Annotated in this window: 222 protein-coding genes and 2 tRNA genes (1 of these 224 cut by a window edge); 134 read left to right on the top strand and 90 right to left on the bottom strand. The window is 46.9% G+C overall.

Annotation, left to right across the window (positions count from 1 at the left end; all coding sequences use genetic code 11):
• The first annotated feature begins 325 nt into the window (after positions 1–325).
• The 3 genes from QGP82_RS22450 (at position 326) to QGP82_RS22460 (ending at position 2863) form a co-directional block, all read left to right on the top strand.
• Positions 326–2122, top strand: a complete 1797-nt coding sequence (locus QGP82_RS22450; RefSeq protein ID WP_163662505.1) for a sodium:solute symporter family protein — start codon at positions 326–328, stop codon at positions 2120–2122.
• An 80-nt stretch (positions 2123–2202) separates the two neighbouring features.
• Positions 2203–2382 (top strand): DUF8624 family small hydrophobic protein, encoded by a 180-nt coding sequence (locus QGP82_RS22455; RefSeq protein ID WP_490794496.1) that lies wholly within the window; start codon positions 2203–2205, stop codon positions 2380–2382.
• On the top strand, positions 2366–2863 hold the full coding sequence (locus QGP82_RS22460) for a GNAT family N-acetyltransferase (protein WP_163662501.1): 498 nt from the start codon (positions 2366–2368) through the stop codon (positions 2861–2863). Before QGP82_RS22455 ends, QGP82_RS22460 begins: the two co-directional genes overlap by 17 nt.
• 39 nt (positions 2864–2902) lie before the next feature.
• Here QGP82_RS22460 and QGP82_RS22465 read toward each other — a convergent pair whose 3' ends face one another.
• From QGP82_RS22465 to ebsA, 5 genes are all read right to left on the bottom strand, one after another.
• A complete protein-coding gene (locus tag QGP82_RS22465; protein WP_163662499.1) occupies positions 2903–3394 on the bottom strand; it encodes a YajQ family cyclic di-GMP-binding protein in 492 nt (163 codons plus the stop codon).
• Between the two features lie 79 nt (positions 3395–3473).
• Positions 3474–3911 (bottom strand): MAPEG family protein, encoded by a 438-nt coding sequence (locus QGP82_RS22470; RefSeq protein ID WP_006516258.1) that lies wholly within the window; start codon positions 3909–3911, stop codon positions 3474–3476.
• 117 nt (positions 3912–4028) lie between these two features.
• A complete protein-coding gene (locus QGP82_RS22475) occupies positions 4029–4544 on the bottom strand; it encodes a DNA recombination-mediator protein A (protein ID WP_163662497.1) in 516 nt (171 codons plus the stop codon).
• A 109-nt stretch (positions 4545–4653) separates the two neighbouring features.
• Positions 4654–5739 carry a DRTGG domain-containing protein gene (locus QGP82_RS22480; protein ID WP_163662495.1) on the bottom strand — a complete coding sequence of 362 codons (1086 nt, stop codon included), beginning with the start codon at positions 5737–5739 and terminating at the stop codon, positions 4654–4656.
• A 233-nt stretch (positions 5740–5972) separates the two neighbouring features.
• Positions 5973–6347: a type IV pilus biogenesis protein EbsA gene (ebsA, locus tag QGP82_RS22485; RefSeq protein WP_006516254.1), complete on the bottom strand. Its 375-nt coding sequence runs from the start codon at positions 6345–6347 to the stop codon at positions 5973–5975.
• 301 nt (positions 6348–6648) lie between these two features.
• On the opposite strand from ebsA, the gene QGP82_RS22490 reads away from it, so the two are divergent.
• Entirely contained in the window at positions 6649–7983 is a 1335-nt protein-coding gene (locus QGP82_RS22490; RefSeq protein WP_163662494.1) for a glycosyltransferase family 2 protein, read from the top strand.
• Positions 7984–8143: 160 nt separating this feature from the next.
• Entirely contained in the window at positions 8144–8686 is a 543-nt protein-coding gene (locus QGP82_RS22495) for a DUF4149 domain-containing protein (RefSeq protein ID WP_163662492.1), read from the top strand.
• Positions 8687–8697: 11 nt separating this feature from the next.
• On the opposite strand, the gene QGP82_RS22500 is transcribed toward QGP82_RS22495, so the two are convergent.
• The 3 genes from QGP82_RS22500 to QGP82_RS22510 all read right to left on the bottom strand — a co-directional run bounded on the left by QGP82_RS22500 (position 8698) and on the right by QGP82_RS22510 (position 9873).
• Entirely contained in the window at positions 8698–8988 is a 291-nt protein-coding gene (locus QGP82_RS22500) for a TMEM165/GDT1 family protein (RefSeq protein WP_163702580.1), read from the bottom strand.
• A 15-nt stretch (positions 8989–9003) separates the two neighbouring features.
• Positions 9004–9369 carry a TMEM165/GDT1 family protein gene (locus QGP82_RS22505; protein WP_163662488.1) on the bottom strand — a complete coding sequence of 122 codons (366 nt, stop codon included), beginning with the start codon at positions 9367–9369 and terminating at the stop codon, positions 9004–9006.
• A gap of 147 nt (positions 9370–9516) precedes the next feature.
• Positions 9517–9873: a YkgJ family cysteine cluster protein gene (locus QGP82_RS22510; protein ID WP_163662486.1), complete on the bottom strand. Its 357-nt coding sequence runs from the start codon at positions 9871–9873 to the stop codon at positions 9517–9519.
• Between the two features lie 191 nt (positions 9874–10064).
• Here QGP82_RS22510 and psb30 point away from each other — a divergent pair, with 191 nt between their 5' ends.
• Complete coding sequence (gene psb30 / locus QGP82_RS22515; protein ID WP_006516248.1) at positions 10065–10208, top strand: photosystem II reaction center protein Ycf12/Psb30; 144 nt, start codon at positions 10065–10067, stop codon at positions 10206–10208.
• A gap of 78 nt (positions 10209–10286) precedes the next feature.
• Here psb30 and ispD read toward each other — a convergent pair whose 3' ends face one another.
• A complete protein-coding gene (ispD, locus tag QGP82_RS22520; protein ID WP_499061112.1) occupies positions 10287–10967 on the bottom strand; it encodes a 2-C-methyl-D-erythritol 4-phosphate cytidylyltransferase in 681 nt (226 codons plus the stop codon).
• Positions 10968–11025: 58 nt separating this feature from the next.
• Between ispD and QGP82_RS22525 the strand changes: the two genes are divergently transcribed.
• The 3 genes from QGP82_RS22525 (at position 11026) to QGP82_RS22535 (ending at position 12895) form a co-directional block, all read left to right on the top strand.
• Positions 11026–11178, top strand: coding sequence for a hypothetical protein (locus tag QGP82_RS22525; protein ID WP_163662482.1), 153 nt, complete (start codon positions 11026–11028; stop codon positions 11176–11178).
• A gap of 34 nt (positions 11179–11212) precedes the next feature.
• Entirely contained in the window at positions 11213–12160 is a 948-nt protein-coding gene (locus tag QGP82_RS22530) for a glycosyltransferase family 9 protein (RefSeq protein ID WP_163662480.1), read from the top strand.
• Positions 12161–12358: 198 nt separating this feature from the next.
• Complete coding sequence (locus QGP82_RS22535; RefSeq protein ID WP_499061113.1) at positions 12359–12895, top strand: hypothetical protein; 537 nt, start codon at positions 12359–12361, stop codon at positions 12893–12895.
• A 92-nt stretch (positions 12896–12987) separates the two neighbouring features.
• Here QGP82_RS22535 and QGP82_RS22540 read toward each other — a convergent pair whose 3' ends face one another.
• The 3 genes from QGP82_RS22540 to QGP82_RS22550 all read right to left on the bottom strand — a co-directional run bounded on the left by QGP82_RS22540 (position 12988) and on the right by QGP82_RS22550 (position 14900).
• Complete coding sequence (locus QGP82_RS22540) at positions 12988–13743, bottom strand: hypothetical protein (protein ID WP_499061114.1); 756 nt, start codon at positions 13741–13743, stop codon at positions 12988–12990.
• Positions 13744–13805: 62 nt separating this feature from the next.
• Complete coding sequence (locus QGP82_RS22545; protein WP_499061115.1) at positions 13806–14303, bottom strand: cupin domain-containing protein; 498 nt, start codon at positions 14301–14303, stop codon at positions 13806–13808.
• A gap of 21 nt (positions 14304–14324) precedes the next feature.
• Positions 14325–14900, bottom strand: a complete 576-nt coding sequence (locus tag QGP82_RS22550) for a glyoxalase-like domain protein (RefSeq protein WP_163662474.1) — start codon at positions 14898–14900, stop codon at positions 14325–14327.
• A gap of 277 nt (positions 14901–15177) precedes the next feature.
• Between QGP82_RS22550 and QGP82_RS22555 the strand changes: the two genes are divergently transcribed.
• The 5 genes from QGP82_RS22555 (at position 15178) to QGP82_RS22575 (ending at position 18797) form a co-directional block, all read left to right on the top strand.
• On the top strand, positions 15178–15915 hold the full coding sequence (locus QGP82_RS22555; protein WP_250564877.1) for an RNA polymerase sigma factor: 738 nt from the start codon (positions 15178–15180) through the stop codon (positions 15913–15915).
• Between the two features lie 49 nt (positions 15916–15964).
• Positions 15965–16978: a tetratricopeptide repeat protein gene (locus tag QGP82_RS22560; RefSeq protein WP_499061116.1), complete on the top strand. Its 1014-nt coding sequence runs from the start codon at positions 15965–15967 to the stop codon at positions 16976–16978.
• A 22-nt stretch (positions 16979–17000) separates the two neighbouring features.
• Complete coding sequence (gene trmD, locus QGP82_RS22565) at positions 17001–17708, top strand: tRNA (guanosine(37)-N1)-methyltransferase TrmD (protein ID WP_163662470.1); 708 nt, start codon at positions 17001–17003, stop codon at positions 17706–17708.
• A 48-nt stretch (positions 17709–17756) separates the two neighbouring features.
• Positions 17757–18236 (top strand): 2-C-methyl-D-erythritol 2,4-cyclodiphosphate synthase, encoded by a 480-nt coding sequence (gene ispF, locus QGP82_RS22570; RefSeq protein WP_163662468.1) that lies wholly within the window; start codon positions 17757–17759, stop codon positions 18234–18236.
• Between the two features lie 219 nt (positions 18237–18455).
• Positions 18456–18797, top strand: a complete 342-nt coding sequence (locus tag QGP82_RS22575) for a BON domain-containing protein (RefSeq protein WP_163662466.1) — start codon at positions 18456–18458, stop codon at positions 18795–18797.
• A 4-nt stretch (positions 18798–18801) separates the two neighbouring features.
• Here QGP82_RS22575 and QGP82_RS22580 read toward each other — a convergent pair whose 3' ends face one another.
• A complete protein-coding gene (locus QGP82_RS22580; protein ID WP_499061117.1) occupies positions 18802–19692 on the bottom strand; it encodes a carbohydrate ABC transporter permease in 891 nt (296 codons plus the stop codon).
• A 6-nt stretch (positions 19693–19698) separates the two neighbouring features.
• Positions 19699–20406 (bottom strand): lysozyme, encoded by a 708-nt coding sequence (locus tag QGP82_RS22585; protein ID WP_250564876.1) that lies wholly within the window; start codon positions 20404–20406, stop codon positions 19699–19701.
• A gap of 92 nt (positions 20407–20498) precedes the next feature.
• On the opposite strand from QGP82_RS22585, the gene QGP82_RS22590 reads away from it, so the two are divergent.
• From QGP82_RS22590 to QGP82_RS22600, 3 genes are all read left to right on the top strand, one after another.
• A complete protein-coding gene (locus QGP82_RS22590; RefSeq protein ID WP_163662461.1) occupies positions 20499–21800 on the top strand; it encodes a M16 family metallopeptidase in 1302 nt (433 codons plus the stop codon).
• Between the two features lie 149 nt (positions 21801–21949).
• On the top strand, positions 21950–22828 hold the full coding sequence (locus QGP82_RS22595; protein WP_250564875.1) for a fructosamine kinase family protein: 879 nt from the start codon (positions 21950–21952) through the stop codon (positions 22826–22828).
• Between the two features lie 103 nt (positions 22829–22931).
• A tRNA-Cys gene (locus QGP82_RS22600) sits at positions 22932–23002 on the top strand.
• A 28-nt stretch (positions 23003–23030) separates the two neighbouring features.
• Here the strand turns inward: QGP82_RS22600 and QGP82_RS22605 are convergent.
• Positions 23031–23699, bottom strand: coding sequence for a hypothetical protein (locus QGP82_RS22605; protein WP_163702589.1), 669 nt, complete (start codon positions 23697–23699; stop codon positions 23031–23033).
• 724 nt (positions 23700–24423) lie between these two features.
• Here QGP82_RS22605 and QGP82_RS22610 point away from each other — a divergent pair.
• Complete coding sequence (locus QGP82_RS22610) at positions 24424–24789, top strand: hypothetical protein (protein WP_163662457.1); 366 nt, start codon at positions 24424–24426, stop codon at positions 24787–24789.
• 55 nt (positions 24790–24844) lie between these two features.
• Here QGP82_RS22610 and cobT read toward each other — a convergent pair whose 3' ends face one another.
• The 3 genes from cobT to QGP82_RS22625 are packed head-to-tail and all read right to left on the bottom strand — an operon-like array spanning position 24845 to position 27571.
• Complete coding sequence (cobT, locus tag QGP82_RS22615; RefSeq protein WP_499061118.1) at positions 24845–25993, bottom strand: nicotinate mononucleotide-dependent phosphoribosyltransferase CobT; 1149 nt, start codon at positions 25991–25993, stop codon at positions 24845–24847.
• A 15-nt stretch (positions 25994–26008) separates the two neighbouring features.
• The gene (locus QGP82_RS22620) at positions 26009–26812 is read right to left on the bottom strand and encodes a DUF2232 domain-containing protein (RefSeq protein ID WP_163662453.1); all 804 of its coding nucleotides are present in this window, start codon (positions 26810–26812) and stop codon (positions 26009–26011) included.
• A gap of 54 nt (positions 26813–26866) precedes the next feature.
• Positions 26867–27571, bottom strand: coding sequence for a Crp/Fnr family transcriptional regulator (locus tag QGP82_RS22625; RefSeq protein WP_006516227.1), 705 nt, complete (start codon positions 27569–27571; stop codon positions 26867–26869).
• Positions 27572–28194: 623 nt separating this feature from the next.
• On the opposite strand from QGP82_RS22625, the gene QGP82_RS22630 reads away from it, so the two are divergent.
• Positions 28195–33609, top strand: coding sequence for a hypothetical protein (locus QGP82_RS22630; protein ID WP_499061119.1), 5415 nt, complete (start codon positions 28195–28197; stop codon positions 33607–33609).
• A 344-nt stretch (positions 33610–33953) separates the two neighbouring features.
• Here QGP82_RS22630 and QGP82_RS22635 read toward each other — a convergent pair whose 3' ends face one another.
• Positions 33954–34352, bottom strand: a complete 399-nt coding sequence (locus QGP82_RS22635) for an AbrB family transcriptional regulator (protein ID WP_163662449.1) — start codon at positions 34350–34352, stop codon at positions 33954–33956.
• Between the two features lie 670 nt (positions 34353–35022).
• On the opposite strand from QGP82_RS22635, the gene QGP82_RS22640 reads away from it, so the two are divergent.
• Positions 35023–35211, top strand: a complete 189-nt coding sequence (locus tag QGP82_RS22640) for a CAB/ELIP/HLIP family chlorophyll-binding protein (RefSeq protein WP_499061120.1) — start codon at positions 35023–35025, stop codon at positions 35209–35211.
• 3 nt (positions 35212–35214) lie between these two features.
• Here the strand turns inward: QGP82_RS22640 and QGP82_RS22645 are convergent, their stop codons facing one another.
• The 5 genes from QGP82_RS22645 to QGP82_RS22665 all read right to left on the bottom strand — a co-directional run bounded on the left by QGP82_RS22645 (position 35215) and on the right by QGP82_RS22665 (position 41547).
• Positions 35215–36624 (bottom strand): trypsin-like peptidase domain-containing protein, encoded by a 1410-nt coding sequence (locus QGP82_RS22645; protein WP_163662445.1) that lies wholly within the window; start codon positions 36622–36624, stop codon positions 35215–35217.
• A gap of 183 nt (positions 36625–36807) precedes the next feature.
• A complete protein-coding gene (locus QGP82_RS22650; RefSeq protein WP_006516222.1) occupies positions 36808–37011 on the bottom strand; it encodes a phycobilisome linker polypeptide in 204 nt (67 codons plus the stop codon).
• Positions 37012–37396: 385 nt separating this feature from the next.
• The gene (gene apcB, locus QGP82_RS22655; protein WP_006516221.1) at positions 37397–37882 is read right to left on the bottom strand and encodes an allophycocyanin subunit beta; all 486 of its coding nucleotides are present in this window, start codon (positions 37880–37882) and stop codon (positions 37397–37399) included.
• A gap of 64 nt (positions 37883–37946) precedes the next feature.
• Positions 37947–38435 (bottom strand): allophycocyanin subunit alpha, encoded by a 489-nt coding sequence (apcA, locus tag QGP82_RS22660; protein WP_006516220.1) that lies wholly within the window; start codon positions 38433–38435, stop codon positions 37947–37949.
• A 421-nt stretch (positions 38436–38856) separates the two neighbouring features.
• The gene (locus QGP82_RS22665; RefSeq protein ID WP_163662444.1) at positions 38857–41547 is read right to left on the bottom strand and encodes a phycobilisome rod-core linker polypeptide; all 2691 of its coding nucleotides are present in this window, start codon (positions 41545–41547) and stop codon (positions 38857–38859) included.
• A 447-nt stretch (positions 41548–41994) separates the two neighbouring features.
• Here QGP82_RS22665 and QGP82_RS22670 point away from each other — a divergent pair, with 447 nt between their 5' ends.
• From QGP82_RS22670 to QGP82_RS22725, 12 genes are all read left to right on the top strand, one after another.
• A complete protein-coding gene (locus QGP82_RS22670) occupies positions 41995–43206 on the top strand; it encodes a class I SAM-dependent methyltransferase (protein WP_499061121.1) in 1212 nt (403 codons plus the stop codon).
• Positions 43207–43464: 258 nt separating this feature from the next.
• Positions 43465–43890 (top strand): ATP synthase subunit I, encoded by a 426-nt coding sequence (locus tag QGP82_RS22675; RefSeq protein WP_163662442.1) that lies wholly within the window; start codon positions 43465–43467, stop codon positions 43888–43890.
• A gap of 76 nt (positions 43891–43966) precedes the next feature.
• Entirely contained in the window at positions 43967–44728 is a 762-nt protein-coding gene (atpB, locus tag QGP82_RS22680) for a F0F1 ATP synthase subunit A (RefSeq protein ID WP_172642684.1), read from the top strand.
• A gap of 103 nt (positions 44729–44831) precedes the next feature.
• On the top strand, positions 44832–45077 hold the full coding sequence (atpE, locus tag QGP82_RS22685) for an ATP synthase F0 subunit C (RefSeq protein ID WP_006516215.1): 246 nt from the start codon (positions 44832–44834) through the stop codon (positions 45075–45077).
• A 178-nt stretch (positions 45078–45255) separates the two neighbouring features.
• A complete protein-coding gene (locus tag QGP82_RS22690; RefSeq protein WP_163662439.1) occupies positions 45256–45684 on the top strand; it encodes a F0F1 ATP synthase subunit B' in 429 nt (142 codons plus the stop codon).
• An 81-nt stretch (positions 45685–45765) separates the two neighbouring features.
• Positions 45766–46293, top strand: coding sequence for a F0F1 ATP synthase subunit B (locus QGP82_RS22695; RefSeq protein ID WP_163662438.1), 528 nt, complete (start codon positions 45766–45768; stop codon positions 46291–46293).
• Complete coding sequence (gene atpH, locus QGP82_RS22700; RefSeq protein ID WP_163702596.1) at positions 46290–46853, top strand: ATP synthase F1 subunit delta; 564 nt, start codon at positions 46290–46292, stop codon at positions 46851–46853. Before QGP82_RS22695 ends, atpH begins: the two co-directional genes overlap by 4 nt.
• A gap of 134 nt (positions 46854–46987) precedes the next feature.
• Complete coding sequence (gene atpA / locus QGP82_RS22705) at positions 46988–48502, top strand: F0F1 ATP synthase subunit alpha (protein ID WP_163662434.1); 1515 nt, start codon at positions 46988–46990, stop codon at positions 48500–48502.
• Between the two features lie 68 nt (positions 48503–48570).
• Entirely contained in the window at positions 48571–49515 is a 945-nt protein-coding gene (locus tag QGP82_RS22710; protein ID WP_163662432.1) for a F0F1 ATP synthase subunit gamma, read from the top strand.
• A gap of 188 nt (positions 49516–49703) precedes the next feature.
• Positions 49704–50174, top strand: coding sequence for a hypothetical protein (locus QGP82_RS22715; protein ID WP_163662430.1), 471 nt, complete (start codon positions 49704–49706; stop codon positions 50172–50174).
• A gap of 606 nt (positions 50175–50780) precedes the next feature.
• Complete coding sequence (locus QGP82_RS22720) at positions 50781–50996, top strand: hypothetical protein (RefSeq protein ID WP_163662428.1); 216 nt, start codon at positions 50781–50783, stop codon at positions 50994–50996.
• 197 nt (positions 50997–51193) lie between these two features.
• A complete protein-coding gene (locus QGP82_RS22725; RefSeq protein ID WP_163662426.1) occupies positions 51194–51700 on the top strand; it encodes a hypothetical protein in 507 nt (168 codons plus the stop codon).
• 11 nt (positions 51701–51711) lie between these two features.
• Here QGP82_RS22725 and QGP82_RS22730 read toward each other — a convergent pair whose 3' ends face one another.
• A complete protein-coding gene (locus QGP82_RS22730; protein WP_163702598.1) occupies positions 51712–53166 on the bottom strand; it encodes a cyclic nucleotide-binding domain-containing protein in 1455 nt (484 codons plus the stop codon).
• Positions 53167–53184: 18 nt separating this feature from the next.
• A complete protein-coding gene (radA, locus tag QGP82_RS22735) occupies positions 53185–54642 on the bottom strand; it encodes a DNA repair protein RadA (protein ID WP_499061122.1) in 1458 nt (485 codons plus the stop codon).
• A gap of 435 nt (positions 54643–55077) precedes the next feature.
• Between radA and rpaB the strand changes: the two genes are divergently transcribed.
• The 12 genes from rpaB (at position 55078) to QGP82_RS22795 (ending at position 67673) form a co-directional block, all read left to right on the top strand.
• Positions 55078–55806 (top strand): response regulator transcription factor RpaB, encoded by a 729-nt coding sequence (gene rpaB, locus QGP82_RS22740; RefSeq protein ID WP_031294240.1) that lies wholly within the window; start codon positions 55078–55080, stop codon positions 55804–55806.
• Positions 55807–55988: 182 nt separating this feature from the next.
• The gene (gene plsX, locus QGP82_RS22745) at positions 55989–57023 is read left to right on the top strand and encodes a phosphate acyltransferase PlsX (RefSeq protein ID WP_163662420.1); all 1035 of its coding nucleotides are present in this window, start codon (positions 55989–55991) and stop codon (positions 57021–57023) included.
• Positions 57024–57029: 6 nt separating this feature from the next.
• Complete coding sequence (locus QGP82_RS22750) at positions 57030–58028, top strand: beta-ketoacyl-ACP synthase III (protein ID WP_499061123.1); 999 nt, start codon at positions 57030–57032, stop codon at positions 58026–58028.
• A 113-nt stretch (positions 58029–58141) separates the two neighbouring features.
• Positions 58142–59020 carry an ACP S-malonyltransferase gene (fabD, locus tag QGP82_RS22755; protein WP_499061124.1) on the top strand — a complete coding sequence of 293 codons (879 nt, stop codon included), beginning with the start codon at positions 58142–58144 and terminating at the stop codon, positions 59018–59020.
• A 5-nt stretch (positions 59021–59025) separates the two neighbouring features.
• On the top strand, positions 59026–59676 hold the full coding sequence (locus QGP82_RS22760) for a lysophospholipid acyltransferase family protein (protein WP_499061125.1): 651 nt from the start codon (positions 59026–59028) through the stop codon (positions 59674–59676).
• A gap of 72 nt (positions 59677–59748) precedes the next feature.
• A complete protein-coding gene (locus tag QGP82_RS22765; protein ID WP_499061126.1) occupies positions 59749–60084 on the top strand; it encodes a DUF2288 domain-containing protein in 336 nt (111 codons plus the stop codon).
• A complete protein-coding gene (locus tag QGP82_RS22770; protein ID WP_499061127.1) occupies positions 60068–61138 on the top strand; it encodes an AI-2E family transporter in 1071 nt (356 codons plus the stop codon). Before QGP82_RS22765 ends, QGP82_RS22770 begins: the two co-directional genes overlap by 17 nt.
• A 177-nt stretch (positions 61139–61315) precedes the next feature.
• Positions 61316–62284: a homogentisate phytyltransferase gene (locus QGP82_RS22775; protein ID WP_163702785.1), complete on the top strand. Its 969-nt coding sequence runs from the start codon at positions 61316–61318 to the stop codon at positions 62282–62284.
• Between the two features lie 219 nt (positions 62285–62503).
• Positions 62504–64822, top strand: coding sequence for a CPBP family glutamic-type intramembrane protease (locus QGP82_RS22780; RefSeq protein ID WP_499061128.1), 2319 nt, complete (start codon positions 62504–62506; stop codon positions 64820–64822).
• A 36-nt stretch (positions 64823–64858) separates the two neighbouring features.
• Positions 64859–65788: a 2-hydroxyacid dehydrogenase gene (locus QGP82_RS22785; protein WP_499061129.1), complete on the top strand. Its 930-nt coding sequence runs from the start codon at positions 64859–64861 to the stop codon at positions 65786–65788.
• Between the two features lie 352 nt (positions 65789–66140).
• On the top strand, positions 66141–66908 hold the full coding sequence (locus QGP82_RS22790; protein ID WP_163702788.1) for an HAD-IA family hydrolase: 768 nt from the start codon (positions 66141–66143) through the stop codon (positions 66906–66908).
• A 6-nt stretch (positions 66909–66914) separates the two neighbouring features.
• Positions 66915–67673, top strand: coding sequence for an RIO1 family regulatory kinase/ATPase domain-containing protein (locus QGP82_RS22795; protein ID WP_499061130.1), 759 nt, complete (start codon positions 66915–66917; stop codon positions 67671–67673).
• A gap of 47 nt (positions 67674–67720) precedes the next feature.
• Here QGP82_RS22795 and QGP82_RS22800 read toward each other — a convergent pair whose 3' ends face one another.
• The 7 genes from QGP82_RS22800 to QGP82_RS22830 all read right to left on the bottom strand — a co-directional run bounded on the left by QGP82_RS22800 (position 67721) and on the right by QGP82_RS22830 (position 74612).
• Positions 67721–68560 carry a M48 family metallopeptidase gene (locus tag QGP82_RS22800; protein ID WP_163702790.1) on the bottom strand — a complete coding sequence of 280 codons (840 nt, stop codon included), beginning with the start codon at positions 68558–68560 and terminating at the stop codon, positions 67721–67723.
• A 32-nt stretch (positions 68561–68592) separates the two neighbouring features.
• The gene (locus tag QGP82_RS22805; protein WP_163662398.1) at positions 68593–69033 is read right to left on the bottom strand and encodes a YbjQ family protein; all 441 of its coding nucleotides are present in this window, start codon (positions 69031–69033) and stop codon (positions 68593–68595) included.
• A gap of 42 nt (positions 69034–69075) precedes the next feature.
• Positions 69076–69420: a YbjQ family protein gene (locus tag QGP82_RS22810; protein ID WP_006516189.1), complete on the bottom strand. Its 345-nt coding sequence runs from the start codon at positions 69418–69420 to the stop codon at positions 69076–69078.
• A 350-nt stretch (positions 69421–69770) separates the two neighbouring features.
• On the bottom strand, positions 69771–70148 hold the full coding sequence (locus QGP82_RS22815; RefSeq protein WP_163662396.1) for a hypothetical protein: 378 nt from the start codon (positions 70146–70148) through the stop codon (positions 69771–69773).
• 123 nt (positions 70149–70271) lie between these two features.
• Positions 70272–71345 (bottom strand): glycosyltransferase family 4 protein, encoded by a 1074-nt coding sequence (locus tag QGP82_RS22820; protein WP_499061131.1) that lies wholly within the window; start codon positions 71343–71345, stop codon positions 70272–70274.
• Positions 71346–71498: 153 nt separating this feature from the next.
• Complete coding sequence (locus QGP82_RS22825) at positions 71499–72923, bottom strand: HEAT repeat domain-containing protein (protein ID WP_499061132.1); 1425 nt, start codon at positions 72921–72923, stop codon at positions 71499–71501.
• A 570-nt stretch (positions 72924–73493) separates the two neighbouring features.
• Positions 73494–74612, bottom strand: a complete 1119-nt coding sequence (locus QGP82_RS22830; RefSeq protein WP_163662385.1) for a DMT family transporter — start codon at positions 74610–74612, stop codon at positions 73494–73496.
• A 182-nt stretch (positions 74613–74794) separates the two neighbouring features.
• Here QGP82_RS22830 and sppA point away from each other — a divergent pair, with 182 nt between their 5' ends.
• Together sppA and aroH are read left to right on the top strand one after the other, a co-directional pair.
• A complete protein-coding gene (sppA, locus tag QGP82_RS22835; protein ID WP_163702793.1) occupies positions 74795–75655 on the top strand; it encodes a signal peptide peptidase SppA in 861 nt (286 codons plus the stop codon).
• 92 nt (positions 75656–75747) lie between these two features.
• Positions 75748–76161, top strand: coding sequence for a chorismate mutase (gene aroH / locus QGP82_RS22840; protein ID WP_163662381.1), 414 nt, complete (start codon positions 75748–75750; stop codon positions 76159–76161).
• Between the two features lie 129 nt (positions 76162–76290).
• Here aroH and crtR read toward each other — a convergent pair whose 3' ends face one another.
• Positions 76291–77181: a beta-carotene hydroxylase gene (gene crtR, locus QGP82_RS22845; RefSeq protein WP_348917908.1), complete on the bottom strand. Its 891-nt coding sequence runs from the start codon at positions 77179–77181 to the stop codon at positions 76291–76293.
• A gap of 413 nt (positions 77182–77594) precedes the next feature.
• On the opposite strand from crtR, the gene pyk reads away from it, so the two are divergent.
• Complete coding sequence (gene pyk, locus QGP82_RS22850; RefSeq protein ID WP_163662380.1) at positions 77595–79382, top strand: pyruvate kinase; 1788 nt, start codon at positions 77595–77597, stop codon at positions 79380–79382.
• Positions 79383–79477: 95 nt separating this feature from the next.
• Here pyk and leuD read toward each other — a convergent pair whose 3' ends face one another.
• Positions 79478–80074, bottom strand: a complete 597-nt coding sequence (leuD, locus tag QGP82_RS22855) for a 3-isopropylmalate dehydratase small subunit (protein ID WP_499061306.1) — start codon at positions 80072–80074, stop codon at positions 79478–79480.
• A 146-nt stretch (positions 80075–80220) separates the two neighbouring features.
• Here leuD and QGP82_RS22860 point away from each other — a divergent pair, with 146 nt between their 5' ends.
• The gene (locus tag QGP82_RS22860) at positions 80221–80493 is read left to right on the top strand and encodes a hypothetical protein (protein ID WP_499061133.1); all 273 of its coding nucleotides are present in this window, start codon (positions 80221–80223) and stop codon (positions 80491–80493) included.
• A gap of 134 nt (positions 80494–80627) precedes the next feature.
• Here QGP82_RS22860 and QGP82_RS22865 read toward each other — a convergent pair whose 3' ends face one another.
• The 3 genes from QGP82_RS22865 to leuC all read right to left on the bottom strand — a co-directional run bounded on the left by QGP82_RS22865 (position 80628) and on the right by leuC (position 85427).
• Complete coding sequence (locus QGP82_RS22865; RefSeq protein ID WP_499061134.1) at positions 80628–82439, bottom strand: alpha-amylase family glycosyl hydrolase; 1812 nt, start codon at positions 82437–82439, stop codon at positions 80628–80630.
• A gap of 573 nt (positions 82440–83012) precedes the next feature.
• On the bottom strand, positions 83013–83645 hold the full coding sequence (locus QGP82_RS22870) for a Crp/Fnr family transcriptional regulator (RefSeq protein WP_163662374.1): 633 nt from the start codon (positions 83643–83645) through the stop codon (positions 83013–83015).
• A gap of 378 nt (positions 83646–84023) precedes the next feature.
• Positions 84024–85427, bottom strand: coding sequence for a 3-isopropylmalate dehydratase large subunit (gene leuC / locus QGP82_RS22875; protein WP_163662372.1), 1404 nt, complete (start codon positions 85425–85427; stop codon positions 84024–84026).
• A gap of 185 nt (positions 85428–85612) precedes the next feature.
• On the opposite strand from leuC, the gene petL reads away from it, so the two are divergent.
• On the top strand, positions 85613–85708 hold the full coding sequence (petL, locus tag QGP82_RS22880; RefSeq protein ID WP_163662370.1) for a cytochrome b6-f complex subunit PetL: 96 nt from the start codon (positions 85613–85615) through the stop codon (positions 85706–85708).
• A gap of 190 nt (positions 85709–85898) precedes the next feature.
• Here petL and QGP82_RS22885 read toward each other — a convergent pair whose 3' ends face one another.
• Genes QGP82_RS22885 through QGP82_RS22895 form a run of 3 tightly spaced genes read right to left on the bottom strand, consistent with a single transcriptional unit; the run spans position 85899 to position 89766 of the window.
• Positions 85899–87179, bottom strand: a complete 1281-nt coding sequence (locus QGP82_RS22885) for an O-antigen ligase family protein (protein ID WP_499061135.1) — start codon at positions 87177–87179, stop codon at positions 85899–85901.
• Positions 87169–88611 carry an undecaprenyl-phosphate galactose phosphotransferase WbaP gene (gene wbaP / locus QGP82_RS22890; RefSeq protein ID WP_499061136.1) on the bottom strand — a complete coding sequence of 481 codons (1443 nt, stop codon included), beginning with the start codon at positions 88609–88611 and terminating at the stop codon, positions 87169–87171. The genes QGP82_RS22885 and wbaP overlap by 11 nt, the downstream gene beginning before the upstream one ends.
• A gap of 30 nt (positions 88612–88641) precedes the next feature.
• Complete coding sequence (locus QGP82_RS22895) at positions 88642–89766, bottom strand: glycosyltransferase family 4 protein (protein WP_163696268.1); 1125 nt, start codon at positions 89764–89766, stop codon at positions 88642–88644.
• A 78-nt stretch (positions 89767–89844) separates the two neighbouring features.
• Here QGP82_RS22895 and QGP82_RS22900 point away from each other — a divergent pair, with 78 nt between their 5' ends.
• From QGP82_RS22900 to QGP82_RS22940, 9 genes are all read left to right on the top strand, one after another.
• Positions 89845–91002, top strand: a complete 1158-nt coding sequence (locus QGP82_RS22900) for a DegT/DnrJ/EryC1/StrS family aminotransferase (RefSeq protein WP_499061137.1) — start codon at positions 89845–89847, stop codon at positions 91000–91002.
• 145 nt (positions 91003–91147) lie between these two features.
• A complete protein-coding gene (locus QGP82_RS22905; protein WP_499061307.1) occupies positions 91148–91981 on the top strand; it encodes an ABC transporter permease in 834 nt (277 codons plus the stop codon).
• An 18-nt stretch (positions 91982–91999) separates the two neighbouring features.
• Entirely contained in the window at positions 92000–93400 is a 1401-nt protein-coding gene (locus tag QGP82_RS22910; RefSeq protein WP_499061138.1) for an ABC transporter ATP-binding protein, read from the top strand.
• Between the two features lie 55 nt (positions 93401–93455).
• Positions 93456–94211, top strand: a complete 756-nt coding sequence (locus QGP82_RS22915) for a class I SAM-dependent methyltransferase (protein ID WP_499061139.1) — start codon at positions 93456–93458, stop codon at positions 94209–94211.
• Between the two features lie 14 nt (positions 94212–94225).
• Positions 94226–95302: a methyltransferase domain-containing protein gene (locus tag QGP82_RS22920; protein ID WP_499061140.1), complete on the top strand. Its 1077-nt coding sequence runs from the start codon at positions 94226–94228 to the stop codon at positions 95300–95302.
• 529 nt (positions 95303–95831) lie between these two features.
• Positions 95832–98399: a glycoside hydrolase family 99-like domain-containing protein gene (locus tag QGP82_RS22925; RefSeq protein WP_499061141.1), complete on the top strand. Its 2568-nt coding sequence runs from the start codon at positions 95832–95834 to the stop codon at positions 98397–98399.
• A 93-nt stretch (positions 98400–98492) separates the two neighbouring features.
• Positions 98493–99413: a glycosyltransferase family 2 protein gene (locus tag QGP82_RS22930; RefSeq protein WP_499061142.1), complete on the top strand. Its 921-nt coding sequence runs from the start codon at positions 98493–98495 to the stop codon at positions 99411–99413.
• Between the two features lie 90 nt (positions 99414–99503).
• Complete coding sequence (locus tag QGP82_RS22935) at positions 99504–100484, top strand: NAD-dependent epimerase/dehydratase family protein (RefSeq protein ID WP_431732017.1); 981 nt, start codon at positions 99504–99506, stop codon at positions 100482–100484.
• A gap of 217 nt (positions 100485–100701) precedes the next feature.
• Positions 100702–101583: a class I SAM-dependent methyltransferase gene (locus QGP82_RS22940; RefSeq protein WP_163662354.1), complete on the top strand. Its 882-nt coding sequence runs from the start codon at positions 100702–100704 to the stop codon at positions 101581–101583.
• Positions 101584–101660: 77 nt separating this feature from the next.
• Here the strand turns inward: QGP82_RS22940 and QGP82_RS22945 are convergent, their stop codons facing one another.
• Complete coding sequence (locus tag QGP82_RS22945; RefSeq protein WP_163662352.1) at positions 101661–102692, bottom strand: hypothetical protein; 1032 nt, start codon at positions 102690–102692, stop codon at positions 101661–101663.
• 70 nt (positions 102693–102762) lie between these two features.
• Positions 102763–103917 (bottom strand): acyltransferase family protein, encoded by a 1155-nt coding sequence (locus tag QGP82_RS22950; RefSeq protein WP_163662350.1) that lies wholly within the window; start codon positions 103915–103917, stop codon positions 102763–102765.
• 578 nt (positions 103918–104495) lie between these two features.
• Here QGP82_RS22950 and QGP82_RS22955 point away from each other — a divergent pair.
• Both QGP82_RS22955 and QGP82_RS22960 read left to right on the top strand, forming a co-directional pair.
• Entirely contained in the window at positions 104496–106028 is a 1533-nt protein-coding gene (locus tag QGP82_RS22955; RefSeq protein WP_499061143.1) for a glycosyltransferase family 2 protein, read from the top strand.
• An 18-nt stretch (positions 106029–106046) separates the two neighbouring features.
• Complete coding sequence (locus QGP82_RS22960) at positions 106047–106949, top strand: glycosyltransferase family 2 protein (protein WP_499061144.1); 903 nt, start codon at positions 106047–106049, stop codon at positions 106947–106949.
• Here QGP82_RS22960 and QGP82_RS22965 read toward each other — a convergent pair.
• Positions 106893–107834, bottom strand: coding sequence for a glycosyltransferase (locus QGP82_RS22965; protein ID WP_499061145.1), 942 nt, complete (start codon positions 107832–107834; stop codon positions 106893–106895). The genes QGP82_RS22960 and QGP82_RS22965 overlap by 57 nt on opposite strands.
• Before the next feature lie 215 nt (positions 107835–108049).
• On the opposite strand from QGP82_RS22965, the gene rfbC reads away from it, so the two are divergent.
• The 11 genes from rfbC (at position 108050) to QGP82_RS23020 (ending at position 120195) form a co-directional block, all read left to right on the top strand.
• Positions 108050–108598: a dTDP-4-dehydrorhamnose 3,5-epimerase gene (gene rfbC / locus QGP82_RS22970; protein ID WP_163662343.1), complete on the top strand. Its 549-nt coding sequence runs from the start codon at positions 108050–108052 to the stop codon at positions 108596–108598.
• Positions 108598–109479 carry a dTDP-4-dehydrorhamnose reductase gene (gene rfbD, locus QGP82_RS22975; RefSeq protein ID WP_499061146.1) on the top strand — a complete coding sequence of 294 codons (882 nt, stop codon included), beginning with the start codon at positions 108598–108600 and terminating at the stop codon, positions 109477–109479. Before rfbC ends, rfbD begins: the two co-directional genes overlap by 1 nt.
• Positions 109476–110549, top strand: coding sequence for a glucose-1-phosphate thymidylyltransferase (locus QGP82_RS22980; protein WP_163696281.1), 1074 nt, complete (start codon positions 109476–109478; stop codon positions 110547–110549). The genes rfbD and QGP82_RS22980 overlap by 4 nt, the downstream gene beginning before the upstream one ends.
• Positions 110550–110559: 10 nt before the next feature.
• The gene (gene rfbB / locus QGP82_RS22985) at positions 110560–111636 is read left to right on the top strand and encodes a dTDP-glucose 4,6-dehydratase (protein ID WP_499061147.1); all 1077 of its coding nucleotides are present in this window, start codon (positions 110560–110562) and stop codon (positions 111634–111636) included.
• 402 nt (positions 111637–112038) lie between these two features.
• Entirely contained in the window at positions 112039–114282 is a 2244-nt protein-coding gene (locus tag QGP82_RS22990) for a hypothetical protein (protein WP_499061148.1), read from the top strand.
• 59 nt (positions 114283–114341) lie between these two features.
• Positions 114342–115628 carry a glycosyltransferase gene (locus QGP82_RS22995; protein ID WP_163662334.1) on the top strand — a complete coding sequence of 429 codons (1287 nt, stop codon included), beginning with the start codon at positions 114342–114344 and terminating at the stop codon, positions 115626–115628.
• Complete coding sequence (locus tag QGP82_RS23000; RefSeq protein ID WP_499061150.1) at positions 115621–116688, top strand: NAD-dependent epimerase/dehydratase family protein; 1068 nt, start codon at positions 115621–115623, stop codon at positions 116686–116688. Before QGP82_RS22995 ends, QGP82_RS23000 begins: the two co-directional genes overlap by 8 nt.
• Positions 116689–117016: 328 nt before the next feature.
• A complete protein-coding gene (locus QGP82_RS23005; protein WP_163703484.1) occupies positions 117017–117631 on the top strand; it encodes a class I SAM-dependent methyltransferase in 615 nt (204 codons plus the stop codon).
• A gap of 14 nt (positions 117632–117645) precedes the next feature.
• Entirely contained in the window at positions 117646–118704 is a 1059-nt protein-coding gene (locus QGP82_RS23010; RefSeq protein WP_499061151.1) for an NAD-dependent epimerase/dehydratase family protein, read from the top strand.
• Between the two features lie 39 nt (positions 118705–118743).
• Complete coding sequence (locus QGP82_RS23015) at positions 118744–119022, top strand: GDP-mannose 4,6-dehydratase (protein WP_499061308.1); 279 nt, start codon at positions 118744–118746, stop codon at positions 119020–119022.
• Positions 119023–119217: 195 nt separating this feature from the next.
• On the top strand, positions 119218–120195 hold the full coding sequence (locus QGP82_RS23020) for a GDP-mannose 4,6-dehydratase (RefSeq protein ID WP_163671574.1): 978 nt from the start codon (positions 119218–119220) through the stop codon (positions 120193–120195).
• 25 nt (positions 120196–120220) lie between these two features.
• Here the strand turns inward: QGP82_RS23020 and QGP82_RS23025 are convergent, their stop codons facing one another.
• Both QGP82_RS23025 and QGP82_RS23030 read right to left on the bottom strand, forming a co-directional pair.
• On the bottom strand, positions 120221–121525 hold the full coding sequence (locus tag QGP82_RS23025; protein ID WP_499061152.1) for a TAXI family TRAP transporter solute-binding subunit: 1305 nt from the start codon (positions 121523–121525) through the stop codon (positions 120221–120223).
• Between the two features lie 4 nt (positions 121526–121529).
• Complete coding sequence (locus tag QGP82_RS23030) at positions 121530–122822, bottom strand: ATP-binding protein (RefSeq protein WP_499061153.1); 1293 nt, start codon at positions 122820–122822, stop codon at positions 121530–121532.
• A gap of 18 nt (positions 122823–122840) precedes the next feature.
• Here QGP82_RS23030 and QGP82_RS23035 point away from each other — a divergent pair, with 18 nt between their 5' ends.
• Positions 122841–123146 carry a TMEM14 family protein gene (locus QGP82_RS23035; RefSeq protein WP_499061154.1) on the top strand — a complete coding sequence of 102 codons (306 nt, stop codon included), beginning with the start codon at positions 122841–122843 and terminating at the stop codon, positions 123144–123146.
• Between the two features lie 108 nt (positions 123147–123254).
• Positions 123255–124187: an SH3 domain-containing protein gene (locus QGP82_RS23040; protein ID WP_499061155.1), complete on the top strand. Its 933-nt coding sequence runs from the start codon at positions 123255–123257 to the stop codon at positions 124185–124187.
• Here the strand turns inward: QGP82_RS23040 and QGP82_RS23045 are convergent.
• Both QGP82_RS23045 and QGP82_RS23050 read right to left on the bottom strand, forming a co-directional pair.
• A complete protein-coding gene (locus QGP82_RS23045; RefSeq protein ID WP_499061156.1) occupies positions 124180–125232 on the bottom strand; it encodes a dipeptide epimerase in 1053 nt (350 codons plus the stop codon). The genes QGP82_RS23040 and QGP82_RS23045 overlap by 8 nt on opposite strands.
• Positions 125233–125807: 575 nt before the next feature.
• Positions 125808–127037, bottom strand: a complete 1230-nt coding sequence (locus QGP82_RS23050) for a vWA domain-containing protein (protein ID WP_499061157.1) — start codon at positions 127035–127037, stop codon at positions 125808–125810.
• Between the two features lie 390 nt (positions 127038–127427).
• Between QGP82_RS23050 and QGP82_RS23055 the strand changes: the two genes are divergently transcribed.
• From QGP82_RS23055 to QGP82_RS23075, 5 genes are all read left to right on the top strand, one after another.
• Complete coding sequence (locus tag QGP82_RS23055; protein ID WP_163662316.1) at positions 127428–128120, top strand: ATP-dependent Clp protease proteolytic subunit; 693 nt, start codon at positions 127428–127430, stop codon at positions 128118–128120.
• Between the two features lie 2 nt (positions 128121–128122).
• A complete protein-coding gene (locus QGP82_RS23060; protein ID WP_499061158.1) occupies positions 128123–128761 on the top strand; it encodes an ATP-dependent Clp protease proteolytic subunit in 639 nt (212 codons plus the stop codon).
• 33 nt (positions 128762–128794) lie between these two features.
• Positions 128795–129391: an ATP-dependent Clp protease proteolytic subunit gene (locus QGP82_RS23065; protein WP_163662312.1), complete on the top strand. Its 597-nt coding sequence runs from the start codon at positions 128795–128797 to the stop codon at positions 129389–129391.
• Between the two features lie 147 nt (positions 129392–129538).
• A complete protein-coding gene (locus QGP82_RS23070; protein WP_163662310.1) occupies positions 129539–130120 on the top strand; it encodes a J domain-containing protein in 582 nt (193 codons plus the stop codon).
• Positions 130121–130201: 81 nt separating this feature from the next.
• Positions 130202–130702 (top strand): GNAT family N-acetyltransferase, encoded by a 501-nt coding sequence (locus QGP82_RS23075; protein WP_499061159.1) that lies wholly within the window; start codon positions 130202–130204, stop codon positions 130700–130702.
• Positions 130703–130776: 74 nt separating this feature from the next.
• On the opposite strand, the gene rsmI is transcribed toward QGP82_RS23075, so the two are convergent.
• Positions 130777–131625 carry a 16S rRNA (cytidine(1402)-2'-O)-methyltransferase gene (gene rsmI / locus QGP82_RS23080; RefSeq protein WP_163662307.1) on the bottom strand — a complete coding sequence of 283 codons (849 nt, stop codon included), beginning with the start codon at positions 131623–131625 and terminating at the stop codon, positions 130777–130779.
• A gap of 99 nt (positions 131626–131724) precedes the next feature.
• Between rsmI and QGP82_RS23085 the strand changes: the two genes are divergently transcribed.
• The 4 genes from QGP82_RS23085 to QGP82_RS23100 all read left to right on the top strand — a co-directional run bounded on the left by QGP82_RS23085 (position 131725) and on the right by QGP82_RS23100 (position 134345).
• On the top strand, positions 131725–132096 hold the full coding sequence (locus QGP82_RS23085; protein ID WP_163662305.1) for a nucleotidyltransferase family protein: 372 nt from the start codon (positions 131725–131727) through the stop codon (positions 132094–132096).
• Entirely contained in the window at positions 132083–132439 is a 357-nt protein-coding gene (locus QGP82_RS23090; RefSeq protein WP_163662303.1) for a HepT-like ribonuclease domain-containing protein, read from the top strand. Before QGP82_RS23085 ends, QGP82_RS23090 begins: the two co-directional genes overlap by 14 nt.
• 10 nt (positions 132440–132449) lie before the next feature.
• On the top strand, positions 132450–133307 hold the full coding sequence (locus tag QGP82_RS23095) for a PfkB family carbohydrate kinase (RefSeq protein ID WP_499061161.1): 858 nt from the start codon (positions 132450–132452) through the stop codon (positions 133305–133307).
• A gap of 84 nt (positions 133308–133391) precedes the next feature.
• Complete coding sequence (locus QGP82_RS23100; RefSeq protein ID WP_499061162.1) at positions 133392–134345, top strand: 3'(2'),5'-bisphosphate nucleotidase; 954 nt, start codon at positions 133392–133394, stop codon at positions 134343–134345.
• Positions 134346–134521: 176 nt separating this feature from the next.
• Here the strand turns inward: QGP82_RS23100 and murI are convergent, their stop codons facing one another.
• The 4 genes from murI to QGP82_RS23120 all read right to left on the bottom strand — a co-directional run bounded on the left by murI (position 134522) and on the right by QGP82_RS23120 (position 139315).
• Entirely contained in the window at positions 134522–135367 is an 846-nt protein-coding gene (gene murI, locus QGP82_RS23105; protein ID WP_163698617.1) for a glutamate racemase, read from the bottom strand.
• A 458-nt stretch (positions 135368–135825) separates the two neighbouring features.
• Complete coding sequence (locus QGP82_RS23110; protein ID WP_163662295.1) at positions 135826–137241, bottom strand: cation:proton antiporter; 1416 nt, start codon at positions 137239–137241, stop codon at positions 135826–135828.
• 145 nt (positions 137242–137386) lie between these two features.
• Positions 137387–138199: a carbon-nitrogen hydrolase family protein gene (locus QGP82_RS23115; protein ID WP_163662293.1), complete on the bottom strand. Its 813-nt coding sequence runs from the start codon at positions 138197–138199 to the stop codon at positions 137387–137389.
• A 102-nt stretch (positions 138200–138301) separates the two neighbouring features.
• On the bottom strand, positions 138302–139315 hold the full coding sequence (locus QGP82_RS23120; protein WP_163662291.1) for a GDSL-type esterase/lipase family protein: 1014 nt from the start codon (positions 139313–139315) through the stop codon (positions 138302–138304).
• 264 nt (positions 139316–139579) lie between these two features.
• On the opposite strand from QGP82_RS23120, the gene rplU reads away from it, so the two are divergent.
• The 4 genes from rplU to QGP82_RS23140 all read left to right on the top strand — a co-directional run bounded on the left by rplU (position 139580) and on the right by QGP82_RS23140 (position 141887).
• On the top strand, positions 139580–139945 hold the full coding sequence (gene rplU / locus QGP82_RS23125) for a 50S ribosomal protein L21 (protein ID WP_163698612.1): 366 nt from the start codon (positions 139580–139582) through the stop codon (positions 139943–139945).
• 60 nt (positions 139946–140005) lie between these two features.
• Positions 140006–140266, top strand: coding sequence for a 50S ribosomal protein L27 (gene rpmA / locus QGP82_RS23130; RefSeq protein WP_163662288.1), 261 nt, complete (start codon positions 140006–140008; stop codon positions 140264–140266).
• 512 nt (positions 140267–140778) lie between these two features.
• Positions 140779–141285, top strand: coding sequence for a hypothetical protein (locus QGP82_RS23135; RefSeq protein ID WP_163698610.1), 507 nt, complete (start codon positions 140779–140781; stop codon positions 141283–141285).
• Positions 141286–141569: 284 nt separating this feature from the next.
• The gene (locus QGP82_RS23140) at positions 141570–141887 is read left to right on the top strand and encodes a hypothetical protein (protein ID WP_499061163.1); all 318 of its coding nucleotides are present in this window, start codon (positions 141570–141572) and stop codon (positions 141885–141887) included.
• Here the strand turns inward: QGP82_RS23140 and QGP82_RS23145 are convergent.
• Positions 141884–142843, bottom strand: coding sequence for an RpoD/SigA family RNA polymerase sigma factor (locus tag QGP82_RS23145; protein WP_163662282.1), 960 nt, complete (start codon positions 142841–142843; stop codon positions 141884–141886). The genes QGP82_RS23140 and QGP82_RS23145 overlap by 4 nt on opposite strands.
• A 509-nt stretch (positions 142844–143352) precedes the next feature.
• Here QGP82_RS23145 and QGP82_RS23150 point away from each other — a divergent pair.
• The 3 genes from QGP82_RS23150 to QGP82_RS23160 all read left to right on the top strand — a co-directional run bounded on the left by QGP82_RS23150 (position 143353) and on the right by QGP82_RS23160 (position 147256).
• Positions 143353–145806: an ATP-dependent Clp protease ATP-binding subunit gene (locus QGP82_RS23150; protein ID WP_499061164.1), complete on the top strand. Its 2454-nt coding sequence runs from the start codon at positions 143353–143355 to the stop codon at positions 145804–145806.
• Between the two features lie 510 nt (positions 145807–146316).
• A complete protein-coding gene (locus QGP82_RS23155) occupies positions 146317–146817 on the top strand; it encodes an orange carotenoid protein N-terminal domain-containing protein (protein WP_163662278.1) in 501 nt (166 codons plus the stop codon).
• Between the two features lie 13 nt (positions 146818–146830).
• Complete coding sequence (locus QGP82_RS23160; RefSeq protein ID WP_163662276.1) at positions 146831–147256, top strand: nuclear transport factor 2 family protein; 426 nt, start codon at positions 146831–146833, stop codon at positions 147254–147256.
• A 1-nt stretch (position 147257) separates the two neighbouring features.
• Here the strand turns inward: QGP82_RS23160 and QGP82_RS23165 are convergent, their stop codons facing one another.
• Positions 147258–147695, bottom strand: coding sequence for a hypothetical protein (locus QGP82_RS23165; protein ID WP_163701812.1), 438 nt, complete (start codon positions 147693–147695; stop codon positions 147258–147260).
• A gap of 168 nt (positions 147696–147863) precedes the next feature.
• On the opposite strand from QGP82_RS23165, the gene QGP82_RS23170 reads away from it, so the two are divergent.
• The 3 genes from QGP82_RS23170 to QGP82_RS23180 all read left to right on the top strand — a co-directional run bounded on the left by QGP82_RS23170 (position 147864) and on the right by QGP82_RS23180 (position 150718).
• Entirely contained in the window at positions 147864–148595 is a 732-nt protein-coding gene (locus QGP82_RS23170) for a fatty acid desaturase (protein WP_499061309.1), read from the top strand.
• Positions 148596–148762: 167 nt separating this feature from the next.
• Positions 148763–149419: a HEAT repeat domain-containing protein gene (locus QGP82_RS23175; RefSeq protein ID WP_499061166.1), complete on the top strand. Its 657-nt coding sequence runs from the start codon at positions 148763–148765 to the stop codon at positions 149417–149419.
• Positions 149420–149590: 171 nt separating this feature from the next.
• Positions 149591–150718 (top strand): site-2 protease family protein, encoded by a 1128-nt coding sequence (locus tag QGP82_RS23180; protein WP_499061167.1) that lies wholly within the window; start codon positions 149591–149593, stop codon positions 150716–150718.
• On the opposite strand, the gene QGP82_RS23185 is transcribed toward QGP82_RS23180, so the two are convergent.
• Complete coding sequence (locus QGP82_RS23185) at positions 150678–150845, bottom strand: hypothetical protein (RefSeq protein ID WP_163662266.1); 168 nt, start codon at positions 150843–150845, stop codon at positions 150678–150680. The two genes, QGP82_RS23180 and QGP82_RS23185, sit on opposite strands and share 41 nt — an antisense overlap.
• A 43-nt stretch (positions 150846–150888) precedes the next feature.
• Here QGP82_RS23185 and QGP82_RS23190 point away from each other — a divergent pair, with 43 nt between their 5' ends.
• A complete protein-coding gene (locus tag QGP82_RS23190; RefSeq protein ID WP_163701801.1) occupies positions 150889–151032 on the top strand; it encodes a CAB/ELIP/HLIP family chlorophyll-binding protein in 144 nt (47 codons plus the stop codon).
• Positions 151033–151088: 56 nt separating this feature from the next.
• Here QGP82_RS23190 and QGP82_RS23195 read toward each other — a convergent pair whose 3' ends face one another.
• Positions 151089–151295: a hypothetical protein gene (locus tag QGP82_RS23195; RefSeq protein WP_163662262.1), complete on the bottom strand. Its 207-nt coding sequence runs from the start codon at positions 151293–151295 to the stop codon at positions 151089–151091.
• A 396-nt stretch (positions 151296–151691) separates the two neighbouring features.
• On the opposite strand from QGP82_RS23195, the gene QGP82_RS23200 reads away from it, so the two are divergent.
• Positions 151692–152060 (top strand): rhodanese-like domain-containing protein, encoded by a 369-nt coding sequence (locus QGP82_RS23200; protein WP_499061168.1) that lies wholly within the window; start codon positions 151692–151694, stop codon positions 152058–152060.
• 14 nt (positions 152061–152074) lie between these two features.
• On the opposite strand, the gene QGP82_RS23205 is transcribed toward QGP82_RS23200, so the two are convergent.
• Both QGP82_RS23205 and QGP82_RS23210 read right to left on the bottom strand, forming a co-directional pair.
• Entirely contained in the window at positions 152075–155239 is a 3165-nt protein-coding gene (locus tag QGP82_RS23205; protein WP_499061169.1) for an efflux RND transporter permease subunit, read from the bottom strand.
• Positions 155240–155341: 102 nt separating this feature from the next.
• A complete protein-coding gene (locus QGP82_RS23210; protein WP_250564871.1) occupies positions 155342–156676 on the bottom strand; it encodes an efflux RND transporter periplasmic adaptor subunit in 1335 nt (444 codons plus the stop codon).
• 434 nt (positions 156677–157110) lie between these two features.
• On the opposite strand from QGP82_RS23210, the gene QGP82_RS23215 reads away from it, so the two are divergent.
• On the top strand, positions 157111–157734 hold the full coding sequence (locus tag QGP82_RS23215) for a TetR/AcrR family transcriptional regulator (RefSeq protein ID WP_499061170.1): 624 nt from the start codon (positions 157111–157113) through the stop codon (positions 157732–157734).
• A 137-nt stretch (positions 157735–157871) separates the two neighbouring features.
• Positions 157872–158408 (top strand): Uma2 family endonuclease, encoded by a 537-nt coding sequence (locus QGP82_RS23220; RefSeq protein WP_499061171.1) that lies wholly within the window; start codon positions 157872–157874, stop codon positions 158406–158408.
• Between the two features lie 67 nt (positions 158409–158475).
• Here the strand turns inward: QGP82_RS23220 and QGP82_RS23225 are convergent, their stop codons facing one another.
• Positions 158476–158748 carry a hypothetical protein gene (locus QGP82_RS23225; RefSeq protein WP_499061172.1) on the bottom strand — a complete coding sequence of 91 codons (273 nt, stop codon included), beginning with the start codon at positions 158746–158748 and terminating at the stop codon, positions 158476–158478.
• A 112-nt stretch (positions 158749–158860) separates the two neighbouring features.
• On the opposite strand from QGP82_RS23225, the gene QGP82_RS23230 reads away from it, so the two are divergent.
• Positions 158861–159100, top strand: a complete 240-nt coding sequence (locus tag QGP82_RS23230) for a helix-turn-helix domain-containing protein (protein WP_163696326.1) — start codon at positions 158861–158863, stop codon at positions 159098–159100.
• A gap of 1 nt (position 159101) precedes the next feature.
• Here QGP82_RS23230 and QGP82_RS23235 read toward each other — a convergent pair whose 3' ends face one another.
• Together QGP82_RS23235 and QGP82_RS23240 are read right to left on the bottom strand one after the other, a co-directional pair.
• A complete protein-coding gene (locus tag QGP82_RS23235; protein ID WP_499061173.1) occupies positions 159102–162485 on the bottom strand; it encodes a leucine-rich repeat domain-containing protein in 3384 nt (1127 codons plus the stop codon).
• Positions 162486–162649: 164 nt separating this feature from the next.
• Positions 162650–162886: a response regulator gene (locus tag QGP82_RS23240; protein ID WP_499061174.1), complete on the bottom strand. Its 237-nt coding sequence runs from the start codon at positions 162884–162886 to the stop codon at positions 162650–162652.
• Positions 162887–163196: 310 nt separating this feature from the next.
• On the opposite strand from QGP82_RS23240, the gene QGP82_RS23245 reads away from it, so the two are divergent.
• Complete coding sequence (locus QGP82_RS23245; RefSeq protein WP_163662254.1) at positions 163197–163412, top strand: hypothetical protein; 216 nt, start codon at positions 163197–163199, stop codon at positions 163410–163412.
• Positions 163413–163855: 443 nt separating this feature from the next.
• Positions 163856–164173, top strand: coding sequence for a DUF1830 domain-containing protein (locus QGP82_RS23250; protein WP_163696877.1), 318 nt, complete (start codon positions 163856–163858; stop codon positions 164171–164173).
• Positions 164174–164552: 379 nt separating this feature from the next.
• Here the strand turns inward: QGP82_RS23250 and QGP82_RS23255 are convergent.
• Positions 164553–164626, bottom strand: a tRNA-Arg gene (locus QGP82_RS23255).
• Positions 164627–164710: 84 nt separating this feature from the next.
• The gene (locus QGP82_RS23260; protein WP_490794903.1) at positions 164711–165502 is read right to left on the bottom strand and encodes a M48 family metallopeptidase; all 792 of its coding nucleotides are present in this window, start codon (positions 165500–165502) and stop codon (positions 164711–164713) included.
• A 168-nt stretch (positions 165503–165670) separates the two neighbouring features.
• Here QGP82_RS23260 and QGP82_RS23265 point away from each other — a divergent pair, with 168 nt between their 5' ends.
• The 4 genes from QGP82_RS23265 to QGP82_RS23280 all read left to right on the top strand — a co-directional run bounded on the left by QGP82_RS23265 (position 165671) and on the right by QGP82_RS23280 (position 169979).
• Positions 165671–166951 (top strand): ABC transporter substrate-binding protein, encoded by a 1281-nt coding sequence (locus QGP82_RS23265; protein WP_499061175.1) that lies wholly within the window; start codon positions 165671–165673, stop codon positions 166949–166951.
• A gap of 134 nt (positions 166952–167085) precedes the next feature.
• Positions 167086–168174 carry a carbohydrate ABC transporter permease gene (locus tag QGP82_RS23270; RefSeq protein WP_499061176.1) on the top strand — a complete coding sequence of 363 codons (1089 nt, stop codon included), beginning with the start codon at positions 167086–167088 and terminating at the stop codon, positions 168172–168174.
• Positions 168171–169040: a carbohydrate ABC transporter permease gene (locus tag QGP82_RS23275; protein WP_499061177.1), complete on the top strand. Its 870-nt coding sequence runs from the start codon at positions 168171–168173 to the stop codon at positions 169038–169040. Before QGP82_RS23270 ends, QGP82_RS23275 begins: the two co-directional genes overlap by 4 nt.
• Before the next feature lie 549 nt (positions 169041–169589).
• A complete protein-coding gene (locus tag QGP82_RS23280; protein ID WP_163662232.1) occupies positions 169590–169979 on the top strand; it encodes a hypothetical protein in 390 nt (129 codons plus the stop codon).
• Positions 169980–169988: 9 nt separating this feature from the next.
• Here the strand turns inward: QGP82_RS23280 and QGP82_RS23285 are convergent, their stop codons facing one another.
• Positions 169989–170753 (bottom strand): TerC family protein, encoded by a 765-nt coding sequence (locus QGP82_RS23285; protein ID WP_006516101.1) that lies wholly within the window; start codon positions 170751–170753, stop codon positions 169989–169991.
• Positions 170754–170876: 123 nt separating this feature from the next.
• Here QGP82_RS23285 and QGP82_RS23290 point away from each other — a divergent pair, with 123 nt between their 5' ends.
• The gene (locus QGP82_RS23290) at positions 170877–171575 is read left to right on the top strand and encodes a slr1353 family protein (protein ID WP_499061178.1); all 699 of its coding nucleotides are present in this window, start codon (positions 170877–170879) and stop codon (positions 171573–171575) included.
• Positions 171576–171584: 9 nt separating this feature from the next.
• Here QGP82_RS23290 and clpP read toward each other — a convergent pair whose 3' ends face one another.
• Together clpP and QGP82_RS23300 are read right to left on the bottom strand one after the other, a co-directional pair.
• Positions 171585–172190, bottom strand: a complete 606-nt coding sequence (gene clpP, locus QGP82_RS23295) for an ATP-dependent Clp endopeptidase proteolytic subunit ClpP (protein ID WP_006516099.1) — start codon at positions 172188–172190, stop codon at positions 171585–171587.
• A 113-nt stretch (positions 172191–172303) separates the two neighbouring features.
• Positions 172304–172426, bottom strand: a complete 123-nt coding sequence (locus QGP82_RS23300; protein WP_499061179.1) for a hypothetical protein — start codon at positions 172424–172426, stop codon at positions 172304–172306.
• A 245-nt stretch (positions 172427–172671) separates the two neighbouring features.
• Between QGP82_RS23300 and QGP82_RS23305 the strand changes: the two genes are divergently transcribed.
• The 5 genes from QGP82_RS23305 to QGP82_RS23325 all read left to right on the top strand — a co-directional run bounded on the left by QGP82_RS23305 (position 172672) and on the right by QGP82_RS23325 (position 178353).
• Positions 172672–173121 (top strand): hypothetical protein, encoded by a 450-nt coding sequence (locus QGP82_RS23305; RefSeq protein ID WP_163662226.1) that lies wholly within the window; start codon positions 172672–172674, stop codon positions 173119–173121.
• A 218-nt stretch (positions 173122–173339) separates the two neighbouring features.
• Complete coding sequence (locus tag QGP82_RS23310; RefSeq protein ID WP_163662222.1) at positions 173340–173813, top strand: hypothetical protein; 474 nt, start codon at positions 173340–173342, stop codon at positions 173811–173813.
• A gap of 236 nt (positions 173814–174049) precedes the next feature.
• Positions 174050–174838: a fimbrial biogenesis chaperone gene (locus tag QGP82_RS23315; protein WP_163662221.1), complete on the top strand. Its 789-nt coding sequence runs from the start codon at positions 174050–174052 to the stop codon at positions 174836–174838.
• A gap of 188 nt (positions 174839–175026) precedes the next feature.
• Positions 175027–175452: a hypothetical protein gene (locus QGP82_RS23320; RefSeq protein WP_163662219.1), complete on the top strand. Its 426-nt coding sequence runs from the start codon at positions 175027–175029 to the stop codon at positions 175450–175452.
• 6 nt (positions 175453–175458) lie between these two features.
• Entirely contained in the window at positions 175459–178353 is a 2895-nt protein-coding gene (locus QGP82_RS23325) for a carboxypeptidase-like regulatory domain-containing protein (protein WP_499061180.1), read from the top strand.
• A gap of 66 nt (positions 178354–178419) precedes the next feature.
• Here the strand turns inward: QGP82_RS23325 and QGP82_RS23330 are convergent, their stop codons facing one another.
• Complete coding sequence (locus tag QGP82_RS23330; RefSeq protein WP_163662215.1) at positions 178420–178836, bottom strand: hypothetical protein; 417 nt, start codon at positions 178834–178836, stop codon at positions 178420–178422.
• A gap of 125 nt (positions 178837–178961) precedes the next feature.
• Between QGP82_RS23330 and petN the strand changes: the two genes are divergently transcribed.
• Genes petN through QGP82_RS23345 form a run of 3 tightly spaced genes read left to right on the top strand, consistent with a single transcriptional unit; the run spans position 178962 to position 180648 of the window.
• On the top strand, positions 178962–179051 hold the full coding sequence (gene petN / locus QGP82_RS23335) for a cytochrome b6-f complex subunit PetN (RefSeq protein WP_006516091.1): 90 nt from the start codon (positions 178962–178964) through the stop codon (positions 179049–179051).
• Positions 179052–179069: 18 nt separating this feature from the next.
• Positions 179070–179306: a hypothetical protein gene (locus QGP82_RS23340; RefSeq protein ID WP_163661770.1), complete on the top strand. Its 237-nt coding sequence runs from the start codon at positions 179070–179072 to the stop codon at positions 179304–179306.
• A 1-nt stretch (position 179307) separates the two neighbouring features.
• Positions 179308–180648 carry a 16S rRNA (cytosine(967)-C(5))-methyltransferase gene (locus tag QGP82_RS23345; protein ID WP_499061181.1) on the top strand — a complete coding sequence of 447 codons (1341 nt, stop codon included), beginning with the start codon at positions 179308–179310 and terminating at the stop codon, positions 180646–180648.
• 5 nt (positions 180649–180653) lie between these two features.
• Here the strand turns inward: QGP82_RS23345 and QGP82_RS23350 are convergent, their stop codons facing one another.
• Entirely contained in the window at positions 180654–180947 is a 294-nt protein-coding gene (locus tag QGP82_RS23350) for a YiaA/YiaB family inner membrane protein (RefSeq protein ID WP_163662211.1), read from the bottom strand.
• 236 nt (positions 180948–181183) lie between these two features.
• Positions 181184–182581: an NAD-dependent malic enzyme gene (locus tag QGP82_RS23355; protein ID WP_499061182.1), complete on the bottom strand. Its 1398-nt coding sequence runs from the start codon at positions 182579–182581 to the stop codon at positions 181184–181186.
• Positions 182582–182746: 165 nt separating this feature from the next.
• On the opposite strand from QGP82_RS23355, the gene QGP82_RS23360 reads away from it, so the two are divergent.
• Positions 182747–183691: an SRPBCC domain-containing protein gene (locus tag QGP82_RS23360; protein WP_499061183.1), complete on the top strand. Its 945-nt coding sequence runs from the start codon at positions 182747–182749 to the stop codon at positions 183689–183691.
• Positions 183692–183712: 21 nt separating this feature from the next.
• Here QGP82_RS23360 and QGP82_RS23365 read toward each other — a convergent pair whose 3' ends face one another.
• Positions 183713–187309 carry an NB-ARC domain-containing protein gene (locus QGP82_RS23365; RefSeq protein WP_499061184.1) on the bottom strand — a complete coding sequence of 1199 codons (3597 nt, stop codon included), beginning with the start codon at positions 187307–187309 and terminating at the stop codon, positions 183713–183715.
• Positions 187310–187838: 529 nt separating this feature from the next.
• Here QGP82_RS23365 and QGP82_RS23370 point away from each other — a divergent pair.
• From QGP82_RS23370 to QGP82_RS23395, 6 genes are all read left to right on the top strand, one after another.
• Entirely contained in the window at positions 187839–189971 is a 2133-nt protein-coding gene (locus QGP82_RS23370; RefSeq protein WP_499061185.1) for a serine hydrolase domain-containing protein, read from the top strand.
• A gap of 381 nt (positions 189972–190352) precedes the next feature.
• The gene (locus tag QGP82_RS23375; protein ID WP_499061186.1) at positions 190353–191093 is read left to right on the top strand and encodes a class I SAM-dependent methyltransferase; all 741 of its coding nucleotides are present in this window, start codon (positions 190353–190355) and stop codon (positions 191091–191093) included.
• A 120-nt stretch (positions 191094–191213) separates the two neighbouring features.
• Positions 191214–192317 (top strand): type III polyketide synthase, encoded by a 1104-nt coding sequence (locus QGP82_RS23380; RefSeq protein ID WP_163662203.1) that lies wholly within the window; start codon positions 191214–191216, stop codon positions 192315–192317.
• Entirely contained in the window at positions 192314–193060 is a 747-nt protein-coding gene (locus tag QGP82_RS23385; protein WP_163662202.1) for a methyltransferase domain-containing protein, read from the top strand. The genes QGP82_RS23380 and QGP82_RS23385 overlap by 4 nt, the downstream gene beginning before the upstream one ends.
• On the top strand, positions 193021–194211 hold the full coding sequence (locus tag QGP82_RS23390; protein ID WP_499061187.1) for an NAD(P)/FAD-dependent oxidoreductase: 1191 nt from the start codon (positions 193021–193023) through the stop codon (positions 194209–194211). The genes QGP82_RS23385 and QGP82_RS23390 overlap by 40 nt, the downstream gene beginning before the upstream one ends.
• Positions 194212–194351: 140 nt before the next feature.
• Complete coding sequence (locus QGP82_RS23395) at positions 194352–194807, top strand: peroxiredoxin (protein ID WP_163662201.1); 456 nt, start codon at positions 194352–194354, stop codon at positions 194805–194807.
• 23 nt (positions 194808–194830) lie between these two features.
• Here the strand turns inward: QGP82_RS23395 and QGP82_RS23400 are convergent, their stop codons facing one another.
• The 3 genes from QGP82_RS23400 to QGP82_RS23410 form a co-directional block, all read right to left on the bottom strand.
• Positions 194831–197071 (bottom strand): CHASE2 domain-containing protein, encoded by a 2241-nt coding sequence (locus tag QGP82_RS23400; RefSeq protein WP_499061188.1) that lies wholly within the window; start codon positions 197069–197071, stop codon positions 194831–194833.
• Positions 197071–197883 (bottom strand): DUF928 domain-containing protein, encoded by an 813-nt coding sequence (locus tag QGP82_RS23405; RefSeq protein WP_499061189.1) that lies wholly within the window; start codon positions 197881–197883, stop codon positions 197071–197073. Before QGP82_RS23405 ends, QGP82_RS23400 begins: the two co-directional genes overlap by 1 nt.
• 320 nt (positions 197884–198203) lie before the next feature.
• Entirely contained in the window at positions 198204–199154 is a 951-nt protein-coding gene (locus QGP82_RS23410; RefSeq protein WP_163696853.1) for a 2-keto-4-pentenoate hydratase, read from the bottom strand.
• Between the two features lie 337 nt (positions 199155–199491).
• On the opposite strand from QGP82_RS23410, the gene clpS reads away from it, so the two are divergent.
• From clpS to QGP82_RS23425, 3 genes are read left to right on the top strand one after another with little or no spacing between them, the layout of a single operon-like run.
• Complete coding sequence (gene clpS / locus QGP82_RS23415; RefSeq protein ID WP_006516073.1) at positions 199492–199821, top strand: ATP-dependent Clp protease adapter ClpS; 330 nt, start codon at positions 199492–199494, stop codon at positions 199819–199821.
• Between the two features lie 2 nt (positions 199822–199823).
• On the top strand, positions 199824–200120 hold the full coding sequence (locus QGP82_RS23420) for a DUF2103 domain-containing protein (RefSeq protein ID WP_163662197.1): 297 nt from the start codon (positions 199824–199826) through the stop codon (positions 200118–200120).
• Positions 200121–200179: 59 nt separating this feature from the next.
• The gene (locus QGP82_RS23425; RefSeq protein WP_163703409.1) at positions 200180–201340 is read left to right on the top strand and encodes a class I SAM-dependent methyltransferase; all 1161 of its coding nucleotides are present in this window, start codon (positions 200180–200182) and stop codon (positions 201338–201340) included.
• A gap of 41 nt (positions 201341–201381) precedes the next feature.
• On the opposite strand, the gene QGP82_RS23430 is transcribed toward QGP82_RS23425, so the two are convergent.
• Positions 201382–201735, bottom strand: a complete 354-nt coding sequence (locus QGP82_RS23430; protein WP_499061190.1) for a hypothetical protein — start codon at positions 201733–201735, stop codon at positions 201382–201384.
• 213 nt (positions 201736–201948) lie between these two features.
• Positions 201949–203019, bottom strand: a complete 1071-nt coding sequence (locus QGP82_RS23435) for a DUF3616 domain-containing protein (protein WP_499061191.1) — start codon at positions 203017–203019, stop codon at positions 201949–201951.
• A gap of 227 nt (positions 203020–203246) precedes the next feature.
• Between QGP82_RS23435 and QGP82_RS23440 the strand changes: the two genes are divergently transcribed.
• The 3 genes from QGP82_RS23440 to QGP82_RS23450 all read left to right on the top strand — a co-directional run bounded on the left by QGP82_RS23440 (position 203247) and on the right by QGP82_RS23450 (position 208050).
• A complete protein-coding gene (locus QGP82_RS23440; protein WP_499061192.1) occupies positions 203247–204080 on the top strand; it encodes a cyanophycinase in 834 nt (277 codons plus the stop codon).
• Between the two features lie 555 nt (positions 204081–204635).
• Positions 204636–207332: a cyanophycin synthetase gene (gene cphA / locus QGP82_RS23445; protein ID WP_499061193.1), complete on the top strand. Its 2697-nt coding sequence runs from the start codon at positions 204636–204638 to the stop codon at positions 207330–207332.
• Positions 207333–207474: 142 nt separating this feature from the next.
• On the top strand, positions 207475–208050 hold the full coding sequence (locus tag QGP82_RS23450; protein WP_499061194.1) for a Uma2 family endonuclease: 576 nt from the start codon (positions 207475–207477) through the stop codon (positions 208048–208050).
• Between the two features lie 373 nt (positions 208051–208423).
• On the opposite strand, the gene QGP82_RS23455 is transcribed toward QGP82_RS23450, so the two are convergent.
• Positions 208424–208600 (bottom strand): hypothetical protein, encoded by a 177-nt coding sequence (locus QGP82_RS23455; protein ID WP_499061195.1) that lies wholly within the window; start codon positions 208598–208600, stop codon positions 208424–208426.
• Between the two features lie 453 nt (positions 208601–209053).
• Between QGP82_RS23455 and QGP82_RS23460 the strand changes: the two genes are divergently transcribed.
• The 4 genes from QGP82_RS23460 to QGP82_RS23475 all read left to right on the top strand — a co-directional run bounded on the left by QGP82_RS23460 (position 209054) and on the right by QGP82_RS23475 (position 211240).
• The gene (locus QGP82_RS23460) at positions 209054–209476 is read left to right on the top strand and encodes a helix-turn-helix domain-containing protein (protein ID WP_163662186.1); all 423 of its coding nucleotides are present in this window, start codon (positions 209054–209056) and stop codon (positions 209474–209476) included.
• Entirely contained in the window at positions 209473–210321 is an 849-nt protein-coding gene (locus QGP82_RS23465; protein WP_163662184.1) for an ImmA/IrrE family metallo-endopeptidase, read from the top strand. Before QGP82_RS23460 ends, QGP82_RS23465 begins: the two co-directional genes overlap by 4 nt.
• Positions 210322–210479: 158 nt before the next feature.
• Complete coding sequence (locus QGP82_RS23470) at positions 210480–210770, top strand: hypothetical protein (protein WP_499061196.1); 291 nt, start codon at positions 210480–210482, stop codon at positions 210768–210770.
• 194 nt (positions 210771–210964) lie between these two features.
• Complete coding sequence (locus QGP82_RS23475; protein WP_163702403.1) at positions 210965–211240, top strand: UPF0175 family protein; 276 nt, start codon at positions 210965–210967, stop codon at positions 211238–211240.
• A 94-nt stretch (positions 211241–211334) separates the two neighbouring features.
• On the opposite strand, the gene QGP82_RS23480 is transcribed toward QGP82_RS23475, so the two are convergent.
• From QGP82_RS23480 to QGP82_RS23500, 5 genes are all read right to left on the bottom strand, one after another.
• Entirely contained in the window at positions 211335–212990 is a 1656-nt protein-coding gene (locus tag QGP82_RS23480; RefSeq protein WP_499061197.1) for a transglutaminase domain-containing protein, read from the bottom strand.
• 571 nt (positions 212991–213561) lie between these two features.
• Complete coding sequence (gene argZ, locus QGP82_RS23485) at positions 213562–215667, bottom strand: bifunctional arginine dihydrolase/ornithine cyclodeaminase (protein WP_499061198.1); 2106 nt, start codon at positions 215665–215667, stop codon at positions 213562–213564.
• A 234-nt stretch (positions 215668–215901) separates the two neighbouring features.
• A complete protein-coding gene (locus QGP82_RS23490) occupies positions 215902–216153 on the bottom strand; it encodes a DUF2283 domain-containing protein (protein WP_163662172.1) in 252 nt (83 codons plus the stop codon).
• Between the two features lie 310 nt (positions 216154–216463).
• Positions 216464–217324, bottom strand: coding sequence for a DUF1361 domain-containing protein (locus tag QGP82_RS23495; RefSeq protein WP_499061199.1), 861 nt, complete (start codon positions 217322–217324; stop codon positions 216464–216466).
• A gap of 113 nt (positions 217325–217437) precedes the next feature.
• Positions 217438–217929 (bottom strand): molybdenum cofactor biosynthesis protein MoaE, encoded by a 492-nt coding sequence (locus QGP82_RS23500; RefSeq protein ID WP_163696937.1) that lies wholly within the window; start codon positions 217927–217929, stop codon positions 217438–217440.
• 178 nt (positions 217930–218107) lie between these two features.
• Between QGP82_RS23500 and QGP82_RS23505 the strand changes: the two genes are divergently transcribed.
• Positions 218108–218368 carry a GIY-YIG nuclease family protein gene (locus tag QGP82_RS23505; RefSeq protein WP_163662166.1) on the top strand — a complete coding sequence of 87 codons (261 nt, stop codon included), beginning with the start codon at positions 218108–218110 and terminating at the stop codon, positions 218366–218368.
• 175 nt (positions 218369–218543) lie between these two features.
• Here the strand turns inward: QGP82_RS23505 and QGP82_RS23510 are convergent, their stop codons facing one another.
• Positions 218544–219572 carry an aspartate carbamoyltransferase catalytic subunit gene (locus QGP82_RS23510; protein ID WP_499061200.1) on the bottom strand — a complete coding sequence of 343 codons (1029 nt, stop codon included), beginning with the start codon at positions 219570–219572 and terminating at the stop codon, positions 218544–218546.
• A 243-nt stretch (positions 219573–219815) separates the two neighbouring features.
• Between QGP82_RS23510 and QGP82_RS23515 the strand changes: the two genes are divergently transcribed.
• A complete protein-coding gene (locus tag QGP82_RS23515) occupies positions 219816–220391 on the top strand; it encodes a sporulation/spore germination protein (RefSeq protein ID WP_499061201.1) in 576 nt (191 codons plus the stop codon).
• A gap of 19 nt (positions 220392–220410) precedes the next feature.
• Here QGP82_RS23515 and QGP82_RS23520 read toward each other — a convergent pair whose 3' ends face one another.
• On the bottom strand, positions 220411–221001 hold the full coding sequence (locus QGP82_RS23520; RefSeq protein ID WP_499061202.1) for a DNA-3-methyladenine glycosylase: 591 nt from the start codon (positions 220999–221001) through the stop codon (positions 220411–220413).
• A gap of 201 nt (positions 221002–221202) precedes the next feature.
• Between QGP82_RS23520 and QGP82_RS23525 the strand changes: the two genes are divergently transcribed.
• Both QGP82_RS23525 and QGP82_RS23530 read left to right on the top strand, forming a co-directional pair.
• On the top strand, positions 221203–221325 hold the full coding sequence (locus QGP82_RS23525; RefSeq protein WP_284681761.1) for a DUF8629 family protein: 123 nt from the start codon (positions 221203–221205) through the stop codon (positions 221323–221325).
• Positions 221326–221384: 59 nt separating this feature from the next.
• On the top strand, positions 221385–223064 hold the full coding sequence (locus QGP82_RS23530; protein ID WP_499061203.1) for an MBL fold metallo-hydrolase: 1680 nt from the start codon (positions 221385–221387) through the stop codon (positions 223062–223064).
• Between the two features lie 35 nt (positions 223065–223099).
• On the opposite strand, the gene QGP82_RS23535 is transcribed toward QGP82_RS23530, so the two are convergent.
• Entirely contained in the window at positions 223100–223387 is a 288-nt protein-coding gene (locus QGP82_RS23535) for a DUF6679 family protein (protein WP_163662157.1), read from the bottom strand.
• Between the two features lie 143 nt (positions 223388–223530).
• Between QGP82_RS23535 and QGP82_RS23540 the strand changes: the two genes are divergently transcribed.
• A complete protein-coding gene (locus QGP82_RS23540; RefSeq protein WP_499061204.1) occupies positions 223531–224283 on the top strand; it encodes a creatininase family protein in 753 nt (250 codons plus the stop codon).
• Between the two features lie 70 nt (positions 224284–224353).
• Here the strand turns inward: QGP82_RS23540 and gatC are convergent, their stop codons facing one another.
• The 5 genes from gatC to aroA form a co-directional block, all read right to left on the bottom strand.
• Positions 224354–224641: an Asp-tRNA(Asn)/Glu-tRNA(Gln) amidotransferase subunit GatC gene (gene gatC, locus QGP82_RS23545; protein ID WP_163671570.1), complete on the bottom strand. Its 288-nt coding sequence runs from the start codon at positions 224639–224641 to the stop codon at positions 224354–224356.
• A gap of 66 nt (positions 224642–224707) precedes the next feature.
• The gene (locus tag QGP82_RS23550) at positions 224708–225229 is read right to left on the bottom strand and encodes a photosystem I assembly protein Ycf3 (protein ID WP_163662155.1); all 522 of its coding nucleotides are present in this window, start codon (positions 225227–225229) and stop codon (positions 224708–224710) included.
• Positions 225230–225349: 120 nt separating this feature from the next.
• Entirely contained in the window at positions 225350–225793 is a 444-nt protein-coding gene (locus QGP82_RS23555) for a hypothetical protein (RefSeq protein WP_163696930.1), read from the bottom strand.
• 236 nt (positions 225794–226029) lie between these two features.
• Positions 226030–227754 carry a putative bifunctional diguanylate cyclase/phosphodiesterase gene (locus QGP82_RS23560; RefSeq protein WP_499061206.1) on the bottom strand — a complete coding sequence of 575 codons (1725 nt, stop codon included), beginning with the start codon at positions 227752–227754 and terminating at the stop codon, positions 226030–226032.
• Between the two features lie 225 nt (positions 227755–227979).
• Positions 227980–229177: the 3' portion of a 3-phosphoshikimate 1-carboxyvinyltransferase gene (gene aroA, locus QGP82_RS23565; RefSeq protein ID WP_499061207.1), read on the bottom strand. Its footprint extends 152 nt past the window's final position; 1198 of the gene's 1350 nt are visible here — the last part of the coding sequence; the start codon falls outside the window, past its right edge; the stop codon is at positions 227980–227982.

Below are 229177 nucleotides of genomic sequence, written 5' to 3' on the forward strand. Positions count from 1 at the left end.
TTGGTTGAGTTGATTGATACGATCTTGCACATTCATGGCAATAGGCTGAGCTTCTTTTGGTTTTGCTCTTTATCGCCTATTGCCGCTTCCTAGTGCATTCCTCTCTTCAAATTTCTACAAAGTCCAATCAGTAAGTGATTAGGCATTTTCGTATTGCATGGCTGCGAAGGGCGTAAGCTTCACAAAAATCGTCAACCTATCAAAATTTCCCGGATGAAATCATCAGGTATCCAGGTCGTACATTGCTTAACGCCCTTTTGCGACAGTTGATCACCGTGTGGGATGATTTGGGCTGTCGCTTCAGAATCTCCAATAGTTCACACCCATGCTGCTAATTGATTGGCTGATTGTGTTGGCCTATCTCATTTTTACGATGGTGTTAGGCGTCTACCTATCGCGTAAAGCCTCTGGAAGTTTAGTTGACTTTTTTGTCTCGGGTCGCTCATTGCCCTGGTGGTTAGCGGGCACAAGTATGGCGGCTACCACATTCTCCATCGATACTCCGTTATATGTGGCAGGTGTGGTCGGCTCCCGTGGCATTGCTGGTAACTGGGAGTGGTGGAGCTTTGGCATTGCCCACGTCGTGATGATTTATATTTTTGCGCGGCTGTGGCGACGGTCTGAAGTGGTGACCGATGCTGAACTCACAGAAATTCGCTATGGCGGCAAAACGGCTGCCTTATTGCGAGGTGTGAAAGCATTTCTGTTTGCGGTACCCATTAATTGCATTGGTATCGGCTATGCCATGTTAGCCATGGTCAAAGTGGTGGATGCTCTTGAACTTTGGCAAAGTTTGGGCATTGAACCCAATCAGAGCATGAAGCTCTGGAGCGTGATTGTTGTCAGTATTTTGGTGCTGTTTTACGCAGGCTTTTCGGGGCTGTGGGGGGTGGTCGCTACGGATTTTTTCCAATTCTTCCTGGCTCTCTTTGGAGCGATTGTGGTTGCGATCGCATCCGTCATCTCCGTTGGGGGCATGCAAAACCTGATCAATCAGGCCCAAACCAATACTGATTTCGATATTCTTAGCATCTTGCCCATCACCTTTAACGGTGGCCTTGGTTGGAGTACGGTCGCCGGTATTCCCGCCAGTGCCTTTACAGCCTATGTCTTTTTACAATGGTGGGCCTTTCGTCGTAGTGATGGGGGTGGAGAATTCATCCAGCGTCTGGTTGCCGCTAAAAACGAGAGTGAGGCTGAGAAAGCGGCCTGGTTTTTCAATATTTTGCACTACGTCATTCGCACCTGGCCCTGGATTATTGTGGCGCTGGCTGCTGTGGCCATTTATCCAGACTTGGCCGATCGCGAATTGGGATATCCCAAGCTCATGCTCGACTTTTTACCTCCTGTACTTCTGGGCTTAGTGGTCGCATCGTTGATTGCCGCTTTTATGAGCACGGTGTCAACGCTCATTAACTGGGGGGCTTCATATTTAACGAATGATCTCTACGGTCGCTTTATCAATCCAGACGCTACCCAGGCTGAATTGGTCAATGTTGGTCGCATGACGTCAGTAATTGTGACGGCCCTGGGAGCCACAGCAGCCTTTTTTGCCTCAGATGTGGCGACTGTTTTCCGCCTGGTGATTGCCATTGGCACCGGTCCTGGATTAGTTCTGATTTTGCGCTGGTTCTGGTGGCGGATTAATGCGGCAGCAGAGCTAAGTTCGATGGTTGCTGGATTCCTGATTGGTTTATTGACTAGCAGTGCACCTTGGTTTCAAATTGATGATTTTGGTTTGCGTCTACTCGTCACGGCTGGTATGACTACTGTGATTTGGGTGATCGCTATGTTTGCTACCCCCCCAGAATCAGACGAAACGTTGGACAACTTTTATCGTCGTGTCCGACCCGGTGGTCCTGGTTGGCAAAAACAGCGACAGCGTACAGGGGTAAGACCGTTGCAAAATCTGGGTTTAGAGTTTAAGCGGGTAATTGCGTCACTACTACTGCTTTTTGGTGCCATGTTTGCCGTGGGCGGTTTCTTATTGCTCAATTCTTTAGGGGGCTGGCTATCGCTAATTGTGGCCGTAGCAGGGTGGTTCTGGTTACGCCACTTAAATCGGCAACCCATCGTACCGGTGCCTCGCCCAGGGTTAGACGACGATGATATTTTGCCGTAGCCAGTCAGGCTTACCCTCAACAAAACGTTACGATACTTAATAGATAACTGTTAACCCACTCTGAGACTCGGATCTAAATCATGTCCATCATTCGCTCCTACGTTATTCCGTTTCTGATTTTGCTCGTCTTTCTAGTGGCGATGGTGGCTGTTAGTGCGCGAATCTGGCTGCCGAGCGACATGCTGGCCCCAGCTCCCATTGATGGTGATGACCTGGCTATAATGGGTAAAGCCTTACTGCTGAATGGATTTGGAGTTTGATTGGCCCCCAGGGTATCGCTTAGTTCAAGGATCTAGTTTGGATCGGGCAAGGTTGCTTGCCACCATGGGCAATGCCTATGCAGAATTAGGTGCTACCCAGCTAGGCCATTTGACGAAAACCGTTGAACTATATCTTGAAGGCCCTTCAGCCCTGTGGTGGTTAGAGAAGTCGGAGAGCGGTGCTCGTGTCGGTTTCACGGCTACTACTACGGGAGAATCCTTGGGCTGTCTATGGTTAGGGCAATCTATGAATCAGTTAACCGGGGCATTGCAGGCCTATATTTATCTGGTCTATGTCTCCCCTGGCTACCGCCGCCAAGGCCTGGGTCGTCAGCTGATGCAATACGCCAAAAACTGGGCCAAGGCTCAAGGCTATGACCAGCTTAGCCTTCAGGTATTTACAGATAATTTAGCTGCCCTCAGCCTTTACAACAGCCTAGGTTATGAGTCTAAGGCAACGCTGTTAACATTAGACCTATAGCGTAAAAGCTGCTCTTTGAGGCTCTACTATGCCCATAGCCTACCGATAATTTTGGAATTGCAAAGCAACGGGCCAATCTTCTTGCTTAATTAGCTGAATTGCATTTTGCAAATCATCCTTGGACTTAGCTGAAATTCGCACTGCATCCCCTTGAATCGATGCTTGAACCTTTTTCAGGTTGTCACGAATCATCTTGGAGATTTTTTTTGCAACCTCCTGGCTTAAGCCCTTTTTTAGCTCAATATCCTGGCGCACACGATTTCCACTAGCTGCCTCAATATTGCCAAAGTCGAAAATTTTCATAGATAGATCTCGTCTGGCAGCTTTGGTCTGAATCAGCGTATGAACTGCCTCTAGGGTCATTTCGCTAGCCGTTTCAATGGCAATGTTCGTTTCACCCAGGTCTAGCGTGGTTTTAGTATCTTTGAGGTCGTAGCGGCTTTTGAGTTCACGACGTACCTGATCAAGGGCATTGACTAGTTCTTGACGGTCAAAATCGCTGACCACATCAAATGAATAGGTAGAAGCCATTAGCAAGGTGAATGGAGAGTATTAGGCCGTAGGGTGGGCATTGCCCACCATCTAGAGATGGAAAGCGCGAGGCTAAAAACTATTGTAGCCAGATGGTTTTACAACTCATGAAATAGAGGCTGAAGATGCTGAGACTACCGATGCCAAACATTAGCGATCGCAACGATGCCACATTCAGAATGTAAAATACCGAAAACAGCAGCCGAGCAACTAGATAAGCGACAACAGCTGATAGCGCAGCCGTACTGTCTTGCCCTGTAATGTAGGCCATGACAGCAGCTGGAGAATAGATAATAAATGACTCAAACGAATTTTGATGGGCCCAGTTAGCCCGCATCGCATAGTTCGGTAGCTTATCCGTATAAAAGCGTGGACGAGCCAAAGCCTCTATGGGATCGTCCATAGATTGAGCTAACTTAACTCGCTCTGAAGCCACCACCAGGTAGGGCACATAAATTAGAAAGGCCGCCACTGGCAGACTATACAAAAAAAGATTAGGCAGGGATAGTAAGCTCACAGATCCAGTGTTCTAGCATTAATAAGGAAATGATTCAGGTCATAAAGCTTCAGATTCATGACCAACGACTTACCTAGAGATAGTCATCTATAGACAATTGGATAGGACCTCACCGTCCTAATCAAAATAGAACAGCGTTACAATCTTGCGCTGTTCCTCAGCATCCTTACAGGTTTGCAACAGTGTATTACTGTCATGAAATGCAAAACAGATCAGTTGTTGACAGCGGGAAATAATTTCTTGGTTGCAGAGTGAACTGGCCTCTGCCAGCTCTAGTCGATCATTAGCCGAATTTTCAACCAGGTGAATCACTGAATCCAGCTGTTCACGAGATTCACGCGGTTGACGTTCTAAACTTTGCGGCAGAATAACCGTCAGCAAGTTCGGATCTGCCTTCATTGCCCCACGGATGGCTGCGGCATTAGTCCCAGTCGCCCCAGAGGTCAACAGACGATTGCCGCCAAGTACCAATGCGTAGCTCATGAGCTCAATGAGGCGCAAATGGGTAATAGGTACATGTCTGGAACCCAAGATAGCAATGCGCTTAGAGCCAGACTGCTGAATGGCAGCAAGCTCCTGCAAAAAATCATCTACCTTAAGCGATTCGATGGGAGTATCAAGGGACTGACTCAAGGGTTTATATAGTTTTAATGAAGGGACTGGCCAATTCTACCAAACCCTTGTCCCCAAGCCTTGATATCCATAATTTCTGACTGACTTCTAATGGCCTCCTAGGTCAGCCTTAAGCCGTTACCGCCGGTGATGACAAATTTAACTCAGCCATGAGTCTATCTACATCAAAGTGTTGTTCCATCAGTAATTGAATGCATTGCACCTTAATAGGCTCCTGCAATCGAACTTCCTGAAATGACTTCTCAATGATTTCGACCGTCGTCAGGGTATCTAGGTCAACTGACAAGATGGGGACTTCTAAATCTTGAGCACGGCTAGTGATATCTGGGCGCGGAGCAATATGTCCTGTCAAGATCAGGCACTGGGTCGACGTTTCCAAAGCAGCCAGCTGAATATCAGCCCGGTCACCACCCGTAATAACGGCCATATTGTCAGCTTTGCGGAAATACTTGAGGGCCGAGTTGACGTTCATGGCTCCAATGCTTAAGCTCTGCACCATCAGATCCATACGCTCTTCACAGCAAAGGACCTCAGCTTTGAGTTGATGCACAAGCTCTCCGACACTGACGCTGCGCATTAGCGGAGTGCTGGGTAAAATACCCAAAACTGGTATCCCATGACGTTCAAGACAGGTCTTAACGTTGGTGTTTACATCCTGCAGTTGATCCATGGGGACATCATTAATCAAAACACCCATGAGTCGATCACCGAGCTTTTGCTTAGCAGCCAAAAGACCATCAACAATCAACACAGAATGAAATCTTGCCACCAGCATGACTTGAGCTTCGGTTACCTTCGCTAGCTGAGTGAGCGACAAGCCAAACAACGTCCCTTCCTCGAGGGTGCCTGGTCCTTCAATCAGCAATAGATCTTCCCCTTGACCACCTAGATATGTAGCCATTTGTTGGGGGTCGATCGCAGAGTTTTCTTCCGTCAACTGTTTCTGGATTGTCTGCGCATCCAGAGATAGCAACGTTGGACGCAGACGCGATGTCGGTAGCTCTAAAATTTTGGAAATGAATCGAACATCTTCATCGATACCAGCCTCATCGCTAGGACAAGTACCAACGGGTTTGGCATAGGCGATATCAATACCGCGATCCTGAAGCTGCAAGGCCAACCCGGTTATGGTGGCCGACTTGCCGCTGTAGGGCTCTGTTGAGCCAATCAGCAGGTGCTTTGATGGATTGGGCACACTATAACTCCTAACTACCAATAGGGCTACCCCCCATTGTGCCATGGAGAGCTGTTCGCAATTGGACAAAACCTTAACTTTTACCGAAGTGTTTTGATTAGGTGCTTAACATGTTCAGGGCCTAAAAATAAGCGTCGTGCAGTTGACTACAGTACTACACGACGCTTATTGGTATATGACTTAAATCAGGTTGAGGGCTTAGTGAACACCGAACTCATTAGCGGTGCCATAACTTACTCATCCATTCTTAGCAGCCTGCGGTAAAAGGATTTGGAAAAGTCAGGAGACCGCTTTAGACGCATAGCAGTCACTACATCGATTAGAAAATCAACAAATTCAAAGGTGGCCATGGTGATTTCATAGGTTAGTTCGGCATCACCATCAAACTGCATCCGACATTGAGTTAAGTCAGCAGGCAACATTGACACATTCCAGGTTGCTAAAAAGGCAATGCTTTCACCGCCTTCGATCCGGCGCTCCCCTTCAAGGTTTCCACGTTTATAAAGGCCAATGGCATAGGGGAGAGCCTTACGTTTATTGCCCTGGTAATAGGGCATATAAACACCGACATCTTGTTTGGGAGCGGGCTGAATGTCTGCAATAGGCATGGCGTTTAGCAGTGGAATCTGTCTCAAGACATAGTGAACTTAGGCAAATAGAGGCGTCAAGTAAACGCCTCTAGGTCTGGCTAGACCTTGGTTCTTATCTGTTGCAGGGGCGCAGCGCGTCAGTAACCAAGATGTCTGCAACTTAATTCTGCCGAGCACTAGTGTACCCACAGAAACCTTTGCCTCAAGCACCTCAAAATAAGAGGATTTCAGAGAAGGTGTGTCTAAAGAAGATACTGTGTAACAGATTTTAATAAGATATTAATAACCTGTAACCCAACAACCCTATTACACGGAACCTATGGCGATTGAAACGGTATCTGATGTTTTACTGGATGATCTTTCGGAGGGACGTCGCCTGAAAGCTTTGGCTGCTTTAGTGTTTCTGTGGAGTGTAACGGTGATGTTGCACTGGGCAATGTGGGGCGCGCAAGTGGTTTGGGCCGTTACTGGGCTGGTTGCACTTTATATGGTGCGCATTGTGAGTGCTAATGCTACTTATGCCATTAGCCCTAATCGGGCTGCCGTACCGTCTGCATTGGCTGAACCGGACTGTCCGCCTGTTTCCCTGCTAGTGGCCGCTAAAAATGAAGAGGCTGTCATTGCCCATTTAGTGGAGTCTCTCTGTAATTTGGACTACCCCGAAGATCGTTATGAGCTTTGGGTAATTGACGATAACAGTGATGATGATACCGGCAGAATATTGGACGAGTTAACCCATGAGTATCCCAGGTTAAGGGTTCTGCACCGTGGCCCAGAGGCAACTGGGGGCAAGTCTGGTGCGCTTAACTTGGCTTGGCCAAGGGCTACCGGAGAAATTTTGGCTGTATTTGATGCTGATGCTCAGGTCCCTGCTGATTTATTGCGTCGAGTGGTGCCGCTATTTGCCAATGATCGCACTGGGGCAATTCAAGTGCGCAAGTCCATTGTTAACAGTGCCACTAATTTTTGGACCCAGGGGCAAGCTGCTGAAATGGCTTTAGATCGTTACTACCAGGAGCAAAGGTCAGCCCGCTGTGGCATTGGAGAACTGCGGGGCAATGGTCAGTTTGTGCGCCATACGACCATCGCTCAATGTGGTGGATGGAATGAAATGACCATTACCGATGATTTAGATCTGACCGTTCAGTTGCATCTACATCAGTGGAATATTGGTTTTTTGGATATGCCAACTGTGGGTGAAGAAGGGGTGACTAGCGGTGTTGCTCTCTGGCATCAGCGTAATCGCTGGGCTGAGGGGGGCTATCAGCGTTATTTAGATTACTGGCGGTTACTTGTCCGCAATCGGCTGGGCTGGAATAAGTCCGTTGATATGCTGATGTATTGGATATTGCAATATATGTTGCCGATTGTGGCACTGCCAGACTTTATTGTTGCGATCGCACTGCGCCAGCCACCTGTGTTTGCTCCCCTAACGACTTTGGCGGTTGGTGTATCGTATTGGGGAATGACCATGGGCATATACCGCACTCAAAACGTATCATTACCCATGGCAATGGTGCGGGCAATTAAAGGCACCTTATATATGACCCATTGGGTTGTGGTTATGGCTTTTGCAACGACTCGTATGGCTGTACGACCAAAGCGGCTGAAGTGGGTCAAGACTATCCACGCTGGTGAAACGGCCAGTGCCTAATGGGTGAAGCCGACTTTATAAAATAAAGACTGGCGTAAAGACTGGCGTTATGAGTCTAAAGAAAACGTTGCAATGCTTATATCGCAACGTTTTTTCACGTTTTTTACTGACTAAATCGGTTAGCGTTGGGACATACCCATCTATATATCTGGTTTAATCCATGACACATTTCACGTTGTCGCTACCCAAGCTGTCTCCACGACAGTTTGCTTGGGATAGTGCTGTTCTCTTTCTTGCAGTTTTTTGGATTGGTGGTAGCCTGATTCTCGATTTTGTGGTCATGCCGATGCTTTATATGAATGGCATGATGACTGCTCCGGGGTTTGCCAGTGCTGGCTACAGTTTATTTGAGCTCTTCAACCATGTGGAAATGCTTTTATCAGGGTTGATCTTAACTGGGGTGTTGGCCATGCGCCAGGCCCATGCTGAATACTCCGTTGAGGTTAGCGGCAGCCGTAGCCGATGGGCGTTGCTGTTGGCGATTAGTTTGGTCACGATCGCTCTGACCTATACCTATGTATTGACTCCCTACATAGGCTCTATTGGCATTGTTTTGGATATGCCAGGGACCATTCACATCATTCCCCATGCCATGGTCTGGATCCATGGAATTTACTGGGGTTTGGAAGCTATCAAAGTATTGATTCTTGGATTTCTATTGCGTCTGTGCTATGTCGATATTGCTGCTCAGTTTAGTGAGTAACGTGAGTCAGCCTATCCGTCGGTTTCCCCATCAGGCCACAGTAAGCGGATTGCTAGTAGTGCAAACCCAATAGCTGCAGCGCCTTTAACAATTTGCGTTGGTAATATTTGTGCTGTGCCTTCTCCCAATAAAACCCCTAGAAAGCTAGCGAACACCAGGGCACTGGCAGTCCCCAAAAATACGGCCTTAGGTGATGACGAGCTACCCCCTAAGGCAATGGCTGCCAGCTGACTCTTATCACCTAATTCTGATAGGAAGACGGTGATAAAGCTAACGCTGAGTAAGTTCCAATCAAATGACATGATGGCAATAATTCTCTAAAGACCAATAACTTCAGCCGTTAAGCCGACGGAAATAATTAGGAGTAAAATCCCAGCTAAGGTGTCCAAGGTTTCAGGGGAAATCCGACGCGCTAACCATTGGCCCACTATTACTCCCACGAGGCTCGTTGAAATCAAAGCTAACGCTGCTCCTACAAATACCGTAAGTGGCTTGTGGGATTCAGCGCTAATTAACAAGGTTGCAACCTGTGTTTTGTCTCCCAATTCCGCCAGAAAAATTGTGACGAATGTTGAAAGAAAGACGCCCCAAAAGCTTGCTTTGGCTTGGGGCGTCTTTTTTGTGGGCTGCTCAGTGCCCGTAGGCTGTATGGAGGTGGAGGATGTCACAGAGAAGTCTTTCATATTTGCTTCATTATCTGTCAGGAAGATTGCAAGAGCAAGGGTTAGGAGAACTATGAGCTATGTTTTTTAGCTGTCTAAAGTGGCATGCATGCTCACATGCCCCCCTTAAACAGCAACTGAACGCTCAAAATAAAACCATTACTTTTTTCAGTCTTCTATGCCGACAGCAGCTACAAACCTATCCAGTTCTTCACTTTTGTTGCCATAGACGCCACTAATTTGTTCTTGACAGCAGTCGATGGCAAAGTCATTGAGTGCATCCTCAGTGACCCCAAACATTTGCTCAAACGTGTCCGCCTGTACACGGCAAAAGCTGGGACGCTGGTCGTAAATCTTACATACACGCTGTTCTGTGTCGTAATTGATGCACCAACCGTCTGGACCCACCAGGCCCATATAAACTTTTAGCTGTTCTGGCGTGAGATAGTCGGCTAAATTCGGTCGATCGGCTGGGGTGAGATTGCAGCAAGCACCACAGGTTTTTACACATTGCCACGTGGCCATATTGTCTTTGTCCTTAGCGGGATGAGGCTTATACAAGAATAAAGGGCCAGGGGATTAGACGTCTGACCAGGTTTGTTATCAAAGTTTTTGGAATTTTGTAAACTTTCTTAAAAGCGGTGGGATCGAACCAGGTAAAATGACGGTGCGCTTGTGTGCGCAGAGGTCACGGTTAGTTGATTATCGGAGGTTCAATGGGTCTTCTGGGTATCTTGGGTCTGGGTTTTCTCAGCAATATTGATTTTCTGGTAGTGGCTCAGCTCACTGTCTTGGCAATGGTAGTTATTTCTGGTCCAGCAATCATCTTTTTGTTGGTTGCACGAAGCGGCGATCTTTAGTCATCATCAAGAACCCGGTTTATGTAGCAGATAAAATGCTCATGATTTCAAATTTGCTAGAAACCGGGTTCTTGATGGTTAAAGGCGCTGAAGTAGAATAAATTCTGCGATCGCAAGATCCATAGGTGTAGTCACCTTCAAATTAGTTTCTTCTCCTTCCACAATGTGGACATTGAGGCCACATTTTTCAAATAAAGCAGCATCGTCAGTGACAGACCAACCCTGGGTTTGACCTTTTTGGTGAGCTTCCTTCAGTAGTGCAACATCAAATCCCTGGGGAGTCTGAGCCGCCCACAGATGAGAACGATTGGGGGTGGCTTCGATGATGCCAAAAGTATTGACTTGTTTGATGGTGTCCTTGACGGGCACCGCTGCAATAAGTCCCTTGCAAGTTGCAAACGCTGCGGTACAGCGATCAAAAAGCGCTGGAGTAGCGAGGCAGCGAGCTCCATCATGAATTAGCACCTGTTTTGCGTCCTCAGGTAAGGCCTGTAAACCATTGCTGACCGATGCCTGGCGAGTATCTCCACCACGGATGAATGATACTGGCTTATCTATTTTCAGTTGAGTAACAGTCTCTTGAAACACCGGCTCATCCATGGATTGGCAAATAATGCCAATCCATTCAATACTGTTGGCAGCGACCGCAGCCTTTAGGGTCCATCCCATAATTGAATGATCGAGCAGGGGTAAAAGCAGTTTGTTGCCGTCAGCACCCATGCGTTTGCCACTGCCTGCTGCCGGTATAAGTAGGTGCATTACTGTCTCCAAAAAATATTTTAAGGACGCATGTGAACGTTGCCTGTTGAGGTAAGAGATGCAAATTTTTGTCACCCCATCGGTGTTTGTCACCCCCGGTGTTTGTCACCCCATCGGCACCCTACATCCTCTCAAAAATCTTAACCAAGGAATAATTTTTACAATTTCGCGGTTTAGTGACCTTTCTTCAGCATTAGCGCTGCCAGCTTAATCTAGAATGAGTAGCGAAGTATTCTCCAAAGTCCATGCACGTCCTGGCTTTAGTTCCTGGTGGAATTAGCGATCAGCTTCAGTTTTTTCCAACGTTAGCAACTATTCAAGAAATTTATCCCAGCGCTGAAATATCAGTGGTCGTGGAGCCCACGTCTAAATCAGCTTACCGGGTGTCTAAGGCTGTTAGTGAAGTCATTCCGTTTAACTATCGAGGGCAAAATAGTCCGGCTGATTGGGCTAATTTGCTGGGTATTATTCGCGATCGCGAATTTGAATTGGTTCTCTCAGCTAGTGATCGTTGGGAGGAAGGTGTGTTGCTTTGGCTGAGTGGTATTCCCACTCGAGTTGGCTATAGCAACGCCCAAGCTCCATGGCTTTACACCAATACCGTGACCGCTGACAAAGAGCCGTATCAAGCCAGTCAGTACCAGGCGCTTTTAGAAGGCCTGGCAGAACCCTCTAAATCTGCGCCCATTGCCCTCAATGTGCCAGCAGGGGATATTGCCTGGGCTGACGAACAACGTCAAGGCTTGAATTTGTCGGGTAGCGGCGGCTACGTGGTTGTGTATCCTGGCCTGAACGTGCAGGCAGATGCCTATCCTTTAAGTAGCTGGCTTAGCATTGTGGATGATTTTCAGTCTAAACAGCCACAGATGCCGATTGTGCTGTTGGAAACTCTCGATAGCGAAGAGTTAGTTGCCACGCTGAGTCGTCAGCGTACGCTTAAGGCCGTTAAGGTGGAAAATCTTGGGCAGATTGCCGCTATCCTAGCTGGCGCTGATTTAGTGATTACTCCTGATAGCTATATCAGCCAAGTATCTATGGCTCTTCAGGTATTTACCCTCGTACTGCAGACAAAACTGAGCCAGGCCTTACCAGTTGTTGAGGGCGAAACACGGATCCTAGGTGTGCAATCGGCGACAGAGCGGCTAGCTGATCTAAAGCCAGGGGATGTTTTACAAAAAGTTTGGGGTGGTTAACCTTGGGTATACTCAAGAACGTTTGATAAAGCATTGCATCCTATAGCAACGATGACTCGTCTTTCGAGGAGAAAGCTTAAGACTACCCACCATGTCTAACGGCACGTTAGATATCTTTCGATAGGATGACCCTACTGAATGGTAGTCAAAGAATAGTTTCATCAAGTTTTTTATAAATCATTTAGATGAGGTAAAACCATGGATCGCGTTAAGTCTCAAGCTGCTGTGGTGTCTCAACTACTTTTTGATCCCAAGACGGCAGACACGTATAAGAGTGTTTTTGTATTGACGGGGACCATCATTAAGGAGTTAGCTCTTTTAGTTTGGTTAATTATATGTTCAGTATTTGTATTTTTTGCTTGGTTTGGCGATATAGCTCTTAACTCCGGACAGAAAATGCGAGCATGGTGGGACACTCAACAGGCAGAACCAGTGGATGGTAACCAGGCTGCTGCGGCTACTGGTCAAGCATTTTTGGAAGTTAGCCAAAATGGAGCTAATTTTCTATTAGATAAAGCGCGTGAGCAGCTTGGTCTAGAAAAAATTGAACGTCCTGCTAAAGCCGATGTAACTGTTAAGTCTCCAGCGAAAGCGGTTGCTAAGAATGTCTCAACTACGACTAATGCTGTTGCAGGTGGGGGGGCTGCTGTTGCCAAAGATGCTCAAGCGGCCGTTGAAAAAGAAGCACCGCAGTCAAAAGCAGCCTCGGATACCTCTGTGGTTGAGAAGCATTAGATGCCAATAGCTGACTATTAACAGTGACGGATAAAGGTTGAAGTTACTGTTGTTTATGTATAAAAAAGGCTCGCTTCAAAAGCGAGCCTTTTCTATGGGGTGACATTGTTCTCCAAACCAGATGGCTTTGCAGGGATGGCTTCCAAGGTTCTAATATCAGTCGCTAAATAATTTAATGACTCGGCGACAGTAATAGCTTCTTTGACCGTAAGATTACTGCAATCGCCCTGGCCATAGTCTTGGGCGTTTATTAAACCGGCTCCTATTAAGCGGTAGAAGCCGTCCTCACCCGTTAGCCAATCGGTAAATAAATCGGGCTCTGGTAATTCTCCACTTTCACCATTAGGAAATTTACCGTGGTAAAGACGATAGCCTTCTCCAAATAGCATACTGTCCAAGGGCTCTTGATTTTCTAGAGAAATATCATTGGTTCCACTGGCCGCATATTCGATGGCAAAACAACGCTGTTGGTCGTCTCGATATACCAACCAATAGTAGGGTGTGCTAGTTTCTGATGTTTCACCGACTCCATAGCTGGCCAAGGTCATATTGGGTGTTAGATATGTAGGGATCACGATATTTACACCGAGATTGACCAGCTGATTAGTTACGTCAGGCGGTATCTGTGCCAAATAGGAGTTAGACGGTGGCGGTGGCGGTGCCTGGGTCTCTGGTGGCGGTGGGGCAGATGGATTTTGTACGTTGGGAATGTCCGTAGCTGGTGGTGTGCGTTGGCAACTGGCTAGCAGAACGCAGAACGGCAAAATTTTTCTGACTATCCAGCTAGGGTAATCCCTATGGGCAGATTGTCTCAAACCAGCCTTCGCCAGTCCCTTCGTTAATTGCATTGGTTATCTGTCGAAGGTAAAGGTCTCGTATATCAAGGGTTTTACCATAGCTTGTGGGCACCTCAGTAGGGAGCACCGCTACGGTGGGTGAAACAGTAGCCACCTCCATCTTTAGGTTGGGCTAACAGATCATCGTCGGGATATTCTGCGCGGTTGCCAGGGGTGCGATCGCCAATTTCAAGGTATGTTGCGATCGCACTCGAGTGATTAATTAAATGGTGACCATCGGGCACCCCAGCTGGAAACCCAGCCATCATGCCCGGTGTGAGTAATGTTTCTCCAGCCTCAGTTACTAGTGTGAGTTCTCCTGAAACCATGTAAATAAATTCATCTTGGTGGCTGTGCCAGTGCCTCAGGGCTGACTGCGCTCCGGGCGCTAACGTGGTCAAGTTAATGCCAAAATTAGTCAGCCCAGCCACATTACCCACGCATTGCTTAGAGCGTCCTGTCACAGCAGCCTTGAAAGGTTCTGGATACCCAGTACCCTGGCCAGCGGGCACCTTAGAAAGGTCGATGATCATAGGGCCAATACATATAAACAAATTGTAGGGGCGTTGCATGCAACGCCCCTACGACCAAATCTAATCGGCAACTTCAGCCATTTCAATGATTTCGCCATCATAGTCTTTGACCAAGAAATTGAGGGGTCTTTCACTCCGAATCTTATGGCGCACTCTGTTGGCCTGCACCTGCATGAGTAAAAGTTCGAGGCAGTCTCGATCAAAACAAACGTGGCGTTGACGATCTTTATGGCCACGGCTGGCACCTGAGATAACGTGTAGCTGAGTATTTTTTTTCAGCTGATACCAGAGGCCATCAGGGCTGTTGCCCAGTTCTGTGGGACGAGGCATAGAGCCCATGCCCATCATTGGATCTAGCCCTGTCCCCATGGTTTGCTCGTAATTGTAATAATAGTGGAGCGGCACATCGGCAGCAGACAGGCCTAGCATCCCTTCATAAAACTGTTGGGCAATATTTAAGTCAGAAACCATCACCGTATGCACCTTAGGGGCGCTGGTGAGAAACATCCACATCGCGCCTGCATAGGCCACCAGCAGCATCACCATAATGCCTTGGGTAGAAACGAGGCTATCGAGGGGTAGCCCTTGCCAGATGGAGGCCAGTGGTGATGAAAAAATGATGGCGCAAAAATCCATGGGCAGTATTCGGAAAGAGGGTGCTGTTAGCTTAAGTAGAGTTAGGACACTGGGATTGACCTTAGTTTATCAAGGCTCAAACCGACTAGCTGCTAGAAAGATGCCGGGTTAACCGATCCTTTACCGTATGTCTGATGGGGCAATTTACGGTAGGTGTTCACTAGTGTCAGCTTGGGATTTATCTCCGAATCTTTAAGATTCGACGGATCCTGGGTATAGTAGTTGCTATTTATACGGTAGTCTCAGTTTGGTTAATGCCAGTCTGTCTATTCTGCCGATGATTGGCAAGAGCGCCGTTTTCAGTACTGTGGATATTCCTAATTTTCCTGAATGTGATCATGCTGTCGTCAAGTCGCTTTTTGAGTACAGTGACTACGACCTAGTGCAGCAGCTTAAGCTGCATCCCGAAGACGGCAAGTACTTTACCGCTGTGTTCTGTCGCTACAGTCCGGTGGTGTATACCCTGATTCGTCACTCGGCTCGCTCTACAGTGCAATCAGAGTATTTGTTTGCACTGACATGGCGGCATATTCTGTATGAATTGAGTGGCCTTGACTTGCCAGCTAAGCCTCCAGAAAACTTTTCTTTGCAAGCTTGGCTCGTGAATTTGACAGCGGCCTGTATTAATCAAGCTGCTTTGCCTGATGTTGAAGAGATTCACTACAACTTGCAAGAAGCTTCGCCCCCACTCTGGTGCTATGTTACTCAGGCACTTGAGCAGCTTCAGCCTCTACACCGTTTGGTGATTGTCATGGCGCAGACATTTCGATGGAGTGATACTCGAATTGCTGCCTATTTACAGGCTGAGGGGCAGCGTATTTCCCCTAAATCTGTGAAAACCTTGTTGACAGATGCTCAACAATCTTTGAGCAAAGCGTTACCACGTGATATTCAGGTGATTTACTTTGGGGATACTGAAACTGTAGCGGAGGAGAATTTGGCAGAGGATTTGTCAGAGCTATTGGATGTATCCGATCTTGACTTAGAACAGCCAAATCTAGCTTCTGAAGCTTGATCGCTCTAGTTTTTGGGCGCTAGTGTTTTACATAGGGAGAGATCTGGTCGTGCACTGCACAGTTCGATTTGGTTACGGGTTAGTGCTGACGGCGTTGCTGGGTATGCCAGCAGCCTATGCCCAAGGGACGCTTGATGACCAGCTGCGACAGCCGGTTAACCGAGAGGCCATTAATCAGCAACGCGACGTGGCTGATCAGTTGTTCCGTTTGGGGGACCGCCAGGCGGAACAGGCAGACTATCAGTCGGCACTGCGTGCCTGGCGTCAGGCCGTAGAACTCTACTATGAGATTGGCGATACCGCTTCCATGGAGCAGGTCTATGGCAAAATTGGCAGTGCTTATGCCCAGCTGGGTGACTATACCGGGGCTGAGACGGCTGTGCGTCGCCAGCTTGCGATCGCCCGGGACAATCAAAACTTCAGTACCCAAATATTTGCTTGGAATACCCTGGGAACCTTGCGATTGCAGCGGGGGGGAGTGGAGTCTGCCATCCAATCCTATGAAGAAGCCTTGAACATTGCCTACAGCATTCAAAACTTTGAAGGCATTGGTTTGTCCCTCAGTAATCTAGGGTTATTGGCCTTTGCCCAAGGAGAGTATGACGCTGCCATTGAATATTACGAACTTGCTGGCAACTACCGTATTCGGGCCGGCAACTTGGTAGGCCGTGCCAATACCAGCAACAATCTCGGTGATGCCTATTTAGCTCAAGGTATACAGGGTAAAGCTATTGGCGCGTATCGTCTAGCCCTAAGCTATGGACGTGATAGCAATGATGTCACATCACAGCTCCATGCCATTGATGGTCTAACTGATGTTTATAGCGCTAGACGTGATTGGAACCAGGTGCGTACTTACCTGGATGAACGTATTGCCCTGACGAGCAATAGTGATAATGATTGGTTCAGATTAGTCACCTATAAGCGTCTAGGGGAGTTTTATGAGGCTACAGGGGAGCTAACGTTAGCCCGAGACCAGTATGAGCGAGCTTATGAGTTGGCACGTTTACTAGAGCAAACTAATCTCGAAGTGGAACTATTTAACCGGTTGTTGAATTTTTAGAGCCTGGGGGCAGTAATAATTAATGCGATTTGACCTGATCAGTTTATTTCCCGACTTTTTTACATCACCCCTCAACTCTGGACTCATCGGCAAGGCACTACAGCGGGAGATTGCTCAGGTTCACATCACCAACCCTCGGGATTTCACCACTGATAAGCACCATAAGGTTGACGACGAACCCTATGGGGGGGGCGTCGGGATGGTGATGAAGGTTGCTCCAATTGTGGCAGCTCTTGAGAGCCTACCCCAGCAGGCTCGCCGTGAAGTGGTGCTCATGACTCCCCAGGGGGAGCCCATGACTCAATCTCTGTTGTGGCAATGGTCAACGAGTCTTGATCAACTCGTGATTATCTGTGGCCATTACGAAGGTGTGGATGAACGCATTCTGAATGTAGTCACGCGGGAAGTGTCCCTGGGCGATTTTGTCCTCACCTGCGGTGAAATTCCAGCCCTGGCATTGCTCAATGGTGTCATTCGATTGCTGCCAGGCACTGTGGCAAAACGAGATTCTTTGCATTACGACAGTTTTGAGTCTGGTTTGTTGGACTATCCCCATTACACTCGACCGGCTGAATTTCGAGGCTGGACTGTGCCAGATGTGTTGCGCTCCGGTAACCATGCTGCCATTGCCCAATGGCGTCGCCAGCAACAGATCGAACGCACTCGTGAGCGTCGCTGCGATCTTTATGAGCGTTGGCAGCAGCAACAGTGGGAAAATAAAGATAATTAAAGGCTGCTGCTGTCTGCTTCCGCATTGATAGTCACTAAGGAGTTTTCCATGGGTGTTCGCATTGGTAATGGCTATGACATTCACCGCTTAGGTCCAGAGCGACCCTTGATTTTAGGTGGTGTCACCATTCCTCACACGTTAGGGTTGTTGGGTCATAGCGATGCTGATGTGCTAACCCATGCAATTATGGATGCCATGCTGGGGGCCTTAAGCTTGGGTGATATCGGTCTCTATTTTCCCCCCACTGACCCTAAATGGAAGGGCGCTGATAGCTTGATGCTGTTGGACCAAATTTACCAAATGGTAAAAGAGCGAGGGTGGACCATTGGCAATTTGGACACAGTGGTGGTTGCTGAAAAGCCTAAGCTGAAGCCACATATTGCGGCGATGCAACAATCTTTGGCTGCACGGTTGGCAGTCGCAACCGACCAGATTGGTATCAAAGCGACGACCAATGAAAAACTAGGCCCTACTGGACGTGAAGAAGGAATCGCAGCCTATGCTGTAGTACTGCTTGTGAAGGCCTAGGGCGCAGTTGTGTTAAAAAGTTTCTAGGAACACATAATCCACCCTAAGTATTTTCTAAAATTTATAAGCGAGTGTTATCCGGATTCTGCAAAATTGTTATGCGTTAATGCACGCTTCAGCGCTTTTCATTAATAGCCTGGTGATCGAGGTGCATAAGAAAAGCGGATGCAACGTATTTGATGGTAACCAAGTAGGGTGTCAAGGTGGCTTATGAATGGCGTGGCTGTTGTAACTACTCTAGGTGGCGGATATAGGACCTGCGAGCTATCTGATAGTGAAGTTGGTCGATGTCGTTGGTTCTCTTCTATTCCACCAGAACGGATCGGTTTGCATGGGGAGTTTGATTATTATGGTTTATCTAAGCGAGTGTCCCACTGTCTAAGCAACTATGTGGATAATTCTGTAGAACGCTTGAAAGTCCGCCAGCGTGGGCGCGTTGTGGTTTTAAGTGGTCAACTAGGCTCTCCATATAAGCTCAGTAAAATTGTTGACTTAGCCCTATCTGTCGATGGTGTGGATGCGGTAGAAACCAGAGGTGTTGCTTTTTCTGAAGCGTTGTAGAGTTTTAAAGTAATGTCTTTGTATCTTGTTCGGGAGCGATGCGAAGTCGGATAAGAGACAGGGTCAAGATTAGGATGAAAAGTACCAAGCCAATAGTGCAGGCATAGCTCATCTCGAGGTCTACAAATGCTTGCTCATAGACGTAGTAAACGACGGTTTTCGAGCTACTACGGGGTCCCCCTTGGGTCATGATGTAAATTTCTTCGAATACCTTAGTCGCTGATATAGCGGAAATCACTGCCACAAGAAACATGTAGGGACTCATTAGCGGCAGAGTGATATCCCAGTGTTTTTGCCAGCGGTCAGAACCGTCGATGGCAGCAGCTTCGTAGAGATCTACTGGAATGCCCTGTAGGCCGGCCAGGTAGATCACCATGTAGTAACCTAATCCCTTCCAAATGGTGACTGCCATGACGCTAAATAGTGCCAGATTAGGGCTGGTCAACCAGGGAATGCGGATAGTCTGCCCGATTAAGCTGGACAGTACCTGATTAAATAGTCCGGTTTCGGCATAGAGCCAGCGCCAAGCGATGCCAGCGACCACCATAGAGATGACGACTGGGGTGTAATAGGCTACGCGAAACCAATTCATGCCCTTGAGTTTCTGGTTGACTAGAATGGCTAGGATCAGGGGTGCGATCGCAAGTATGGGCACTACGCCCATCAGATAAACCAATGTATTACCCAGGGTTTGCCAAAACGTTTCATCCTGCCATAGGCGCACAAAATTAGCCCACCCGACCCATTGCGGAGGCTGGGTAATGTCGTATCCATACTCGGTAAAACTTAAGTAAAACGCCTGTAACGCTGGCCAAAAGACAGTCAAACCGAGCACCAGTAACGCTGGTGTTAAAAACGCATAGGGAATAAACCAACGGGGAAACGGACGCTGCACTTAGTCTTATAGAAAACGTCGATAGTCTTGTCCTAAAAATAGGGCCCTCTCAGCATTCCGCCGCCGAGTTAAACCAGCCAATACTCTACCACCAGCACGATTCCAACGAGGGAACTCGTTAGCAGCTCCATAGATATCACGACGATTAAGCTTCTTCAGCAAGGTAGAGCTACGCAGAGCGCCAGAGCCCACGTTATAGGTAAACGATACAATGGCTGCAAACTGATTGTCATTAATTGATACGCGGACGGCTTGATTAACAGCTTTCTCAAATCTGTCTAAATCAGTTTTAAGTAATGCTTCGGCTTGTGCCTCAGTAATTTCCTGCCCTGGTTTTACACCTCGGGTGGTGCCATAGCCAATGGTCCATACGCCAACAGCATCTTGATAGGCCTTGAGCCTTAACCCTTCAAACGATTTGATCAAACCTACACCGCTGGCATTCGTTTGTCTTGTGCTGCTACCGCCGCCACTGGTGGGGGGACTGGTGGGGGGAGCCACTTGCCTTGGCATGGGCTTAGGCTCCGGTCCAGTTTGGGAAACTGTCATTCCTCGGGGGGAATCAGCTCGTCTAAACCACGATTTCATGCCACTAATATTGAGCACTTTTTCGTTAGGGTTTGACTTAGAAGGATATTTGGAGATTTTGGAGATGTAGTACCCCCCCTGCATCAGATAGATAGCCTTATCCGTTTCCTTGATCCAAGTGCCCATAAAAGTTTCCCTTGGTTGTTTTTACCCAGACTTTACTGTATCTAGATGACTAGAATAAAAAAATAGAAATATCACGAAATTTTAGCTTGCCCATGGTTACAACGTCGGTTTTCTCTGAAATTACTAATCAACCCGTTGTAAAACGCTTAGCTAATGGTCTAACGATTATTGCTGAGCAAATGCCGACGGCTGCTGTCAACCTGAATATTTGGCTGGGGGTAGGTTCTCGGGTAGAGTCTGATGCCATCAATGGTATGGCTCATTTTCTGGAGCACATGATTTTCAAGGGTACGCCTCAACTTCAATGTGGAGAATTTGAGCGCTTGATTGAGGAGCGTGGGGCAATTACCAATGCTGCCACCAGTCAGGACTATACTCATTACTACATTACGACGGCTCCCAAGGATTTTGCGAAGCTAGCTCCGCTCCAGGTGGAACTTTTGCTCAATGCCAAGCTGCATGACGGCGATTTTGAACGTGAGCGGCCTGTCATCTTAGAAGAAATCCGTCGCTCAGAAGATAATCCCAGGCGGCGTGTATTTCAGCACTCCATGGCCTTAAATTTTGAGCAGCTTCCTTATCGGCGCACTGTTTTAGGGCCAGCATCAGTGATTGAGCAGCTATCTGCTGAGCAGATGCGAGATTTCCACCGGCGTTGGTATCAACCTCAAAATATGACGGCTGTGGTTGTGGGCGATTTGCCCACCGATCAGCTAATTTCTATTGTGGAACAGAGTTTTGAGCAGGCTTTAGCGAATCGTCGTCAACAAGCTTTGACAGGCCCCTTGGAAGGTGTGCCAGCCAGTACGCCTGAATCTCCCTTTGAATCGATTGCGCGGGTTGATTACGCCGACGCAACGCTACAGCAGGCTCGCTTAGTACTGAGCTGGCGCGTACCCGGGTTACGACAACTGTCTGAAACCTATGCATTAGATGTTCTAGCCTCAATCTTGGGTCAGGGGCGCACCACTCGCTTGGTTCAGGATTTACGGGAAACTCGAGCCTTAGTGAATAGTATTTCCACCAGTAACATTACCTATGGTGAGCAGGGGGTGTTTTATATCTCTGCTAATTTGGCGATTGAGCAGCTAGATACGGTTGAAGCGGCAGTTTTAGAACATATTCAGCGTCTTCATGAGGAACCAGTCAGTGGGGCTGAGCTCAGCCGAGTGCGGACCCAGGTAGCTAATCGTTATGTGTTTGGTAATGAAACCTCTAGCGATCGCGCCAGCATGTATGGCTATTACCACGCAATGACAGGCGATATTGAAAATGCGCTGAACTATCCAACGGCTATCAAAACAATTGATGCAGAGACCGTTCAAGCTGCCGTACAGCGCTATTTGCCCATTGATGCCTATGGCGTGTTGAGGTTGTATCCAGAGGCTAATTAGATAATAAATGCGTTAATAAGTGCGTTCGCTGCGCCAGGGAGTAGGACATTCACTGGGTATTGTCTTGGGGGTGTAGTTAGGGATTGAGGGGGCTGACCTTAACCATTTGCTTGGGTGGAGAATAATTGTAGTGTTTCGAGATAGAGGGTATGGCTGAGGTGTGGTCTGAGATTGCGGCTCAGATTAGTCGCGTGACTGGTCAGTCCTTTCGGGTAGAGCGGACGCGATCTGTTGGTGGAGGGTGTATCAACCAGGCCTATGGTTTAAGCGATGGCCAAACTACATTTTTTGTAAAGTTGAATCAGGCTAGCAAACTGGCCATGTTTGAGGCTGAGCTGGATGGCCTCAAGGAAATGTATAACAGCCAGACTATTCGGGTACCGCAGCCAGTTTGTTGTGGATTGGCTGGAGCAAATTCCTACATTGCAATGGAATGGTTAGATCTGGGGAGTCGTGGCGCAGCCTGGGCAACCATGGGGCAACATTTGGCAGCCATGCATCGCATATCTAGCGACTTGGGGTTTGGCTGGCACCGTATCAATACCATTGGTGAAACTCATCAACCCAATGACTGGCAGGAAAGCTGGCTAGTGTTCTGGCGAGATCAGCGGTTGGGGTATCAGTTTCGTCTGGCTCAACGACGGGGGGGGGCTTTTCCTCAGCAGGATGCGCTGCTAGCGGCTTTGCCTGAGCTGTTGGCTGGTCATGATCCCATGCCATCGCTGGTGCATGGAGATTTGTGGTCTGGGAATGCGGCGATTACAACGGCAGGTGAACCGGTGATTTTTGACCCGGCTACGTACTATGGCGATCGCGAAGTCGATCTGGCAATGACAGAGCTGTTTGGCAGTTTCCCAAGGGACTTTTACGATGCCTATGAGGTAGTTTATCCGCTGTCAGAGGGCTATCCCACACGTAAAATTCTTTATAACCTTTATCACATACTCAATCACTTCAATCTATTTGGCGGTGGTTATGCATCGCAAGCCAACCGGATGATTCAACAGCTGCTTGTTAAAGTGAGGTGATATTTGTGGACCTACTTTTCTTGTTGTAAAAGAAAAGTAGCCTTTAATGGCGAATCTAGGTTAGAACGCGACGAGAATTTGATATATTTAAGTTCGGCAATTCGGCGGCATGGCCAAGTGGTAAGGCAGAGGATTGCAAATCCTTTATCCCCAGTTCGAATCTGGGTGCCGCCTTTAACGATTCAAAACTCCTATACCTAGCCTAGTCCACGTCGTAATAGGTGGCATTAGCTCGTTTAGGACGAACGGGCGGTGGTAGAAACTCTTGCTCGTAGTACCGATAGCCAGCGGGGGGAACGGGCATTTGGAAAGGGTATACCACTGGAACGGTGCGTTCCTCACGGCGACGTCCCGAAATTAAAATCATGCAGAGGATAATGACGCCCCCGCCTGCAACCATTACTAGTAATAGGCCACCACCAATCCATAACAGGGTGGTTTGAATATTATTACTACTATTGGATGTGTTTCGCTCAGACTGGGCCGCAGCTAGCTGACCATTTTGGAAAGAAAGGGTATCGACCGAACGCTGATATTCCCTGAGCTGTGACAGAACTGCCCGTGTTTCTTCCTGCTGCTGCTTGAGTTGATTCTCTAAGTTGCGAGCCAGCATTTCTTGCTGCACTAGCTGGTTCTCTAGCTTGGCGGTTAAGTCGCGCTGTCGATCTAGCTCTTCTTTAATGTCTTCATTGAGACCCTCATTAACTGTCTGTATCGGTGACTGAGGGACCGGAACCACGTCCTCTAACGTCGTGGAGCTGGATTGTGTTTCGGGGGAGGATGTCTGAAACCCAACTCGTGCTAATAGCAATACTAAAACGGCTACCCCGGTCGTTGCACACCCAGCAACGAACGCAGTGGTATCAGTCATAGATGATTTGGGTGACATTAATTAACAACTGCCCCCGACAGTTCACGACTATTATTGAGCTCTGTCACGGCCTACGGCATCGGTTAAAACTAACGTTTGCGGTCTATTTCCGTGTTTAAACATCTTGCTGGACGACGTTCAAACATCTTGCTGGACGACCCTACACCCATAGAGGTTATCTAGGCTATGGTGTCAAGGTCTACCTATACTACCGCACGCGATTAAAGGAAAACGATTAAAGGAAAACCTTTATTCGAAAATGGTTTTCTTAAATGCGTTTAGTAATGCAACACCCCTGATCAAATCCACTGACTGGAAATGTACGCTTCAATGTACATTATGGCATGGGTAGTATACCCTATGAATTCGATAAAGGCGTACTAAAAACGTAATTGAAATCTAATTATTAAGTACTTTATTAAGTACCTGATAACCGTCTAAAAGCTATATAGCTGGTGACAACCTTAATATCAGGAAGAAATGCACCTGGGAAGTGTACTTTCGCTACAGTATGGCACGGTTTCATAGAATCTCCCCGTTTTTATATAGATCACCTGACATTGTGGGGAAAGTGTAAAGAACAATAGATTAAAATCTAAGATTTTTATTTCATCTCTTTATGATTTCAAACTTGACAACAAAAGGTTAAATCAATAAGTAATAAGCTCTCTTCATTGGTTAGGCGTTCTTAGGATGAAGGGGTTATTTGAGGATTTGCTAGCTCATGGATATTGCTCCAGAAAAAGTAGTGCATTTATCAAATCGGGTCGATACCTTGCATCAGCTCCTTGAGCAAATAGACTGCAAAGTGTCGAACCTGTTAGTGCACCAGGATGCGGTTAGCGATGGCAGTAGTCGGCCTAAATTTGGTGTTAGTCCTCCTGCACGGATGGTGGCTAACGGCTTAGACGAAGCCTTTGACCATAAGGACATTTTGAATGATGAACCCCACTTCGGTCTTGATCAGTTGACGGGTAATCAGTCGCTATCTCCCGAGATTCAAGTTCAGCGGTTGACGGCTCAGTTAACGGCTGCTTATAACCGTATTGCTGCGTTAGAGGAACAGCTGTTAGCCTATCGGGCACATTAAATCGTAGTGAATGCTATGGGTAGGGTCGGAAGTTGCTAGGTTGAATGAGATCGCATCACTGAGCCGTGGGTGGTGGTGCGGATATTTGAAGGCAGCTTTCTAGCAATGCTTCCATAGCGTTTAAGGTTTGAGCTTGTTGCCAGGATTGATATAAATGTCCTGCAATTAGACAGCCCCCTGCTCCTACACCTTCCTTGACATACCCTTGTTCAAACAAGTTGAATTGCTGGTAGCGTGATTGTTTGAAAGAGAACTGACTACTCATGATGGGGGGTGTTGGAACGGTGTGGGCTAGTGTCAGAAATTTACTAGTCGCATCTTTCACGATCCACTGAGTTGTCCCGATAACGACATTGTTTAAGTTCCATGGGTATTGATGGCCTAGCTTTTGTAGCATTGTGTAAATAGCAATCATTTGGCTGCCGCCAGCGAGCAGCACACCGCTGTGGTGGCTGGCGGCTATGGTCATTCCCAAGACAAATGGCTGCATTGGATCGCCGACAGCTGCGATCGCATCCCATATACTCCACTGCTCACTGTCCAGAGGTTTTGCCATCAAGCCTGTTTTAATCAGTGCAGCTTTTTGATCGTGATTACAGGTCAGGTGGCTGCTCCCCATCAATCCAGCAACATTAAACCCGAGTGCTGTTAACACGGCTTGGGCGGTTGTGGTGCCTGCCACAACGCATTCGCCAATGATGAGATAACTATGGGCAAAGCGACGTCCCAAGGTTTCACCCCATTTCAGCCCCGCATTAAAGAGTGACCTGACACTATCAGGTGGGAGGGCCTGCCCAGAACTAACACAGCGAGCAATAGCTCCACATCCTAAATCTATGTGAGGAACGCTGGGAGTATGGGGCAGCCCCGCATTAAATAAATACACAGGTAGGGTCTGACCTGTGATCACTGCCCGTGTGAGTAAGGCTGGCGATACGCCTGCCGTCAGCGGAGGTAGCGGATACTGGGGAACTGAACTCGGTCCTTCATAGATAAATTCAGCATCAGCTACCGCTGTCATTATCCGTGCTTGAGGGCTATTACCCGCTGCTGAAATGCCCGTAACTAATGCTGTTTCAGTAAATCCTAAAACACATGTATAGCAGGGCCTTTGTCCTTGATATCGCCGTTGCCACTGCTGGGTAATTCCAGTGTTGCTGTGGTGGGCAATTAGGGGGTAAGAATGGCACGAATCAAGCGGCATGGTAGGAGTGTAAATCTACTCCTCAAGAATTTGCTGTACCCATTGGGGAGGTGAGGGTATGGCGATCCCCATCCGCTCTAGCAAAAGCCATGCGGTCAAATGCACGGTAAAGAGATAGACAATGCTACTAAAGAACACCATAGATATGGCCACAATTTGAATAATGCCTGGGCTTAGTTGGCCGCTAGCTCCAAATCCTAGCAGGCCAAAATCTAGTAAGCGATTAGTAATCCAGTCAGTCAGCTGGATGACCTGAGCAACAAGATATCCCCAAAGGTCCTCACCAGCCATCCATGACAGCAGCCAGATCCGAAAGAAAATACCTAACGTAACGATGAATGCTCCTATGGGTAGTGAAATTAACCATGAGGTTTGATGTCGCCAGTGATACCCCAGCTGCACACCTAGTAAACCATAAGGAATAACGTATAAAAGACTGCGGGGCGGCCCAAGCAAAATCGCGAGTAGTAAACCGGATACCAAGGTCGTCATCCATGCAGAGCGACAATTCTGACGCAGGTATACGATGGCAATCGGCACCGGAAATAAAATGCGCAGCAATGGACCGGGTGGAAAATAGAGATTGATCAACCACATCAGGCTGGCAGCACTTGCCAAAAAAGCAGTTTCAACCATGGCAACAGGCCCTTTATCACTAGGGGGCGTCATGGCTTTCCGCATGATAGGAGGAACACGGGGTTCATCCTCATCTTCTATCCAAGGGCTATCTAGATCAATGTCGTCAAAGTTTGTGGAGTTGCTGTTTTCAGGCAAATCCGGCGATTGTGCCTCTGCCTGATAATCCTCTGGCTGCCCCATAGTGTTGAGAATGAACTCCTAACCAAAATTTTAATCGTTAGATAAGCAGGATGGCTAGACAAGTAGGCGGTCTAGGGCATCGATCGAAGGGATACGAATCACGTCCCGTTCCCGATTAATCAGCCCCTTCTTTTCAAGTTTGCTGAGCACACGAGTTACAGTTTCCCTGGCTAATCCGCTCAAGCTGCTGAGCTCACGATGGGGCAGGTTAGGAATTTCTACCCCTTGGGAGCCGAGGGTCCCCTGTCCGTCTGCCAGAAACAGTAAAACATCGGCAACGCGGGATTGGCTATCGGATTCTCGCAATCGCAGTCGACGGTTCACCTGACGTAACCGTCGTGCCATTAACTTCGCTAGCCGAATGCCTGCTTGAGGCTCAGTGTTAAGTAGGCTAACAAAATCTTGGGCTGGCATGCTGCCAATCATCGTGGTTGCCAGCGTAATAACATCTGTCGATCGTGGCACTTCTTCTAAGGGAGCCATTTCACCAAATAATTCACCTTTACCCAAAATGTTTAAGGTGACTTCTTTCCCATCAAGGTTATAAGTGCGAATTTTGACCCATCCATCCAAAATGAAATAAACCGAGTTGCCCCAGTCATTTTCCAACAGCAACACTTGGCCCGCAGGGTGGCGGCGCGTCACGATCTGGGCGGTTGCTTGTTTAACCGTAGCTTCAGGTAAGTCCTTGAAAAAGGGGGCCGCTACAATCAGACTTTCGCTAGCTGAATTATCTCGGGCACCGTATCTACTATCCATAGGGGGAGAAGCCACGGTTGGGTGGACTCAATTATGACGATAAAAAATCAACGGTAGAGGCTAGTTTTCTGGCTATAGACCAGTTAGTTGCAGGCTTTGGAAATTCTTAGCTTGCTAAGAGAATGGCTAAAACCCGCAAGACCTCAATGATATCTGGGAATATTCAGTAAACACTAGAGGCTACGATCCCAGACGCTAAAGTTTTAGGCTCTTTATATCAACCCATAGCTTACATAGCTTAATCGTTAAAACGTTACCTTACCGAAACATGCAGGATTAGTTTGTTTTTAATTTGACTCTGGTTTGCCTAAATTAGGGTACAGCACGAATGCACCATCCCCCTAACGTCAAAAAACGGTTAACGTAACTTCACAACTGGGGCGTTAGGTCTGGGTGCATCGATTAGGATGGCATCCATCTGTAGGTGTTACAGCCATTTTGATATACATAAGCCACGATGGCTTCGTCAGGATTTTTCCCTATAAGTCTGTAGATAGGAGGAAATTGTGATTTTTAAGCCAGCCTGCTTTACACTTTGGGCATTCCGTTGGTAGAAGCGGTTCTGTTCGTATTCGAACTGAATATTCTCCACCCTGCAGAGTTTGTTGTTGAAAGGCCGCACTGTGACTTCTCAAAAGGATCAAATCCAACGTCTTATCACTGAAATTGAAGCTACCCTGGCCAAACCAGCTTCCCGTTTGCCGTTGGGTTTGTCAGGAGAAGCTGAGCGGCAGCGCCAGCTTCTGAGTAAGTTGTTCAGCTACTTACAATCCCTGCAGCAGACCTTTGATTCGCCAGGAGGGTGGGGGCCAATTGACCCAGAAACCGGTCAGTTTGTCTCGCCACAGGCTGGCTCCTCAGATGTGGAGGAGTCTGCGTCCCAAGTGTTGCAAGGACTCCTGCTGGAGATGCGCTATCTCAGAGACAACTCTCTGAAACCTATGCGTCAGGAGTTAGAGACACTTCAGCAGAAGCGGGATAGTTTGCAGGCAGAGATTAACGTTTTAGAAGCGCAACGGGTTACGACTCCATTACAGTCCGAGGAGCAGATTGCTGCATTTTTAGAGACCTTAATGCAGCGTCTACAGGAGCAGCTATCAGCGCAGATGGTGCAGAGCTTTGCTGCTATGGAAGCGGCGACCTTGGAGCAATTAGCAACAACGGATGAACCAGCACCCTTATTAACAGGGCAGCGGCTGGAACAGGTGCGATTGCTACAGGCGCAATCGGATCAGCTGCTACTAAAGCTAGATAGTACTTTGACAGCGGTATTTGATTCTCTGCAAAAGAGCGTTGATAGCTACCGTGAGTCCCTGGAAGATGGTCTGGATCAAATGCATGGGTTAGGTCGGCAGGGTGAAGTGATTTTCCATGCCTTTGTGAATCATCTGGCTCAACAGCTGGGGCAGGATGCGTCGTCTTACCTGGCTGGTGATATCGCCGATGCTGAACGCCAAGGAATGTTGCAAGACCCAGAGGACTCTGTAACAACTGAGGTTGATTTAGATGCTGTCCAGCTAGATGAGTTGGATCAGGCTTTAGAGAATTTGTCACTAGAGGAAAGCATTGCCGAGGATGCAGTGACTGTTCCCCTGGAACTTGATCCTGACTTGGTGTTACCTGAGGATGCGATCGCATCTGAAGCAGCAGACGACTTTGACGACGACATTACGTTGATCCAAACCGATACCTTGTCTGAGCAAGCCTTGTTGGAGGAGGCTATGGCCTTTCATGGGGATATTGACGAGGATATTACCGTTATCCAAGCCGATAACGAATTGGTTGCAGATATTCAGGTTGATCTGGATGAGGAAATCACGCTGATTCAAGATGACGAAACCTCTGAGCTAGGATTTCTAGAGCAGGCAATCTCATCTTCCGAAGAGGCCCCTGAAGCCACATTTGTCGATAGTGACGACGTTATAGAGCTAAGCGAGGATTCAACATCTACAGAAGCAACGCCTGCAGCGGCCTCTGATGATGCAGGGGTAGACGTCGGCTCTGACTCACTGAACCTGGACTTGCCCCTAGGTGATATTGATGAAAATCTTAGACTGTTAGCTTTAGGCGCAGACAGTGGCGAACTAATAGACAGCGACAAAGCCAGTGATGAACTCAATCAAGACGGATTGGCGGCTGCAGAGGCTGAAAACGAACTCTTTAGTTTTGATTTTGATACAGACCTCGACTTAGGCTTGGAAACCGACGAAGAGGAGGCCGAAGCCGAGACTGTTGATCGCTTGGCGGCGGCCTTGTTTCCAGAAGAACCAGTTGAGTCTGACGTAGTTGTGGATGAAGCCTCAGAAGAGGAGACTGTTGATCGCTTGGCAGCAGCACTATTCCCAGAGGAGTCAGTCGGCGTTGACGATGTTTCAGGGTCTGAGGCCTTCGATGATGTACCTACCTTTGACCCAACGACCATTGCTATTCCGGAGCCTCCCTCATCTGAGACAGATATGTCGGCTGCCGGTCAGTTAGTTGATGATTGGCTATTTGCCCGCCCCTCACCTGAGGGTTCCTCGACTGAAGGAGACGATAGTGCTGCAATACCTTCGGAGCTATTGGATAACCTAAGTAGCGATGAATCAGCGATGACCAGGCCCATGGAAGATAGCCAAGAAGCTACTCCTGAGGTAACTGTCGAAACGATATTTGGCGATAGCCTGGTTGATGATGAAAATGATCTGAACGACGAAGGGCCTGATGACAATACGGTTGCTTCCTTGTTCGATCTATTGCCCGATGAGCAACCCTCAGGCGCTGTTGAAGAGTTCCCAGAGAATGTTCCAGATGATGTATATATTGCGGCCTCAGCGGATGAAGATTTAATCAACCTGGTGGAGTCGGGGGCTGAGCAGCGCCTATTAATCGATTTTGATGATGGCAAACTAGTGGAGCAGCTGGATGAGGATCTACAGAAACTGGCAGGGGATAACTTTGCCAATGACTATGGTGTAGAGGAAGATGACTCTCTTGAACCCTTAGATCAAGCAACGTTAGAAACCATTGTTCGAGATCTAAATTTAGAGGATTTAGATTTTGATGCTGACTCCGAGGCTGGTGGCGAAGATGAGCCAGTAGCTTCAATAGATATAGAGGCGTCAGAGCTTTCAGCATCCAGTCTACCTGATGCTGAAAGTGTTGATGAAGCGGCTGCCTCGCTGGTGCAACCACCCAGTGACGAAAGGTCAGGGTTTGACCTATTTGAGGGGTTTGCCACAGATGATGATGTTGACGATCCATCGGCCAATGAGCTAGATGTAGCTGCCATCACCTCATCTACAGCCACAGGTTCTGAAGCTAATTCTCAAGATTTAGATCTCTTGGGGCTAATGGCAGAGCCCATGACCGATGATTTGAGTGATTTTGACGATTTTGATGATGGATTAACTGACTCTCTTGCTGATGAGCTGGGTGGTCTTAGCGAACGCTCTAATGCTTTATCCCAAGAACCGATTACGGATGAGGTGGTTAATCAAATCCTCTCAGATTTGGAAGAGCCTGTCATTCAGCCAGATGACCCCTTAATCGTGCCTACTGTAGATTCCACGGAGCCGCATCTAGATTCAGCTTCGATGCCAGATTTACCTCCGGATTCTTTGGATGATGACGATCTAGATGCGGTGCCACCGGTTGACGATGACTTTTTACAAGAGGAACAGGAAGCCTTTTGGCAGACTATGGCTGACGAGGAGCGCCCTCAATCCTTGGCGGCTCAAGTGGCTGGTCCGGAGGTATCGGATGCAGACATTGAAGAAATGTTGGATGAACCTGAGGAAGCGGCTGATGTGACTGATATGCCGTTGGATGCTGCTTCGATATCTTCTGTGGATGATTTAGATGGCTTACTCAGACTAGATGAGGAGTTGCCTCTGCCAAGTCAGGAAATGGTGGCAGAGGAAAGTCTTGATTTAGGTGGCTTAGATGAGCTGTTTGGAGAGTCGGTGCCCGAGTTAGAAGCGCTTGATCAAGCCATGCCGGGGAGCGAAGAGGAGGAGGCGACGGTTGACCCATTAGCGGCATTGGGTCTAGATGCGGATATATCTCCTGAGACATCCCCTGATGTATCCCCTGAGGGTCTGATACCAGAAGTGCCAGAACTTTTAGATGTGGGCATGACGATTGACCCCATTGCTGACTCGACCATTGAGACGTCAGAGGCGGTTGAGATGCCAGAGGCACCCATCACTATGCCTCCCGAGCCAGTGTCTGCAATGGATCTGGAAGGGCATTGGTTCTTGGGACTGGATGTGGGCTCAACCGGTCTGTCTGCGGTGCTCATGAACCGTCAAACTGGTCAGGTTTATCCCATTTATTGGCAGGCCCAAGGCGCTGATCCAGAGACTAAGCATTTTCGGTTGCCCGCCATGGCGGTTGTGACGGCAGCTCAGGAAACCGTGGCTGTGGGCTATAACGCCTTGGGAGATTTGGAGGGGTTGCTCAATCAATCTGGTGCAGAATTGGTGGGTCTTAATCGTCTCAAGCCATTGCTCAAGGTGGCCGTAGGCCATGGTCAAACTCTCCCTAATTCTGATCCTTGGTTACGCTGGTCCGATACGGTTGAGTTACCTATGCTGCAGGTTTTACAGGCGATGGTGGCGCTCCTGAAATATGTTGTGGATCAAGGCCAGGCTGTCGGTTTAGAGGATGAGGGTCTCGCGCAGATTTGGCAAAAATTGCAGGGAGTCATCGTTGGTTACCCTACCAATTGGCCGGATACTTACAGCTTTAATCTACGAGAAGCTGTGTTGGCCGCTGGGTTGATTGACCAACCTGAGCAGATTGTGTTTGTTGAGGATGCGATCGCAACCATTCTTTCTGGCCTGCCAGATCCCAAGGAAATATCCTTAACAGAAACAGTTTCGCTATCGCGCCAACCTAGCCTGTACAACTGTAAGTGGCAGGAAGGTACCGTGGTCATCAGCGGCGGAGCCGTTATGACCGAATTAGGCTTAGTTAGCCTCCCTAAGGATCTGACTCATCTCAACTATGCTGATTTTGCTCTGCGCGGTTTTGCCTATGCAGGGGATGCCCTGGACCAAGATATTGTCTGTCAGCTTCTATTGCCAGAAGAGCGTTGGCAACCTTTGTCTGAAGCCGATGCAACCATTGCCTGGGATTGGCAGGGCCATCTGGCAGAGGATGCGGACTGGCAGCAGTTCGACAATCTAACGCTACCGGCGGTGGGGCATGTTGATTGGGCTCAGCGCTATAGCTTACAGCAGCATTTGTTAGGCTCTAGTTTAGGCCAGAGTTTGCTAGCGGCGGCACGTCATCTCAAGCTGACCCTACAGCAGCAAAACCAAATGCAAATAACCCTGGCTGGGAAGCACTGGTTAATTAAACGCCGTCATCTTGAGAACCTCATCTTTTTGCCTTACATTCAGCGCATTAATCGCTATCTGAATGTTTTATTGAGTCATCATAGTGTTGATAGCCAAGGCATTAAACAGGTGATTTGCACTGGTGGTTCAGCATCTTTGCCAGCCATTGCCCGTTGGCTGCGACAAAAATTCCCCAATGCCACGATCATTCAAGATACCTATGCCAGTGAGCTCCCCCATAGCTGTAGCCGTGTTGCCTATGGCTTGGTGAATCTGGCTCGCTATCCCCAGGTGCTCAATGTCACGCGCCAGCAGTACAGCGATTACTTTTTGCTTATGGAATTGCTACGGGTCTTTCCACAGCAGCCGTTGCCTGTCGGAGCCATTATGCATTTGCTAGAACAGCGCGGTATCAATACCCAAGCCTGTCACTTGCATATCTTGGCCCTGTTAGAAGGCCACTTACCTCCTGGGTTGGTGCCGACAGCGGCAGATCGAGGGTTGATTTGCGATCGCACTGCTGATTTACCTACCTATCGTGCACTGCTACAAACTCCGCTATTTAGTAAAACTGTTACTGAGTCAGGTGGGCAGATGTATATTCCTAATGAAGTGCAAGCTGAACAGCTGCGTGCTTACGTCAATCGCTTACTGGTTAATAAGGTACAAACCCTTGACGAGCCGTTGATTGCTCATCTTGAAGTCTTGGCTTAAACCGTCCCTGATCGCAACAGCAGACGGTAAGAACAGCAATCATTGAGTTGATTGAATACCCCTTTCCCAGCTATGGCAAGCAGCTATGACGGGTGTAATAGTTTGTGCAGGGTAATGATTTTATCTTGACTATTTCAACTTTTTAGATAAAAACAAGCATCTGGTCTCAAAATCTGTAGAAATGTTTTTTGTGCTTGTAATCCTAATAAAAGAAACGGAGTAATTAGCTAATTACTCCGTTTCTTTTGCTAAATATTTTGCAAACTGTTAAACAGGTGTATGCGGTCGGATACGAATAACACTGAATACACGCCTAGATTCTAATTTAAACCTATGCTCAATGCTTAATCCTCATCATCATCATTTTCATCCTTATTATCACCCAACTGAATCAAGTGGATATGCTTATAACCCAGCTTGATTTCAAACTCGTCTCCTGGCTTTAACCCCATTTCTTGGGTGTAAGTAGACCCAATAACAATTTGACCATTTTTGTGTACACTCACTCGATAAGTCGGTTCACGTCCGCGACCATCCTTAGTACTTTCTGGTCCTAGAGGAATCCCTCTAGCAGCTAGTAAAGCATCATAAAAATCAGTCAGATTTACCCTGACTTGATTGTCCTTAGTAATGCTGTAGTACCCGCACTCCTTAGCTTTCTCTCGCTTTGGTAGATGGGTGATTTCCTTCATTTTCTGAAGCAGCGCTTTCCCTGTCAGTGGCGTGGTTTTAGTATCAGCCATCGGATTTGAAGAATTAATGGTTAGATCTAGAAAGAGGCGATGTCGGTGAATTAATGGGATTAGAACTATATAACTCTCAATATTCGAGTTGTGTAGATCTCATTATTAGTGAGAGGACCTGATTATAACAGACGTAAAACCTGTTTATCTAGGAGTACTTAAACCCCAAGCTCCATCTAAATTGAAACTCTGAGTTTTCTCTACAAAAAACTACAGTTCTGACTACAGTTGCATCTAATATGCAAACTCTAGTGATACTAACAAATTATTGTCATTGTATATTCTTTGCATCTTACCTCTGATAGGTTCTTGACGTGAATTTTTTAACTGTGTTGTTCTAAAACGTATTTATTCTATCTAGAAAAAAACTAGTTTGGCTATGTCTAATTTTGGCTAAAAAGCTTTAATCTAATTTTTGCTAAGAGGTTGATTGGATTTTATTAAAGATATAAACGAAGCCTATCAACTGTAATAATGTGCTAGCTGTTAATAGTTCAGCAACTAATTTCTCTACCCTACAAAGGTAATTGATTTGTAGCTACACTAGTGATAGTTACTGGGTGCTATGGAATTGGCTATCATTTCGATAGAATGGTGAAGCTTTTTGACCAATGTTTTCTAGATTTGTAGCATTGGCCTTTTGTTTGTTTTTTATTTTTCTGATTGTGATATGTCTAAACCACTAGAGCCCGATACGTCACAATCGACTCCAGAGACATCCGCCGATGCGCCCGGTTTTGGTTGGACTGCTTATGCTGAACGTGTTAATGGTCGTTTTGCAATGGTGGGTTTTTGGGCCCTATTGTTGCTGGAGTTATTTACACGCCAAGATTTTTTTACCTGGATAGGGTTGCCTTAGAGTCTACTGAACTCTCATTTGATATTGCCCCTGTCCAGTTTGGTCATAAGCATTAACAATTATTCGATACTCACCGGTATAGGGTAGTTTTATCTGAATCGCTGCATCGCTGTTGTTTTGTGCCGTGTCGTCATTCTCAGCGATTTTGTTACCCTGCTCGTCAATGAGTAGTAAATATGCATCAAAATCTTGACTTGTGAGGGTAATGGTCACATCTTGTCCCTGTTGACCATTGAAATAGTATTCATCATAGAGACTGTTGTCCGTCAGCCGATCATCCTGCGTGCTTAAGCTCCCATTCTCGCTCAATAGATAGGTATTGCTATGGCTGGTTCCATTATTTGTCAGATTGCTAATGCTTAACTGATAGTTTCCTTGCTCACTGGCTCCATAAGAATTGGCGAATACAAAATAGGTGCCATTGGCGGGGAGGGTAATATCTAAACGGGCGTTACGACTATTGCCAGCGTCGTCGTTTTCGCCTAAAAATTCTTGATTTGGGCCATAGAGTAACAGGTAAGCGTCAACCTGATTGCTACTCATGGCGATGCTAATGCGCTGACCGGCTGTGCCCTCAAACGTATGGGCATTGAAATAGCTATTGTCCGGTAAAAGATTACTGTTGCTATCAAGGCGACCTAGCACCGCCCTGCCGTCAATGGCAATGGGTGAGGGCTCTTGCATCGTTCGATTTTGGCGAGATGCAGTTGTGTTAGCCGTGCCATTTCTAACAGCCGCAATGAAAGGGGTGATTTGGGGTGTTGCGATCGCAAAACCAATACCAATACTGCCTGCGTTTTCCCCCGTTGTAAAAATAGATGTATTGACGCCAATGAGTTCGCCGTTGCGATTGAGTAAAGGGCCGCCTGAGTTACCGGGATTAATGGCCGCATCTGTTTGAATTAATCCGCGCTCTGCGTCGATACGGCTGACGATGCCCACTGTAAACGTTCCTTGTAGCCCAAAGGGATTCCCAATTGCAAACGCTTGCTGTCCTACTTGAGCATTGCTATTAGCTAAAGGAATAGTGGGAAATGTTGTATTTTCAACGTCAATTTGAATAGCGGCCAAGTCCAAATTCTCATCAGCATATCCAATTACCCGACCTGGAAACTGACGCCCATCTGCCAGGCTGACAGTAACTTGGCTGGCAGTGCCAACCACATGGGCGTTTGTAAGTACTAAACCGTCTTGGGTGATAATGCTGCCACTGCCAGTACTGTTGCCTGCATCAATAGCCACGACTGCGGGACTAGCTTGTTGATATACCCGGACATTCGTTTCTTCATTAAATCCTTGAGCCTGTGCTGCAGGAATCCCTTGGTGCAAGGTAAACGGTGTGTTTCCAAGAACACTTAGACCCAGGGTGCAGGCTAAAACACCTGAAAAGGATTTCAGAAAAATGGATGTCATTGCTTTTTCAGCAGAAGGGGAAGTTTCCTATAAGATACTCGTAACTATCAAACGATTCCGGTAACCCCAGATAAGATTTCACAAGAGCTTCCCGACCGCTTACGTAAACATTACTAACTAAAAAGGGAGCAACTTAAGTTGCTCCCTTTTTAGTTAGTAATAGAAGCTGTTGGGTGTATGACCTTAGGCTAAACCAGTATTAGCTCCAGGCTTACCAGTTGCCAGTTCTACCTTGACAATCTTGCCGCCCATCTTTTGAATTCGCTGCTGCTCGCGAAACCAGCTGTCGTAGGGAACGAGCTTAGTAAAAAAAGTATTCTGTAGCTCGCGCTGGGTGCGAATGCGAGATTGACTCGGCACACAGGCAGTAATCCGAAACATACGCATAGCAGAGATGTCTCCTACTCTTAAACAAAAACTAATTTTTCAAATCAATTGCGAAAGGCCCATCAACTGGAGCAATGTTTATTTTGCTTTAGATTAATTGGGCTAACTATCAGCTGAGTGAGAGTCAAACTAGCACTGCTTAACGTTGCTAGGTGTTCAGTCTCAAACTGCCCAAATAGATGGATGTGTCTATGACTTAGTCCTTAGGATGTTTGTAACAAGAACCCAAATGCTAACCATAGAGTTAAAAATTCGGAAGTCCGATAACCAATGACCAGCTGTCATAATCCCTCAGCATAGACAGATTGCGATCAGCTAACACTCGCTTCAGACTTCCGAAATAGCGCTAGATTGGCTTTACCAATCTAAACCACATGAGCTTGACCTAGCTAAGGCCAGAGCAGATGTAGTCAAAGTAAATACCCATTTCCTTACCAGCGTCAGCGCCAACAAGGCTAGCAGTTACTTCTTTCATAGCCTGAATAGCTTGGACAGTCGCACCTACGGGTACACCTAGAGAGTTGTAAGTCTCCTTCAAACCGTTAAGCACACGCTCATCCAGGATGGAAGGATCACCAGCCAACATAGCGTAGGTGGAATAGCGTAGATAGTAGTCCAAGTCGCGGATGCAAGCAGCATAGCGACGAGTGGTGTACATATTGCCACCAGGGCGAGTGATGTCAGAGTACAGTAGAGCCTTTGCTACAGCATCCTTAACGATTTCGGAAGCATTTGCACCGATTGCAGTAGCTGCACGAACACGCAGCTCACCAGTCTGGAAGTAAGCAGCCAGCTTATCCATGGAAGACTGATCAAGGTACTTACCCTGAACGTCCGAAGAATTAATTACAGAAGTAATCGCGTCTTGCATGATTTGAATTCCTTAGTGAAATTTGACGATGTGGCTAAATAGCGTAATGGGAAAACCGAGTCGCTTAACCCAACATCGCGCCAACAACGTAATCGAAGTAAGAAGCGGCTTCAGCAGCATCATCACCAGATAGCAGAGAAGATGAAACACCCTTCATAAAGCGAACTGAATCAGCTACAGCAGGAATGGATGTACCTAGAGAGTTGTACATCTCCTTAGCACCTACTAGACCAATCTCCTCAATGGGAGTCACATCACCAGCAACAATACCGTAGGTGATAAGACGTAGGTAGTAGTCCATGTCACGTAGACAAGTTGCGGTCATTTCTTCACCGTAGGCGTTACCACCGGGAGAAACAACGTCAGGACGCTTTTGGAAAAGCTGATCACCAGCCTGCTTGATGATGCGCTCACGGGACTCAGTTAGAACCTGAGCAATGCGGAGACGACGCTCACCAGAAGTAACGAATCCCTTGATTCGATCCAATTCACCAGGGCTAAGGTAACGGGCCTCAGCATCGGCATTCACGATTGATTTCGTGACAATACTCATCTATGGATTCCTCCGAAAGAATATATTCAGGTGAAACTATCACTGTTCACCTTGAAAAAACTGATATCACCTTTTTAAAAAGTAACAGCAGTCTCATTTCCACTCTAAATCAAATCAAGCAGGCAACCTATGGGCCGATTCAATGCTTAATTCGACGATTGAAGCATGCCAAATATCAGCTTAGATTTCGAGAAATCTTTTATCAGCTTAGCTACCTTCCGAGAGTATTTTCCGGTATTCGGCTGACCTTCTTAGGGAGTGCGTAATATTTTGTAATAGTATCCCTCAGAATTGCTCTATGTTATCTAACATCAAGCTATCTAAAACTAATATGACACCCGTCAATAGCCAAGCTTTAAATCGGCTTAGCTATTGTTGGGTGTTCTTAGACGCTGCTTAATGGGACCTACGCACAAACTAACTAGGTGTCAATAGATGCTGTTGGTGAGACTGAAGGCGCAAAGCTGGGAACGACAACATCATCGTTTTGACGAGTGAGCTGCTGATATAAGCGCTCAGTGTTGGGGAAATTAGCTGCTGGCAATGTTGGGAAGCGACGATAGGGGACCGTATCTTCGCCAAAGAATTCAGCATATTCAGGCGTTTCGACCATGGTTTGAATAAAGCCACGGATGCCCTGGGTTGCCAAAATCTGGTTGTATTTCCGAATCTCTATCTGATTTAGAGGAGCACGTCCTAGGAAGTGCTTGGTGCCTAGCTCAATCACTTTAGTGTTGGGATAGGGGGCATAGAACTCTTTCTGGTAGAGATCAGAGCAGCCTAGGCCTTCAATAAACTCCTTCATGTTGATCTCGCCGTTGCTCAGCTGACTCTCAAGGGAGGTGAACTCGGTCTTGATGACATAGGGAGAAATGTCACGCTCAAAGACCTGACGGTATGCTGCCTGAGTGACCAGCTTGATATTGGCCTTGTCATACAGGCTAGTGAGCTTGAAGACTTTGGACTGAACACGACGTAAATTAACGCCTTGGCCCATGCGCTTGTTAACTTCGATATCGCCTCGAGAGGAGTTAACGGCACCCAGTTCAACAAAGCGGGGAACCTGGGGCTTAGATACAGGCTTAAGACCAGTAGCATCAACGGTCCCAGTACGGAAGGACCTGAGGGATTGACCCGCTGGAGTCACGTAACGCTCGTAGGGAATGGTGTCATCTCCGAAGACCTCGGTGTACTCCGGGCTATCAATCAGCGTATCCACCAGGGCATAGAATCCTTGCCTAGCACAAATGTCGAAGTACTTGTTGGTTTCTTGACGACCGTAGGTGGGGCGGCCTAACAAACGACGATGAATGTATTCAACAGCCTTCATAACATAGAGAGAAGACCAGTAGGTCTTGCGGAAGGCTTCTGATTTTGCGATCGCACGCACAAAGTCGCGCATACAGATGTCACCATTTTCGAGGCGATTCTCAGCGGACTTAAGCTCTTGACCCGCATAAACATCTCGACCAAATACCTGACGATAAGCGGCCCGAATGATTGTTTGGGTGGAGCTTTCAGCAAACTTGATATTGGCCCCATTACCCGCTGGTATCTGGTCTAATTTGAATACCTTGGGTCCTAAGCTCCCTGGAGATTTAGGACGAGCACCAGGATTGCTCACCTGACTATCAATACCGGCACCCCGACGAATCAGGATACGACGGGTATCTTTGCTGAAGGGAGCAGGGCTGCTGCTGGGATTACGAGTTTCCTTAGGAAAGATCGCACCAAACTGAATTTCTAGCGGGTCGTTACCAGAGCCATAAGGGTGCTGATCGGGTAAGGGCTGATCATAGGAGGCAAACGTCGTCAGAAACTCAGGGTTTTTGCGGAAAGGTGCACTGTAGTTTAGCAAGTTTTGCTGAGGTCCCCAGTTGCGACATTCCTGCGCTTCCTGGCCCAAACCCCGGAGATACGGTACCGTCTCTTCCCCAAAGTAGTCGCCGTACTCATCAGAGTCGATCAGAGCATCTACGAGTTTGGGGAGACCGCCTTCAGAAACGATGGAGAAATATTTCTGAACTTCTTCACGGGAGCCGGGACCACGGCCCAAAATGTGACGAAATGCTAATTCTAGAGCACGACTGTTGATGTAAGGCTCAAAGAAGTTCTTGCGGTATAAAGGCGACTTCGCTAAGCGACGAATAAACTCTTTCATCGCGATTTCGCCATTTTTAACCTGAGATTCCAGATTAGAAATGTCTAAGGAATAGGCTCGCTTAATATCGCGCTCAAAGACCTGACGATAGGCCGCTTTCACCACTGTATTTTTTTCAGCAGTTGAGAGGCCCGGCTTCATTACGAACTTGGGGCGACGCTCAGCCGCATTGAAATAGATTTGGGGTAGTTGCAGACCTTGCAGATCCTTGGATGGACGCTGACGTAGCTTATTGGAGGGGGCGGGAGCCTTAAATTCATCAATCAACAGATTGAAATAGGACCGAATCAGCTCTTGGGCTTCGGTGTCCCCTCTGAAGTAGCCGATGCTTGCCGCGCGCATAGTTTGGAGAGCGACCAAGGTAGCTGCGGAAGAACAGGCGTCTTCGATGATTTCCCGCAATCCACGAACGTTAACCGCAATGATGTTAGGGTCGCCAGCAACGATGGCATAGGTCAGGTAGCGCAGGAACCAGCTCATGTCTCGTAGGGACTTTTGCATGTTGCTGGGACCGTAGCGACCTACGTTGATGGGGCGAAATCCAGGGGGAATTGGACCAAGGTCGCCAGCACTACTAACCAAGCCCCTTAATCCAGAAAACAGACCACCACTGTCCCCCTTTTCAATGTAGGTTTCTGTACCTGAATCGCCTTGAGCTGCCATAGCCATGTCGACCGGCTCAGGTGCAACTCTCTCCAGGTAAGACAGGGGGGAGCCCCCAGTAAAGATACGGTTGGCGGCTTGAGAAACGATCAGCTCGGAATATTGAGTAATAATCTGTGCGATCGCAATACGCTTCCGACCCGACTTAAAGAAGTCAGATAGTTCAGATAACTCACCCCGCTCCATGTAGCGGTCTTGCTGCTCGGCCTGAGTAATCGCGGTAACCGGCAAGGTTTGATAAAGTTGTGGCCGCACTAAGGAGCTTCCACCACTAGCAGTTACAGTCATTCCTTTTCAAAGGCTCCCTTCTAAAATTTGATTGCAATAGGTGATTGCATCAGACCCCTCCCTCAGCGCCGAGCAACTCCAGATCTTAAAAATGATCCAGAGCATTGGTTAATACCATCAGGCAGCGCGATGGGCCGATAGGCTCTTGTGACAGTTCCAGATTAAATCGATTGCGGACACTAAGATGCCTGTCTAAAGACTGTGTAACATCTTGTTATTAGCCCACTGAGTCATCATAAAAGAAGGCGTGTCAGTGGATGAGAAGAAAGATAAGTTTTGTTACTTGAATTTACGAAGCATTTCTCGAAAAGTGGCACCCTTAAAGGGTTAGAGTTTTGAGTTTTGCGTGCCTAGGTTTGAACTCTAGGTATTTGCGGTGAGGAAACATGGCTGGGTAGAGCTATGGAGTTTGACGCATTCAAAACTCGAAACTGAGAATCCTAAACTATGTCTCCCATGACTTCCGAAAACGAAGCTGCTGTTAGTGCAGCGGTTGCCAAGCTGTATGACACATACCCATTTCCACCCGAACCCCTGATTGATGAACCCCCTCCTGGTTATAACTGGCGATGGTATTGGCCCACGGCTTACAACTTTTGCACCGGCCGATTACCTGAAACTGAGCAGGTCAGGATTCTAGATGCAGGCTGTGGTTCTGGTGTAGGTACTGAATATTTGGTTCACCTAAACCCTCAGGCTCAGGTTACCGGAATTGATCTGAGTGCCGGCACGTTGAAAGTGGCTCGTGAGCGTTGCCAGCGTTCAGGGGCTGATCGAGTAACGTTTCAAAATCTCAGCATCTATGATGTTGACCAGATTGCAGGACAATTTGATCTGATCAACTGTGTAGGTGTGCTCCACCACATGCCCGATCCGATTAAGGGCATTCAGTCATTAGCTGCTAAGGTTGCGCCAGGCGGTTTACTGCATATTTTTGTCTATGCAGCGTTAGGGCGATGGGAAATCTCCTTGATGCAAGAAGCGATCGCCATGCTTCAGGGCGAAAACCGTGGCGATTATCGTGATGGCGTATCTGTTGGCCGTCAACTCTTTGAGGCGTTGCCTGAAAACAACCGCATCGTCAAACGTGACAAAGAGCGCTGGGCCTTAGAAAATCATCAGGACGAATGCTTTGCTGATATGTATGTCCATCCCCAGGAGGTGGACTATACCATCGATACTCTATTTGAGTTGATCGATGCTTCTGGATTAGAGTTTGTGGGATTCTCTAACCCTCAATATTGGAGCCTAGAACGTCTGATTGCTAAAGCTCCTGACGTGATGGAACGTGCTCAAAAGTTAGATCGGCGAGCCCAATATCGATTGATTGAGCTGCTTGATCCTGAACTTACCCACTATGAATTTTTCCTGGCTCGTCCCCCCCTCCTTTGCATGGACTGGTCCGATGATCAGCGCCTGCTAGCTGCTTATCCAATTCTGACCCCCTGTCTGTCTGGTTGGCCCAGTCGGTCATTTTTTAATGCCGATTATCAGCTGATTCAAGTCAGTGATAGCGAATATGAATTTTTGCAGGCTTGTGAAGCAAGTGCGGGCAAAAAAGAAACCGTAGCCGATGTGTTGGCAAAATCCCCCTTAGAGCTGTCGGAAGTGCGCTCATTACAATCACGACAACTGATTCTGCTAGAACCATCCGAATAGCATCAGGATAGGAACGCCGATACTTGACTCAACTAGTTGAGTCAAGTATCGCTTTTGCTAAATATTATTTTTATATATGAGTGGTAAAAAAATGCTTACCTGTGGTACGCCAGGGGATTCGTATTAAGTATTGTTAGCTTTAAATGATATGATTGACCTCGGCTTGCAGGAAGGACTTCGGCCCCTATTGCAAGTTTGCCTAGGCTAGTTTGAGTGATTTCTGTGAATTTGCCAGACGAACCTCTTAGAGACTCATCTATGGATGAAAATGATGGTGCAACGGATGTTAATTCCGAAGCCTTGGTGACTGGAGAAGTTTCTCCAGAGCCTCACTCTTCTATGGAAGAGTACTACCAACTTCAAAACGAGTTGTTTTTGTGGACACTCTTGCTGATGTTGGTAACCTTCATTTCGGTTTGGATGGCCTACTCCCTCAACACAGCCCTAAATTACTTAATTGGGGCATGTTCGGGCGTGGTTTACTTGAAGTTACTGGCTAAAAGCGTTGAGAAACTTGGTAGAGAAAAATCTAAAGTGGGCAAGAATCAGCTTGCTCTTTTTATTGGGTTAATAGTAGTTGCATCCCAGGTGGATCAATTGCAAATCGTCCCAATTTTTTTAGGTTTCCTAACCTACAAAGCTGCCCTCATCGCATACATGCTCAAGTCATTGTCAACGACCTAAACAGTCTGTGATTTTGCCCTGGCTGAATTAGCCGCTAATCATTTGGCCTACTGTCTTTTTGGTCAACCTAACCTGAATTAAGATGCTAAGTTTGCTGCACTTTGATGTGTTGCCGTTAGCGGAGCTAGAGGTAGGTCATCACTTCTATTGGCATCTGGGAGGACTTAAACTCCATGGCCAGGTCTTTTTGACCTCTTGGTTTGTGATTGGACTGCTTCTTATAGCTTCTGTTCTGGCTACCCGAAATATGCAAAGGGTGCCTCAGGGTATGCAGAACCTGATGGAGTATGTCTTTGAGTTTGTCAGAGACATTGCGAAGAATCAGCTCGGCGAAAAGGAATATCGTCCTTGGCTGCCGTTTGTAGGCACATTGTTTCTGTTTATCTTTGTGTCTAATTGGTCGGGGGCACTTCTCCCTTGGCATGTAATTGAAATTCCTGAAGGAGAGCTTGCTGCTCCAACCGGTGATATCAATACAACGGTTGCTCTGGCTTTACTGACGTCCTTAGCATATTTTTATGCAGGATTTAAAAAGCGAGGTTTAGGATATTTCGCGAAATACATTGAGCCAACTCCAATTTTGCTACCGATCGCAATTCTTGAAGACTTCACCAAGCCACTTTCACTGAGCTTCCGTCTCTTTGGAAATATCTTGGCAGATGAACTTGTAGTTGCCGTTCTGGTGCTATTGGTCCCTTTGTTTGTCCCCCTGCCCGTTATGATGTTGGGGCTGTTTACTAGTGCCATCCAGGCATTGGTGTTTGCTACTTTAGCGGCAGCCTATATTCACGAGGCTTTGGAAGGGCATGGTGACGAAGGTCACGAGGAGCATGCTTAGCCCCTATTGCTAGAGCGCTTCTAACCTGCAAGTGGCTTTGTTTACTTGCTTTTACTGACTCTCAGTCTTGTTTGTTTCGTATATACCGAAAAGGAAATACATTATGGATCCGTTAGTTGCTTCTGCTTCAGTTATCGCCGCTTCTCTAGCAGTTGGCCTAGCCGCAATTGGCCCTGGTATTGGTCAGGGTAATGCTTCTGGTAAAGCTGTCGAAGGTATTGCTCGTCAGCCCGAAGCAGAAGGTAAAATTCGCGGTACTTTGCTGCTGACTCTTGCATTTATGGAGTCTCTTACCATCTACGGTCTGGTTATTTCTCTGGTACTTCTGTTTGCAAACCCCCTTGCTTAAAGAAGGTTGGCTTTAGGGGCGTTATCTGTGTTCATGGTCCGCATAGGGATTGAACCCTTTGCAGGTAACGCCCTAGTAACTACATTGTGTTGGATTACACCTGAGTTGGGCCAATAACTATTTGTTTCTTCAACTTTTTTGAATGTTGATGGGTTCTCAGGTTTAGGGAAATCGAAAAATGTTTGATTTTGACGCAACGCTGCCTTTGATGGCTTTGCAATTTGTGTTACTCACGTTTCTTCTGAACGCAGTTTTTTTCAAGCCGATTTCAAAGACGCTTGATGATCGTGATGGCTATATTCGAACTAGTAAGTCCTCTGCTGCAGAGTATTTAGAGGCAGCTGAAAAGCTTGCTAAGCAATACGATCAGGAGTTGGCCGACAGTCGGAGACAGGCTCAGCAGTTAATTGCTCAGGCCCAGGCAGAAGCAAAAGAGACTGTTGATAAACAGATCGCTCAGGCTCAGGCAGATGCGCAGCAGCAGCGTGAGCAGGTTCAGAGGGAGTTGGATCAGCAGAAACAGGAGGCTTTGCAGGCTCTTGAGGGGCAAGTTGATTCTCTGAGTCAACAGATTTTAGGCAAGCTTTTGGGTGCTTCGGCTGCTTAGGCTGAATTATTTTGTCCTTCTGACTCGCTTGAGTTTGAGAAGCTGCATTTATAAAGGGATTATTGGCGCGCAGTGATAGCTATGGTTGAAAATTTTTGGCTACTGGCGACAGAAGAGAGTGGGTTTGGTTTAAATTTCGATATTTTAGAAACCAACCTTGTTAATCTTTCTATTCTGATTGCCCTAATTGTTTACTTCGGACGAAGCTTTTTAGGCTCCATCATGGCTGAGCGTCGCTCCAGCATTGAGGCGGCCATTCAAGATGCTGAAAAACGGTTGAAGGAAGCTTCTAAGGCGCTGGGTGAGCAGCAGAAAAATTTGGCCGAGGCTCAGGCAACGGCTGTTCAGATTAAATCTGATGGTGAGGCCGCCGCTAAGGTAGCCAAAGATAATATCCTAGCTCAGGCGTCCAAGGATGTTCAGCGAATGAAGGATGAGGCTGCTCGAGACCTTTCTTCCCAAAGGGATCGTGTGGTGCTTGAGTTGCGTCAGCGCATCTCGGCCCTTGCTGTTGAGAAGGTGGAGTCGCAATTACGCTCCCAGGTGGATGACGGGCTTCAGCAAAGGCTAATTGATCAGAGTATTGGTCTTTTGGGGGGTAGCTTGTGAAAGATAGTGTAGTGATTGAGGGCTTGGTTGCTCCTTACGCTCAGGCATTGTTGTCTGTTGCACAAGACGGTGATTTGGTTGATCGCTTTAGTCAGGACTCTTATGCGTTGACTGAGTTGTTGTCGGCATCTTCTGAACTAAGCCAGCTACTTGAGAATCCGATTATCAATCCTGATATTAAAAAGAATGTTTTGCGCCAAGTGGCATCAGAGCAACTGCATCCGACGATGCTGAACTTTGTTATGTTGCTGGTTGATCGGGGACGCATCGCATTTTTAGGACGTATTTGTGAGCGATATCAAGAATTAGTGCGGGAAATTAATCAGACTGTTCTAGCTGAAGCTACCTCTGCTATTGAGCTCTCTGATTCCCAGAAAGATTCGATTCGCCAGAAGGTGATTGCTATGACCGGTGCTCGTTCTGTCGAGCTTAAGACAGCTCTGGATCCAGAGCTGTTAGGGGGGGTGATTATCAAGGTTGGTTCCCAGGTGATAGATGCCAGTTTGCGGGGTCAGCTGCGGCGTATCAGCATTCAGTTGAGTAGCGCTTCTTCTCGCTAGGGTGTTTGGCACTTGAGCGTTTATCAAGTGTTAGAGTTCGATTTGGTTGAGAATGCTTGTTTTTAGCACCAATCTTATATCGAACATTGTTTAGATGATTTTTTGTTGATATCTGAGTTAGTAGAGCAACTCCAATGGTAAGCATCAGACCTGACGAAATCAGTAGCATTATTAAGCAGCAGATTGAGCAGTATGACCAGGATGTCAAGGTATCCAATGTCGGTACTGTGCTGCAGGTAGGTGACGGTATTGCCCGAATTTACGGCCTGGACCAAGCAATGGCGAGTGAGCTGCTTGAGTTTGAGGATGGCACTGTCGGTATTGCCCTTAACCTTGAAGAGGACAACGTTGGTGCGGTTTTGATGGGTGACGGTCGCAACCTAAGTGAAGGCAGTACTGTTAAGTCAACTGGCAAGATTGCTGAGGTCCCAGTGGGCGATGCGATGCTAGGTCGCGTAGTGGATGCCCTGGCCCGTCCTATTGATGGTAAGGGTGATATCGCTACCACGGATAGCCGTCTGCTAGAGGCACCTGCACCTGGCATCATTGCGCGGAAGTCGGTTTATGAGCCTATGCAAACCGGTATTACCGCAATTGACGCCATGATTCCTGTGGGGCGTGGTCAGCGTGAGCTTATTATTGGTGACCGTCAGACTGGTAAGACTGCGATCGCAATCGACACCATCCTTAACCAGGCGGACCAAGACGTTATTTGTATCTACGTTGCCATTGGTCAGAAGGCAGCTTCTGTCGCCCAGGTAGTTGGCGTGCTCGAAGAGCGTGGCGCTATGGATTACACCATTGTTGTTTCCGCCAATGCTAACGACCCTGCCCCTCTGCAGTTCTTAGCTCCCTACACTGGAGCAGCCCTAGCTGAGTACTTTATGTACCAGGGTAAAGCGACATTGATTATCTACGATGACCTGACTAAGCAAGCCCAGGCCTATCGTCAAATGTCCTTGCTACTACGTCGTCCACCCGGTCGTGAAGCCTATCCTGGAGACGTATTCTTCATCCACTCTCGTTTGCTAGAGCGTGCAGCTAAGCTCAGCCCTGAGCTAGGTGAAGGTAGCATGACAGCCCTGCCCATTATCGAAACCCAGGCAGGTGACGTTTCCGCCTATATTCCCACCAACGTCATTTCCATTACCGACGGTCAGATTTTCTTGTCATCTGACCTGTTTAACTCGGGTCTACGTCCTGCCATTAATGCAGGTATTTCAGTCTCCCGAGTCGGGGGTGCAGCCCAGACCAAGGTAATGAAGAAAGTCGCCGGTAAACTCAAGCTTGAGCTAGCTCAGTTTGACGAGCTACAGGCCTTTGCCCAGTTTGCGTCTGACTTAGATGCAGCTACCCAAGCTCAGCTAGCCCGTGGTGTACGTCTAAGAGAACTTCTAAAACAGTCTCAATACGCTCCTCGGTCCTTGCACGAGCAGGTAACCGTCGTCTATGGCGGCATTAATGGTCTGTTTGATGATGTACCGGTGGAGAAGGTTGCTCCTTTAGTTGCTGAGCTATGCAACTACATCAATACCAGCAAGCCTGAGTTGGTTAAGGAAATCAACGAAGGTAAGAAACTAACTGACAAGGTTAAGGAATTGGCAAGTGAAGCGATTGCTGAGTGCAAGCAGTCCTTCATGGCAGCATAGGAGGAGGTTGGCCTGTCCCTGGTTGACTGATTCAGTCAACTAGGGACATTAGGCTGAGAACAACATATATGCCTAATCTCAAACTGATTCGTGACCGGATTAAATCGGTCAAAAACACTCGTAAAATTACCGAAGCGATGCGCCTGGTGGCCGCCGCGAAGGTGCGTCGTGCCCAGGAACAGGTTGAAGCAACCCGCCCTTTTGCCGATCGCTTAGCTCAGGTGTTTTACGGCCTTCAGACTCGATTAAAGTTTGAAGATGCTAACTTGCCCCTGTTGCAAATTAGAGACGTTCGCAATGTTGCTTTGGTTGTTGTGTCTGCCGATCGTGGTCTTTGCGGTGGCTACAATGCCAATATTATTCGTCGTGCTGAGACCCGTGCGAAGGAACTCAAGGCTGCAGGTATTGGTTATCAGATGGTGTTGATTGGTCGTAAGGCGATTCAGTATTTTCAGAATCGTGATTACCCCATTGATTCAACTTTCGATGGCCTGGAGCAGATTCCGACAGCGGAAGAGGCCTCTAGTATTGCCGATAAGGCTTTGTCGCTGTTCTTATCTGAAGAGGTAGACCGAGTAGAGTTGATTTATACAAGGTTTGTATCCTTGGTTAGTTCTCGTCCTGTCACTCAGACGTTATTGCCTCTGGACCCCGAAGGTCTGGATAAGGAAGATGAGATCTTTCGCCTAACGACTCGCGGTGGACAGTTTAAGGTAGAGCGTGAACCGGTTGAGACCCAGCAAGTGCAGTTACCCCAAGATATGATCTTTGAACAGGATCCGGTTCAAATCTTGGATGCACTGTTACCGCTGTATCTGAATAACCAGATCTTGCGAGCTCTGCAAGAGTCCGCAGCGAGTGAGCTTGCGGCTCGAATGACTGCAATGAACAACGCCAGTGACAATGCTAGTGAGTTAGTTAAGACGTTAACTCTGGACTATAACAAAGCTCGTCAGGCGGCCATTACCCAAGAGATCCTTGAGGTGGTTGGGGGTGCTGCTGCGTTAGGATAAGCAGTCATACAGTTGAGTTGCTCTCAGATTTAACCCCATATGTACTGGCAGTGCGTAGCACTGCCTTTTTTTGCTTGGTAGGGGCGTTCCATGGCACGATCCTGCCTCTATATTCAAGATTTAAGGAACCCTGTACATTTTTTAGAAAAAGGCTATATCCTGTAAACCAATTGTCTCGGACAGAGCCCATGGTCAACGAAGTATCTCAGTGGCTAGCGGAGATTCAGACATTACAGCAGCAATTGAATGTTCTAAATCAAGAGCGTGATCAGGCCTATGCTAGTGCAGCTAACTGGCGAAGGTTGTATGAGTCAGAATCCGAGCAGCGTCGTAACGATGCTGAGAGAAGTCAAACACGGATTCGGGTATTGGCCAATGAATTAGAAAATTTAAAACAGTCACCTGCTGACGGTGAAGTCTCTCGTGATTTGCAAAAGGCGTTGGCCCAGGTTGAACATCTGGAGTCGGTAGATGAGTTGCGATCGCAGTTAACTCAGGCTCTGACCCGATGTGCTCAGCTGTCCAGTACCCTTAAAGCTGAGCAGGTAGCCCACGAAGAAACTCGCCAAAGCTTGACCACAGCCCTTGGAGATACCATTGACTTGTTAGCTAAAGATCAAACGTCCCAGAGCGATGAATCGTTAGATTCTACAGAGTAGTTCAAACACGTATTAACCTGTCGTTCATCTGTTTAAAACAGAAGATTGACTCTATGTCCCTACAGAGTCAACCTCAAAAGAATTTAGCCATACCGTAGTTCAGTGTTGTCTTTGTGGGATGCTTGCTGAATTCTGGTCCTGTCATCCTCGACAACCATCGGTTTAATGATCCCTCTGGCATGTGCAGGCGTATTTGGCCTAGCTCAGATTTATCCCTTTACCGGTGTGCTAATATCGGTCCTGCATAACGGGCCTGCTAGCGCAGCCACAGCCGTGTCTGGAGCCCCCCTAGAAAGCCCATTAGCGATACGGTGGATGTTCTTGGGGGCAATGTGCAGCTGTGGTCAACCCACACTAAAACCTGGATGACCATAATATTTCTTGGTGTGGAATTTTTAGCTTCATAGTCCCCAAAGCCCATAACCCTTTGTGTAAAAGGATACTCAGGCTTTTACTGGGTGACTTAAGGTCTAGCCAATGCGTTATGCATAGGAAATATCAAGGGATAGATTAAATATTGGTATCTTTTGATTAAGTTATGGTGGGAACTTTTGGGTTAAAATTCCGATGCTACTTCGCTGAGTAGTTCTTACTAGCGACATAATTATGAAAACTGTTTCTAAAACCAAGGCGATTTCTGAGTCTGTGCCGAGTAAAAGCGCTTCTACCCGCGAGACTCAGCCAGCGTCTGACGATAAAAAAATCTACCTCGCTGAATTAAAATCTTACCCGTATCAGCCGGACATTCAGGTTGAAATCTTGCACTTACAAGCCGAGGCAGATGCTTTGCTATTACAGCTCAAAGCTATGGGCTGCCAGTAATTTTAGCGATATGCCCATCGTTGATTTGGGGCGGTGCTCAGGGCTAATGCTTGGGTCAATAGCTGTTCATTAGGGCCATCGTGTTAAGGCATATTGCTTAGACGATGGGTGCTGTGTTAAGAAAAGCAGCGCATTCGATTCGGACCTCGTCGAAAACGCATACGTTAGGGAAATGTTGATCCATTCGTATGCATTTCATGAGCTACCAGCGCTATCCTTTGTCAACTTTCAACCCACCGTCTGACAACTCGCTGCGTACACTAAACTATCATGACACCTACAAATGCCCGGTTTGTGGTCATGGTGAATTGTCAGAGCTGACATTGACAGAAGCATTTGCCTGTAACTTTTGTCGACATATTTTCTCGGCTAACTTAGAAGCTCAGTCTGTTCAAATGGTGGACAACGTTCAGCCTATGGTTTGGTTTTGGACGGGGGATCGATGGCGTCATAACCGTCACTCTGATGGCCATGTGACAGCTGTTGTCTGGAGTTTTGCCCTGGCTATTGCTTGTTTGCCCGCCTTGCTGATAATGGTGTCGAACTATATGTTTCCACCGATTGATGGTGCTGGGCTGAATCAGTTTTCTATTGTTTGGACGGTAATTACCCTGTTGGCTCATGCCACTATTGTGCTGTGGCTAATTGCTGAACATTATCAGTGGCCCTGGTATGTGACAGCAAAAATTAAATTAAGTCGCTGATGGGAAATTGACTACAAATCAAACATTCGTTTCAAACGCTTTCTAGCCCAGATTACGGGATTAGCATCGTCCTCGCTGGAGTCAACTAAGTTGAGCGATCGCATTTCCCGTTGGCGTTTTGCAAGTTCGTCTCGATGGTGTGCCATGGCTTGCACCACTTGGTTTGAGAGGTCGGGATATCGCCGCAGTAAATCAGAGAAACTAGGCTGATTAATAACGAATAGCAGGGCGTCTTCAGAAACTCGTGCCATGGCGGTGCGGGGTACCCCCAACAGCAATGCAACTTCACCAAAAAATTGTCCTGGTCCAAGGGTGGCGAGATGACGGTTGAGTTTTTCAGCTAAGATGTCGACTTTGCCCTCCAGCAAAATGTAAAACGAATTGCCAGAATCTCCTTCATGAAACAGAGTGGTACCGGCATGGCTACGCTGACGATGGCCAATCTCAATGAGTTGTCGAATTTCTAGGTCGTTAAAGTTAGCAAAGTAGCTCACCTGGCGCAGCATGTCTTTTAGGGTGATGGGGGTGGGTGAGACAACAGGGCGATGCTCTAGGGCAATTTGTCGATTAAAGAAGGGCGGCTTGCTATCCCCATTGTTTTGGGGGGCTAAGTTTCGAATCCATACATCTCGCTGGGGGAAGGCAATTTCAACATTGTGCTGGCGTAAATTATATTCAATGGTGAAATGGAGCGAGCTTTGCACGTTGAATCGCTTATTCACATCCACCCAAACCCATAACTCAAATTCGAGGGCATCTTCGCCAAAGGATAGAAACATGGCTTTGGGCATCGGTTTACTGCACACTGCCGGCTCCATGTGGGCGGATTTTAGCAACAGTTCAGTCACCAAGATAGGGTCGCTGTCGTAGGACACCCCTACTGGAATTTTGAGACGGGCAATGGAGGTGTTGTAGCTCCAATTTAGAACTCGATTTTTGATCAGCTGGTTATTGGGAATGACGACATCGCCATCATCGAGGGTGCGAATAATGGTGGATCGAAGATTGACTTCAATAATGCGACCCACTAAACCTTGAAAGCGGTGGTCATCGAGTTCAATGAGATCATTGACCTTTAGGGTGCGCTCAAACAGCATGATCAGACCGCTGATAAAGTCATCCGCAATGTGCTGTAGACCAAACCCAATACCAACGCCTAAGCCGCCCAGAATAATGCCCAGGGAGCTTAAGTTGATGCCCGTGTATTGAATGGCGATGAAAATGGCGATGACACCGACTGCATAGCTCACTAAGGTGGCGATTGCCTCGCGGTTATTGGCGTCAATGCCTGCTAATAGATGCCGTTTGAGGACACGTTTGACTAACCCAATGGTGAAGAAAATCACGGTTAGCCAAATGCAGAGGCTGACGATTAGCTTGGGTGTGATGGTGGTGTTGCCTAACACCACTAGCTTGGTGTTGAACAGTTGGCTAAGCCGCTGAAGAAAATCTGAAAATAAATCCATGGGGCAGAGATCAATGGCTCACTCGTCTGTATCAACTTGAAATGCGAGGGCAGTGGCGATCGCATCTACTACTCTGCCCACTTCAGTGATCTCCATGTTCAACCCTGGTATTTTCTGGCCTTTAGGGACTAATGCTCGTTTAAATCCTAGTTTGGCGGCTTCTTTGAGGCGTAATTCCATTTGGGCAACGGGGCGTACTTGACCGCCAAGACCCACTTCTCCAATGAGGACTAACTCAGGATCGACGATGCGATCGCGAAAACTAGCAGCAACGGCAATGGCAATTCCCAAATCTGCCGCCGGTTCTCCGACACTCAACCCACCTGACGAAGCCACATAGGCATCCAGCTTAGACAGTGGAATCCCCACCCGTTTCTCTAGCACGGCTAGAATCTGTAGCAAGCGATTGTATTCAATCCCGGTGGTCGAACGCCGAGGTGAGCTATAGCTGGTGGGACTTACCAAGGACTGAAGCTCCACCACTAGAGGCCGTGAACCCTCACAGGCCACAATTGTGGAAATTCCTGGCACCTGTTCATCTCGATTTCCCATAAATAGAGCAGATGGGTTGGGAACTTCCTCTAACCCCTGGGAGACCATTTCAAAGACCCCCAGCTCATGGGTAGCCCCAAAGCGGTTTTTGACCGACCGCAGCAGTCGATGGCTTGCAAACCGATCGCCTTCAAAGTACAACACTGTGTCTACCAGGTGCTCTAGCACCTTAGGGCCAGCAATTGCCCCTTCTTTGGTGACATGACCGACGATAAACAGCGTGATATTTTCTCGTTTGGCCAGCTGCATCAGCGCCGAAGTACATTCCCGTACCTGGGATACTGACCCCGGTGCAGAGGTGAGTTGGTTGTAGAACAATGCCTGAATACTATCGATGACGGCAACCCGAGGCCGTAGGGATTCCAGTTCTGAAAGGATGGTGTCCAAATCGGTTTCTGGCAGGAGATATAGCGATTCTGAGGAATTTTGAGTTGTCGGCTGGACACTGCCCACTTTATCCGATGTTTTTCCCTGATTAGCCGCGATGCCGAGGCGTTGCGATCTCAACTTCACCTGCTGCCCCGATTCCTCAGCACATACATATAAGACCGCCGTCCGCGCTGACAATTGATTGGCAGTTTGCAATAACAGTGTAGATTTACCGATGCCAGGGTCGCCGCCCACCAGTACCAAAGAACCCGGCACAATGCCCCCCCCTAACACCCGGTCAAGCTCGCCATAGCCAGAGGTAATACGCGTTTGAGGGTGATCGGCAATTTGGTTAAACGTTTTAGAGAGACGAGGTTTAGTCTCTCCTCGTTTGCTGGTGGTACTGCGATGCCCTGGGCGGCTTTTGCTAGATGCAGGCTCTACTACCTGTTCCACCAGGGAATTCCAGCTGCCACACACGGCACATTTGCCAAAATACTGCCGCGATTCTGCGCCGCATTCATTGCATACGTAAATCGAGCGAGTTTTAGCCATGCCTGTTATTGAAACAAATGAACTATAGATATATGGTAAACATTGGCAGGGGCTAAAAACCCAATGGATCCAGGGTATAGATGCTTAGAGACGGACGAACAACTTTAAGTAAATCTGTGCAAAACTTGTTAACGAAAAAATCACCGATAATATACTCTACAAATTTTGACTGTTGGAGAACAACCTTAAGAAACGTTGAAAACCTCAGCAACAAAAGGTGATGGCTTGAAAAACGCAATACAATGTTAGGTATCTTAAATAAGCTCTAATTAAAGCTTTAATCAGGAGTCCTTCAATTACTGATGGGTTTCGATCTTTTTTGAGACACCTAACAGTTGATGAATTTGTCGGTTTTTCAAGGGTTTGAGCCATATGCTCTGCCCTTCAACGGTCGAAGTCTTCTGCCGTCGCCGTTATGTAGGAGTTCAAGAAACTTTGGAAAGCGTAAAAGAGAAAATCTTGGTTGTCGATGACGAAGCCAGTATTCGTCGTATCCTGGAAACCCGCCTTTCGATGATTGGCTACGATGTCGTAACTGCGGCGGATGGCGAAGAAGCGTTAGACACTTTCCGGCATGAAATTCCTGATCTAGTTGTTCTTGATGTGATGATGCCCAAGCTCGATGGCTATGGCGTTTGTCAAGAGTTACGCAAGGAATCTGACATCCCAATCATTATGTTGACGGCGCTGGGGGATGTGGCGGATCGTATTACTGGCTTAGAATTGGGTGCTGATGACTATGTGGTGAAACCTTTCTCCCCCAAAGAGTTGGAGGCTAGAATCCGTTCTGTATTGCGCCGAGTTGAGAAAACTGGTACCTCTGGTATCCCCAGTTCTGGTGTGATCACCATCAACAATATTCGAATTGATACCAATAAGCGTCAGGTATACAAAGGTGATGAGCGTATCCGGCTAACGGGTATGGAGTTTAGTTTGCTGGAACTCCTGGTGAGTCGTTCTGGTGAGCCCTTTTCTCGCTCCGAGATTTTGCAAGAAGTTTGGGGCTATACGCCTGAGCGTCATGTGGATACTCGTGTGGTGGATGTCCATATCTCCAGATTGCGGGCGAAGTTGGAAGATGACCCCAGCAATCCTGAGTTGATTTTGACAGCACGGGGAACGGGGTACCTTTTCCAGCGAATTGTTGAGCCTGGCGAAGAGTAGTCTCCATCAGATCAGCTAATTGGCTGAAATGATTTGTGTCTCTGGGGATGTATCTGTATATGGGGTTAATGCCCGAATATTTGGAAGCTTGGGGTTGAGCTTTTGTCAGAAAACTGTAGTTGTGGATTTTCACTCGGTTTCAGTCTGATAGAATTTCTTAAAGTTTCTATAGATTCAATTCGATGGGCTTAACTCAAGCGCGGATCGCAGTTGATGCAATGGGGGGCGATTATGCACCTGCCGAAATCGTTGCTGGAGCTATTAGGGCAAGGGAAGAGCTAGATGTTGAAATCTTGCTTGTCGGTAATCCTGACCAAATTAGGGCTTCTGTGGCTAACCCCGACAGCTTAAGTCGGATTGAGATTGTGCCATCTGAGGGCACGATTGAGATGCATGAGGAGCCACTTAGCGCTCTACGCAAAAAGCGTAATGCATCGATCAATGTCGCCATGGATATGGTGAAGAAAGGTCGTGCTGATGCTGTTGTGTCAGCAGGTCATTCTGGGGCAGCTATGGCAGCTGCCCTTTTGCGTCTAGGTCGGATTAAGGGGATTGACAGACCTGCTATTGGTGCAGTCTTTCCCACGGTGGTGGCTGGCAAGCCGGTTTTAATTTTGGATGTGGGTGCCAATGTTGACTGTCGACCCAAATTTTTAGAGCAATTTGCTCTTATGGGTAGTGTTTACTCCGAGTATGCCTTTGGGGCGAAAAATCCTCGGGTTGGTTTGCTCAATATTGGTGAAGAGCCCAGTAAGGGTAACGATGTTGCTGTGCAAGTGCATCAGGCCCTGCTCGATTCAACGACTATCAATTTTGTGGGCAATGCCGAAGGGCGAGACGTCCTTTCAGGCAATTTTGATGTGATTGTCTGCGATGGTTTTGTTGGCAATGTATTACTGAAATTTGCTGAGGCCGTTGGTGAGGTTGCTGTCAATATTCTCCGAGAGGAACTACCACGCGGTATTTTAGGAAAGCTGGGAGTGCTGATTCTCAAAGGCAATCTCAAGCGTATTAAACAACGTCTCGATCACGCTGAGCATGGTGGTGCTTTGTTGTTAGGGGTTAACGGTGTGGCTGTAATTAGTCATGGTAGCTCTAACGCACCTTCCATATTTAATGCTATTCGTCTGTCTAAAGAGGCTGTCGATAACGGTGTGATTGGGCATATCCAGGGGCAGTACCAAAAGGTTGCTGCATCAGTGACCAACGGAGACTAGAAACTAATGATAAAAGGTGAGGCCGGTGTGGCCTTTATTGGCAGCGGTAGTGCTCAGGTTGAGACAGTGCTGAGTAACGATATGCTCAGTCAAATGGTTGAAACCTCTGACGAGTGGATTTCTACCCGCACAGGCATTCGCCAGCGTCATCTGGCTAGCATGAACGAGTCGCTGACTGAGTTGGCTGCTCAAGCTGCTCAAGCTGCGATCGCAGCCGCTAATCTCGCCCCTGACGACATTGATTTAATCATCCTGGCCACCTCCACCCCTGACGATTTGTTTGGTACTGCCTGTCAGGTACAGGCGGCCATTGGAGCAAATCGTGCCGTTGCCTTTGACCTGACGGCAGCTTGTTCAGGGTTTGTGTTTGGTATCGTCACCGCCGCTCAGTTTATTCGCACCGGTACTTACCAAAATGTTGTGGTTATTGGTGCTGACTTGTTGAGCCGTTGGGTCGACTGGCAAGATCGGACTACCTGTGTACTGTTTGGCGATGGAGCCGGAGCCGTTGTGATGCAGGCGTGCGATCGCGACCGTTTACTGGGCTTTGAAATGCACAGCGATGGCTCGATGAACGGTTGTTTGCGCCTCGCCTATCAGCCTGAATCGAACGCTCTAATGGATGGTGTTACCAGCCAACAGGGGACATTTAAGACCATTACAATGAATGGCCGTGAAGTCTACCGTTTTGCTGTTAGTCGAGTGCCAGAGGTTTTAGAAAAGACCCTGTTCCATGCAGGCCTAGCGGCTGACGACATTGACTGGCTGATCTTACACCAGGCCAACCAGCGTATTTTAGACGCCGTTGCGAAACGACTAAAGCTGCCGAACGATCGGGTGGTTAGCAATATGGCCAAGCACGGCAATACATCTGCTGCCTCGATTCCCATTGCGTTAGATGAATGGGTGCGCACCGGTAATGTCAAGTCTGGCCACAAAATTGCAATATCTGGTTTTGGCGCAGGTTTAACCTGGGGTGCAGCCTTGCTGGAATGGGGGCTATAAGATTTGCAAGGTGCGGCAGACGACGCCCACCCTGCGTTATCGGCTGCTTGCCTACCCTTTTCGAATGCGTCATTTACTGAGACATTGAAGAACGGACGAATACGCTAATAACAATGACAAAGACCGTGTGGGTATTTCCGGGGCAAGGGTCCCAGTCTGTAGGTATGGGTAATGATTTGGTCGATGTGGCCAAAGACAGATTGGCAGAGGCTGAAGATGTTTTGGGTTGGTCAGTATTGGGCCAATCGCAAAGTGAGGAATTTCAGCAGGCCAACACCCTGTATACCCAACCCTGTCTTTATGTGATTGAATGCATTTTAGTAGATCTGTTGGGGGAAAAAGGCCATCACCCTGACATGACAGCTGGCCATAGTCTGGGAGAGTATTCTGCCCTTTACGCAGCTGGGGTGTTTGATTTTATTACCGGTCTCTGTCTGGTGAAGCGGCGCTCAGAATTGATGGCCCAGGCTGACGATGGGGCGATGGCTGCTCTGATGGGGTTTCAGCGCCAGGAACTGGAGGAGAAACTGGCGCTGACCGAAGGCGTGGTACTGGCCAATGATAATAATCCTGGCCAGGTGGTGATTTCAGGCAGTCCCCAGGCAGTTGAAGCCATTATGCACGGCATTAAGGTGAAGCGGGCCGTCAAGCTTAATGTGGGGGGAGCCTTTCATTCTCCGTTGATGGCCCCTGCTGCCCATGAGTTTGATCAGATACTGGCTGATGTGCCCTTCAAAGATGCCAGTGTTCCCGTGCTCTCCAATGTGGATCCCACACCAACCACCGATGGAGACCTGTTGAAAAAGCGTCTGATGCAGCAGATGACGGGCTCGGTACGCTGGCGTGAAATCTCCCTGAGTCTGCCTGACCAGGGCATAGACACTGTTGTTGAAGTGGGGCCAGGGAAAGTCCTTACCGGCTTGATCAAGCGTACTTGCCGCAGCTTAGGGCTGAAAAACATCGGTACTTTAGAGCAGGTTGAAGCGTTTTGAAGCCAGTGAATCATCACCCACGACAGCGGGAACCTAGACTCAGTTTGCTGCTTTACTACCTGTTTAAGTGGTCGGTGGTTAATCCAATGCTGAGGGGCTATTTTCGTGGACGCATCTATGGTGCAGAAAATATGCCCAAAACAGGCCCGGTGCTGGTGGTGGCTAACCATGCCAGTGACTTTGATCCACCGATTGTGTCCTCCTGCGTGCGCCGTCCCGTTTCGTATATGGCGAAGCAAGAGTTGTTTAAGGTGCCGGTTTTAGCGCCTGCAATTCGTGCCTATGGGGCTTATCCAGTAAAGCGTGGTGGGTCAGCTCGTGGGGCGATTCAGGCGGCCTTGCAACAGCTGGAAAAAGGGTGGGCCGTGGGTGTATTTCTACAGGGAACCCGCACCCGTGATGGCCGTATCCCGGAGCCAAAACTGGGGGCGGCAATGATTGCTGCTAAGGCTCAAGTGCCGTTAGTGCCCGTCAGTCTATGGGGAACCCATCGCATTTTGCCCCGGGGGGGCAAATTTCCCAAGCCTTTACCGGTGACTGTGCGCATTGGCCCGTCCATTGCACCGCCAGAGTCTACCAAGGATAAGGCGGCGCTACGGACTTTGACCGACTATTGTTGCGATCGCATCCATGCCATGCACGATCTTGGGCGGTGATGCAAAGGTTACAATAATTCTTCAATCAGAGTGATAGTTTTTTGACCTACCACTGTCCAGCGGAGCCATAAAATGACCCAAGACTTAAGACAAGACCTAGCGAATATGGTGGGTCCTACCGAGTGGAATTGGCTAAAACCTCATATTGCCCGTGATACGGTTGTCTTTGTAGATCCTCAGCTTGATCTAGTGGAAGTGGGCATGGCCTTGACCAATGACAATGTACAGTTTGTGCAACGCTGGATTGGTGAGCAGCTAATTACCAAACCTTCCAGGGAGCAACTACAGACTTGGGGTGTGGATGGCCCTCCCAATCGGTTGCAGTCTCTCATTGTTCAGCCCTATGTTTTAGTCCAAGAGATTTTGCAAGTAGCGGACACCAATAGTAATAGTGGCTCCTCGACTTAACCCGCAGACAAAGCCCTCGCTGGAGACAATACAGGCCGTTTTGGCTCAGCTAGACAATTCGGTGCTTGTGCGATTTCTCCTGCTTTTAGCGAGTGGCTGGGGCGTATTGCAGCTATTGACGTATTTTGAAATCGTGGTGGTCATTTTTGTGATTTCCACGGTTTTAGCGTTTTTGCTCAGTTATCCGGTGCGATGGTGTCGCCGCTTTTTACCCCATGGCATGGCTGTCTTTGGGGTGTTTATGGTGGCTTTGATACTGGTTGGTGGTATGACAACCACCCTGGCGTTAGCCGTGATTGCTCAAGGCCAAAATTTGCTAGAAAATGGCACTGATTTTCTCAATGCTTTGCTGCCGATCATAGAATTTGTTGAAACTGCACTACGGCAGTGGAATGTGCAGGTAGATCTGCAAGCCCTGGGAGAACAGCTACAGCAGCAAGCAACTAACCTATTGGGATCTGGCTTGGGGTTGGTGCAGACACTGCTGGAAAATTTCATCAATGCAATTCTCATTGCTGTGGTGACTTTTTTTATGATGCTAGATGGCCCTCGCCTATGGCGATGGACTTTAAAGGCGGTCCCTGCCAACCAGCAGAAGCGATTAACCTTAACCATTCAGCAAAATCTTCTTGGATTTTTTTGGGGACGACTGCTGTTGTCCATCTTTTTTGCAGTGTCTACGTTTGTTGTTTTTTTGCTGCTGAAGATTCCCTATGCCCTGGTTTTAGCCGTTATTGCGGGGCTTTTTGACCTGATACCTGGCATTGGTGCCACATTGGGGGTGGGATTAATAGGGTTGTTGTTGTTGTCACAAGGATTGGGTATGGCTGTGCAATCCATTGTGGTGTGTATTTTGTTACAACAAGTCGAAGAGAATATGTTGTTACCCCATGTGATGCGAGACTCTCTGAATATTAATCCGGTGGTCATGTTTTTTGCCCTGCTTGTTGGCGTACGAGTAGCGGGGTTACTGGGGGTGTTTCTGGCAATTCCTATTGCTGGGGTGATTGTGAGCCTATTGGATGTGGATGAACTGAAAGGGCGGTCGACGTAACGGAATGTTTTAGAGGCATTCTATGGAACGCTCCTGCAAACAATAAAAATGAGAGCCCTCTGCCTAGGAAGATACAAATGTTTAGCAGATCTATTAAGCATTTCAACAATGCTCGGAATCTGTTGACGGTCTCGGGAAAACTCGGCATGGTGATTTGAGAGGTTCCCCATAATGCCGATGACTAAATCTGCACTTAGTCCTCCATCTCTAAATCTATTGCAAAGTCCTATCCCATGGTTGCGGGCGTTTTGGAAGTTTTCTCGACCCCATACGATTGTGGGCACTAGCCTGAGCGTATTGGGGTTGTTTGGCATTGCCTGGGCAACTCGCCACCCGGCAGGGCTATCACCTGGGACATTTGATGTGTGGCAGGGGATCAGTGCTCTCTGGCTGACTTGGTTGGTTTGTATGTGTACCAATATTTACATTGTTGGTCTCAATCAGATTGAAGATGTTGCCGCTGATCATGTCGAGAAACCTTATCTGCCCATCGCAACAGGAGAGTTTTCGTCTGCCCAGGCCAAGATGCTAGTGGGCATTGCCTGTAGCGGTGCCATCTTGCTGGCAGTGTTATCCCAGAGCCTTTATTTAATGGTTACTGTTTGGCTCAGTCTAGCGATTGGTACAGCCTATTCACTGCCCCCGCTGCGATTAAAACGATTCCCTCTGCTGGCTTCATTTTGCACCCTGTTGGTGAGGGGGGCAGTGGTGAATTTAGGGATCTATTTGCATGTGGCAAGCCAGCTGGGATTGCTGCCCCAGGTACCTGGTCGGGTATGGGTGTTGACGCTGGTGGTGTTGCTGTTTAGTAGTGCGATCGCACTACTAAAAAAATTGCAAGACGCATCCTATGTTATCGACGATTGGAGAATAGCCAAGATATTGCGGAGTGTCTGGTGGCTGCTCACGGTTTGTTACATTAGCCTCATTCTGACCGCGCCATTGATTTCGGCCATCAATACTGAATTTTTAGCGGTCACCCATGGCTTGGCACTGGGTTATTTCTGGTATCTGAGCCGTCAAGTGCAGCTAGAGTCTGGTAATGCTAGCAGTGCCTATATGAGTCACAGAGAGTATTACCAATTCATCTGGAAATTATTGTTTATCGAATACCTGATTTTCCCCACTGCCTGCTTGTTGTATTAGTAGCCCGTATAAGAAGCACCTGTATGAAGCATGCTAATGCGGTGCAGAGTATTGAGGGATAGTGCTTATCAGCCTAAACCTAGAAATCGTAAGGAAAGGCGTTCTATAGTTATGTACTCCTAGGCAACAGTGTACGGGAGCCCAAATGTGCCTGTAAATTTACGGTTTTGGCGAGGACTATCGCATCTTTGGATAGGCTCATGGAGCCTAGGGCTCAGCATGGCCCTGGTTATCTTGCTGGGTGTCTCAGGTTGTACTAGAGCAGAGACCGTGCAGCGGCTGTCTAACTATGACATTCTGACCAACGCTCTCCCCAGTTCCATAGAGGTGGCTAAACCCCCCGAGCATTATCAGCCAGTGGCTGACTGGATAGGGCGCTTGGTTTTGCCCCAATTAGACGAAGTTGAAGCCAAACCGGGAGACTGGGCCTGGATAGAGTTACTCCACACGCCATCGTCTGATCAGGACTTGGTCGGACAAACCGTTGCCTTAACCTGGCAAGCTGATGCCAGTCTGGCTGCCTATGTCAACTTGGTCAGTCGGGATCTCCGCTTTAGCTCTGAGGCCGATGAAAGCCAGCAAGCGGGTAACGTACATCCCCAAAGGCTTGATGGTTGGAAAACTGTGGGGCCATTGCAGTCCTTAGCAGGGGCCCGCCCTCAGGATGATGTACTGGTGTCTCTAGCAGGCGTCAGGCGAAAGGAAGATGGTCTCACCATTGCTCAAGAGCCAACTCAAATAGCTGAGCGATTTTATGGTTTAGTCAAAATAGCATCCGCTGCGGCGGTGAAAACCACATGCCCCGCAGTCTGTTGGCAGTTTCAGGTACGCCACTATAATCCAGATTCCCAGGAATTCGATGGGGCGTTAGATGCTATTTATTTGCCAGAGGTTCCGGCTGTTAATGGGGTACGGCAGTTTAGCCTGAAACAGCTAGAACAATCACCTGCGGGTGAACGTGGTTGGTATGTTTATGGCAGCCCCAACGGGCAAGGGCAATTTATGGTGCAGGCCCTGGCTCCCCGTGCCCTGTTTGAGTTGGAGCCCGATGCCACAATTACGGCCCCTGATGATGGACTGAACTATATCAACTTTGGTAACTGGCGACGGACTCGCGATCGCAAAGGCACCATCGAAACTGTACAACTAGGCCAAACCGATTGGCAGGAGGGCGATCAGGGCTTAGTGCTGCATATTTTTGGCGGTATTGGTGGCGAGCGAGCAGAAAAGCCTCCGGTGGTGGGTACAGTAACGGGACATTTCTCCTACGGCATTGCCACCGTGGTGCGTGATGCCATCACGCAAAAGCTACGATTTAACATTCATTATCATCAGGTCTATGCCCATAACCCCAATGGGATTGTGTCTGGCAAACTCAGCTGGGAAGAGTACATGGGCAATCTCCAACGGGGCTGGATGGGCACACGTCCTGTTTCTGATGTCATCGTCAGGCTTGATACATTAACCCAGGATTATGGCCAGGCAGGGGCCAGCATTCAGCCTTTGGCGATGCTGGCGCAGCAACTACAGATTATGACTGCCCGCTATCGAGTTGGGGATGGGACCGGCGCTGCCGTGGTGACGCCTGCCCAATCCTGTATTCAAGATTCTAGCCAGGCTCTCTATAAAACCATTAAGCAAATTGAAACCCAGGTGCGCCATCAACCGCCGGTTGATCCCCAACAGCTGCAACCACTGGCCGTTTTAGGGAAACGGTTAGAAAATGCGCTGGTGCCCGTCGGCATTGTGCGACCGGACTGGCAGCAGAATTCTGAAGTTTTAGCCGGTACACGCGATCAGTCCCTCGATCGCAAAAATAATCTAATCACTCAGCTGCTTAGTTGGCGTACGATTATCCCTCGGGTGGCCTACGATCATCTGGCCATCATCTTTTATGGGCAAGGGGCCACACTACGGTTTCTGAGAACCAATCAGATTGGAGGCAACGATCCAACAATTCTGCCCTTAGCTCCTACGGAATTATTTGGTCAATACTTTTTTATCCCGACAGCATTTTCTCGCCTGATTGAAGCTCTAAGAGTGCCTAGTTTCAGTGATTGGTTGATGACATTAGCTGTAGCTGTTGGTTATGGTGCGATCGCTATCCCGCTGGGGCTATGGGGCAAACTGTTGTCGTTGCAAAACATTTTGGGTCGTGTGCCCCCTGGGCAACTAGTTTTACGGCTGCTACGCGCTCTTGTTGTCCCTGCCCTCATAGAAGAACTACTGTTTCGAGTATTACTGTTACCCCATCCTACTGAAGGGGTTTTATCCACCACATTACTTTTGTGGGCGGTGTTAAGCATGGCACTCTTTAGCATTAGTCATCCCCTTCAGGCAATCTTGTTTAGAAGTCATCTAGTGGCATTATTTAGTCGACCCCTGTTTATTGGATTAACTGCTCTGTTGGGGCTAAGCTGTGTGGCGCTTTATGTAAATACCGGTTCTCTGTGGACTGTGGTGGGATTGCATTGGATAGTTGTAGCCATCTGGCTAATCTTTTTAGGAGGGTGGCATCATTTGTGCTTCTACAATTAATCGTTAACGATAATGTAGACCAACAGCAAGGCTGCCATGACTCTGAGTCTGATTTGTCCAACTAAAGATCCTGCACTTTGGGTGGCTGCTATTCAAGCGATCGATCCAAAGATAGATCTGCGGGTGTGGCCTGACGATGGGGATAAAGCTGATGTCACATTTGCCCTTGTTTGGGCTCAACCCCAGGGCATTTTTTCCCAATATCCCAACCTCAAGGTGATTTCTTCCATGGGGGCAGGGGTGGATAATCTTTTGCAAGATGGTTCCATTTCTGCGCAGATGATCGTAGTGCGCATGGTTGATCCAAGGCTGGTGAGCCAGATGGGAGACTATGTTTTAGCGGCCACCCTCAACCATGTGCGTCAGTTTCCTGACTATGCTCAACACCAACAACAGCAACAGTGGCAGCCCCTGCCACCACGTAATGTAGATGACGTCACCGTTGGTGTCATGGGTCTTGGGCAAATTGGGAGCACTGTAGCCACTCGCCTGGTCCAGGTAGGGTTTCAGGTGGTCGGCTGGTCACGTCGCCCCAAGTCCATTGCCAATGTGCAAGTCTTTGCTGGGCAACAACAGCTATCGGACTTTTTAGCAGCTAGTGAAATTCTTGTTTGTTTATTGCCGTTGACCGCTGAAACTGAAAATATTCTCAATACAAAGACGTTGCTCCAGCTTCCCAAGGGAGCCTACCTTATTAACGTGGCCCGAGGTCATCATTTAGTTGAGGGAGAGTTACTCTCACTGCTAAATGAAAATCATCTTTCTGGCGCTTGCCTGGATGTGTTTCGTCAAGAACCCTTAGCCCAGGATCATCCCTTTTGGAGTCATCCAAAAATTACGATAACTCCCCACATTGCTAGCTTGACCCATCCTGTTTCTGTGGCTCCACAGATCGTTGAAAACTATCGACGGATGCAACAGAAACAACCATTGCTAAATCAGGTGGATATTCGACGTGGATATTAATACTGCCTGGTCTCATCATGCTCTCTGCATCTTTATCTTTCTGGCAGAGAAAATAAAATAAAAAAAGAGCCCAACCAAGTGGTTGAGTCTCTTGTTGAAACGCTTCGAGAAATGCCTGAATAGGCACATGAGTATGTGAACGATAGTTGAATCGAAATGCAGCTCCAACTGTGTATTGGCCTGCACTGATCACATCATTCAGATACAACATATCAAGCAGGTTGGCTGCAAGTTTGTAGCAAAATCTACGAGTTGAAAATTTGTAGCCCTTGGGATGTTATTTGCGTTCTATGGGCCGTTTCCCAATGACGGTAAAATCAGGTTTGGAGATTTTAGTGGATAGGAGAAATCTGTGGCAGAGTTAAAGGCCTTGATTTTTGATGTGGATGGCACCTTGGCGGAAACTGAGCGGGATGGCCATCGGCCCGCCTTTAACCAAGCATTTACAGATATAGGTCTAGATTGGGATTGGACACCGGAACTCTACGGCAAACTGCTCAAGGTATCAGGCGGCAAAGAGCGTATTCGTGCCTATGTGCAGGACTATCTCGGTGATTTCCAGTTACCCTCAGAGTTTAGCGATTTAGATGCCATGATCAAGCATCTGCATGCGACTAAAACAACCTATTACAAGCAGTATGCGGCAGCGGGCAAAATTCCCCTACGCCCTGGTGTAGAACGTTTTCTCAATGAGGCGCGCAGTGAAGGGGTGAGACTTGCGATCGCAACCACCACCACTCCAGCCAATGTCCAGGCATTACTCGAAAATACCCTCGGTGCCGATAGCCTAAACTGGTTTGACGTGATTGCCGCAGGCGACATGGTGCCCAAGAAAAAGCCTGCCCCCGATGTTTACGAATATGCCCTAGAACATATCGACTTGCCTGCAGAAAACTGTTTGGCTTTTGAGGATACCAACAACGGTTTGCTTTCGGCTACGCCGACGGGACTGAAAACCGTCGTCACCGTCAATGAATATACGAAAGCGCAAGATTTTACTGGCGCTCAGCTGGTGCTCAGCGATTTGGGTACCCCCGATACTCCTTTCAATGTATTAGCTGGCAGCGCCGGTGATTCAACCTACTTCACCGTGGACGTAGCCCGTCAGCTGTGCGCTTAGGTGTCTGTGACGACTGCCCTCAGCCTCGGGCAATTTTGGGATAGTCCAGCTCGACAGCTGTTGGCCTATCCCAACGGTAATCAGGAGATGCTGAGCCACCGCTGGGCTGAGCTACAGACCTGCGGGATTGATGCGATATATTCCTATGGCCCAGAGACCTTAGCGGACTTTGCAATTCTAGGCTCGGGCTACTGTGGCGTGGTGTTGCGGGTGCGCCATCAAGGATGCGATCGCGTGCTAAAAATTCTGCGAGCGCCCGCCCCACAAACCAATTTGCGTACAGAAGCCGATATGTTACAACGGGCTAATACAGTGGATGTTGGCCCAAAATATATCGCTCACAGCGATCACTTCTTGCTAATGGACTTCATCGACGGTCCTATGCTGGTGGATTGGCTACAAACCCCACAGCCGGCTGAGGACATTCGTAGCCTGGTGTCACAGCTTATTGATCAGGCATACCGCTTAGATCAGGCTGGGATAGATCATGGCGATCTGCGCTGCATTACAGCCCATGCCCTGATGTGTTCTCAAAAACCGGTACTCATAGATTTTAATAAGACTAGTTTGGAGCGACGCCCGGCCAATGTTACGACATTGGTGCAGGGGCTGTTTATCAGCACCCAGATTGCCCAGCTTTTGCGACCATGGTTTGCCAGTGTTAGCAAGTCAGTATTAGTTGAGCATCTACGAAGTTATAAGCACCAGCCATCTCGGGCGAACCTACACTCCCTAATAACCTATTTGGGATTAGTTGAGGTTTAAGTCTTTATCTTGAAGCTAGCTATGGGAGAAAACCTACTAGTGTCTGATTAATCTAATTGGTTGGGTAATGGGGTTGGTTCCCCCTCCAAAGCCCAACCTCGTTGAGTGGCCAGGGTCTCTAATTGTTCAATCCGTGACTCCGTCAGCGGATGTGTGGACTGCCATTCCAGTAAACGGTTAGCGACACCCAGGTCTAATTCTTGTTCATTTAATCGCTTAAAAAAGTCAAGGGAATAGTCTACATGGCCATAGCGCTCTTGCATCATTTCAATGGCATAGATATCGGCCCGCTCTTCCTGCTCGCGGCTGTAGTGTAAATCTGCCAGACTAATGGAGCTAGTTAGAAACGGCGGTAGCTGTACACCGCTAAAACCCAACAGGCTATTCAAACTTAAAAATACGAGGGAGCGCCCCAGACTCCGCAGTGTATCTCGATGTTCAAAATGGCCAAGCTCATGGGCCAGTACGAATGCGAGCTCATTCTCCGTTTCGATGTCGTCGAGCAGCCCTGTGGTGACAAATACATGGCCGCCAGGGATCACCATGGCGTTGGGGCTGTACTCCTCCATGATGTGAACCTGGAGTTCGGGGCGCTGTTTTAATTCGTCAGTGAGTAACGATTCTGCCAGGGCCTCAACATAGTCAAACTGTTGCCCCTCATGGATTAGAGAAGCTCCAGTGAATAGGCTATCAAAAACCACTTTTCCCACCTGAGTTTCGGCCTTGGGACCCATGCGTGCCGCAATTTGAGCGCCAGCTATCCCAAGACCTACATAAAGAGTTACCCCCGCCGTAACGACGGTGCCCATGAGATAGCCAAAATTAACGAGGGGATGAACCGGCGTAATATTGACCTCATCGACGATTTCGCGCGGGGTATATTTCATGGTTGCTGGGTTATGGTTACTGGGTTGCAGAGTTAACGAATGCCAGTGCCGTAAGCCATAATCTCAACGGCTCCCATGCCGCCTGAACTCTGACCCGCGATGTTAGAGGTTTCAAAGCGGATATTAAGTACCTGAGAGGCTCCCCACTCCATGGCGGATTCTTTCATGCGCAGCATGGCTTCTCGCCGTCCTCGGTCGATCAGGGTTTCATATACGATGACCCGGCCGCCTACGAGGTTGCGTAACGTAGCGGAAGCTGTCTTGAAATAATCGTTGGCAATAACAACACTCCCTACGAATAGTTCGGATTCATGGGCATAGGGCAGGTCTTGTTTTGCTCCCCAGCTCATGACCGGTACGTGGAGGCTTTGCTTTTCGCGGCGTTTAATGTCTTCGTAGTGTTTACGCTCGCGGCGATTACCGACAAAGTAACCTATCCCGATCAAAATCAAAAAAACAATAATATTGTCCATGGTTTTGCCTATGGTTTTATCTGCAAGGAGTTCTGGATACTGTTACTGGACTTTAACCGCAGTACCATAAGCAAATAACTCAGCTGCACCAGGGGCAACGGATGAAGTGGCAAATCGGACATTGATAACGGCGTTTGCACCCAGCTGTTCAGCCTGCATCACCATCCGATTAACGGCTTCTTGTCGGGATTCTTGTAGCAGCTCTGTATAGGCTTTCAATTCGCCGCCGACAATATTTTTGAATCCTGCAAGGATATCTTTGCCCACATGCTTAGCGCGAATGGTGCTGCCTTGTACTAGGCCATAGTGCTCGATAATTTCCTTGCCCGGTACACCCTCTAGATTAGTCAGGGTAATGTTCGTTGCACGAGCAGTTGAGCGTGTCATTCCAAAGCTCCGATAAGTAATTAAATTACAGTATTACAGTAGTTTGCCTATGGGTGAAAAAGCGTCCAGTCACCCATTGCAGTGACGGTTCCTTTGATACCTACATAGGATAGAGATCAAATTCCGTTGTCACTTTGTATGGACTGTTAAACCATAGGTGGTCTTAATCATGGCAGTTAGGTATCTCTGCCCCATGGCCTCTGTGACAACGGCTTGATTTTATCGTCTGCTATATAATTCCCTTGCTTTTATAAAAGTTGCTTTACACAAAATTTGTGCAATAGTGCGCTGATCCAGCATTTTCTAAGGAAAAATACCGATAGGTCAGGCTAAAAGGCCCCATACTCTGCTTAGACTCGACTATTGTCAAAACTCTGGCAAAAATGATCTACCCCAGTTTTGCTGATGTATAACACGACGGGCACGGCTAACAGATTGGGGCACTGGCTATTGTGGGTGAGGTGTTGGATCAAACCGATGATCTGCTGCTTTGTCAAATTAGCTCGAAATTCTGGCAAACAAGCGATGTGGCGATAGCGTTTGGCAAAGCCTTCTAGCCAACCGTCGTTTTCGGTCGGTTCTAACCCAGCTCTAAGGGCTAATGATAGGGCGGCATCGTTTAAATCGCCATCACAGTCTTCGATTTCTTGAAGCGATCGCAAGGCTTCAGGGTAGTCAGCCAATTGTTCAACCAGTTGAGTGATTTCGATTAAGGGGATTGAGAGCATGGGCAACGGGTAAGGGTAAGCAACAGGAGCAGGTAGTAGAGCCGAGACAGATACGTAGGTCCGTGGTGGTATCTGCCCCAGCTAAGGAGAAAAACGTATTAGACCCCATAAAGGTGTCCTAAGTTAGGCTGTCTTAATGATCGCTTCAAACCAGTGCTCAAAACGTTTGCCGAGGGCGGCTAAAGAATATTTCATTTCTGCTTGCTGGCGGCAGTAGCGACGGTCGATGTGGTCAAGCTGTTCGATACCATTGACTAGACCTGCGACATTATCAGGCTCGACTAACCAGCCCGTTTGACCATGGTCGATAATTTCGGCAGGACCGCCGCGACGATAGGCAACTACAGGGACGCCACACGCTAAGGCTTCAATAGCTACATTACCAAAGGCTTCTACCCAGCGAGGTGTCATCAGTAACCCTCGACAGCGACGGACAGTTGACTGTAGCTGCTGAGTGTTGACAAAGCCCAGGTAGTCAATCGGTGCATTGGGATAGGTCCGCTGAATGGTATCCCAGTACTCTGGGTTTTCCAGCTTACCTAAAATTTTCAGGGGAGTTTGCGTTTCCTGGACAGCGGAAACGGCATCTTCCAGCCCTTTCTCTGGTGAAATACGCCCTAACCATGCCAACTCCGGCTCTGGTGTGTCGCAATAGCTGTACTGCTGTAGGTCAATGGCACTGCTAAGAATTTCCCAGGTCAGGCCACCAGGGAAGGTATCGGTTTGGGTTTGGGTGTAGGCCCCCAATGTGCCGGGAAATTTAGTATTGATGTCGACCACGGCCTGGTCCATGATGCCGCTGAGGGAGCCCATGCTGACAAAGTGGGCAATGGGGGTATCAAAAAACGGCGTAAGGTAAAAAGGTAGCCAATCGTAGGCGAAGTTCACAATCAGGTCGTAGCTCTGCTGCACTTGACGTGCATAGGTCCATTGGTTAGCTAAAACCGCATTCTCTACCATGATGGTCGGTGTATCCCGCCCCTGGGTGTGGGCTGTGGACTGCAGGGCACCAGGAACTTGGATCAGCTGCGCCCCCTCGATCTGGGAATTGTCGGGCGCTGCGATCGCAATATGATGACCTTGCTGGGTCAAGGCTTTGACTAGATTGACTATTGTCAGCTCAACACCGCCTCCTAGACCTGAACCTAGGGGGCCTACGGGAGTGGATACAAAGAGTAATCTTAAGCACCGTGCCATGTAACCGCATCAACTCAGCCCTATGACCCTACTATGGGTGCTGCTTGATCAACTCACTGACTTCTAGCATTTGTGGATAGATTTTGAGCTGGATACAATATAGATTTGCCTATATAGCTAGGCTTCAATGCAAACCAATTGGCTCCTGCCTGCCTAATTAGTTATATTTTCCACTTCATCGGGCAGCAGTTCTGGAGTGGCCCGCGAAGCTTCCAGCGTATTTAAGGAGGATTGCATCTTAGGAGCTTCACGAATACGATTTAGCTGCTCTAAAGCCCACTCTGCTGTGCGACGGACTTCTGCATCTTCATCTTCGGTGGCATGGCCCAACATTTGGCTAATCTGAGTGACCAAATCGTAGACACGAGTTAAATCGCGAATCGCATTCTTGCGCACATCCGGATTATCGTCCTGTAGTGCGATCGCAAGGGCGCGATTCATTGGTTTCAAAGAACGAATGCCAATTTCTGAAAGTGCTGCCAGAATCAGACTCTTTTCTTTGGAGTCCGCATCCACCATGCTATTTACCAGGTGTTGCACAGCAGAGGAATTGCCTCGCTGACCCAATTCCCAAATGGCCTTGCGACGCTTGCTTGGATCGGCCACCTGCAAATTGGCCACGAGCTCATCAATTACATCGACTTTTGCCAGGCGAGTAGTCGCGCTCACGGGGCTAGATACGACCGGCAAGCTATTGTTGACTCCACTAGGAGGCTGTGGCGTAACGAGATGATTTACATCTGCCGCAGAGCCAGTCCCATTAGCCGTCGTATGCCCATTCAAAGACGTATTAGCTGTTGTCGGCTGGGAGACTTCTTTAGGGACGGCTCCCCAGGGGGCATCTTGCTCATCGTCACCAGTGGATTGGGTCCGATTAGACAGAACAAAACCGATGCCAAAGCTGCCGAGGGCTGCAATGAGCGCTAAGCCCGGCCACAATAGCCTACCCAATCCTGGTGATGGCTCAGGCTGAGTAGTCGCAGTAGGGGCAGATGTTACAGGAGGCGTATTCGGAGCCCCACTGTTGATGCCTGTTTCCGGTGAAACTTCATCACCGATATTGATGTCTTCTCCGTCTACCGTTGCGTTCTCTGCGTTGATGCGCACAGAATTTGCTTCGCCTTCTGGAGTGCCTATAGCGCCATCTTCAGCATCTGGATCAGCCGCATCCGATGCTTCAGGGTCGGCAGGTGCTTCAATTACATCAGATTGTGAAAATAGGCGCGGTGCAGCATCAGATTGTTCACTTTGCTGCCCACGTAATTTTTCAATAGCTGCAGCGGTAACGGGGCCATAAATACCGTCAATAGGCCCATTGTAATAGCCGCGCTCTTTAAGCTCCTGCTGTAAAGCCTTGATTTCCTCTTTCTGCTCCTCAGAAGTAGCACCTTCTAATGGAGAGTTGGAGGAGTTATTGCGAAAATCAGGAGTTTGCTCACCTGTGTTGACCGCCGCATCTGGGTTAACGCTCGGAGACTGCGCTATCAGTGAGGGACTACCTTTGGCTTGCAGACTTGTCACAGATAGCGTGAAAGCTGTCAGACTTGTTAAAAATACTAGAGTAGAGCGCCAAATCATATCAGTTTAGTATCCAGTACCTGCGTCACTCTGTTCACGGCACAGACCGACTATTCAATGCTTTGAATGGCAGATTCCTGCTGAATCCATATCACAACCAGGTCGTTCTGATCTTGAAAGGGCTTCTTAACCAGTGATTAAAACACCATGGCATCGCCATGTAGAAGCCTGTAAGAATTAAATTACCGCTCTAGCCAACGGCAATAGCACCGCGCTTTCTCCTAACTTTACCCAAATTTTGGATTGCCATGTTCAAGTCCATGGCTTAAATGTGCCCAAGTTCCTAAAAATTTTGGCTGAGCTTGCAGTCGTCAGAGCATTCGCTCTGGCCCCGTCAACATGATATAAAATCCCCAAAGCCCCAGAAAATAGAGCAATCGAGTCGCAAAAACCTCAACTGATGTGAGACATTTGCGATCGCAACAGGTTTCGACAGCTTGCAGCCAATACTAACCTAAATAACTAAGTAATCTAAGAGCTGATTTATCAAGAGTTCTTAGTATGTGGTCAACCTATGTGAAGACCAGATGTGGTCAAGGTCTTGTGGGCTTCACTCTATGGTAATAATGCTCAATCCGAGGACGGGTCCACACCCCCTTGGGAGTAGAGCCAGGCTTCCATGGATTTTGCTAGCTCAGGGTTAATGGCTTTGGCCAAACCGATGACGGATGGCCCCGTTAATATGTTGACTAGTCCCTGAGTAATGACGTCCCGTTGATTAACTAGATAGATACTAATGAGCGTAAATCCAACCCCGGTCCATTGAACAGTGCTGAGATTTTCTGACAGTAATGATGTGCTAAACGTCAGTGCAAATACGGGGGTTAGAAATGTCAGGGCACTCAGACTTGTGAGATTGCCCTTGGCGGCAAGGTAGAAAAAGATGCCATAGGCAATGGCACTACCAAACACCGTGGCATAAAGAATTGCTAACCACCCAGTGATGGTAATACCTTGCCACTGATTGACTTCAGTATAGGCAGAGAGGCCTAATAGGGGAATACCACCTAGGATCATATGCCAGCCAGTGGCAACTACTGGGTCTACATGGCGAGAAACATAGGCAATCATGACTGTCCCTACCGCCATTGACAACGCTGCCAATAGCATTAACCACTCCCCATGCCCTAACAGGATTGTGATTAACTCTTGACCGATGGGTAACTGATTACCAAAAAACTCTGTCTGGGTGGGCCAGTGACCGGTGGTAAAACCCGTCGACATGCCTGAGACTGCACGAAGAATCCATTCGTCGGGTAAGCCGAGTAGGCTAATGCCAAGAATGCCTAATATCAAACCGATCCATCCCAAAGGACCAACGATTTCTTTGAATAGGAAACGAGCCATTAAGGCAACTGCAATGGGTTGAGAGTCGATCATGACCGACCCAAGACCGGCCCCTGTGCGCTGTAATCCTTCGGCTAAAAAACCTTGAAATAGGGTGCCGTCGACTAATGCAAAGCCCCCTATCCACGCCCATCCCTGCCAGCTTTGCGGTTGTTTACGTCCTAAAATAGCCGCCACCATTAGGACCAGTATGCCGGCGGGCATTAATCGTAATGTGGCTAGAAATAAAGGACTAGTCGTGTCAATCACCCCCTTCATTGCCACCATGGCCGTACCCCACAAAAAGAAGGGGGCAATCAAAACTAGGGCTGGTGTATTTTCCTGGTTGAAGGGGGATGCCATGCAGCGGGGAAAGAATGGGTGAGACTGAAAAACTACGTTCCTTACTATAAAGTTATGTTAAGTTCTGATGGCGTTCCCTGCAAAGCTGTTGAGCAATTTTTCGATATTATCAAGCTGTAATAGCCTACGGCAGGGGGTTATAGTAATCATCTGAACGTTCGTCGTTTATTCAGTCAATGTCTATGATTTGGCCATTCAAGCCACGTTTCCGTAAACAGATTGCCCGTATCGAAATTTCTGGAGCAATTGCAGGTGGAACTCGGAAGCGAGTATTGGAGGCCCTTGAAGAGGTCAAAGAGAAGAAATTTCCGGCACTGTTGCTGCGTATCGATAGCCCAGGCGGCACGGTGGGCGATTCTCAAGAGATTTATAGTGCGTTAAAAAAACTCCAGGAAACCGTCAAAATTGTCGCTAGTTTTGGCAATATTTCTGCTTCTGGGGGTGTCTACATTGGCATGGGTGCTCAGCATATTGTGACGAATCCCGGCACAATTACTGGCAGTATTGGCGTTATTCTACGGGGAAATAACTTGGAGCGCTTGCTCGATAAGGTTGGGGTGTCATTCAAGGTGATCAAGTCTGGCCCCTACAAAGATATTTTGTCCTTTGATCGAGAGCTGACTCAGCCTGAGCAGAAAATTTTACAAGAGCTGATTGATGTCAGTTATGGACAGTTTGTGTCGACCGTAGCAACTGCACGTAACTTAGATGAAGATGTCGTTCGCGGTTTTGCAGATGGACGTATTTTCACCGGTGCCCAGGCGCTGGAATTAGGTGTAGTCGATCGGGTGGGTACAGAAGCTGACGCCAAGCAGTGGGCCGCTGAACTCGCTGATTTGGACCCAGAGAAGGTTGAAATTTATAACATTGAAGAGCGTAAGCCGTTTTGGAATAAGCTATTGCCGGGTAATAGTCAGGCGATGCTTCCTTGGATGAGTCCTCGGATGCAGGGATGGTTAGAGTTTGAACTTGCCTATCAAGGGGTCCCCCTATGGCTCTATCAATCGCCAGGCAATACATTGCCTGGTCCGTTTGGTGGATAATCTGGGCATGGATTTCTAGCAGACCTAGAAAAGGCTACTCTATCTAAGGGGATGGTGCGAGCCAGCCATGCAATGTACAAGGGATAGGCAACATGCAGCAAGGAGAGATAGGTGACTGGCGAGTGCGTGCCATTCGAGGTGCGACTACCGTACCTGAGAATTCAATAGCTGAGATCGCGAATGCAGTCACTGAACTACTCGACGCCTTGGAAGCCAAAAATCCAATTACACCTGATTCTATGATTAGCGTTACGTTTTCAGTGACGTCTGATTTGGATGCAATTTTTCCAGCTGCGATCGCACGGCAGCGCCCTGACTGGGATACTGTTCCTTTGCTAGATGTGCAGCATATGCAGGTGTCTGGTAGCTTGCCCATGTGCATTCGTTTTTTGATCCATGCTTACATGACTCTGCCTAAAGCCGATATCTACCATCCTTATCTGCGAGGAGCCAGTGGTTTGCGCCCTGATTGGTCCAGTGTCAGCACCTCAGCCCATGTTCAATAGTGAGCATTCGATAACTTGGCGGGGCTATCATAAATCAGAAATAATCTATTACAAAGGGGTTCCAGCTTTGGCTGGAACCCCTTTGTATAAAACATTCAAAGAATTCTTATCTATCTAGTGCGCCAAGCGCTACTTCTTGTGGTGCAAGCGAATGCCTAAAAAGATGTCATAAACAAATCCCCAGAAGTCTTTGCGGTGATGCAGTCCTAATGATTGGGGAGCCCCCTTTTCGTCTAACAGAGGCTTCATCACCTCATAAGCAGGCTGGTATTTATACCAAGGTATGGATGGCCATAAATGATGCACCAGGTGATAATTCTGACCCATAATCAGCACATTCAATAGCCGACTAGGATAGACCCGTGCATTCTTCCATCTATTTTTTTCCTCAAAGGGACGATGGGGCAAATAGTCGAAGAATAGTCCTAAAGCCACGCCTACAACCAAGGCTGGTGCAAACCAATAGTTTGCAAAGTAGTTCAAAAAGCCAAAGCGATAGGCGGAGTAAATTAGACCCCCTACGACTAGACGGCTTAAAAACCATTCCAGTAACTCATACTTCTTCCACAGTCGTCGCTGGAAAAAGTAAATCTCATGGTAAAAAAAGCGCGGTGCAATCAGCCACAAAGGACCGCAGGTAGATACAAAATGGTCCGGATCATTTTCCGGATCATTGACATTGGCATGGTGCTGTAGATGTACCCGTGTAAACACGGGGAATGTAAAACCCAGCATTAATGCGCTGCCATGGCCTAAAACCGCATTGATAATGCGGTTGCTGTGGGCTGAATTGTGGGATGCATCATGAATAACCGTTCCCACTAGGTGTAAGCCCACCGTGTTTAAAACAAAACAAATCCAGTGGGGAAAGCTCCAGGCAAAATACCCAAACGTAGCAATAGTCACCAATAGGACTGCTCCTACGAATATGAGTAAGTCTGGGCTAACACCACCGTCCGCGTCTAAAAGATCCTTGGGTACTCGTCTAAGTACTGCCGGATGTGTTGGCACCGAAACCACAGTAATACTCCTTCACACCTATGTTTCGAAGTATACGCTACCTAGAGGTGATAATAAAGTTTTGTGACGTTATCTCATTTACTGCTTAACACTTTCCAAACTGACTCAAAACAATCTACTGCTTGATAATCAGTGCCAACGTTTTTTCTGACGGTTGTCTAGCCAACATCGTTGGAGAGTCTAAGAAAGGATTGAGTCTCTAAGCTTTCAGGTAGGCCTTAACCATAGAATTCAAGGGTTTTTGAAGCACAATCGAGCCCTGGCATGATACTATCCGGTGGTTTGTTAACACATGTTCACATCCAAAACCACTGTTTTTCGTCGAGTAGAACGGAAGGTTTAAATTGGGTGTTAACTAACCCACTATTGGGTGTTGACTAACCCACTATCGGCTAGCCCACGGACAAAGCACTATGCCACTGCGCCACGCCCTGCGTCGGACTAAGATCGTATCCACCATTGGTCCAGCTACTCAGGATCCTGCAACGTTGCGATCGCTAATTGAAGCTGGGGCCACTACCCTGCGCCTCAACTTTTCCCATGGTACTCACGACGATCATCAACGCAATATTCGGTTGATTCGCCAAATCTCGTTCGAGCTTAATCAACCCGTTGGCATCCTACAGGATCTTCAGGGTCCCAAGATTCGCCTGGGTAAATTTGAAGCGGGTTCTATTCACCTAAAAACAGGCGATAGCTTTATCCTGACTAGTCGCCAACTGCCGGGTACTGAGGAAATTAGTTCGGTCACCTATGAAGCTCTAGTAGAAGAAGTGCCAACCGGTGCCACTATTCTGCTGGATGACGGCAAGGTGGAAATGCGGGTGGTTGACAAAGACATGGAAAAGCGCGAACTCCACTGTGAAGTGGTGGTTGGTGGCAAGCTTTCCAACAGTAAAGGTGTTAACTTTCCTGGGGTTTATCTATCTATCAAGGCACTGACTGAAAAGGATAAAGTAGACCTTGCCTTTGGCCTTGATCAGGGCGTGGATTGGGTTGCCCTAAGTTTTGTGCGCAATCCTCAAGATGTTCTAGAGATTAAAGAGATCATTACGAACGCTGGTAAGCGGGTCCCCGTCATTGTCAAAATTGAGAAACATGAGGCCATTGAGCAGATGGAGGCTATTTTATCTCTGTCTGATGGTGTGATGGTGGCTCGGGGGGATTTAGGAGTAGAGCTCCCAGCTGAAGATGTCCCGATTCTGCAAAAGCGCCTGATTGCGACTGCTAATCGTCTAGGTATTCCAGTGATTACCGCAACTCAGATGCTCGACAGTATGGTCAGCAATCCTCGGCCAACCAGGGCAGAAGTTTCCGATGTCGCCAATGCTATTCTCGACGGCACCGATGCTGTGATGCTATCGAATGAAACGGCGGTGGGTGAATATCCAGTGGAAGCCGTAGCTACCATGGCCAAGATTGCCATGCGAACTGAACGAGAACAAATTTCTCCAGACTCTGATGCCGCCACCAGTCGTACCATTCCCAATGCCATTAGTCGGGCAGTGGGGCAGATTGCTTCCCAGCTGGATGCCGCCGCAATTATGTCGTTGACCAAAACCGGAGCAACGGCTCGTAACGTTTCCAAATTTCGGCCACCAACGCCCATTTTGGCAGTCACACCCCATGTTGAGGTAGCTCGTCGGTTGCAGTTGGTATGGGGAGTTAAACCTCTGCTAGTGGTGGATCTACCTTCTAGCAGTCAAACTTTCCAGTCGGCAGTCAACGTCGCCCAAGAAAAAGAATTACTCCATGACGGTGATCTAGTGGTCATGACTGCGGGCACCTTGCAAGGTGTGTCGGGATCCACTGACCTGATCAAGGTGGAGTTAGTGACCGCTGTGTTAGGCCATGGCAAAGGCATTGGTGAGGGTGTGGTCAGCGGTCGAGCCCGTGTGGTCAACAAAGCCTTAGCTGTGAGCAACTTTAATCCTGGTGAGATTTTGGTTGTTCCCAGTACTAGTGCTGATTACGTTGATATCATTCGCCACGCTGGCGGCATCATTACTGAAGATCCGAGCCATACAGGTCATGCAGCAGTGCTTGGTCTGCGTCTTGGTATTCCAGTTTTAGTGGGCGTAACCAATGCTACCGGCATTATTCGCGACGGCACCATCATCACAGTGGATGCCAAACGAGGTGTGGTGAACTCAGGTGCCACTAATCTTCATCCCCGAGAGATGATGACCATGGCATATTAGATGTCTCATACGAAATCCTGACTGATCGTGCCCGAAGTAGCTGTTACACAAAACCGTGTAACAGCTACCCCTATGTTTGACTCAATTAGGATTATCTATGCATTGTCCCAGTTGACATAGGGAAGATTGGCAGCTGTTGCCTTAATTTGCACTGCTTGATTTAACAGTTGACCGCACGCGTCCCAAGTGCCGTTGATAAACATTTGACGGTTGCCTTCTTTGATAGCAACTGACTCCCTAAAGTTGTCCCCAGCGACAGTCTGATTTTCCAAATCGAGAGAAAATTCCTTGTCAGGAGACTTTGCGATGAGTGCTTGCAGGCTGGCAACAACTTCAGGGGTAGCTGTAGCGCAAGGCATACCGATCGCAACACAATTGCCTAGAAAAATTTCTGCAAAACTTTCACCAATAATCGCTTTGATGCCCCAGCGCATAATAGATTGAGGTGCATGCTCACGGGACGAACCACAGCCAAAGTTACTATTTACTACCAAAATTTTGGCGTTTTGATACTGAGATTGATCAAATGAATGGGTGCCGTTACCCTGGACGCGATCATCGGCAAAAACGTTCTCTCCTAATCCGTCGAACGTCACACAGCGAAGAAAGCGAGCCGGGATAATCCGATCGGTATCAATGTCATTTCCGAGGAGAGGAATACCGCGACCGGTGACCGACATGATTTGAGACATTGTCTGAACCATAGAGAAACTATCCTGGTGTGCTGATGGGCCATATTCAAACCAAGAGCCGCAAGGCTCAATAAGCCAGGTGGTTAACCTTGGATGTGTTTAAGGCACTACTGTGTAATACGTTACTAGTCCACCATGGTAACGTGATGTCAAACGTTCTCTCGTTAATTCTGCGACTATATGGTCACGAAAATTTGATGCTACCCAGTGATGAGCAATGGCAAGACTTAGCACCCAAATTTCCCAGCATAGTGGGAACCCGGCAGATCATCATAATTGATGTCCACCGGGTTCAAATCTCATGCGGCTATGGCATGCCCCTGTATGACTACCAAGGACAACGCCCCACATTGTCTGCTTGGGCTGAGAAAAAAGGTCCTGATGGTTTGCTCAGTATCAGGTCGAAAAAGGGAGTGTGAGCATTGATGGTCTTGTCACGCCCATTGGTCAACTCAACACTTAAAATCCGAGTTGGCTGCGAGCAGAGGCATAATTTGTACCTTTAAACTCCCACTCAACCTAGATTTTGAGGCTTGGGTTGATGCCCCCTTTTTTAAGTCCGATAGAGAAACTCAAGATCGACATGATCAGGCGTATTGGCAGCATCGTAATAAGGACGATTGGTCAGCCAGACTGACTGGTATGGTTTTAGCTTGTAAACCCCATGTAGATCATCAAAGCTTTCGCCGCTAATGAGATCCATCCAACTATCAGTATTTACTAAGTTGAGTTCGTTCAGATGCAGAGTATGGGGGTGGTTGCTGAGATTATGAATCGAAAAAATGCTCTGATCGCGAGCTAGGCTCTGACGCCAGAAGGCAAAAAGAGCTGGATTGTCTGGATGCAAAGTGTATTGAGTTGCATTTGGATGAAATGCCTTCTGCTGACGACGAATTTGAATAAGACGTGATAGCTCTGCTAATACAGTTGCTTGGGGAGATTCAGGATTTTCAAGAAGAGTATCTAACCGCTGTTTATCCCAGCAGTGACGGTTGATCGAGCGATTGTGACCAGTGGCTTCCATGCCTTCGATGTCGTTAGGTGTGGCCAACAAACTATGGATATAGAACGCAGGAATTCCCTCTAGGGACATCATGACTGTTTGGGAGCAGATAAAACGCTCAATCTGCCATTGATCTGGCCCTTGAGCCGTCCCTTGCAGTGCATCAAATAGAGAAATATTGATCTCATAGGGAGATTCACTACCATCGGCTTTACTGCGCATACTAATTTGCGCACCAAAGCTTCGCATGGTGTTTATGAGTGTTTGAAATTCTCCATCCTCTAACAGTCCTTCAGTAGGCCGCAGACCAATACCATCATGGGATGCGGTGAAGTTGAAGTAAGCGCAGCCAATGGGAGCTGGAGGCATACTCATCATCCATGTTTTGAGGTGATCTGCACGACCCTGCATCAACGCATTCAGCAGCAGCGGTGGCAAGCTGAAGTTGTAAATCATATGGGCTTCGTTGCGGTCCCCAAAATAGCTGAGGTTTTCGCGATTAGGGACATTAGTTTCGGTAATCAGGGCAATCCCTGGATCTACCATTTGTAAAATTTCGCGAAATGTTTGAATTAAAGCGTGGGTCTCAGGCAAATGAATGCAACAAGTGCCTGGGGATTTCCATAGGAAGCCAACCGCATCTAAGCGAATATAACGGGCCCCATGACGGGCATAGGCCAGAATAATATCGATAAATTCTAAAAAGACATCTGGATTGCTGTAGTCTAAATCGACTTGATCAGCGCTAAAGGTCGTCCATACATGTTGGACTCCTTTGATGGTTTCCACTGGAGTTAACACGGGGCTGCTGCGTGGCCGCACGACATCAGCAGTGGGAGTATCTTTTGGCAGATTAATAAAGTAGTTGCGACCTGGTAACTGATCCTGTTTGAACTGTTCAAACCAGTCGCTTTTGCTAGAGACGTGATTAGCAACCAAATCAAACATGAGATTAAAGTTGCGTCCAATGGCTTCAACGTCGGCCCAATTACCCAGACGAGGATTAACCTCCAAAAAGTCTATGACAGCAAAGCCATCATCAGAGCTATAGGGAAAAAAGGGCAGAATATGAACCCCTGTCACGGTGTCGGCCAAATGAGTATTGAGAAACTGGTTTAGTGTTTGTAGAGGGGATGCATCCTCGCTGCAAATACTATCACCGTAGGTAATGAGTAGAATTTTATCCTGATCCCATTTACCTAAATCCTCCTGGGAGTGTGACTTAAGCTCCTCCTGGATCATGTCGTAGAGCCGAGGGAGCAGACTATCGATTTGTTTCTCGGCATAGACCCTCTTTAGAAGGGGATAAACCTTAGCTGTAAAGCGTTCGAAGGATATTGCAGCTTTAGACGTTGTCAGCATGAATAAAGTCTGATGTGTATTGCGTTGGCAGGCACCAAAGGTGCAGAAAAGCGGATGCAGTCAAATAAACTTAAGGCCCAAGGTAAAAAACCTTGATCCCGCAATTTTTCAAATATTCCTGATGAGTGAATGTCTAGCGAGTTTTTGAATAACTAGATCAATTAAGGTCTATTTGGGACAGCTTAACCCAGGTGGTTGGATAATTCACCACCTAAAAGAATTGCCTAATATTGGATACCAGTAGAATTCAATAATTGATCTGTGGGATTTGTTCTTATGAGTAACTAGGTTATCACTGGTTTTTTCGAAAGGTTTGGATGTCAGTACAAATATCGGGGATGCTTCATATCTTTAAATAAACTCTGAAGCCTATCTAAAATGTGGAATTGTGAGGATACTCAGAAAAAATAAAAAAGGTATCTGGTAGATTGCCAGATACCCGTATGTGATTTAAGGGCCTGTGATGTAATCAAGACATAGCTAAAACCCTTGGTTGGTTCATGAATTATCATCCTGATGGCTCAGAGCAAGTTTAAGTTCACTAATGGTGTGTGAATTAAATTTCGCCAAAACTTATGAAAGCATGCTCAACGGCAAAATTAGATAGCGTTGATGAATTGTCAGCCATCCTTCTTTGCGAAAATCTCTGAGCAAGCGTGTTACCGTAACACGCGTGGTACCAATTGTGGTTGCTAGTTGGTGATGCGTGAGACGAATTGTCAGCCTTACACCTTGAGGTTCGACCTGGCCAAACTCCTGGGCTAGCATAATCAAAAGCTGACGCAATCGATCGGCTACCAGACGCTTACCAGATAGGGCAAGCCATGCTTCTGATTGCTGAAGACGTCGTGATAGGTGAGTAAATAATCCTGCCATCAGGGTGGGTGAATTTTCTAGCTCTGCCATAGATAGGGGCAAAACATCAACTGGTGTTAACGCTGTTGCCCAGTAAGGACTAACGCCCGTTAAGCTCAGACCAAAGGGCATGGAAGGACCTGCTAATCCCAGCAATGTTTCACTGCCATCTGGATGAATTGTGTGGAGTTGGACAATACCTCGGCAAATCACATAGATTTCACTACGTCTGAGGGGAATGCTATGCGCTGCTGTAAATTGTGTAAGATTTCTCTCGTGGTAAAGCTGCTCTAGTAGAGCAATATAGTGATCTGATGTGCGACTTCTTTGGGTGAGCTGTGAGACTGACATAGAAAGAACTAGGCCCCTGTGAATGCTTTATGAGCAATCGTTTGTGTAAGTATCGACAGCAGAGATGTATTTTAGCCAACGGCAACGTCTGAATAACTCTGCTAAATATGAAACTAGTACTGCTGCTTTTCTCAATAACCCTTCAGTATGGAAAAGTAGGTGGATAAATTGTCAAATCGCCAAGGTTAATCCTTGATTTGGCAGCATTAGTTAAATTTGTTTAGTCGATAATACCGACATGATTAAAGCAAAAACTTAACGTGAGGTAATCAAAAGGTTAAGAAAAGCGAAACCTTTTGGTGGCAGGTGTTTATGCTTGAGCAGAGAAAATCTACAGTTTTGCTGTTCAGGGAGTTCTTTTAGGACGTGAGAAGCCTCTTAGAGTAGGCTGCGCACATCACTCACTTGGCCATTGATAGCGGCTAGAGCCACCATCGCCGGACTCATTAATAATGTTCTTCCTGAGGCAGAGCCCTGCCGACCTTTGAAGTTTCGGTTTGAAGAGGATGCGCTGATTTGACGTCCCTGTAGTTTGTCGGGGTTCATGGCTAAACACATAGAACAGCCAGGCTCTCGCCATTCAAAGCCAGCCTCGACAAAGATTTTATCTAATCCCTCGGCTTCGGCTTGCTGTTTGACTTGCTCAGAACCTGAAACGACAAAGGCTTGGATGCCTGAGGCAACATGACGCCCTTTGGCTACCTTGGCGGCTTCTCGTAAATCGCTCAGGCGACCGTTGGTGCAGCTACCAATGAAGCAAACATCGATAGGGGTGCCCAACATGGGCTGACCAGGGCCCAAGTCCATATAGGTATAGGCTTCTTGGATTAAGGCTTGTTCTTCTGAGGAGAATGATGCCAAGTTAGGAATGGTTTCATCTACACCAATGGCCTGATCAGGACTAATGCCCCAGGTGACTGTGGGGGCAATGTCTTGGGCGTCAAATACGATGACATCATCGTAATCGGCATCGGTATCGCTGCGTAGGCTTTCCCACCAAACAACGGCTTTTTCAAATGCGTCACCTTGGGGGGCAAATTCTCGTCCCTTGAGATAGTCGTAGGTAATCTGGTCAGGATTGACATAGCCACAACGAGCCCCACCCTCAATGGACATGTTGCACAGGGTCATGCGCTCTTCCATCGACATGGCCTCGATGGCGCTGCCAGCATACTCATAGGCATAGCCCGCGCCACCCTTTGCGCCCAAGGTGCGGATAATGTGCAAAATAACGTCTTTGGCATAGACTCCAGGTGCCAGGGTGCCATTGACTTCTATGCGTCGGACTTTGAGCTTGTCGAGGGAGAGTGTTTGGGAGGCAAGCACATCCCGTACCTGACTGGTGCCAATGCCAAAGGCAATCGCTCCAAATGCTCCATGGGTAGATGTGTGGCTATCACCGCAGGCGATGGTCATACCAGGCTGGGTGAGACCTTGTTCAGGGGCGATGACATGGACAATGCCCTGGTGACCAGACCCTACATTAAAAAAGCGAATATCGTTAGTCTTAGTGTTGCTTTCGAGGGCAACGATCATTTCCTCTGCCAGGCTATCGGCAAATGGACGGGCTTGGCTGTCGGTGGGCACGATGTGATCGACGGTGGCGACGGTGCGTTCTGGAAACATCACCGTGAGGTTGCGATCGCGCAGCATAGCAAAGGCCTGAGGACTGGTGACCTCGTGGATCAGATGTAGGCCAATAAAAAGCTGGGTCTGACCAGAAAGCAGTGTTGTAACCGTATGCAGATCCCAAACTTTGTCGAATAATGTGCCCTTACTCATGCGCTGTCTCTATCTAACAAAAATCGCTAGGCTTTCCATTCTAGCCTTAGAGGCTCACATTAAATGTCTGGTGGACAATCTATCAAAGGTATGAAAGGCCAGCTGCTGACGACAAACGGTCAGCGAACATGTTTCAATAAAAAGATACAGGACTTTATTTGTTTTTATAGAAAGGAGTGTTAGTGATGACCGCAGCACTAGTTTATTTAGTGATTTTGTTTGGCACTGCTGCCGCTGGCATGGGCATGTACTACGGTCTCAAAGCTGCAAAGCTCATCTAAGCTCATCCAAAACCAAGGATTGATCAGGAATTAGAAAATTTGCCGCCGGAGAGACATGATTTGCGTATGACATTGTCTGCATATCCAAAGGCCAAATCTTGATGACTACTGTTTCTTAAATTTTTGATATTTCAAACATTTGAAAATAGCTGTGGGTAACTGGACATAATGGTCTGCGCCCGCAGTTTTTTTATTGGTTTTTCCAGGCTGGGGTTGCCAGAATACTGATGCCTCCTATAAGAAACCAGCTAAGTACATTAATGCGAGCATCGAAGAGGGTGACGTCGAACAGACTAAACAGAATACAGCCAGTGAACCCAAGGATATAACTGAGTAACGTTGGGTCGAGGTGACTCACTAGCCGACGGAGACCCGCAAGATAGGTTCGGCCAATCACCCAGCAAAAGAGCACCATAGTGGGAATACCGGTATCACAGGCTAGATATAGCCAAAGGTTGTGGGGATGAAAAAGACGTTCGTGATCGGTCACACTAAAGGGGACATACTGATGACTAAACCCCCCTAAACCCCAGCCCAATAAGGGTCGCTGGCGAATGAGATCGATGGCAATTTGCCAGGCTTTAACCCGGGGGTCGTCGGTAAAGAGAGCAAGACTGAGATGCCGACCACCAAATCCTAAAACGAGTAATCCTGTGCCAATTGCGCTCAGAATCACGATACCCAGCAACCATACCCAGCGATGGCGTCGAACTAGATAACCGGCAATCAATAGCAGAATAACGGCGGCTATGAGGCCATTGCGAGAGCTGGTGCAAAAGATGCCTATACCAGCCAGGACCACAGCGATGCTTAAAGTCGTTGTCATCAATGGTGAGTGTGCTGAAGCTCTCGTATCAGCAGATGGCTGTGCAGTAGTCCCACACATTTGCCCGACCAGCAACCCTAGGCCCAGTCCCAATACAATGGTGAGATAATTGCTCAAAATGTTGGGGTGGCTCAGGTTGGCATGGGCACGATGCCCGGTGAAACTGACATCGAACACCCACTGAAAGATTGACCAGTCGCCAACGTGAGCTGTGATACCTGGAAATCTGACAATGTATTCAACCAAGGCCAAAATGCTGAAGGGTAAAGAGCCCAGGACGATGGCTTGGGCCACCATCGTCAATGTGGGCCTTGGCGGTTGAAAACGTTGGGCAGTCGAAAGTACGCCAATCAGAAGGAAATAGGGTAGAAAATTAGCGAGCTGTAACCAGGCGTCGCCAGCATTGGCGGCAAAGCAAGCGCTGAGTAGTAACCCTGCTGTCAGCAGTCCATACCCCTGCTGCCACAGTACCTGACTAATGGCCTGAAATCTTTGGCAAAGTGCCCCTACCATGAGGCCAACTAAGATAACCAAGCTGAGATAGCTGGCAAACGGCAGAATTACCAGGGCTGCTAGCCACAGCCAAATATGCCAGGACCCGCCTAAAAAACTGCCATTGGTAGATTGGACTGAATTAATACGCACCGTCCCCCACAATTACTACCCAAATAGTTCGAATTAGGATGTAGATATCTAGCCAGACCGACCAGTTGCGAACATAATAGGCGTCAAGATTCACTCGTTCTTGGTAGGTGATGTTATTGCGTCCTGAGACCTGCCACAGACCCGTCAAGCCAGGCAACACCTGGGTATAGAGTTGGAATTTTTCCTTATACAGTTTTACTTCGTCATGGACAATGGGACGGGGACCGACAAGACTCATCTCTCCTCGCAGAACGTTCCAGAGCTGGGGGAGTTCATCGAGGCTGGTGCGTCGTAACCATCGCCCTAGGCGCGTAATCCGTGGGTCGTATTTGAGCTTGCGGTCTTTGCTCCAGTGGGTTTGTAGCTCAGGTTGGCTTTGTAGATAGTCTTTGAGCACCCGCTCGGCATTGGGGACCATGGTGCGAAATTTCCAGGCTTTAAATGGACGACCGTTGCGACCAATGCGGGTCTGTCGGTAGAGAATAGGCCCGGGTGAATCAATGCGAATGGCCAGAGCAATTAAGACAATTAAGGGAAAAGACACCAGGCCGACAATTAAGGTCAGGCATTGATCTAGAAGGCTTTTAGTGAGTTTTGGACCAGGGAGTAAGAGTTGTTGTTGAGACTCTAGACCCAACACCCCCCCGAGATCACGGGCCGCAACCCACAGGCTAGCCATGCCAAACAGGTCAGGAATAATTAGGAGATGGGGAAAGGCACGACCGTAGTGTTGAGCAACATACAGTAACCGATCTCGATGGACCCCTGGCATGGCCATGATGGCGTAGGGAATCTGGTCACGACCAGCCAATACTGGAGCCTGAGCTAAGTTACCAATCACGGGAACGCCTTCAAGATAGCCGTGTTTGCTGACGTCATCATCGAGTACAGCTACGGGCTTGAGGCCTAGGGCCGGTTGGCGATGTAAGGTACGAATGACTAGGGCCCCTGTTTTGCCTGCCCCGAGTACCAATACTGGATAACCCCACCAAGAGCGTTTTGCGACCAAGGCCCTGAGGCCATAGCGACCCAGTAGCGGCAGAATAATCGACAGACCCCAGGCCATCAGAAATGCGGCACGGGAGTAAAGCTCTAAGTCTCGGAAAAGAAAGACGGCAGACCCCAGGGTGAGATAAAGCAGTGTGGTGGTTAGGGCTAAGCGGCGAAGTTCCTCCACTGGCCCGATACCTTGACCTGGGTATAACCCTGCTAACCCATAGCCCAGTAAAAACAGACCCAGGAACGGCCATAACTCCCAATATAAGGAAGGTTCATATTGGCCGTTGAACCATAGACGGACGTAGACGCTAATAATGCCAGCTAAGCTTAAACATAGGGCATCACACGTGATCAGAGCGGTCACCATGTAGCCGGGGTGGGCATGCACTTTGAGGGGTGCGATCGCAGGTTTAGTCGGCTGAGAAAGAGTCATGTGCACACGATGCCGAGGTCGCTAACCTCACTACTCTAAGGGATGACTTTGAAGAAAACTTGTATAGGTTTGCTCAACACAGTCACGAAACTGACTTCGAAAGCATTCGATCGAGAATTTCTCTGCCTGGTGTCGCAGATTATCCCTGTTTAATTCATACATACCCATTTCAAAGGATTTTACGGCCTGGACCAGACTGTCAACTGTCTGGTCCGGAAACAAGATGCCGGTTTGGCCATGTATTACTGTTTCAGCCACACCACCTCGACCGAAGGCAATCACTGGTGCTCCGGCTGCTTGAGCCTCCACAGGGGTAATGCCGAAGTCTTCCTCTGCTGGAAAAATAAATCCTTTGCATCGTTGCATATAATCTGCCACGGCGCTATCAGGCTGCTGTCCTAACAAGCGAATGTTCGAGCCAGCCATCGCCTTAATTCTTGACCAATCTGAACCATCACCAATAACCACTAAGGGCAGTCCTAGTTGGTTAAAGGCTGCCACTGTTAAATCGACCCGTTTATAAGGCACAAACCGGGACACCGTTAAATAAAAATTTTCACGGGGATGTTGCCACTCGAATCGGGATATATCCACGGGGGGGTAAATCACCGTCGCTGGTCGCCGGTAGGCTCGCCATACGCGCTGCTTAATAAAATGAGAATTGGCCACAAATCGATCAACACGGTTGGCACTAGTGGTGTCCCACAATCGCAAATAGTGCAAAATCAAGCGCGTCAGAGCCCCCTTCAACCCTCGTTCTAACCCGGCCTGTTGCAAGTATTGATGTTGCAAATCCCAAGCGTAGCGAATAGGAGTATGAACATAGCTGATATGCAATTGATGGGGGGCTGTTAATACCCCTTTTGCCACAGCATGGTTACTGGAAATCACCACGTCATAGTCGGATAAATCAAATTGCTCCACAGCCAGTGGCATCAGGGGCAGATATTGCCGAAAGGCTCGTTTAGACAGCGGTAGCTGCTGAATAAATGACGTTGTGACTGAACGATGTCCAATAAAATCACGCTGTTCTGGCGGCAAAAAATCCACCAGGCTAAATAGATCGGCGTCTGGATAGAGTTGCAGAATTTGTTCCACAACCTTTTCAGAGCCTGCATGGCTAGCCAGCCACTCATGCACAACGGCAACACGCATATCAAACCTGACGACACAAATCGTCCTAAGATTCTAGAGCAGAGCCTCTTAACATCAGACCCTTAAAACATAACTACCGTGAGCCAAATCAAAATCCCTATCCTTGACTTAAAACCTCAGTACCAGGCGATTAAGGATGAAATTCAAACGGCTATCAACCAGGTCTTGGATTCAGGACAGTTTATTTTGGGGCCAACGGTAAAAGCGTTTGAAGCGGATGCAGCCGCTTACCTGGGCGTCAAACACGCCATTGGTGTGAACTCTGGCACCGATGCCTTGGTCATTGGTTTGCGAGCTTTGGGGGTTGGGCCAGGGGACGAGGTGATTACGACACCATTTACCTTTTTTGCTACGGCAGAATCCATCAGTATGGTGGGGGCAAAACCGGTATTTGTCGATATCTGTGCCGATACGTTCAACATTGACCCCAATTTGATTGAGGCGGCGATTACTCCGCAAACCAAGGCCATTGTACCGGTGCATTTGTACGGCAACCCAGCCGCCATGGGACAAATTCTGGAGATTGCCACCCAGCATAATTTGAAGGTGATTGAAGACTGTGCCCAGGCTTTTGGTGCTGTTTATAAAGGAGATTGCAGGGGCTGTGGTTGTCAGGAATCAAGTCGCGATGGCCTACTGGGTAAATATGTCGGAACCCTGGGCCATGTGGGGGCGTTTTCGTTTTTTCCAACCAAAAATCTTGGGGCCTATGGCGATGGTGGTTTGATTACTACGAACGACGATGACATTGCTGAAGTGGCCCAGATGCTGCGGATGCACGGGTCTAAGCAACGCTATTGCAACTTGATGTTGGGCTATAACTCACGGCTTGACGCTATGCAGGCAGCTATTTTAGGGGTTAAGCTGCGCCATATTGATAGCTGGAATGCAAAGCGTCGTTGGGTGGCAGAAACCTACAGCAGATTGCTGGCTGATGTAGATGGGGTGGTGCCTCCGGCGTTTTCAGCAGGCCATGTATTTCATCAGTACACGATTCGACTGCTGGGTGGGCAGCGCGATCGCATCAAACAATCCTTAGCAGAAGCAGGCATTGGGGCAATGATTTACTACCCTATTCCCCAAGATAAATTGCCTATATATGCTGGTGAGTATCCTGACTATCCCGTGAGCGATCAGCTAGCTCAAGAAGTACTGAGTTTGCCCATGTGGCCAGAGCTCAGTTTGGATCAGCTAGAATATGTCACGACAACTTTGAAACAGGCCCTATCCCATTAGAACCCAAATATTATAGGGGTTAACTTTTTGATAGATTAATGCGGTAATCGACTAGGAAAGAAGAGGCTGCGACCATAGTTCTGTGACAATAGTAGTAGGGCCAATCAAAACATCTCTAAAAGTGCTAAAGCGTCTTCTATGGCGGTTGACAGTCAGTTTAAAACGACTGTTTCCCCTGACTCAAGCCCAGTGGACCAAGCTAGGTTTACTAAAAACCTTAGTCCAACGCGACCTTGATACTCGATATAAGGGTTCTGTATTAGGGAACCTATGGGCATTGGTCAGACAAATATCACAGTTACTGATCTATACATATGTCTTCTCAGTAGTACTGAATGTTAAGCTCAGTGCCCAAGGCTTGCCGGGTGGTAATGCCAATTTCACCTTTGGGTTATGGCTATTTGCCGGTCTGATTCCCTGGATTACCTTTACAAACGGCTTAACCCAGGCGATGACCTCTGTGTTGCGGCAAAAAAACCTGGTAACTAAGGTTGTTTTCCCGTTGGAGCTGTTGCCGTTAGTACCTGTCTTGACAGCTTTTGTAGAAAGTATGTTTGGACTAATGGCACTGATTACATTTGTATCTATTACCAGCCAAACTCTCCATGCCACTCTGCTGCTGCTGCCTATTATATGGTTGCCTCAGCTATTGCTCACCGTAGGATTGGCCTATTTGACGTCAGCCCTCACTGTTTTTTTGCGAGATATACCACAGCTTTTAAGCATCGTGCTCAATCTGTGGTTCTATGCAACGCCAGTTTTATATCCGGCAGATTTAATTCCCAATCCAATTCGCACACTGGTATTTTGGTTCAATCCTTTAGCTGCGATCGCTGAAATGTACCGTGACATCGTGTTGGTTGGTGAGATTAGACATTGGCAAGTATGGTCAGTAGCAACGGTCGTTTCAGGATGTCTGTGTTTATTGGGCTATCTGACTTATCAAAAACTTAGACCATCATTTGCAGACGTGCTATGAAGCATTTTTTTCATTTCTATGGCTGACAATATCTCAATTTCTCTAGAAAATGTTTCGAAGGTATTTAAGCGCTACCAACGACCGGCTGATCGGCTGAAAGAAATTCTCCTGCCAGGGAAAACCTACGCAAAAGAGTTTTGGGCATTGCGAGATATTTCGCTAGAAATTCCAAGAGGCGAAACATGGGGCATCATAGGTCGTAATGGCGCAGGCAAAAGCACGCTGCTAAAAATCATTGCCGGGACATTGCAGCCAACCTCCGGCACAGTTCAAGTGAATGGGCGAGTATCTGCACTTTTAGAATTAGGGAGTGGCTTTAATCCTGAATTTACAGGGCGACAGAATGTGTTTTTTAACGGTCGTTTGTTGGGGTTGAGTCAGGTAGAGATTGAGGAGCGATTTGAAGAAATTGCTGCCTTTGCAGATATTGGAAATTTTATTGATCAACCAGTTAAAACATACTCTAGTGGGATGTTTGTCAGACTAGCATTTGCAGTAGCGATAAATGTTAATCCTGATGTACTCATCATAGACGAAGCTTTAGCTGTTGGAGATGGTATTTTTGTTCATAAATGCATAGGTAAAGTCAAGAGTTTTCAAGACTCTGGAGGAACTATTCTATTCGTTTCCCATGATACTGGGAGTGTAAATCGATTATGTTCAAACTGTGTTTGGCTTAAAGATGGACACGTTGCTGAAATAGGTTTACCTGTCAATGTCAGCAAATCATACCAGGCATGGACCTATGAGCAAATAAATACGGAGTTAGAAAAGAATCAACTGAACTCAAAGCATATAAAGCAGCCTTCAAACGAGTCTAAAAGAATTGACAAGTTAGATGGCAAAGAAATACATAAAGACATAGATTTAGACCATAAGCAAAGTGCCTCTACATCACCTGTCTTGAATTCATATACACAAAAAGAATATATGAGTTTCCAAGCTAGTGATCGATGTGGCACAGGACGATGTGAGATTACTCAAATTCGTCTTCTTGGGAAAGGAGGGAGTGAAACCAACTTTTTCATGCCTGGCGATAAGTTTTCCATCATTATCGAGTGTGTGGCTCATGACAGGGTGGAAAATCCTATTGTTGGAGTGCAAATGTTTGACAGGCTAAGAGCTCCTATGATTGGCTGGAATACTGCTCAGTATGGTTGCAAGCTTAATCCATTACATATAGGTGAAACTGTAAGGGTTTCATTTACTATGAATTGGCCACATATTAAAAGTGATAATTATGCCCTAGAGCCTGCTGTTGCAGATGGCGATCAAGAAAATCATGAAATGCTAGATTGGTTGTTCACTCCACTTACATTTAGGTCTGGCGAAAAAGGTTTAACATTTGGGTTTCTAAGAATGGAAGATGTTAATGTAATATGCAAATTAAATTCTGAAAAACCAATTGTCAGGAAGTAGGCTTCTAATATTCTCTTTTCAGTTTTTTGATAAAAGAAACTAGTTTTAGAGTTCTTTGAAAAGTGAATTTCTAATGCTGATTAGAGATAGTTTAAAGACTATGCTTCCGATCTTAATTATGGGTATTTCTTCATGTTGTTGCTGCGGTTCAGATAGATTTAAAGATAATAAGGTTCTATGGAAAAAGTTGATTGATGATTGGCAACTAGCTCAGTACGAAATCGATTATATTAACCAGCAGCAGGGTCTTTGCTGCTTAGAATGTGGTGCTAATATTCGATCTATTGCACTGGCCGCTTCACTGATGAAACTCCTTGGTTTTCAGGGATTGCTGAAGGATTTCATACAAGACGATTCATTTCATAAATTGCAAATTCTAGAGATAAACAAGGCTGGAACTCTAACATCATGGCTTTTACAATTGCCTGGCCATAGACTCATTGAATATCCAGAGTATGACATGATGAATCTGCCCTTTAGATCTTCTTCTTTTGATATTGTTATTCATTCAGACACGTTAGAACATGTAGAACATCCCATTAGAGGTCTGTCAGAGTGTAGAAGAGTTCTACAAAAAGGAACTGGCTATTGTATCTTTACCGTCCCTCTTATTGTTGATAGGCTGACAAGGACAAGATATGGCTTGCCGCCAAGTTATCATGGTGTCGAATCAAACTTACAAAATGATCACTTAGTATTTACAGAATATGGTGCTGACGCGTGGGTACAGGTTATTAAGGCTGGCTTTAGTGAATGCAGAATAATTTCTCATGACTTCCCTGCATCTAATGTCCTGGTAGGAGTTGCATAATCTGAGGAAATTGTATGGAATTTACTGGAGAAAGATACATCCCAAGTGAGGATGGTGTAATCAAGTACGAGCATCTACACAGATATGCAATAGCTAAAGATTTTTGTAAAGATAGAACTGTTTTAGATATAGCTTCGGGAGAAGGATATGGCTCAGCTATGCTGTCGAATATAGCTGAATCAGTTTTTGGAGTAGATATAGATCCTGAGTCCATAGCTCATGCTCAAAAGGAGTATGCTCATAAAGAAAACTTAAAGTTTCTACTTGGTTCCTGCGATAAGATTCCTCTTGATGATAATTCAGTGGAAGTTGTTGTTTCATTTGAAACTATTGAACATCATGATAAGCATGAGGAAATGCTGGCTGAAATTAGTAGAGTACTTACTAAGGATGGCATTCTTATTCTCTCCTCGCCCAATAAATTAACCTATTCTGATGAGCCTAATTACCAAAATCCCTATCATGTCAAAGAGCTTTATTACGAGGAACTAAGGGCACTTATTGACAAGCATTTTAATTATATTTCTACCTATGGCCAAAAAATGGGGGTTTCCTCATTCATTACTTCTTTAGAATCTGCTGCTGATTCTTCTGATTTATTAGCTTCCTTTACAAGTCAATCTAAAGAGTTAATTCGAAAAGAAATATCAATTCCCTCACCACTTTATTTTTTGGTTATATGTTCCAACAGTCACTTTGAACCCCTGAAATCATCTTTATATAGAGACGAAGATGATTTGTATATGAAAACTAGAGCACAAATAATATCATTAAGCGATACATGTCGTGAAATTTCTATAACTGCTCGAAATTTAAACGCTGAACTCAAGCGGACAAAGACACAATCTAATGAGAGTCAGCTGAAATTACAAGATACTCAATCTAAGTTACAAGATACTCAATCTAAGTTACAAGATACTCAATCTAAGTTACAAGATACTCAATCTAAGTTACAAGATACTCAATCTAAGTTACAAGATACTCAATCTAAGTTACAAGATACTCAGAAACAACTAGAGAGAAACTTTTTTTTCATAGTAAAAATGACTAATAAAAAATTGCTCAAGAAGATCCGTCGTATTTTTAGATAGCTTACTTATGATGTATGAATTTATTTTTATCAAATTTTGAGATATTGAGTGATGTGCTGGCTTATCTTGCCAGCAAGTTAACTCCTCCTGACGTTAGAATTTTTTGCATGCGGAACGAGATACTTCAGGTATTCTTTGCATCTTTGTGAGTTTCTCATATCTTTTTGATGAGCTATCTTCCTCATTTTGTTGGAGAGATTTGACAAGGTTTGACTTGATGTATAAAGAATTTAATTCTCAGCAATTAAAAAGTTTAAACTGTGCTGGTTTTGTGCGTAATTCTGAATTCTAAAGGGCATGAATCTAGATGAGGATAACCAAGTTTTTACATGTCTTTCAGCGATTATCTTATTACTTCTTTGATGGGCTGGTGGATAATACTTCTTAACTTTTCGGGGGTAACTATGTTCCTTAAGCAAAAGATTTGAAACTAATTCTTATTCGTTAAATCATTCAAATGATTTAAGCTTAATTCATACAAGATTAGCATGTCCCTAGATTAGAAACAGTCCCCTTGGGAAAATTCCTTATGGAACAACCAAAGCTTATTGCTTTTTATTTACCTCAGTATCATCCTATCCCTGAAAATGATGAATGGTGGGGAAAAGGGTTTACTGAATGGACTAATGTAACCAAGGCAGTGCCCCAATTTGTGGGACACAAGCAACCTTGTTTACCTGCCGATTTAGGTTTCTATGATCTGCGCCTACCAGATATCAGGCAACAACAGGCCAAGCTGGCAAAAGAATATGGGATACATGGTTTTTGCTATTACTTTTATTGGTTCAATGGTCGTCGCGTTTTAGAAAGGCCACTGAACGATGTCCTTGAGTCTGGAGATCCTGATTTTCCTTTCTGTATTTGTTGGGCAAATGAAAATTGGACACGTCGTTGGGATGGTCTAGAAAAAGAGATTCTACTTGAGCAAAATCATATTCTTTCTGAAGATAATCGTTTTATCTTTGATGCTATTCCAATACTTCAAGATCCGCGCTATATCAGAGTTGATGGTAAGCCTGTGCTGTTGGTTTATCGTCCTGAACTACTAGAAAATCCTGTAGAGACCGCAAAATTCTGGCGTAGCAAATGTTTAGAGGCTGGATTACCTGGTTTACATCTATGCGCGGTTGAATTTAGAGTGTTTGATCCAAGAACCGTTGGCTTTGATGCGCTGGTAGAGTTTCCGCCCCATCAATTTCCCAAGAAGAATATTACTGATAGTGTTGTCAAATTAAACCATGATTTTTCAGGTACTGTGCTTGATTATTACTGGGGCGTTCAGGAAACAATCAAGCGTTTAAGGCCCTCCTTTAAATTTTACAGAGGGGTAATGCCGTCTTGGGATAATACGGCTCGTCGGAGTGAGCGAGGCACGATTTTTCAGCATGCGACTCCTGAAATTTATCGGCAATGGCTGCGCCATGTTATTCAGGACACCGCCCAATGTGCCAAGGAGGACCAAGGCTTTGTTTTTATTAATGCCTGGAATGAATGGGCTGAGGGGGCATTTCTTGAACCTAGCCAAAAATCTGGAAAGGCATGGTTGGAAGCAACACAGCAAGCCAAAAATTTTACAGACTACCCAACAGACCTTATCGACCAGATGGCTCACCAGTCATATCTTCTATCTCGGCAGTCAATGCCCTCCTTGCCTGAGTCATTAGGGCCAGGTCATCTGGTACATCAAACAACCGGTCAGCTTACACAAGCATTACGTCAGTTTACAAAGCTCAAATCTAAACTTTCTAGGGTTAAAGAGAGTTTAACTACCCGAGGTACACAGGCAACCGTGTCCTTAATTGTGGATCGTCTACAGCGCAAATTCCAAGATCAAACTCAAGTAGCACTTCCACAAGTTGCTTGGAGCCAAGACCATCACCAAAATGGCATTAACTATTCAAGTGCTAGGGCTATCCTCTTTGTTTCTCACGATGCTGCTCTGGCTGGTGCACAGCTAGCTATATTAGAAAACCTAAAGCACTTTACTCGTTTCAAAGAAATTGACTGTTACCTTCTACTCTGTCGAGGTGGCCGATTAGAGTCAAAGTTCAAAAAAATTGTCAAAACTTTTAATCTTGAAAATTTGACGACTACAGGACTCTCACGACAAGCCGCAATTAATCTTGTTGTTCAAGATATCCAGGCAAGATCACCGCTCATGGCTTTTTGCAATACGGTGGTAACTGCAGATGTTGTAGAAGCTTGCGATCGCGCCCAAATACCGGTCATGTCCTGTATTTATGAATTGCCTGCTTCAATTGAGGCGTATGTTGGCAAAAAACAGTTTTTCAAAATTATTGAGTTTGCCAGACGCATTATTGTGGCATCAGATTATGTACAGCAAGCACTAGTTGATTTTTATAATCTTGAACCCAGTAAGCTAACTTCCATTCATGCAGGTATTCGACAGCAAAGAAATGTCTATAACAACAGATTAGAGGCTAGAAAGGCAATTCTAAGAGAATTCAACTTTGCTGAAGATACCTTTTTAGTACTCGGATGTGGATCTATCCATCCTCGTAAAGGCACCGATATCTTTGTTCAGGTTGCCCAACAGGTTATGCGTTATCCAGACACAGGCCATGTCAAGTTTATTTGGATAGGTGCTGACCAACAAGGCCCTCTGGTGCGTCAATGGTGTGAACATGACCTTCGGATTGGAGACCTTACAGAAACTGTACTCTTTATTGGCGAACGGCCAGAAGAAAAATTAGATCCCTATTTTGCAGCAGCAAATGCATTCTTGTTGACATCCCGTGAAGATCCCTTCCCCCTTGTTAACCTAACTGCGATGTCCCATGGGTTACCTGTTATTGCCTTTGCAGAAGCAGGCGGTGCTCCAGAAGCGCTATTTCCAGAAGCTGGAGTTGTTGTTCCTTACATTGATTCAGGTGCTATGGCTAAGGAGCTTATGAACTTGCTACATCATCCTGAGGTACGTCATCAAATTAGTAACGCTGCTATGAAAAAATCACAAGCCCAATACCAGTGGTCTCGATATATTCAGGATCTTGTGGCTGTAATGAATACTGATTTTGATTGTGGTATCACCACGGTCCCCAAATGTTCAGAAGAACAGCAGCAGGCGGCTCTTTAGGTCATCAGTATCTCTGATCCAACGCAGCCTAAATCTGTCGGATAGAGAACATTAATAAGGCTTCTCAATCAGGCTTCATCGTGATTACCCGCTATGCCAAAAGTTTCTGTCATTGTTCCTAACTATAATCATGCCGCCTATCTACCGAAACGGTTGGAGTCAATCTATCAACAAACATTTCAGGATTTTGAAGTAGTTATTCTAGATGATTGCTCTAAAGATAATAGTCGAGAGATTATCAACGCTTATCGAGAGCGGCCCAACACTCATATTCTTTTTAACGCTAAAAATACAGGCTCACCCTTTGCCCAGTGGCGTAAAGGATTAGCTCAGGTCAAAGGTGAATTTATCTGGATTGCTGAATCAGATGATTATGCAGACCCTGAATTTTTGGAGCAGTTAGTCCCTATTCTCGAAGCAAACCCTTCTGTAGGTTTAGTTTATAGTCGTTCGTGGTTAGTTAATTCAACGAACAAAATTCTTGGCGATTCCACTGTTTGGACTAATGACTTGGATCCTGAACGATGGCAGCACAATTATGTTAATAGTGGCAAAGCTGAAATTGAACAGTTTTTGCTTCAGAAGAATTGTATTCCCAACGCCAGTGCCGTTCTATTACGAGAATCCGTTGTTCGTCGTGTGTCATTACCAGATACTAACTATCGTCTATGTGGTGACTGGCTGTACTGGATGCGCATATTAGCACAGTCGGATATTGCTTTTGTTGCCAATCCGCTTAACTATTGGCGGCAAGATAGCTCAAATGCCAGGGTACCCAACGCTGGTACTCTGGAATGGCTTGAAGGTCAAAAGGTATTAGATTACGGCCTAGATGTAATCAGTGCAGATGAGCTGACACGGGTTCAAACACTGTTTACTTTTTTGCAGCGTTGTTGGGAATGGCAAAGAGCCTATATAGAAAACATATCTGAGTCAAAGACCCACGACAACAATCTCACTGGTCTCAATCTGGATAGCCTAAAGCATCGACTAGTTAAGCTTTGGGGGCGATAATGTTTCATATCTCTTAGAGAGCTGGTCTGACTTATGCTAGCCACAATGCTATTTTCCAAGCTGTTTCAATTATTGTAATTTTTTCCCTTTGTGATCTCTTTTAGGAACTACGTTTATCCTCAGGTTCTGAATGGGCTAGTACTGAATGGCCTCAAGTGTGCTGTTTTAGGTGGTGGTGGGTTTATCGGAACCAACCTCTGTCAGGCGTTGGTAACCGCAGGAGCCAACGTGAAAGCTTTTGGCCGTTCTGCTAATTTCCCTGACGCCTTAGCGGGAGTGGATTGGACGACAGGGGATTTTCAAGACGTTTCCGCACTCGCCAAACTGATTCAGGGTTGTGAAATAGTTTTTCATTTGATCAGCAACACTTCACCTGCTACTTCGAATCAAGACCCAGCTTTAGATCTAACGGTTAATACTCTTGGTAGCTTAAACCTGTTGAATCTGTGCAGGTACTCTGACACTGTCCGAAAAGTTATTTTTATCTCTTCTGGTGGTACTGTTTATGGGATTCCTAAATGTCTACCAATTTCTGAGACTGCTCCGACAGACCCTATCTGCGCTTATGGTATCTCTAAACTAGCGATTGAGAAGTATCTGGCATTATACAATCACCTTTATGGTTTAGATTATTTGATTTTGCGAGTGAGTAATCCCTATGGCCAATTTCAAACTTCAAGAAAAAATCAGGGAGTGGTTTCTGCCTTTCTAGCTAAGGCTATCAAAGGGGAATCTTTAGAAATTTGGGGAGATGGTAACGTTGTGCGTGACTATATCTTTGTTGATGATGTTGTTACGGCATTAATTAAGGCAATTGACTACAGCGGTGAGCAACGTATTTTTAACATTGGTAGTGGTGTCGGGAAGAGTATTAATCAAATTATTGATGATATAGTACTCCTGTTAGGTAGACCTTTATCAAGAAGCTATCAGTCAGGACGAAAGGTAGATGTCCCTGCTAATGTTTTAGATATTACCCTTGCCCAAAAGTTAATGAGTTTTCAACCTGCGATAGATTGGATGGCAGGGTTACAAAAAACGCTGTATTGGCTTGAATGTGTGAAACATTAAAATCTGTAAAAAAGATATGGGCAAATCATTATGTTTCTTAGGTAGTTAAGGTGCTTTTTCAGGATTAAAGTTTCTTTTGTTAAGGTAATTGGTCAAACCTCATTTAATTTGTAAATAGTATGTAGGTGGTTGACGTCGTTCGTCAGTTAACCTTGGTTGACAAATCATGATTGTGCAACATATATTTTAGACCTTAGTAAGTTATTTGAATGTACTTATGGGTCTCTGGAACATTTTCAGAAGGGAAAAAACTACATCTGAATTGTCGCCTAGCGAACTATCAAATAATCAATGGTTTAATCTAATTTGCTCAAGCCTCGAGAAACAAAACTTAGTCATCAGAGGTAATCCTCTTCCATCTTTTCCAAGTAGCGACTATCAAGAAAGGACAACAGGTATATCAGGTAAAGCAACTCTTGAGGAGGCCTTTAAGTTTTACTGTGATTGTGCACAAAACTTTAATGGGATGAATAACGCTTTATCTGAACAAAGCGTGGTACTTGACTTTGGTGTTGGTTGGGGAAGAATAGCTAGATTTTTCCTTAAAGAAACACCACTCAATAATATTTACGGTTTAGATGTAGAGGCAGAGTCCATTCAAATTTGTAAAGAATGTTTTGGCACAAATAACTTCTTTGTTTGTTCTGCTTATCCACCAACTCAATTAGCAGAGTCCACATTTACACATATTGTTGGATATTCTGTCTTTTCACATTTGTCCGAGGAGGCATGTCGACTCTGGATGGAAGAGTTTCATCGCTTGCTAAAGCCTAATGGTTCATTAGCTTTAACCACTCGGGGCAATCCGTTTTTTAGATACTGTGAGAGTTTAAAGGGACGAACTGATCTTGATAGTTATTCAAGCGGCTTAAGTACTCTTTTTGAAGATTTTGAGGCTGCTAAGTCTGCTTATAATCGAGGCGAATTTGTGCACTCAAATAAAAAAGAAGTATCTGGTGGTGGAGCGATGACATCAGAATTTTATGGAGAAACGTTTATACCTGAAGCATACGCTAGAGACGCCTACAAGCAGTTATTTGAACTACATAACTTTGACACAACCAAATTTCATCCAACTATGTTTTTCAAAAAGAAATGAATTTGATCTAACGTCTATATCTAATTACGGAAGATAAATATGAATCAGATACAACTCAATAAATGTCGATTATACGTCTATCGGGTTTTGTCTGATTCTTTTAGTAGATGAATAATTAATTCCATTTGAATAGCTATTACATTCTTAAGTTCTTCAATCTGAAGCCTTAATTCTCCATTATCTAATGGTTCTTGAGCGTAAGCATTTAAACCAAATATCTCATCAACCGATAGATTATTAAAATATTTAGTCTTGAGCAATTCATTGTCACTTCTAAAGTGTTCTACTACGCGTCTTCTTAAAGACATAGATAAGATACTTTTGCCATTTCTAAGCAATAAATCTTTTTCACCAATAAAATTTGTGAGGAGATTTTTGACTGAGTAATCGTGATGTCCGTTATATAAGTGAGGTATGCGATACAAAATATCGCACAGATATGGATTTAACCCTACATTTGTACGGATATCGGTCACTAACGATTCAGGAATACTCAAATTTATTCGTTGACAAAAATCAGAAATTAAATTTTTACCTATTAGTACTTCTCGATTAATGGGAAACACTTGTAAGGAACTAGGTCCATAACACTCTTCTAGAAAACTTACGATTTTTAGATAGTTAGGTGAATGATTTTGAAGAGACTCATTAACATAGCTTTCTAAGCTTTCCCCTACTTTGTGATACCACTGTTCCCAGCTAGATACTAAATAGTCATCTTGCCTTCTGATATAAAAACAGACCGTTCTTTCTTGAAAGTATTTTGCAAATACAGCATGAATTTCCCGAGCTGAGGCAAATGACCATTCGTGTCCTAAAACTTCGGATGATATTAGTATAGCCTTACATTGGACCTTTTTTGCTTGCGATAATACTTGTTTTATGCGTTTCTCAAAGACACTGATCTTACGAGAAGTTATCAAATCTTGAAAATAAGGATTGGGAGCAGAAAAATTGAAAGACTTAACATTACGTTCAAAGGAAAAATTAAAATTTGAATCTGGAAGGTATATACCAGTTTTTTCTAAATATTGAAGATTAGAGTAGAGAAATGCTTGAATTGAAGAAGTTCCACATTTTCCATACCCAGGATGAATAATTAGCTGCATAAATTTGACTGATTTTAAGGTAAAGCATTTTTGATGACATTATTTGCATGGCTAATAATGTTAGTTTAATTTATATTCTAGAAATTAAACGTTTTCCAAAATTGAGGCCAGGTTTCTCAATATATCTAAAGGTTAACATTGACAAGGGAGTCAATATTGCTAGTGTGATCAACATACAAATAGATAGCTTCACGAGTTGTGAATCAAGATTTAGGGCGTAGATCCTTTTATAGGTAGGAATCAAAGCATAAATTAGAAAAGGGTGAAGCAAATACAGGCTGTAACTGATTTTTCCATAAAAGCAGGTGAATTTATTCACAATTAATCGATGGCTATTTAGGAATAAGAAATTAATTAGAATGCCGAAATTAATTGCCCAAATATAGGTGTAGATCCTTACTATTGCTCCTGGAAGTGCATTGAATAGAGGCTGAGAATGAACCAAAATTATGGAAAGTCCAATAAATAAAATAAATAATCCGAAACTGAACTTTTCTATGTTTCCTTTGCTTGATTCTTTGAGTTTAGAGATCTTTTTTTGTATCCAAAAAACAATCATCCCACAAATGAATATTGGAAACCTCGATAGAAAAAACATATATGTATAACTGTTTGGTGAGTTTGGCAGTGTCAATATAATATGAACAGATATGATGGCTATGCCGAGAGTAAAGAGAAATAAAATGAATAGTCTTTTGAAATTATTAATTGCAGAGTATAAAAAGGGAAATATCAAATAGAAAAGTATTTCTACTCCAATAGTCCAGCCTGCCCAAACAATGCTTGTATGATACTCAGGAAAAAAATTAAAGATGAAAGTCACATTGGATAAAAATTCTAGAAAGCTTGTTTGTTTGGACCAAATTAATAATCGAATTACCATCCAAAAAGCTAACATTACATAAAATAGTGGAGCAATTCTGAAAAATCTTCTAATATAGAACTTTAAAGTTTTTTTGTCTTCAAATTTTCTATTTTCTGCAGACAAGCATAATGTATAAGCACTTATAACAAAGAAAAGAGTAACACCTAGACCAAAATGAGTTTTTATTACATTCAAAAAAACAGGAATCTCTAGGTTGGGTTGAGGTATTGCCACTAAGTGAAATAAAACAATCGCTAATGAAGCTAACCCTTTTAGTGCATAGATAAAAGTTAGCTTTTTGCTAACATTAGATGGATTTTGAGAGCTAATAGAACTTGCTTTTAAGTTGTTAATTGACATACTGAATGATGATTTTTGTTTCTTTAGAAGTTAATGCAAGACATTTAGAACGAGTTAATAGCGCAATGAAAGTGCTCTGATTTTTATCTATGGGTCTATAGAAAAAGGATTTCTTTGTCTTTTTATTGTATATCAACTGTTTGCTCTGTATATAGAGTCTATTTTTTATGCTTTTTAGCTAAAAGACTCAACTTTAGTAGGTTGGCGTCGGTGAGGTTTCAAGATGTACGTGCGTCACTATACTGTTCAAATGCAGAGTTGCGCAGCGTTATATTGGTTTGTTGACATAAAGTCTTATGGCATGGTGGCAAATAATCAAATCTTCTCTTGCTTGGATTGCTGAAACTTTTGCTGTTGAGTTTCAGTTGCTAAGAATCGCTGTAACTTCACCAAAGTATCAAAATATACTCTGCAAAGAGCATGATCTTGATACACAGCAGATCATCAGCGATGAAAACGCTCCTCAAATTTTGATTGCTGTTATATTACGTGTCTTCAGTAATACTGAGCCAGGTTTGCTAAGGAAATCAATACATTCACTTTTAGCTCAACATCATGTTCGTTGGAAATTGTTGATTTTGACTAGCATTAATGATTTTTATCGCTTTTCTTCAACGCTAGATTGCTACGTAAAAGAAGACTTTCGTATTAACGTTGTTCGTTGTGAGACAGATGATGATGACTACAACATTGCTTTAAGGAATGTAAAAGAAGATTTTTTTGTTCTTGTCGAACCAGGAGATGAGCTATCTAATAGGGCCCTTTATGAGGTTGCAAGGTATATTCAGCAATATCCAGATACCGATTTTATTTATACTGACGAGGATAAAATTACGCTGGAAGGCAAAAGAAAAACCCCCTTTTTTAAGCCTGACTGGTCTCCAGACTATTACCAAGCTTGTATGTATGCCTGTCATCTTGGGGCTTATCGTACCAGTCTTGTCCAGGAGATTGGGGGATTTTGTAGCCAATATGGGAGGGCCCAAGCATGGGAACTGGTGCTGCGTCTAGCTGAGAAGAACAGTCGCATTTGCCATATTCCTAAAGTCCTTTATCATAAGCGACGCTTGCCTAATACTAAAGCTTCAAGGAGTGAGCTTGACTGTCATAATCAAACTTTAAAATCTGCCCACAACGCTTTGCAGGCCTTCATAGACCGTAGTCCTTATCCTGGCATTGCAGAGCCTTTACCGAACAAGTCTGGTTTCTTTCGAGTCCGTCGCCATATTCAAGGCAATCCACTGATTAGTATTATTATCCCTAGTGCTGCTACTCGATTAAAAATCAAAGGGAAATCCATATGTTTGCTAGAGCAATGTATTGCCAGCATTCTTTGCCTTAGTACCTATGAAAATTATGAAATTGTTCTGGTAGACGGCTACGATATTCCAGAGGCCACACTACAAGCCGTTAGGGGACCTAAGCTCACTCTCGTGCGTTGTAACCAGCCATTCAACTTTTCCCAGCGTATGAACCTGGGGGCACAAGCTGCCAAGGGTGATATTCTGTTGATGCTCAATGATGACACAGAAGTGATCACGCCTGGTTGGATAGAGGCGATGTTAGAACTAGCCCAACAAAAGGAGATTGGAGCTGTTGGAGCCAAACTGTTTTATCCCAATGGTCGTTTACAACATGCAGGTGTCCTCATTTTGGCTGGTAATCCAAGCCACGCATTTCACAATACCCCAGGCAAATACGACGGTTACTATTGCTCTAATATCGTCCATCGCAATTATCTTGGAGTCACCGGAGCCTGCATGATGATCCGTCGGAGTGTCTTTAATGACCTCCAAGGATTTGACGAAAGTTTTCCGCTAAACTACAACGACGTTGACCTATGTCTGCGCGTCCATCAAGCCGGTTACCGCAATGTTTTTACCCCCTATGCTGAACTCATTCACTATGAATCTATCAGTAGAGGCAGTGGGCTCAAACCAGGGGAGTTAGAACGTCTTCATGCAAAATTTGCAAATAGCGGATACATGGTGGATGATCCTTACTACAACCCCAACTTATCTGTCAAAAAACCGTTCTTTCAACTAGCATGGCCCAGCGAGCGACGGAGACGGCGCAAAACATTAGCTAGCAAACACAATTTTAGTCAATAGAAAACGTTTTTCTTGGCCATGGAAACCAACGCTAGTGCTCATGTTCGCGTTGCTGCAGTTATCCCTACCTATAACCGTTGGCCAAAAACCCAGCGTTTTTTAGCACAGTTTAGCCACCAGACGTATACCAATCTCACTGTTGTTTTGGTGGATGCCAATTCTCCAGATGACACCGCTACTAAGGTACAGCAATACTATCCTGATGTTGTGTTGTTGCGAGTTGATAATCATCAGTATTGGGCAGGGGCAACCAATACAGGTGTTCGCTATGCTTTAGCTCATGATTATGACTATATTTTCACCATCAACGATGATGCAGTTGTGCCCCCTGAGCATGTCCACAGGCTGGTTGTCTTAGCTCAACGCTATAATATCCAGCTCTTAGGCAATCGCATTGATTATCTAGACTCACCGGGCAAAGTCTGGGCCTTAGGCACTCAGCTCACCTGGGGGACACCGAACTTTTTGCGCCTACGGTACCACGCGACAGCCGTTGAGCATCTGCCCGCCAGTATTATGGACCAAGACATCCTACCAGTAGACACGCTACCCGGAGATGGTGTACTCATTCATCGCAGTGTGTTTGAACAAGTTGGTCTATATCAGGCTAAGTTTTTACCCCATTACCATGCTGATTCAGAACTTGTTCTCAGAGCCAAAAATCATGGTTTCCAGGCCTACGTTGCTCCCAAAATTGTTCTACAAGACGATTTTTCCGCAGACCAAAAAAAACAAAATTTCAAGAGTTTAGCGGGGCTAAAATACGCCTTCTTTCATCCCAGGTCTCATCTGTTTGCACCAGCAATTCTTTACATTCTTTGGCGCTATTGTCCCTGGTATACCTATCCGCAAACAATTTTCTCTCTAGCTAGACGTCTGTTGCGATTGGGTGAACGCCGTGGATGGACGGAACGGCTCTGACGAGAGCTGTTTAGTCAAACGTTTAGCCTGCCAGCCCAGAAAATCAGTCCAGCCCAGCAAACGACCAATCCCCACTTCTATATCGCTCAGCAGAAGCTTTATGCTCCACACCAGCATGTAAACCAAGTTTAATGTCAGGGCTAGTAGAGAACCATGTTTGTGCAGAAAATACAGTTTGCTAAAGGTGGCATGGCGAAATTTGGCTCGGCGGTTGCGATGCGTAATCGCTGACACTTCGTGGTTTACCAACACTGCCTGGGTTACACCGATGGTGTGCCCTTGACGATAATATCGCTCACAGATTTCAATATCTTCGTAGTCTAAGAAAAAATTGAGATCAAATAGAGGACAGCTCTCAAACCGTTGCAAATTAAAAATCATGCTGCACCCCGATACCCAACGACTAGGTAATACTTTGACCGGTTGTTCTGTGGTGTCGGCATCTGGTAAACGATGCTTGAGAGAGCCTGTCCACCAATTAAAGCGACCTTGGGCAAACCATAAATCGTCTTTGCTAGCCCGAATACGGGTGCCAAGAATGCTGAGGCTGGGGTGCAATCTAAAGCAGTCTTCGATGTAGCTAAGCGCCTGGGGCATCAACAAAGCATCTGGATTAATCAGCCACACCCAAGCATTTGGGTTGTGCTTATAAACATGTTCCAATCCTAAATTGCAACCACCACCAAACCCTAAGTTATCGGTCGCTGTGATGATAGTTATATTTTCAAATTCTTGCTGTAAGTCATAAACAGAATCGTCATCAGGAGAGTTATTGACAATAATGACTTGATAGGGTACCGAACAAGACGATAACTCTGTTATAGACCGTAATAGATGACGTAACAGGGCAGTGGAATAGTAATTGATGGATAAAAAATAAGCCATAGCTATCTACCTTTGTTCATCCATCAAGAGTCAGTCGTAATCCAGTCTGTAAAATGCAAATAGCTGGTTGAGCCTTTGCGTTGTATCATCCCATTCTATTAAAGTACGACCTATCAGGTGTGCGATCGCACCCTATCCGCTTTACCATCGGCATTATCTTTAGCCCTAGTGAATGATACAGTGCTTCAAGAGATAGGTTTTTTGAGCGGTTTACTGTGAACGTTATTCCCACTGATATCCCAGACGTTCTCATAATTGAGCCTCAAGTATTTGGCGATGAGCGCGGTTTTTTTTTGGAAAGCTTTAACCAAAAAAAATTTTCTGATGAAACCGGTTTGAATTGTCAATTTGTCCAAGACAATCATTCACGCTCCAGGCAAAATATATTACGGGGCTTGCACTACCAGGTGCAGCAAGTGCAGGGCAAGTTAGTTCGCGTTGTGCTGGGTGAAATCTATGACGTGGTAGTCGATATCCGGCGTAGTTCAGATACCTTTGGGCATTGGGTAGGAGCTACCCTCAGTGCTGAGAATAAACGACAGCTATGGGTACCTCCTGGGTTTGCCCATGGGTTCTATGTACTCTCAGATTCAGCCGATGTGCTTTACAAAACCACTGACTATTATGCGCCACAGCATGAGCGCAGCATTCTATGGAACGATACCGATTTAGCCATTCAGTGGCCATTAGTTAGTCCGACTCCAGTGCTATCAGAAAAAGATCAGCAAGCTGTTCAATTTGCGATCGCTGAGGTGTTTGACTGATGAAAATTTTACTGTTGGGCTGTGAGGGACAGGTAGGACAAGAGCTAAAGCTAACATTACCTAGCTTAGGGGCAGTCATAGCCTGGAACAGAACTAATCTTGACCTGACTAACTTGGAAAGTATTGTCCCCGCTGTCGTTAACCAACAGCCTGACGTCATTGTTAATGCCGCCGCCTATACAGCAGTCGATAAAGCCGAAAGTGAACCTGACTTAGCCCATCGCATCAATGCAGCGGCTCCAGAAAAGCTGGCTCAGGCAGCAGTAGCGTGTGGAGCGAGTCTAGTCCACATTTCCACAGACTACGTATTTGATGGTCAGCAAAACCGTCCCTATCAACCAGACACAGAGGCTAATCCTCTAGGGGTATATGGTCACTCCAAACGTGATGGAGAACTAGCCGTTCAAGCCACCACAGCACAAGCCGTAATTTTTCGTACAGCTTGGGTTTACGGAGCAAAAGGCAAGGGTAATTTTGTTAAGACGATGCTGCGTTTGGGAGCAGAACGAGATGAGTTGGGCGTTGTCTATGATCAAGTAGGAACCCCTACATGGGCCTACGATATTGCCCAAGCGATCGCAACCCTAATACCGCATCTCCAAAAAAACAACTTTGGTGTTTATCATTACACCAATAGTGGTGCTGTCAGCTGGTATGATTTCGCCGTTGCTATCTTTGAAGAAGCTAGAACATTAGGCTATCCTATTCAACTGAGCCATGTGCAACCGATTACCAGTGAGCAGTATCCAACCCCTTCACAAAGACCTGCCTACTCGGTGTTGGCAGGTGAAAAAATAGCCAAGGTTATTAATCAGACTGCCCCCCACTGGCGTACTAGTTTACGAAAAATGCTCAAAGAATATCATAGGTTTGGGGTATGAAGGCACTCATTCTATCAGGCGGTAAAGGAACCCGCCTACGTCCATTGACCCACACCGGGGCTAAGCAGCTAGTGCCCGTAGTTAATAAACCCATCCTCTGGTACGGTATTGAACAAATTGTTGCAGCAGGCATTACCGATATTGGTATTGTTATTAGCCCAGAAACTGGCGATGAAATTCGGGCTGTCACCGGTAATGGTGAGCGATTTAACTGCAAGATCACCTACATTCCACAAAGCAGCCCAGATGGACTTGCCCATGCTGTTAAAATTGCCCGTCCGTTTCTTGGTGACTCATCCTTTTTAATGTATCTGGGTGATAACTTGATTCAAGACAGTCTGATGAGATTTGTCAAAGATTTTCATCAGCAACAGCTTGATGCCATGATTCTGCTCAAGCAAGTCCCGAATCCAACAGCCTTTGGTGTTGCAGAATTAGATGAACAGGGAGGGGTGATCAAACTAGTAGAGAAGCCCCAAAAACCACCATCTGATTTTGCCCTCGTGGGGGTATATTTATTTGCATCAGCTGTACACGAGATTATTGCTACGCTACAGCCCTCTGCCCGAGGCGAATTAGAAATTACTGATGCTATTCAATCCCTGGTAGATAGCGGTAAAACTGTAACCGCTCAACAGTTGCAAGGGTGGTGGTTAGATACAGGTAAAAAGGATGACCTGTTAGAAGCTAACCAAATTATCTTAGATGCCACCCTGTCGAGTGAGATTTTAGGTGATATGGACGACACGACTAAAATTAGCGGGCGAGTCCGTATTGGTCGAGGTACCAAAATTTCCAACTGCACTATTCGTGGCCCTGTCGTGATAGGAGAGAATTGCCATCTTGAAAACTGTTTTATCGGTTCTTATAGCAGTATTGCCAATGGTGTGAAGCTAATTGATGTGGAGATGGATCATAGCGTGGTGCTAGAAGATGCTGTTATCCAGCAGCTACATCAACGAATTGTTGACAGTTTAATTGGTCGGCGAGCCAAGTTAGTGCATAGTCCTAAGCGTCCCAAAGCTTCCCGCTTTATGATTGGGGATGATTGCCAGATTGAGTTAGTTTAAGGAGCAAGAATTGAACAATAAAAATATACTCATCACAGGTGGTGCCGGGTTTATTGGCTCAAATTTTGTTCGCCAATGCTACAAGAGCTCGGTCAACATCATTGTTCTTGACGCCCTTACCTATGCTGGTAATCGTGCCACTTTAAAGGACTTGGAATCTCAAGATAACTTTATTCTTGTTACTGGTGATATCTGTGATACGCATCTAGTGTCTCAACTTCTAGTTGATCATTGCATTGACACTATTGTTCATTTTGCGGCTGAGTCCCATGTAGACCGTTCTATTTCTGGGCCTGCTGCTTTTGTGCAAACCAACCTAGTAGGTACGTTTACTCTGCTAGAAGCCTTTCGTCAGCATTGGGAAGCCCAAGGAAAACCCGACCATTTTCGCTTTCTTCATGTGTCGACGGATGAGGTGTTTGGTAGTTTACGTGTGGACGATCCAGCATTTAGTGAAACAACACCCTATGCACCCAACAGCCCTTATTCAGCTTCAAAGGCCGGTAGCGATCATTTAGTCAGGGCTTACTTTCACACCTATGGTTTACCTACGCTGATTACCAACTGTTCTAACAACTATGGACCATATCAGTTTCCTGAAAAGTTGATTCCACTGATGTGTGTCAACATTCTTTTAGGTAAATCGTTGCCAGTGTATGGAGATGGCCAAAACATTCGTGATTGGCTGCATGTGGAGGATCATTGTCGGGCTATTGAAACGGTTTTGTTGAAGGCTAAACCTGGAGAAACTTATAATATTGGTGGTAACAACCAAGTCAAAAATATTGACATTGTTGAACAGCTTTGTGAGCTTATGGATGAGTTGGGTGGAGACTTGCCCACTCGACCGGCTAAGCAATTAATCACCTTTGTGAAGGATCGACCTGGGCATGACCGACGCTATGCGATGGATATTTCTAAAATTCAACGCGATCTGGATTGGCAGCCTGAGTATGACTTCGCTACCGGTTTAAGGCAAACGGTGCAGTGGTATCTGACCCATCTTGGTTGGTGGCAACCGCTATTATCACAGGATTATCAGCGTTATTATGCAGCTCTCTATGGTGATCGCGTAAAGCAATCGTAATCTTCGTGGCATCCCTGCGTACAATATGATGACGGTTGTGGGCAACCTAACCGTATTTCGTTGTAATTTTGTGCCTGGGAGATGTGGTGGTTAAAACAACATTGATTACCGGATTGACCGGACAAGATGGGTCTTACCTGGCAGAGCTTTTATTAGGTATGGGATGGTGCATCTCAGTTTAATGATCTAGCATTTCTAGCGTTGAGTAAGGGTTGAGACAAACTCCTAGACTTGGACAGGAGATTATCTATATTCAATGTTAGATGTACACTGAACAAAGTCTTAATGTTGATGTTTCTGACTATTCAGCAAGACCTATATTATGCATTAGCCTATTGGAGGTCTTGAACTAGAATATTGATTTATGATTGGTGGTGATTGTTTTGTGGGGCTTGTTTAGAAATGAAACAATTCATAGCTAAAATAGCTAATTCAAGAGCTATTTTTATGATTGGCTGTGGTTATCTATTTTTAGCATTTCTTCCCTTACACTGGCCCATTAACATTGGTCTAGATCCATCTTGGTCATATGGTATAACCCGTGCTGCTCAATCTGGAATGCAGTTTGGCAAGGACATTATATTTACCTTTGGTCCTTGGGGATTCTTGACCCATGGTGTTTCGATGGAGATTGTCTGGTGGCAGATCTGGCTATTTCGCACGATAGTTCACCTAATGTTTTGGGTGGTTTTTACACGTCTCATACTTACCACGGACAAATCTCACATTCTATATAAGTACCTGGCTATTTTTTCTATTGGCTTAATCTATTGTAGAGGTCTATCACATGATTATGAATTAGCGTATACTTTGTTAGCTTTGGTTACTCTGCTATTGCACAAAAAATTAAATTCTTTCTGGATACTTTTGTTAGGGGGATTAGCAGGTTTTTTAAGCTTAACCAAGCTCTCTCTTGGTATAAAAGCATTTCTTTTATTTCTCCCATTATTATACCCTAAGCTTGCTAATGGTGAAAGTCCAAAAACGAGTTACCTTGCTAGATTCATTCCTAACATTAGCTTTTTAATTGTTTTTATAAGTGCTTTCCTATTAGCTGGTGAGTTATTCGTTTATCCTGCGGAGTTATTTCAGAAAAGTATAAGATTTTCGCTGTTCTTTGTCTTAGTATCTCTATTAATAACAATTATTGTAACTTTCTTTAAAGCAAATAATCCTCTAGGTTTAAACCGTACATACGGTTTCAATTTCTTAAAAATCATAGAAGAGTTTAGTAAACAAAGTAAGAAAAGAGAATCTAGAGGGTTTTGGCCAGCTTGGCATAGTCTTCTGGTTATTTCATTTGCCATATCTACCCTATTACTCTCGTTACTTAATCGAGATATCTATCGGTACCTTCACACGGCACTAGAGATAACCTCAGGATACTCAAGTGCCATGAGCGTCATTGGCCCTAGGCCAGAACTATTGTTCGGATTAGTTTGTCTGGTTTCGATTTTGTTTTATTGCCTAGAGCAAGCACGATTATCTCTGCAAAACCCTCGACTCATAGCTTACTTCCTATCAGTATTCTTGTTTTCTTGGTTTTCTTTTAAACATGGTTTTGTTCGTCAAGATGGACATATGTTTCTATTCTTTCACACCCTTCTAATAGTTATATGTACTATTCTGATGGTGCATCGAAATTCATTACAACCTTCTGGCAATACGCCTCCAATCAAAAGACCTTATAGAAGACCGTTTGTCCTTTGGATTATGGCATTCCTTACAGTCTTCTATCTTATTAATCCAAGTTTATTTGGTCGAGAGTTCGGTCAAGTAAACTTAACCTCATTAAGTCCACTTTCAGTCATTAGACGAGTTCAAGATACAAGTGATATTTATGGCAAATATTTGATTGGGCAAAAACAATCTCAACGAAACTTAGAGCCGGAGGATTTAGGGGATTCTGTGCGGAATATTCTTGGTTCTGAAAGTGTAGATATTATTCCATGGGATATCGTTAGAGCTGAAAAAAATAATTTAAACTGGCAGCCGCGCCCAATTTTTCAGTCATATGCTGTTTATACAGACTTTTTAGATACTAAAAATTTAGAGAGCTTTCAACTTAATCCTCGCAAGTATCTGCTCTACGATTTTAAATCCATCGATGGAAGGCATCCATTTTTTGATGAGCCTAAAACACTAAGGTATGTATTATGTAATTATGACAAGGTAAGTTTAGATAAACAATCGAGTAGCTCTTTAATTTTACAGAATCGTTCGCTCGATAGTCGATGTGCAACTGATGGCTTACCAATATCTCAAGCTAAAGAATGGAATGTGCCAATTTCAATTGACGAGATGGATTCCGGCTTCACTACTGTAAAGGTGAAAGTTGGTTACACGTTACTGGGTAAGTTATACAAGCTACTTTTTAGAGCTCCCCCTACATATATAGAAGTTCAATATTATAATGGTTCAACGAGTCGGTACAGATTCATTCCTGAAAATGCTCAAGGTGGTTTAGTTATCAATCCTCTACCTTCATCTAGTGAGATGTTTGATTTGACATTTTTTGAAACAGAATCATACTCCAATAGCAATAAAGTTAGGACGCTTGAATTCTCTAATTCCAACTCGCTTCTTTATAAAAAGAGTTTGGCATTGGAGTTTAATAATTACTCCCTTGACAAAACTAATAGTTAGTCACGTTTAACTACGCTAGGGACATAAAAATCAGAAAAAAAGTTAGCAACAAAAAGTTAATGATGCCTGCTTTTTTATCTCTTAAAATAACTAGGTTTTTGCTTGGTGGTGGCTTAGCTGCAGCTCTCAACCTGGTGCTAATATTTATCCTTGTAGATAATGTTGGCTTTGATTCTGCTGTGCTGCGAAATCTAGCTAACATCATCTCGATGGAGATTTCGCTTGTTGCTAGCTTTTTTATCTATAGAATCTGGGTTTGGCCTGGTGGTTCCTGGAAAATTAAGCGGATACTCTTCAATCAGTTACCCCTCTATCATCTGTCTGCTGGTTTATCGATCCTATTGAGAACTTTAGTCATTTTTCCTGTTCTTGATTGGCTGGGTGTAAACTATTTGATTAATACATTAGTAGGTGTGTTAACGAGTGCTGCGATAAACTACATCGTCAGTGATAGTATCGTATTTAAAAAAAGCGATAGAGCCACCCCAGAGCAGGAGGATTTTTATCCACCAGAAGGTCTAGGTCCTGTTGTGGAAAAGTCATGTAGTTCGACTAGAACTCAGTATTATTGGGGCAAGAGTCACGGACTACTGTCCTTGGTTATTCCCGCCTATAACGAGGAAGGTTGTATCGTTTCTACAGTCACGGCCATTACTGAAAAAATGGCTGCTGAAAATATTAACTGTGAAGTTTTAGTTGTCAATGACAACAGCCACGACCGTACCGAAGATCTCTTAAAGGGGTTAATTATAAATAACAGTAATGTTCGCTACATTAACAACTATTATCCAAATGGCTTTGGTTTTGCTGTTCGTTGCGGTTTGGAAAACTTTAAGGGCGATGCCGTTGCCATTGTCATGGCCGACAGCTCTGATAACCCTGAAGACATTGTGAGATATTACTACAAGTTGCAAGAAGGGTATGACTGTGTCCTCGGTTCACGGTTTATAAAGGGTGGCAGAGTCGTTGACTATCCGATCCATAAACTACTAGTCAATCGTTTAGCTAATCTGTTTATCCAGATAGCCTTTGGTCTCGGTTTTAACGATGTCACTAACGCCTTTAAGATCTACAGAAGAGAAGTTATTGAGGGGATTATGCCCCTCATCTCTCATCACTTCAACCTAACGGTTGAGATTCCGTTGAAGGCCATTGTACGTGGTTATTCCTACGCGGCTATCCCGATCACCTGGCGTAACCGTCAAACAGGGGTTTCGAAGCTCAAAATTAAGGAGATGGGGAGTCGTTACTTGTTTATAGTTCTCTATATCTGGCTAGAAAAATATCTTTCTAGGGGTGACTATCACCGCAGTAATCTTAAACAGAGAGCTAAGGTCAATGGCTGAGAGAGTTTTAGTATGTGGTGGTGCAGGGTTTATTGGCAGTTCCCTGGCAATAGGGCTTAGGGCTCATCATTCTGACTGGCAAGTAATCTGCCTAGATAATCTCAAGCGAAGAGGGTCAGAGCTGAATCTCTCTCGATTACGCGAAGCAGGTATCGATTTTGTTCATGGAGATATTCGCTGTTCTAGTGATCTGGATCCCAGTGCATTTGAAGTGACTACCATCATCGATTGCTCTGCGGAACCATCAGTGTTAGCAGGGTTTTCATCCCCTGACTATGTTTTGCAAACCAATTTGGTGGGTACCATCAATATTTTGGAGTTGGCACGTCAACTCCAAGCCAAACTGTTATTTTTGTCCACTAGTCGGGTTTACCCCATTGAAAAACTCAAGGCTATTGGTCTGGTGGAGGCAGATACTAGATATAAAATAGCGCCTGAACAAACACTAGTAGGATTGTCCAATTCAGGAGTATCGGAAAAGTTCTCTTTAGAGGGCTATCGCTCTCTCTATGGGACCACTAAGCTAGCCTCTGAACTACTAATTGAAGAATATCGTCATGCTTATGGTCTACAGGCTGTTGTCAATCGCTGCGGAGTTGTAACGGGTCCCTGGCAAATGGGTAAAGTCGATCAGGGTGTGTTTGTATTGTGGGTGGCGGCTCATTACTTTGAGAAATCGCTTAAATACATTGGATATGGAGGTAGTGGTAAACAAGTGCGTGACTTACTCCATATTCAAGATTTACTCCAGTTGATTGAGTATCAAGTCACGCATTTTGATATCCTAGATGGAAGTGTCCTGAACGTTGGCGGTGGCTCCGCTTGTAGCCTGTCGCTTTTAGAGACAACAGAGCTTTGTCGTGATGTAACAGGTAAAACCATAGACATCACTCCCGTTCCAGCAGAACGCCCAGGAGATGTCCCCTTATTTATTATGGACTCCTCATGCATACAGCGTAAGATTGGCTGGAGCCCTGAGTACAATCCAGAAACTATCATTTCAGATATTTATCAATGGCTTGTAGACAATGAGTCTATGCTTTTATCTATATTGGCTTGACGAACGGATGACTCAGAGATGAGAATCATCTTTTAAATCTAAAAGTAGGGCAGACTTAAAACGATTAATTAAGGTTTCCTTTGTTAACTCAGTTGAAAACCTGGTCTCACGTAGGATTTAATCGTATTTTATTTATATTTCGAAACTTAAATTAGCTTTTCTACCCTGGCTTGCTTAGGTATAAGCGTTCAATTACTTGTTTTATGTTGAATTACTTTATAGGATAAACAATACTTTTGCCGTGAATGAACCTGCTTTGAATAAATTACTTGATAAGTCAGAATATCTCAGGCAGCTGTATGAGAACCGGTTCAGTCATGAGCAGCAGATGGCAAAACGTGCTTTATGGCAAGCTTTGATTAGGGATTTCCTTCAGAAGTACATACCCGTTGACAGTATAGTTCTAGATATCGGTGGAGGCTATTGTGAATTCATTAATCAAATTTCTGCCGCTTCTAAGTGTTTGATTGACTTAAATCCTGATGCTCAAACATTTGCAAATCCTGATGTGAGTGTCTTTCGCTTGAATATTCTTGATAAGGGTCAGTATGAACGTATTCCCCATCATCATTTTGACCGAATATTCGTATCGAATTTTTTTGAACATTTAAAAGACCAAGATGAGCTTTTTGAAGTACTTCGCTTTTGCTATTTAAAGCTGAAACCTGGTGGTAGTTTGCTAGTGATTCAACCAAACTATAAATATTCATATAAGGAGTACTATGACTTTATTGATCACTACTTACCTATTACTCACCTATCACTTTCAGAGGCTTTAAAGGCATTAAACTTCAAAATTGATGAAGTGATACCTAGGTTTCTACCTTTTTCAACTAAAGGTAGACCTGCTTCAGTTTGGATGCTTCGGCTATATCTTAAGGTTCCATTTTTATGGAATTTTTTCGGTGGGCAGATGTTTCTAAAAGCCTCTAAACCTAAGTGATTAAGGGGACATATATGAGTGTTGTTGTTATAACTGGTTCTGCGGGTCTGATTGGTTCTCAGTCGGTTCACTTTTTTATAGAAAAAGGATTTAACGTCGTTGGCATTGACAATGATATGCGCTCTGTTTTCTTTGGAGATGGGGCATCAACAGACTGGAATCGTCAACTGTTAGTTGATAATTACGGTGAGCGCTACTCTCACAGAAACATTGATATTCGCGATCGCAACCAAATTGAATCCTTATTTCAAGAGTATTCTACTGACATTGCTCTAATCATTCATACTGCCGCTCAACCCTCCCATGATTGGGCCGCTCAAGATCCCCATACAGACTTTACAGTCAATGCCAACGGCACCCTGGTTTTATTAGAAGCAACGCGACAGTTTTGCCCAAAAGCCGCATTTATCTTTACCTCTACCAACAAAGTCTATGGTGATACGCCCAACTATCTGCCTTTAGAAGAAACTGAAAAGCGCTGGGAAATTGCATCTGATCATGCTTTTGCCAATGGAATTGATGAGTCCATGAGCATTGACAACTCCAAGCATTCACTCTTTGGTGTATCCAAGGTAGCTGCTGATATTCTAGTTCAAGAATATGGCCGCTATTTTGATATGCAAACTGTTAGTTTTCGGGGAGGATGCTTGACGGGGCCATTACACTCAGGAGCTAAATTGCATGGATTTTTAGCGTATTTGATGAAATGTGCCATCACTAAGGAGCCTTATACAGTTTTTGGTTACAAGGGCAAACAAGTGCGAGATAATATGCATAGTTATGATCTCGTGAATGCCTTTTATCATTTTTATAAAAGCCCTAGGTGTGGTGAATTCTATAACATTGGTGGCTCGCGCCATAGCAACTGCTCCATGTTAGAAGCCATAGAGCTTTGCGAAGAAATCTCAGGTAATAAAATGGTTTACTCCTATTCGAAAAAAAACCGAATTGGTGATCATATTTGGTATATCTCTGATGTGGGTAAGTTCAAAAAACACTACCCTGATTGGGGGTATCAATATGACTTAAAGGCAATATTTAATGAGATATATCAGGCTCAGATAGCAAAATAATCAGTCCAATAATGGAGTCTGTGGAACAAAAAAATACTCATTACCGGTGGTGCAGGGTTTATTGATTCTAACTTTGTGCATCATTTCCATGGCGAATCTGGGAAAATAATAGTTTTAGATGCCTTGACTTATACAGGTAATCGTTCCACACTAAAAGACTTTGAGAGTCAGGCGAATTTTCAGCTGACTCAGGAAGATATCTGTAACCAGCAGCTAGTAGACGATCTCCTAACTACTCATGAAATCGATACTGTTGTGCACTTTGCCGCTGAATCCCATGTAGTTCCTTCCATACCTGGGCCTGTAGCGTTTGTGTAAACTAATGTAGTGGGTACGTTTACCCTGCTGGAAGCGTTTCGACTTAATATGTATCAACATTCTTTTATGCAGCCCTATATGGAGACCGAGTAGAGCAATCAGAATCCTAAGGGCATGCCTGCGTACAATATGGGCATGGTTGTGGGCAACCTAGCCATGCTTTTATAGTTGCAATTTTTGTGCATGGGAGATGTAGTGGCTAAAACAGCGCTGATTACCGGATTGACGGGACAAGATGGCTCTTACCTGGCAGAGCTACTGCTTAGTAAGGGATACAACGTATACGGAATGGTGCGTCGTTCCAGTTCTAGTAGTTTTGGACGTATTAGTCACTTTGCTGATAAGGTCCGAATTATTTCAGGTGATCTGCTCGATCAGTTTTCGTTGATGGACGCCATTGATGAGGCGCAGCCAGATGAGATTTATAACCTTGCATCCCAGAGCTATGTACCGCTGTCTTGGACACAACCTGCGCTGACAGCAGAATATACAGCTATTGGTGTGTCTCGGTTGTTAGAGGCGATCCGCCGTTGTAAGCCGGATGCAAGGTTTTACCAAGCCTCCAGTAGTGAGGTATTTGGGCAGCCGGATGAGTCTCCACAGACCGAACGTACGGCATTTCGACCCCGTAATCCCTACGGTGTAGCTAAAGCCTATGCCCACTGGATGACGATTAACTATCGTCAGAAATACGATCTCTATGCTTGCTGTGGCATTACATATACCCATGAGTCACCCAGGCGGGGGGCAGAGTTTGTGTTTCGTAAGATTACTCGCGGTGCAGTAAAGATTAAGTTAGGTTTGGCGAATGAATTGCGGCTGGGCAACCTGGAGGCTCGGCGTGACTGGTGCCATGCGGAAGATGTGGTTAATGCCATGTGGATGATGCTGCAGCAGGAGAAGCCGGACGACTATATTATTGCTAGTGGTGAGACCCACTCGGTTAAAGAACTTGTAGACTGTGCCTTTTCTTACGTTGGTTTAAATTGGCAAGATTACGTTTCCATTGATCCTGCTTTCTATCGACCAGATGAGCCCGTCGTGCTGGCTGGGGCCATTGATAAGATTAAACGCGAAATTCAATGGCAGCCCAATTACTCTTTTTCTAAATTAGTTGAGGCAATGGTTGATAATGAACTTAAAGAACTAACGGCTGACTCCTATGGAGATTAGATGGCTGTAGGTTAATATCTGTCACTTAATTCTTGGAGTTGTGGGCAGTACGCCCACTTAAGATGATTTCTTGGTGGCGAATGGCTGTATTAGCTACTTCCCAGGGAAACGTAAAGGATTGGAAGGATTCTGGAGAGATTTTGTCAATGTCGAGATCGACGACAACTTTTCTAAGGATTTCTAGGAGTTGTTGTCGTAGGTTTTGTAGTTCATCAAAATCTTGGGCCTGTTCTATTTTTTCAATCAGGTCCAGAATTTCTAGGTTGTAGCGGTCGGCGCGATCCTTTTGATTGCTGATGAACCATTGTCGACCTTGCCACAGGCTAGAGCAGATTAAGATGCTAATAGACATTAACAGGCCAATGGATTCAGCATAGGTGACTAAAAAACTAGGATTGTCTTGGGTGTAATAGGCGCGAGCACCTTCATGGAGTGGAAATCCAAGGTTTTGGCTGTTTTCTGGAGATTGAATATTAGCCGTCCGCGGATTGATGCGGATTAGCTCACTGCGATGTTCGTAGAGAATGCGAGTGATGGTTTTAACAACATCAGGATGGGCATCCACATTGGCAATGAGTAATGCGCTGACAGAAACGACAGGTAAATCTTCAGACGGGATAGGAGTGCCGCCATCGTAGCTACCTTTAGGAATGATGGTGGATTCTAGGTAGGGTTGAGTTAGCTGTAGCGCGCCGATTTGGTCTATAGGGACTAGCTTGAACTGTTCATTGGACAGTAGTTGAGCAACGCTGCTGTTGCCCAGACCAATAATACGGAACAAGGCGTCGACGGTCCCGTTGTGCAGGGCGGTGTGGGCTTCAGTGACGCCCATGGGTTGAAATTGAAAATCGTTTTTGGTGAGGCCATAGTGTTGACTGAGGGGCCAGAAAAGATTGTAGGAACCACTGCCTTCAGGCATTAGGGCAATACGTCTGCCCTTTAGGTCGGTCAGATTGTTGATGTTGGCATCTTTGTTGGCAATGAGATGAAACATCTCAGGGTACAGCTGGGCAATGGCGCGCACATTGCGTTGGGTGGGGGTGTCATTTTGTACCAGGGCGAGATCAACGGTATGGGTGTGGACATCGTCCATATTTTGATTTGACCCTGGAGATGCGACGACTTCAACGCGGATCTTAGGTTCGTTCGCTTCAGTGACTTGGGCAATGGCTTGACCAAAGGCGTAGTATTCACCGGTAGGGCTGCCTGTGGCCAGGCGAATGGTGTAGATACGGTTCTGTTCTTGGATGAGTTTGGTGATGGATGCGATCGCAACCCCCACACTCACCACAACCACGAGACCTACCCCCCAGCGTCCCCACTTACCCATGCCTCTATTTCTCCGTATCCAACGCGAGTTCTGCCGATAGAAAGTCTATAAACTGTCGAGCACTACGTCCGGAACGTCCGTTGTGACGGGTGGCCCATTGTCTCGCTCGATAGTCCAAATCCTCCAGCGATAGGTCTAGCCCAACCTGTTTTGCTAAGTGATGCACAATGTCTAGATACATCGGTTGGTCAGCGGCTTCAAACGTCAGGGTAAGGCCAAAACGATCACTAAAGGAGAGCTTTTCTTGGACTGTATCCCAAGATTTGAGCTCATCTGCATCCCGAGGACGGGGCCGATCAGCAAAGAACTCTCGCACGAGATGGCGTCGATTTGAGGTGGCATAAACCACTACATTTTGGGGACGTCGAGTCAGACCACCTTCTAGTACAACCTTGAGTGCTTTGAATGCATCATCGTCTTCTTCAAAGGAAAGATCGTCGACGAAAATAATGAACTTTTGCGGTTGGGGTCTCAGGGATTCCACAATCGTCGGCAGGTCATACAGGTCTGCTTTGGCAACCTCAATCAGACGCAAGCCATGGTCACCATACTCAGTGAGCAATGCTTTGACTAAGGATGACTTACCGGCTCCTCGACTGCCGTATAGTAATACATTGAGGGCGTTAAACCCGGCCAGCAAAAATTCGGTATTTTTCACTAGAGCATCTTTAGGGCCGTCATAGGCAGCCAAATCCTCCAAGCGAATGGGATCTGGCTCAGTGATGCCCAGGAGTTGACCTTGCTGCCAACGAAAGCCACGGAACTGACCAAACTTGCCTGTGCCTTGATGTTGATAATAAGTCACGAGATTGTCGATGCCTGCTGACCAATCTGGTGACAAGTCCACTGGCAACGGTTCGGGCATTAAAGACCATACAACCGGTGCTTGGGGAAGCTGACAGGCGGTTTGCACACACTGGCTGACATAGCTGGGAGATAGGCCGTATAGATTTTGGAGAATGTTTAGATCGTGGCGGGCTGCTGCTATGAGAGGTACGGGTAGTTTCGCCATCGTTAAGCGCTGTGCCGCTTGAGTAAACGCATTATCGGCAATCAACATCCGCTCAACTAGATGGCCTCCCCAGCTTTTGCCTGTGTTGGCCAATGCTTGAAACCATTTGCCATAGGCAGTGAGGCACTGGGCTCGTTCGTTGGTCAGACCTTTGCTGGTGCTGAGGGCTTCTAACAACGATAAGAATGTTTGACCTACGGTATCGTTGAGAACAGCCTGATACAGTAAGAGCGAGGCCGTCTGCTGTCGGTACTGAGCGATGGTTGCTGCCCCAAATTCCTTCATCCTCAATCCCTTTGCACTATGTCATTAGGACTTATCATCGCATTGATCTATGGAATCCTTGCTGTAGTGGGTGGTATTGTTGGCTACCTTAAGGCTCGTAGTTTGCCGTCGTTAATTTCTGGCATTGTCAGTGGGCTACTTTTACTGATCGGGGCACTGCGAGCCGCGCAAGGCATTGCCAGCGGTCTTTGGGTGGTCAAGATTGTCACCCTGTTGCTCTTAATCGTGTTTATTATTCGATTGGTAAAAACTAAAAAGTTTATGCCTGCTGGGCTGATGGTCATGGGTGGCGTGATCACATTAATTGGGGTCTATGCTGGCTAGTCTTCATCCTCTAGTCAGCAGCCCCCCGGCACCTTGAGACAGTCTTTATCCTATAGCCAGCAGCCCCCATTGGGCACTTTGAGACAGTCGCATACTACGAGTGTTTTGATGGGCGTTATCAAAGGGGTAGGCTGTTTATTTTGTTGTTTGAGTGTTGTCAGTTGTCAGACCCATCTATCTGAGGGAAACGCGTCAACCCAGGTAGCTGCCAGTCGTTCAACAACGGCTGATCAAGAGGTTTCAGTGGTAGCAACGGTACAAGCTACCAGTCAGCAACTACCCGTTAGCGTTAAGACTCAAGATCCACCAACTGAGTCAGCAGCCCAGACAGCGATCGCAAAACAGTCATCTGTTCAAGATCCTGGCGTCACAGCGATCGCAAAACAGCTGTCTGTTCAAGATCCTGGCATCAAAGTTTATGTGATGGTCCCCCAGCGTCAAGGGGTTCTACGCAGTCAGGATGATCATAGCCGCATCAATATTCGAACACAGCCAACCACGGCATCAGCGTCTCCTCACTATGGGCTTCCAGGAGATGAGGTGACGGTGTTGGAAGCCACAGCCAGGTACCAGGGACATGTGTGGTATTTTGTACAGTTCACTCAGTCTGGGGTAGAGGGTTGGGTCCGAGATGATGTGATCGAGATTGATCGGTCCGATATTGATACAGCCGCAGACATTGGCATAACCTATGTCGATGCGCCAGTTAGCAGTAGTGAAACGCTTCAGTTTGCTCCAGGAACCAATGAGGCGGTGATTTGGGAGAAAACTGTGACCCAAGGCTCTCAGCATGAATATTTCTTTTTTGCAGATGCGGGACAAGAGCTGTCTGTTTCGTTACAAGCCGGGGATGAGAATGCTGTTTTCCAGATTTATTCTGAAGAAGCTGACTACTGGCTACATCTGATCGGTGATTATGTTGGAGCGACATCAACAGATTGGTCTGGCCCTTTGCCTAAGAGTAGTACGGGGCGTTATCGTATCTATGTGCGGCCAACCTGGGCGGATGCGGTTTATTCCATGCGTGTGGCGATTAAGTAACCAGGTGTGTGACTCCTAAGCCTGGCTGGTTATTCGGCATGAGGCGACCTAATTCCAAGGTGGCTCCGCAGCAGGGATTATCCTTGAGATTAAGATGACTGTCGAGATCGAGGTGATGGGCGAGGGGCGATAGCTGAGCTAAGGCTGTATTGGAGAGAGTGCTGTCGGAATAGCAGCCAAACATGACGCTGAGGCCACAGGCGCGGGCAGTGTGGATCATGCGATGGGCTTCGGTGAGGCCACCGGATTTCATTAGTTTAATGTTGATGCCGTCGATATGCTGCGCTAAGGGCATGATGTCTTGGCTGGTGAAGCAGCTTTCGTCGACAAAAATGGGTAATGGTGAGTGCTGTTTTAGCTCGGCTAGCTGGTGGTTGGCGCTGACGGGGAGGGGTTGCTCCAGATAGGTGATGTTACGCTCGGCGAGCCAGGTGGCCATGGTTTTGGCATCGTTGAGAGTCCAGCCGCCGTTGGCATCAACGCTGATTTTGTCGTGGGGATGAAATTCGGATTGTAGGGCGCTGAGCATGGCTTGGTCGGCTTCAATACCAGCAGGACTGCCCAGCTTGATTTTGATGGAGCGGAGATCAGGATAGTCGGCATGCCAGCGGCGGATGCGATCGCATGCTCCTTCTGGGGTATTAATGCCCACGGTGACAGCGGTTGGCCCAATTCTTTGTGGGTCTAATCCCCATAGTTGCCACAGTGGTAGACCGACCTTTTTGCCAAGCCAGTCCCAGAGGGCGACGTCGATGGCGGCGCGGGCGGCTGAGCAGGGGGCAATTTGGTCGAGGCTTTCTTCAATAATTTGGCGGTCGAGGGGATGGTAATAGGAGATGCCTTCGATGATTTGGTCAAGGGAGTGGGTGATGGTTTCAGGGGTTTGGGTTTGGTCGCCGATGGAGAAGGGGGTGGCTTCGCCGTAGCCGGTGATGTTGTCGTCGGTGAGTTGGATGAAGAGATTGGTGGATTGGGAACGGGTGCCGCGGCTGATGGTGAGGGGGACTTTTTTGTGGAGGGTGATGGGGTGGTAGGTGATTTGCATAGGTGGGTTTTGAAGGGGTATTTGAAGGGTTGGGATTTTAGGGTATCTCGAAAGGTGTTAGATCTTGCGTGGGGCTCCTCCGAGTTCCCCACACCCCTATGGGCAGGGCGGGACGCCGCCCTACAATCCTCGTAAAAATAATTACGTTGTCCCAATATGCGTGAAAAGGGAGTGGTCGGTAGAGTGGATTTTAATTTTTCTGTGGCATGCCACAGAAAAATTAAAAAAGCATTGGGTATCTATGCTCTACCTCAAATAGTTTTTTCCTTGTCGAATTTTTCTAGTTGAAAGGTTCTGAAGGGAAAGGGGATGACTTTTCTTTTACGGTGTGGAGCGAATGCGGAGCAGCGTAACTACCTGACCGGCCACTGGTGCAATCACCATAAGATACTACTTACCAGCCCAACTCCTGTGCAAAGGGCCTGGGGAAGTTGAGTTCCCCAGATCAAGGGGGTTTCAGGGGGGCAAGCCCTGAGCAGTTGATTTCGCCATTACCCGACAGATAGAGCCGCTAAACTTAATCTCCCAACCGATCCCCCCTGCTGGCAAACTAAACCTCACGTGTATTTCATTGACTATTGCAAGATGGTTTTAGAGGCAATGCGTGTTTTCTTTTTGGCCTGCTCTGACAGGTCTTGACCTGTCTGGAGCTGAGTAACATTTTCTTGCAGGACCGTAGCGGCGTTTTGGTCGCCCATTTGCAGGGCAGTTTGGGTAGCCGACTGAAGCATCGTGATGGCTCCGCTGCGATCGCCTGCCTGGAGCTTAGTTTCTGCAATCTGGGTTTGGCGATATTTGGCTAGGGCCAAGATGTATCGCTGTACCTGAGGATCGCTTTGGGTCTGATAAGCGGTTTGAGCGGTGACATTGATAGTGGCTTTATCAGTGGATAGAGAGCTGCCTAAGGTGGGATCATCATACTGGATGGCAGCATAGGCAATGGTATGGTCGCCTGCGGGTAGTTGGGAAATGTAGATGTTCGCCAGAATAACGCGGGGGGTATTGTCCATCAAATCTCCGAGACGGACGATGGCTTGCTCGCCTTCTCGACGGACGTCTAATTCAATCGTTTCTGGCAATACCTGGGCAATGGGCTTTAGTTCTGCTAGCCGTACTTGGGGTTGCAATGTCAGCACCAGGTACGCATTCGTAAGGCTGACGGCCTGAACACGGTTAAAGAGACGGCTGAATTCTTGAATGGCGGTGTCAGGATTTTGAATGTAGGTCAGGCTACCGTTTCCTGCATCGGCCAGTTGTTCCAGCACATCCTGGTTCCAATGGTCACCGAAGCCGAGGGTGCTGACGGTAAAGCTATAGCTAACGGCAAGCTGGGCTAGTTTGAGACAGCGATCATTGCTGCCATGCTCGTTTTCACCGTCGGTGAGCAGAAAAATTTGGGAAACGGTGCCGCTTTTACCTTTGGAAACTTCTTTGATGCCGAGTTTCAGACCTTCGTCGATGGCGGTACCACCACCAGCGCGAATGCCTTCGATGGCTTGTTTGATGGCATCCGGGTTCGTTGCGGGCTGGTTGGCGACAATTAGCTGCGCTTCGTGATCAAACGACACCACCGAAATGCGGTCTTGGGGAGATAGGTTATCGACAATTTTCTTGGCAGCAGCGCGGACGGTTTTGATGGGAGTGCCGCCCATGGAGCCGCTTTGATCGAGGATGAGACATAGGTTTAAGGGGGGACGGTCACCACTGGATGCGGCCTGGACGGAAATGGCTAAGTGGCGCTGGCTATTGGTTTGAGCGGTGTCTAGGTTGCGATCGCTAATGGACCACTGCACGTTAGCTTTCATACGTTCGTTTCCCTACCAATGGTGCTATCGATATGGTTCTGGAGATTCACCCTAAATACATCACCCTAATGTGCTTAAAGCATTGACGTAATTTGCCGAAAAATTACTACCAAAGACAACGCTCTAGTCAATCTCAAACGCTAATGTTCCCGTCGGGATAAACATAGTGTGATGGCAAGATGTGGGGAACGTGCAGATAGGGCTACATAACTTGACGCAAAATTCCTTAAAAAGACCCATTCCATGGGCGGATATCCCCCAAATTCCTAGCCTGCTAGCTTGTTCAGAGCGAGTTAAACTATGTAGACGTCAATGGGACGTGACATCGCACCCATTGAATTAAAACGTTGAACGGTGAACAGCTGACACCGCAGAGGGCTAACTGGGTCTATGAGTTCTAATATTAAAGCCGTACAGGCTCCTTACTATGGCGGGGATGCCGCGTTTCGTACTCCCCCTCCCGATCTACAATCGCTTCTTCTGAAAGAGCGGATTGTCTACTTGGGTACGCCCCTAGTGTCGTCAGACGATTACAAGCGTCAAATGGGTATGGACGTCACCAGACTGATCATTGCCCAGCTGCTCTATTTAGAATTTGACGATCCCGATAAACCTATCTATTTCTATATCAATTCCACTGGAACATCCTGGTATACCGGTGATGCCCTTGGCTTTGAAACCGAAGCCTTCGCCATCTGTGACACCATGCGCTATATTCGCCCACCGGTCCATACCATTTGTATCGGTCAAGCCATGGGTACAGCATCCATGATTTTGGCGGCGGGTACCAAAGGATTTCGAGCGAGTTTGCCGAATGCAACCATTGTTCTAAACCAGCCCCGTACGGGTGCCCGTGGCCAGGCTACCGATATTCAAATTCGTGCAAAGGAAGTCCTGGCTAACCGTGAGGCAACCCTCGATATTCTGTCCCGTTCCACTGGACAAACGCCCGAAAAATTGCAGAAAGATACGGATCGTATGTTCTACCTGACTCCTGCGGAAGCTAAGGAGTATGGTCTCATTGATCGGGTCTTAGAAAGTACGAAAGATTTGCCAACACAAATTCCAGCGGGTATTGGGTAGCCATGTCTGTAGAACGTCCTATTCGAGTACCCTACAACCTGCCTGGCAGTCAACGTTGGACTTGGGTGAACATTTACACCCGCATGAGTCAAGAACGCATCTTGTTTTTAAATCAGCCTTTGACTGACGGTGTGGCGAATTCGCTGATATCGGCTTTTCTATACCTGGATTCTGAAGAGCCTGGTAAGCCCATCTATCTATATATAAACTCCCTGGGTGATCCCGTCATGGCTGGAATGGCCGACGGCTCAGCGGGCATGATGTCCATTACATCGGGTCTGGCTATCTATGACACCATGCGTCATATTAAGTCTGATGTGATTACTATCTGCATGGGCCAAGCCATTGGCATGTCTGCTGTATTGCTATCTTGCGGAGCCAAAGGCAAGCGCTCCAGTCTGCCAAATTCGTCTATCGCGCTAGTGCATCCCTATAGTGGTACCCGCGGTCAAGCCACGGATATTGAACTCAATGCTGACGAGGTCCTGAGTAAATCAGCATTGATCACTCAGCTGCTAAGTGAGAACACTGGTCAGCCTGAAGAAAAGATCCATAAGGACATGGAGCGGATTTTTTACCTCACCCCCCAAGAAGCCATTGAGTATGGCTTGATCGACCGGGTGATTGAGAAACCTGCTTAATTTTTGAAATAACCCCTTACCCCCTATAACCCCATGCCTATCGGTATTCCCAGCGTTCCATATCGCCTTCCTGGTAGCACCTATGAACAATGGATCAGCATATACGAGCGTCTGTTTCGTGAGCGCATCATTTTCTTAACTGAAGAAGTTACAGACGGTATCGCTAATGCCATCGTGGCTTACATGCTGTATCTGGATTCTGATGATCCCAGCAAGCCGATTTACCTCTATATCAACTCTCCAGGTGGCTCGGTTACAGCTGGCATGGCAATTTACGACACCATGCGCTACATCAAGTCAGAGGTCGTTACGATCTGTGTGGGGCTAGCTGCTTCCATGGGCTCATTTTTGTTATGTGCCGGTTCTCCCGGTAAGCGTCTAGCGCTGCCGCATTCTCGTATCATGATTCACCAGCCATTGGGCGGTGTTGGTCAGCGTCAGGCAACAGACATTGAAATTGAGGCTAATCACATTGTTCAGATTAAGCGTCGCTTAAATAGCTTGATGGCTGAGCATACTAACCAAACGATTGAGCAAATTGAAAGGGATACAGACCGGGATAATTTCATGTCGGCGGAAGAGGCAAAAGCCTATGGTCTGATTGATCGGGTAATTGAAGAGCGCGTGTAATAGATGCGCCTCTCAATTTTCATTTTGCACACCAAACTCATGGGCCACGCCTAAAAATTGAGGTTCTCACCTAATTTTCCAAGCGTGGCGTAATATTCGTCATGTTCTGCGTTTTAATGGCAGAATCTGAAGCAGTTATTGGGTGAAATGGGGCTAGCTGATCATTACCGCACATTAGGGTTACGAACGGGGGCATCATTTGATGATGTCAAAGCCGCCTATCGTAAGTTGGCGCGTAAGTATCATCCAGATGTTAATCCTGATGATCAAAGGGCTCAAGATCGTTTCATCAAGGTGACTAAAGCCTACGACGCATTGCTGGAGATATTGCAGCCTGATGAGGAACCTCAAGAAGAGGACGCTGTGGTGGCAAAGACTCCGGTAGAAGAAGAACCTAGTCCGGTTCAAACGAATCCAGGATTATCGGATCATGAGCAAAAGCTGAAGCAAGATTCCTATCGGCAATTGCAGATGTTGTTCAAACAGCAGAAGTATCCGCGTGCGATCGCACTTGTGGAGGGCCTTGCTCAGCGCATCACCCAAGACCCAGAAGTTCGTCAGTGGCAGGCCATCACCTACCAACGTTGGGGCCGTCAGCTGATCACCCAAGGCCAGTTAGGAAAAGCCCGCATTTATTTAGATAAAGCTCTAAAAACGGACCCTTTAAATAAATCTCTCTGGGTTGAAATTAACCGCGATTTCCAATCCATTGAACAACGCTTAAGATAGCAGTTGTAATTTTTAATTGGGCCTGCAATCAGCTCTACAGCGTGCTAAAAATTCTAAAAGTACTAAAACAGCAGTTTTAACGTGGGTACTTCGACTTCTTCCTTTGTTCCGTCAGATTTTGATGTGCCAGCGGTGCTGGAAACCGATGAGTATCGTCTACGAATGCTGACGGTTAATGATGTGGTCAAAGACTTTGAGGCAGTTATCACCAGTGCTGACCATCTGAAGGGGATTTTTCCACCGCCCAGTACTTGGCCAGATGGTTTGACCTTAGAGCAAGACTTAATTGACCTAGGCTGGCATCAAAAGGAATTTCAGCGGCGCACCTCTTTTGCTTATACCATGATGAGTCTGGATGAAAGCCGCTGCCTGGGCTGTGTGTATTTTTATCCATCGGATCGCCAGGGCTATGATGCCTATGCCCTGCTGTGGGCACGGCAAAGTGAATTGGCTAGTGGCCTAGAAGATCGTTTGCTGGCTACTGTGCGTCAATGGTTAGACGATACATGGCCGTTTGCATCGGTCGGTTTTCCGGGGCGGGATTTGAGTTGGGATGCTTGGTTGGCGTTGCCGGAACGATAGAACCCGCAAAATCAATATATTTATTTATATGTAGGGGCGTTCCATGGAACGCCCCTACATATTGATTGAAAAATTTATTCCTCTTTTGGTTTCACCGTGAGGCTGAGTTGATAAATCTCTCGTTTGGAGAGACCGGTTGCCTGGGCGAGCTGGCGGCTGGCTTTAGAAGGAGAAAGTCCCTGGGAGATCAGGGTTTCTAGCTGTTGGATGAGATCGGCTTCAGAGATCGGTTTAGGGGTGTGTATGTGGCCTGCGATCGCAACTGTAAACTCTCCCCTCGGCTCAGTTACCGTAAAGTGTTCGATCGCACCCACCACCGTACCGCGCCAAAATTCCTCATAACGCTTGGTTAATTCCCGCGCTATGGTCACCCGGCGCTCACCCCCCAAATGGGTTTGCAAATCGGCCAGGGTTTTGATCAACCGATGGGGGCTTTCGTAAAGCACCATGGTGCGTGGTTCTGTTGCTAATTGCGTCAGTCGTTCAGCTCTTGATTTCCCTTTAACTGGCAGAAATCCTTCGAAGGTAAAGCGATCTGAGGGTAATGCTGAGGCTGCGATCGCACTCACCACCGCCACAGGCCCTGGAATTGGACTGACAACGATTCCGGCTTCAGTGCAGGCACACACCAGTTCATAGCCTGGATCCGAAATCCCTGGCATACCCGCATCGCTTACCAGGGCAATGGTTTGGCCTGCTTGCAGTTTTTCAATTAGCTGAGGTATTCTCGCCTGAGCATTATGCTCGTGATAGCTTATCTGCGGCGTCTCGATCTGATAATGATGTAGCAGCTTACCCGTGTGCCGGGTATCTTCCGCTGCGATTAGATCCGCTTCCTGCAGGATACGAACAGCCCGAAAAGTAATATCCTCAAGGTTGCCAATGGGGGTGGCAACCAGGTAAAGCGTACCAGCAGTAGACAACGTCAGTATTGGTTACAAGTCTTCCTTAACCATACAATTGAAATACAGGTTCATTGCCGCCTAAACGTATATCCTGACTGCAACTTTCTCGAATTTGCCATGCAAAGCACTGGTTCTGAAAGCTCAATATCAGAAAGTTCAGTATTGGACATTCTCAAAAAACGTTTGCAGGTGGACTATGACCAAATAGTCAAATTCTGCGAGCAGTTTGACATCGTTGAACTAGGGGTGTTTGGGTCAGTCTTACGGGATGATTTCCGACCAGATGGGGAAAATCCCAGCGATGTAGATCTTTTAATAGAATTTGCTCCGGAACAAAAGCTAACTTGGCCCATATGGTTAGATTTACAGGAAACATCTGAAAAACTTTTTAAACGCAAAGTTGATTTAGTACAAAAACACCTTCTGGAGAATCCTTATCGACGGGCAGAAATTCTAAAGACAAATCGTATTATCTATGAGCGATCTTAATCGAGATGCTGCTGCCATTTGGGATATGGCCCGAGCGATTCGAGAAATCCAGGAATTTACAGCTGATTTTTCTGAAGACAGTTTCTTGGAAACACTCTGGATAAAAAGGGTGGTAGAACGTAATTTTGAAATTTTAGGAGAAGCTTGTCGACGAGTATCGGTAGAGTTTCAACAGGCACATCCTGAAATCGATTGGCGCAATACGGTTGCATTGAGGAATATTATTGCCCATCGCTATGAGCGGGTAAATTACAAATTACTTTGGATGATTATTCAGAACACCTTACCTGCACTTTTGATGAGTTTGGATAGCTTGCTGCAAGATATGCCAGCGATTGACTGATTATTTCCATATGCGTGGACTATTTGTTGGGCTCATGACCCTCGACTGCATTTATCAAGCGCAGCGACCACCCCAAGCAAATGAGAAGCTGGTGGCTGAGGCCGCAATGATGGCAGCAGGTGGCCCGGCAACGAATGCGGCGGTGGCGTTTGCTGCCTTAGGAGGCAATGCCACTGTGATGGCAGCAGTGGGGCAACACCCAGTCACAACGCTGCTGCGGGGTGATATGGCTCAAGTAGGAGTGAGCCTTCAGGATTTGACACCTGAACGCCAGGACCCGCCACCAATGTCTTCCATTGTTGTTTCTAAAGCCTCAGGGGAGCGTGCTGTTATTTCCCGGAACGCAGTGGGATTGCAGGTAGACCCTCAAGCCGTGGATCTGACGGGTATAGACATTGTGCTGTTGGATGGTCATCAAATGGCATTGGGGCAACAAATTGCCAAAGCTGCTAAGCCGTTAGGTATTCCTGTTGTTGTGGATGCAGGTAGTTGGAAGTCGGGGTTTGACCAGGTGCTTGCCCTGGCCACAGTGGTGATTGCGTCGGCAAACTTTAAACCGCCGGATGACCAAGATGCGTTGACTTACCTACAAGGACTAGGGATACCCCATATTGCCATTACCCATGGTAAGCGACCCATTGTCTTCAGCGATCAGGGGCGGGTGGGCGAGCTACCGGTGCCGACGACAACCGTGGTGGATACCTTGGGGGCAGGGGATATTTTCCATGGGGCATTTTGCTATGCTTGGGCAGGCGATTTCCCAAGGGCTTTGGCAGAGGCGACTCGGGTGGCTAGCTTTAGCTGTCGAACCTTTGGTACCCGCACATGGATTCGTGATTATGGTGAGTCAATCCAGACAAATTCATAGATTCTCTACTGAGGGCATCAGTATGGTTCGGTAAACTGTACAGGGAGTCGTCTAACTTTTTGTTAAATCTTTAGCGTTATTATTATGGCCTACGAAAAGGAAAAAGAAATTGCGATCGCAGCAGTGAAAGCTGCGGCCACTATATGTGAAAAAGTACGGGCGGAAATGGTACCTGAAGCGATTGAAAAATCTGATAAAAGCCCGGTAACTGTCGCCGACTTTGGTGCCCAGGCGATTGTATGCAAAATGCTTAAAGACGCCTTCCCCAACGATCCCATTGTCGGTGAAGAAGACGCTGACGATCTCAGAACGCCAGAGATGGCCGCTCGGCTTACCCAGGTGACTGGCTATGTCAAGGCTGTTCTTCCTGATGCTACCGATGAGCAGATTCCTGGCTGGATTGACCAAGGTAATGGTGATGTGAGCCCCCGCTATTGGACCCTAGATCCCATTGATGGTACCAAGGGCTTTTTGCGGGGTGACCAGTATGCCGTTGCCCTGGCCATGGTGGAAGATGGTGATTTGAAGGTGGGTGTCTTAGGGTGTCCTGCCCTGAAGTTAAATGGACGTTCTGGCATCTTGTTCGTGGCTGTTCGCGGTGAAGGGACCATGATGATGGACATGGATGGCAACAATCCTGAGAAGATTTCTGTAACGTCTTCTTCTGACACTGCTAACTTCCGTTTTGTGGAAAGTGTGGCCCACAGTGACCAAGAGCTTCATTCACGCATTGCCCAGGCGGCTGGTATTACCACTGAGGCCATTCGTATGGATAGCCAGGCTAAATATGGTACTGTCGCCTCTGGTAATGCCGTCCTTTATTTGCGACTACCCTCTCCTAAGTACCCTGGATATCGTGAAAAGATCTGGGATCATGCGGCTGGTGTGTTGGTAATTGAAGAGGCCGGTGGCAAAGTAACCGATATGCATGGCAAGACCTTAGACTTCTCCAAGGAGCCTCGCTTTGTGGATACTCAAGGTGTGGTTGTCAGTAACGGTGAAATTCACGACAAGGTCCTAGCAGTATTGACTAACTAGATCAGCCATCTCATTAAAAGCCTGGAGGGTGCACCATGGGTGCGCCCTTTTTTATATTGAAATCTCATCGAGCCAGGTCTTATGTCTAACAAGGTGTTAGTTTCTGATAGGTCTTGAGGAGATCGAATGGGGCCGTGAGTTTAAACAGAAGAAAGTCATAGCCCATGGGTTAGGCCTTAAACGGATTGTGCGATCGCAAGCCCTTCTAAAACGGACAAGCTCACTGGCTGCACCTGTGAACTAAATCCCATCAACTGCCCAGAGACTTTAGCAAACTTGATTGGATCGCCACTGACATAAAAGTCTATGTCTGGTTTCGACTGGGTGTTGCGTAAGCCCAGCATGTCTAACTCTTTAGCCATAGCAGACACCAATGACTGGGCTGGATTAATCACCTTAATGGATGGTGGCAAAATTTGCTCCATCAATGGAGCTAGGTGAGGGTAGTGGGTACAGCCATATACCAATGTGTCGATATTGGCAGCCATCAGAGGCTTCAAATAATCTGTAGCCACTGCCCGTGTGTAGGGATCATCAATCCGATTTTTTTCAATTAAAGGCACAAAATCAGGACAGCCAACTTGCCAAACTTCAGCTACTGGCGATGCTTCTAAAATCGCCTGCTTGTAAGCATTGCTGTTGGCCGTCGCGACTGTAGAAATGACACCAATGCGTCGACCTGCCTTAGCCGCTGCCCGTGCCCCTGGCAAAATAATCCCGAGAATGGGCATGTCAAATTCTGCCCGAACCGTTTCTAGGGCCAATGCTGAACTGGTATTACAGGCCATCACTACCATCTTGACGCCCTGCCCCTGCATCCAAGTAATGATTTCCCGCACAAACCTTAATAGCTCAGTCTGAGAGCGATCGCCATAGGGCACCCGAGCAGTATCGCCAAAGTAAAGTAGAGACTCAGTGGGGAGATGGGCCATAATCTCCCGTAATACCGTTAATCCTCCAACACCGCTGTCAAAAACGCCAATTTTACCGGTTTGGATGGGCATCTGAAGGATTTTTGCCATGGGGAAGACGCTTACTAAATTGGATATTTTACGTTGCTTAGAGTTTAGTTGGATTTTTGACAGATTTTAGTTTCATACAAAACTTTTAAGCAAAAAGCCGTAACTTCGAATGTTGTAGGAACTGTCTGAATTGCTATGAAACCCACTCAGCATCTGACCATGTTGCATGGTCCTAGCCCATGCAACATGCTTTAATTGGCTCGCATGATAACTAAATCCAACTACTTTTTACAGGTCAGAGTTAATTTTGTCTAAAAAATTGGTCAACGCCCTACACTTAGCCAGCAGCCATAGCCTACGTCAGTGACTCCATTGATTCGCTAGAACCAAAGGTAATCTCTAAAATTCCTCAGCGATATCAGCAATAATGCGCAATTATACGACTAGCCACAGCTTTGTTATTCACACTCGGCTGCGGCTAGTTGCACATAGACAACAGATTTTGGTCTAAGGAAAACTCAGTCTGTAGCTGCCTCAGCCATTTCTTGGGGAGCTTTTATGTCAGTGGGACAATTGGGATCATCATCATCGTCGGTATTAAAGACGACACGCAGGAGTGGCGGGGCGATAAACGTAGTCAGGATAACCATCACAATAATGGCCGCATCCAACGATTCTGAGAGGACGCCACTAGCAGCACCTACGCCGGCAAACACCAGACCCACTTCGCCTCGAGGAATCATGCCAACACCAATGGCCATGCGGTTGATTCCATCTTGACCAAAGACCGTAAATCCAGTGATGATTTTGCCGAGGATGGCAACGACAACCAAAAAGGAGGCAATAACCAAGCCTTCACGGTTCGCTGGGTTGAGAGGGTTCAGGACGCTGATGTCTGTATGGGCACCCACGGTAACAAAAAAGACGGGCACCAGCATGTCTGCAATTGGGCTGATTTGTTCCTCCAATTCTTTCCGTTTACTGGTTTCAGCCAAAATCAAGCCGGCAGCAAATGCTCCCAGGATTGCTTCTAGCTGAATGGCTGCGGCAATGTAGGACAGCACAAATGCAAAAACCAGGGAGCTAATCAGCACCTGGCCACGGGTTTGCATATTGTCGACCAGTGCAACGAACAGTGGACTGAGTAGCCGCCCAACCAAAATTGAGCCTACTAGAAATACAGCTGCACCAATAATTAGAAAAATCACATTGGTGATTTCGATTTCACCGGTTTTGGCAAGGCTGGCGACAACGGCTAAGACAATGATGCCTAATACATCGTCTAAAACAGCAGCACCAATAATAATTTGTCCTTCCCGTGAACTGAGCGTTTGCAGCTCTGCCAATACCTTGGCTGTAATACCAATACTGGTTGCGGTGAGTGCAGCCCCAGCAAATACAGCTGGAATTGTTGACACATTAAATAGGGCAATCAACCCGGCAGTGCCCGCTACAAAGGGTACAACTACACCGACAACGGCAACAACTGCTGCTTGGGGACCGACTCGAATCAGTTCTTTGAGGTCGGATTCTAAGCCGATTTCAAAAAGCAGAATAATGACACCAATCTCAGCCAGAACAGAAATCACCTCACTCTGGCTTTTAAATATTGTTAGCAGCGCATCCGGATCCAAATGGGCGGTGAGTTGGACAAAATCCATGAGCACCGAGTGGACAGGCTCGGCTCCTTCAGGAAAAACAACTAGGTTGAGGGCTGAGATTCCGACAATTACCCCACCGACTAGCTCACCCAGAACAGATGGCAAATTAACCCGAGCGCAAAGCTCACCACCGATTTTCGCGGCTAAGTAAATAACAATTAAACTAAGTAACACGCTGGCTAAGACAAATGGCCCTAACTCAGCCTCATTAACTTCAGCTAATAAAAACGTACTGCTTTCTATGCCTGAAAGCACTCCGGTTATATCGATCATACGAACCGTAGAAATTTACTTATCCTGTTTACTCTACATGAGTTAGCTCGATGCTATTAGCTCATTACGATCAGGTTCATCCCTTTCTTTAAGGAAAAATTCATACTTCTGTCATAATGCGAGTTGCAAATATTTAATAGATGCTCTATGCAAATACCCGATGGTTTAGAGATGGCATCTGTTGTCGGACCTGTCCCAGTCGTGATGGGGTGATTTCGGCGATGGCCATGCCTACATCTTGTCCTGCATCTGCTAGCACAATACCCCAGGGATCAACAATCATGGCATGGCCATGGGACTGGCGAATGGTGTTATGGAACCCAGTCTGGGCAGGGGCAATTATATAACAAGTGTTTTCAATGGCTCGTGCCTGGAGCAATACTTGCCAATGATCTTTGCCGGTATAAGCCGTAAAGGCTGCAGGCACCGTAATCACTTCTGCCCCTAGTTGAGATAAGTGCCGATAGAGTTCTGGAAAACGCACATCATAACAAACGGACATGCCTAGAACTCCGAGATTAGGAGTTTTGCATACCGTTGGTAGTTGATGTCCCGAGGTGACTGTGGCAGATTCTTGATAGGTATTGCCATCGGGCAGGTTGACATCAAATAGATGTACCTTTTCGTAACGCAACAAGACCTTGCCGTTGGGGTCAACTAAAAGTGCCGTGTTATAAACACGGTCATCTTTTGTAGGGACAGGGTATCCACCACCCAACAATGTGACCTGATAGCGTTGGGCCATGGTTTTGAGAAACTGCTCACTGGCAGCGCAAATCTCAGTGGCTTGGGCTAACTTACCGGCTTCATCTCCGAGAAAGGAAAAGTTCTCAGGGAGGGTAATGTACTCGGCTCCACGACGTACGGCCAGGTCAATGAGGTCCTCGGCCTGAGTAAGATTCTTTCTCAGGTCAGGTACGCTGGTCATCTGCAACGCTGCAGCCAGATAGGATTTCATGTGGGCGCTTACTAGTGATATTTGACCTTGGCCCTTTATTCTACGGGGCAAATTGGTCAGTTGGAAAGCGCCGTTGGTGGCCTATTTTTATACATCGCGGTTCTACACCTCTAACAGAGCTAGTTGCCAGACTTGGTAGCCTAATCGGTTGAGATGTAAGCCATCCGTCGTCAATTCTTGGCGAAGATTGCCGGTATCGTTACTGAAGCTGGGATGGAGGTCTAAGTAATCTAACTGATGGTAGTCGGTGAGTTCAGCGATACGGGTATTGAGGGAGCGCACACGACTGCTGGGGATATTTTCCCAACGGGTAGGCAGGATGGAATGGACAACGACGCGGGCATAGGGGTGCTGCTGTCGTAGTCGCGCCATGATCTGGTTGAGGTTGGTCAGAATTTCGTGGTCGCTGGCCCCGTTTTTGAGGTCGTTAACACCGGCCATGAGATGAATGGTGTCGGGGCTGGTGTTGGCGAATGCGGAAAGTCGCTTGAGGATACCACTTGTAGTATCGCCAGAAATTCCTTGGTTGAGCCAGAAGCGATCGCGAGGCAATAGCTCAGGAGGCAGCCACATGCTCAGGGAATCGCCGACGACAACGGTGAGTCGATTGCTGCCTTGGCCAGATGCGATCGCATCTGCCTCTTGCTTTAATAGGCCTTGCCATTCTTCATAGGTGGGCTGATACGTTGCTTTGGCCCACTGACCTTGGAAACTCTCTGGTGCTACCCGTGTATATAACGAACCAGATTTTAACGCAGCCCAACGTTGCTCAAACAGCTGTGGACCACTATTCGGTCGAGGCCCAGCAATTACGGTTGCCTGACGACGAGCTACCTCCAATGCCCGAGGCGTGGTCGCGTAGGCCGTTGGTGCAGGGCGGTGACGCGCTGTTTGCTGGAGGTGTAAAAGTTTTTGTCTGCGAGCCGCAACTTCCCTAGAAAACTCAGGTGTCAGAGCCATGTCGCCCAGTACTGCTGGTTGAGGGAGCGACTGCTCAATCTGGCTAGCTGCATCCACAGCGGCTTGAGCCATCGGCGCGATGTCAGCGTCCGAATTCGGACCACTAAGGGGTTCCGCAGCAGTGAGCTGTGCCATCAACATCAGTAGGTCTGACATATGCCTGAATTTCCTCGCCTATGGAGAACAGAACTTATATACTTAAAACGCATGCTCCAGGGGCAATCAGGACGAAATATGGTCCAGACCCATATATCAAAAACTGTAAAGAATTTCGGAAATAGATAATCAGTTGATTCTGTAGTGTCTCTAATTAACCCTTGACAGCATCTGCCAAAATTAACGATGATTAGAGTCTGTGCAAAAAACTGCTCGGATCAGGTTTGAAGCAGGCAATGCTACCTGTACGGCAAGGGAGAAAGAATGACATACGCAATTATCGAAGCGAGTGGTACCCAACTGCGTGTTGAGCCTGGTCGCTTTTACGATATCAATCGTCTAGCAGTAGATGAAGATACCAGTATCACTATTGATAAGGTGCTACTAGTTAATGATGATGGTGAAACTAGTATCGGTCAGCCTCTTGTAGAGGGTGCTAGCGTGAGTGGTACTGTAGTCCGCCACTTACGAGGCAAAAAGGTCATCGTTTACAAGATGAAGCCTAAGAAGAAGACCCGTAAGAAACGTGGTCACCGTCAAGAACTCACTCGCCTGATGATTGATGCCATCAATATTGGTGGTAAAACGATCACTGCGGAAGACGCTCCTGCTGCTAGCGAAGAAGAATAGAGCGCTGAATCAAGGCATTAGTAGTCAGTTTATACTTAGGTAGACACGGAGATTTAAGTAATGGCTCATAAGAAAGGTACGGGTAGTACGCGAAATGGTCGCGACTCAAACGCGAAACGCCTAGGCGTTAAAAAATATGGTGGTGAAGCAGTAGTTGCAGGCAACATCATCATTCGTCAGCGTGGTACTAAAGTTCACCCTGGTGAGAATGTAGGACGTGGTAGTGATGACACCCTATTTGCTTTAATTGATGGCGTAGTTACCTTTGAGCGCAAGGGTAAGAGTCGTAAAAAAGTAAGCGTTTATCCAGCTACAGCTTAGGCACTTTTATCAGCAGTCATATTGTTGATTTAAAAACGCCTCGACTACTAAAGTCGAGGCGTTTTTTATGGCAGCTATGCTCTTAGTACCTATGGGAGTGATGGCACTCATTAATTAAGGCTGAATGATATATATGTGTTCAAATATACTACAAAATGTATTAATGCATTGTTGTTGCTGACGTTGGGCTAGTTTTTGCATGCCTATGGTAGGTGATTTTAGAACTTAATCTGTACCGTGAGATTGGGAGAGTATTCTGTCAGTTTTTTGATTGGTAACCGATAGGGTGAAGAGTTCTCAGAATTGATAATTCATGATATACAAAAATCTGTTTAATTTGATTTTTTATTTCTGTTTTTAATCTCTTTTCTAAAACATTACCCTCGTGGGTGATGGTCTTCTAAAAAGTATCAAGCATGATGTAAATGCGCTGTAAAGCTAATCAAAAAAAGCGTAAAAAGCACTTTTTTGTATCAGTTTTCGGCTTAAACGAATAACATTAGGACATTCTTATGACTGCTCAACCAACCAAACAATTTTTCGGTTCTGAGACCTATTCCAAGAATATTCTTGGTCCTTCTTTTTTCTCAATGAGCGATTTGACTATCGCTGGAACAAGTGATGATACAAAAGCTGGTTTGACACCTGCTCCTGCTAACTCTCCTTATATTGTTGCTGATAGCGAAGAGCTTTCTGTTAGCTTAAAAGTTACGTTTAACAAGAGCCCGCTGACTTCACTGCTAATGTGTCTAGGCACTGACGTCCATGTCCGCTTTGCCTTCGAAGGTATTGGTGGTGCAGCGGCTGAAGAGGATGTAGAAGTTGTCATCACAACGGTGAAAGATACCTATGAGTATGAACTGAAGTGGACAGGTACGCCTGAAGATGCTCAGCTAACTGCCGGTCTTTACGGTGTAGCAGCAGTAGCTCAGGTTGGCCCTGTTAAGCATAATTGCAGCCAGCCAATCATTGGTTACGGGTACCTGGCTGGTAAGCTTCTACAAGTTTATCCTGCTTAAGGTCTCACATAGCTTGTTTTGACAGGTAGATCTTTCTAATGCATGGCGTTAGGCTGGTGAATTTTTGTTCACCAGCTTTTCTTGTGTTTAAAGCTACAGTCTTGACTGGTTCAGTGCATTACCCTAGACAGCTAAAAATTAATGGGGCGCATTGTAAGTACTATTACTTAGTGCTGTCGACCTATGGGTTGGGCACACTAAGAAAGAATTTGAAAAAAGAAAAAAAGAGACGTATACTGCACAACAATTAACTGTTGTTTTTAGGTTTCCTCAAGATTTAAGCCATGGCATCCCAATGTCTTTTCTATCCGTTACGTAGTGTGATTCGTTGTATGGCTAAGGCCCATCTGACAGTGGCTCCCGAGGCTTACGAATCAGGCTTAGTTTGGGATGAAGCTCTGTTTACAGAGTTGACTAGCACGTTTTTGCAACCCTCGGTACAGCCGTTATTGGCATCTCCTTTTGCATCCCGTGACGAGGCGGCTATCGTTGAAGGTCAATTGGCTCAATCCCTCGTTAATTCCTACAGACGTATCCTACGGCAGCGGCAAGATGTCCGAGTGCAGCAGCTTAATGCGTTACTGGAGTCAGCTGTTGATTAAGCGGTTGCTAGATGCTTGCGAGCGGAGTTATAGTTACGGCGCAGAAATTTGAAGGCCTCTCGCTCAATCTGGCGAGCTCGCTCACGACTGACGTTGAGTTGTGAGCCAATTTGAGCAAATGTCATTTTTTGACCACCCTTGAGGCCAAAATGTAATGAAAGGACTTCTTGTTGCTGCTTAGTTAACGTGCTCATCATGTCAGCGACGTCTGAGTGCATCAGTTCTTGAGCTGCATAGTCCTCTGGTGATTGACTATCGTCTTCTAGAAGATCACCGAGTTCTACATCTTGGTTATCCCCTAAACGTAGATCGAGAGAGAGGGGTTGCCGATTATAACTGATGCAATCGCGAACTTTTTCAAGCGGCAAATCTAAAGCATTAGCAATTTCTTGAAATGTGGCAGAACGGCCCAGCTGTTGCGCCAACTGTCGCTGAGTCTTTTTGATTTTGTTGATCTTTTCGTGGATATGAATAGGCAAACGCATTGTGCGACTTTTCTCTGCGATCGCACGCGTCATTGCCTGCCGAATCCACCAATAAGCATAGGTAGAAAACCGATATCCTTTGGACGGATCAAATTTTTCTACGCCTCGTTGCAAACCAATGGTGCCTTCTTGAATGAGATCGAGTATCTCGACGTTACGTTTGAGATACTTTTTCGCCACAGAAACTACCAATCTCAGGTTAGCTTCCACCATTTGACGTTTAGCTCGCTGACCTTGCTCCACAGCCATTTTGAGTTCATCAATCGTCAGATTAGCTGCCTTGGACCAGTCTTCTAAAGTCGGCTCATGGCCAAGAGATTCTGCAAGGCCATCCTTTATAGTTTCAATCGTCATCAATGTCCGCACCGCATTGCCAAAGGTAACCTCCTGTTCTGGCGTTAGTAAGGGTACACGACCAATCTCTTTTAAGTAGATGCGAACTAAATCCTTATCGTTTTGAACAGTGCTCATTTTTCGAACGTGCTTAAAAGTAAAATTGACTTTGATCTTGAGGTGTGCAATCACCTGTCAGGCTATGGAAAACTTGAATGGCCCCAACGGATCAGTGATTGGGAATGGCTAATTGAGTCTTAATCAATCCTTTTGTATTAATTAATGTAAATAAAAATCAGAATTGCTTACAGGGGTGGAAAGCCGTATTTAAATTTTGCGGTTTGCCGAACTATCTGATTTGTCAAGGAAAAATGCTTGACTGTACGGATTTCCCCCTCCCTAGGCTGGGGTCGATTGCATTAGTGTTTTTAATGTAGTCCTTTACATAAGTTAATCGGCGAGGCAGCCATGGTATTCCCAGAACGTTAAGCAACCGTTTATCTACGCTTCAGTTCTTTCTCCGATCAGCTCTGTAAGTTGGAATTAGCAACATCATCACGCTTCACTCTCCATATCCCCCGTAGGTAGTCATCCGTTCCTAGGCTATCCACGTTATCTCGCAGACAAACTATCGAGAATTTTGTATTATGTTTGAGCTTTTCAACGACAAGGCAATCTCGGCCATTATGATTGCCCAGCAGCAGGCAAGCCGGTTACGCCAACACTATGTTGGAACCGAACTTATACTGGTTGGGGTCATTGCCCAAGGCGATAGTCTGGTTTCTCCCATTGTTCAGGAAGCTGGTATAACTTTACAGGTTTTACAGGAAGCAGTTGAGGCTACGCTAAAAAGTGATAGTAAGCAACCATCTGCCGAAATTCCCTTCACCCCTAGCGCTAAACAGCTTTTAGAGCAATCTCTCAAGGAAGCTCAGCAGTTAGATCAAAGCTACGTAAGTCCAGAGCACTTATTACTTGCAGTCACCAGCAGTGACAAAAGTTCTGCTGCCAAAATACTGATAACCCTAGGCGTAGACCTGGTCAAGCTCCGTATCGCAATTATTCGAGCAGTGGGTGAACGGATGCCTGTACCCACTGCCGGTAGTCGAGACGCTAGTGGCTTTAAGGGAAAAGCGTTGGAAGAGTTTGCCACTGACCTGACGAAATTAGCTGCCGAGGGCAAAATTGACCCGGTTGTTGGCCGCAGTCAGGAGATTGAGCGCGTTGTTCAGATTCTAGGTCGTCGTAGCAAAAATAACCCAGTACTTATTGGTGAGCCTGGTGTGGGTAAAACAGCGATTGCTGAGGGATTGGCTCAACGGATTATCAACCAAGATGTGCCGGAATTGCTTCTCGACCAGCGGGTGTTGAGTCTAGACATTAACTCATTAGTAGCGGGCACTCGATTTCGCGGAGACTTTGAAGAACGCCTCAAGCAGATTGTGGCTGAGGTTAACAAGGCTGGCAATATCATTTTTCTCATCGATGAAATTCATACCCTGGTGGGAACAGGTGGCATGGAAGGTGGCATGGATGCAGCCAACATGCTTAAGCCGGCTTTGGCCCGAGGTGAACTGCAGTGTATCGGTGCCACTACCCTCGACGAATATCGCAAGTACATTGAGAAAGATGCAGCTTTAGAGCGACGCTTTCAACCTGTAATGGTTAATGAACCTAGCGTTGAGGAGACGATTGAGATTCTGAAAGGAGTGCGATCTAGCTATGAGCAACATCACAATTTGCTCATTTCCGATGATGCTCTAGTGGCTGCTGCAAAATTGTCAAATCGTTATATCGCAGATCGCTATTTACCCGACAAGGCGATTGATTTAATTGATGAAGCGGGTTCCTGTGTGCATCTGCGTCATTCTCAGACGTCTTTAGCCAAAGAACTTAAGCAGTCTCTTCGTAAAATTATCTGGGATAAAGATGCTGCGGTAAAAGCTCAGGAATTTGATCGGGCTAGTGAGTTACGGGATCAGGAACTGGAACTGGAAGCTAAACTGCAAAATTTTAATGAGAACAGAGCTGCTATAGATACACGCCCTGTGGTGACAGTGGAGGATATTGCGCAGGTAGTGGCCTCGTGGACAGGTGTTCCAGCTAACCGGATTACTAAATCTGAGTCTGCCATGTTAATGAAGCTGGAAGAAACCCTACATCAGCGCATCATTGGTCAAGAAAACGCAGTGAATGCTGTTGCTAAGGCTATTCGGCGGGCCAGGGTTGGCTTAAGCAGTGAGCAGCGACCCATTGCGAGCTTTATTTTCTGTGGCCCTACTGGTGTCGGTAAAACTGAATTGACTAAGGCCTTGGCTGATAGTGTGTTTGGTGCTGAGGATGCCATTATCCGCTTGGATATGTCGGAATATATGGAGTCCCAATCAGTCGCTAAACTGATTGGCTCCCCTCCAGGATATGTGGGCTATGGCGATGGTGGTCAGCTGACAGAGGCTGTGCGACGTAAGCCCTACACAGTGGTCCTATTTGACGAGATTGAGAAGGCCCATCCAGATGTTTTCAATCTGTTGCTGCAGCTGTTAGATGATGGCCGATTAACTGACTCTCAAGGTCGTGTCGTGGATTTCAAAAACACTGTCATTATCATGACTTCAAATATTGGCTCCCGTGCCATTGAGAAGCAGGGTACGGGTATTGGTTTTGACATGATTGATGGAGATCTGGCTACGGCCCAATATACGCGCACCCGTGAGCAGGTCAATGATGCTCTTAAATCCTCTTTCCGACCTGAGTTTCTCAACCGTCTGGATGAGATTATTGTCTTCCATCAGCTTCAGCGTAGTGAGGTCAAACAAATTGCGGATATCTTGCTGCAGGATGTGGCCAAGCGCTTAGTTGAACAGGCAATTAAGATTGAGGTCACCGAGGCCTTCAAGGACAAACTTGTTGTGGAAGGATACGACCCGAGCTACGGTGCACGTCCCCTAAGACGGGCGATTACTCGTCTGGTGGAAGATAGCTTGGCTGAAGCTCTTCTGGCTGGTGACATTCGTGCCGGTGAAACGGCTATTCTTGATGTAAATGACGATGGCCAGGTAACAGTTCAGCGGGAGCGGGCATTAGCTCTTGTTAGCGGCTGATAGCAAAACCCTAGATACCTAGGTATAGGGCGTAAGGTTTTGGATTGGGTTGAGTTCAGTGCTGACTAACCATAGATGTTTTCTATGGATTAATCTGCCGAGAGTATGGCAACGATTGTTTACATTGCGTTACAATTTCCATAGAAAGTTAAGAAGCAGTTCCATGAAGTCTACAAATTGCATTACCATCCAAGGTCCTGTTTGAGTAACTTTGTAATTAGGCTAGACGACCTACAAGCACGGCGGTTTAGCTTTAATAGATGGGCTGAATAATTTGATGATTCACTAGCCGGAATTGTGGCTTTGTTCTCATTTTGTTTGAAGCTTTTGTCGAATACTTTGTTTAGGTTTTGTTCCCTCATTAAGTAGACGGTATTGAGAGTCGATTCATCAATGGGCTTTTGATGTTGTTAACGCTCTGTTTGATAGTTGTGTAATAGTCTCCATGGGCTTTTGAAGACATCATTGATTTTCGCAATTGTCACACATTAACTAAGGAATTATTCAATCATGACATTTACTACAAGCACTTTTTCTAGTCAGTCCGTTAGTTTATTGGATGCTGTTCCAGCGACTGTTGCTGCATTTAAGCGCTTATCTACGGATGAGAAGCTGGGTGTACTTTGGTTTATTTATAAGGCGATGGGGAATGGTTCTGTTACGCCAGCTGCCACAGGGGCTGCCCGTCTGCAATTTGCTGAAGGCTTGCTCAGTCAGGTGAAGGCATTGGGGCCTGACGGTCAAATGGCTTTTATGCAAGATTTGATTGCTCAACGTAAGACATCCATGACCCAAGCCTATGGTGTACTAACTAATAACACTAAGCTTGCTTTCTGGTACCAGTTGGCAGAACTCATGCGCTCAGGAGATGTGATTGGAGTACCGACCAATTACGTACTTTCTCGCAATGCCAATGATATGTACAATCGCATTGTTGCCTTAGACTTTGGTCAACAGATTACGGTCTTGCGTCAGATTGTTGTCAATATGGGTTACGACTCATTTGCTTAGAGGGTTGACCAAGATGGCAACGATACACCTGATCGACCAGCAACTTGCAGATGCTACTGGGTTAGATAACCAATCTGAAGTGGTTTTGCGGTACTTTACACTGTTTAATCGCGGTGAGTATCAGCAGGTTGCTAATCTCTTTACTGTTGAAGGGAGTCTTTATCCGCCTTTCGAGGCCCCTGTTATCGGGCCAACTCAAATAAGAGATTATTTGGTTAAAGAGGCGGATGGAATGTCAGTTTCTCTGTTGGGTGCTGAAACATGTCAATTGGACAGTGAACGTCTGCAAGTTGACGTTCGCGGTAAAGTCACAGCGCTGGTTTTTAAGGTGAATGTTACCTGGCGCTTCATTTTGGCAGCAGATAACAAAATCGAGTCAGTTCGTATCAACCTTGTTGCAACTTTAGAGGAGCTTTTAAAGTTGCGACCTGAGAGTTAATTTAAGCAACGCTGGATAGCTCCCATGATTGGATCAGGGTATCACGCCCCAGGGCAATGTCTTGGGGCGCACACCGCCAGTCTGGATGGGCTGTCAATAAAAAAGCTTCAACTGTTTCACGATCAAATAAATGCCAAGCTAAGGCACCGTTAACAGGGTGTGGGATAGCGTAGAGATTACTTGTCAGATAGTGGATGGTGAGTCGCTCCCTCGTAAACGTTGGTAGTGTCAGTGTTGCGCCAACGGGTAATGAGCGAAAACTTTGAATGGCTTCCTTCAGAGTTTCCAGTGAGGGAATCAATAGTCCTGGAATTGTGATTTTTATGGTTGTTTCACCGTCAACCTTGATCCAATAGCGACGCACTGGGTCGATGCCGATAAGCCAAGCAGACTCATCGTCCAGGGTGTAGCGGGGGGCTAAAGAAAGTTTGGACTGCATGGGATTAATCGAGCAGAGAGCGGGCATTAAATCAACAAGTACCTACCTACACCATTACTTGGCTCGACAAGAAGTGCAATCTCTTGCAATAAAAGTTAAGTGTATTTGATGTTATGTATTAAATTTTGTAACAAACTACAGATGCTGAGGTCGAACTGGATGGGATTGATGATTGCGGTTGCGATCGCGATCACTTGGCTCATCAGCCTAATAGTTCTCCTCCCACAACATTCTACCAATTATTCCCCAATACTCTTGGTCTTTTGGATCTTGTCGAGAACATTCTTGCACACGGGACTGTTTGTTATTGCCCATGATGCTATCCACGGCAATGTCTTTCCCGGTGACCCATCTAGAAATCGTTGGGTTGGTCGCCTGGCCTTAGGTCTATATGGTTTTTTGCCCTACCAAACCTGTCGCAAACTGCACTGGCAGCATCATGCTTACCCAGCCCAAACACGGGATCCTGATTTTTACTCAAAGCCCGATGGCCATTTGATTCGGTACTTTATACGCTGGTATGGTAGCTTTATGAGGAATTATTTGACTCCTCGTAATCTAGCTGTTGTAGTAACTGGCATTGTCCTGACAACAGTTTCTTTAGTATTTCTTGCCAAGATTAATAGTCAAAATCTTATTTTGTTTTGGCTTGTTCCCTGGATTCTCAGCTCATTGCAGCTATTTACGTTTGGTATATTTTTGCCTCATCATCATGATGATGACCAAAGCAACAACAATGTTCATCAGACTCGAAGTTACTACTATCCAGTGCTTTTCTCCTTGCTAACTTGCTATCATTTTAGCTATCACAGGGAGCATCATGCCTACCCTGAAGTTCCCTGGTACCAGCTACCTGATGTAGCGATGGCCGATGGTTATCCTGAGCCTTTTCTCCCATAAAAGAACGACGTTGCTGCTCCTCGGGAAAATTTAACCTGAAAAGTATCAATTTATCCCCTCATTCAGCAACGGCAAAAGAACCACATTGACGTTTCCAACTCTTCAATATCTCGTTGTCTTTTTGTAAAGAAATGTAAGGTGGTCATATACCCACCTCAAAAAAATCCATGAACTTTCCTCAGATTCAAGCCTTCCTTGACAGCCCCAACCCGCAATTGCGGATGAAAGCCATTGCTGAACTTCATCATCATGAGCCTGCCGCCGTTGTGCCGCTGCTAAAGCAACGAATGAATGATGGTAAATTTCTCGTACGCTCCTTTGTGGCAATGGGACTGGGATATAAGCGAAATAATGAAGCGTTTGAAGCCCTGATTAGCATACTTAACAATGAAACCGATCATAATGTTGTTGCCGAAGCCTCTAATTCACTCGCCAAATTTGGAGCCCAAGCACTTCCTCATCTCATAGCCGCGTTTGAACAGAATTCAAACTGGTTGGTACGGCAGAGCATTTTTGGTGCTTTAGAAGATTTGGATGATCCTGAGGTTCTCCTGAAATTATGTCGATTAGGAATTCAAGGGGAAGATCTTACCGTCAGAATGGCCGCGTTAACTCAGCTGAGAAGACTTAAGGAAACCCATAAACTTTCAGAAGCGTTGAATCTTGCCCTGGCAGCGGCAACCGACGATAATGGCTTGGTTCGAACAAGTGCTGCTAGGACTTTGAGACACCTTGGTGGACCTGAAGCTCAAGCGATGTTAGACAAGCTGCAACAGGATTCTGACTATCGTGTGGTTAGAGCTGTTCTAGAAGGACTCTTGTAATTACTGCCTGGACCGAACTCATGACCGGACGGCTATTACCCCCTAACGGATGATAAAACAATGTTTACAGTTCGTTACACTGAGGGTGAACTGGAAATAGTCCTCACAACGGTTTCAAACTGTATCGAAGAGCCGCATTATCCAGTTCCAAGTTATTGAAAGGAGACCGATATGAACGGTAATCTTCGCATTGGGAATCTGTTTGGTATTCCCTTCTTTATCAATATTTCCTGGTTTTTTGTGTTGGCCCTCACCACTCTAAATTTTGGCAGTGGTCTAGCTGCTCAGTTTCCCTGGCTGGGAGGAATGGCTCTAATTCTAGGATTGATCGCAGGCATTCTCTTATTTGCTTCTGTTTTACTCCATGAGTTGGGGCATAGTTTCGTTGCTCAACAGCAAGGTATCCAAGTCAACTCCATCACACTTTTCTTGTTTGGTGGCTTAGCAAGCTTAGATGATGAAGCAAAAACACCCTCTGGGGCCTTTTGGATTGCTGTAGCTGGTCCCCTTGTGAGTTTAGTACTGTTTGTTTTGCTAACCCTCCTAGCTAGGAGCGGTTTTGTGACTGGGCCAGTCGCTGCAGTGACCAGCTTGCTAGCCTATATTAATTTGATCCTTGCGACCTTCAATATGATTCCAGGTTTACCTTTGGACGGTGGTAATGTTCTGAAGGCTGTTGTTTGGAAAATTTCTGGCAATCGCTACCGTGGGATTCGCTGGGCCAGTCGCACGGGGCAAATGATTGGCTGGTCAGCAATTATGCTAGGTATCCTTGCTGTTCTAGGGCTGTCTAATGCTGGTAGTTTTTGGACGTTAATTATTGGTTGGTTTATTTTGCAAAATGCTGGCCAGTCTGCACAATCGGCAACTGTTCAAGAGGCATTATCTGGTCTGACAGCCGCTGATGTAGTTCTTGAAAATAGTCCCATTGTCCATGAAAGTGATACGCTTCGTGAGCTAGCAGATACGACACTGTTGGCAAGTGGTAACAGTCGATGGCAGCGTTTTCTTGTGGAATCTGCAAATAACCAGCTAGCTGGGACGATCGATTTGGATGTACTTAAAATAGTTCCATCAGATCAATGGAGCGATCATCCGGTGCGTGACTTTCTGAAACCCGTTGCGCAAGAAATCAAGGTTCAAGCTAATCAGCCTCTGTTAGATGTTATTCGTCAACTGGAGGCTCAGGGAACTCAAGCACTGGCAGTTACCCGAGAAAATGGTGCCTTGGTTGGGCTTTTAGAAAAGGCTGAAATCATTAATCTGTTGCAGCAGAAAGCTCAATCTCAGCCAGCGTAGAAACCATAGTATAAGCATGGCTTTGCTTCTTAGCAGAATTGTTATGAAGCAAAGCCGTTTTTACTTTTTGCTTCTTAGAACACTTCCCTTCAGCCAGCGTTACCATAGAAATACCAAAATTACTCATCGTTTGTTACCGATGAGCTGCTGACTTTTCAGAGGGTTGGGGCATGAAAAATCAAGAGGCAAAATATGGTTTTACCCGGATTGCTGAGCGCTGGAATGGTCGTCTGGCAATGCTAGGCTTTACCATCGGCATTATTACCGAATTGCTTACTGGTAAAAGCATCTTGTCTCAGCTAGGCATTATGTAGTGTGACCACATTAGGGCGCTTACATGCCTGCTTAGAATGCTATGCATCGGTACAACCTATCCTTGAATCATTTCAAGAATTAACCCTCGTTTGGCTTGCAAGTAAGATTGCATTGCATTTTGCTCATCAATACTTAAATAAACTCGGTCTTGAATCTGCTCAAGTAAGTGTCTAACAAAAAGAGCCTCAGGAAGGTTAGAAATATTCTCTGGTGAGTTTTCTAAGATTACGGACCAAAGTAACCTTAGCGTTGAAGCATCCATACTGTTTGCTCTGTTATTGCTAGGATATTTTTTTTATCATTGGAGTATTTAAATCTGGTTTGTTTAATATTTTCTTTATCTTTCATTTTACATTAATGCTTCATAGCTGGTGTAAATGAAGCTACAAACCTCTAGCTGATAGGGTGTAAATCCTGTTGGGTATAGGTTTGGGTATATATAATTTTTTATTGCTCAGTCACACGTGTGTGTATAAAAATTGGCGCATATGTATTTAGGTAAATCGCTATTTAGGTAAATGGCTATACTAAAAATTTGAAAAATCAGATTGCATCTAATCAAAAATGTCAACTTTATAAAATCTAAATTGACTTAAATTTAGATTTCGTTACACTTGAAGGGTTGCTTCTCATGCCAGCATCCTTTGCTGTTTAACCCATGCCTTCTGCATTTTTTCCCACCCCGCAGCCCCTCAAGCCGATTTCAACGGTATTTGATCTGAAGGATCGTTTAGATTGGGGCGAGCCTGCTCTCACCATTATTGATGTTAGAAGCAGGCGTCTTTTTAATGAGAAACGCATCTTAGGGGCCATTTCGATGCCTGTGGATGAACTCGTTGCTCGTGTTTCTGTAAGTCTTGAAAGCGATCGCGATATCTACGTTTATGGTGAAACTAACGAGGTTACATCCAGCGCTGCTACTCAGCTACGTGGTGTGGGCTATCAAAATGTTGCTGAACTGATGGGTGGTATTGGTGCTTGGCAAGCGATTTCGGGACCCATTGAGGGGACTCTTGCGGTGTCTTAAGACTAATGTATAAATTACAAGCTCGCAGTTTCAAAGTCGTGGGCAGATTTATTTCTCCGTTCATGTGTGTATTTTGAGCGATAAATCAGACTGTAAACGGCAGGGACAAAATATAGTGCCATGATGGACGAACCGGTTATGCCACCTGCGATCGCAATGGCCAGTGGCCGCCAAAACAACCCCCCACTGATGATTAGCGGCACAAAACCCGCAATTGTCGTAATGGTTGTTGTGATTACGTGCCGTGTGGCCTTATTTACGACGGTGGCAATGGCCTGACGATCCCCTAGTTTGGCTCTGTTATCCCCATTGAGTGCAGAGAGAACAATGACCGTGTCATTAATGGCAATACCCACCAGCCCCATACTGCCAACAATGGCCATAAAGCCCATCACAGCCCCAAATACTTTGAGTGAAAATAGGGCCATACCAACAGAGCCAATCCCCACCATTGCGACGATACCGGCCTGGCGAAATGAACCCAAGGATAACACCAGAGAAATTACCATGACCAGTGCTAGCAAAGGTACATAGAGTAGTAAGTTACCTTGGGCCTGACTTTGTTCAGCTTTTTCTCCGCCAAACTCGAACCAATAGCCAGCCGGTAATTCGAAGTTGGCTTCGGCCAGTTTCTCCTCAAAGGCCTGTTGCACCACTGAGGGCAACACTCCAGCAGTAATAAAGCCCTGCACACTATTCACCCGCTGTTCATTTCTGCGGGCGATCTTGGCTAGCTCAGGTACTAACCTGAAGTCTCCTAGAGCAGCAGTGGATGCCCGGTTGCCTGTTCCACGCAAGTCTAAAGAGGCAATTTGACTGAGGTCTGCCCGGTCACTATTGGCAACCCGTACTCGCACTGGCAGGTTTTCAGTCGCTTCTAGAATTGAGCCGCCAACGCTACCTTCTAAGTAGGCTTCTAGCTGCTGTGCAATGGCCGTATTGTTCAAGCCCGTCTGTTGAGCCTGTTCTTCATCAATCCTCAGCCCTAGTTTAGGTAGCGCTTCTGTTAAATCATCTCGTACATAAACAACATCGGGAACACTGATAAGAATTTGTCGGGCCTGTATACCCAGTTGCCGTAGTTCTTCGATGTTGGGTCCGTAAAGTCGCAGTTCGATAGGGGCATCAAAGGGTGGCCCCTGTTCCAGTTGTTTGACCAAGACGCGGGCTGCCGGAAAAGCATTGTCTAGTTGCGCTTGGAGGTTTTTCACAATGGATGCCAGGTCTCGATTGGTGTTGAGCTGTACCATGGCCTGGGCATATTGGGCCTGGTTACGCCGGTTGCCCGTAAAGTTGTAATAGAACTTAGGCGCACTTTCTCCAATGAACCAATGCACTTCGTCGATATTGGGATTTTCTAACATCGTCTGACGAGCCTGCAACATTTGCCCACGGGTTTGTCCAATAGCAGTTTGGGGGGCAAACTCCACTTCTACCTGGAGCTGGTCACGGTCACCTGCGGGAAAAAACTGCTGGTCTAGGGTGGAGGCGGAGATAAAGCCGATGAGGGGGATGGTGAGGGAGAGTGCGATCGCAAGCAAAGGATGTTTCATTGTCAACTGTAGTGACTTGCGATACGGACGAGCTAACAATGGTGAGGAGAATCCATCTGCCCACCAGCTACCAGGCCGTAACAAAAATCTCTGTAGTGACTTAACAGGGCCAGTTTGAGTCGGATCTTGCAGCTGATGTGCCTTAGTTTGACTACGTCCTAAAACTCTTGCGGCTAGGGCTGAAATCACTGTTAGCGATAGCACCAACGATGAAATTAAAGACACAATCACCCCCAGGGCAATGCTGCCAACAAACTCTCCCGCTGCCCCTGGCAATAGATAAATGGGTAAAAACGTCATGACCGTAGTCACGGTAGATGCAAACAGCGGTACCTTAAGGTAGTCAACCGTTTTTGCCACAGCATCAATGGGGCGATGGCCGTGCTGTAGCTCCATTTGGATTTCATCTACCGCAATAATGGCATTGTCAATCAGTAACCCCAGGGCAATGATCAGTCCGGTTACCGACATCTGGTGAATGGGTACTCCAAACACTGTCATCCAGCCAAAGACTGCCATGGTGGTGATGGGCAGAGCCGTACCTACTACCAAAGCCGAACGCCAGCCCATGGTGAACAAAGTAACCCCTACCACCAGCAGGGCACCCAGTATCAGGTTTCCTAACAGCTTTCTGATTCTCTTTTCTACATAGTTACTTTGGTCAAAGACAATATCCAGGCTCACCCCCTGGGGCAACTGAGCTTCAAAGTCTGCCAGTACTGCACGCACGCTCTCAGCCCAGACATCAATGCGCATGCCCGACTCCATCATCACTCCAGCAACGATGGCAGGCTTGCCACTCACAAGCGATAAATCTGTTACCGGTTGTTGTATGCCTCGATATACCTGGGCAATGTCGCTGAGGCGAGTAAAGCGACCATCGTCAGTTTGAATAGCAATCTGGCGAATTTGGTCTAGAGTTTCTAACTCTCCTTCTACCTCAATGGCTAAATTCTGTTCGTCGCTACGAAACTGGCCTGCGGTGATCTTGGCATCACTGGTTTGAATGCGATTGGCTAAATCTTGGGGAGACAGACCCACTGCTGTCAGACTGGGGGCATTGACCTCTACTACAATTTCTTCTACAGGGTCGCCAAATAGTTCCACTTCTTCTGTCCCGACTGTTCCCCTCAGTCGCAGCGCCAGTTCTTCGCTGTAGCGCCGCAAAATTGCATAGTTTGGGTCTGTCGGTAACTGCCAGGTAAGGGAGGCAATCATTGTGTAAGCTTTGACAAAAGCCTCGTCTAGCTCGGGTTCACTGGTGCCAGCGGGTAATTGTATGGCTGCGTCATCCAATTCATCTCGCACCTTGGACCATACCGACTGAGCGTCGATAATTGATTCACTTAGCTCAACAGTCACGGTTGAGAATCCTACCCGTGAGTCAGACGAGAGAACATCGATTTCTTCGAGTTCCGATAGTTCTGCTTCAATCACTTCTGTGACTAGAGCCTCCACACGTTCGGCATTCGCTCCGGGATACGCTGTCTGGACGGCGGCGATACGGGAGACCAGTTCAGGATCTTCTTGTCGTGGCAGGGCCTGGAAGGATACAAAACCCCACACTACGACCATCACAATGGTGAGGATTAGCAGCCGGATGTTGCGGTAAAACGGTCTAACCATGGTGGCAGGTTCCTAAGGTTAATGGGGAGGGGCGCACTGTCGTGTGCCCTACGAGATATCAATCCTGCATTGAGCGCACAACTGTGCATCCCTATGGGAGTTTTATGGTTGGACTGGAGTGACTAATTGGCCTGGAACCAGGCGATGGGGACCACTGGCGACGACCATGTCATTGGGTTGGAGGGTGCCGCGGACTAGGATGCGATCGCTATCTTGATATACAACCTCTACGGATTGGGATTGCACTGTATAGTATCCTCCGTCAGAATTTTCATCTGGAACTAACACATAGCAGGTCCACAAACCGCGAATTCCCTGGGTTAGGGCTTCTGTGGGTAACCACATGCCGTCTGTGGGAATTGACGCTTGCAAATTCACCCGCACGGTTTGTCCAGTATTTGCTTGGCTAGCAGCTGCAGATTCCAATGCCAGCACAACTGTTTGCGTGCGTGTTTGCGCATCAACCTCGGGTAAAATCGACGATACTGTCGCCGAATATGGGCGTTCACCCAGATACACTGTTTTCTCATCACCGATATTTAACTGATCAATAGCACTGACGGGCATACCTATCCTGGCTTCAGGTATTGCATTTTCTAAAAGACGTATGACCGACTGACCAGCACCGACTACGGTGCCTTCGTCGACCTGTTTAGCAGAAATTACACCAGCAAACGGAGCCTGTAACGTGCTCTTGGAGATGGTCACATCTAAATCTGCAATGCTGGCGTCCAACTGTTGCACCAGTGCTTGCTGAGCCATTATTTGTTCGGGGCGAGTACCGTTTTGTAACTCTTCTAGCTGACTGCGAGACTGATCTAGTCTTGCCTGGAGTGCCCCTTCACCAAAGGAGAACTCATCTAGTTCTTCGCGAGAAATGGCCCCTTGGGTGTAGAGAGAGTCACGCCGTGTACGCTGCACTTGCTGTAACCGTAGCTGTTCTTCTAAGTCCCTAACAGCAGCGGCAGCGGCAGCAATGTCTTCTGACCGAGCCCCTGTTTGCAGTTCCATTAATTGGGCATTGGCTCGGGCTTTTTCTGCCAGCAGTTGTTGGCGTTGAGTTTTTAGATTACGAATATCTAAGCGAGCAAGGGGAGCGCCAGTGTCTACAACTTCTCCCTCGACTACCAGGACTTCCACCAGTTGCCCGCTACGTTCAAACCCCAGTTCACTGGCCCGTAGCGATGCAATTTCCCCTGTGTAGGTGCGCGACACTAAATAGCTACTTACTGGAGTTACCGTTAGAGTTTCTACGGGCAAAACTCTTTCTGCTTGTTCGGAGGGCACCTCAGCTGAGCTAGCAATACGCTCTTTTATTCTGGGGATACCGATCATAAGGAATCCTATGGTGCCCAGGCAAATTAAAGCCAGACGTTGGCGAGAAATACCAAAGACTGTGGATAATGCCGAGTTTAATCCTGGTGATTTAAAGGTCATGGCGCTATCAGTCCATCAAAAAAGCAAACGTATGTTTGAACAGTGGTTGATAATGAGTGCTATCGAAATCCAGCGCTAATTTGAGGTTGTCTACTCAAGAGGCAATGTAGACGACGAAGCCCTAACTATCGCTTTTATGGATCTTCAACCCCTTTAGTGGGTTTTGATTCAGTTAGCCCTGAGACTTAAGCCCAGGGTGAATTGTTGCATTCTGCCAGAAGCAAAAAAGCAGGTAAGACTGTAGACTTCATTCAAACGTATGTTTGATATAATTAAAACGTACGTTTGAATAATTGGCAAATAAAAAATGATTTTTTTCAGTTCATCCTTTGCTGAGGCGAATCCTGGATGTTATGTCCTGGTAGTCGCTTATGATGGCTGACATACCCAACTGATTTAAGTATTTGTTTAGTTTAGGAGCATAGATAACTTCAATGGCGAGTGCAGCATCCGCTGATACCAAAGAGCAACTTCTGAATGTAGCCGAACAGTTAATTGCCGAGCGGGGGTATGCAGGGACTACTGTGCGGGCCATTGCCAATCAAGCCAATGCGAATTTGGCGGCGGTTAACTATCACTTTGGTTCAAAAGAAGAGCTGTTTCGAGCAATCTTTTCTCGTATTGCCAAGCCAATTGTTGTTGAGCAGTTGGCTATTCTCAACGGACTTCAGAAAAAAGAGACTTTGCCATCGATTGAAGAAATCCTGACGGCATTTCTAAAACCATGTTTTCAAAAGATTGTTCAAAATGAGTCATTTCGAACAGTGCGGGCTCAGTTTATGGGGCGTTGTTGGAGTGAGCCAGAACCGCTGCAAAGTATTGCTAGTGGGGAATTTATGGAGAGCCGCCTGGCATTTCTCAAAATTCTGCAGCAAATAATTCCTGACTGCTCGCAGCGAGAACTGAACTGGAAGTTAGACTTGGTGATTGCTACATTAATTCGCGTGCAAAATGAGGCGGGTAAACCAGACTCCTTATTGAAAAGCAGCCAGCCAGAAGATGTTGACTATGCGGTTCAATATTTGGTGCGGTTCTTGACTCCTGGAATGTCAACATAAGGTAAATCACGTTTCACCTAGAGGTGTGATCATTGTCTTTTGTAAATGGACTAGGGAAAACTGTCCTGATTACTTGGCAACATCGGTTACTTTCAGCGATCATATGACTACATTAGGATTGGGCACCCGAGGAAATCATGCAATCCCCTACTGTTACGGCCCTTTTGGCCGACTTTCTCAAACAGCCTAATATTGAAGCTTCACCAGCCTGGGAGTTTATTAATGGTCGAGCCCAGCAAAAAGTTATGCCAACATTATTCCATTCTCGTCTGCAACGCAATCTGGTAAATGCTATCAATGCTCAGACAGATAGATATGAGGCAATCCAGGAGCTACGGTGCATTGTGCCTCCTTACTCGCCAGTTCCAGATATTGCTGTTGTAGCGATTCAGCGTTTCTCCGATGAAGATGACCCGCTTCAAGGCCCACCGGATTGGTTAATCGAAATTCGGTCTCCTGATCAAAGTACTCTAGACCTACAAAATAAGATTTTGCATTGTCTGGGTAATGGTACTCAGCTTGCTTGGTTAATTGATATCCAACGACAGCAGGTCTGGGTTTGGGAGGAGCAAGAGCTACCCATGATTTATGCAAGGGGCGATACACTGCCCACTCTCGGCGATATCTCAAGCTTCACTGTGGAAGGAGTTATTGCTATGACTAAACAGCGTTAGAAAGGCTTGGTGCAGACGGGGTTCGACTTTGCTCAGTCCTCAGTATATGACTTAATTGGGGTTGAACTCATAGTTGAGGTAAATATTTAATCAGAGCCCGCATGGATTCGCCGGGGTGGGGTTGGATGGGGCGATCGTTGGGTAAAAACTGGGTCCATTCGACGGGTTCGGCAAAATTGTGATGATGGAGGCTGTGGATGATGGTGTTGACGGCAGCCTGGGAGCCGATGATGAGGATTTTGACAGGTTCGCGATCGGACTTGGGGACTGAGTAGAGCTGAAGCGAGGCTTCTGGAGCAATAGCGGGCTCAGATAAAGCGACAAAGCTTTGGATTTGCATAGTCGAAAATGTATGCCTAATGGTTCACGCTTTAAATTTAGTTGTCCATTGGGTATACGTCAACTAGTAGGTATACTTTTGTGGCGCATGATCCTCTGACAGGATGAGGGTCATGGGAAAAGCCGGACGCGTTCTAAAACAGGTTCTAGAGACCTATGACATTAGCCAATACAGCCTCGCTGCCACATTGGGCATCGAGCGTACTAATGTATACCGCTGGGTACATGAGATGCGCGATCCTACCTCTGAAACGTTGGTGGATATTGTTAAAGCGCTAAGAACACTGAATTCAGAAGCCGCTGAGACGTTTGTTCAGAAGTATTTGGGGGATGTGGCTCAAGGATTGGATTAAGTTAGCGATCGCGTTTGGCTTTGATGGTTGAGATCGCTTCTTTAATAGCAGTTTCTACATTGAGCCAGGCTTCATCGCGATCGGACCAAGAAGTAACAGGTCTTCCATTGGTGGGAAACGCCTGAAGTTTACGGAAGGGGGTGCCACTCCAGTCAGCAGGACGTAGGATAATGGGAATAACTCGGGCTTTGCCAGCTTTGTGCTGGGCCATGGCTTGCTCAAGTTCGTTTTTATAGCAATAGTCTGAAGCAATAAAGTCAGCACTAATCAACAACAGGATAATGTCTGCACGATTCAGATTATCATCGATTTCATCGGCCCAGTCTTCTCCTGCAATAATGCGACGGTCGTGCCAGGGTTGGATCAGCCCCTGGCGTTGCAACAACTTTAGATGAGTTTCTAGCTCATCGCGCAGAGTTTCGTCTTTATGGGCATAGCTGTAGAACAAACGTAGCGATTGGTCTTGTCGTTTGAAATCGATCCTCTCTTTACCCTGGCCTTCCAAATCGACGCCGTTGAGTAAATCTCTAACGTTGAGCCCAAGCAAACCATCACCTATAAAAATATCAAAGGTGTTTTGTCTAGCCTCTTCGCGGGTGAGTAATTCTTGGTAGTCTACTGAAACTGATGGATGACCAGGAACAGGGACTTTTTCTTTGGGTTTAGTTTTAAAGTGACTGTGAATGCGCTCAAAATCATAGCGGATAATTGCTAACAAACGACGACGGCTTGCCAGGGGCCCATTAACGCTGATAGTGACGCAGCGATCCTGAGGATCGGCTTTGACCAGGGCACGATTGCCTTCAAAGTCGAGGATTACACCGGTCCTCCAGCGGAGCTGATGCTTGCTTAGCACATGGGTACGCACAATGAATCGAGGTAGTAGTCCTTCCGACAAGATGGAATACTCATAGCGAAAGTTTAGACATTCAGACAGGATAAAATCTGATGCTTCGGGGGGTTGTTGTTTGTCCAACAGTTCGGGAATCAGATAGCGGTTATCGTCTTCCTCAAACCGAAAACACAGCTCGAACTTACGCATCAGTTCTAACAAAAATCCATGACGTTCAGGGGGGTAATTCTGAGAGTCAAGGTTTCTAGCTAAGCAAGCTAACTCTAGTTCACCTCGGGTATCGGCTAGTTCATGAGCATTGAGTAGTGTGTAGATACCATTAGTGACCCAATGAGGGTTGAGGACGTGGGTGTCACGCAGACGGCTATCATCTTTGTAATTCAAAGCAATGCCCAGACTGTGAAGGTGAACCGCTAATGAATCTTGGGCACGCTGATCGGGTTCTCCATCACCTTGGCAAATTTCTCGATATTTCTCAAAGGAGATGTAGTTTTCAGACATATCTGCCAGTCGATTTTTAATCTCAACCCAACTAGCTGGGAAAGAGGCTCGCAGATGCTCTAGGTGATTCGTTTCTCGTTCAATTGCTCTTCTCAGCTCATTAATTCCAATTTCTGTTTCACAGTCGGTTTTAATAAATTCACGAATATTAGGGAATTTTTGCTGCAGCGCACGACGATTGACATCAAAAGGATGCTCTTTGACCTTGTTGAGCACAACAATAACGGGAGAATCACCTCCAAAGCTTTGGATTATCTCTAGCCAGTATTCTGCATCAGCATCTTCATGCCCCTGACGACCGTTGAGTACTAGCAAGTAAAGACTACGCTCAGTGAGAAAAAACTGGTGGGTAGAATGCATAATCTCCTGACCACCAAAGTCCCATACATGAAGTTTGATATCTTCAGTTTGGTTTAACTGAATAGGCCACTGGGTAATTTGAATACCTTCTGTTTTCTCAGACTTCGAGTCAAATTCGTTATAAATAAGTCGATTAACAAGGGAGGTTTTTCCCACAGCGCCAAAACCTACCAAAATTAGTTTGGCTTCGTTTAAGGGATGACGATCAGCCTGTATACGGAAGTAGTAGTTGAGAATATCCTCCGGTTTTGCTGGCGTTGCACCAGAGTCAACCTCCTGCCAAGTGGGACCAAGAATTTCTCTGGAAATGCCTAATTGCTCATTTTCATGGAGGTAAAGCCGAGTCAGATTCTTGAGCTGTCCTAAATCTTCTGGCAATGAGATAAGTCGATTATTGTCGAGGTCAAGCCCCGTCAGGTTGGTGAGCTGTCCCAACTCTTTTGGTACTGAGGTGAGTTGATTCTGATCAAGGTAAAGCTCCATGAGGCCATTGAGCTGTCCCAGTTCTTTTGGCATTGAGGTGAGTTGGTTCTTGGCAAGGTATAGCCCCGTCAGGTTGGTGAGCTGTCCCAGTTCTTTTGGCACTGAGGTAAGTTGATTGTTAGAGACAAAAAGCTCTGCCAAGCTGGTGAGTTGTGCTAACTCTTTTGGCACTGAGGTGAGTTGATTATTTGAGAGGCAAAGCCCCGTCAGGTCGGCAAGCTGACCTAGCTCTTTTGGCACTGAGGTAAGTTGATTCTGATCAAGGAAGAGCTCTGTTAGGTTGATGAGTTGTGCCAACTCTTTTGGCACTGAGGTGAGTTGATTGTTGGAGAGGTAAAGCTCCGCTAAATTGTTAAGCTGTCCCAACTCTTTTGGCACTGAGGTGAGTTGATTGTTAGAGCATTCAAGCCGAGTCAGATTTTTAAGCTGCCCCAACTCTTTCGGCACTGAGGTGAGTTGATTGCGCGAGCATTCAAACCGAGTCAGATTTTTAAGCTGCCCCAACTCTTTCGGCACTGAGGTGAGCTGATTTTGGGATAGGTCCAGCCACGTCAGATTGACGAGCTGCCCCAAACCTTTCGGCACTGAGGTGAGCTGATTTTGGGATAGGTCCAGCCACGTCAGATTGACGAGCTGCCTAAGCTCTTTCGGCACTGAGGTGAGTTGATTTTGGGATAGGTAAAGCACCATGAGGTTGGTAAGCTGTCCCAGCTCTTTCGGCATTGAAGTGAGTTGATTTTGGGATAGGTAAAGCACCATGAGGTTGGTAAGCTGTCCCAGCTCTTTCGGCACTGAAGTGAGTTGATTTTGGGATAGGTAAAGTCGAGTCAGGTTGGTGAGCTGTCCCAGCTCTTTCGGCACTGAGGTGAGTTCTAAACCTGATAGATCCAGTGTGGCTTCGTTATAGTTGATAACTGATTGAATGCGTCTTTGAGCTTCAGTAAGTCTGTTGTTGTTATTACCAACAACACCAATCTCTTCAAGTGTTACCTCTAAAACTTGAAGAATGGCTGTTAGACTCGTCTTACTTACCCACTTACCCCGCTCCGGATGAAATAACCGACTAACCGTATCCGCACTCACACCAGCTTGCTTGGCAATAGCTGCATAGCTCAGCTCACCTTTAGCAGCCTCTAACTTTTGCAATCCTTCAGGGCTGGCCAGAAAACTGCGCGGTTTTGACGACATAGACGATTTTGCTCAGCATCGTTATCAAGATACCCGTGATATCCCTGAACCGCCATCAACTGCTAAGCCTTTCAAGGATGATGATTCCAAACGTTGTCAGTTTGCAGCTTTCCCAAATTTCCTTTTCTAGCTGTACCGTACGCTGAGCAACACGTTGCTCTAGGTCAGCATTGCGCTGTTGGATCTGTAGTTGAGCCACATAACGCCTTTACCTTATCGTTGGTCTGAGCCATAGCACTCAGAAAAATAATTGGAATCTCTCGGGTCAGTGGATTGGTTTTGAGAGACAGACAAACTTCGAACCCATCCATATTTGGCATCTTGATATCCAGCAAAACTAAATCAGGGTGCTTCTCCTCCACCAAATTAATGGCTGTTGGTCCATCAGTCGCTGCTTGCATGACTGGATTGCTCGCTCTATCTCTCTCACATAAACCTATTCTTAAGTTGGAATTTTGAATTTCTGTAGTTAAACGGACTTAAGTAGGTGTGCCAAATCTCTTACAAAAGACTTTGACTGAATGGTCTGAATTGTAGGTGGCTATTCGAAATCTGTTCTGTAACTAATTCCGCATAGGTACTTAAATGACCCTAAAGGCATTGCTATTCCTTTGAATAGGGCTACCATCAAGTAATTTTTTTCAATTCTTAAGAAAAAATAAAATGCGCGATATAATATCCAGTGAGTAAAAATACTCATGGGAGGGTCCTATGGATGTCGGTCTAATGAGGTTAGTCTGGTCTGTCATTGACGAAACACCGGTCGTCCATAGGGAAGGAAATTTCAGCTGTGAGCAGATGCGGTTGATACTCCATAGAATCGATAATCGAGTCCGGCTTTCGCCCCAAGAGCATGTAGAAATTCGGCAGTATTTAACTGATCGTCAACCTTTGATTCAAGCGATTTATCTGGAGCAATGTATGTAGGCTAGTGATTGGTCCATAATGGGCTGGTCATTACGTCAAAGATAGATCAGTTATTTTCGCCTCTTACCCGATGATTCTGGGACGATAGAAGTAGAAATCCCCAACTCTGGGAATCCAAAAATTTGGGGAAAGTTGTCCGTAACCCCATTAAAAATCTAGAAACAACGTTAAAGCACAAAGTAATACGAAATAACTTGCTAACTTAGGTTAAGGTTAACGAATAAAACAAATAATTGGCCCTTAAAAGAATTCTAGACAGGCAAAATTTGGCCTACTCGGAGATTGAGCGCCACAGTATTGTTGCAATCAGTCCTGAGCTACGGATGTTTGTCATTAGAAATGATTTAAGTCTAAGCGTACTAGTGGCATTGTTGCTGGCTTGGCAGTCAGTTATTTAGAACCTTCCTTAATAAACTCATTTTCATTCGACTATAAATCAAATCATGAATAACACGATAGATCCCTTGCCTGACAATGTTTCTGGATATATTGCTTGCTGTTATTTAAATCCCACAGACAGATTACAAATCGTTCGAATTACCAATATTCCCAATTGGTATTTTGAGCGTGTGGTATTTTCGGGGCAGCAGCTAGTATTCCATGCATTTCCAGAAGCACTATTAGAAATCCATTCATGCGAGATGGTGACGACCATATTGACTGATCGAATTTCCTGTAGTCTTATTCGCCATGCAGAGCAATTAGAGCTTCCCCAACAATTTGAGGCGAGTTCAACGCCAGCCGTTACCCAAGTACTATGAAATATTGTGAATGGTCCCTGCTATTCACAATTGCGCTGATTAACCTTTTTTTCATTACGTTATTGGTGGAACTTACCCATCTGTGATTCATTTTGAATTTTTGGGATGTTCCAGTCCCGGTCTAAAATCATACCTGCATTCAGCAACGCCTAATTTTTGTCGTTGTCCAATGTGCAGGTATCTCTCCTAACCATTCAACTCCAGAATCTTTATACTCTGTGTAGGCTAAATATCCCCTTTCAAATATTCTCTCCTATCACTGCATCAATTCCAGCTAACTTTCTAGATCGCTGGATAGCGTTCTGGGTGGTGTATTTATGGGTATATCTGGTATTGACGATTGGTCCAGACTTTGCTGGACGGTTTGATGATTTAAGTACGGGACTGGCGCGATTCGAACGCGCGACCTACCGCTTAGGAGGCGGTTGCTCTATCCAGCTGAGCTACAGCCCCAAAGCTAACCTATATAAAGATACACCTTACAATCTTGTCCGTAAGGATGCCGTCAGTAAAATCCGCAAGTTGGCTGAATAGCGCTCAGTTTTCTACCCAGCGTGGTATGTATTTCCACCCATTCTTCAGGATCTTTCGATAGGGCTCAAACCCAGGCATCTTATCATCCACAAGCCGCCAAAATGCCTGTGAATGGTTCATATGTACTGTATGACATAGCTCATGTACTAGTACGTAGTGCACCACCTCTTTAGGTAAAAACAACAGCTTGTAATTGAGGCTAATGTTTTTGCTGCTAGAGCAGCTAGCCCAGCGAGTCTTCTGCCCTCTAACTGAAGGGCGCTTAAACGGTAAATCCAAATCAAAGCTGAGTTGGCGTAGCCACGGCACTAGCTCCCGATGGGCCTTATGGCCTAGCCACTCACACAGCACCTGATTACACGTAGGTACATGGTCAACATTGCCGCGCACTTTCAGCCCATGACCTGGCAACGGAATACATAAAGTCGGGCCACTATCCGCCTCGTAGCTCACCTGCCATGTTTCACTGGGGGCGCTTTGGGCTAGGGGTGCTTGCCACCGCAACTCCAGTTTATCTGGCTGAGTTGTCTGCCAATCAGTTGCTGTATCTTGGTGCTCGTTTAGTAATCGAGCTCGATTTTTCAGAATCCAGTCACGACGTTTGGCAATAAGATCCGGTAGATTTTTGCAGTTATATCGAGGCGGTACGACTATTTCCACACGGCCATCTACCTCGATTTTGATAGACACATGCTTGGCTCGCTTGCTTTTGCGAACGGTGTAGTCAAAATCAGTTGATGGATCGGAGGGTGGAAACAGCTCTAACTGCACCATGGCAAGGGTGACAAAGTCCATTTGTGTCTCATCAGTTTAACCGAAGGGTTCCATGGAACTATGGCTTCTTTATGCTTTGCCAAGATGAAGGGCTGCCACCAGGGCAGCCCCTACGGGATCCCATTGCCCATGCACCTTGATACTATGTGAACAAAGAAAATTGCTGTTTAATAATCGGATTCCTTAAACATGGCCCAATCAAAAACGCGACTAGGGTTATCAATAGCGGCACTATTAATGCTGAGTGCCTGTGGTGGCGGAGGTGATGGGGCATCATCCGAGAGTGCTGACAATACGGTGACTATCCTGGGTGTGATTGTCGGAGAACAGCAGGAAAAATTAGAAGCAGCCCTCAAGCCCTTTGAAGAGGAAACGGGCATTGAAGTGATCTATGAGGGCACTGATTCGTTTGCAACGTTGTTGCCTGTGCGTGTGGAGTCCGGTGATGCGCCGGATATTGCTATGTTTCCTCAGCCGGGGTTGATGGCTAGCTTTGCTGAGGCAGGGCAAATGGTTCCTATCACGGAGTTTATGGATGAGGCGACATTGGCTGAAGCCTATCCTGAAACTTGGCTATCCTTGGCTACTTTTGACGAGAGTCTTTATGGTATTTGGTACCGAGCTTCGGTAAAAAGTCTGGTGTGGTATAACCCAAAAGCATTTGAAGCCCAAGGGTTTACCGTGCCGACGACGTGGGATGAAATGTTGGCCCTTAGCGATCAAATTGTTGCTGCTGGTGCTAATCCCTGGTGTTTGGGGTTGGAGAGCGGTGAAGCCACTGGCTGGCCAGGCACTGACTGGGTCGAAGATATTATGTTGCGGACGGCTGGTCCTGAGATGTACGACCAGTGGATTAACCATGAGATTCCGTTTAACGATGATGCGGTACAGGTGGCCTTTGAACAATTTGGTGACATTGTCTTAAATGAGAGCTATATAGTAGGTGGCTCAGTTGGAGCGATTAGTACGCCTTTTGGAGATGCGCCCCAGGGACTGTTTGGTGATACGCCGACCTGCTATTTGCATCGTCAGGCTAACTTTATTGCCAGCTTTTTCCCTGAGGATGTGAATTTGGAAGAGGATGTGGATATCTTTTTGCTACCAGGGATTGACCCGGCCTACGGTACACCTGTCTTGGTGGCTGGAGATGTGTTTGGCATGTTTAACAACACTCCTGAAGCTCAGGCGTTGATGGCATATTTGGCAACGCCGACACCCCATGAGATTTGGGCCGGTTTGGGGGGGTTCTTGTCGCCCCACAAACAGGTAAGCCTGGATGCCTACCCTGATGCACTGAGTAAAAAGCAGGCGGAATTTCTAGGCAACGCTGAGACGATTCGGTTTGATGGCTCGGATATGATGCCAGGTGCTGTCGGTACTGGTACCTTTTGGGCTGGTGTCGTGGAATATGTGGCTGGTGAACCGGTGGAAGACGTGTTGGATACGATTGAAGCCAGCTGGCCAGAATAATCTGCCTCCAATCAAAATCACCGTGGATTGGGTTGAGGCATGAAACCCAACATTTCCTGAATGTAATGCTTTAGACGATATCTTCTCGATATCAACAACATATGCATTTATTGTGTTTTGCAAAAGGTGAACCAATGGATTTGATGACCTTGAGCTTGTTGGGTTTTGCGGGAACTCAACCCAACCTACTCAGAATTCTGACGGCGTTGATTGCGATCGCACTTGGTTCCATTGGCACCTTTGCTATTTTCTACGGACTCAATCTGCTGGTAGAGCGCTTTTCTCGACCCTGGAAAGATCGCCTTCTCCCCTGGGTTTATATGGGACCAGCGGTGCTGATGTTGACGGCCTATTTGGTATTACCGACACTGCGAACGCTTTATATCAGCTTCTTTGACAGCCGTTCAGTCAAGTTTGTGGGACTGAAAAACTATGCCTTTGCCCTCACCAATCCAGATATGGTGATTGCCTTTCGTAATAACCTGCTGTGGTTAGTGCTGGTGTCAGGATTGAGCGTAGGGCTGGGTCTGATTATTGCGGTCCTTGTGGATCGGGTGAAATATGAGTCGGCGGCTAAGTCGCTAATCTTTTTACCCATGGCGATCTCCTTTGTGGGGGCCAGTGTCATTTGGCGATTTGTCTATGCCTTTAAGCCAGCGGGGACCGATCAGATTGGGGTGCTTAATGCGGTACGCCAGGTAGTGGGATGGAAGCCCCTGGGTTGGCTGATTGAACGAGATGGTCTTCTGGAGCCTTTGTGGGAAACGCTTTCAGTGCCTGTCATTCCTTGGTTACCCACATTGTTGCCGCTGAATACCCTGGCGCTGATTGTCATTATGATTTGGTTGCAAACGGGGTTTTGCATGGTGTTGTTGTCAGCGGCGGTCAAGGGCATTCCTAAAGATGTGATTGAAGCTGCCCGCATTGATGGAGCCAATGAGTTTCAGATTTTTCGACGCATTATCATTCCGATGATTATGCCGACCATTACGGTGGTGACGACAACGGTGGTGGTTGCGGTGCTCAAGGTATTTGACATTGTCTATGTGATGACTGGCGGCAACCTGGATACCGATGTGATTGCCAGCCGCATGATCAAGGAAATGTTTAATTTTAGAAATTTTGGTCGTGGTAGTGCCATTGCCACTGTACTGTTGCTAGCGGTCATTCCGGTGATGGTCACCAATGTTCGTCGCTTTACCCAGCAGGAGGCTAACCGATGAAAATTGCTCGTACGTCAGCTCCTGCCTGGTGGGAGAGATTGCCATTGCACACAGCGGTGATTGCGATCGCATTTCTCTGGACGCTACCCACTGCCGGTCTCCTGATCAGCTCTTTCCGTCGCAGAGATGCCCTGCTGCAAAATGGCTGGTGGACGGTCTTGAGCCATCCCTTTGACCTGGCCCAGTTTCACATTGGTAACTATATCGATGTACTCACCAGCCAGGGCATGGGGCAGGCATTTCTCAATAGTCTGGTGATTTCCATCCCGGCTACGGTGATTCCCATTTCCATTGCCACATTTGCCGCCTATGCCCTAGCCTGGATGCAGTTCCCTGGAAGGCAGGCGTTGTTTGTGGCCATTGTGGGTCTGCTGGTGGTGCCGTTGCAGATGACGCTGATTCCGGTGCTGCGAGCTTATAACGATCTGGGCTTAGCAGGCAGTTTTCTAGCGGTTTGGTTAGCCCACACCGGCTATGGTTTACCCCTGGGTATCTATCTGCTGCGTAACTATATTGGCTCACTACCCCGAGACTTAATTGAGGCCGCTGCTGTGGATGGTGCGTCTCACCTGAAGATTTTTATGCGGTTGATTGTGCCGTTGTCGATGCCTGCGATCGCATCCTTCGCCGTCTTTCAATTTCTCTGGGTGTGGAATGACCTGCTGGTAGCCCTGGTGTATCTGGGTGGCAACCAAGACGTTGCCCCAGTCACCCTGGTGTTACGCAACCTGGTGGGAGACCGGGGACAAGACTGGCATTTACTCACCGCTGGAGCCTTTATTTCTATGGTGGTGCCGCTGGCGGTCTTTTTTGCCCTACAGCGTTATTTTGTGCGTGGATTGTTGGCGGGTTCGGTGAAGGGATAACCGTTGAGTATGAACACCAACAGTTGCCTCTGGCATCGCCTGACGACAGCTGGGGCAATACCAATACAAACTATTCTGCCGAATATGACGCAGCAGCGAATGATTGCAGCAGAGGCAATACCTCATGGTGTGTTCTCCAATGGGCTGATGTAGGCAACTTTAGATACCTCAAGACCTAACCCCAGGTTTCCGTACGCGACTGGTGGCTAAATCAATCTAAAAATAAAGTGAGCATACTTGAGGGTCTGCTCACAATGATGACCAGATGCTCACAAAATCTTTAGATTTTCTCCCTACTCTGTATTGGTAGGCATAAGAGGTACGACCAGTCATTGTTTACTAGTCCGTCGAGCTTAGGAATAGGGGTTAGGACAGGGAGTCGCAAGTACGCTGCAGTGGTGGTACGCGTCAACGTATGGCCTGCGACGTACAAAATTTCAAAATCTCTCAAGCAATAGGGCTTACATCCTCACGTTTCAGCTTGATTTTGCACTGGCTGTTTTAGCGACTTATGCCAATAGTTAGAACACGATTTTTAGAGAGATTTTAATGATGCAATGCACTACCAGCTCAGTATCTCAGCTTCTATCAGATAAGGTTGATAGCGTCGTAGCCGCATACCCGGCTTATCCATATCAAACAGCTTTAGGTAATGGGGCGATTAAACAATTACTACTGGATTATGTTGAATGTCAGCTCAAGAAGGCAATGCCAAAGCTCAATAATCCGCAAGAATGGCAGTGCTTACCCCAATATCTCCATCAGCTTGTAGATCTAGAACTACGACTAGAAAGCTATATCTATTGGGGTATTGAGTACATTTTGCAAGAGCAGCTTGACCTGTTATTGAATAGCACAGAAGAAACCGAAACCATCGAGCCATCCTTGAGTGTGCAAGATATGACCCAAACTTGCATGCCCTCCTATTGGTTTGGCTAGTAGGTTTGATTAGTCTTTGCTAAGGACCTTATCTTCTTCGTCTTCAGATGTTTCTATGGCGGTAATCACAGGTACCTTAAGTGCGACCTCATCATCCACTGCGGGTTCCACCCGTTTAGAAAAACCCCAAGCAAAGACAGCGGCAATCAGGGCTAACATGGCCCAGTCTGGCGGTACCCAGCTTTCGTTGATAACCCTGACGAGTAATCGTAGGCCCACAAAGGCAACGGTGACAAAGCCTGCATCTTCTAGATAAACATACTCATCGAGCCAGCGGATAAATAGCCCTGCCATAAACCGCAGGGCAATGATGCCGATGGTACCACCGAGAAGAATAATGGCTACTTCATCGGACAGGGCAATGGCTGTTGTGACGCTGTCTAGGGAAAATGCTAAGTCCGTAAAGGCAATGATGGGAATCGCCTGCCACAGGGATGCAAACTTAGGGCCGTGGTGCTGCTCATCATCGGTATCACCACTAAAGTGCTGATACACCAGCCATAATAAATAGGCTGCACCCGCGACTTCAAACTGCCAGAACTTTAGGACCCAACTGGCCGTCAAAATAAGAGTCATGCGCAGCACAAAGGCGACGAGCAATCCCAGGTTGAGTGCGCGCTTTTGTTGTTCCTCGGACTCCAAGCCCTGGGCAATGGCAGCAAGTGCGATCGCATTATCTGCTGATAACACAGCCTCCAGAGCGATCAGCACCGGTAATAGAAGTAATGTGTCCAGACCTAAATTAGGCGACCATTCAAGTAACTGATCTAACATTTAGCCCTTACAGTTTGCGGTCATTGCAGTAAACATGTCCTTGGCAGTCGGGCATAGGTACACCCTTGTTTAGAATAGATCGGATACTATTCACCGACATCCTAGTCAACGGATTTCCCGCCCGTGATTTCCTCACTTTTTGCCCAATTTCGTCACCAGTATACCGATGGCAGCCTAACGACTGAACTGCTTACAACCCACGCCGAGCAATATCTAGTGAAAGCCACCGTGACAATTGGCGAAACAGTAATTGTTACAGCCTTAGCCGCAGATGCTAGCCTGGCCGAGGCAGATGATCAGGCAAAAGCCCGTGCCCTGGCGATGCTGGGCTTTGCTCAAGGGACTTCCCAGGAGCACAAAAACGGTCTTGTCAAACCTCAGCAATTGGTCCCTGAGCCGAGTGTCTCCGCACAACAAGCTACAGATACCTCCATTCCCGTTAATGAAACCGCCCCATCTGAGAAACCAGAATTAACCCATCTATCTGTCGAACCTGTCGAACCTGAGATTGAAGACTCGGAAGACATAGGTCGGCCCATTGACAGCATCACACCGGATGAAGCTCCAGCTCCTTCTGAGGTTCCAGCATCATCCCTGGCCGCCACAGCAATCGAAAATTTTGACGATACCAACCCTGTAGATCTGTCGGACATCATTGCCCAGACCGATGTAGAAATGGCTCGTCTTGGCTGGAGTAATGTACAAGGGCGAAGCTATCTAGAGAAAACCTTTAATAAACGCTCCCGTCAGCAGTTAACGGACGAAGAAATTCTGACGTTTTTGCTGTATCTAGAATCTCAGGCAACTCCAAGTATGAGGTAGTTTTGAGCCCTACTCAACTACAGTTGGACGGCTGCCAATGGCATGACGATCAATCACCTGATCGATCAAACCGTATTCAACCGCTTCACTGGGGGACATAAAGAAGTCGCGCTCAGTGTCTTCTGTAATGCGTTCAATGGGCTGACCAGTGTGAGCTGCCAGGGCATCATTCAATGTTTTCTTAATGTAAAGAATTTCCTTGGCTTGAATTTCAATATCAGTCGCCTGACCTTGAGCGCCACCCAGAGGCTGGTGAATCATGATGCGTGAGTTTGGCAGGCTCATGCGCTTACCCTTGGTACCCGCACTTAGCAAAAATGCTCCCATACTAGCCGCCAGACCCACACAGATGGTGGAGACATCGGGCTTGATGTGGTTCATGGTGTCAAAGATGCCCAGACCGTCATATACGGAACCACCAGGAGAATTGATATACAGATAGATATCTCTCTCTGGGTCTTCGGCCTCTAGAAAGAGCATCTGCGCCACAATCAGGTTGGATGACTCAGCTGTCACCTGTTGCCCCAAAAATACAATGCGCTCCCGTAGAAGGCGGGAGTAAATATCAAAGGCGCGTTCACCGCGACCCGACTGCTCAATAACGGTAGGAATCATAAGGGCCTAAGTATGGGTTCTTTTCTTGCTTTATCGATTGTACAGACTTAGTTGGGGCAATGGGGGAGTGCGGATAACCCGATTTAAACTAGACCTTGTCTCTATTTAGGACACTAGTACTCTGTGGCGTAAGTTTGCCCACTATCCAATGTGGATGAGTCGATGGGTGGATGGGGGGATGAAATCGCTGCCAAATGTCTGCCATCGGGTACTAGTTTTTCTGTGGGAAAAACCAAAGGTTTTAACCTGAATGTAGGTTAGCGCCCCTAACCAGTGTTTTGACATAGCTTTGGGGTAATTGATTCCGTAAAGACTACGGACAGGTTTACCCATAGCAAATCGTTAATCCCGTAATCTTGCCCAGGGAACTTAACCTAACTAACCCATATGGTGGAAGCAAGTACAAACGCTAATGTAGAAAAGATTTGGGACTGGGTGTTTGGCTTACAAAAGAGAAAATTGATTTGGAGCTCAAGCTTATATGATGATTCGCTGTTCTGCCTTCCTGGCGCTTGCGATCGCAGCAGGTACAGTCGCAGTACTGGCCCCCAAAGCTTCTGCCGAAGACTTTGAAGTACCATTTGAGGGCACCATCACCAACATTTGCGAATTTACTGTGGATAGCCCGGGCTCATTAGAGCGTGATTCTTCTAGTGGCTATATGCTAGTAGGAGAGTCTGCCCAGGTGACTGCCAACTGTAGCTCTCCCGCCAATGTTATGGTGACCAGTGTGAACCAAGTTGAGGGAACTACCCCATTCCCCTTCGCGATTGCTGATTTAATTCCCACTAATGGTGGTCCTAGCCAGAATATTAGTGTGGCCGCTGGTGGTGAAAGTTTTGGGATAGAAATGCATGCCGACAGTGGCAATACCCCTATTGAAAATGGTAATTACCTTTTCAATGTGCTGCTAACGGCAACGCCTAACTAAACGACAGTTTTTAGGGGTAGCTCAACACCAGAACAATTAGAGCTATTCCCTATATATTCAATATCAAATCCTGGTTGATGGCGTCTGGTATCCCAGGGCCGGCACAAGGCACAGCCCTGCCAAGGCACACCTCCAAGGAGGGTGTCCATTGTGAATCGGGGTTACTGAATTCGGATTTGGTAGACGCATTGATTGATCATCAAACTATTGCCTGAATTATGAAACGTTATTTTGTCGCCTGTTCTGTTTTGATGCTTGGGGCCATGGTCTGTTGGACCCCCAAAGCCTTTGCCGATGATAGTCTAGATGTGCCTTTTGATGGGGTGGTTTATGAGCAGTGTCTTTTAAGCCTGGTCAGCAGCGGTCAGATTGAAGCGGATGGTGGGGGTTCCATGGGCTATCGGTTCTTCGCTGATGAGGGTTATGGCACTCCAGCCCAGATCACAGCTGACTGCAATGGCCCCGCCGTAGTGACAGCAGCTCCTCCAATGCAGACTGCTGGGCCAGCCTTGAGTATCACTGGTTTTCAGGAGAGCTTTATGGCTCCAGTCGGTACTCCCCTGGGAGGTGACACTGTATTTATTTCCCCAGGGCTGACCCAACTAAATGTTGGCATGGCTTACGATAACCAATCTCCCATCCCTAGCGGTAACTATGGGTTTAGTGTCACGGTTACAGCTACGCCCAACTAGAAACTTAAAATCCTAAATAACAACATAGGACAAGGTGCAAAAAACAGTGTTTTCTCGGATAGGTGGAGACGCTGTTTTTGGGTTATTAAAAATGGCATTAGCGAGAAATCCCTGCATGATGCTGAGTCAAATCAAAACTGACCTGCAACGATGACACATAAACTTGCCTGGGCATCTTAGGGCTATGTTGCTAAGTCTTGTTCTCTAGAACTTATCCTAGAATGTCACGACCCAGAATGTCATTACCGTTTCATGGGGCCAGTCGCTGGTGCGGTTGGGCGGTTGGCCTAGCTTGCTTAGTTACGAGTCCTGTAGCCTTTGCCCAAATGGGGCTGTCACCGTTGGTCATCGAAACAGAGGCCCAACGAGGCCGAGCCCAGGGGGTATTGCGCGTTAACAATAATGGGGGTGAAGCTATGCGGGTGCGGGTTTATGCTGAGCCTTTTACCTATGAACGGGATAATGGGTTTATGCTGCTGGAAAATTCACCAGAGGATCTCACCCCCTACTTGCAGTTTTCGCCACGTGAATTGGTGATTCCAGCCCAAAGTGAGCGTAGGGTTAGGTTAATTAGCATATTTCCCCCCAATCTACCGGAGGGAGAATATCGGGCCGTGATTTTTACTGAACCCTTGGATGCAACACGTCAGGTGGGCAGTAACGTCGGTATTGTTACCCGTGTGGGGGCAACTATTTATGTGCGTCAAGGAAAAGTAACTGCTAGTCTGGCTGTCACCGGTGCCCAGTGGGATGTGGAGCAACAGTACGTCGAATTACTGGTGGCCAACAGTGGCTCAGGTTCCGCTCGACCTAAGGCCCAGTGGACGATTCAGCGGGTTGGTGAGACAGTGACTAGCGGCGAAACGATTTCGACTAGTGTGATGGCGGGTGGAGATCGCAATCTGCATCTTATCCCTGATCGCCCCCTCACCCCAGGGACCTATGAAATTACGGGGGAACTGAGCTGGCGCGATGGTGAAACAGAATTAACTCAACCGTTTTCTGTCTCACTCAACGTTTCCTGACAACACAAATTGTATTTACGAAATCCTGGACACCTGCCCCCGATATCGCAGGGCAATGATAAGGATTGCCCCTACGAAAGTGTTCATGTTTAATCGGGTTGATTAAATTCGGACGCGGTTTTATCTGGTTCACATTCTCTGGTTTAAATTCTCTCGTTCGTACCATTCACATCACTATTCACACCATTATGGACACTGTGTTGTTGCGTATGCTGCCATCAGTTTTGGTGGGGGGACTGGTGGCTTTTGGTTCAGCCCCGGCACACGCTCAAATCATCAATAGCCACCTAGTCGATCTATCCCCCTTAGACATTGTTGATGCTGGCCAAACCACATTAGAAGCCATCGATCCGGCTATTTTGAATCTTCAGGTGAGCGAGCCATTTGCCATTATGGCCACACCCCCCACACCTGCTGGATTTACTGATCCAGTGGGCACCCAGCATACTGGCTATGTGAGCCATAATGGCAACGAAGTGGTCCATGGTCACCCACTACTAATCAGGGAAACCGGCAGCGTTGATCTTGGTGTCCGGATGCGGGTGGAACGTCCCCAAGCCTATCCACCAGGGCGTTATACCTATACTGTGCGACTCACCGTGACTCCTTTGTAAACAACCATGGCCCTGGTAAGTTGGCGATGCAGTCTACACCTGTTTGTCACCCTTTGGTGGCTGTTGTTGTTGACCACTGTCGCTCTGGCTGAGAGTTTACCCCTGCCAGGGGGGAGAGCCTATGGGGAGTCAGAGGAATTATCTGACCTAAATAAAGACTCTCCTCACCCCAGAGAACTCTTTTCTTCTGAGCCAGTTTCTGAAACTACAGATTCTCTCCAGCCTAATGCACTAGTTCCTGCTGAGTCTATTGCTGACAAAGGTTCAGATGCAGCTGTGGTGGATATTGAAGATGATGTTGAGCCTGGGGAGAATAATGCTCCTACCCTTGATCCTAATACTTCTACACCTGACTTTGTTGTATTTCCAGTGGGGGTGAGCCTGGGGAATCGCAATGTTTTGCCCACTACCTTGGTTAAGGGGAATGAAAATGGTGAGCGCCCCATTGACTTTGAACAGTGGCAACTGTCCTTTGATGATGTGGTGCAGGTGCTCAATGTGCAGGTCACTGTTTGGGATGATGGCGAGCTGGAGTTGCGATCGCCAGCTGCGGTTACCCGTATTCATCCCAATGAATTTACCATCGATCCAAACCTGGGGCGGGTGCTCTCCATTGCTGAGATAGAGGCCTATTTGGGCATCTCCGCCACCTTTGACATGGCCGATTATGTGATTCGGTTTGCCCCACCGGAGCAACGGTCGCAACAGCAACAAACCGTTGTCGCCCCTATTGTCACCGATGGACTACCTGAGTTGAACTCAAATCGGTTTAGCCTCAGTGGCATTGGCCAACAAACCACCCTGTCGGGACGTACCGCTAGTGGTGATCGGTCCGGTTCCACTAACTGGCGGGGACGATTCAATGCGGTGGGAACAGCCTTTGGGGGGGCGTGGTATGCCGAAATCGATCAACCCAGTCTAGATGACCAATCGAGCTGGTATCTAAATGAACTACAGTACTTGCACTATGGTGACCATAGCGACTATACCCTGGGGTCCCAGCCCACTTTTTGGCAAAGTCAAGGTGGTGACTATTGGGGGGCGACCCTGGTGCAACGCTGGGGATTTGAACCCCCTGCCCAGCGCGGCAGTGGTGGTTTTAACCCACGTCGGCGTCTCCAGGCCACTAACCTGGATCGTACGGTTAGTGGTGAAGCCGAGCCTGGTACCTTGGTACAGCTGGCCCGTAACAACCAAGTTATCGATGAAGTTCTGGTGGATTCCTCTGGTCTATATCGGTTTACCGATGTAGCTACCACAGGCTTTGGCCGTTATCGGGTATTGCTCTTTCCCGATGGCCAGCTGGCAGCCAGCCCGGATGAATATGATGCCACCTTTTCAAGTTTGCCAGGGCAGTTACCGATGGGGGCATCGGCCCTAGTGCTATCGGCTGGATTTAATCGACAGAGGAATAACCAGGAGGAACCCCAATTTTGGGGCGATTTCCATAATTTTCGAGGTGGTATTGGCTATCGGACTGGTGTGAGTGAATCCCTTACCCTCGGGGCTGGTGTTATCCAGGATAGTTCCCTGACATTGCTTAGTGAAGTCTTTTACAGTCCCAGTAATATTCCCCTTAAGGCGGCGATGTCGGTGATGCTAACGCCTGGAGATAGTGATGTCGATGTCAATGCTGACATGCGCTGGCAACCAACGGATGACCTGGCTATTGATTTTAACAGCGATCGCTTTTCCCAACGCCTGCGAGCCGATTGGCAGCTATTACCCAGCATCGCCCTGACAGCCTCAGGGAATACCAGGGACGATGCCCTGGCTGCAGGGACCCGAGTCAATCTAACTCGGGGCAAATTTTATCTATTTGGCCTGGCCAATGTTGATACTAATGGCAATCTCCGCTGGCATACCAATGCCCGCTACGGTTCCCTGGGGCTGCGTCATCGTGGCGATGAAATTACCACCCAGTCCCAGCTCATTTACAATTTATCGGGAAACCCTGCCAATAGTCTGGGGCATTCCTTAAATATTGGCTATGAGACCCGCAACCTGAATGATTTTAGTCAACTGGCAATGGCTAGTTGGCGATATCAATCGAGCGATCGCAACATTGACGGTCGTTCCCTATGGGATATCGAACTGGGCTATGGTATCGGCACAGCCGGTAGTGGCCCCTTCGCCAATTTTGCCACCGGTATTCTGCCTGGGTTAGACCTGCGTGCCCGCTATCAAGAGGTATCCGCTTTTTCCGACCAGAGCACCTTTCGCCTGGAGCTATCCCCCCGTCTCAATCTTCAGCAGGGTTTAAATTTTGGCAACCGACGTCAGGACTGGTTGCGAACTCAGGGGGGGTTGATGATTCAACCTTTTCTGGATGACAACAACAATGGCCAACAGGATCCAGGAGAATCCACATATCTAGAAGATCTAGACCTGCTGATTACCATCAACCACGAATCTTTAGATCGCTATCAGCCCCATCGTCAGAAAAACTATGCCACAGTCGTCCTAGCGCCAGGGGTCTATCGCATCGATTTAGACCCGGCTGGATTTCCACTTGATCGTCAGGCCGTTTCTCGGGCGTTTGCTGCCGATATTGCCCCTGGTGAGTACACGCACCTCTCGATTCCCCTGGGACTGTCTTTTAGTATTTCAGGGGTGGTATTAGACGCCGATGGTAATGCCATGGCAGGACAGAACGTTCAGGCAATCCATACCAGCTCCGATTCTCGTCACCTGTCTGTCACCAATGGTGCTGGTGTCTTTTATCTGGAAGGTATGCCCCAAGGAGACTATCGTTTTGAAATTGGTGAGCGGTCTGTTGCCGATACGATCCTCAATTTCAATGACAGTACTGAGCCTTTTCAGGAAATCAACTTTAAAGTGAGGCCTGATGCCATTGAAACTCAGCGCCCTAGACTTGATATCGGCTCGCTAACTCGCTAATCCTGATTTATGAGTTTGGTGGAATAACATTTTACGTATTCCAGTACAGCAAACTATGGCCAGTAGTCAATCAGACTCGAACGGTTGAAACCATTGTTGCTTCAGACCCCAGTCCAAAACTAAACGGATACACATAAATAGACCAAAGCTTTCGACAATGGGTACTGCCAGGGGTAAGGCACCCGATAAAGCAAGGTCTGGAGGCGTGATGCTTTCTAGTTGCCCCAGGCTGCGGGTGAGGGCAAAGGCACCCACGGCACCACTTCGCAGGTGAGGGTTGGAGTCGTTACGGACGATGTAGCGGTAAGTGACCCCAAATAGAAATGCACAGACGGTGGCTACAGCAACCCGTAGTATGCCGGTAGTCAAAGCGCTGGCACTAAGCAGATGAGGGTGTAACGCGATCAACATAGCACTCACACCAGTACCTGTTAGCGCAGCCAAACCTCCAGCTTTGATTGATTCAACACGTTCTTGGTCCATAGCATTAGCTGTCTGTTCTGCGTCAATTTTGCCATCACCCAAAAATCGGGCATTGATCTACCGTATGATAGAAATAGCCGATTGAGCGGCGCTTTTAGTTTAGTCAACAACGCAAGTTAGGCGATATGGATATTTTGACACTCGGTTGGGTTGGATTACTTGCTTTCTTCAGCTTCTCCATCTCGATGGTAATTTGGGGTCGCAACGGTTTCTAAGGGATTAGCTATATTTCGATGACAGGTGCATTAGAAGCTCAAGCGTACGGTGTTCTAGCTAGTTTGGCAGCGCTACTTTTGCTGTTTGTGACTGGCGGTGTAATTTATTTAACTGCCATAGAGTGGCAAGATAAACGCAAGCGCTCTCAGGAAGCGTTGGATAATCGCGTACCTGTGCGCAACAAGCGTAAGCGCTCTCAAGAGGCATCCGATAGTCGTACTCCTGCACGTAATAAGCGTAAGGGTAAGAAATAGTTTGATATCGGCGCGACAGCTAGCCTTCACAGTACTCAGAGACATAGACAAAGGTGCATTTGCCGATGTTGCCCTGGAGCGCAATATCGGCAAATTTACGTTGATGCCCGCCGATAGACGTTTGGCGACAGAATTAATCTATGGCACCGTACGCCGCCAACGCACCCTGGATGCGCTGATTGATCAACTGGGTAAGCGGCGAGCTGATCAGCAGCCTGCCGATTTACGTCGTATTCTGCACGTTGGATTCTATCAGCTACGTTATCTGGATCATGTGCCCAATCATGCTGTTGTAGATACAACAGTTCAGCTGGCCAAACAGCAGCGTCTCGGCAAACTCAGCGGTGTGGTGAATGGCATGTTGCGGCAATATATCCGCCTGCAAGAAGCGAAGGGTGATCCGCTACAGTTGCCCACCGATGAGATCGCAGCCCTCGGTGTTTTGCACAGTTATCCCGATTGGATTATCCAAGCCTGGCAGCAGCTAGTGCCTGCTGCAGATGTGGCCAGGCTTTGTGAATGGTTCAATCAAGCCCCTAAGATTGACCTGCGGGTGAATCGATTGCGTACAACGGTTGATCAGGTATCCACTGCACTGACAGATCACGGGCTAACGGTGGTACCCCATGGCGGCATTCCAGATGCCCTCAGGATTGTGGGTCCCATGGGAAATGTGCGCCAGCTGCCAGGCTATGAAGCAGGTTGGTGGATGGTGCAGGATAGCAGCGCCCAGCTAGTTAGCTACTTGGTGGATCCCCAGCCTGGTGAAACGGTGATTGATGCCTGTGGAGCACCGGGGGGAAAAACGACGCATCTGGCAGAAATGATGGAGGATCGGGGACGGGTGTTAGGTTGCGATCGCACCTCTTCTCGCCTTAATAAGATCCGTCAGAATGCCAAGCGACTTCAGCTCAACAGCATCGAAACGGTGATGGGAGATAGTCGCGAGCATCCCGAGTTTAAGGGAATTGCCGACCGAGTATTGTTAGATGTGCCCTGTTCTGGTTTGGGAACACTGCATCGCCACGCCGATGCCCGCTGGCGGCAGACGCCCAACTCCATTGCCGGTCTCACCACCCTACAACGAGAATTACTTGAGGCCGCAGTGGATTGGGTGAAGCCAGATGGTGTGCTGGTTTATTCCACCTGTACTCTCCATCCCGATGAAAATCAAAACTTGATTCAGGCCTTTCTCTCCGATCACCCTGATTGGCAGATTGATCCCCCTGAAGACGATTCTCCTGTAGCACCCTTTGTTACAAACCAGGGGTGGGCCATGGTATGGCCCCACAAACAGGATATGGACGGTTTCTTCATGGTGAGAATGCGACGAATCGTGTAAGGGCATTATTGTTTGAACGGATCATAGTCTGCCAACAACCGCTCTAATTTTGCTTCATCAATGCGACTGAGCATACGCTTGGCTTCTTCCTGATCGCGAATTGTTTTAGATAAACTGACTGTAGAACCAACAGAGAAGAGTAAACCCATACCCAAGTACCCTTTTAACCAGACATCAGCTGGTAAATAGATGATGCCGATAGCAGTGGCTGAGATTGAAACAACAAAGGATAACCAGGTTTGAGCAATCCAGGCAGTGGTATGACTGTTGGGAGTATTGAACTTTTTAGTTGTCGTCATTGGTTTCTCTTCGGAAAAAACGTTTGCCATAGTGCTAGTTTCTCCAAAGGAAAGATGAAGGTGCCATGAGACGTACTCAATGACGTCAAGAGATCTCAACTGTTGCCAACATCATCGAAGTTCTCCGAAGTTGATCGCATTTCTGATGGATATAGCCGGATGTCATTTAAACAAGAAATGACATCCGGCTGCAACTGACTGTGCAACAACTTTTTGCTTGCCAAAGTTTGCTAGGTCTAGTTTCTGGCTACTCCAGCATCGCGAGCGGCTTGTTGCACGGCAGCTGCGACTGCAGTCGCTACCCGATGATCAAACACTGAGGGGACAATGTGGTCAGGACGTAGCTCGTTGTCGGGAATCAGCGTTGAGATCGCATGGGCTGCATGCAAAAACATGCTGGTGGTAATCGCTTCAGCACGACAGTCAATGGCCCCCCGCAACAGGCCAGGAAATGCCAGCACATTATTAATCTGGTTAGGGTAATCGCTACGTCCCGTAGCCATGACAGCCACGATGCCGTCTAATAATTCAGGCTGAATTTCGGGTACCGGATTGGCCATGGCAAAAACGATGGGATCTTTGGCCATGGATTTCACCATGCCTACGGTGACGACACCAGGAGCGCTTACCCCCATAAATACATCTGCGCCTACCATGGCATCGGCGAGGGTGCCGCCTTGGTCCACGACAAATTCTTGTTTGCGGCTGTTGAGATCGGTGCGATCGCGACTGATAATTCCCTTTGAATCACACACCGTAATGTGATTAACTCCTGCTTTCTTGAATAGCCGTGCCATGGCCAGGCCTGCGGCACCTGCACCATTGATGACAAGTTTAATTTCTGCCATTTGTGGTTCTTTGCCCACGACCTTGAGAGCATTTACCAAAGCGGCCAGACTGACAATGGCTGTCCCATGCTGGTCGTCATGAAAAATAGGAATATCCAGTTCCTTCTGAAGACGGGCTTCAATTTCAAAACAACGGGGGGCACTGATATCTTCTAAATTGACGCCACCAAATACTGGCGCAATTCGTTTCACTGTCTCCACAATTTCATCGGTGTCCTGGGTATTGAGGCAAATGGGAAAGCCATCTAAACCTGCAAACTCCTTAAACAGCATCGCTTTCCCTTCCATCACTGGCAAAGCACCCTCGGGTCCCAAATTGCCCAGTCCTAAGACGGCACTGCCATCGGTGACAATTGCCACTGTATTGGATTTAATGGTCAGGTCATACACCCGTTCCGGATGCCGCGCAATTTCAGAACACACCCGTCCTACACCGGGGGTATAGGCCATGGCTAAATCTTCTTGACTGCGCACAGGGGCCTTGCATTCCATGTGGATTTTGCCGCCTTCGTGCAGCTTAAAGGTGCGATCGTGCACCTTTACCACTTCGATCTGCTCTAGGGCATATATTGCATTAACAATTTCCTCGGCATGTTCAGCACTAGCAGCATCCACACTGACATCGCGGGTAACGTTTTCTCGACATCGTTCCACCACATCAATGTCACCCAGACTTCCGCCAGCATCGGCGATTGCCTGGGTCACCTTAGCCAACATGCCTGCTTGGTTGGGCACATGCATGCGGATGGTTAAACTATAGCTAGGGTTCGGTGTCAAGCTGACCATTTTCTAAAAACCTCGGATGATAGGGAGCGGGTATGTAGTAAAAAAAATGTTAAGCCTTGATGGTCCCATCTCGCGACCCCTGAAACCAACCATATAAAAAGGCGGTCACAAAATAATTTCTTTTCCTACGGCGCTCTGTGCCTTTCTGTAGGAGATTTTCATGGAATGCTCCTACAAAATCTCCCCATTGCCCACTCCCCATTGCCCACTCCCCATTGCCTTCGCACTATGCCAAGTCTCTACGCTGAAATTGAAATTAATGCCACCGCTGCTGCAGTCTGGGATGCCTTGGTTCGTAAGGAAGACTGGCGTTATTGGAATACGTTTCTCTACGATTGTGATCCGCGCTCAAACTTTATGCTAGGTCGCGAAGTATTTCTGGCGATGCAGCGCATTGAAGGCGATGCTGATACGGAATTTCAGCCCGTGGTAACCACCTTACGACCAGGTAACTGTCTAAGGTGGGTTTCGAAAATTCCAGGGTTAAAAACAGAGCATTCCTTTGAAATGCAAGAAGTAACCCCTGGGCGGACGCGCTATTTGCATCGCGATATTTTTGTCGGTCCCCTATCGGGCATCTTTCTACCGTTTATTCGAGAGGATGAGCGGGATGGACTGCGACGCATGGCTTACCAGCTGAAGCGCTATGTGGAAAGTGGCGGCAAGCCTCAGCGAGATCCCTATGGCAACCCCTATGGCAGAAATCGCGATCCCTATGGTGATCGTGGTTATGGTCGTGGCTATGATGATTTGGGCTATGGCAACCAGGGGGGCAGGGGCTACCAGGACAGGGGCTATGACGATCGTGGCTACGGTCGTGGCGGCTATGATGACCAACGCTACGGTAACCAGGGTGGTAGAGGCGGTTATCCAGACCAGGGTTATCCAGAGCGAGGCTATTCGGATCAGGGATCAGGCCGTGATTATCCCCAGCGTGGCTATGATGATCGGCAATATCGCGATCAGGGCTATGACAATCAGGGGGATCGTGGCCAAGGCTATGATGACCGGGGCTATCGTGGTCGAGGGTCTGATGAGCGGAGGAGCGATCGCAACTACCCAGACCGTGACTATCGTGACGATCAAGACTACCGCGATGATGGTTGGTAATCGTTTGGATGCTGTGACGACCTATGCAGAAACAGCACCCAACGCATAGAGTGCTGTTTTTTCTGCTGTTGATAACCCTGTGGCGTTGGTTAGATTCATCCCTTCATAGGGACCAGGCAACTGTAGAGTGCCAATACACTGCCATGATTGGGTGTCCCATAGTTTAATGGTGTCTCCTTCTCCACCACTGGCAAGTATCTGACCATTCGAGCTCAAGGCTAGAGCCCAAAGAATATGGTTATGGGCCTGTATGGTGTGCTGACATTGGCCGCTTTCCACATCCCAAATTTTGAGATTGCCATTAAATTCGCCACTCACATACCGAGAACTATCTAATAGAAATAAGCCTGTCAAAACAGCATTAGCGAAGCCTGTCAACGTTTTGAGACACTCACCAGTTTGAACATTCCAAATCCTGACCGTCGTATCAGAACTAGTGCTAGCTAATAAACGGTCATCAGAACTGAATACAACTGAATGCACATGATCAGAATGATCTATAAATGTCTGCAAACAATCACCTGTTTCAGGGTTCCACAGTCTAACAGAACAGTCAAAGCTGCCTGTTGCCACATATCTGCCATTATGAGAGAACGCCACCGACCAAATAGTCTCTTTGTGTCCTAGAAATGTTCTCACATAGTTGTTATTGTTTTCATTACTGGCTATATTCCACAGTTTGCAAGTCTGATCGCTGCCAGTACTGCATAAAAAGTTACTATTTGGATGGAATTTAACTGACCGTATAAGACCGGTATGGCCAGTTAAATGCTGGGAACAGCTTTCTTTATCTAAACGCCAAACTTTAACAACAGGTTGCTCTCCCCCAACACTGGCAAGGTAGTTACCATCTGAGCTAAAGCTAAGGTTAAAAACCGAACTTTGATGCAGAAGGGTAGATCGACATTGCTGCTGGGTTATATCCCAAAGGCGAATCTTGCCATCGTGACTGCCACTAGCTAATGTTTTGCCATCTGGGGAAAAGTCAAGGGCCCATACTGTATTGGTGTATCCCGAGAGAGTTTTGATACAACATCCATACTGATATTCCCATATGCGGATAGTACGGTCTTGGCCTCCGCTATAAAGGAAGGTGCTATCTCTAGAAAATGCAAGCGACCACACCCAACTATTATGTCCTTGAAGAGACCGTTCGCATGTGTAAGATTTCAGATCCCAAAGCTTAATTAAACCGCTGTAATCACCGCTGACAAAATTGTTTCCATCAGGGCTAACTTTCACGCACCAAACAGCATGTTGATGCCCTGACAACACCTTGAGACAGTCTCCTGTGGCAGCATCCCATACGCGAACACTATGGTCATTACTGCTACTGACTAGCAAATGGTCATCCGGACCAAAGTCTACGCTCCAGACACCTTGAGTATGACCTACCAGAGTGTTAATGCATTGACCTGTTTCCCAATTCCAAAGCTTAACAGTATTGTCAAAACTCGCACTTGCTAAGATTGGCTTTGTCTGTGCAAACGTGATTGCCCTAATGGCACCGTTGTGTCCTTTCAAGGTTCTGACACATCGCCCACTCGTGATATCCCACAGTTTAATGCGCTTATCAACACCAGCGCTCACAATCTGTTCTCCATTTGGTGAAAAGGCAACGGACATCACCGTTTGATGATGTCCTTGAAAGGTTTGGATACACTGGTAGTTAGTTGTCTGCCAAAGTTTAAGTGTGGCATCACCGCTACCACTGAGCAAGTATTTCCCATCGGGAGAGAACTCGACCGAAAAGACACTTTCCGGGTGACCGTTAATGGTTTCTAAATGGTTATATGTTTCAAGGTCCCAAATGAGAATATGTCCTTGCAAATCACCAACTGCTAGCAGAGTATTATCTGGATTGACTGCCAGAGCGATAACGGCACCGAAATCATGGTTAAATTGACAATTCTGAAAATTTGCTTGAGCAAAGCTGGTTTCTCGCAAACTAATTTCTTTTAGATTTGCTTGCCAAATAGCTAAATTAGAAAAATCGTAGCCTGTTAAATCGACATCAAGTTGTCGGCACAGGTTAATAAAGTTGCCAACACCATAGCCTGCGACAACCTGTCTGAGATTCGTCAAAATAGATATCATATATTGACTTACCATGTGTGGCTGGATCAGTAGTGCTTGCAACCGTTTGGTGATGGGGGCAAGAATCATCCGTCGCTGGCTGTCACGCACATAATCTCTATTCGTTGTTTTCAATAAGGCATGGGTATGAAAGAGATGTGGAGATGCTGTTGCGAGCGTCAGATTTTCCGGCTGGCTCAGAATCGTTAGCTCTTCATAAATAGTTTGAATCAACCGCTCAGTAACATGCTCCATAATGACCGGTTGCTGAGTATATTGACCTCCTTTTACTTCGATCAGTGACCGCCAGCTCAAAGATTCTAAGGCATCAAACACATCTGCCCGTGAAATTACAGGCCAGATATCATCCAATAGTTCAGATGTTGTTGTCCATTCTCGATTGATGGCCAGCCAGTACAAAATGCTTTGTTCAAGGGGAGACAGTCTCTCAAATTGTTGGTTGAGCAGTCTACGGAAATCATTAAAGACAGGGGCATTTTCCCGTAAAAAGAGATCAATGTCCCCATCAAAGATTGACTGAATTGAGGTGCCTACAATTTTAATGGCGAGGGGATTATTTCCATAGCGTTGACAAAACTGTTGGATTGTTTCGGGGGTACCCAGCAACCCTTTTGCTTCGACAATGGCTTGCGCTGCTTCTGCTGATCCACCTAGCTGAAATGAGCGGGTTAATAGCTGATTACTCTCTAAAACGCCAATTTCGCTGGGCTTTTCTCGGCTAGTGATCATTAAGCAGCTACGGTGAGTGGTTTCTCCAAATCGACGTAGCAGATCGCCATAGTCTTCATACCCAGTACGGTATTGACCTGATTGCCCACTTTCTAGCAATGTTTCTACATTATCTAAAATAATCAAACAGCGTCGACTCCGTAGCCAATGGAAGAGTCGTTCTGTAGTGGGTGCCATATCCTGTTGCTGTGATACGAAAGGCACCATCTCCTTAAGTAGGTGTTTAAGGGAAGGGGCATTGCGTACAGAGCGCCAGATAACAACATCAAAATCTGAGGAAACGGTCTGTGCTAGTTTTGCGGCCAGACTGGTTTTACCAATGCCGCCTAAACCTAAAATCGCTACCAGACGGCATTTATCTGTGAGAATAGCGTTCTTTAATTTGGCTAGTTCGTCATTGCGTCCATGGAAAAAAGTGGTGTCGATGGCTTCTTCCCAATCCTGCTGTGGTGTATCTGTGGTGGGCTCAGATGCAGGAGGTTGTTCTGGTGGGATAATGTCAGAAGACAATAGAGCAGCTTCAGATGGCAGGGCTGATGATGCTTCTAAGTCGGTCTCGGATGTAGTATCATCAGCGATGTCGGTGATTGTTCGCCACTCTAGGCTTAAGCGATCGCAAATTTCCACAAACGTCGCAAAGTCAACGGGCTTGCCATTAAGAAACCGACTGACGGTCGATAGAGCCATTCCCAGGTCCTCAGCTAGGGAGCGCTGACTGCGAAAACCACATCGTTTTAGTGAGCTTTTAACGGTTTGAGTCGACTGACTATGGACCTTTAGAGAGCGAGACATAACCAATAGGGCTCCACATGCTTATGACTATATCAACTAGCTGAAAGTATTTTACTGACAGTACTCATCTATCAATTGCATAATGTGCATTCATATTATTAATAACGTAAGTACCATGAAGCCAAACGGAGCATGAGCTCGGCTGAAGCATAAATAAATAAAAGTTGCGAGATGTCGACGTTCCAAATGTGGCACGTCACTTTCCAAATTTGGAAAAAAGTCGGTCAAAAGTCCTAAGAACTCGGTCAAGATCTCAGTTGGTGTTTGGTTTAGATGGGCATAGACAAACTGATTGGAGTCTGTGTCATGTTTTCAACTACCCAAAAAAACAATTGTAAATCTGGTGCTACGGGACAAATTGCACCCAAAGTGCGCCTAAAAGCAACATGGGTTGTGGAAAATAATCGACTTGTTTGTAAATGGCTAGCAGCATAACAACAATCTCCAGAACGCTTCTGGTGGTTTGTTGTTCATGTTCAAAGAGTCTCTTTGTCGAGAGCCGTCTAGATTTTAAAAAAAGGAGAATACTATGGAACTTCCAGCTTCAGGATACGCTTGGACCAGCCTTGAACCTAAAGTAGATGAATTGATCAAAAAGTTAATGCAAGCAGAAAAACTGCCTGGCATGACTGTGGCCGTCACAAAAAACGGTCGGCTAATTGTAGCTAAAGGCTATGGCTGGGCTAACGCCGAAACAAAACAGACCATGGAGCCCTTTATGAGCAGCCGTATTGGTAGTGTGACCAAGGCCGTTGTAACAGGACCTGCTGGCTGGCAGCTGATGCGAGCAAAGGGCATTAATCCTCAGCAACAAAAGCTGTATGGCCCGAGTGGTTTATTTAAGAATCGCTTTGCGGAAGACATTGAACTCAGCCCTACTCCGAACAAAAACTGGTACTACCAAATCACCCTGCAACATCTGTTGGATCATGCAGCTGGTTTTTACGGCAGTGGCAGCCTCAATGGTGCAGCCGCTATGTTCAATATTAAAGATAAAGCATTGGTGACCTATGAACACATTCATAAGCACTTTCTCAGAACCCAGCAATTGATCTTTCAGCCCGGTACAAATTCTGAGTATGCCAACCACAGCTTGGGAATATGGACGTTGGTCATTGAAGCACTTTCTGGCAAGTCCTATCGCGATTATGCTGTGAACACGTACTTGCGATCGCTCGGCCTCCACGAGGCGGTACTGCCTGAAAGCACCAAACTTGGTAACCGTCAGGCTCGCAGCCATGTTTATAACGATCAAGGGACGCCGGTTCCTATTAAACCCAAGAATTCGGGAACAGGGTTGGCAGCAGGTGGCTTCCGCGCATCGGCTCAGGATCTGACGTATATTACGGCTGATCTGGAGAATACGTATACTGGGCCAGAGCTGGAAAAAATGGCCTGGAATAGCAATGACCGTGGCAAACTTGCCCATGGTGGTCTAATTCACGATAGCGGTACGGCATACGTTGCCATGTTCCCGGACGGGTATACCTCATTGAACGGCGTTGATCTGAGCCGTATCCATGTTGCTGTAGCCACCAATATCAATATGAAGGAGATTACCCCCCTCAGGAAGCTGGTTGATCAAATTGTGCTGGCGGTGCCTGCAGCTAACGTTCCAGCGCATTACGACATCACGCAGTTTCTGCGACAGGATACTGATATGGGCGGTGACTTTAAGGAGGCCAGCCTGGATGGATCGATCGCAGTCTTCTCAAACTCGGAAGGTAAATTACAACTGATCCCGTATCGGGTGAACGATTTGGGGACACTGACCCGTGGTGAAGTTGTTACAGCTGGAGCGGCTAGCCAGGTGAATCTGGTGCACCCGGACTACAGTAGTGCAGATGCAGTCACTGCTTTTCGAGATGCGAATGATAACCTGAAGCTGATTGCCTGGGAGATTTCGAGTAGCGGTCAGGTGACACGTCGAGATGATGTCGTTGCTGGCCCCGTTAAGAGAATTGCCTTAACGCCTTTTCCCGATGGCAAAGGGGTGATTACGCTAACCCGAGGCATGAAGAATGACTTAAAACTGGTGGCCTGGGAAATGACTCCCTCCTTGAATATTATCCGTCGAGGTGACATTGATGCTGGTCCAGTCCAGGATATTGCGGTGGCCACAACCCGTGCCGATTTTGCTGGGGTGGTGAGTGCTACAACCGGGAGCGATCGCAAACTCAAGCTCATTGCCTGGTCCTTTAACTCAGCTGCCAAAACGTTCTCTCGTCGAGGTGATGCTGAGGCCGGTTCTATCAAGGGAGAGCTGAACATTGTGAGAGCCCAGCTTGCGGGCAACGACATTGTGGTAACTGCCTTTAGCAATGAAGATGCCAATCTGAAACTGATCACCTGGCAGGTGCAGGCCAACGGCCAGATTCAGCGTAAGGCTTCGACCACAGCAGGCTTTGCCAGCATTGTGGACCTCACGGCGGCACCGGGGGGCAAGGTCATTGCCTCGGTCAAAGATAGTGAAGGTATTCTGCGCATGATCGCCTATCAAGTGCAGAGCAACGGTCAAATCGCGCGTGTGGGCACTGATATTGCGGGGCAGGTCAGTCGAATTGCATCATCTGCTATTCGTCGTGATGGCAAGGAGTTTCTGTTAACGGCTGTGCGAGACACAGAGAAGAAACTTCGTATGATCTCTTGGCAGCTGGATTAACTGATTATATCCATATCTAATCAGCCAGGGCAGCAGTAAGTTTGTCCTGGCTCATGGTCTTTAAAGTAGGGGTTTGTATTGAGCGGTCATCTAGCGAATTCATAGCTGTTCTGTTGATGTCACTATGACAGTCCATAGCATTGGTGAATGATTTGGGCCAGGTCACAGATACGATTCAGGAGAGCCTTGAAACCCATCAACGGTGGATGGATGAGCAGACACCGTTAAAGCTGGTCGTCAAACAGTAGCTTTAACGATTGCCTTATGTCTCTTTAGTGCTTTTTAGACTCGGCACAATGGTCTAATGACAACTGTGAGTTGCATAATTAAAAACAGCGTTATCCAGTGAATTGATAGCTCAGACAGAACTTTTGTTAAGCAATGGCAGATTTCTACAAAGAGGACCTTTCCTATATCCATGATGCAGGCTACAGTGACTATGCACTCAATGCATCTACCGGTATCCTCACTACTTTGAGCCAAAACAATATTCAAAATGGTTTGATTGTTGATTTAGGCTGTGGTAGTGGCATATCAACACTAGAATTCATCAAGGCAAGATATCAAGTCCTAGGTGTTGATATTTCTGAGGCAATGATTGCCTCAGCCAGAATCCGAGTTCCAAGTGCAGATTTTCGAGTTGCATCGCTATTCCAAATTGAGATTCCAACATGCAAGGTGGTCACTGCCATTGGTGAATGTCTCAACTACTTGTTTGATCCAGATAACAATGAGCAGTTGTTAGTCCAACTGTTCAAGCGTATCTATCAAGCCCTTGAACCAGGTGGTGTTTTTATCTTTGATATTGCAGAACCTGGACAGATAGACAAAAACGACGAGCAACATTTTACCGAAGGTAACAACTGGCTTGTGCTGGTGGAGAAAGAAGAAAATGCAGAGAAATCAATCTTGACCCGCCGCATCATTACCCTGCGAAAAGTGGATGAGCACTATCGACGGGATGATGAAGTTCATCGTTTGCAACTATACCGGTCAACAGATATTGCCCATAAGTTGCGACGGATTGGTTTTAAAGTTCAAACTATGCGTTCCTATGGCCGTTATCAACTCCCTAACGCTCATGCTGCCTTTATTGCCTTTAAACCATCAGCATCCGACTAAATTGACAGGTGATTGATAAGAAAGCTCTGAGAACGCTTTATTCGTTATGCAAAAAATTCTTACGCTCGCTAGAGTGAGGGGGCGTTCTGATCTTCATTCTTACGTTGCGGGATTTACTGTATGCATACCGTTCTGGAATCGATTGCAACGGCTAATCCGCCTTTTCAACTGTCCCAAGCTGACTCGCTGACGTTTATGTCCCAGCTAGAGGGCCTTTCACCACCGGTACGTGCTCGCCTTAAAAAAATCTATGCGAAATCTGGCATCGACTGCCGCTATACCTGTATTCAAGATTATTTAACAGCACCTCCTAATTTCAGTTTTTACCCAGATAACTGGCACCTTACTCCACTTCCAAGCACTGCAGTTCGTAATCAGCTCTACCAAAGCTATGCACCAAAGATTGCCGAATCAGCAGCTTCCCAAGCTATTCAGCAGGCAAGGTTAAATCCCACGTCAATAACCCATCTGATCATCATCAGTTGTACTGGCTTTTCAGCGCCAGGGCTGGATGTGCAATTGATTCAGCAGTTAGGCCTGCGGGCAGATGTTGATCGCACCATCATTGGATTTATGGGCTGCTATGCCGCATTTAATGGGCTGAAGACAGCCCATGCTATCTGTCAGAGTGATCCCCATGCTCGTGTGCTATTGGTTTGTGTTGAACTGTGCACCTTGCATTTCCAGCCAGACGATTCTCTAGAAAGTGTGGTGATTAATGCCCTCTTTGGTGATGGTGCAGCAGCAGCGATTATATCGGCGCAGTCAGATACTGAAGCGGTTGGTAAGCTGGCCTATGTCGATGGCTATAGCCTATTAACCAATGACACCCTAGAGCTGATGAGTTGGACCATAGGAAACACAGGATTTTTGATGACTCTGTCCCCTCAGGTATCTCAGGCGATTGCTCGGTATCTACCGGCGTATCTCACAACGTTGTTAGATCGAAATAACCTGGCAGAATCAGCCATCGACTTTTGGGCCGTTCATCCGGGTGGGCGACTGATTCTTGACCAGGTACATGATTTACTACAGCTGGCTGAAGGGACTCTTCAGTCTTCCTATGAGGTATTACGACAATACGGCAACATGAGCTCTGGCACCATCTTATTTGTATTGAAACAGATTCTGTCACAGCAGACTAATTTGAAAAATGGGATTGCCATGGCCTTTGGTCCTGGTTTAACTATTGAGGGGTGTCTCTTTCAACAGGTGGGTGCATGACGATGATTTCTTTTGAAACCCGTACCGATGAAGACGAGTTAATGGATGATTTTTCCATTACGGACAGTCGTTTGACAACGGCCCTTGAACAGCTGCGATTCGTGAATCGATTTTTAGGCGGTTATGGTACCACCATGGCTGTGCTTGCTCCCTGGCTTAAAGCGGCGAACAAGTCATCGGCTGCACCTATTCGCATTTTGGATTTAGGCACGGGCATTGCTGATTTTCCTGAGTATATTGTGCGCTGGGCTGATCAACAGAATCCTGCTGTTGATCTAGAAATTGTTGCCATTGATGCAAATCCTGTCACTGTTGAGTACGCTAACCAAGCTTTGGCAAAAAGATTGCCGGATGCTTTAAAAAACAGAATTCGAGTTGAAGTGGCAGATGCCTTGAATTTACCTTACGATGATGATGAATTTGATGTTGCTATGGGTGCAATGTTTTTGCATCACTTTGCTGAAGAAAGAGCAACGAAGATTGTCAAGGCGATGCAGCGGGTTTCCCGTGGTGGTGTGCTGATCAATGACTTGCATCGTCATCCCCTGGCCTACTTTGGTATTTATACATTGACTCGACTATTTCAGGCATCGGAAATGATGCAAAATGATGGCCCGATTTCGGTGTTGCGCGGCTTTCGTGCCCAGGAATTAGACGTGATCGCCCAAAAGGCTGAACTGCCAGCATTCACAGTCCGTTGGTATTGGCCGTTCCGTTGGTTATTGACGACGCTCAAGGTTTAGCGAGCATGATCTATGACGTTATTGTTGTTGGGGCGGGGCTGGCGGGCTGTAGTGCCGCTATTCAATTAGCTCAAGCAGGCTGGCAGGTATTGCTATTAGAGCAGCAACGCTATCCTGCCCACAAGCTCTGTGGTGAATTTTTGTCGGTTGAAGTGATTGCCAATTTTGCCCGTCTTGGGGTTTTAGAGGCGGTGCAACAGATTGGAGCGCATCCCATACATCGGGCATTGGTGACCACAGCAGCTGGGGCCAATTTTGCACAGGACTTACCTGGCACAGCCCTCGGATTAAGTCGATTTCAGCTAGATTCAATATTGTTTAGGCGTGCTGCTGCTGTGGGGGCAATCTGTTGCGATCGCACAACGGTCCGTAAAATCGAAGGGAACTTAGACACTGGTTTTTCTGTGCGTACCACCCAAGGCACCTTTCAAGCTCGGGCCGTACTGGCTGCCTACGGTAAGCGCTCAACGTTAGACACCCAGCTAGATCGCCCCTTTACCCATCGGCCATCCCCCTGGGTTGCATTTAAAGCCCACTGCACCGGGTTAGACCTACCTGGAACCATTGAACTCCACGCCTTCCCTGGAGGGTACTGCGGTCTCTCTGCCATCGAGACAGGACAAATTAACCTTTGTTGGATTGGCCATCGCAAAATTCTCCAAGATGCTGACGATCCAAACCTGCCTGATGTGCTTCACGCTAACCCTGTTTTACATGAGCGACTGAGCCATTTGAGCTATGGCCATGCTCAAAAACATCGTCTACGTCAGATCTCCTTTGCCCTCAAAGGTAATTTTGACGGCGACATTTGTATGCTCGGCGATACGGCAGGCATGATTACCCCCCTGTGTGGCGATGGCATGGCCATGGCGTTACGCACGGCTGAATTAGCTACCCCACTGGTGGACACTTTCTTAAAAAGAGAGTTAACAGCTGTTCACTTCAAACAACAATATCAAACCCTTTGGCGGCGAGAGTTTCAGAGCCGTTTGCAGTTAGGGCGTATGCTCCATGCCGGTTTTATTCAACCTCAGCTAGCGCACATCAGCGTTGGCCTGTGCCAGATGTTTCCTACCATGGCTGCATGGGTGATTCGCAATACTCGGGGGGCTACCAGTGAAGAACAGCCGACTATGCAAATCGTAGGATAGCTAACAGCGAGAGTTTTTATTGTCGAATTTTAAGTGTTTGACATAACAGTAGATGGGGGGACTGAGTAGACTATTGATTTTTCTACCGACGCAGTATGCTAAATAAATGTTAACAATATCAAGCACAAGGAACGAAAACGATGGCGATTAAAGTGGGTGACGCGGCTCCAGACTTTACATTGCAGTCCCAAGCAGGAGCGTCGGTAACGCTATCTAGTTTTCAAGGGCAAAAAGCTGTGGTGCTGTACTTTTATCCAAAAGATGACACCCCCGGCTGCACTACAGAGTCCTGTACATTTCGCGATAGTTTCCAAGATTTTCAAGACCTGGGAGCGGAGGTGATTGGCATTAGCAGTGATTCACCAGACTCCCATCAAAAGTTTGCTAGCAAGTACAGTCTCCCCTTTACCCTCGTTAGTGACACTGGCTCGAAGGTCCGTTCTGCTTACGGTGTACCGGCTACTTTAGGGCTGCTACCGGGGCGCGTTACCTACGTGATTGATAAAACTGGGACCGTGCGTCATCTGTTCAATTCCCAGTTCAACCCTAAAAAGCATGTTGACGAAGCCCTGACCGTGTTGAAAGGCCTCAGCTAGCAGACTGTTGGTCGAGCATGTTGCTACTGGGCAATTTGTTGGGTCATCCATGCAATGATAGCCGGTGACCGAGCAGTGAAGGTGATGACATATTCTTGCTTGGTTGCACCCTGCTGCTGCACCTTGGCATAGATGTCAGTTTCTCGAACTTCTGTAGGGGCTGATGGCGTCTGTAGGATAAGTTTGATATTGGTCAGCAGGCTCAGGGGTTCAGTGTCTTCAATGTGCAATAGGGCAGTTTTGGCAGACAGTTTGTAGAGCTTACCAACGTGATGTTGTGCGCCAACTTGTTTGCCTTCTAAGGCAACGTATTCGACTGCAATGGGTGCGCGCAGAGGCTCCAGGTGAAATGTTTCTGTCGTTAGGGATAGGTTGTAGAGGTCACCGCCAATGCCGGTCACATCGTAAATGGTGATGGGACGCTTAATCCCTTTGGGATAGACTTCAACCTTGCTTTGGGTGGCCAGACGATGTTTGTTGATCTGGTCAATTTCTTGGTGGGTGTCTTCAGAAATAAAGATTTGGCCCCCTGTGGTGTAGGACTCAATGCGAAAGGTGAGGTTGACGGCACTACCAATGACGCTGTATTTGGTACGCTTTTCAGAGCCAATATTGCCGACTACGACGTGACCGGTGTTAATGCCGATGCCCATTTCCTGTTCAGGAAATCCTTTGGCCCGCATAGCGGCATTGACTTGAACCATGGCTTGTTGCATTGCGATCGCACATGCTACGGCCCGATCCGGATGGTTATCATTGGCCACAATATTGGGGGCTCCAAAGATCACTAAGATGCCGTCCCCCATAAACTCATCAATGATGCCCTTGTAATCATTGATAACTTCCGACATGTAGCCTAAATACAAATTCAAAATTTTGACAACTTGTTCTGGGGGTAGCTGTTCCGATAACGCTGTAAAGCCCCGCAGGTCGGAGGTGAGAATTGTGATCTTACGGGTTTCTCCCCCCAGTTTGAGATTGTCAGGGTTTTCCAACAGATTGGCAACGATTTGGTCGCTCAGATACCGGCTAAACGTGCGGCGAATCTGACTAGCACTGCGGGCCAAATAAGTGTTTACCCCAGAGGCTGCTCCAATTAATGCCATGAGCGGTGGCATCACCGGTACCCACCAACCTGCCAGCATCAGAGCATAGGCCCCAAGAATCAGAATAGAGACAATGGCTACCAGCAGAACCATTTGTCTTAGCAGTGTTCGTTTGCCTGGATTCCGCTGCACCCAGGTTACCGTAGCCCCCAGAGCGGCCCATATAAAAATCCAGAGAATTTCCAACGGTTCTGGCCAGGTGCGAATCAAAACTCGACCCTCTAAGGCGGCACTAATAATTTGACTGGTCAGGTTGGCATGGATTTCCACACCGGCCATGGTTTTCGGCAGGGCCAGCATTTTGCTGCTGTGGGGTACAAAGAATCGATCTTTAAGGCTTTCGGCAACAGAACCAATGAGTATCACCCGATCCTTTGCCCAATCGTCGGGCAACTCATTATTGAGCACGTCCCTCAGGGGAACCGTTTCAATCAGCTCGCTGCCACCGCGATAGTTAATTAGGGTTTGATACCCACCTGCGTCGGCTCGCACATAGCCACCATCATTCTTTTCTAAAGGGCGAAAGACTGCGCCATTAAGCTGCCAAAACTCTGTGTCACCGACGGGTTCAGGCCCAATGCCTTCAGCATTTAAATAAAGCAAAGCCAGATATAGGGCAAAGCTCGGGGCCTGATCTCCCTCGGGTGTGGTCACCATCAACAATCCGCGCCGAATGGTGTTGTCGTTGTCAACAATGCCGTCATTGATGCCGATTTGCCCCAATGCTTCCAGGGTTGGGGCCGCATCAATCACATCTCGATCGGCGTTGTCTCCTAAGATTGTGCGAATACCGACCAGATTAGGGGTGTTACGAAAAACCTGATCCAGCTCGGCATGACCTGGCTCTACCGGGACATCCCGAATAATATCCAACCCAATGGCCCTAGGTTCTTGTTGAGCCAGTTTGGTAATCACCTCCGCATAAACGGCATCGGAGAGAATGGCCTGCCCCTGTTCCCGAATATCTTGTTCGTCGATGCCAACAATGGCGATGCGCGGATCTGTTTCCTCAGGTCGCCACTGTAGATACTGATCGTATGTTCGCCATTCTAAAGGCTGCAATATACCGACAGCTCTAATTAGAACTACAAGTAAAGTTACAGTCGGTGTGGCAATGGCCACCCCTCGCCATTGCCACCAGAGCTTTTTCAGGTTCATTAGTCAGCGCTGCGATTGATGCCTTCTAGCAGTCGCTGTAGGTTACCAGAGTCACCACCATTCGGCATAGCCGTAGGTGTGGGTACATCAATGACCGGCTCATCCTGGCCCAAAATGGGTTTCTCTGCTATGGCAGCAAGATCCACTGATGTGAGAAGTTCAGTCCAGGCATTGGGGTTTTGGGGATGCATGGCGGCGGCTAAGGCAATGGTCTCTTGCCATGCGCCTGCAGCTGCGTAAAGTTCGGCCTGAGCTAGAGGATCGTTGGCCACAGCGTCCAGTTCTGCCAAGAAAGTTGGACTGGCATCGACACGCTGAATACCCCCGCCTAGTAGCACATCGTCACCACGATCGTCTGGGTCACAAATCAAGGCAAAATCCCAGTAGTAAAGGAAGCCGGACTCAAATTTAGGTGTCACTCCGTCTGCCCGGTACCGAGGTAAGTCGATTTGAATGGTGCCAGGAGTGTCAGGAAGTTGAAGGGTCTGTTGATAAACGTCGTCCCCTAGTTCATTAACAATTGTTAGCTCTGCAGCGGCAGCACCGGTTTCTGGAATGTAGAACCAGAGAGCCATGGGGATATCGGTGTCGGCTCCAAATGTGGTTGCGATCGCATTGTGAGGTAGCAATGATGTTAGAGAAGGACGATTTTGTGGATCGAGACAAATTTGACCCCGGGTAGCCAGAGATGGACCCCGGGCAGGGGCCCCCCGATCACGAGTCTGGGGAAAGTTGAGGGCATAGCTGGGACTGGCGGCAGCCACCATGAGGGTGGCCAGCAAAGCTTGAATAAAACGCAAGCGAATAAACATGACGACTTCTTTTCTGACAACCTTAAATAAGCGGAAATTAATCAGTGTTTTTAACCATTTAACTGTTCTTACGATTAGCTACAGGGTTTTCAGAACTTGTTTCGGTAACTTTTGCGTAGACCAGTCGGGAAACTGTCTGTCAAAGGAGATGACAGAATCTCTAACTAAAATCTCTTCAGTAAACTGTTGTAATGGTGTCTGTACGTAGCTCAGGAGCTTAGTGCAGAGCCCATAAACAGTGATCACTAACTCAAAGGTACCCTGTAAATTCGCCAGGCACCCATGTCGTCGTTATGACACCTAAAACACCGCAGAAGCCGTTAGTCGTCGTCTACTTCAAACGATACTTCAAGATCAACTGAGCGCTCATTGTCCCGAAGGCCAAAATACCGAGCCTCGATACCCATGATATCCGTGCCAGCATCCAGGGACACCAGGGAAGTAACCGAGCCTAGAGACAGTAGATCTCCGGGTCTTAATTCCACACCTTGGGTGAGTAGTGTGTCCCGCAACCACCGCACCGAATTAATCGGATGACCTAAGAGTGCCGAGCTCTCACCATCAACTAAAAATTGCCCCCGATCGTTGTTCAACACCACTCGAATATTGGCCAGCTGATCCAGGCCGCTATCTCCCGATTCAAGTTCAACTGGGTTTCCCATCACACCGTAGCGAGCCCCTACGTTCACAGCAACTAGGGCTCCAGCATTGACAACGGCATCCTCTTCATAAACCAAATCTGGTAGCTCTAGAAATGGAATGACAGCGTCTAACCCAGCCAGCAATTCTAAATCTGTGTCAGCCTGATTAATGTCGGCACTCCCCACACGCACCATCAGATCCCCTTCTGCTTGGGGGCGGCTGCCAAACTCCAGAGGGAGGGTAGCACCATCTTCAAGCAACATATTTTCTAGCAAAAAACCGTACAAAGGATGGCTAATCCCTAGCTGGGACTGCGCTTTAGTGTTAGTCAACGCCACCTTATAGCCGACTACAGAGCCTTCATCACCAGCGTCGCCGATTAGACGCCGGACAAAACTGAGATGTATCGAATCAATTTGTCGCGATGATAAACCTTCCGTCAAAATCGGGGCTGGGTAGCCAGCTGAGTAATGTTGAAATAGTGAAACCGCCACTAGGTCGGTATAGCTTTGGGCCAAGCGCAGAGGCTGTAGAGTCTGAGGCAAGGGCTCTGCTGCATGGATTGCGGTTGCACCGCCAGCCATGAAAATACCAAGGCCAATACCCTTTAGCCAGCGCCAGTTTTTCATATTTCTTGCCCTTAGTGAACTGCGTAGAAGTGAGGTTGATTTGTTGCTTTGGATGGGTTTGAGTAGAGTTTCTTGCAAAGATAGCGGCTGTGACAGCTATTTCTTGAAGATTACCTACAATACAAAGCTTTTGCCACCATGGTACCCATAGGGGTGACGCCTAACTAACTGGCTTGACGCCCCTTGCCCTGTAGCTTTCCAATTGGTTGCTATGCCCTCTCCATTGCGTCTACCAATCCTCACAGGCATTTTGTTAATGTATATAAAGACATCTACGATCACTCCCATAGGCGATGGTTCGACCGTTATGTCCGTTGTCTTAGAGAAGTCATAACTTATGAAGGCGGTAGTTTTGAATGCGACCGTTCAGGCGGCCTCTGCGTCACCTGCGGTGACAAAAGAAAAGGCAAAGCAAATCACTCGGCAGCCGTATCCTAACTACAAAGTTATTGTGCTTAATGATGATTTCAATACGTTTCAGCATGTGGCGGAGACGTTAGTAAAATATATTCCCCACATGACGCCAGATCAGGCTTGGAAGCTGACGAATCAAGTACACTACGAAGGGCAAGCGACTGTTTGGGTCGGTCCGCTGGAGCAGGCGGAGCTTTACCACAGTCAATTGATTCGAGCTGGCTTGACCATGGCCCCTTTGGAGAAAGCTTAGGCATGGGCTCTACCCACAGCACTAACCATGGGCGGGTTGTCCTCAACCACTCCACCCACATCCCTGGGCTGATTCCTATCCTGCAAAAGCTTTCCACCCATCCTCAAATTAAAACCTTAACTCCGGCTGTGATTACTTGCGGTCGCTCCAATGCACCAAAGTTTCGCTTAAAGTCATCGGTCCCGATTCGCGGTGGGTTTAAGCTGATTGCCCGCAAAGGCAAGTCGATTCAAGAAGTATTTGTGATTACCGATCTAAGCGCTGAGCAGTTAGCCGCAGCCATCGAGGCGGTAATTTAAGCGGTAATGGTAAGTTAAAGGGCGGTGTGAATCGTCAGGCGTCAATCGTGAACCCCAAAATGCAGGGTGGGCACTGCCTATCCCATACCGAACACCCTAATACTGACTATCAACAGGAAGGAAAAGCACGATTTGCGATCGCAAACGCCTTTTATCGTTCCTCCAGCCAAATAGGACGCGATTTAGCTGTACTGGCCGCCGCTATCTATCGTCAACAGCAGGGGCAATTGCGCGTCATTGATGCCATGACCGGCTGCGGTGTCCGCCCGCTACGCTACCATCTAGAAGCTGGGGCTGACTGGGTTTGGGCCAACGAAGGTAACCCTGAACTCAAAGCAGTACTGCGCAAAAACCTGCGCCATGGCATGGCACCTGAGGCTTACTGCATTACCCACCAGGATGCCAACCAGCTATTTTTTAGCTGTGCGCAAAAGCAAGACTATTACGACCTCATTGATATTGACAGCTTTGGTAGCCCCACACCATTTATCAATACGGCACTGTGGGCAATTAAGCTGGGGGGACTGCTCTATCTCACCAGTACCGATGGCCGTACGACCGGGGGCCATGCCCTGACGAAAAGTGTGCAGATCTATGGAGCCTGTGCTCGAAACCATCCTGCGGTGCACGAGCAAGGTCTGCGGCTGCTGATTGGTTGTGCGGCTCAGCAAGCGGCCTCTAGGGGTTTTCACATTGAGCCGGTGTTTTCTATTTTTAACGGTTTTATCCACCGAGTGATGGTGCGAGTTGTCACGGGCTCCTGGCAAGATGAACACTATGGGTTTTTAGCCTATTGCCATAGCTGTGGGCAGTTTCGTTCAGCCAACTGGCGACAGTTAGGCCAACTCAACTGTGGGGCCTGTGGGGCACCGCCTGTGGTCAGCGGCCCCATGTGGTTGGGACCGCTGCATGATGTGGACTATGTGGGCCAAATGGCCGTCTTAGCCACCCAATGGCATTGGCCCCAGCGGATTCAACGATGGTTGGCGGTGATGCTACAAGAAGCTGCGATGCCCCCCTACTACTATCCACTGGCGGAGATTGGTCGGCGAGGGCAGATGGATATTCCTGCTAGGGATCGATTGATTAGGGGAATTTGCGATCGCTCAACTGGTAACAATTATTGTGCTACTCGCACGCATCTTGATGCCCAAGCCATTAAGACCAATGCGCCATTAGCAGTGTGTTTGGACATTGCGAAACGCCTGCAAAATAAATAGGTATATCTCCCATGGCGTATGACGTGGGAGAACAAAAAATGCTATAGCATTTTTTGCAAAGCAGAGAGAAGTTTTGTATTTTTTACATCCTTTTCTAGCTGTTGAAATACTGAATCCATATCCACTTGACTGAGCTCTTCTTGGCCCAGCGGTGTGATCTGATAGATAGCTGGTTTCTCAGGCTCTGAAGTGTGTCTGAGCCAACCTTGGTTAACCAGGCGCTTAAGCGTGTTTAGCAAATCAGGAAACAAACCTAGCTGATAGTTAAACAACTGTGATAACGGATAGTATCGTTGGAAACGACTATTGGAGGCGATGAGAGCCACGAGTAGAAAGTTCAAGGCATCTGATTTATTATCTATGGTCTTTTGAATATCGGAGATATTAGATGTCATGTATTAAATCTGGTGTATAAAATGAAGCTCGACAAAATCCAAGTATTGTATACACCCTGATTCTTCTGATGGAAGGCGGTTTGCTCCTTTTAGGAGACATCTTAATGGTGATATTAGTTCCTCCAGAGAATAAAGGTATAGGGTTGCTAGCCAAGTCTTATGGGAGTAACTTATACAGATGTCTCGGCCTGTTTCAGGGTTTAGGCGTTAATCTTAAGTGGGTAATCGAAAAACATCAGCAAAAACAGCATCCGTTCCCACCCGTCGCGTTTCAGCAGGTCGATCGTACACCACCATTAGGCTGTCTTTATATCCCAAACAGGGAAACAAGGTCATGCCTTCAGCAAAATCACTACCCATCGTGAGGGGAATATCAAATAGAACTTCTAATTTGTCAGAATCTTTATGCCAGATGCAGTCATCACCATGGTTTAACACATCTTTGAGGCGAAAGATTTGTTGTTCTCCAGAGAGTGTCATGGTGGGGCCAGCCAAGATTAATAAATCACCATCGTGAAAATATAGATCCCGAACCCCCAGGCCATCTAGATCTAAAAAGTGTTTGTGATAGAGCTTGTCTGTCCCTAGACTTTTGAAAGAAAGCACACCAGGTTTCTTCTCCTGCATTTCTAACTCTAAAATGATTGCCCAGCCCCTTAAAACAGGGCCTCTTAAACCTAAAAATACCCTATGGCCAGCAATCGCCATGCCTTCAATGTCCAAGCCGTTGTCTTTGGAGGGTAAATCGATGTCTAAGAAAGGACCGATGTGTTCATCCTCTTTTAAGGCCTGAATTAAAATATTGTTTTCTTTTGTTTTTTGTAATGCGGCAGCAGTGAGTTCAGTGCCGTCAGATAGCTCACACGATTTAACCAGTTTCCCTTTAATAACAGGGATACGGGCCAGCAAGTATCGATTGATATCGTGCGTGATTTTGGTCAGACGCTGAATATCTTTTTGGGGGTCTTTCCCCTTGGCATTTTTACGTTTGCTACTATGGGAGCCGATCACCCAAAGATAGCCTTCTGAATAGCCTAGTGCTTCAATATCAATTTCTGATTCGTTATCAAATAACTCTACAAAGTCCCCGATCTGAAAGACTTGATGATCGCCATAGACACAGCTTTCTAAACGCTGTAGTCGTTCAACGGCTACACATTCATCTGACCCTACCCAGAGGCTGCCATCGGGAGTCATGGCGACGGCTGATAAATCAGCAATGACATTCTTCGCCTGCTCGCCAAACTGTAGTAAAACTCGACTTAGCAAAAAGCTGTCAGCCATAGAGGGTTGTGCTCCTTCAAGATCTGTTTGAGTATACTGTGGTCAACTTAAGTTTTTGAAGATTTGCAACTGCACCTCTGAGGCCAAGCGCTAAGGCATTAAATAGAGGGGCTAAATCTATCTTGTGGAGGAGGAAAAATCTGATTGTGTTAACTCTACAACAATATGATTTACTATCTAGGAATGCATTTATGCGTTAGTAAAAATCTCTTCTTGTTCGTTAAGCTATGGTAATTCCGACCCAGTACCCCGTCATGGTAATTGGAGGGGCAGAAGATAAGGTCGGTGAACGCAAGATATTGACGAACTTCTTTAATAGTGCCGGCGGGACTCAGGCCGTAATTGGCATTGTTCCCTGTGCCTCTCAGGAGCCCAGTGTCGTTGGCGATCGCTACCGCCGCATTTTCACTCAGCTAGGGGTCAAAGACGTTCATGTCCTTGATATTCGACGTCCCCGCGAGTGTGATGAAGACCGTTGGCTTGAGCTGCTAGATCGCTGTGCCGGTATCTTTTTGTCCGGTGGTGATCAGGTGCGCCTATTCAACTTTATTCAGGGTAGTAAGTTTATAACGACACTTAAGAAGCGCCTTAAAACTGGCACGTTAGTCGTGGCTGGAACCAGTGCGGGTGCTGCAGTGATGGGTGAAAAGATGATCTCGGGGGGCAGTAGTGGGGAATCACCCAACCGCTCACTGGTGGATTTGATGGATGGTTTGGGCCTTATCCCTGAGCTTTTGGTGGATCAGCACTTTCATAACCGTAATCGCATGGCTCGGTTGTTGAGTGCGATCGCAGCTAATCCTGACCGACTAGGTATTGGCATTGACGAAGACACCTGTGCTGCTTTCAAAGGCGATGGCACCTTTCAAGTAATCGGCAAAGGCTCTGTCACCATCATTGATCCAAGGGAACTAACCCATACAAACTATCGTGACTCTGGTGACAATTCCCCGTTGAGCCTCCATGACTTAAGAGTCCATCTCTTAAGTGAGGGCGACCAATACGACTGTAGGTGCCGCTCAGTTTGTACACCTAATCTTGAAATGGTATCCAAGCTCTAGCGATTATCTGAAGCATGTTTGCTTAACGCCAAAATGGAGTGTTAGCAACCCGTTTAATAGCTTTAAAGATCAATAGATAATCTCCGATCTCATCTATTATTTCCGAAAATTGCATGCGAGAAATGCATAAATTGCATTATTTGTTTTTTAGTATGTCATGGACTTATAACAAAATGCATGTCTTTGTGATGTTGTTTAACCCGTGTTGTATCATTCAATACAGCTACTCAATGCCCTTTAAGCAAAGCTAATCAGCCTACTTGGCACTCTTTTCGAGCTGAAGGTTTGTTGCAAAGATTGAGGAAAAATGGGAGCTTTTCAAGAAATATTCTAGTCAAAATCTCAGATCATTCACTTAAAATCAGATACATCTGTAGCTGAATTAACAAAAATATAAAAACTTAGTTGACCAGCCTGGGCCTAATTTCTTTGCAGGCGCGTTTATTCCTTACTTTCTAGACTCTTTCAAGAGAAAGGGCTTGTAAGCCTTGCGTATGAAATGAAAGGCTTCGTTTGATTTCTGTTGGCATCTACATAAACACCTTATTGTCGCCTATGAAAATTCTGCACACTCGAACCCTTCGCGGGCCTAACTATTGGAGTATCCGTCGTTCCAAGCTGATTGTTGTCCGTCTAGATTTAGAAAATCTGGCGGATAGCCCTTCTGATACCCTGCCCGGTTTTTACGACGGGTTAGTACAGGTGCTACCGAGTCTTGAAGAGCACTACTGTTCTCCAGGGTGTCGAGGTGGATTTTTAAGTCGTGTGCAAGAAGGCACCATGATGGGGCACATTGTGGAGCATGTGGCCCTTGAGCTACAGGTGTTGGCTGGTATGACCGTTGGCTTTGGCCGTACCCGTGAGACTAGCACCCCTGGTATCTATCAAGTCGTTGTTGAATACAAACATGAGGCAGCTGGGCGCTATGCCACACGTGCTGCTGTTCGACTGTGCCAAAGCATTGTTGAAACGGGGACTTACCCTGTAGATGAGCTGCAAACGGATCTGGCAGATCTGAAAGAACTGCGTACTGAGGCAGCTTTGGGCGCTACCACTGAAGCCCTGGTGGGCGAAGCTGAAACCCGTGGCATCCCCTGGATGGAGTTGGAAAACTGTGATCTGTTCCAGCTGGGTTACGGCAAATATCAAAAGCGTGTTCAGGCAGCCCTGACCTCGTCGAGTAATGTGCTCGGTGTAGAGTTGGCCTGTGATAAGGAGCGCACTAAAGCCATTCTAGAAAGTATGGGTGCGCCTGTGCCTGCAGGACAGCTGGTTTATCATTTTGATGAGCTGGAAAAGACTATTGAACGCCTTGGTGGCTATCCCATCGTGATTAAGCCATTAGACGGTAATCATGGGCGTGGGATCACGACGGATATTGGCTCATGGGAAGAGGCAGAAGAGGCCTATGACCGAGCTAAGGAGATTTCTAGAGGTGTTATTGTCGAACATTTCTATGCCGGACGCGACCATCGCATTTTAGTGGTGAATCATCAGGTGGTTGCTGTTGCAGAGCGGGTGCCAGCTCATGTAGTAGGCAATGGTCATGACACCATCGCTGAGCTGGTGGAGCAAGAGAACCAGGACGAACGTCGTGGCAATGGCCATGACAATGTACTCACCCAAATTAAGCTGGATGTGTCCACTGATGAGATGCTGAACCGGCAGGGTTTCACCCTAGATACGGTGCTAGAACCAGAGCAAGTGGCCTATCTGCGAGCAACGGCGAATTTGAGTACAGGTGGAACAGCTATCGATCGTACCGATGAGATTCATCCAGAAACGGTGTGGTTAGCGGAGCGAGTCTCACGAATTATTGATCTAGATATTGCGGGGATCGACGTAATTACCACCGATATCACCAAGCCGCTGTGCGAGGCGGATGGGGTGATTGTTGAAGTAAACGCCGCACCGGGATTGCGAATGCATTTAGCTCCTAGTCAGGGTGTAGCCCGTAATGTGGCGGCTCCGATTTTGCAGATGTTGTTCCCACCTGATACCCCCACACATGTGCCGGTTGTGGCCGTGACGGGCACCAATGGTAAAACCACAACAACCCGTCTCATTGCCCATATCGCGAGACAGGTTTATGACGCAGTGGGCTTTACCACCACCGATGGCATTTACATTGGAGATCACCTGATTGAAAAAGGTGATACTACTGGACCCCAAAGTGCCCGAATGATTTTGCAGGATCCCACTGTGGAGATGGCGGTTTTGGAATCTGCCCGAGGTGGTATTCTGCGCTCTGGTTTAGCGTTTCGTCACTGTGATGTCGGTGTGGTGCTAAATGTGGCCGCTGACCACCTGGGTCTAGGAGACATCGACACCATTGACCAAATGGCTAGGGTAAAAGGGGTCATTGCAGAAGCCGTCCATGCTGACGGCTATGCGATTCTCAACGCCGATGATGAGCGGGTAGCTGCGATGGCGGATCGGGTAATTGGCAAAGTGGCCTATTTCTCGATGGATTCGCAGAATCCTCTAGTGCGAGATCATGTTCAGGATGGAGGCATTGCTGCTGTCTACGATGATGGTCATATTGTTATCTTGCAGCATGAATGGGTGCACCGAATTGAGCATGTTGAACGGGTGCCCCTGACCTTGGGTGGACGGGCACCGTTTATGATTGCCAATGCTCTGGCGGCTAGCTTAGCCACCTTTGTGCAGGGCATTAAGGTAGAGCAGATTCGCGCTGCGTTGCGTAGTTTTGAGGCTTCGGCTCAGCAGACACCGGGACGCATGAATCTTTTCAATCTGGGCCATTTCCATGCGTTAGTGGATTACGCCCACAATCCTGCTGGCTATGAAGCAGTCGGTGGCTTTGTGAAGAACTGGTCGGGGCCAACCATTGGTGTTGTGGGCGGACCGGGCGATCGTCGTGATCAGGATCTGATTGGCTTAGGTCAGCTGGCAGCGACATTCTTTGATCACATCATTGTTAAAGAGGATGATGATGGTCGGGGTCGCCCTGCGGGTAATGCAGCTGGGCTAATTGTTCAAGGCATTGCTCAAGCTAATGATTCCTCTGCATCCCATGTGGTGCAATTGGATGAAACGGCGGCGATTGAATGTGCGCTGGAGCATGCTCCTGAAGATTCGCTGGTGGTGATTTTTCCTGAACAGGTTAATCGAGCTATTGAGTTGATTCAAGCACGCAATCCGATTGTGGATGCTCCAGAAGCGGACGCAGCGGCTTTACTGGTGGAGGACCCATCAACTTTAGAGCCAATGGCGGTAGGTGGTCAGTAAAATCGATATCTGATTTAACCACGTTGATTTTCTATGGGGTGTGTTGTGGCATTAGTCCAACGCACCTCTGCTCTTTGATGAGAAATCATCAGAATCATCATGCCTATGGCAAGCTAGAGATAGCGAAGTTCAGGCAAGAACAATGGCTCTTAGTAAAAGCTATGCTTACTTTACTCCTGAGGAGTATCTGGAAATTGAGCGGGTAAGCCCGATTAAGCATGAGTATTTGCAAGGGCAAATTGTAGCTATGGCTGGGGCGACAAAAGCCCATGTCATTCTTACTGGGAATCTGTCAGCGCTACTGGTAAATCACCTACGTGGTACGGACTATATTTCCTATGCGGTGGATATGAAGGTCCGCCTACCAGAACTGAATCTCTTTTATTATCCAGATTTAGCGGTGACTTGTGATGATCGCGATCGCGTTTCCGATGAAGATTTTATTCTGCATCCCAAGTTGATTATAGAGGTGTTGTCAGATTCGACTGAGGCGTTTGATCGGGGAGATAAGTTTTCTGACTATAAATCTGTTGCAGAGTTAGAAGAGTATGTTCTGGTTCACCAAAAACAGGTTTTGGTTGAACGGTTTCAACGTAAGTCAGATAATCTTTGGTTGCCTCAGGTTTATCGAGTTGGTAAGCAGGTGGAGTTTGAAAGTATTGAGTTTAGATGTGCGATCGCTGACCTATACGAAAATCTAAATCAGCTATCTCAGTAAAGCTGTACTGAGTTTGGATCGATAGCTACGGTGATAAGAAATGGATGAAGCTTGCTTTGTAATGTTGCTGACACAAGATTTACAATCAAATTATATTGGTTTTAGTCATGATCGCATCTCTCACAAAGGGCACTACTCCTCCACATTTGACTGCCGCATCTGGGGCAATCGATCCAACTATCAGAAGCATTGAGTTCATCTTCTACTCTCACTCGCAGTAAAAGTCCTTGAATAAAATTTTCATCAGGCCCAAATTTACTATTTTGTTGAGAATGAGTTCGTCTGTATGCTTGCAGCTTTTTCATTAAGCTATCCTCTTGATATGTAATTTAGTGGCAACAAAGAAAGTTGTTACTTGACCTAATAGCCAGACTTACGCCACGAATCCGATGGGGCGTGCGAAGACATCACAGCGGTAACGACCACGCTGCTTTGAATGATTGGCTAGTTTTATTACTAAAGTCGTTTGGTCTACAGGAAATTCTAAAACCCCCTGCTGTTTTAGTGTTTGACGGATTTCGGTAGACGAAAGCTCTACTCCGGTAAGCATTTTCAGAAGCTTGCTAATTTCACATGTTCGCAGGCATGGCTTTAATAGGAACTCTGAACTCGATAGGTTTAAGGATGGGTGGATGTTAGCGATATATCGAGACATACTTACCTGAATGTTTTCTGTGAGTGAACAAAAAGCGAATGCATGAACAATATAGTATTCGTTGAAGCATGTAGTGTCAAGTGATGAATACTTTTTTTGCATTTATGTAAGCTGTGAGTGAACACTTGGGCATCTAAACTTTCTTTCAATGTGTTGCTTAAAGACGTTGCATTTCAAGGATGTAAGCAATGTCTATGCTTTTTGTGAATAACCTTTGCTCCAGCTTGTAAAAAGACAGATCTTGCTAAAGGTAGTTATATACAGCTATGTTTGATACGATTCGTCAACTCTGAGTGTACGTCTATGGTTCAATTGTACTATTAAGTAGCGCTGATTAAGTTTTGCCTTATGTCGAACCATGAGAGTCTGGGATCTTTTTTGAGAGATTCAAGAAAGAAGAAGAGCATTTCAATGCGTGCTTTAGCTAGAGATGCAGAAATATCTGTTGCATATTTGTCAAAGATTGAACAAGATGCTGCTAATCCGACGATAAACGTTTTGGAACGTATAGCAACTGCTTTGGGGGTTCCTGTATCTGATTTAGCTATGTTTATACGTAATCGGGAGCAGGATGTTGATGTAGCAACTGCAAGCAATACACCCGAAAGTCTAAAGAGGTTTATTGAAAAATACTCGAAAGATTTTCCTCAGCTTTTAGATCCTGATTATCATAGAGCGCTTTCTGGTATTCGCTTTAGGGGTAAGTATCCTGAAAATGATAGTGAGTGGCTCAATATCTTTCTGAGTATCTTAAATGTTCTTGAAAAATGACCCAGAATTTTGATTTTTATGAACGAGATCCTAGTTTTCTGGAGATCAAGGCGGCATTTTTAGATGCTGTTGAAAGCTTTCATAAAGAAAGAGGCTTTACTAATGATTTGTTTTCAATCACAAATGAATTAGAAATATCTATTCATCCTCTAAAGCCAGGGATTTCCAGTGAAGAGGGAAGTGCATTTACTCAAGTTAATGGTCAGAAGGTTATTTTGTTGAAGGAAAACTTGCCCGAAAGCAGAAAACTTTTTACTGCTTGGCATGAACTGAGCCATCACCTATTTGAATATTTAAGAGATGGAGAGTTCAAGGCATATTTAGATGATCTCTTATATGGTCATCCTGATTGGAGCACTAACTGTGAGGAAGAACTCTGTTTTGAAAGTGCTGCTTTATTGCTGATGCCAAATCATTCTGTTGATGATGTAATAAGTGAAACTGGATTTTCTCCTTTAGCTATTTTTCAGCTCTCTGAAAAGACTGGAGCATCTTACTCTGCTGCTATAAGGAGGATTGTAAGAAGGAAAAATATTGATTCCAACAGCATTGTGATGAAACCAGATGGGTGGATCTTAGATAGTTTTTCATATGGCGAAAGCCGTGGTAAATATAATATCATTCCAAGATTTAAAGTAGAAAATGATCATCCGTTACTAACTACCCCATTTCAACCACTTGAGGTAGAAAAATTTTCTGCTCCTATTCCTTTCAAAGGTGGTCAAAGGAGCTGGAAAAGTAAATGTATGGCAGCAATTGACCAAGATCTAAGGAAGGTTATTGCTTTTTTTGTCAAAAGTTATCCTGATAACAATCAAGACCAATTATCGCTACCTCTCTTCTAATGCCTCTATTTTGGTTTGATTTTTTGATTGTGAGTTCTTTTACTTTTCTGATGCTTCTCTCGTAGATGGTTCTAAGGGCTCCATGCGTTGATGAATTTTCTGTGTTAACTCGAAATTTTTATGGAGCAGTTTAAACCTACACAAGAGGATGGTTGGTCGTGAGTCTAGAGGATTTGCCAGGGGCGGAGTTGATTCTCCCTGGGCTAGAGGATTTGAACAATGGTGGGACTAAAATAATAGGAGCATTGCTGATTGAGAGCGCATCCATACGCCTAACTGCAGCAGGACTAGAGTTTCCAAAAGACCATTTGGTTCCAGAACCCGAACTGACCTTATATGCTTATCTCCAAGCCACACGAGACGATGCTTACCCGTATTACAATGCCCTGCTGAGCGGTCTCAACAGCTTTTGCAACGCGCTTGAACTCAGCTACAAACGAAGGAAGTAGCTGTAGAATGCATTCCACTGATGAATGCTTAGCGATCTCAACTGTGAAGTGAAAAAGTAACTCCCAAATAGGAAGGTTATGTCAGGGCAGTAAGATTAAGGTGGTGGCTCTACAGATAAACAGGAAACAGGGCCATAATCTATAACATTACCCTCAATAGGGCAAGCAAAATCCCTTAACAAGGAGCCTGAATCATGCAAGTCACGCTAAACCTTCCCGATGAATTGCTTCAGCATTTCAACCTTGATCAACTTGCCCGTGAAATTTTAGAAGCCCTAGTAGTGCAGGCCTACCAATTAGAGAAAATCACCAGCGCCGAAGTAGGGCGCATCCTGGATTTACCATCTCGCTGGGCCATAGATGCTTTCCTGAAGCAGCATAAGGCTTACCTGCATTACGATGAAGCAGATTTGGAGAGCGATCGTGAAACGTTCCGCCAACTCAGGGAAAATCATTCACGTAACATGTAATAGATCAAACTTCATCTGACAGATTCGATTCCACTCAGGGGGACTATTGGCTAAGCGCAGTTGCACCAAGCCTAAAGTGTTTCAGAAATAATATTTACTCTGGAATCAGCTCATCCAGTATTCGAAAGCGAATATGATTGATAGCTAAGTCGCGCAGTGAGAATTCTTCAGGTTTGTCGTCGGCAGTCATTTTTGTAAAGGGAATCCCTTTACCTATTTCCATGTGGTACCAGGCCAGCCCCATAAAGAAACGCTCAGGATAGGGACCTCGCTCAATTACATCATCCACATTGGATTCCATGGGCAGCCAGCCAACACCAGGGACATAAAACTCTAGCCACACATGGTTAAAGTCTGGTTCCAATGGCAAGTGACGATATTCGGGCTGGGGTGGACACTTATAGCGACCAATGGTGCGACAGGCAATGCCGTTTAAACGAGCTAAAGCCAGTAGCACCCCTACATATTCTCCACAAGAGCCAGTCCCCCGTTCCAAAGCCACATCGGGAGTATCGATTTTGGGTTGAATACCGTAAGAGAGACGATCATAAACGTAATTGCGAATTCGTAACATCTTTCGCAATACATTGGTCTCAGTTCCTGCGCCTTCACTGGCTGCCTGCTGAATGATGTCTGTATCCATTGCCAGATCGTCGTCATCAACGAGGTAGTGCTGTAGTTCAGGTGGTAGTGGCTTGTCGCCATCAATATCGTCAGGGGTGAGGCAATATTTGAGGCTGTACATTTCGACAGTGGCCTTCCAGCCCAGGAGACCTCCCTGAAAAGGCTGAATTTGGTCAAACTTAAAGACGGCTATCTGCTGCCCATTTTGTTCTTCAATTGTAAAAGGATGACCAATGGGTTCTACGTGACGGACGCGCTGGCGCAGGGTGTTGGCAGGTAGGGCAATGCGCCATTCGACGTTGTTGAGGGTGACGGCATCGAGCGGCATGATTTCCTCAGCATAGGAGAATTCCACCAGATATCCGTTTGAGAGGGTATAGTGTTCGACTTGGTTGTTGTGAAGATAAAGCGGATGGATAAAGGTGCGATCGCGAAATGTCAGTTCATAGGGCGACTCTGCATTGGGATTATCACGAATATAGGGTTCTTCATCGGCATAGACGATATAGCAAACGGGATCTTGCCCTGCCTCAGGTCGATAGAATGTGATGCCGGTGGGTGAATTGTAGGGCGTTAGGGCACTCAGTTGAATCTTGCCTGTTTCGCGATCAAGGCAGTAGACCGTTTGTTCTGTCTGATCGCATACCCATAATCCATCCTCGTTGGTTGCCAAGGTTTCCTCACCTACACCAGGTTGTGGAAATTTTCCTAGAGGATCGCTCGTGTGGCAATCAAAGAGATGGATATATCCAGATTTTTGGCAGCTGACGTAGACGATGTTTTCCCAAACAGCGACACCGGCTACTGGGTAGGGCAGTTCTGTAAAGAAGGTAGGCTTTTGGGTTGCGCGATCGCACCAAAACACCTCTTCGTCCCTGGCGAACCAAAAGGTATCTTGCCAGAGAGACAAACCGACTGCCCCCATCCACTCCTTATCTTCCAGCTGATACGGGTTGAGGATAACTGTGTTGTTGGTGCGGAGATTGATAGAGACAAGATAGCCTCTTACCTTGTCAATGGAAAAAAGGTACTCGTTATCTGCTGCCAGGCCTGACAGGGCATAGACACCAATTGGTCGAATTGTAGACAGCCGCGATGTTTTATTGGTGAACCCTTGCTCAGGCATAGATCAGGGGAGAATTTAACGGTTATTTAAGGTTTTTATTGTAAGGATTTACGGTCTTCCCAAATAGCAGTCTACTACACTGACAATTGTCCCTTTAAGTACTGGGAAAAGAAGACTTTCACAAATTTTAGTGTAACTTTGCCCCTGACCTCGCCGTAACTCCTTCCAAACCTAAATCTTAGCGATAAACGACAGCCTACTTTCGGGGGGTGTGTGGGAGTTTTGGCCCCCACGAACAGGAGGGGTTCGGGGAGGAACGCCCTGAGCAACCCTCATCGCAATTAACCAATTTTCGACCAGTGTATTTTGTAGGTTGGCTAACAGCAAAACCGGCTGCGTGGGATCCCTCCGAGTTCCCCACACCCCCATGGCTAGGGCGTTCCGTCGCCCTAGAACCCTACGAAAAAATGATTGATATCCCCAGTAGGCGGTTTGGGCAGTCGGTCAGGTGATTTAGAATTTTGTCGCAGCGCGCAAAATTCTAAAAAGAGGAGTTATTGAATTTCCTATTAGGCAAGAATAGTCCTGGCTGAAATTATGAGCCTAATTTTGAACATCCCTCGAGGACACTTCAAACGCGAGCATATTTTCCAGTGAGCTTATTGAGTTGATTAACTAACAGACTCAAAAACAGTCCCACATCAGTAACCACGCCAATCGATTCCAACGAACCGCGATCGCTTAACTTTGTAACCACTGCTGGATTAATATCCACACAAACCATCTTCACTCCGGCGGGGGTCATATTCCCTACACCAATGGAGTGCAGCATGGTCGAGAGCATCAAAATCAGGTCTGCTCCTTCAATCAAACGAGCATAATCCGCCTGGGCTTGGAGCAAATCCATTTGGGTATCGGGCAGTGGGCCATCGTCGCGAATAGATCCAGCCAGGGAAAAGGGCACGTTGTTTTTCACGCATTCGTACATGACTCCGCTTTGTAAAATGCCCTGCTCCACTGCATTGGCAATGCTGCCGGAACGGCGAATGGTATTGATGGCTTTGAGGTGATGACGGTGCCCACCATGGACGGAAACGCCCCGCTTCATATCCATGCCAAGGGAGGTGCCCATGAGTGCCTGCTCAATGTCGTGGACTGCGATCGCATTTCCCCCCAACAGCCCATGCACATAGCCTTCACGAATGAGATGCCGCAGGTGTTCACTGCCGCCAGTATGAATCACCACTGGCCCTGCCGTGACGACCACTTTGCCACCCTGATCACGGATGCGACGTAAGTCCCAGGCGATCTGCTCCACCACTAACTCCACACGCCGTTCGCTGGAGACGCCAGCGCCCATAAAGCTGAACTCCTCTGTGGATTTCTTTTTAAGGGTGGTAGTCGTACGTTTAGTGCGAATACCTTCGCTACCGACCACAACAGATTCGCCTATCTGTAAATCCCGAAGCAGTTTACAGTGAGCTACTAGACCGTCTGGAGTTTGAGTAATAGCAATGGCTCCATCCATGCGCTGGCCCTGTACCTTAATCCATTGCCCGTTCACAGAAACCTCTGTAGGGTAGATGGCGGTCACATAAAAATCATCAGGGGCCACGCCTGCCTGTAATACAGCTTCTAAGTGGGCGTCAGGGGAAACATCCTCTGAGGTGACGACTGCTCCCAAATCAACCAGTTGCCCCATGATGTCTTCAATGACATCTCCATCGGGGGCTGACACCTTCACGTCTGCCGTTGAGATATCTTGCCGCTGTGCGCCGAGGTCAAAGTGCAATACCTGAAAACTGCCGCCACCAGACACAATTGTGTCCAATGCTCGATTAACGATGCCGGAGTCTAGCAAATGGCCCTCTAGGTGAACCATCCGACTCTGAATAGAAGAGGCTTGAGGAGAGTCTTGACGCGGTTCTGTTACCCGCAATGTTAAACATTTGGCAGCCCCGCCCGCTTTTAGAAATTCGGTGAGGGGTGTTTCAATTACCTTAAAACCGCGTGCGGCTAGAGTTTTCTGGAGACCATCGCTGGCACTGTTCATGATAATAGTTTGGTCAACGTTGACCGCATTGCAGGCAAAGTTGACGGCATCTACCTCATTCACTGGAATACGTTTTTCGGTCGGGATGCGTCGCTCAATTAGATGATTTGAGTAAGTGTCAAACGCTGGGGGATAGTAAAGTAAATCCCCATTGTTCAGCGGACAAAAACAGGTGTCCAGATGATAGAAGCGGCGGTCAATGAGCCGCAGGGAAAGGACCTCCACATCTAGCCATTTAGCTAAATAGGTATGGGAGTCGAGTTCTGAGCGAAAACCGTATCCGGCCCACAGATATCCCCCGACGCGATCAATCAGGGCATCCCCAGCTCCTTCAAAGGGTAACCCTTTAGGTAACGTGTGGACGGTGTAACCCTGGTCTGCAAACCATTGCTGAAAATAGGGTTCTTCCCCTTGCCGCTCAGCATGAAAAAAGCGACTGAGAACAACGGTGTGGTCGAGAATCAACCCAGCATTTGCTGTGAATACCATATCTGGCCATCCAGGCTGAGGTGCCACTAACTCCACCGTTGCATGCTCTTTGAGAATATTGTGGAGCTGGTTCCACTGTTCCTGGGCAAGATCGCGCGATGAGCGATGGATATTGCCTTCCATCCAGGGATTAATTACATAATCAACGTCATAGTGCTGTGGAGCGCACATCAAAATTCGCACGGACTCTTTCATGGTCACCTCAAGTGAACAGAGTGGTAGAACGGTCAATAGCTAGAGGAGAAGTCTACGTTCCTTCCTCAATTATCATTGATCGATGATGAACAACCATTTTTTTGTTTTGAAGTGTTTTTATGATTTCAAGAATGACTCCAAAAGTTATGAACTGTTGACCTGTTGTGTTTTAAGAATGTCGTTTATGCAGAAACCGCATGGGCGGTTGCATGACAAACTTTAGTACCGAACTCCTTATTCTTTGCCACTTGCCAACTCTTTGCCGTTGGTCACCGGCTTATTGAGATTGGCTTGACCGATATTGAAGGAGATAGCGTAAGGACTATCTGTTTTAATCGATGCCCTTCTGATTTCTAAACCGATCACCTGCCCATCTTCGTCATAGTCAAGCACTAATCCCGGTGAGATTTGCGTTGTTTCCTCAATCACAGTAGAGACGAAAGCAATCTGTAGGATGTCTTTATCTGGGTCATAAACGACTTTCATGGGCAAAGATTTCCTTGATTCCAATGACGCACTTACTTACAAGCATAAACTGGCATCGCCAAAGCGTTTGCTTGGCTTGAATTGTGCATCACACAATTATAAGTTTGAGAAAGTTGCTTCGCTATGACGCAATACTTTCTGAAGAATTGACAAAAGGGAAACTGGGGGTATCAGCTTAAGCTGAGAAACCTCGACTGAGTGGGGGGCAGGAGCCGGGAGGAGGTTTGGGGTGTTGCCAAATACATTGGCTAATCCTGTCTGCCCATATCCCATCTGTTCTCAAGCCGTAACTGTTGAATATCTTCTCCGGCTAATCAAGAGCATTCTGCCCCATCTGGGCATAGTGAATTCTCAACTTTAGTCCTAGGGTTACTTGTTTCATAATCCAATAGAGCACCGTCAGTAGAACAAATGAAAAGAAAATAACAACTAGCGGTCGCTTTGAAGTCAGAGTATTCAAGGTGATGGCCAAAACGCTGGACGGAGCAACAACAATATCCCAGCTATTAAGCCGAATGAAACGACCTAGATAAACACCAAAAGCGCACAGGGCATGGATGCTAACCTCAACCGGCCCAGCTAGTGCGTGTAATCCCTTTTGTTGCAGGTAGAAATTTACATTTAAAAGAGCAATCACATAGGCTTCAAACCCGATAATAATGGCCGCCATATGCATCGGAATAAAGATAAAAGCAACCACCCAAATCTTGATACTTCCAGCACTGGTGCCACGAATTAGGTGCAAAATATCGGTCAAAACATAGGGAGCATTGGGAAGAAAGGCGATAAATGTGACCAGACCTATCCACCAAAGCCAAAGTTTACGCGTGTGGGACTGTTTAAATAGCCAAATGCTGATGCCAAGTGCAATCACCATAACCCCGGCCAGCCAGAGCAGTTGCAGTAAGGTGCCAGGATCACCTGTTTGGATATCACGAACGATACTCGATGCAAACCGTCTAAGCCTGGGCAGCCTGGACTCCAACCCGACGATACCAATCAGGGCGGTGCCAAAACAGGCTAGCGCAAACCAGAAAGGAGACAGTGCTTTCCGGCGAAATAGCTTAAAGCTAAGCAGCATTGGAATAAAGGCCAAAAATAAGTTCCACCAGATCCAGCCGCTATAGAAGTTATTGATGCCCTGGTAAATATCAACGATGATCCATCCCATAGATTTATCAACCCCATATCGAACATTACAGTTCTACTAATTTCTAGGGGGTAATTGCAGAGGGAATGAATAATAGCGTTTAGAGTTAGGGCGACTGCATTATCCTTAAAAAGCTATTCACTGTCATCTTCGCAAGCTCCAATACTGACCCAGCTGGTGGAACCATCTTTCCAAATCTCTTTTTTCCAGATGGGGGCATTGTGTTTCAGCGTATCAATAGCATATTTGCAAGCAGCAAAGGCCTCTGATCGATGGGGACAACCGACAGCAACAAGCACACTGATCTCTCCCACTGTGAGTTTGCCAGTGCGGTGATGAATCGCTACATGGGTAATATCGTTCCATCGCTGACGCATCTCCGCAGCAATTTGTTTGAAGACAGCTATGGCCATTGGTTCATATGCCTGATACTCCAATGCAACAACGGCTTTTCCCTCGGTATTGTTGCGCACCATACCGCTCATAACAACAATGGCTCCATTGGCCTCATCACCTGCTAAGTGATAAACCTCATCTAGGGATAGAGGGGCAAAGGTGATAGCAAAACTATCAGCCTCATTGGTTTGGGTTTGAACATCGAGGTTAAAGGGCAGGCCAACGGTCATAGCTGTGCGTATTGCGAGACGGATGCGGAGAATGGACGTTATTTATTGTAGATAGTCCACTAAGAGTTGCGAAACATCATAACTTTGGTGATTTGACCAACTCTAGGGGAAAATTGACTGAAAAGTAGACTACCAGCCTGTCAAGGTTGAGCCATCAGGGATCGCGATCGCAACCACTATGAGTTCTGGAATTTTTGCTGTAGCCAATATTGGTAAATATCGTCTATACGTCGGTGAAACCCATCAACTCAAGCCTCGCTGGGCCAAAATGATGGCAATGTTTTCCCAGGGTAAATTTCCATCCAAAAAAATTCAGCAGGCTTGGCAAGAATCTAGCAAAGAGCGCCGTTTTACCTTTCATACTGCCAAGCAAATTTCTGAAGATACAAATTTACTTGGCTATCGTCAGTTTTTGAAAGACACTGGAGCTGAGGCTTGAGAGTAGGGCAGTGTCAGGGTAGAAAATCTTGGATAGGTGATCAATGGGAAATGGAGAATAGGGCGTGAGGTTTGGGTTATGACAGGCATTTGAGCCCATAGAATTTTTGCCCCATGCTTGTTTTCCTGATCTAATGTGTGAATCGTCTACCAGCACATTATTTTCGTGCCGCTCCTTACTTCACTCCGCCAATTAAATAAAGTAGGGCCATGCGGGTGGCGACACCGCTGGTGACTTGCATGGGGACGAGGCTTAGTTCTGGATCATCCATTAAATCTGACGTCAGTTCAACACCGCGATTGGTGGGGCCAGGGTGCATAATTTTGACGGTGGCTTTACAGGTTTTTAAGCGCTCACGGGTAATGCCAAACTGCTGGTGATATTCTCGCAAGCTAGGCAGCAGATGTTGGCTCATACGCTCATGCTGTAGCCGTAGCGCCATAACAAAATCAGCATTTTCCAAGGCTGGTTCTAATTGCCAGTGAACATAGAGTTTGCCTGTTGAGTTTGTGTCACTGTCAGATGCTTGGGCAGATGGTTGGGTCGGACGCTGAAAAGCGTCTAGAAAATGCTTTGGTAATAGGGTAGGCGGAGCGACGAGATGCACTTCTGCACCACAGGTAGTCAGGCTCCAAATATTAGATCGGGCAACGCGCGAATGCAAAATATCGCCAACGATAACGACTTTCTTGCCCTGTAAATCCTCGATATGGGGTTTTTTTTCGTTGAGGCTGGTACAAATGGTGAATAAATCCAGTAGTGCCTGGGATGGATGAGCATGCTGCCCGTCACCAGCATTGAGAATGCCCACGCCTGAATTAATTCGGTCCATCTCTTTGGCAATGATAGTGGGTACCCCTGCCTCTTGATGGCGAATCACCATCAGGTTAGTGCCCATAGCTAAGTAGGTTTTGGCCGTATCTAAGATGGTCTCTCCTTTTTTAAGGGATGAGTTACCTGGCGAAAAGTTAAGAATATCAGCAGATAATCGCTTGGCGGCTAATTCAAAACTGCTGCGGGTGCGGGTAGAGGGTTCAAAGAATAGATTGGTGATTACCTGACCCTGTAGTGCAGGCACCTTTTTGGTGCGGCGGGAGAGGACTTCACGAAAACTGGTCGCCGTTTGCAGAATAGTTTGATAGTCGCTTGGGGTGAAGTCTTCTAGGGAAATGATGTGACGACGACTCCAGGAATTGTCGGCCATAGACAGACCACAGTTGAATAGGGGACTGGTTAAAGTGTTTTCGGTTAAAGCAAACTGTCACACTTTAAGTGACAAGATGTCGCTTTAGCAAACTGTCACACTTTAAGTGACAAGATATCGCTTTAGCAAACTGTCACACTTTAAGTGACAGAACGCAGATTTATCAAACTGTCACAGTTTAGGGACAGACCGTAGCTCTAGTTTGTAGGATATGAGCAAACGCTTTACTTAGTATTTCATTCGATGGTTCGGTTCCCAAAGGTATTATTAGGTGTATTTGTGAGTGTAGGGGTAACCATTGCAGGCTGTAATGGTTCAACGCCTACCGATGTGGCTGAACCACCGGCTGTGGAAGATCCAGCTGCGGTAGTCCAAGAGGAGCCCGCACTATCCCCTGAAAAGCCCAGCGGGTCAGCTGAAGGTGATGAACCTAAGATAGAAGCGCAGACGGATGGAGTGACCACAGATGCTGATATGGTGGCTGTCTCCATCTATGTGATGGATGATAGCTGTAGTAATTTTAAGGCGGAATCGGTTAAGGTCCCCGCTGATCAAGCCATAACTGAGGCGGTGGGTGAAGTGCTGGATCGCCATAAGTTTGAAGCGTTTAAGCTATCGGGCTATCGGGTCAATGTTGAAGATAGCAAAGCGATTGTTGATTTACGCTTGGCAGAGGATTCTCAGCGTCAGTTTCTGTCCTTATCTAGCTGTGAACAACAGGGGTTATTTGGGGGGTTAGAAGAGACCCTTACTCAAAATCCCACCTGGAAAGTTAATCAGGTCGAATTTACCAACCGTGGCAAAGAAATTGTCCTGTAAGATAATTTGCGCCCATCTCTTAAGTCTTAGACACGCTGGGATGATCCTTTAAATACCAGCGCCACGGACGCTCCGCAGCTTTTGAAATGCCAATGCGTGTGGTTTGCACCAGGGCATGCTGACTTCGATCGAGTTTGGCCTGAAATTCAGAGGTGCGATGTTCAAGCCATAGCTGATGTCCTGGCTGAAGTGCCACCCCATTCTGACTGCGATCGATCGCCAAGGTCCGGCACAGTTTACCTGGCCCAGCGGCAATGCGTTTTCCCTGTTGCTTGTACTTGGCATCAAGGCCCTTGGGTAACTGGTCCAGTTCAATGGCGCGAATCAAGACGGCGCTACCAGTATGCAGTGATTCGGTAACGACATTGAAGCAGTGGTACATGCCGTAGATAAAGTAAACGTAGCTATGACCCGGTGGCCCAAACATGGCGGCATTGCTGGAGGTTTTACCCCGGTAGGCATGACAGGCGGGATCACCTGGGCAATAGGCTTCGGTTTCCACAATCAGACCCCGTAAGGTTTCGCCGTTTAGCTGGCGGACAAGGGTACAACCGATGAGGTCAGGGGCAACGTCGAGGGTATTGCGATCGCACCATTCAGCAGAAATCATCGGCTACACCAACAGGGAATGTTTCAGTTGATAACAGTCACAGGGACTATGATGGCATTCCTCAGTGAACTTGTTAGGATCCAAAGGCCGTATGCAAAGCACCAGTTTTTCTTTGACAAAAGATTATAAGCTGCATTTGAATACGGACTGGGCCTTGCTCAGTTATCAAGCACCCAGAACGTTCACTAAGGAAAATTATCTGTGGATATTAAAACGATCTTGCCAGTTTTAGCGGTTGTTTTCTCGGTGGCGTGCCTGTTTTTTGGCACCCAAAATGGCTTTTACGATTCTGATGACTACCATGGCAATGGTTCTGCCCACTAATTAGACCTACTAATTAGTCGGTGGGTAGTTCTTTGGTTAGGAGGGGTTGGCCTGACTGAATGGGGGCCGATGTTGTTTTACCACCAATAGGATCCTCTGCTATAGCCGATGGGAATACCGTCGTCTGTTATCCCTATGGTGTGGGCCATGGCGATGAAGGCGTTAGTCTAGGTCTGGTTATTGGTCGTCATCGCATCCTGTTAGATTGCGGTTTAGAAGATATCACTCCTTTGGAGGAGCATCCTCCGCCTGATGCTGTGTTTTGCAGCCATGCCCATGTTGACCATGGCCGCAGCTTAAACTTACTCAGGCAATGGTGGCCCCATGTACCGATATATGCCACGGCGGGGACAGTTGCTCTATTAGGAGATAGGCTTCTGGCTGACTCCATCCAAATTTTGCCCTGGCGCATGCCGATTGAGCTGGCGGATAATTTAACTGTGGAGCTCTGGCCCGCTGGGCACCTGCCGGGAGCGGCTTGCACCCTGTTTACCTACGCTCAAGATAGTCGTACCTACAAAATTTTTTACACCGGGGATTGTTTTCTCTCCAGTACACGCCTGGTGGATGGGTTGCCCTTAGCGGCACTGCGAGGCTTAAACCCCGATGTGCTGATTGTGGAAGGAAGTTTGGGGGCGACATGCTATCCAAATCGGCGGCAGCAGGAACATCAGCTGATTGAGCGACTGCGATCGCACCTCGATCAGTTACGCTGTGTGGTTTTTCCGGTACCGATGCTAGGCCTGGGGCAAGAGCTGCTCATGCTCTGGCGCAGTCATTATCACTTTACCGGTCAGCCTTTAACTATTTGGGTTGATCCCGCTTTGGCTAGCAGCTGTGATGCCTATCTGGAGCTTTTGGAGCAGATGCCCGATGCATTTCCCCGCAATGTCCAGAACTTTGCCCAGCATCAATCTATTTTTTGGGATGATCGCATCAATCCCACGATTAAACGGTTGTCGAGCCTACCGCTAGAACCGCAAATAGGGTCTTTCGATGCACCTGCGGTGTTATTAGTGCACCCAGCTACTCCCGTTGATCTCTATTGCCAACGATATCGGGGGGCTTGGAGTGTCTTTTTGCCAGAACAGGCGGATTTGAAGAGCTGGCAACGGGAGTTGGATGCCCATGGTCCTGCTTATGACTGGTTTGATAGTTTAAAAAATGCCACGGTTTCCGGCACGGTGCAGCTTGAAACCTATCAGCTATATAGCCACTGCGATGGTGATGGGACGACACAGCTGATCCATAATTTGCGACCGCGCCATGTGGTGTTGGTCCATGGTCAACTAGAGCGTCTTAGTGCCTTAGCGAATTTAGAATCCCTCCAGAGTCGCTATCAGGTGCATATTCCTTTGCCGGGAAATCCGTTATCGCTATTTCTAGATACCCGATTTGCTTCTCTACCTCCACCCAGTGAACCCACCTTTGAGGGCACCGTGAGCGACTCTCGGGATCAGGTCTCGCTTCAATTGCCACCGACCATTACTGCTGATGCCCGCTGGCAAAGTTTTGCTGAAACAGGCATTATCGAGGCCCGCTGGCAGGGTGAAAACCTGGTGCTACGAGGCGTAGATTCATCGGAGCTGGTTGAGATTACCAACCGATTAGCTCCCGATCGCATTGCCTGTGATAACTGTCAGTTCTATCAGCAACGTAGCTGTCAGCAGCCTCGCTCACCATTGTTTGGTCGGCTAGTGGCTCCAGATGGGCATTGCCCAGAATTTACATCTCGGTAGGGGCGTTCCATGGAACGCCCCTACATGGAACGCGACTATTCGTGAATTTGTTCAGATGTGGGACAATCGTCCGAGATTATGATTTCCGTATCTCCTTTGGGAACCGTGGCCAGCTTTTGCTGAATTGAACCAATACTCTCTAACCGCACCATTTCTTCCCATGCGCAGCGCTTGTCATCTTCTTCGGTTTCGTAGCGTAGAGTTACGAGATCGCCCTCGATGTTTAAAATCTTAGCCCGCTCAATCCAGCGGTGCTGATCCCTTAAAAACACCCACACCTCACGACCGTCGCATGAGAGTTGGTATATCTTGCGATGTAGCATAGAAATCTACCTGTCATCTAAGCGACTACTGTGGTTCGCAGTCATACCTATGGTATTGCAACCACATCTTAAATACAGCTTAAGGGAGGTTAACGAAGTTTGACCACCCAGATCATAGGTTGACCACTGATGAAGGTGAAGCAATGAAACTGCATCTGTGTACATGGCCTGACGTCGAAGCCTATTTGTTGCGATCGCAAGGCATTATTTTTCCCATTGGTTCCACCGAGCAGCATGGTCCCACAGGTTTGATTGGCACCGATGCCATTTGTGCAGAAACAGTGGCTGCGGGTGTGGGTGAGCAAACGGATGCTCTGATCGGCCCTACCATTAATGTTGGCATGGCACTGCATCACACGGCCTTCCCCGGCAGCATTAGTGTACGACCCAGTACGTTAATTGCCCTCATTCAGGATTACATTAAGCCATTAGCGCGAGCTGGGTTTAACCGGTTCTACTTTATTAATGGCCATGGTGGCAACATGGCCACCCTTAAAGCTGCCTTCTCGGAAACCTATGCGACCCTGGCTGATCTCAATATCTCAGGGGCGGAAAATGTGCGCTGTAAACTGGCTAACTGGTTTATGTGTCGATCTGTCTATGCTCTTGCCAAGGAACTGTACGGGGATCAAGAAGGTTCCCACGCCACGCCCAGTGAAGTTGCCCTAACGCAATATGCTTATCCTGATTTCATTAAATCAGCTCCCCTAGACCCTCAAGTTGCTCCCTCGGGCCATCGTATTTATGGCGCTGTTGATTTTCGACGATTTTATACCGATGGTCGCATGGGTTCTAACCCAGACTTGGCCACACCAGAACATGGCAAACAATTTTACGAAGCCGCTGTTAAAGAAATGAGCAACGACTACCTGCAATTCCTTGGCGATAACCATTAATTTTGAGACGTTCCATGGAACGTCTTTACAAACCATGGAACGTCTTCACCAATCGAATCGACTGAATCAACTAACTGCCAAGAATTTTAGGCACCTTGAAGAAATCATCTTCACGGTCCGGTGCAATATCCAAGATAGACTCTCGATCTGCAAAGGGAGTTAACTCATCCTGTCGAGTAATATTGCTCAGCTCAATGGCCCGAGTTGTCGGTTCAATATTCTCTGTGTTCAACTCATTGAGCTGCTGCACATAGTCCAAAATACCGCTTAGCTGCTCTGTAAACTGCTGCTCTTCTGCTTCTGTCAGCTCTAAACGAGCTAGGAGCGCCACCTTGCGAACCTGTTCTAAATCAATCATTTGGGAAAGGCTAATCGTAAGTAAATAAAGGATAGGGTGGGCTCTGCCCACCGTCCAATGTATGAGTTAAAAGAATACATCTGCTGCCATTCGACCCGTATTCTTCAACCAGTTTTGCGCCTCAATATAGTTATTGGGAGCCATGCGTAATGCTTCCAGCCAATAGCTAGCCGCTTCGTCATAAAAAACTTCAGCAGCCTTTTTATCACCCGCTGCTTCGGCCTGCTCACCTCGGTAGTGGTGGATGACGGCAGTATTATTTAATGCCTGGGGCATACGGGGGTTAAGTGCGATGGCTGCCGCATACTTTTCTAAAGCTGCATCATGGTCACCGTTACTGGCGTGGATTAGCCCCATGTTGTAGAGAATGAAGCTCTTATCGTAGGGATCCTCTTCTAGCTCTAGGGCTACGTCATAGTTATCTAGGGCTTCTGCATATTCGCCATCGGCCTGGGCAGACATGCCGTCACGATAGTAAGCAAAGGCTTCTTTTGCCTGCTTTTTCGTTGGCAGCATCTTTAGGATCATATCGGCCATGACCGTAAAGGATTTATCGATGAAATTATCGTTGCGCTGAGTTCTAGGCATGGCAGGGCTAGTCAATAAGAGCCAGGATTACATTTTAATGTAACGCTGTTACAACCTTACTTGGTTAGTTTCGGTCTGTAATATTTAGTCGGCATTGCTGATTTAGGATCAGCAGTGGCATTAGTTGGCTGGAGATGATTGACTGGCCAAACAGGCATCCAAGAACATGATCAAGTCGGCTAGGGTATCGCAGCGCGTTTCATCAAAGCAGTCGCTAATATCTATATCAAAGTGCTGGATGACCTCGTCACAAAAGCTTGTCGACCAGTCAAACCAGCACACCATCGGAAATTGCAGATCCTCCACTAGGTGATCCTGGGGTCTGACGCGACTAAATTCGATACCGGAATATTTTTCTAGGGTTCGGTAGATAAACCTCAGGGTTGTAGGCGCAGATTGCGTGACTCGATGGCATTCGTTGCACCAGTCCTCTGATGATAGGGGAGTACGATGCTGCCGTAGTGATTGATTGACCTGATTTCGTATGGTTAAATCAGGGCTCATATCTTGATACGTTTGTACGCTATGGACGTAGTTGTTGACCTTTCTCCACTGTCGCCACATATATTTTGCCTAACCCGCAACCCAGAAACGTGTTTACTTGTCGGTGCCCCAAGCATCCTGATATATAAGAACGATCTAGGGCCAACGCTATGGTAACTCGCTAACCACTAGCTAATGCGGGTTATACACCTAAGTCTCGTAGTATGTACTGTCTAGCTATGTGCCTATTATTCCCTGGCCCTTTGGCATAACTACGGTATCTCCAAAAAACTACCCCAAAAGGCCGTTAGCGATGATTACGACGCTAAACTGACCAGTGCTGTTTGTTGTTCTAAATAAGCTTGTAGGTGCTGAGCGCTCATCGGTTTGCCGATGAAATAGCCCTGGGCAAAATCACATTGATAGGTTTCCAATAGACTTTGTTCATCCAAGGTCTCTACACCTTCTGCAATGATACAAAGTCCTAAATCATGCCCCATATCAATGGCCGATTTGAGAATAACCTGATTTTTGGGGTCAGTGGTGACGCCGCGTACAAAACAGTTGTCAATCTTGAGGGTGTCGATGGGCAGTTTCTGCAAATAGCTCAAGGATGAATACCCAGTACCGAAATCGTCCACAGCTAAACGAATGCCCAAGTGTTTAAGTTCATTTAATGTGCGGATGGCGGCATTGGCATCTTGAATCAATGCGGTTTCGGTGATTTCCAGTTCTAGCATGCGTGGGGATAAGCCAATATTTTGCAGGGTCTGGGCCACTCGCTGACTCAGGTTGCCCTGGTTAAACTGGACGCTGGATAAGTTTACTGATACGTGGCGCAGACCCAGATTCATATCTTGCCATTGGCGGACTTGGCGGCAGGCTGTCTCTAGTACCCATTGGCCGATGGAGATAATCAATCCTGTTTCTTCGGCCAGTGGGATAAACAAACCGGGGGATATATTGCCTGCTTCGGGATGGTGCCACCGAATCAAGGCTTCTGCTGCTTCGATCTGGCCCGTTTGTAGATTGAGTTGAGGCTGGTAGTGCACTTCAAATTCATCGCGTTCCAGGGCATAGCGTAGCCAGGTTTCTAACCGAATTTGATATTCGGTGGCGACTACCATATCAGGTTGATAAAACTGGCAGTAGTTACTTTTTTGACGTTTGGCATATTCCAGGGCCGCATCGGCCTGGCGCATGAGCACCGTTAATTCTCGGCTGTTGTGGGGATACATGGCTACGCCTACGCTAGCGGTGAGAAAAACTTCGTGGCCAGGTAGTGAAAATGGGCGGCTTAGGGCATCCATCAGCTCTGTTGCCAGCTTTTTGACGGTGACCAGGCTATCTATGTTGCTGAGGGCGATCGCAAACTGATTGCCGGTCAGTCGGGCCAGCATCGTACCATTGGGGAGACAGGCCTGGAGTCGATGGCTGGTGGATTGCAAAAGGCTATCACCGGCTGGGTAGCCTAAAATGTTGTTGATTTGCCTGAGGCGATCCAGACTGAGGGAAAGCAAGGCTATGGGGTTAGCCGATGTTTGGATGAGTTGAGTAAACCGTTGCTCAAATAACAGATGATTAGGTAGTTTGGTGAGACTGTCATAGTAGGACAGCCGATTCAGGTGTTCTGCGGCTAGCCGTAAATGGCTGAGGTAGTGATTGGTAATCGCTTCTTGATGTTTTAATCGGGCTGAGATTGCAGCAATCAAGACATCATCCGCAAATGGATGGATCAGACAGTCATCTGCCCCCATCTGCATGGTGTGACGCAGGTGTTTTCGGTCATACAGTGGGCTCAGCATGATAAATGGCGTGACCGCTAGCTGTAGGTCTTTACGCATTTGTTTCAGCACGTAGTGACCATTGCAATCACTTAACTCCCAATCACAGACCACCAGATTAGGATTTTGAGCACGGACTAGCTCCAACCCAGCAGTGCCTGTGTCTGCCCGTTCAACGATGTAGCCTGCAGCTGCAATCGTTTGCTCCGTTGTTGACGTATATAACTTCGATGACCCAATCAATAAAATCTTTTGCATAGATGCTATGTTGCAACCCTGATCAAAAATCGGGCAACAGATGGCATGGCGGAGGCAGGACAACCAGTCGCTTGAGCAACGTTGGATGGCTTCCCCTTGATGGTTTCCACAGTTGCTCTAGAATTCCCGACGTGGAGAGAAATCAATCGAGTTGGGAGAGGGGAATAGGGATTGGGAATTTTTACGCAACAGCTGCCCTGACTCAAGATGCAATTTACTCAAAGTCTAAAGGGCAAATTCCTCTAGGGTTTTAGCAAAGGGGGGGTAGGATACAGCGGCGGCTTCTGCCTGGTGAATGGTGGTAGAGCCAGCGGCGCGCAGGGCCGCAATGGCGAGACTCATGGCAATACGATGGTCGGTAAAGCTATCGACATTTGCGCCCGTGAGGGTGGTTCCACCCTGAATTTCTAGACCGTCGGAGAGCTCGCTGACGGATGCACCTAGTTGGTTGAGTTGGCTGGCGGTTGCAGCGATGCGATCGCTTTCTTTGACCCGCAGTTCGGCAGCATCTTCAATGCGCGTAGTGCCATCAGCAAAGAGGGCGGCCACGGCCAGAATGGGGACTTCATCAATCAAGCGAGGAATGAGATCGCCACCAAGGGTGCAGGCCTTGAGTTGACTGGTACGTACCCGAATGTCAGCGACGGGTTCTCCCGTGACTTCCCGCTCATTTTCCAAGGTGATATCGGCTTCCATCCGTTGTAGCGCCTCTAAAATTCCAGTACGGGTTGGATTGACGCCGACGTTTTCAATTACGAGGTCTGATCCAGGTACGATGGCGGCGGCCACCATCCAATAGGCGGCAGAGCTGATGTCGCCAGGGACAATCACGGTTTGCCCTTGCAGCTGGCTCGGGCCGTGTAGTGTCACGCGACAGGCGTCTCGATCAACAGTTAGGTTAGCGCCAAAGGCACTGAGCATGCGTTCACTGTGGTCGCGTGAGAGGCTGGGCTCGGTAACTGTAATATCACCATCCACTGAGAGGCCAGCCAGTAAGATGCAGGACTTGACCTGGGCTGAGGCAATGGGAGATTGGTAATGGATAGGAGATAACGTTTGGCCTTGGATGGCTAAGGGCGCAAGCTGGTTGTTATTGCGGCCCCAAATCTGAGCGCCCATCGTAGTCAGGGGGGTGATCACCCGTGCCATGGGGCGCGATCGCAAAGAATCATCACCGGTCACGGTAAAGAAACGACCTGGTTGCGAAGCTAGTAACCCCAGCATGAGTCTCAGCGTGGTTCCTGAGTTGCCCGCATCTAAAACAATATTAGGCTCCTGGAGGTTGCCCACTCCTAAGCCTTGGACGGTGATCCATTCTGCTTCTAGGTCAGAAATCTTAGCCCCCATGGCCTGAAAACAAGCCGCAGTACTGCGGGGGTCTTCTCCCAGCAGTAACCCTTTAATGCGAGTTTCACCGCTGGCT

The sequence above is a fragment of the Leptothoe sp. LEGE 181152 genome (genome assembly GCF_032906605.1).
In the GTDB taxonomy this organism is placed as follows: Bacteria; Cyanobacteriota; Cyanobacteriia; order Phormidesmidales; family Phormidesmidaceae; genus Leptothoe; species Leptothoe turfae.

Excerpts from the sequence above, each read along its gene's own strand:
- QGP82_RS22450 (WP_163662505.1), top strand. The coding sequence starts at position 326 with ATGCTGCTAATTGATTGGCTGATTGTGTTGGCCTATCTCATTTTTACG.
- QGP82_RS22455 (WP_490794496.1), top strand. The coding sequence starts at position 2,203 with ATGTCCATCATTCGCTCCTACGTTATTCCGTTTCTGATTTTGCTCGTC.
- QGP82_RS22460 (WP_163662501.1), top strand. The coding sequence starts at position 2,366 with ATGGATTTGGAGTTTGATTGGCCCCCAGGGTATCGCTTAGTTCAAGGA.
- QGP82_RS22465 (WP_163662499.1), bottom strand. The coding sequence starts at position 3,394 with ATGGCTTCTACCTATTCATTTGATGTGGTCAGCGATTTTGACCGTCAA.
- ebsA (WP_006516254.1), bottom strand. The coding sequence starts at position 6,347 with ATGCCTATTGCAGACATTCAGCCCGCTCCCAAACAAGATGTCGGTGTT.
- QGP82_RS22490 (WP_163662494.1), top strand. The coding sequence starts at position 6,649 with ATGGCGATTGAAACGGTATCTGATGTTTTACTGGATGATCTTTCGGAG.
- QGP82_RS22495 (WP_163662492.1), top strand. The coding sequence starts at position 8,144 with ATGACACATTTCACGTTGTCGCTACCCAAGCTGTCTCCACGACAGTTT.
- QGP82_RS22500 (WP_163702580.1), bottom strand. The coding sequence starts at position 8,988 with ATGTCATTTGATTGGAACTTACTCAGCGTTAGCTTTATCACCGTCTTC.
- QGP82_RS22505 (WP_163662488.1), bottom strand. The coding sequence starts at position 9,369 with ATGAAAGACTTCTCTGTGACATCCTCCACCTCCATACAGCCTACGGGC.
- QGP82_RS22510 (WP_163662486.1), bottom strand. The coding sequence starts at position 9,873 with ATGGCCACGTGGCAATGTGTAAAAACCTGTGGTGCTTGCTGCAATCTC.
- psb30 (WP_006516248.1), top strand. The coding sequence starts at position 10,065 with ATGGGTCTTCTGGGTATCTTGGGTCTGGGTTTTCTCAGCAATATTGAT.
- ispD (WP_499061112.1), bottom strand. The coding sequence starts at position 10,967 with ATGCACCTACTTATACCGGCAGCAGGCAGTGGCAAACGCATGGGTGCT.
- QGP82_RS22525 (WP_163662482.1), top strand. The coding sequence starts at position 11,026 with ATGCAAATTTTTGTCACCCCATCGGTGTTTGTCACCCCCGGTGTTTGT.
- QGP82_RS22530 (WP_163662480.1), top strand. The coding sequence starts at position 11,213 with ATGCACGTCCTGGCTTTAGTTCCTGGTGGAATTAGCGATCAGCTTCAG.
- QGP82_RS22535 (WP_499061113.1), top strand. The coding sequence starts at position 12,359 with ATGGATCGCGTTAAGTCTCAAGCTGCTGTGGTGTCTCAACTACTTTTT.
- QGP82_RS22540 (WP_499061114.1), bottom strand. The coding sequence starts at position 13,743 with ATGCAATTAACGAAGGGACTGGCGAAGGCTGGTTTGAGACAATCTGCC.
- QGP82_RS22545 (WP_499061115.1), bottom strand. The coding sequence starts at position 14,303 with ATGCAACGCCCCTACAATTTGTTTATATGTATTGGCCCTATGATCATC.
- QGP82_RS22550 (WP_163662474.1), bottom strand. The coding sequence starts at position 14,900 with ATGGATTTTTGCGCCATCATTTTTTCATCACCACTGGCCTCCATCTGG.
- QGP82_RS22555 (WP_250564877.1), top strand. The coding sequence starts at position 15,178 with ATGATTGGCAAGAGCGCCGTTTTCAGTACTGTGGATATTCCTAATTTT.
- trmD (WP_163662470.1), top strand. The coding sequence starts at position 17,001 with ATGCGATTTGACCTGATCAGTTTATTTCCCGACTTTTTTACATCACCC.
- ispF (WP_163662468.1), top strand. The coding sequence starts at position 17,757 with ATGGGTGTTCGCATTGGTAATGGCTATGACATTCACCGCTTAGGTCCA.
- QGP82_RS22585 (WP_250564876.1), bottom strand. The coding sequence starts at position 20,406 with ATGGGCACTTGGATCAAGGAAACGGATAAGGCTATCTATCTGATGCAG.
- QGP82_RS22590 (WP_163662461.1), top strand. The coding sequence starts at position 20,499 with ATGGTTACAACGTCGGTTTTCTCTGAAATTACTAATCAACCCGTTGTA.
- QGP82_RS22595 (WP_250564875.1), top strand. The coding sequence starts at position 21,950 with ATGGCTGAGGTGTGGTCTGAGATTGCGGCTCAGATTAGTCGCGTGACT.
- QGP82_RS22605 (WP_163702589.1), bottom strand. The coding sequence starts at position 23,699 with ATGACTGATACCACTGCGTTCGTTGCTGGGTGTGCAACGACCGGGGTA.
- QGP82_RS22610 (WP_163662457.1), top strand. The coding sequence starts at position 24,424 with ATGGATATTGCTCCAGAAAAAGTAGTGCATTTATCAAATCGGGTCGAT.
- cobT (WP_499061118.1), bottom strand. The coding sequence starts at position 25,993 with ATGCCGCTTGATTCGTGCCATTCTTACCCCCTAATTGCCCACCACAGC.
- QGP82_RS22620 (WP_163662453.1), bottom strand. The coding sequence starts at position 26,812 with ATGGGGCAGCCAGAGGATTATCAGGCAGAGGCACAATCGCCGGATTTG.
- QGP82_RS22625 (WP_006516227.1), bottom strand. The coding sequence starts at position 27,571 with ATGGATAGTAGATACGGTGCCCGAGATAATTCAGCTAGCGAAAGTCTG.
- QGP82_RS22635 (WP_163662449.1), bottom strand. The coding sequence starts at position 34,352 with ATGGCTGATACTAAAACCACGCCACTGACAGGGAAAGCGCTGCTTCAG.
- QGP82_RS22640 (WP_499061120.1), top strand. The coding sequence starts at position 35,023 with ATGTCTAAACCACTAGAGCCCGATACGTCACAATCGACTCCAGAGACA.
- QGP82_RS22645 (WP_163662445.1), bottom strand. The coding sequence starts at position 36,624 with ATGACATCCATTTTTCTGAAATCCTTTTCAGGTGTTTTAGCCTGCACC.
- QGP82_RS22650 (WP_006516222.1), bottom strand. The coding sequence starts at position 37,011 with ATGCGTATGTTTCGGATTACTGCCTGTGTGCCGAGTCAATCTCGCATT.
- apcB (WP_006516221.1), bottom strand. The coding sequence starts at position 37,882 with ATGCAAGACGCGATTACTTCTGTAATTAATTCTTCGGACGTTCAGGGT.
- apcA (WP_006516220.1), bottom strand. The coding sequence starts at position 38,435 with ATGAGTATTGTCACGAAATCAATCGTGAATGCCGATGCTGAGGCCCGT.
- QGP82_RS22665 (WP_163662444.1), bottom strand. The coding sequence starts at position 41,547 with ATGACTGTAACTGCTAGTGGTGGAAGCTCCTTAGTGCGGCCACAACTT.
- QGP82_RS22670 (WP_499061121.1), top strand. The coding sequence starts at position 41,995 with ATGTCTCCCATGACTTCCGAAAACGAAGCTGCTGTTAGTGCAGCGGTT.
- QGP82_RS22675 (WP_163662442.1), top strand. The coding sequence starts at position 43,465 with ATGGATGAAAATGATGGTGCAACGGATGTTAATTCCGAAGCCTTGGTG.
- atpE (WP_006516215.1), top strand. The coding sequence starts at position 44,832 with ATGGATCCGTTAGTTGCTTCTGCTTCAGTTATCGCCGCTTCTCTAGCA.
- QGP82_RS22690 (WP_163662439.1), top strand. The coding sequence starts at position 45,256 with ATGTTTGATTTTGACGCAACGCTGCCTTTGATGGCTTTGCAATTTGTG.
- QGP82_RS22695 (WP_163662438.1), top strand. The coding sequence starts at position 45,766 with ATGGTTGAAAATTTTTGGCTACTGGCGACAGAAGAGAGTGGGTTTGGT.
- atpA (WP_163662434.1), top strand. The coding sequence starts at position 46,988 with ATGGTAAGCATCAGACCTGACGAAATCAGTAGCATTATTAAGCAGCAG.
- QGP82_RS22710 (WP_163662432.1), top strand. The coding sequence starts at position 48,571 with ATGCCTAATCTCAAACTGATTCGTGACCGGATTAAATCGGTCAAAAAC.
- QGP82_RS22715 (WP_163662430.1), top strand. The coding sequence starts at position 49,704 with ATGGTCAACGAAGTATCTCAGTGGCTAGCGGAGATTCAGACATTACAG.
- QGP82_RS22720 (WP_163662428.1), top strand. The coding sequence starts at position 50,781 with ATGAAAACTGTTTCTAAAACCAAGGCGATTTCTGAGTCTGTGCCGAGT.
- QGP82_RS22725 (WP_163662426.1), top strand. The coding sequence starts at position 51,194 with ATGAGCTACCAGCGCTATCCTTTGTCAACTTTCAACCCACCGTCTGAC.
- QGP82_RS22730 (WP_163702598.1), bottom strand. The coding sequence starts at position 53,166 with ATGGATTTATTTTCAGATTTTCTTCAGCGGCTTAGCCAACTGTTCAAC.
- radA (WP_499061122.1), bottom strand. The coding sequence starts at position 54,642 with ATGGCTAAAACTCGCTCGATTTACGTATGCAATGAATGCGGCGCAGAA.
- plsX (WP_163662420.1), top strand. The coding sequence starts at position 55,989 with ATGGGCTTAACTCAAGCGCGGATCGCAGTTGATGCAATGGGGGGCGAT.
- QGP82_RS22750 (WP_499061123.1), top strand. The coding sequence starts at position 57,030 with ATGATAAAAGGTGAGGCCGGTGTGGCCTTTATTGGCAGCGGTAGTGCT.
- fabD (WP_499061124.1), top strand. The coding sequence starts at position 58,142 with ATGACAAAGACCGTGTGGGTATTTCCGGGGCAAGGGTCCCAGTCTGTA.
- QGP82_RS22765 (WP_499061126.1), top strand. The coding sequence starts at position 59,749 with ATGACCCAAGACTTAAGACAAGACCTAGCGAATATGGTGGGTCCTACC.
- QGP82_RS22775 (WP_163702785.1), top strand. The coding sequence starts at position 61,316 with ATGACTAAATCTGCACTTAGTCCTCCATCTCTAAATCTATTGCAAAGT.
- QGP82_RS22780 (WP_499061128.1), top strand. The coding sequence starts at position 62,504 with ATGGCCCTGGTTATCTTGCTGGGTGTCTCAGGTTGTACTAGAGCAGAG.
- QGP82_RS22785 (WP_499061129.1), top strand. The coding sequence starts at position 64,859 with ATGACTCTGAGTCTGATTTGTCCAACTAAAGATCCTGCACTTTGGGTG.
- QGP82_RS22800 (WP_163702790.1), bottom strand. The coding sequence starts at position 68,560 with ATGAAATATACCCCGCGCGAAATCGTCGATGAGGTCAATATTACGCCG.
- QGP82_RS22805 (WP_163662398.1), bottom strand. The coding sequence starts at position 69,033 with ATGGACAATATTATTGTTTTTTTGATTTTGATCGGGATAGGTTACTTT.
- QGP82_RS22810 (WP_006516189.1), bottom strand. The coding sequence starts at position 69,420 with ATGACACGCTCAACTGCTCGTGCAACGAACATTACCCTGACTAATCTA.
- QGP82_RS22815 (WP_163662396.1), bottom strand. The coding sequence starts at position 70,148 with ATGCTCTCAATCCCCTTAATCGAAATCACTCAACTGGTTGAACAATTG.
- QGP82_RS22820 (WP_499061131.1), bottom strand. The coding sequence starts at position 71,345 with ATGGCACGGTGCTTAAGATTACTCTTTGTATCCACTCCCGTAGGCCCC.
- QGP82_RS22825 (WP_499061132.1), bottom strand. The coding sequence starts at position 72,923 with ATGATTTGGCGCTCTACTCTAGTATTTTTAACAAGTCTGACAGCTTTC.
- QGP82_RS22830 (WP_163662385.1), bottom strand. The coding sequence starts at position 74,612 with ATGGCATCCCCCTTCAACCAGGAAAATACACCAGCCCTAGTTTTGATT.
- sppA (WP_163702793.1), top strand. The coding sequence starts at position 74,795 with ATGATTTGGCCATTCAAGCCACGTTTCCGTAAACAGATTGCCCGTATC.
- aroH (WP_163662381.1), top strand. The coding sequence starts at position 75,748 with ATGCAGCAAGGAGAGATAGGTGACTGGCGAGTGCGTGCCATTCGAGGT.
- pyk (WP_163662380.1), top strand. The coding sequence starts at position 77,595 with ATGCCACTGCGCCACGCCCTGCGTCGGACTAAGATCGTATCCACCATT.
- leuD (WP_499061306.1), bottom strand. The coding sequence starts at position 80,074 with ATGTCTCAAATCATGTCGGTCACCGGTCGCGGTATTCCTCTCCTCGGA.
- QGP82_RS22860 (WP_499061133.1), top strand. The coding sequence starts at position 80,221 with ATGTCAAACGTTCTCTCGTTAATTCTGCGACTATATGGTCACGAAAAT.
- QGP82_RS22865 (WP_499061134.1), bottom strand. The coding sequence starts at position 82,439 with ATGCTGACAACGTCTAAAGCTGCAATATCCTTCGAACGCTTTACAGCT.
- QGP82_RS22870 (WP_163662374.1), bottom strand. The coding sequence starts at position 83,645 with ATGTCAGTCTCACAGCTCACCCAAAGAAGTCGCACATCAGATCACTAT.
- leuC (WP_163662372.1), bottom strand. The coding sequence starts at position 85,427 with ATGAGTAAGGGCACATTATTCGACAAAGTTTGGGATCTGCATACGGTT.
- petL (WP_163662370.1), top strand. The coding sequence starts at position 85,613 with ATGACCGCAGCACTAGTTTATTTAGTGATTTTGTTTGGCACTGCTGCC.
- wbaP (WP_499061136.1), bottom strand. The coding sequence starts at position 88,611 with ATGACTCTTTCTCAGCCGACTAAACCTGCGATCGCACCCCTCAAAGTG.
- QGP82_RS22895 (WP_163696268.1), bottom strand. The coding sequence starts at position 89,766 with ATGCGTGTTGCCGTTGTGCATGAGTGGCTGGCTAGCCATGCAGGCTCT.
- QGP82_RS22910 (WP_499061138.1), top strand. The coding sequence starts at position 92,000 with ATGGCTGACAATATCTCAATTTCTCTAGAAAATGTTTCGAAGGTATTT.
- QGP82_RS22920 (WP_499061140.1), top strand. The coding sequence starts at position 94,226 with ATGGAATTTACTGGAGAAAGATACATCCCAAGTGAGGATGGTGTAATC.
- QGP82_RS22925 (WP_499061141.1), top strand. The coding sequence starts at position 95,832 with ATGGAACAACCAAAGCTTATTGCTTTTTATTTACCTCAGTATCATCCT.
- QGP82_RS22930 (WP_499061142.1), top strand. The coding sequence starts at position 98,493 with ATGCCAAAAGTTTCTGTCATTGTTCCTAACTATAATCATGCCGCCTAT.
- QGP82_RS22940 (WP_163662354.1), top strand. The coding sequence starts at position 100,702 with ATGGGTCTCTGGAACATTTTCAGAAGGGAAAAAACTACATCTGAATTG.
- QGP82_RS22945 (WP_163662352.1), bottom strand. The coding sequence starts at position 102,692 with ATGCAGCTAATTATTCATCCTGGGTATGGAAAATGTGGAACTTCTTCA.
- QGP82_RS22950 (WP_163662350.1), bottom strand. The coding sequence starts at position 103,917 with ATGTCAATTAACAACTTAAAAGCAAGTTCTATTAGCTCTCAAAATCCA.
- QGP82_RS22960 (WP_499061144.1), top strand. The coding sequence starts at position 106,047 with ATGGAAACCAACGCTAGTGCTCATGTTCGCGTTGCTGCAGTTATCCCT.
- QGP82_RS22965 (WP_499061145.1), bottom strand. The coding sequence starts at position 107,834 with ATGGCTTATTTTTTATCCATCAATTACTATTCCACTGCCCTGTTACGT.
- rfbD (WP_499061146.1), top strand. The coding sequence starts at position 108,598 with ATGAAAATTTTACTGTTGGGCTGTGAGGGACAGGTAGGACAAGAGCTA.
- QGP82_RS22980 (WP_163696281.1), top strand. The coding sequence starts at position 109,476 with ATGAAGGCACTCATTCTATCAGGCGGTAAAGGAACCCGCCTACGTCCA.
- QGP82_RS22990 (WP_499061148.1), top strand. The coding sequence starts at position 112,039 with ATGAAACAATTCATAGCTAAAATAGCTAATTCAAGAGCTATTTTTATG.
- QGP82_RS22995 (WP_163662334.1), top strand. The coding sequence starts at position 114,342 with ATGATGCCTGCTTTTTTATCTCTTAAAATAACTAGGTTTTTGCTTGGT.
- QGP82_RS23000 (WP_499061150.1), top strand. The coding sequence starts at position 115,621 with ATGGCTGAGAGAGTTTTAGTATGTGGTGGTGCAGGGTTTATTGGCAGT.
- QGP82_RS23005 (WP_163703484.1), top strand. The coding sequence starts at position 117,017 with ATGGCAAAACGTGCTTTATGGCAAGCTTTGATTAGGGATTTCCTTCAG.
- QGP82_RS23010 (WP_499061151.1), top strand. The coding sequence starts at position 117,646 with ATGAGTGTTGTTGTTATAACTGGTTCTGCGGGTCTGATTGGTTCTCAG.
- QGP82_RS23025 (WP_499061152.1), bottom strand. The coding sequence starts at position 121,525 with ATGGGTAAGTGGGGACGCTGGGGGGTAGGTCTCGTGGTTGTGGTGAGT.
- QGP82_RS23030 (WP_499061153.1), bottom strand. The coding sequence starts at position 122,822 with ATGAAGGAATTTGGGGCAGCAACCATCGCTCAGTACCGACAGCAGACG.
- QGP82_RS23035 (WP_499061154.1), top strand. The coding sequence starts at position 122,841 with ATGTCATTAGGACTTATCATCGCATTGATCTATGGAATCCTTGCTGTA.
- QGP82_RS23040 (WP_499061155.1), top strand. The coding sequence starts at position 123,255 with ATGGGCGTTATCAAAGGGGTAGGCTGTTTATTTTGTTGTTTGAGTGTT.
- QGP82_RS23045 (WP_499061156.1), bottom strand. The coding sequence starts at position 125,232 with ATGCAAATCACCTACCACCCCATCACCCTCCACAAAAAAGTCCCCCTC.
- QGP82_RS23050 (WP_499061157.1), bottom strand. The coding sequence starts at position 127,037 with ATGAAAGCTAACGTGCAGTGGTCCATTAGCGATCGCAACCTAGACACC.
- QGP82_RS23055 (WP_163662316.1), top strand. The coding sequence starts at position 127,428 with ATGAGTTCTAATATTAAAGCCGTACAGGCTCCTTACTATGGCGGGGAT.
- QGP82_RS23060 (WP_499061158.1), top strand. The coding sequence starts at position 128,123 with ATGTCTGTAGAACGTCCTATTCGAGTACCCTACAACCTGCCTGGCAGT.
- QGP82_RS23065 (WP_163662312.1), top strand. The coding sequence starts at position 128,795 with ATGCCTATCGGTATTCCCAGCGTTCCATATCGCCTTCCTGGTAGCACC.
- QGP82_RS23070 (WP_163662310.1), top strand. The coding sequence starts at position 129,539 with ATGGGGCTAGCTGATCATTACCGCACATTAGGGTTACGAACGGGGGCA.
- QGP82_RS23085 (WP_163662305.1), top strand. The coding sequence starts at position 131,725 with ATGCAAAGCACTGGTTCTGAAAGCTCAATATCAGAAAGTTCAGTATTG.
- QGP82_RS23090 (WP_163662303.1), top strand. The coding sequence starts at position 132,083 with ATGAGCGATCTTAATCGAGATGCTGCTGCCATTTGGGATATGGCCCGA.
- QGP82_RS23095 (WP_499061161.1), top strand. The coding sequence starts at position 132,450 with ATGCGTGGACTATTTGTTGGGCTCATGACCCTCGACTGCATTTATCAA.
- QGP82_RS23100 (WP_499061162.1), top strand. The coding sequence starts at position 133,392 with ATGGCCTACGAAAAGGAAAAAGAAATTGCGATCGCAGCAGTGAAAGCT.
- murI (WP_163698617.1), bottom strand. The coding sequence starts at position 135,367 with ATGGCAAAAATCCTTCAGATGCCCATCCAAACCGGTAAAATTGGCGTT.
- QGP82_RS23110 (WP_163662295.1), bottom strand. The coding sequence starts at position 137,241 with ATGATCGATATAACCGGAGTGCTTTCAGGCATAGAAAGCAGTACGTTT.
- QGP82_RS23115 (WP_163662293.1), bottom strand. The coding sequence starts at position 138,199 with ATGAAATCCTATCTGGCTGCAGCGTTGCAGATGACCAGCGTACCTGAC.
- QGP82_RS23120 (WP_163662291.1), bottom strand. The coding sequence starts at position 139,315 with ATGTCAGACCTACTGATGTTGATGGCACAGCTCACTGCTGCGGAACCC.
- rplU (WP_163698612.1), top strand. The coding sequence starts at position 139,580 with ATGACATACGCAATTATCGAAGCGAGTGGTACCCAACTGCGTGTTGAG.
- rpmA (WP_163662288.1), top strand. The coding sequence starts at position 140,006 with ATGGCTCATAAGAAAGGTACGGGTAGTACGCGAAATGGTCGCGACTCA.
- QGP82_RS23135 (WP_163698610.1), top strand. The coding sequence starts at position 140,779 with ATGACTGCTCAACCAACCAAACAATTTTTCGGTTCTGAGACCTATTCC.
- QGP82_RS23140 (WP_499061163.1), top strand. The coding sequence starts at position 141,570 with ATGGCATCCCAATGTCTTTTCTATCCGTTACGTAGTGTGATTCGTTGT.
- QGP82_RS23145 (WP_163662282.1), bottom strand. The coding sequence starts at position 142,843 with ATGAGCACTGTTCAAAACGATAAGGATTTAGTTCGCATCTACTTAAAA.
- QGP82_RS23150 (WP_499061164.1), top strand. The coding sequence starts at position 143,353 with ATGTTTGAGCTTTTCAACGACAAGGCAATCTCGGCCATTATGATTGCC.
- QGP82_RS23155 (WP_163662278.1), top strand. The coding sequence starts at position 146,317 with ATGACATTTACTACAAGCACTTTTTCTAGTCAGTCCGTTAGTTTATTG.
- QGP82_RS23160 (WP_163662276.1), top strand. The coding sequence starts at position 146,831 with ATGGCAACGATACACCTGATCGACCAGCAACTTGCAGATGCTACTGGG.
- QGP82_RS23165 (WP_163701812.1), bottom strand. The coding sequence starts at position 147,695 with ATGCAGTCCAAACTTTCTTTAGCCCCCCGCTACACCCTGGACGATGAG.
- QGP82_RS23170 (WP_499061309.1), top strand. The coding sequence starts at position 147,864 with ATGATTGCGGTTGCGATCGCGATCACTTGGCTCATCAGCCTAATAGTT.
- QGP82_RS23175 (WP_499061166.1), top strand. The coding sequence starts at position 148,763 with ATGAACTTTCCTCAGATTCAAGCCTTCCTTGACAGCCCCAACCCGCAA.
- QGP82_RS23180 (WP_499061167.1), top strand. The coding sequence starts at position 149,591 with ATGAACGGTAATCTTCGCATTGGGAATCTGTTTGGTATTCCCTTCTTT.
- QGP82_RS23185 (WP_163662266.1), bottom strand. The coding sequence starts at position 150,845 with ATGAGTAATTTTGGTATTTCTATGGTAACGCTGGCTGAAGGGAAGTGT.
- QGP82_RS23190 (WP_163701801.1), top strand. The coding sequence starts at position 150,889 with ATGAAAAATCAAGAGGCAAAATATGGTTTTACCCGGATTGCTGAGCGC.
- QGP82_RS23195 (WP_163662262.1), bottom strand. The coding sequence starts at position 151,295 with ATGGATGCTTCAACGCTAAGGTTACTTTGGTCCGTAATCTTAGAAAAC.
- QGP82_RS23200 (WP_499061168.1), top strand. The coding sequence starts at position 151,692 with ATGCCTTCTGCATTTTTTCCCACCCCGCAGCCCCTCAAGCCGATTTCA.
- QGP82_RS23205 (WP_499061169.1), bottom strand. The coding sequence starts at position 155,239 with ATGGTTAGACCGTTTTACCGCAACATCCGGCTGCTAATCCTCACCATT.
- QGP82_RS23210 (WP_250564871.1), bottom strand. The coding sequence starts at position 156,676 with ATGACCTTTAAATCACCAGGATTAAACTCGGCATTATCCACAGTCTTT.
- QGP82_RS23215 (WP_499061170.1), top strand. The coding sequence starts at position 157,111 with ATGGCGAGTGCAGCATCCGCTGATACCAAAGAGCAACTTCTGAATGTA.
- QGP82_RS23220 (WP_499061171.1), top strand. The coding sequence starts at position 157,872 with ATGCAATCCCCTACTGTTACGGCCCTTTTGGCCGACTTTCTCAAACAG.
- QGP82_RS23225 (WP_499061172.1), bottom strand. The coding sequence starts at position 158,748 with ATGCAAATCCAAAGCTTTGTCGCTTTATCTGAGCCCGCTATTGCTCCA.
- QGP82_RS23230 (WP_163696326.1), top strand. The coding sequence starts at position 158,861 with ATGGGAAAAGCCGGACGCGTTCTAAAACAGGTTCTAGAGACCTATGAC.
- QGP82_RS23235 (WP_499061173.1), bottom strand. The coding sequence starts at position 162,485 with ATGTCGTCAAAACCGCGCAGTTTTCTGGCCAGCCCTGAAGGATTGCAA.
- QGP82_RS23240 (WP_499061174.1), bottom strand. The coding sequence starts at position 162,886 with ATGCAAGCAGCGACTGATGGACCAACAGCCATTAATTTGGTGGAGGAG.
- QGP82_RS23245 (WP_163662254.1), top strand. The coding sequence starts at position 163,197 with ATGGATGTCGGTCTAATGAGGTTAGTCTGGTCTGTCATTGACGAAACA.
- QGP82_RS23250 (WP_163696877.1), top strand. The coding sequence starts at position 163,856 with ATGAATAACACGATAGATCCCTTGCCTGACAATGTTTCTGGATATATT.
- QGP82_RS23260 (WP_490794903.1), bottom strand. The coding sequence starts at position 165,502 with ATGGACTTTGTCACCCTTGCCATGGTGCAGTTAGAGCTGTTTCCACCC.
- QGP82_RS23265 (WP_499061175.1), top strand. The coding sequence starts at position 165,671 with ATGGCCCAATCAAAAACGCGACTAGGGTTATCAATAGCGGCACTATTA.
- QGP82_RS23270 (WP_499061176.1), top strand. The coding sequence starts at position 167,086 with ATGGATTTGATGACCTTGAGCTTGTTGGGTTTTGCGGGAACTCAACCC.
- QGP82_RS23275 (WP_499061177.1), top strand. The coding sequence starts at position 168,171 with ATGAAAATTGCTCGTACGTCAGCTCCTGCCTGGTGGGAGAGATTGCCA.
- QGP82_RS23280 (WP_163662232.1), top strand. The coding sequence starts at position 169,590 with ATGATGCAATGCACTACCAGCTCAGTATCTCAGCTTCTATCAGATAAG.
- QGP82_RS23285 (WP_006516101.1), bottom strand. The coding sequence starts at position 170,753 with ATGTTAGATCAGTTACTTGAATGGTCGCCTAATTTAGGTCTGGACACA.
- clpP (WP_006516099.1), bottom strand. The coding sequence starts at position 172,190 with ATGATTCCTACCGTTATTGAGCAGTCGGGTCGCGGTGAACGCGCCTTT.
- QGP82_RS23305 (WP_163662226.1), top strand. The coding sequence starts at position 172,672 with ATGATGATTCGCTGTTCTGCCTTCCTGGCGCTTGCGATCGCAGCAGGT.
- QGP82_RS23310 (WP_163662222.1), top strand. The coding sequence starts at position 173,340 with ATGAAACGTTATTTTGTCGCCTGTTCTGTTTTGATGCTTGGGGCCATG.
- QGP82_RS23315 (WP_163662221.1), top strand. The coding sequence starts at position 174,050 with ATGTCATTACCGTTTCATGGGGCCAGTCGCTGGTGCGGTTGGGCGGTT.
- QGP82_RS23320 (WP_163662219.1), top strand. The coding sequence starts at position 175,027 with ATGGACACTGTGTTGTTGCGTATGCTGCCATCAGTTTTGGTGGGGGGA.
- QGP82_RS23325 (WP_499061180.1), top strand. The coding sequence starts at position 175,459 with ATGGCCCTGGTAAGTTGGCGATGCAGTCTACACCTGTTTGTCACCCTT.
- QGP82_RS23330 (WP_163662215.1), bottom strand. The coding sequence starts at position 178,836 with ATGGACCAAGAACGTGTTGAATCAATCAAAGCTGGAGGTTTGGCTGCG.
- petN (WP_006516091.1), top strand. The coding sequence starts at position 178,962 with ATGGATATTTTGACACTCGGTTGGGTTGGATTACTTGCTTTCTTCAGC.
- QGP82_RS23340 (WP_163661770.1), top strand. The coding sequence starts at position 179,070 with ATGACAGGTGCATTAGAAGCTCAAGCGTACGGTGTTCTAGCTAGTTTG.
- QGP82_RS23350 (WP_163662211.1), bottom strand. The coding sequence starts at position 180,947 with ATGACGACAACTAAAAAGTTCAATACTCCCAACAGTCATACCACTGCC.
- QGP82_RS23355 (WP_499061182.1), bottom strand. The coding sequence starts at position 182,581 with ATGGTCAGCTTGACACCGAACCCTAGCTATAGTTTAACCATCCGCATG.
- QGP82_RS23360 (WP_499061183.1), top strand. The coding sequence starts at position 182,747 with ATGCTCCTACAAAATCTCCCCATTGCCCACTCCCCATTGCCCACTCCC.
- QGP82_RS23365 (WP_499061184.1), bottom strand. The coding sequence starts at position 187,309 with ATGTCTCGCTCTCTAAAGGTCCATAGTCAGTCGACTCAAACCGTTAAA.
- QGP82_RS23370 (WP_499061185.1), top strand. The coding sequence starts at position 187,839 with ATGGAACTTCCAGCTTCAGGATACGCTTGGACCAGCCTTGAACCTAAA.
- QGP82_RS23375 (WP_499061186.1), top strand. The coding sequence starts at position 190,353 with ATGGCAGATTTCTACAAAGAGGACCTTTCCTATATCCATGATGCAGGC.
- QGP82_RS23380 (WP_163662203.1), top strand. The coding sequence starts at position 191,214 with ATGCATACCGTTCTGGAATCGATTGCAACGGCTAATCCGCCTTTTCAA.
- QGP82_RS23385 (WP_163662202.1), top strand. The coding sequence starts at position 192,314 with ATGACGATGATTTCTTTTGAAACCCGTACCGATGAAGACGAGTTAATG.
- QGP82_RS23395 (WP_163662201.1), top strand. The coding sequence starts at position 194,352 with ATGGCGATTAAAGTGGGTGACGCGGCTCCAGACTTTACATTGCAGTCC.
- QGP82_RS23400 (WP_499061188.1), bottom strand. The coding sequence starts at position 197,071 with ATGAACCTGAAAAAGCTCTGGTGGCAATGGCGAGGGGTGGCCATTGCC.
- QGP82_RS23405 (WP_499061189.1), bottom strand. The coding sequence starts at position 197,883 with ATGTTTATTCGCTTGCGTTTTATTCAAGCTTTGCTGGCCACCCTCATG.
- QGP82_RS23410 (WP_163696853.1), bottom strand. The coding sequence starts at position 199,154 with ATGAAAAACTGGCGCTGGCTAAAGGGTATTGGCCTTGGTATTTTCATG.
- clpS (WP_006516073.1), top strand. The coding sequence starts at position 199,492 with ATGAAGGCGGTAGTTTTGAATGCGACCGTTCAGGCGGCCTCTGCGTCA.
- QGP82_RS23420 (WP_163662197.1), top strand. The coding sequence starts at position 199,824 with ATGGGCTCTACCCACAGCACTAACCATGGGCGGGTTGTCCTCAACCAC.
- QGP82_RS23425 (WP_163703409.1), top strand. The coding sequence starts at position 200,180 with ATGCAGGGTGGGCACTGCCTATCCCATACCGAACACCCTAATACTGAC.
- QGP82_RS23430 (WP_499061190.1), bottom strand. The coding sequence starts at position 201,735 with ATGACATCTAATATCTCCGATATTCAAAAGACCATAGATAATAAATCA.
- QGP82_RS23435 (WP_499061191.1), bottom strand. The coding sequence starts at position 203,019 with ATGGCTGACAGCTTTTTGCTAAGTCGAGTTTTACTACAGTTTGGCGAG.
- QGP82_RS23440 (WP_499061192.1), top strand. The coding sequence starts at position 203,247 with ATGGTAATTCCGACCCAGTACCCCGTCATGGTAATTGGAGGGGCAGAA.
- cphA (WP_499061193.1), top strand. The coding sequence starts at position 204,636 with ATGAAAATTCTGCACACTCGAACCCTTCGCGGGCCTAACTATTGGAGT.
- QGP82_RS23450 (WP_499061194.1), top strand. The coding sequence starts at position 207,475 with ATGGCTCTTAGTAAAAGCTATGCTTACTTTACTCCTGAGGAGTATCTG.
- QGP82_RS23455 (WP_499061195.1), bottom strand. The coding sequence starts at position 208,600 with ATGCTTACCGGAGTAGAGCTTTCGTCTACCGAAATCCGTCAAACACTA.
- QGP82_RS23460 (WP_163662186.1), top strand. The coding sequence starts at position 209,054 with ATGTCGAACCATGAGAGTCTGGGATCTTTTTTGAGAGATTCAAGAAAG.
- QGP82_RS23465 (WP_163662184.1), top strand. The coding sequence starts at position 209,473 with ATGACCCAGAATTTTGATTTTTATGAACGAGATCCTAGTTTTCTGGAG.
- QGP82_RS23475 (WP_163702403.1), top strand. The coding sequence starts at position 210,965 with ATGCAAGTCACGCTAAACCTTCCCGATGAATTGCTTCAGCATTTCAAC.
- QGP82_RS23480 (WP_499061197.1), bottom strand. The coding sequence starts at position 212,990 with ATGCCTGAGCAAGGGTTCACCAATAAAACATCGCGGCTGTCTACAATT.
- argZ (WP_499061198.1), bottom strand. The coding sequence starts at position 215,667 with ATGAAAGAGTCCGTGCGAATTTTGATGTGCGCTCCACAGCACTATGAC.
- QGP82_RS23490 (WP_163662172.1), bottom strand. The coding sequence starts at position 216,153 with ATGAAAGTCGTTTATGACCCAGATAAAGACATCCTACAGATTGCTTTC.
- QGP82_RS23495 (WP_499061199.1), bottom strand. The coding sequence starts at position 217,324 with ATGGGATGGATCATCGTTGATATTTACCAGGGCATCAATAACTTCTAT.
- QGP82_RS23500 (WP_163696937.1), bottom strand. The coding sequence starts at position 217,929 with ATGACCGTTGGCCTGCCCTTTAACCTCGATGTTCAAACCCAAACCAAT.
- QGP82_RS23505 (WP_163662166.1), top strand. The coding sequence starts at position 218,108 with ATGAGTTCTGGAATTTTTGCTGTAGCCAATATTGGTAAATATCGTCTA.
- QGP82_RS23510 (WP_499061200.1), bottom strand. The coding sequence starts at position 219,572 with ATGGCCGACAATTCCTGGAGTCGTCGTCACATCATTTCCCTAGAAGAC.
- QGP82_RS23515 (WP_499061201.1), top strand. The coding sequence starts at position 219,816 with ATGGTTCGGTTCCCAAAGGTATTATTAGGTGTATTTGTGAGTGTAGGG.
- QGP82_RS23520 (WP_499061202.1), bottom strand. The coding sequence starts at position 221,001 with ATGATTTCTGCTGAATGGTGCGATCGCAATACCCTCGACGTTGCCCCT.
- QGP82_RS23530 (WP_499061203.1), top strand. The coding sequence starts at position 221,385 with ATGGGGGCCGATGTTGTTTTACCACCAATAGGATCCTCTGCTATAGCC.
- QGP82_RS23535 (WP_163662157.1), bottom strand. The coding sequence starts at position 223,387 with ATGCTACATCGCAAGATATACCAACTCTCATGCGACGGTCGTGAGGTG.
- QGP82_RS23540 (WP_499061204.1), top strand. The coding sequence starts at position 223,531 with ATGAAACTGCATCTGTGTACATGGCCTGACGTCGAAGCCTATTTGTTG.
- gatC (WP_163671570.1), bottom strand. The coding sequence starts at position 224,641 with ATGATTGATTTAGAACAGGTTCGCAAGGTGGCGCTCCTAGCTCGTTTA.
- QGP82_RS23550 (WP_163662155.1), bottom strand. The coding sequence starts at position 225,229 with ATGCCTAGAACTCAGCGCAACGATAATTTCATCGATAAATCCTTTACG.
- QGP82_RS23555 (WP_163696930.1), bottom strand. The coding sequence starts at position 225,793 with ATGTGGCGACAGTGGAGAAAGGTCAACAACTACGTCCATAGCGTACAA.
- QGP82_RS23560 (WP_499061206.1), bottom strand. The coding sequence starts at position 227,754 with ATGCAAAAGATTTTATTGATTGGGTCATCGAAGTTATATACGTCAACA.